Here is a 223,539-nt window from a genome sequence, read left to right as displayed (position 1 = left end):
ACCTCGTGCAGACCGGCAAGCTGGAGCGCGAGCAGCGCAACGAGCTGCTGGAGGAGATGACCGACGAGGTCGGCGCGCTGGTCCTCAAGGACAACTACCGCCAGAACGCCGTCCTCGGCGTCAGCCGGGCGCACGCCGCGCCGATGCTGTCGGTGCACGCGCGCCAGGTGCAGGCACTGGTGTCGGCGGGCGCGTTCGACCGCAAGCTCGAGGCGCTGCCGAGCAACTCGGAGTTCCGCGAGCTGGAGAAGGCAGGCAAGGGCCTCACCTCGCCGGAGCTCGCCACGCTGCTCGCGCACGTCAAGCTGGAGCTGAAGGACGAGCTGCTGGCCAGCGACCTGCCCGACTCGAAGGTGTTCGCCGCACGGCTGCCCGAGTACTTCCCGAAGCCGCTGCGCGAGCGGTTCCCGGAGGCGATCGGGGAACACCCGCTGAAGCGCCAGATCATCACCACGCTGGTCGCCAACGAGGTGGTCGACGGCGGTGGCATCTCGTTCGTCTACCGGCTGATGGAGGAGATGAACGCGACGGCGACCGACGCGGTGCGCGCGTACGCCGTGGTGACGCAGGTGTTCGACCTGCCCGCGCTGTGGAAGGAGATCGACGCGCTCGACAACGTCGTGTCCACCGACGTTGCCGACAACATGGTGCTGGAGACGCGGCGGCTGCTCGACCGGGCCGCGCGCTGGTTCCTCACCAACCGGCCGCAGCCACTGGCCCCGCTGTCGGAGATCAAGCGCTTCCGGCGGGTGCTCGACAAGCTGGTGCCGAAGATCGGCGACCTGCTGCGCGGCCGCGAAGCGGAATCCGTGGAGAAGCACGTCGACGAGCTGATCGCCGCGAACGTGCCCGAGGGGCTCGCCCGCCGCGTGTCGGTGCTGCTGCACACCTACGGCCTGCTCGACGTCACCGAGGTGGCCGAGCTCGCCGAGCAGCAGATCGGCGTGGACGCGGTGCACAGCCCGGCCGAGACGGCTGAGCTGTACTACGCGCTCTCGGCGCACCTGGACATCGACCGGATGCTCACCGAGATCAGCAAGCTCGAACGCGGCAACCGCTGGCACGCGCTCGCCCGGCTTTCGCTGCGCGACGACGTGTACGGCTCGCTGCGCGCGATCACACTCGATGCGTTGCGGCACAGCGATCCCGGCTCGTCCGGCGACGCCAAGATCGCGCAGTGGGAGAAGACGAACGCGTCCCGGCTGCAGCGGGCGCGCGTCGCGCTCGACGAGATCACCAAGTCCGGCCGGCTCGACCTGGCGACCCTTTCGGTGGCGGCCCGCCAGATCCGGAGCACGGTGCGGTGACCTACGTATCGCACGTCCGTCCGCGCTGGACGGACATGGACGTCTACGGCCACATCAACCACGCGAAAATGGTGACGCTGCTCGAAGAGGCGCGCATCCCGCTGCTGTTCGACGCAGCCGTGGAAGCGGGGCTGGACCAGCTGCCGAAGGGCATCGTCGTGGTGCGGCTGGCAGTGGCCTACAAGGCGCCGATCGTGGTGTCCGGGCAGCAGCTGCGGATCGAGATCGACCTGACCGAACTGCGCGCGGCGAGCTTCACGCTGGCCTACCGCGTCCGCGGCGGGCCCACTGCGGACGACCCGGTGGCGGTGACCGCGGAGACGGTGCTGGCGCCGTACGACACGGTCGAGCTGCGGCCGCGTAGGCTCACCCCGGCCGAGTCGGAGTTTCTGAAGCAGGGGTTCGCGGATGCCTGAGTTGTTCGTGCCGGACGCGGCCGACCGGGAGACCCTCGGTGCGTTCGTCGCCCGCGCGGTCCGGCTGGACGGCCAGACGGCCGTCCGGCTGCGCCGGCGCGGCGACGGCGTGGTCGAGGCCTGGACGGCGACACCGTTCGAGTGCCTGGCCACCCGTGCGGTGGCCGGGGACGTGACGCCCGGCGACGTCACGGTGTCCGGCAACGAGCTGCTGGCCGCGTTGACCGTGGCGGGCGGCCCGCGGATGGACCCCGGCCCGGCCCGCGACCTGCTGTGGCACGGCGAGCTGCCGCCCTCGGGGCGTTGGCCGCTGGTCGACGAGCTTCCCGCGCACGTGGTGTCCGAGCTTGCCGACCGCGGCGTGACGCTGGCCAGGGACAACGTCGGCCCGCACGGCACGCCGCCGTCGTCCCTGATGGACCAGGCGGTGCTGACCGTGAGCGGCGGTTCGGTCGAGGTCAAGGTCCAGATGCGCTGCCTGTTCGCGATGTCCGGCATGGGGTTCGTCGACTCGGACGTGGAAGGTGACGTCGTCCGGGTGACGGCCACGGATTCGTGGCTGCGCCTGGACGCGCGGTACGGCGCGATCGTCCGGCGCCGGCACGCGCTGCTGCCGCTGCTGTTCTGACGGAGTTCTTACGGCGGCCACCGTTCCTCGCTGGGCGGTGGCACCCTTGAAGGATGAGCCCGGACGACGATCCGACCGCGGAGTTCCTGGATTCGGTGCGCACCGAAGAGGAAACCGAGTGGCGCCGCGACCGTCCGGCGGGCGAGCGGGCGCCGGAGCGCGCCGAAAGACCTGAGAGGTGGGGCCGCACGCGTGCGGCGGGCCGGGCGGCCGCCCAGGCGGCGCCCTACCTCCAGGCCGCGGCCCTGGTGGCGTGGCTGGCCAGCGGCGCTTTCGACGACGGTTCGGGCTCAGGCGACCAGTCCGGCTGAACCCGTCCGGTGTGGTTGACACCACACTGTCCAGTGGACTAGACAGTGGCGATGCATTTCCCCACGTTCACCGTCGTCGTGACGCGGGAAGCCAACCGATGGACCGCGACCGTGGTCGACGGCCTCGAGCCCGGGACCGTCGCCGACCGCGAGTTCGAGCGGTTCGCCGACGTCGACCCCGGGATGCGAGCGATCCTCCACGGCGTCACCGGTGTCGACCCGGCGCAGTTCTACGTCCGGTGGCGTTACCGGTTCGGCGGCGACGAGCAGACCGGCCTGGTGCAGGACTACCAGGAAGCGCACCGGATCGCCGAAGAGGTGGCGGAGTGGCACGAGGGGGTGCGCACCCGGCTGGTCGCCACCTTGAACGGCCGGATCTCCCAGCGCGCGATCGCCGACCTGCTCGGGCTCTCGCACCAGCGGGTCAACCAGCTCGCGCACCGCCCCGTGCCCGAGGCGGCCGAAGTCGTCAAACCCGGCCGGTGGGTGCCCTACTGAGTCAGCCAAGCGGCCGAGTCGGCCGGCAGCTTCCCGTCGACCAGCGGGCTGCTCGACAGCAGCACCTCACCCGGCGGCAGGGCGATCGGCGAAGCCGACGTGTTGAGCGCGCACACCAGCCCACCCCCGCGCCGCCGGAACGCGAAACACCCGGCCGGCGCGCCGTACCACTCCAGCTCGTCCCCGTTGAACGCCGAATGCGTCTTCCGGAGCTCGATCGCGGCGCGGTACAGCGAAAGCGTCGAGTCCGCGTCCTCGATCTGCTTCTCCACCGTCAGCCCGGCCCACTCCGACGGCATCGGCAGCCAGGTGCGCGGGTTGCGTGAGAAGCCGTAGGGCGGCAGGTCGCCCTCCCACGGCAGCGGCACCCGCGAAACGTCCCGCCCGAACTCCGCGCCGCTGGTCTTCGCGCGCGGGTCCGCCATGTCCGCCGGGGCCAGCTCGACGTTCGCCAGCCCGAGCTCTTCGCCGTTGTACAGGTACACCGTGCCCGGCAGCGCCAGCTCCACCAACGCCATCGCCCGGGCGCGGCGCACGCCCATCGCACCGCCGCCGTAGCGGCTGACCTGGCGCCAGACGTCGTGGTTGCCCAGCGTCCAGGTCGCCGGGGCACCCGTGCGGGCCGGCACCGCCAGGGACCGCTCGATGGCCGTGCGCATGGCGTCGGCGTCGAAGTGGGTCAGCACCAGCCGGAAGTTGAACGCCAGGTGCAGCTCGCCGGGCCGCAGGTAGCGGGACAGGCGCTCCTCGTCGGTCACCCAGATCTCGCCGACCGCCATCGCGTCCGGGAACTCGTCGAGCACCTTGCGGATCATCTGGTGGATCTCGTGGACGCCGTCGTGGTCCCAGCGCGGGTCGTAGTAGTGGTTCGGCCCGATCCCGTTCGCGCGCGGGTCCATGTCCGGCAGGCCCGGCGGTTTGGCCATGCCGTGCGCGACGTCGATGCGGAAGCCGTCGACGCCGCGTTCGAGCCAGAACCGCAGGGTCCGCTCGAGGTCGGCGGCGACTTCGGGATTGGCCCAGTTCAGGTCCGGCTGCTGCGGCGCGAACAGGTGCAGGTACCACTGCCCGTCCGGCACCCGGGTCCAGGCGGGGCCGCCGAAGGCGCTGACCCAGTTGTTCGGCGGGTCCTCGCCCTTCGGGCCGACGCCGTCGCGGAAGATGTACCGGTCGCGCTCCGGGCTGCCCGGCTTGGCGGCCATCGCGGACTTGAACCAGGCGTGCTGGTTGCTGGTGTGGTTGGGGACCACGTCGACGGTGACCTTGATGCCGCGCTTGTGCGCCTCGGTGAGCAGCACGTCGAAGTCGCCGAGGGTGCCGAACATCGGGTCGACGTCCCGCGGGTCGGCGATGTCGTAGCCGTGGTCGGCCATCGGGGAGCGGTAGAACGGCGTCAGCCACAGCGCGTCGACGCCCAGCAGCTCCAGGTAACCGAGCCGGGAGTGGATGCCTTCCAGGTCTCCGACGCCGTCGCCGTCCGAATCGGCGAACGAACGCACGTAGACCTGGTAGAAGACGGCATCGCGCCACCAGGCTCCCGGTCTCATACGAAGCTGTTCATCATGCTGTGCGCGGCCATCTCCAGGTAGGCCCAGAGCTGCCCCCGGTACGGTTCTTCGAGGTTCTCCTCGTCGACGGCGATCCGGATGCACCGCAGCCAGGCGTCCCGCTCGATCGGCCCGATCTTGAACGGCGCGTGCCGCATCCGCAGCCGCGGGTGGCCGCGCTGGTCGGAGTAGGTGTGCGGGCCGCCCCAGTACTGCATGAGGAACAGCCGGAACCGCTCCTCGGCGGGACCGAGGTCTTCTTCGGGGTAGAGGGGGCGGAGGATCTCGTCGCGCGCGACCTCCTCGTAGAACCGCCCGACGATCCGGCGGAACGTCGGTTCGCCGCCGATCGCTTCGTAGAGGTTCGCCGGTTCGCTCACTGCAGACACGCCTCCATTTTGCCCTTGGGGTGCGGGTTCCCGACGCCCGGTCCGCTCAGTACCGGTGGTCGCGAACCCGCTCCCCAGCGTAGTGGCGCCTACTTCTCGACGACCGGAGCCGCGGCCGGGAACAGCCGGCCGAGCGGCGGGTCGAAGCCGGCCTCCTCCAGTGCGGCCAGCAGCTGGGCGCGCAACGCCCGCTGCACCGCCCACTGCTTGCCCGGCCGCACCTTCACGGTCAGGCGCAGGGAGAGGCCCTCCGGTGTGACGGTTTCCACACCCAGCATCTCCGGCGGCTCGAGGACGTTGTCCTTCAGCGCGTCGCCTTCGGTGGCCGCCAGCGCCGCGTCCGCGAGCACCGTCGTCGCGCGCTCGACGTCGGCGGTGTAGCCGAGGGGGACGTCGACGACCGCCACCGCGAAGCCCTGGCTCGAGTTGCCGACGCGCAGGACCTCGCCGTTGCGGACGTACCAGACCGTGCCCTTGACGTCACGAAGCGTCGTGATCCGCAAGCCCACGGACTCGACCGTGCCGGACGCCTCGCCGACGTCCACGACGTCGCCGACGCCGTACTGGTCCTCGACCATCATGAAGATCCCGGACAGGAAGTCCTTGACCAGGTTCTGCGCGCCGAACCCGATCGCGACGCCGATGATGCCCGCCGACGCGATGATCGGGCCGAGGTTGATGCCGAGTTCGCCCAGCACGAGGATGAACGCCAGGCCGTAGATCAGGAACGTCGACATCGACTTCAGCACCGAGCCGATGGTCTTCGCGCGCTGGCGGCGCCGTTCGATGACGGCGGAACCCAGCACCTCCGGCGCGCGCTCGCGCAGCGGACGCAGCAGCGACGGGAGCTTGCCGCCCGTCTTCGGCAGCGTGGTGACGCGGTTGATCAGCCGTCTCACCAGCATCCGGACCAGGAACGCGATCACGACGATCAGCAGGATCTTGATCGGCTTGGTGATCAGCCAGTTCGCCGAGCCCGCCAGCCACTCGTTCTTCGTGACCTCGAACACCGTGGCGCAGAACGTGCTCGCGTCTTTGATGCACGGTGTGTCGGCGGAGGGGAGCAGGGGGAACACGGGGGTTCGTTCATCCTTCCGATCGGGTCGGCCGTCCCAACGGCAAGTGGATGTTGGGTCGCGCGGATGTGACACGTCTTGTAACACACGTGCGCTGGGGGCCTGTTCTGTGGTCGACTATGCCTACGCCCCTGGAGGTGGTCGAGTGCCAGACCGACAACCCAGCCCCCGCGGCGTCTCCGGCCAAGCCACGGCCGACGAGGCGCCAGAGGTGGTTCTGCGTGCCTATCCGGGGGGTTCCGCATCCGGCGGAACCGTCCCGGCCGGGCCGGGGACCCGCCCAGGGGGAGTGACCCGCCCGCCCGGACAGCGTAGTAGAGGCCGGGATCCGGCCGCCCCGGCCTGGGGCCGGCGCCGGGTGCTCCTGCTCAACGCCACCTTCGAGCCGCTCACGGCGTTGCCGCTGCGGCGCGCCGTGGTGCTCGTGATGTGCGGCAAGGCCGAAGTGGTCCACGGTGACCCCGGCGGGGTCGAGCTGCATTCGGCGAAGGTTTCCTTGCCGGTGCCCTCGGTGATCCGCCTCAGCACGTACGTGCGCGTACCGTATCGCGCTCAGGTGCCGCTGACCCGCGCGGGGCTCATGCACCGCGACCGGTACCGCTGCGCCTACTGCGGTGGGCGGGCCGAGACGATCGACCACGTCATCCCGCGCAGCCGGGGCGGCCCCCACAGCTGGACCAACTGCGTCGCCTGCTGCGCCAAGTGCAACCACCGCAAGGCGGACCGGCTGCTCTCGGAGATCGGCTGGCGGCTGCGGGTCGTCCCGCGGGCCCCGCACGGCCCGCACTGGCGGCTGCTCGCGCACTCCAAGGAGGCCGACCCGCTCTGGCGGCCGTATCTCGGCTCCGCCGCTTGATCCGCTGACGACCCGGGTGGCGGAGCCTGGGGGTTGCTGTTTCCGGGGGACGGCCCCCGGACAAGCCGGCGCCCCGGCTGCCTTGCGGCGGCCGGGGCGAGCCGGGTGCTTGCGCGATGCGCTCAGGTAGCGCGTGCGTCCCTGGAGTACGGGTCAGGCAGCGAGCGTGTAGTCGCTCTGGCAGGTGACGCGGGTGCCCATGGTGACGCGCGTGCCACGCGTGACCCGGGTGCCTCGCGTGACGCGGGTGCCGCAGGTGACTCGCGTGCCGGCCGTCACACGCGTGCCCATCGTGACGCGCGTGCCACGCGTGACGCGGGTCCCGCGGGTGACTCGCGTGCCCGCCGTCACCCGGGTGCCCATGGTGACGCGCGTTCCCGCCGTCACCCGTGTACCGCGAGTGACACGTGTACCCCGGGTAACCCTTGTGCCCGCCGTCACACGCGTTCCGGGCACGAATTCGATGTCGCTCAGTGACGAGGTGGTCTCGGTGATCGCCTGTGCGGGCGTCTGGACGCTGTTCATGGCAAGGCCTCCTGGGACCGGTGCGTTACCTGCTGGGGCTGGGGAGCGGGGCGCAAGGCCCGTACAGGTGAAAAAGCTACGAGGATTTCAAGGCCCCGACAAGACGACAGCGGCGGGTGCGGCCGCCTGTACGTTGAGTTGCAACCTTTCGGCCCGACGGTCTTCGCCCCAACGTTCCAGTGGCCGCGAGCCAAGCGGCGGACGGCAGTCGGCTTACGACGAACGGTCGAGTGCGCCGCGCGCGGTGGCTGCCGAGGTCATCCGATACGCTCACCGCCGTGAACGTTGTCGAGACGATCGTGGTCTTCGCCGTGATCCCGCTGGCCATCTACGGCCTCGCCGGGCTGCTGACGCTCCGGCGCAGGTCCGGCGGTGCCCCGCGGCACCGGTCCGGCCAGGCCTGGGAGTACCCGGCCATGTGGTGGAGCGCCAACCCCGAGGGGGCGGGCACCGGCCACCGGCACGCCGGCACCGAGAACAGCGCGCCCGAGGGCGCCCCGACCGCGGCGGGAGGCGCTCGTGGCAACTGGTGAGCTGACGAAGCGCGTCGACGAGTCCGAGCTGGGCTACGGCGAGGCCCTGATGGCCACCGGACGGGTGTCCGCGGCCAAGATGTACGAGCCGGAGGCGCCGTCCGGACCGTTCAACACGCGCCAGCTGGCCCGCCTCGACGAGGCGCTGACGTTCGCTTCGCGGGAGACTGGCTTGGACTTCAGCCTGTACCTCGGCGAGCTGGGCTCGGACAGCCGCGCGGCGGCGGAGAAGCTGCACGCGACGACGGCGGACCCGGCGAACTCGGTGCTGATCGCGGTCTCGCCGGGCGAGCGCCTGATCGAGATCGTCACGGGCAAGACGGCCCACCTGCGCCTCCCGGACCGCGGCGCCAAGCTGGCGGTGGCGAGCATGGTGGCCTCGTTCAAGGAGGGCGACCTGGTGCGGGGGCTGGTCAACGGGCTGGTGAACGCGCTGCGGATGCTGTCGGACCAGGCTGGTCCGGCGCCTCGCTGATCTCGGCAGGAGAAGAGCCCCGCACCACGAGGTGCGGGGCTCTTTCGCGTTCAGCGAGGGCTGTGATCGGCGAACTCGACGGTGAACCCGTCCGGGTCCCGCAGCTGTAGCTGCCGCTCGAACCCGCGGTCGCGCGGCGGGCCGGACACCGGGATCCCGCGCGCGACGAACTCCGCGTAGAGCTCGTCGACGTCGTCGGCGAGCAGTTCGACCTGGACGAAGGTGCGCAGCCGCCGCACCCGCGCGTCTTCAGTGGCGACGACCGCGCCCAGCTCCAGCAACCCGAGGGTGCCGGTACCGAGCCGCAGCAGGGCGAACCGGTCCGTGCGGACCTCGATCGTGAAGCCGAGTGAGAGGTAGAAGGGGACCGAGCGGTCGAGGCTGGTGACCGGCAGGCTCAGTCCGGCGAAGGTGATCATGGCGCTCCTCGGTGAGTGCGCCATGGACGACAGCCGGGCGGGCGTTCCGACGCTGCACCCGCGTGGGGCCAGGGTAGCGAACTGCGGGGGTGGGGTTTCCCTGCCGGGTTTGTTCCCCTCCCGGCCCGAACGCCGGATTGTTCAGCGGCCGCCAGGCCGTGTCAAGGCGGGAAAGCGTGCCTTGACACGGCCTGGCGGCCGCTGAGGCGGCTGCGTATCGGGTCGGCAGGGGGGTGTGGCCGGGGGACGGGCTGCGCCCGGGTGGCAGAGCCGGGATGGGCTGAGCCGGGCTGGGCTGAGCCGGGGCGGGCCGTGCCGGGAGGGGCTGAGCCGGGAGGGGCAGAGCCAGGAGGGGCTGAGCCGGGAGGCTGTGCCCGGATGGGTTGAGTCGGGAGGGGCTGAGCCGGGATGGCAGAGCCGGGAGAGCTGAGCCGGGCTGGGCTGAGCCGGGACGGCAGAGCCCAGGGCGGGCCGCGCCGGAGCACGGCCCGCCCGGAAATCAGGCCTGCGCGTCGAAGTCCCGCGCCGCCAGGGCGCGGACGATTCCCGCTCGTCCCTCCGAAACCAGCCGGCGCAGGGCGTGCGGGTGGTCGCCCTTCAACCACTCGTCCGATGCCGTCACCGTCTCCGCCGCCACCGCCCACGACGGGTACAGCCCGATGGCGATCGGCTGGGCTCGCTCGCTGGAGCGCCGCTGCCACACCTCGTCGATCACCTCGAAATAGCGTGCCACGTACGAGCCCAGCAGGGCCTTCTGGCCCGGGTGCGAGAAGCCCGAGATCAACGAGTCGCTGACCGCGTTGGGCAGCTCGTCGTCGTACACCGCTCGCTGCCACGCGTCCGCCTTGGCCTCCGCCGTCGGGCGCAGCGCGCGGGCGCGCTCGGCCTGGCGGCGGCCCGTCGCCGTGTTGTCGCGAGCCAGCTCCGCGTCGATCTCCTCCGCTCCCGCCTTGCCGTGGGCCACCAGCGCGTGCAGCAGGCGCCAGCGCAGGTCCGTGTCCACCGTCAGCCCCGGGAGCGGCGCCGACCCGTCCAGCCAGCCGGCCAGCACCGGCAACGTGGCGGCGTCGAGCACCGATCCGGCCAGCGAGTTCACGAACGCCAGCTGGTGGTCCGAACCCGGCTCGGCGCCGCGGACCAGCTCCAGGAGCCGTGCGGTGAAGGCCGGCCAGCCCGTCGCCGCCGCCCACTCCTGCTCCGCGTACGAGTTCAGCGCCGTCTGGGCCTGCAGCAGGAGCCGCTGGACCACGCCGACCTCGGTCTCCGTGTGGATTCCGCGCTGCACCAGCGTGACGAAGTCGCGTGCCTTCAGCTCGGCTTCGCGGGTCATCTCCCACGCGGCCGACCAGCAGAGCGTGCGCGGCAGCGGCTCGGTGATGTCGGCGACGCGGTCGATCAGCGTGGTCAGCGACGCCGGGTCGAGGCGCATCGTGCAGTAGGTCAGGTCGTCGTCGTTGACCAGCACGAGCTTGCCCGCGGGCAGGCCGACCAGGTCCGGCACCTCGGTGCGCTCGCCGTCGACGTCCAGCTCGACGCGCTGGGTCCGGACGATCTTCCCGGACGCGTCCTCGTCGTAGACGCCGACCGCGACGCGGTGCGTGCGCAGCTCACCGGCGCCCGGCTTCGCGCCCGACTGCACGACGGCGAACGACGTGAACGTCCCGTCCGCGCCGATCTCGTAGCGCGGGCTCAGCGAGTTCAGCCCGGTGGTCTCCAGCCACTGCGCGCTCCACCACGACAGGTCGCGGCCGGACGCCTCCTCGAGCGCGCCCAGCAGGTCGGCCAGCGTCGCGTTGCCCCAGGCGTGCTTGCCGAAGTACACCTTCAGGCCTTCGAGGAAGTGCTCGAGCCCGACGTAGGCGACGAGCTGCTTGAGCACGCTCGCGCCCTTGGCGTAGGTGATGCCGTCGAAGTTGACCTCGACCGCGTGCAGGTCGACGATGTCGGCCGCGATCGGGTGCGTCGAGGGCAGCTGGTCCTGCCGGTAGGCCCACGACTTCTCGATGTTCGCGAAGCTGGTCCACGCGTTCTTGTACTCGGTCGCCTCGGCCTGGGCCAGCACGCTCGCGAAGGTCGCGAACGACTCGTTCAGCCACAGGTCGTCCCACCAGCGCATGGTCACCAGGTCGCCGAACCACATGTGCGCCATCTCGTGCAGCAGCGTCTCGGCGCGCCGCTCGTAGGCGTAGCGGGTGACGCGGCTGCGGAAGACGTAGTCCTCCAGGAACGTCACCGCGCCGGCGTTCTCCATCGCGCCCGCGTTGAACTCCGGCACGAACAGCTGGTCGTACTTGGAGAACGGGTAGGGCGTGCCGAACTTCTCGTGGTAGAAGCCGAAGCCCTGCTTGGTCTCGGTGAACAGCCGGTCGGCGTCCATGTGCTCGGCCAGCGACGCGCGGCAGTAGATGCCGAGCGGGATGGTCTTGTGGTCGTCGGTGTACTCGTCGTGCCATTCGGCGTACGGGCCGGCGACCAGCGCCACGAGGTAGGTCGAGATCCGCTCGGACTCCTTGAACACCGTGCGGACCGCGCCTTCCGGCGTCTCCTCGGTGGTCGCCACGATGGCGTTGGAGACGACCTTCCAGTCCTTCGGCGCGATCACCGTCAGCCGGTAGACCGACTTCAGGTCGGGCTGGTCGAAGCAGGCGAACATGCGCTTGGCGTCGGCCGTCTCGAACTGCGTGTACAGGTAGACGCCGTCGTCGACCGGGTCGACGAACCGGTGCAGGCCTTCGCCGCTGTTCATGTACCGGCAGTCGGCGGTGACCGTGAGCTCGTTGGACTCGGCCAGCCCGGCCAGCGCGATGCCCTTGTCCTCGACATACGCGCTGACGTCGACGTCCGCGCCGTTCAGGGTGGCCGAGTGCACGCGGTCGGCGATGATGTCGACCCACGTCGATTCGCCGGCCCGGGCGCTGGAGAACCGGACGGTCGTCGTCGACGCGAAGGTCTTCTCCCCGGGTCCGCCGTGGCCGTCGGTCAGATCGAGCTCGATGTCGTAACCGGTGACTTCGAGCAGATCCGCGCGCAGCTTGGCTTGGTCGCGGGTCAGGTTGGGGGCGGGCACAGGCACCTCTGGTCGTTGGTATCGGTTTTCAACTCCCCGCATCCAATCATGGGGACGGGGTGGCGGGCGATAAGGGAACAACCCCGCGTTTCCCGGTGTTGGCCTCCTCGTGTGGGGGTGTGCCCCATCCCGAGACGTGACACAGGAGTGCCCCGATGACCGCTGCCGAGCAGCCCACGAAGGTCGACTTCTACTTCGACCCGATCTGCCCGTTCGCGTGGATCACCTCGCGCTGGATCCTGGAGGTGGAGAAGCACCGCAACCTCGACCTGCGCTTCCGGATCATGAGCCTGTCGGTGCTCAACGAGGGCCGGGACGAGCTGCCCGAGCAGTACAAGGAACTGCTGGCCAAGGGCTGGGGCCCGGTGCGCGTGGCCGTGGCGCTGTCGCAGCTCAAGGGCGAGGAGATGCTGCGCGAGTACTACACCGAGTTCGGCACCCGCTACCACAACCAGGGTGTCAAGGACTACGACACGGTCATCAAGGAGGCGCTGGCGGCGATCGGCGCCCCGGCCGAGCTGGCCGAGGCCGCGCACTCGACCGAGTACGACGAGGCGCTGAAGAAGAGCCACCACGAGGGCATGGACCCGGTCGGCCAGGACGTCGGCACCCCGACGATCCACATCGACGGCGTGGCGTTCTTCGGCCCGGTCCTGAGCTCCATCCCGCGCGGCGAAGACGCGCTGAAGGTGTTCGACGGCGCGGTGGCCCTCGCGAGCTACCCGGACTTCTTCGAGCTCAAGCGCACCCGGACGGGCGAACTCAACTTCGACTAGGGGGTCGCGAGAAGGGGGCGGTGGCGCAGAGGGCCACCGCCCCCTTCGTCGTCACGGGGTCGCGAGAGCGGCCAGGGTGACGTCGCTGGGGTAGCGGGACGCCGCCACGGCGGCCACCTCGGTCGTCTCGCCGCGGCCGACGCCCGCCTTCAGCGTGATCAGCTCGTGCAGGCCGTCGCGGTGGTAGCGGACGAACTCCGCGTCGACCGGGTCGCCGTGCCCGGGGACGACCACGCGGGGCGCCAGCGCGAGGATCGCGTCGAACGCCGCCGGCCAGGCGGTCAGGTCGGTTTCGTCGCTGAACGAGAACTCGCTGAAGCCCGCTTCGGCGTGCTCGACCACGTCCCCGCCGAAGACGACCGCCGCGTCCGGGACGTGCACCACGACGTCGTGGTCGGTGTGGGCGCGGCCGGGGTGCAGCAGGACCGCCGTCCGGCCCCCGAGGTCGAGCTCGACCCGGTCGGTGAAGGTGTGGTCCGGGCCCGTGATGGTCGTGCGGGCGATCGCGTCGGCGATCTCCGGTTTGCCCTCCTTGCGGTAGTGGGCCACCCAGGTGGCGCGGCGGGCCTCGGGATCCGCGGCGATCTCGGCCGCGCAGCGCTCGTGCGCCCAGACCTCGCAGGGCAGGAACGCCTCGGTGCCCCAGGCGTGGTCGAAGTGCGCGTGCGTGTACACCACCACCCACGGCAGCGGCGTCCGCTCCCGGATCGCCGCGGCGAGCTCGGCGCCCTGCTCGAGGTCGCCGCGCGTGTCGACGACCAGGCAGCGCTCGGTGCCCACGACCAGCCCGACGGTCAGGTCCAGCTCCTCGTAACGGCGGGCGTGGACGCCGTCGGCGACGTCGATCCAGCGGCCGGTCATGCCAGTACTCCTTCGATCAGGACGGGAGCGGTTCCGCTCACGTCGCGTTGGGTGGCCAGTGCGACGTCGCCGCCGTGGCCGGATTCGCTCAGCTCGCGCCCCGACACGCAGGTCGCCACCGCGGCGACGTCGACGGACCGCGCGGCGAGCGCCGCTTCGGCGGACAGGGACAGCCCGAGGCCGGCCAGCGCGGCGGCGATCGCCCCGGCGCCCACCTGGTCCTCGACGCACGGCCGCAGCGGCCCTAATGTTTCGCCGGCGCCGAAAATGTTCACCTCCCAGCGTTCCCCCGCCGCGATCAGCCCGATCGGGCCGCCCAGCGAAGTGGCCTTCGCGGCCACGGCGGAGGCGTTGCGCAGGCAGCCCACGAGCACGCGTGCGCCGGTCGCCGCGGCGGCGTCACACAGCGTGGCGCCGTTGGGCGAGGGGAGCGCGAGCAGGGTCCCCGGGGGGATTTCCGTCACAGAAGACGGCCGCAGCGTGAAGCCGCCCTCGCCCGCGATGACGGCCCCGGCCGCCCGCGCCTGGGCGATACCGCGCTCGTCGCGCCACCGGACCGGCAGCACGCGGCCGCCGCGGCCGACCACCAGATCCGTGGTGGTGCTGAAGGAAAGCACGTCGACGACCACCAGGACCGCGCATTCGCGGCCCAGGGCCGCCACCCCTTCGGCGCCCCAGTCGAGCCGCACGTCGCTGCCGGTCTGCTCCCAGATGCCCACCCCCGGAGCATGCCCGAAACCGGCCGTGGTGGCAGACTCCTGACCGTGCGTGTCTATTTGGGATCCGACCATGCCGGTTTCGAGCTGAAGAACCACCTGGTGGCTCACCTGGAGAAGCAGGGCCACGAGGTGACCGACATCGGTCCGCACGTCTACGACGCGGAAGACGACTACCCGGCCTTCTGCGTCGAGACGGCGCTGCGCGTGGTCGCCGACGAGGGCAGCCGCGGCATCGTGGTCGGCGGCTCGGGCAACGGCGAGCAGATCGCCGCCAACAAGGTCCCCGGCGCCCGCGCCGGCCTGGCCTGGAGCGTCGAGACCGCGAAGCTGTGCCGGGAGCACAACCACGCCCAGCTGATCGGCGTCGGCGCCCGGATGCACACCGCCGAGGAGGCCGTCGAGATCGTCGAGGCGTTCCTGGCGACCGAGGTCTCACCGGAGGAGCGGCACGCGCGGCGCGTCCGGCAGCTGATCGACTACGAGCGCACCGGGACCCCGCCGGCGTTGCCGGAGGCCTGATGCCCGAGGGGCACACGCTCCACCGGCTCGCGCGGCTGCACAAGCGCCGGTACGCCGGTGCGCCGGTCGAGGTGAGCAGCCCGCAGGGCCGGTTCGCCGCCGAAGCGTCCCGTTTGGACGGTCAGGTGTTCGCCGGCGCCGAGGCGTACGGCAAGCACCTCTTCCACGACTACGGCCCGCACGGGATCGTGCACATCCACCTCGGGCTCTACGGCACCTTCGGCGAATCCCCGCTGCCCGCGCCCGAGCCGGTCGGTCAGGTCCGGCTGCGGCTGGCCGGCCGGACACATTGGACGGACCTGCGCGGGCCCACCCGGTGCGAGCTGCTGGACCCGGCCCAGGCCGACGCGATCAAGGCCCGGCTCGGCCCCGACCCGCTGCGCCGCGACGCGAAACCCGAGCAGGCCTGGGCGCGCATCTCGCGGTCCAAGACGTCGATCGCGGCGCTGCTGATGGACCAGGCGGTGCTGGCCGGTGTCGGGAACGTCTACCGCGCCGAGGTGCTGTTCCGCCACGGCGTCGCGCCGCTGACCCCGGGCCGCGCGCTGGACCGCGCGCTCTGGGACGACATGTGGGCCGACCTGGTGACCCTGATGCGCGACGGCGTCCGCGTCGGCCGCATCGACACCGTCCGCCCGGAGCACCTGCCGGAGGCGATGGGCCGCGCGGCCCGGGTGGACCGCCACGGCGGCGAGGTCTACGTCTACCGCCGCGCCGGCGAACCCTGCCTGGTGTGCGGGACGCCGGTGGCGAACTCGGAGCTGGTGGGCCGCAACCTCTACTGGTGCCCCACCTGCCAACCCGCCTGACCCCGAGCGCCCCAAGGCGGCCTTGGGGCGCTTGAAGCCGGGGCGTCAGAAGTCGAAGCCGCCGCCGTCGAACCCGCCTCCATCGAAGCCGCCGCCGTCGAAACCGCCGCCGCCCCAGTCGCCGCCGCCGTCTCCGCCCCAGTCGCCTCCGCCGTCACCACCGAAGTCGCCGCCGTCGCCGCCCGCGTCGCCGGACTCGAGGGCGTCCTGCTGGCCCGCGTCGTAGCCGGACTCCCAGGCCGAGGCGCTCGCGATGCCGCTCATGCCGGAGAACATCGCGCTGAACAGGAACATCGAACCCAGCCCCCAGGCGCCGGCGACGAGCGCGGGCTTCCACCACGGCTCGCTGTACCAGCCCTGCGGCACCGGACGGCCCGCGACGCGGCCGCCGGGGTAGTAGTACGGCGTGTCCTGGCCGGCCTCCGGCGAAGCGGCGTAGTGCTGGCCCTCGACGTCGACCTCGCGGCGCTCGGTGACCTTGCCGGCGCGCTCGCGCTCGGCCTCTTCCGGCAGCTGCGGGCCGGGGTCCATGCCCATCGCGGTGCGCGCGGCGCGGACGTAGTAGAGGCCCTCGATGGCGGTCTCCTTGACCAGCCGGGCCTGCTCGATGGTGCGGGCCTGCTCCAGCTGCGAACCGGCCGCGTTGTAGCGCTCGCTCGCGTCGGCCATCGCCTGCTGCGACGCGGTGTCCGTGCCGTTCAGGTTCAGGACCTGGCCGCCGAGCCGCTCGACGAGGCGCCGGGCGTCGGCCTTGGCGTCGTCCAGCTCCCGCTGCCGGGCCGCGGCGCGCTGCCGCGAGAAATAGAGGCCGCCACCGACGATCACGACGACGAGCACGATCAGGAAGATCGCGGTGCCCATGGACCACTCCCAGAAGTTCGGGGCTCGGTGACCGGTGGTCACCTCTGATTCGGACAACGCGGACGCTACGCGGTGGGTTCCCGGCGCGTGACCGGGCCCACCGCGGGACCTGGCCGAAGAAACTAGAACACGTTATAGTTCGGCCATGAAGTTCACCCTGTCGATCGCGATGAACCCCCTCGATCAGCTGGGCGAGCTCGCCCGGGCCGCCGAAGAGGCCGGCTTCGCCTCCATTGCCCTGCCCGACTCGCTCTTCTACGCCGAAACGGTGGACACGGACTACCCGTACACCCCCGACGGCAGCCGGTTCTGGACCGGGGAGACCCCGTGGGTGGACCCGCTCGTCGCCACCGCCTCGATGGGGGCGGTCACCAGCCGGATCCACTTCTACACGTCGGTGCTCAAGCTCGGCTCGCGCAACCCGGTGCTGCTGGCCCGCCAGGTCGGCTCGGCCGCCGTGCTCACCGGCGGCCGGTTCGGCCTGGGGCTCGGCGTCGGCTGGCTGCCCCAGGAGTTCGAGTACTGCGGCGTGCCGTTCGAGCGGCGCGGCAAGCGCGTCGACGAAGCCATCGACGTGCTGCGGCTCATCCTCGACGGCGGCATGGTCGAGTACCACGGCGAGTTCTACGACTTCGACAAGATCCAGATGAGCCCGGCACCGCCGAGCCGGGTGCCCTTCTACATCGGCGGCCACACCGAAGTCGCGCTGAAGCGCGCCGCGCGGGTCGCCGACGGCTGGTCGTCGGCGATGATGAAGCTCGAGGACCTGCGCTCCACCATCGCCCGGCTCAAGGAGCTGCTGGCCGAGCAGGGCCGCGCCGATGTCCCCTTCGAGTACCAGGCGGTCTGCATCGACGCCTTCGGCCTGGACGGCTACCGCGCGCAGGCCGAAGCCGGCGTCACCGACGTCATCACCATGCCGTGGGTGTTCGACGGCGTCGGGTTCGACGCGCCGGTCGGGCCCAAGCTCGAGGCGATCCGCAAGTTCGGGACCGAGATCATCGCGAAGTTCGAGGAGTGATCCCCATGGGCGTGCAGGTCAGCTGGGACACCGGTAAGGAGCAGCCGCCGGCGCGGCGCGCGGCGTTCGCGTCGATGACGGCGGTGACGGCGGGCGACAAGGAGGGCTGGCTGGCCCTGTTCGCCCCGGACGCGGTGGTCGAGGACCCGGTCGGCCCGTCGTTCTTCGACGAGGCGGGCAAGGGCCACCACGGCCGTGAGGGCATCAGCGCGTTCTGGGACAAGACGATCGCCAACGTGGAGCGCTTCGAGTTCACCATCCGCGACTCCCACGCGGGTGGCGACGAGGTGGCGAACGTCGGCACGATCACGACGTTCCTCGCGGGCGGCTACCGCGTCGACACCGACGGGGTGTTCGTCTACCGCGTGGGCGACGACGGCCTGATCCGGTCGGTGCGGGCGTTCTGGGAGACCGAGCGCGCGATGGCGACGGCTCGCAAGGCGACCGAATAGTGTCCCGGCCAGCGGAAACCTGATTCTCGTATCTGATACATGATCTCTTGACTCCCGGTTAGGCAGGACTCTTTACTAACTGGTGCAGACCTCTGATGTCTCCACCACCGGGAGTACGCATGTCCTCATTCCGACGCGTCGCGATCGCGGTCTCCGCGTTCGCGATCGCGGCAAGCGGTCTCGTCGTGAGCCCGCCCGAAGCGCTCGCCCTCGAAAACGGGTTGCTGCGCACGCCACCGATGGGCTTCAACAACTGGAATTCGACGCAGTGCCGCGCCGAGTTCAACGAGACGATGATCAAGGGCATCGCGGACATCTTCGTCAGCAAGGGCTTGAAGGACGCCGGTTACACCTACGTCAACATCGACGACTGCTGGGCGCTGCCGTCCCGCAACTCGGCGGGCAACCTCGTCCCCGATCCGGCGCGGTTTCCCAGCGGTATCAAGGCGCTCGCCGACTACGTGCACGCGAAGGGCCTGAAGTTCGGCATCTACACCAGTGCCGGCACGAAGACCTGCAACACCGCCGGCTTTCCCGGCGCGCTGAACCACGAGCAGCAGGACGCGAACATGTTCGCCTCCTGGGGCGTGGACTACCTGAAGTACGACAACTGCAACAACCAGGGCGTCGACGCGCAGCAGCGGTACAAGGCGATGCGGGACGCCCTCGCGAAGTCCGGCCGCCCCATCGCGTATTCGATCTGCGAGTGGGGGCAGAACAAGCCGTGGACCTGGGCCGAGCCGGTCGGGAACCTCTGGCGCACCACCGGCGACATCTCCGACAAGTGGTCGAGCATGATCGGCAAGGCGCAGACCAACCGCGGCCTCGCCCAGTACGCCGGCCCCGGCCACTGGAACGACCCGGACATGCTGGAGGTCGGCAACGGCGGGATGACCGCGGCCGAATACCGCACCCACTTCAGCCTGTGGGCGATGATGGCGGCGCCGCTGCTGATCGGCAGTGACCTGCGCAAGGTGTCCGACGACAACTTCTCGATCCTCAAGAACACCGACGTCATCGCGCTCGACCAGGACCCGCTGGGCAAGCAGGCGACGGTGCTGAGCGCGAGTGGCGGCCTGGTCGTCTACAGCAAGGTGCTGGCGAACGGCGACCGCGCGGTGGCGCTGTCCAACGAGACGTCGGCGACGGCGACGATCAGCACGACCGCGTCCGCGACGGGGATCGGCAGCGCGTCCTCGTACACGCTGAAGGACCTGTGGAGCAAGGCCACCCGGACGACCACCGGCACGATCAGTGCGTCGGTGCCCTCGCACGCGACGGTGCTCTACCGCGTGTCGAAGGCTTCCGGTGGCTCGACCCGCTACGAAGCCGAGTCGGCCACGGTTTCGGCGGGCGGCACGATCGACTCGAACCACGCGGGCTTCTCCGGCACCGGCTTCGCGAACGGCGCCAACGCCGTCGGCAGCTACGTCGAATGGCAGGTCACGGGCCCGGCGTCGACGCTGACGTTCGGCTACGCGAACGGCACGACGGCGGCGCGTCCGGTGGACATCGCGGTGGACGGCACGGTGGTGGCCGCGGGAGTGTCGTTCCCGCCGACCGGCGCCTGGACGACGTGGAGCACGGTGGCCAGGTCGCTGTCGCTGCCGGCGGGCTCGCACACGGTCCGCGTGACGGCGACGACCGCCGACGGCCCGGCGAACCTCGACTACCTGGACGTTTCGCCGTAGGTGCGTTCGTCGTAGGCCCGCCGGGCCGCTTCGACCTCGCCGAGGTGGCCCGACCACGCGGAGAGCGACGCGAACAGCGGGCCGAGGCTGCGGCCGAGTTCGCTGATCTCGTACTCGACGCGCGGCGGCACCTCGGCGTGGTAGGTCCTGGTGATCAGGCCGTCGCGTTCCAGCTGCCGCAGCCGCTGGGTGAGCACCTTCGGGGTGATCGTGGTGATCCGGCGCTGCAGTTCGACGAACCGCTGCCGGCCGTATTCGTGCAGGGCCCACAGGATCGGCGTGGTCCACCGGCTGAACACGATGTCGACCACCGGGGCGATCGGGCAGGCGAGCTCGGGAGTGGTCTCGGTCACTTTTCGGGCCTCCTGCCAATACTTTCCTCTAGGTACCTACTATACCGCGGAAGGTAGCGTCGCTCCCATGATCATGGTTGTGGGAGCGACGGGAAACGTCGGAGCACCGCTGGTGCGGATGTTGGCCGAGGCGGGCGAAGAGGTGACGGCGGTGTCCCGCCGGATCACTTCGGCGCCCCCGGGAGTGGTTGTGCGGCAAGGAGATCTGGCGACACTGTCCTTTTCCGGGGTGTCGGCGGTGTTCCTGATGGTGTCGGGCGCGTTCGTCCCCTTGGACGACGTCCTCGGCCGCGCGGAGGAGGCGGGCGTCCGCCGGGTGGTGGCTTTGTCGTCCCAAGGGGTGGCGACCGGCCGCCACCCGGCGGTGCTCGAGGATTCGGTGCGCCGCTCGGGTCTGGAATGGACCTTGCTCCAGCCGGGCGCGTTCGCGTCGAACGCGTTGCAGTGGGCGGAAAGCGTGCGTTCGACGCGCTCGGTCGTCGCCCCGTTCGCCGACGTGGCCCTGCCGGTGGTGGACCCCTCGGACATCGCCGCGATGGCGGCGGCGGCACTGCGCGAAGACGGTCACGCGGGCAAGTCGTACGTGCTGACGGGCCCGGCCCCGATCACCCCGCGCGAACAGGCGGCGGCCATCGGCGAGGCGGTGGGCGAGCCGGTGCGGTTCGTGCCGCAGAGCCGCGAGGAGGCTCGTGCGGCCATGCTGGGCTTCATGCCGCCGGAGGTGGTGGAGGTGACCCTCGGCGTGCTGGGCGCGCCGATGCCGGCGGAGCAGGAGGTGAGCCCGGACGTCTCGCGCGTGCTGGGCCGTCAACCGCGCTCGTTCGCGGAGTGGGCGTCCCGTTTCGCGGGGGCGTTCAAGTGACGACGCTGGTCCACCGTTCGTCGGGCACCGGTTCGCCGGTGGTGCTCCTGCACGGCAATCCGGCGTCGTCCCACCTGTGGCGCAACGTGATGCCGTCCCTGCCGGGCCGCCTGTTGGCCCCGGACCTGATCGGCATGGGCGATTCACCCCGGCCGGACATCGCGTACACCTTCGAAGACCACGCACGTACCTGGACGAGTGGTTCGACGAGCTGTCCCTGACCGACGTGGTCCTGATCGGCCACGACTGGGGTGGGGCGTTGGCGGCGGACTGGGCGTCCCGGCACCCGTCGCGCGTCCGGGGCCTGGCCTTCACCGAGGCGGTGGTGAAGCCGATGACCTGGGAGGAGTTCCCGCCGGCGGGGGCGGAGCTGTTCCGCGCGCTCAAGACACCTGGGGTGGGCGAGTCCCTGGTGGGGAAGTTCCTGCCGCCGGAGTACGCGTTCCAGGACCACCGCCCGGTGCTGCAGTGGGCCCGCTCGCTGCCGCTGGGCGGCGAACCGGTGTCGGTGGTCGCGCGGATCGAGGCGTTCGGCCGATGGCTGGCGTCTTCGCCTTCGGTGCCCAAGCTCCTGGTGACGTTCGAGCCGGCCTTCGACACGATGCTGACGCCATCGATGGTCGAGTGGTGCGCGGCGAACTTCGCGTCGCTGGAGGTGGTGAGCCGCCCGGAGAAGGCGGGGCACCACACACCGGAGGACCAGCCGGAGGCACTGGCGGAGACGCTGGCGCAGTGGTTGGCGACCAAGGTCGCGGACGGTGCCCGCGGCCGCGAACTCGAGCCGGGCACCGAATAGCAGCACCGACTCTCCCCGCGAGGTTTCCGCGGTTCAGTCAGGGGTTTCGGCGATCAGATCCGGCCGCAGGCCACGTACGGCCTGGGCTGCGGCAGAGCGCCCACCTCGTGTCGAAGGCACCGTGAGGGTCCGGAGGCTCGGCCATCCCGGGGAAGGCAACATCCCGGCTCCTGTTCGCGCATTCCGCGAACAGGAGCCCCCCGGAGTCGGGGTGTTTGAGGCCTTTTCAAGTCGTCTACCGCTACAACCGGCGGGCTGGCGTCTGCGTAGCTCCGCGCGACTTACGTTTCGCCTGGTCACGTCAGCCTTCGCACGGTTGTTCCCGCCTGACGTCATGCCTTGGAGTGACAGAGCTGCTACGTACCGGGGAGGGCATGTGAGCGCGGGTTACCAGGTGGTGATCGCAAAGATCCGCCACACCGGCGAAGCCGCCGGACGGGTAGCCGATGGACTGCGCGGCGCAGGGTGCACGGCTGCCATACCCAGTGGTGACCTGGGGATGCCGGGATCGCGGGCAGCGCTGAAGATGGCCGAGGTCAAGCACGCCTTGGTGTACCGGCAGCAGGGATTCGAATCCCGCCTGGACACGCACGCGGGCAACATGGCGAAGGCGGCCGACCACTATGCAGCGCAAGAGTCGGCAGCCGCCGCAGATCTGTCCACGCGGACCGTGGGGCCGGTGAAGGCGAGCTGATGGTCGGCTGGTCAGAGGTGACGCGGTGGAACCCCGCCGTCCTGCAGAATGCGGTCGGCGACATCAACGCCGCCTACACCAAGCTGGTGGCGTGTTCGGACGACCTGCGAGACATCAACACGCCCGAGGGCTGGCACGGTGAGGCGGCCTCCGCCGCTGCCGCCGAGGTCAATGGGATCATCGACGGCCTCGAGGAGTACGCGGCTGATCTCGCGGCCCTGCGCCGCAGGGCGGCCGACGTCGGTGACGCCATCACGGGCTTGCAGAACGGCGTCAAGGAAGCCGAGGCGATCGCAGCACACCACCACTTCGCCATCGCCGGTGACGGTGCGATCGTGGACAACGGCGCGCCCGAAGTGCCTGGAGAACAGCGGGAAGTCGTCGCCGCAGAACGCAACCGGATCGCTGAAGAGCTGAAGGACCGAGTCGAGGAAGTCCTGCGGCAGGCAATGAATGTCGACGAAGACCTGTGCGCAGTGCTCGACCTGATCCAGGCCGGCCAGGTCATCGACGCCGCAGCCAACGACAACGAGCACACCAGCCTGGCCGCGGCCGGCAACTCCGGCGAGGCGATCGCGATCTCCTCGATCATGCCTCCACCGGCGGTCGACGCGGACCCGGCAATGAACGCAGCCTGGTGGGCGGCACTGTCGGACAAGGAGCGGCAGCAGCTGATCGCCCGACATCCCGACTGGGTCGGCAACCGGGACGGCATCAAGGCCGCCGACCGCAGCAAAGCCAATCTGGCCCTCGTCGAGCAGGAGAAGCGCAGCTTCGCCGCCGAACTCGACCAGCTGCGACGCGACGGGGGCGATGCCGACGAGATCGCCCGCGTCGAAGAACGACTCAAAGCGCTTGACGCGATCTCCGGCATGATGCACAACCCGGACGGCAGCTTGAACTCCAACCGCCGGCTGATGTCCGTGGACATGACCGGCGACCACCCCAAGGCCGCCATCGCGAACGGTGATGTCGATACTGCGCAGCACGTCGCCGTCTTCACCCCCGGCATGAACAGCACCGTGGACGGCAACATGCACGGCTACGTCGACGACATGGACGGCGTCCAACGCAGCGCGGAGCGGATGCTTGCCACCCAAGGCGGCGGTAGCGTCGCCACCGTGACGTGGATCGGCTACGAGCCATCATCATTCGACGACAAGGGCTCGCTGACGGGGCTCATCACCGGCGAGAACGCCGACATCGGCGGTGCCAAGCTGGCGCAGTTCGACCAGGGTATCAACGCGTCCCGGCCGACCGACCCGCACTTCACCGCCCTCGGCCATTCCCAGGGCTCCATCGTGACCGGCATGAGCCTGACCCACGGCGGCACGGGCGTGGACGATGCGGTGGTGTTCGGCTCTCCGGGGGTGGCGGATCACTTCGGCATCGACAACACCGCCCACGACCTGAAGGTGCCCACCGGGCACACGTACAACATCACGGCAGCCGGCGACCCCGTCGCGCAATGGGTGCCTGAAACCTGGCGCTATGGCACGGCCCCCTACGCCATGGACGGCATGACTCAACTGTCAGCCGGCGCCGCCACCGGCTCGGACGGCAGCCCTCTGGCCGCGTCATACGGACATAGCGAGTACACCCGCACGCTGCCGGACGGCACCGACACCACCAGCAAGCACAACATCGCGGCCATCGTGGCAGGCATGCCACAGCTTGCCGTACCCGCACGGTAGGAAAGATGGCCTCCATGCTGACCAAAACCCTGTCGGCCGCCGCGATGCTGGCGGGCACGCTGTTGCTCGCGGCCTGCGATGGCGGCGGTCAATACCTCGGAACGCCGTCATCGGAGACAACAGTGCCCAGCCAACAGCAGTATGCCGAACTCCTGCGGCGGCCGACGATCGACGAGGCTGTCAGTCGCTACGAAGAAGCCCGCAAGACACTGCAGACGAAGTTGACCGACGACCTCGGCATCGCCGGCTGGGTCGACAAGCATGACGGCCGCCAGTCAGGCTGCACCAATGAATTCCCAGGCGTCGACAGCCGCGACGCCGTGCGCACGTTCCTCAGCTTCATCACCGCACCCAAGGGTGTCTCCAGCGAGCAATGGGGCGAGGCGAAGCGCATTGCAACGGAAGTGGGCGCGGGCCACGGGTTCACCAAGCCAGGGGTACAGACGAACAACCCGCCCACGTTCGAGTTCGAGCTGAGGGACCAGTACGGAGCTACGCTGACACTGTCGTCGGGCACGACGACGGTCATCTCGATTGAAACGGGCTGCCATCTGACCACTGAGGCGAAGGGGCGGATCGGCGCGAACGGGACCACGCACCGGTAGCCGACAGGCGCGATCCGCACCGGGCCCCGGTCGGTCGCCGAAGACGGCAGCGCCGAGCGAGTCGACTTCACTCAGCCCTTCACGGTGCTGCTCGAGGCCGGACTGCGGCGTACGCGGGGGGCCGGGGCTACGACGGAAGCCGCGGCAGAGCAGGGGCTGGCGGCGGCCGCGTTTACAGGGCATACAGTTTGACGAACCATTCCCGGGTGCCGGCCACCGGCTGGTGGGTCATCGTCTTGGTGAAGCCGGGGAAGAAAACTTCTTCCTTCTTGCCGGTGAATGAGTTCACGACCGGATGCTTGCCGCCGGTGCAGTCGCTTTTCTCACAGGTACTCGCCTTCGGGGGCATGCTTTGCGGCGAGAACCACTTGATGGATCCGCCGGTTGTGTCTGTGGCCATTGTCTTGGCCGACAGGATGGTGGTGGCCATGGTCTTGTGGGCGGCCGAAGGCGAATGCCCGGTAGCGTCGTGAAAGAAGTCGCGCGCGTCGGCGACCTTGTTGGTGCCGAGCCGCAGCATCTGGTTGCGTACGGCCCACCCGATCGCTTCCCGCTCGTCATCGTTGGCGGTGGTGATTCCCATCTCACTTGCGATGATCTCGGCGAGCAGGTCGATGTTGGCCGTGGTGTTGTGCTTCCCGCTCCCTGCCTGCGCACGCACGTCGACGGTTACCGTCGGTGAGATGAATTCCGGGCCCGTCGCCTTCAACGACTTACCCTTGCTATCGAACGCGAAGACGACCTCCTCGACCCGGTGCCGGTATTTCCCGTCAGCCACGACAAAGGTGCCGACTTTGTTGAACAGCTTCTTCCCGTCCCACTCGCGAGTCAGCACCGATCCCTTCATGGTTATCGCTTTACGCAGTCCCAGATCCGTTCCGGCGGCCGTCTCCAGAACCGTGAAGATGGTTCGCGCCGAGGATATGGCCGGCAGGCACGTGAAGTGCACCGTGAAGAGGATCTTGTCCCCGGCCGCGGAGATCTTGGTGGCGGACGCCGTGTGCGAAGCGATGACTTTCCCAGGGGCGGTTTTGCTCGTGCACTTGCCTGTGGCCGGTGGCACCGGGCTCGGTTTGGGCTTCAGCTGGCCAAGAATCGCCAGGACCTGGGCGAGCAGCGCCGGGGGAATGAGTCCGCAGCCGGCCTGCCCCTGGGTGTCCGCCGCCGTCTGGGCGACCGGGGCGCCGTCGCGGCCCACCTGACCGAGCGCGGCCATTAGGGTGGCGCAGTCCGGCGGCTGGGCTACCTCGGGCACCCCGGCATCGACGGCGGCCCACGTCTTCGGCCCAACGATCCCGTCCGGCTCCAGCCCGTGGCCGGTCTGGAAGTTCACCACGCCATGCCTGGTCCTGGGGCCGAAGATGCTGTCCGCGGACAGGGCCGGGCTCGCGCCTTCGAGGTTCAGCTTGACCTGCAACTCGAACACCGGCAGGCCGCGCGAGCCCTGCCGTGCCGTTGGGTGCTCGGCCACAGGTGCGAGATCATCGGCAATGCGTTGCACTGCGGGGTGCTCGCGCGTCTCGATCTCCTCCGATTCGTGGCACGGACAGCGCTCGGGCGGAATGGAACCGCACCGTTGAACGGCGACCCGAGGGCGACCGGCTCGCATCAGTTGCGCCACCGCCGCGTTGCCCGCGGTTTTCTGCAACGCCACGAGACCGGTGGCAGGCACCGGCGCCGCGTCGGCACGCCAGCTTGGCCGCGGGCCATGCGTCCTGGGTCGCGGAAGCGGCTCGGCCGGGCGCTGGGTTCCGCTTACGAGCTGCGCGTATCCGCTCGTCATGCCGGACCTCCCGTGCGCTGTCGGACGTTCCAGCTCAATGCGCGAGGGCGGTCTGCGCCACGTCCGTACGTGCAGCTTTGCGGGTAGCCAATGTTGCCCGTTGCGATCGGGCCGTGACACCTCGGGGATCGGACTGACCGGCCCGAGCCCAGTCCGATGCTCGCCCATGCCAGGCTCGCCGTCTCCCGATCCCTGGCGGGCTTCGCGAGGTCGACGTCAAGTCGAGGGCTGGGCGACGCACCCTCGGCATTCCCCGGCCGCTGCTCGAACCACTGCGCAGGCACAAGGCCACCCAGGACGGGGAACGGAAGTTCGCCGGTACCGAGTGGCATGACGGCGGCTGGGTGTTCACCCAGCCCACCGGCCGGCCGATCGACCCCCGCGCCGATGCCACCGAAGTCGTCGCCGGGATCGCCGACCAGGTCGAGAGCTTCCTGCGGAGTGACGTGTCGCCGGCGTCCAAGCCGCCGGCCCCCGCGCAGCCGGACGCCGCTTCGTTGATCGCCCAGCTGCAGCGACTGCTGGGCACCGCGAAGGCGTCAACGGAAGCCGCGGCAGACAACAACGGAAGCCGCGGCAGACAACAACGGAAGCCGCGGCAGAGAAGGGGCCACGGCAGAGCTCCCAACCGCAGGCAAAGGCACCGTGGGGGGTCCGGGGGGCTCGGCCCCCCGGGTACAACAACGAAGATGAAGGGGAGGGGCGAGCGCGCCAGCGCGAGCCCACCCCTGAATCGGGTCGGGATGACAGGATTTGAACCTGCGACCCTCCGCTCCCAAAGCGGATGCGCTACCAAGCTGCGCCACATCCCGGTACACCCCGGGGGGTGTGTGATCAGCCTAGCGGGTCACGCTAAGCTAGCGACGCACCCGGGTACCTCCGGGGGCACGCGGGTGTAGCTCAATGGTAGAGCCCTAGTCTTCCAAACTAGCTACGCGGGTTCGATTCCCGTCACCCGCTCCATCAGCCTCAAGCCGGTGAGGCGGCGTCGCGGGTCGAAGCGGCGTCCGCCTCCAGCGAGGCCGCGATCACGTCCAGCAGCTTGTCCGTGTCCACCGGCTTGGTGATGTACTCGTCCGCGCCGCTCGCCAACGTCCTCGCCCGGTCCTCCGCCGTGGCCTTGGCTGTGACCGCGATCACCGGCAGGTCCGCGTTGGCCGCCTCGGCCCTGATTGCCGCGATCGTGGCGTTGCCGTCGAGTTCCGGCATCATCACGTCCATCAGCACCAGGGCCGTGTCCTCGTTGCGCTCCAGTGCCCGGATGCCGTCGACGCCCGTCTCCGCGTAGATCACCTCCAGGCCAGCCTGCTCCAGCACCGCCGCCAGGGCGAACACGTTCCGCAGGTCGTCGTCGACGATCAGGACCTTCTCGCCGTGGAAGCGCTTGGGCGTCACGTCCGGGGCCGCCACCAGGACCGTGCTCGGCACCGCGGGCAGCCTGGGTGTCGACAGCGCCGTCAGCGCCGGGTCCACCAGGTTGGCCGCCGCCACCGGGAGGTACAGCGTGAACGTCGAGCCCACGCCCGGCTCGCTCACCACGCGGAGCTCGCCGCCCAGGAGTTCCGTCAGCTGCTGGCTGATGTTGAGCCCGAGGCCCGTTCCGCCGTATTTGCGGCTCGTCGTGCCGTCCGCCTGGCGGAACGCCTCGAAGATGACCGCCAGCTTCTCCTCCGGGATGCCGATCCCGGTGTCTTCGACCGCGAAGGCGATGATGCCCGGCGCGTTCTTCAAAGACTCCTGCTCCACTTCCGCCGGGTCGGCCGCCCGGATGTGCAGGCGGACGCTGCCCTCGTCGGTGAACTTCGCCGCGTTCGACAGCAGGTTGCGGAGGATCTGCTGGAGCCGGTGCTCGTCCGTGTGGACGCTGCCCGGCACCGGCGGGTCGATGTGGACGGCGAACTCGAGGCCCTTGTCCGCGGTCAGCGGCCGGCACAGCGACTCGACGTAGTCCACCAGCTCCGGCAGCGTGATGTCGGACATCTGCATGTCCAGCCGGCCCGCCTCGACCTTGGCCAGGTCCAGGATGTCGTTGATCAGCTGCTGCAGGTCCGACCCGGCCGCGTAGATCGTCTTCGCGAACTGGATCTGCTTCTCCGTCAGGTTCCCTTCCGGGTTCTCCGACAGCAGCTTCGCCAGGATCAACGCGCTGTTCAGCGGCGTCCGCAGCTCGTGCGACATGTTCGCCATGAACTCGGTCTTGTACTGCGACGCCACCGTCAGCTGCCCGGCGCGCTCCTCCAGCTCCTGGCGCGCCTGCTCGATCTCGCTGTTCTTGACCTCGATGTCGCGGTTCTGCTGGGCCAGCAGCGCGGCCTTCTCGGCCAGCTCGGTGTTGGACCGCCGCAGCTCGCCCTGCTGGGCCTGCAGCTGCTCCGACCGGGCCCGCAGCTCCTGCGCCAGCCGCTGCGACTCGGTCAGCAGCGCCTCGGTCCGCGAGTTCGACAGGATCGTGTTCACGTTGACGCCGATGGTGTGCCGCAGCTGCTCCAGCAGGTCCTGGTGGACCGTGCTGAACTCGTTCACCGACGCCAGCTCCAGCACCCCGAGCACCTCGCCCTGGAACAGCACCGGCAGCACGATCAGGTTCACCGGCGCCGCCGAGCCGAGCCCGGACGAGATCAGCGCGTACTCCGGCGGCGCATTGTGCACCAGCACCGTGCGCTGGTCGACGGCGGCCTGGCCGATCAGCGACTCGCCCATCGCGAACCGCAGGCCCGCGCGCGACTGCGCCAGCCCGTACGCGGCGATGCATTCGAGCACCGTGCCGTCGCGGTCGTCGTCGCGGGCCAGGAAGAACGCGCCCTGCTGGGCCCGGACCAGCGGGGCCAGCTCGGACAGGATCAGCGCCGCGACCGACGCCAGGTCGCGGTGCCCCTGCATCCGCCCGGAGAGCTGCGCGAGGTTCGTCTTCAGCCAGTCCTGCTCGCGGTTGGTCCTCGTCGTCTCCTTGAGGTTCGCGATCATCTGGTTGATGTTGTCCTTGAGGTCCGCGACCTCGCCGGACGCGTCGACCGTGATGTGCCGGGTCAGGTCACCGGCTGTCACCGCCGTCGCGACCTGGGCGATCGCGCGGACCTGGGTGGTCAGGTTCCCGGCCAGCTGGTTCACGCTCTCGGTGAGCCGCTGCCAGGTACCCGACACGCCGTCGACCTCGGCCTGGCCGCCCAGCTTGCCTTCGGTGCCGACCTCGCGGGCGACACGCGTGACCTCGGAGGCGAACGCCGAGAGCTGGTCGACCATTGTGTTCATCGTGGTCTTGAGTTCGAGGATCTCGCCGCGGGCGTCGACGTCGATCTTCTTCGTCAGGTCGCCCTTCGCGACCGCCGTCGTGACCTGCGAGATGTTGCGCACCTGGCTGGTCAGGTTGTGCGCCATGAAGTTGACGTTCTCGGTCAGGTCCTTCCAGGTCCCGGCGACGCCCGGCACCCGCGCCTGACCACCGAGGATGCCTTCGGTGCCGACCTCGCGCGCCACCCGGGTGACCTCGTCGGCGAACGCGCGCAGCGTCTCGACCATCCCGTTCAGGGTCTCGGCCAGCGCCGCGACCTCGCCCTGCGCCTCGATCCGGATCTTCTTCGACAGATCGCCGTTGGCCACCGCGCTCGCCACCGTGGCGATGTTGCGCACCTGGTCGGTCAGGTTGTCGGCCATGACGTTGACGTTGTCGGTGAGGTCCTTCCACGTGCCCGCGACGCCGCGGACGCGCGCCTGACCGCCGAGGATGCCTTCGGTGCCGACCTCGCGGGCCACTCGGGTGACTTCGTCGGCGAAGGCGGACAGCTGGTCGACCATCGTGTTGAGCGTGGTCTTGAGCTCGAGGATCTCGCCGCGGGCGTCGACGGTGATCTTCTGCGTCAGGTCGCCCTTCGCCACCGCCGCCGTCACCGTCGCGATGTTGCGGACCTGGTCGGTCAGGTTGTTCGCCATCGAGTTGACGTTGTCGGTGAGGTCCTTCCAGGTCCCGGCGACGCCCGGCACGGCGGCCTGGCCGCCGAGCTTGCCTTCGGTACCGACCTCGCGCGCCACTCGGGTGACTTCGTCGGCGAACGCGGACAGCTGGTCCACCATCGTGTTCAGCGTGGTCTTGAGCTCGAGGATCTCGCCGCGGGCGTCGACGGCGATCTTCTGGGTCAGGTCGCCGCGCGCGACGGCCGTCGCGACCTGGGCGATGTTGCGCACCTGGGTGGTCAGGTTGTTCGCCATGAAGTTCACCGAGCCGGTGAGGTCGCGCCAGGTGCCGGCGACGCCGGGGACCTGCGCCTGCCCGCCCAGCTGACCCTCCGTGCCCACCTCGCGCGCCACCCGGGTGACTTCGTCGGCGAACGCGGAGAGCTGGTCCACCATGGTGTTCATGGTCGTCTTGAGCTCGAAGAACTCGCCGCGGGCGTCCACGGTGATCTTCTGGGTCAGGTCGCCCTTCGCCACCGCCGTGGTGACGTGGGAGATGTTCCGGACCTGGTCGGTGAGGTTGTCGGCCATCTGGTTGACCGAGTCGGTGAGGCTGCGCCACGTCCCGGCCGCGCCCGGCACCTCCGCCTGCCCGCCCAGCTTGCCCTCGCTGCCGACCTCGCGCGCCACCCGGGTGACTTCGCCGGCGAACGCCGAGAGCTGGTCGACCATCGTGTTCAGCGTGTTCTTCAGCTGCAGGATCTCGCCGCGGGCGTCGACGTCGATCTTCTTCGTCAGGTCGCCGTTGGCCACCGCGGTCGCCACCTGGGAGATCCCGCGGACCTGGTCGGTGAGGTTGTCGGCCATCAGGTTGACCGAGTCGGTGAGGTCGCGCCACGTCCCGGCGACGCCCGGCACCTGGGCCTGGCCGCCGAGCTTGCCGTCCGAACCGACCTCGCGCGAGACGCGGGTGACCTCGTCGGCGAACGCGGAGAGCTGGTCGACCATCGTGTTGATGGTGTTCTTGAGCTCGAGGATCTCGCCGCGGGCGTCGACGTTGATCTTCTGGGTCAGGTCGCCGCGCGCGACGGCGGTGGTCACCTGGGCGATGTTGCGGACCTGCTCGGTGAGGTTGTCGGCCATGAAGTTGACCGAGTCGGTCAGGTCGCGCCAGGTGCCCGACACGCCCGGGACGACCGCCTGGCCGCCGAGACGTCCCTCACCCGCGATTTCGCGGGAGAGCCTCGTCACTTCGGCGGCGAACCGCGACAGCTGCGCGATGAGGCCGTTGACCGTCTTCGCCAGCGTGGCGTACGCGCCTTGGAGCGGGCGCCCGTCGAGGGTGAGCGTCATCGGCTGGGACAGGTCGCCGTCGGCGACCCCGCCGAGCACGCGTTCCAGCTCGATCGCCGGCCGGGTGAGGTCCTCGACCAGGCCGTTCACCGCGTCGACGGCGGTGGTCCAGCCGCCGGGGCCGACCTGGCCTTCGAGCCGTTCGCTGAGCCGGCCTTCCTGCCCGACGGCCGAGCGGACCCGCAGCAGCTCGCTGACCAGCCGCTGGTTGCGCTCGGCGATGTCGTTGAACGCGACGGCGAGCTGCGCCGAGATGCCGTCGCCGTGCGGAACGAGCCGCCTGCGGAAGTTGCCGTCCCCGAGATCCCGCACCGCGACCAGCACCCGCTCCAGCGCGGCCGCTTCGCTCTGGGATTCCGTTGTCATGTGTGCCGACCCTCTCCACCACGCATGCGCCAGCCATGGTCGTCGACCCAGCGTGCCATGCTTCGCCCTACACTTCGAGCCAGCCCGCCCGCTCACGCGGTAGCCGTGCGACAGCAGTCCGGAGGCAGGAGGTCCGTGCATGGTGTCACGTCCGGCCCCGGCCTCGACGGCCCTGCCGCCGATGCCCGGTGACGGCGGGCCGCCTGGCATCGACGCCTTCGCGCGGGCGGCCCTCGAGGATGTGCGCGACGCGGTGTTCCTGCAGGACGACGCCGGGGCGGTGCGCTGGGCGAACCCGGCGGCGCGGGCGCTGGCCGGTGACGCCGAGCCGCAGCTGCCGGCGGCCGCGCCCGCCCTGGCCGGGACCGCCGCCGGCCAGGTGGCCGGGCACGTCGAGCTGAACGGCCACCGTCACCCGGCGCGGATCCGGGCCCTGCCCGGCGGCTGGCACGCCTGGACCGTCCTCGCGGACGACGTCCCGCAGCGGCACGTGGGCGAGTTCCTGGCCGGGGCCGCCCCCCGGCTCGCCGCCGCACGCGGGCGCCACGGCACTGCCCGGGTGATCGCCGAGCTGGCCGCGTCCGCGCTGGCCGAAACCGTCTTCGTGCTGCTGCCGACCACCCGCGGCCGGTGGGAGTGGTGGAGCTGCGAGCGGCCCGCCGCGCAGGGCCACGGCCGGATCCGGCGGGTGCCGGCCCAGGTCGCGCCGGTGCTGGCGGCGACGTTCGGGGCCACCGGGCCGCCCCAGCAGGCGCCGGTGCCCGCGCCGGAGGTCGCCACGCTGCCGTCGGTGGTCGCCGACCGGTTCGCCGGGCACACCGACGTCTCGGTCGTCTCGCTCGGGCCGAGCGCGAGCGCCGGGGTCACCGGCGCCCTGCTGCTGGGCCGCCGCGGCGACGCCGAGTTCGGCGCCGGGCAGTCCCGCGCGGTGGCCGAGTTCGCCGTGGCGGCCGGGACGGCGCTGGCCAACGCCCAGCGTTACGCCCGGCAGGAAGAGGCGACCCGCGGCCTGGAGACGACGCTGCGCCCGGTCGACCCGCCGGACCTCGACGGCGCCCGGTTCGAGACCTGGTACGAGCCGGCGGGCGGGGTGCTCACCGTCGGCGGCGACTTCTTCGACGTCCTGCCGCACGAAGACGGCAGCGCCTTCCTGGTGCTCGGCGACGTCTGCGGCAAGGGCCCCGAGGCCGCGGCGCTGACCGGCCGGGTCCGGCACGCACTGACCGCGCTCGCCATGGTCGAACGCGACGGCCGCACGCTGCTGCGGCTGCTCAACGAACTGCTCATCGCCGGCGGCAGCAGCCGGTTCGCCACCCTCGTGCTGGGCACGGCCCGGCCGTCCGGCGGCGGCGTCGGCCTGACGCTGGCCTCCGGCGGTCACCCGGCGCCGCTGATCGTCCGCCGCTCGGGCGTGGTCGAGGAGGTCACGGTGCCGGGCACGCTGGTCGGCATCTCGCCGCAAGCCCGGTTCGCCGAGGCCGAGGTCCGGCTGGAACGCGGGGACGTCTGTCTGCTGTACACCGACGGCATCACCGAAGCCCGCAACCGGCACGACCAATCGGAACTCTTCGGAGACGACCGGCTACGAGCGGTGCTCGCGGCTGCGGCGGGGGAGCCCGCCCGGGAGGTCGTGCGGCAGCTGCGTCAGTCCGTTCGCGACTGGCTCGGCAGCTCCGCACACGACGATATCGCTGTGCTCGCCGTGGAATGTGCGGACTGATTGCACTGTCCACTGTGGACTTGGTTTGACGCACTGGCGAGGGGGTAATTACCCCGGTGCACTCAGTTTTCCGACGGAGGAGCCCCATGGCGAACGCATTGCAAGGACGCCGGGTCGCGATCCTGGCCGCGGACGGCGTCGAACAGGTCGAGCTGGAAAAGCCGCGCCAGGCCGTCCTCGACGAGGGCGCGACGGTCGAGCTGGTTTCCCTGGAGACCGGCGAGATCCAGGCGATGAACGGCGACATCGACAAGGGTGACCGGTTCGCGGTGGACCGGAAGGTCGCCGACGTCGAAATCGGTGACTTCGACGCGCTGCTGCTGCCCGGCGGCACGATGAACCCCGACCACCTGCGCACGGACCCCGCCGCGGTCCGGTTCGTCGGCGACTTCGTGCGCGCCGGCAAGCCGGTCGGGGTGATCTGCCACGGTCCGTGGACGCTCGTCGAAGCGGATGTCGTGCGTGGTCGCACGCTGACGTCGTACCCGAGCGTCCGGACGGATCTGCGTAACGCCGGTGCCACCGTTGTCGACGAAGAGGTTGTCGTGGACAACGGACTGGTTTCCAGCCGCAATCCGGACGACCTGCCGGCTTTCTGCCAGGCGGTCGTGCGGGAGTTCGCGGCCTAACCGTTGCCCTGCAGGAACTTCACCCGTTCGTGTCTGTTAAGTCCCGCTTAAATCTGTTGGCGTTCGGCGCTCCCGCGGAGGACGCTGATGGTGTCGAGGATCGCCCGTGGAGAGGAGGTGGACGCGATGACTGTGCACGCAAGGCGCTACGGCCGCTGGTGCCGTGAACACTTCGACGCGATCGCCGCCGAGGGCGTTCCCGCTCCCCGCGGTGGCGAGCCCGCCGAGCAGGCCCTGCCCGAACCCGAGCCGGAGCCCGTTCAACCGGTGGCCGAACAGCCGCAACGCCGATGACCACGAAAGAAGGCCTCCCCGGGTTCGGGGAGGCCTTCTTTCGCGCCGCCGGTCAGCGGTAGCTGCGCCGGTACCAGACGCGCCGCGGGCCCGGCACGCCGATCCGGGTGATGACGTCGGTGAGGATGGCGCCGATGATCAGCCAGAGGACGGCGGCGAGGCCGTCGTTGAGGAACGTCCGCAGCCCCTCCGAATCCGGCGTGAAGAGGTTCCGCAGGCCGAGCGACACGCCCGCCGACCACTCGGAGATCAGGTGGGCGAAGCCGTTCGCCGAATTCGCCCCGCCCAGCACCAGCACGATGTGCACGGCCAGGACCAGTGCGAACACCGCGCAGACCAGGTGGATGAGGGCGTTGACCGTGCGCACGGCCCGGATGCGCGGGTGGGTGCGCTCCACGATCTCTTCGGTGGGTGCGGGCTCGTACGGCGTTCCGTACGGCTCCGGGGGTGGGGGATACGGCATCGTCGCGTCCCTTCGACTGTCCGATGTGGACGTATCTGGGCGGGCAGGAACAACACTTCGGAATACCCGTCACCCGGGTGAGCGAACCGCCTACTCCGCAAACTTCCTCGTTGAGGGAGCGATAGGGTATTTTGCGTAAGGTGATGGCGCTGGACGTCTTCTCCGCCGAGCAGGTCGCCGCGAAGCTCGGCCTGCACGTGCGGACGGTCCGCAACTATGTGCGGGACGGGCGGCTGAAGGCGGTCCGGATCGGCAAGCAGTACCGGATCACGGCCGAGGACCTGGCGGCCTTCACCGGGCTGCCGGTGGCCGAGCGGGCCGCGGAGCTGTCGGGGGTCGTCGAGATCGCCGGCGTCGACCGGGCGGCGGCCGACCGGATCGCGACCATGGTCGCGGCCTCGGTGAACGGGCCGCGCGACGGGGGCGAGCGGCCCCTGCGCGTGGAAACGATCCACGACGGGGAACGCGCCACCATGAAGATCATCGTGCTCGGCGACCTGGCCGCGGGCGCCGACCTGCTGCGCCGGGTCGCCTCGGTCGCGGAGAACCCGGCCTGACCGCGATCCACCGGTCGGCCCCCGCCTTGAGCGACGTATGGTTCATGGCCGACCTCCCCGACACCCGGCCGGCCGCACGGCACTGAGCCGGGCGGCGCAACTCGCGCGTGGGTGGGCAACCCCGGTCCCGCGCAGGGCGTCAGGTGATCATGAGAACTCCCCGGCGCGGTGCGCTGCTGGTGTCCGTCCTCGCCCTGCTGGCCGCGTTCGCCTCGCCCGCGACAGCGGAAGCCCTGATCCCGCCGGGCTTCCAGCCCGCCTCGACGAGCTGGACCGGCCCGGACACCGGGTACGTCCTGGGGTACTCGCCGTGCGGGCAGTCGTGGTGCCCGGCGCTGCTGGGCACCACCGACGCCGGACGGCACTGGCGGCGGCTGGGCGCGCCGCCGGTCGCCTTGCCGGACAACCACAACCACGTGGCGCTGCGGTTCTTCGGCAACCGCGTCGCCTACGTCAGCGACGGCGTCCACGTGCGCACGACCCGCGACGGCGGCGCCACCTGGCAGCCGGTCGTCCTCGCCGGTGCACAGGAGCCGTACTACCTGTCGAAGATCGCCGAAACCGGTGGGCGCGTCTACGCCGTGCTGACCACCTACGGCGAGGGCCGCGGCTCGACCCGGCTGTACTCGGCGACCGCCGGCTCGCCGGTGCTGGCCCCGGTGCCCGGCTTCGCGGTCACCGGCGGCCTCACCTACGGCGACCTGGCCGTCGGCGGTGGCCTGCAGGTCGCGCTCGGCGCGGACTACGGCACCGAGCAGTACTGGACTTCCCGCGACGGCGCCCGGTTCACGGCGGCGGACGGGCCGTGCCCGGAAGGCGAGGTCGCCTCGCTCGCCGGGGTCCGCGAGCAGCAGGTCGTGGCGTTGTGCAGCGGCAGCCCGGGCTCGCCGCAGCCGGGCTCCACCGAGCGGCAGCTGCGCCACGCCCCGCAGCTCGGCGCACGGTTCAGCGGGGAAGAGGTGGCGCCGTTCGCCGGCATCAACCAGGGCTTCGCCGCGGCCTCACCGGCATCGGCGACGGTCGCGGCCGTGGGCGGCGGAGTGGGCTTCCTGCACCACACGTCCGACGGCGGCCGCACCTGGACGACGACCGAGCTGCCCGACCGCGGCTTCGCGTTGACCGACCTCGACTTCCCCGGCGGCGCGACCGGGGTGGTCGTCGACGGCCAGCCGGACGCGTTCGGCGGCTCCGCGGTGTACCGGACCACGGACGGGGGAAGGACGTGGGGGGAGCTTCGGTTCGGGTAGTGGGGCCCTCCGCGGTGACCGCGGTTTGTGGTTCGGCGGCTCCACGGTGTACCGGACCACGGACGGGGGAAAGTCTTGGCGCGAGCCCCGTTTCGGGTAGTTATCCCTGGCAGGCAAGGCCCTTGTGCCGGTTCACTTGGTGCACCCCATGTCGTAATCTGAGCACTGTCCGTTGCCGGACAGGGTGAGCGAACCCGGGCAGGGGTGTCGCCGCCACGCGCAGAGTGGAGAACAGCGGATGACGCCTGGCGACCTGCGGTCCGGGACCGAGGGCGGTGCGGCCTCCCTCGATTTCAGCAAGGCGAGCCTGGCCCGGTTGTCCGACGCGCTCCTCGGCGGGCACGACCACTACGAGGTCGACCGCGAAGCGATGCGGCGGCTGCTGGCCATCGCACCCGGCGCCCGGGCGATGGCGAAGGAGCACCGCGACTGGCTGGTGCGCGCGGTGCGGTTCCTCGCCGGCAAACGCGGCATCGACCAGTTCCTCGACCTGGGTTCCGGCATGCCCACCGCGGAAAACACCCACGAGGTGGCCCAGCGGTACAACCCGGACGCGCAGGTGGTGTACGTCGACAACGACCCGGTCGTGCAGGTGCACGGCCGGGCGCTGCTCGAGGAGAACTACCTGACCCACGTCACCGGCGCCGACCTGACGCGCCCGGCCGAGACCCTCGCCGACGAGGTCGTCAAGGAGTACCTCGACTTCACCCGGCCGGTGGCGCTGATCCTCACCTCGATCGTGCACCACATCGACGACTACGACCGCGCGAAGGCGATCGTCGCGGAGTACGTCGACGCGCTCGCACCCGGGTCGTTCCTGCTGCTCACGCACAACTTCGACCCGGAAGAGGACTCGCCGCGCCAGGAGCTGGCGCGGCTGCTCGAGACCAGTTTCCAGGGCACCGGCCTGGGCAGCGTGTACCGCACCCGCGAGCAGATCGCGGGGTTCTTCGACGGCACCGAGCTGCTTCGGCCCGGGCTGGTCTACCTGCACGAATGGTGGCCGGACGGCCCGCGGCTGCACCCACTGGGCGAGCTCAACTTCCTGACCTTGGGCGGAGTCGCCCGCAAGCAGTGACCGGCCGAAGCCGTCGAATTCACTCGTTCGGGAGACACGCGCGCCCGGTTCGTGATTGTTTGTCCGCGTACGTGTTCCGAGAACCAAACGGGGGACAGACGAGTGAAGAAGTTCGCGGCAGCCGCCGCCGTCGTGGGCGCGCTGGCGTCAACGGTCGTGTTCGCGCCGCCGGCCAGCGCGGGGGACAGCCAGATCATGAAGTACCAGTGGAGCTACCCGGCGGCCTACGAGTACGACTGCTACTCCGACGGCCAGTGGTACGTGCAGACCGGCGGGTTCGTGCGCTTCGAGTGCCGGCCCACCACCTGGACGTGGGAGCTGTGGGCCGTCACGCGGTAAGGACGGCGTCGTAACGGCCCCTCGAGGGACTCCGTGAGTCCCTCGAGGGGCTTTGCCGGGTCAGGCGGCGTTGAAGGTGTCGGGGTCCGGGCCGGTGCGCTCACCGCGGTCCAGCGGGGTCAGCGACTCCATCTCCTCCTCCGTGAGGGTGAACCCGAACAGGTCGAAGTTCTCCTCGATCCGGGACGGCGTGACCGACTTCGGGATCACCACGTTGCCGAGCTGCAGGTGCCAGCGGAGCACGATCTGGGCGGGCGTGCGGCTGTGCTTCACCGCGAGTTCCGCGATCACCGGGTCGCCGAGCAGGCTGCCGCCCTTGGCGAGCGGGCTCCACGCCTCGGTCGCGATGCCGTGCTTGGCGTCGAATTCGCGGAGTTCGCGCTGCTGCAGGTACGGGTGCAGCTCCACCTGGTTGACCGTGGGGGCGACTTCGGCGGCGTCGAGCAGGCGCTCGAGGTGCGCCGGCTGGAAGTTGGAGACGCCGATCGCGCGGACCCGGCCGTCGGCGTACAGCTTCTCGAACGCCTTCCAGGTGTCGAGGTACTTGTCGCGCTTGGGCGTCGGCCAGTGGATCAGGTAGAGGTCCAGCTGCTCCAGGCCGAGCTTGGCCATGCTCGCGTCGAACGCCTTGAGCGTCGAGTCGTAGCCCTGGGCCGAGTTCCACAGCTTCGTGGTGACGAACAGCTCGTCGCGGGCGATGCCGGACTCGGCGATCGCCTGGCCGACGCCCTTTTCGTTGCCGTAGACGGCGGCGGTGTCGATGCTGCGGTAGCCCGCGTCGAGAGCGGCTTTCACGGCGGTGGCGGTCTCGTCGTCCGGGACCTGGAACACGCCGTAGCCGAGTTGCGGCATCCGGACGCCGTTGGTGAGTTCGATGACGGGCACGCTGGTCACGAGGGGTCCTTTCGGTGGGTGGTTCATCGGGCGAGTACCCGCTCCCCGGCTTCGAAACTAGCCGGAGTCCTGCGGTCGAGCAGTCCGGAGCCGAGCGCCACGGCGAGGCCCGCCGCGGCGAGCGCGGCGCCGATCCAGTTGGGCGCCGTGTAGCCGAGGCCGGCGTCGATGGCCTGGCCGCCGAGCCACGCGCCGCCGGCGTTGCCGAGGTTGAACGCGGCGATGTTCGCCGCCGACGCGAGCGCCGGGGCGCCCTCGGCCTTGGCCAGCACGCGGGCCTGCAGCGGCGGCACGGTGGCGAAGCCGGCCGCGCCGAACAGCACGATCGTGATCGCCGCGGGCACCTTCGCGTGCGCGGTGAACACGAACGCCACGAGCACGATCGCCAACGCGGCGAGGATGACGTAGAGACTGGGCATCAGCTTGCGGTCCGCGGCCTTGCCGCCGAGCAGGTTGCCGGCGAACAGGCCGGCGCCGAAGAGCACGAGCAGCCAGGTGACGGCGCCGCCGGAGAAGCCGGCGACCTCGGTCATCATCGGGGCGATGTAGGTGAACGACGCGAACACCCCGGCGAAGCCGAGCGCGGTCATCACCAGCGCGAGCCACACTTGCGGGCGGCGGAACACGGCGAGTTCGCCGCGCAGGCCCGCGCCCGGGTCCGGTTCCTGGTGCGGCACCAGCGCGAGGATGCCGATCGCCCCGGCGACGCCGAGCGCGCTGACCACCCAGAACGTCGAGCGCCAGCCGAAGGCCTGGCCGAGCGCGGTGCCGGCGGGCACGCCGAGCACGTTCGCCACGGTCAGCCCGGTGAACATCAGCGCGATGGCGCCGGCCTGCTTGGCCGGGGCGACCAGCGACGCGGCGACGACCGAGCCGACGCCGAAGAACGCGCCGTGGCTCAGCGCGGCGACGACCCGGCCGGTCATCAGCAGGCCGTAGCTCGGGGCGAGCGCGGAGAGCACGTTGCCCGCGATGAACAGGCCCATCAGGGCGACCAGCACGGTCTTGCGCGGCACCCGCGAGGCCAGTGCGGTGAGCACGGGGGCACCGACGACGACGCCGAGCGCGTAGCCGGAGATGAGCAGGCCTGCGGACGGGATCGAGACGCCGAAATCGCCCGCGACCTCGGGCAGCAGGCCCATGATCACGAACTCGGTGGTGCCGATCCCGAAGGCGCTGATCGCCAGTGCGAGCAGAGCGGCGGGCATGGAACTTCCTTCTTCCCGGAGTAGAATGAGGGCGTTGGCAACTACAAGCGTCCGAGATAGTTGCAGACGCCGTATATTGCACAAGCCTGCGACTTGGCGGGCGGTCCGCGCAAGCCGAAGAGGGGTGAACCGTGTCACTGGACGACGACGCCGTCGAAGCACGCGCGCAGGGCTGGCGGACGCTGGCCGCGCTCCACGCGCGGATCGAGGACCGGCTGCAGCGCGCGCTCGAGCGCGACCACGAGCTGTCGGTGAGCGAGTACACGGTGCTGGACGTGCTGGCCCGCCAGGACGGCTTCCACCTGCGGATGAACCAGCTCGCGAACGCGGTGGTCCTCAGCCAGTCCGCGACGACGCGCCTGGTCGCGCGGCTGGAGGGCCGGGGGCTGCTCGCCCGGTACCTGTGCGCGGACGACCGCCGCGGGATCTACACGGAGGTGACGCCGGCGGGCCAGGCGTTGCTGACGGCGGCCCGCCCGACGCACGACACGGCGTTGGCCGAGGCGCTGGCGGAGGCGGAGACGCGGCCGGAGCTGGCCCCGCTGGTGGGGGCGCTCGGTGCGCTCAGTTTCCGCGGGACGGCTTCCGCCTGACGGGCTGGAGCTCGTCTTCCGGGGTCCGCTTCGGCCTGGCGGGTTACCGCTGTGCGAGAACCGATCCGGCGTCCCGCGATCAGCCGGACAGCGGCGCCCTGTCTGCCAGATTGTCCGGACCAAGCGTCCCGGTTTGGGAGTTTCTGCCGGTATCGTGAAACCGGGGGGCCGGCACCGTCGGCCGTGAAGTTCCTGCCAGGCAACAGAACCCAGTACCGCCGCGCCGGGCCGGCGCGTGATCTCTCGCTGTGTGGACCCGCGTCAGGGCCGGCGCGGGTTGGACCGGGGAACTGGAGGAGCCATGGGGAAAACCGGGGTGTGGCTGATCGGCGCGCGCGGCTCGGTGGCCACCACCGCCGTCGCCGGGGCCGCCGCCTTGCGGGCGGGGCTCGCCGCGCGCACCGGCTGCGTCACCGACCTGCCGGACTTCGCCGGGGCTGCGCTGCCCGGCTTGGGGGACCTGGTCTTCGGCGGCCACGACGTCGTCGACACGCCGCTGGTCAAGCGGGCCGAACAGCTCGCGGCCGCCGGGGTGCTGCCGGCGTCGCTGCCCGGTGCGGTCGCGGCCGAGCTGGACGTCGCCGAGGCCCGGCTGCGGCCGGCGCCGTCCGGGGGCGGCCGCGCGGCGATCGACCAGGTGATCGCCGACCTGGCCGCGTTCCGGCGGGGGCTGGACCACGTCGTCGTCCTCAACGTCGCCTCCACCGAACCGCCGTGCCCGCCGCACCCCGCGCACGCTTCCCTGGCTGCCCTCGAAGCGAACGAAGACGTCCTGCCCGCCAGCTCGGTGTACGCCTACGCCGCCTTCCGGGCCGGTTGTGGATTTGTCGACTTCACGCCGTCCACCGGGGCGCGGCTGCCCGCGCTCGACGAACTGGCCCGTGCCACCGGGCAGCCGTACGCGGGGCGGGACGGCAAGACCGGCGAGACGCTGCTGCGGTCCGTGCTCGCGCCGATGTTCGCCCAGCGCGGGCTGAACGTGCTGGCCTGGTCGGGCACGAACCTGCTCGGCGGCGGCGACGGCGCCACGCTGGCCGACCCCGCGGCCGCGGCGAGCAAGAACGCCTCGAAGCAGCGGGTGCTGGACCAGAACCTGGGCCACCCGGTCGACGGCGAGGTGCACATCGACCACGTGCCGTCGCTCGGCGACTGGAAGACCGCCTGGGACCACGTGCTGTTCGAAGGCTTCCTCGGCACGCGCATGACGCTGCAGCTCACCTGGCAGGGCTGCGACTCCGCACTCGCCGCGCCGCTGGTGCTCGACCTCGCCCGGCTGACCGGCAAGGCCTGCCGCGACGGCGTGGCCGGACCGGTCACCGAATTGGGCTTCTTCTTCAAGGACCCGGTCGGCGACGGCCCGCCCGACCTCGCGTCGCAGTACACCGCGCTGCGCGAGTGGGCGCACCGGTGAAGGCGCTCGCCGAACTCGTCCGCGCGCCCGCCGCGCTGACCGTGCCGGGGGACGCCGTCGCCGGGGCCGCCGCGTCGGGCTGGCCGTTCGGACGCCGGACGCTCGCCCTGACCGGCGCCTCGGTCTGCCTCTACTGGGCGGGCATGGCGCTCAACGACTACGCCGACCGCGACCTCGACGCGGTCGAACGCCCCGAACGGCCGATCCCGTCGGGCCGGGTCTCGCCGGAGACGGCGCTCGGTGTCGCCACCGGGCTGACCGCGGGCGGGCTGGCCGTCGCCGCGGCCGCCGGCGGACGGCGAGCCCTGCGCGTCGCCGTGCCGCTGGCCGCGACCGTGTGGGCGTATGACTTCGTGCTCAAGAAGACCGTGCTCGGCCCGGCCGCGATGGCGGCGGCCCGCACCCTCGACGTCCTGCTCGGCGCGGGCGGGCGGAGAGCCGCGCTGCCCGCCGCGCTGACGGTCGGGGCGCACACGTACGCCGTGACAACGCTGTCGAGGTCCGAAGTGGACGGTGCCGGCCCCGCGCTGCCGGCGGCCACCCTCGTCGCGACGGCCGGCGTGGGCGTCGCGGCCGGCCGGGGCGGGCCGCTGTCCTCGGCGCTGCTCGGGACGTACGCCGTGACCACCGGCGGGGCGCAGTACGCCGCCGTCCGCGACCCGGCCGCGCCGAAGATCCGGCGGGCGGTCGGGGCCGGCATCCACGGCATGATCCCGCTGCAGGCCGGGCTGATCGCGCGTGCCGGCGCGTGGCGCTCGGCGCTGGCCGTGGCCGCCGCGTTCCCGCTCGCGCGGGCGCTCGGCCGGAAGGTGTCGCCGACATGAGGTTCGGGTACGGCACCAACGGCTTCGCCAACCACCGCCTCGGCGACGCCCTGCGCGTGCTCGCCGACCTCGGGTACGACGGCGTCGCGCTGACGCTCGACCACCAGCACCTCGACCCGTTCGGGCCGGACCTCGCCCGCCGGGTCGCTTCGCTGGCCGCCGACCTGGACGCCCTCGGCCTCGCCGTGGTGATCGAGACCGGCGCCCGGTTCCTGCTGGACCCGTGGCGCAAGCATTCGCCGACGTTCCTCGACCCCGACCGCGCGCGCCGCGTCGAGTTCCTGACGCGGGCGGTCGGGATCGCCGCCGACCTCGAAGCGGAGGCGGTGTCCTTCTGGAGCGGGAACAAGCCCGCCGGGCTGCCCGTCGAGGAGGCTTGGGCACACCTGGCCGACGGCTGCGCGGAGGTGCTCAAGGCCGCCGACGAGCACGACGTCCGGCTGGGCTTCGAACCCGAGCCCGGGATGCTCGTCGAGGACCTCGACGGGTACTTCGCCCTGTCGGAACGACTCGGTCACCCGGAGCGGTTCGGGTTGACGCTGGACATCGGGCACTGCCGCTGCAACGAGTCCGCCTCCGTGCCCGACTGCGTGCGCCGGGCCCTGCCGCGGCTGGTGAACGTCCAGATCGACGACATGCGCCGCGGCACGCACGAGCACCTGGAGTTCGGGCAGGGCGAGATCGACTTCCCGCCGGTGCTGGCCGCGCTCGAGCCCTACCCCGGGCTGGTCGCCGTCGAACTGCCACGCGACAGCCACGCGGCCCCGCGGATCGCCCGCGAGTCCCTGGAGTTCCTGCGGAAGGCGGTGACGCCGTGAACGCCTGGCTCGACGAAGCCTTGAGGAAGGTGGCCGCCGACGCGACGGTGTTGCGCACGGTGTTCCCCGCCGTCGGCCGCCGGGTCGGCCGGACGGCGGCCGACACCGCCCGCGTGGAGCTGCTCAAGGCGGCCCCCGGCGCCGCGGCGGAAATGCCCGAGCTCTACCGCTACGGCGACGCGGCCGAGAAGCGAGCCGTCCTTCATGGACTGTCCGCTGTGGACATAGGAGACGCCGGGGTCGAGCTGGTCGCGGACGCGCTCCGCACCAACGACACCCGCCTGGTGGCCGCCGCGATGGGCGAGTACGCCGCCACGCACCTGGACTCGCCCGCGTACCGCCACGGCGTCCTCAAGTGCGTCTTCATGGGCATCCCCCTGGAAGCGGTGGCCGGCCTCGATCGCCGGACCGACGAAGAACTGCTCCGCATGCTGCGGGACTTCGCCGCCGAACGCACCGCGGCGGGCCGCGAAGTCCCCGCCGACCTCCGCACCCTGCTGAACGAACAGGACGGCTGATGCGCATCTTCGACCCCCACATCCACATGAGCTCACGGACCACCGACGACTACGCGGCCATGCACGCCGCCGGTGTCCGGGCGCTGGTCGAACCGGCGTTCTGGCTCGGCCAGCCGCGCACCAACGTGGGCAGCTTCACCGACTACTTCGACGCACTGGTCGGCTGGGAACCGTTCCGCGCGAGCCAGTTCGGCATCGCCCACCACTGCACGATCGCGCTCAACCCGAAGGAAGCCAACGACCCGCGCTGCGTCCCGGTGCTCGAGCTGCTGCCGCGGTACCTGGAGAAGGACGGCGTGGTCGCCGTCGGCGAGATCGGCTACGACTCGATGACCGCCGAGGAGGACAAGGCGTTCGCCGCGCAGCTCGCCCTGGCGATCGCCCACGACCTGCCGGCGCTGGTGCACACCCCGCACCGCGACAAGGCGGCCGGGACCGAGCGGAGCATCGCCGTCGTCCGCGAGTCGGGCATCCCGCCGGAGCGGGTGGTGCTCGACCACCTGAACGAGCTGACCGTGGCCATGGCCAAGGAGTCCGGCTGCTGGCTGGGCTTCTCGATCTACCCGGACACGAAGATGGACGAAGACCGGATGGTCGCGATCCTGAAGGAGTACGGCACCGAGCGGGTGCTGGTGAACTCGGCCGCCGACTGGGGCAAGAGCGACCCGCTGAAGACCCGTAAGACCGGCGACGCGATGCTGGCCGCCGGGTTCACCGAGGACGACGTCGACCGGGTGCTGTGGCGCAACCCCGTCGAGTTCTACGGGCAGAGCGGGCGGCTCTCGCCGGCCGGCGAGGCGCCGGAAGCCGAGTTCGCGGGCAACTCGATCCTGCGGGGGGCGCGCAAGTGAGGTTCCGGCACCGTGACGGCACCCTTGTCCACCTCGCTTACTGCACCAACGTCCACCAGGCCGAAGACCTCGACGGCGTGCTCGCCCAGCTGGCCCGCTTCGGCGAACCGGTCCGCGAGCGCCTGGGCGTGGACCGGCTCGGGCTCGGCCTGTGGCTGGCCCGGCCGGTGGCCGCCGAGCTGGCCGGCGACCCGGCCGCGGTGGCCCGGCTGCGCCGCGAACTGGCGGCGCGCGGCCTGGAGGTCGTCACCTTCAACGGATTCCCGTACCAGGGCTTCCACGACCCGGTCGTCAAGCACCGGGTGTACCGGCCGGACTGGGCGACGCCCGAGCGCACCCGGTACACCCTGGACCTCGCGCGGCTGCTCGCCGAGCTGATGCCGGACGACGCCGTGCGCGGCAGCGTGTCGACCCTGCCGCTCGGCTGGCGCACGGACTGGCGGGGCGACGACGGGCAGCTCGACGTCCTCGCCAAGGGGTTGGCGGCGCAGGACCGGCCGGTGCGGGTGGCGTTCGAGCCGGAGCCCGGCTGCGTCATCGAGACGACCACGCAGGCCGCGGCCCTGCTGTCCGAAGTGGACAAACAGTGGCTCGGCATCTGCCTGGACACCTGTCACCTCGCGGTCGGCTTCGAGGAGCCGGCCGCGGCGCTGGGCCGGCTCGAGGCCGCCGGGCTGGAGGTCGTCAAACTTCAGGCGTCGGCCGCGCTGGAGGCCACCGATCCCGCGGATCCCGTGACGCGGGCCGCGTTGGCGTCCTTTGTGGAGCCACGATTCCTGCACCAGAGCAACGAAGGGCCGCCACCCGGCGCCGACGACCTCGACCTGGCGCTGGCCGGCGGCCTCCCCGGACGATCCCCGTGGCGGGTGCACTTCCACGTGCCGCTGCACGCCGACCCGGCGTTACCGCTGACGTCGACCCGGCCGGTACTGGCGGCCGCTCTGCACGAGCTGTTCGGCGGCGCGGCCGCGCGCACCGACCACGTCGAAGTCGAGACCTACACCTGGCAGGTGCTCCCGGACGCACCCGCCGACGACGCCGGGCTGGTCGCGGGCATCGCGGCCGAGCTGGCCTGGACCCGGCGGGAACTGACCACCCTGGGCCTGGAAGAGGTGCGTGGATGAGTTTGCTGGTCCTCGACGTCGTCGGGCTCACGCCGCGGCTGCTCCCGCACATGCCGAACCTGCGCGCGATGGCCGAGCCCGGCTTCACCGCGCAGCTCGACACCGTGTTCCCGGCGGTCACCTGCCCGGTGCAGTCGACGTTCCTCACCGGCCTCACCCCGGCGCGGCACGGGATCGTCGGCAACGGCTGGTACTTCCGCGAACTCGGCGAGGTGTTCCTGTGGCGCCAGCACAACGAGCTGGTCCAGGGCGACAAGTTCTGGGACGCCGCGCGCCGCGCGCACCCCGGTCACCGCGTCGCGAACGTCTGCTGGTGGTACGCGATGGGCGCGGCCACCGACCTCACGGTGACCCCTCGCCCGATCTACCACGCCGACGGCAAGAAGTCGCCGGACTGCTACACGTACCCGCCGCAGCTGCACGACCGGCTGGTCGGCGACCTCGGCGAGTTCCCGCTGTTCACCTACTGGGGCCCGACGGCGTCGATCACGTCGTCGCAGTGGATCATCGCCGCCGCCCGGAAGATCATGACCGAGGACCGGCCGGACACCACGCTCGTCTACCTGCCGCACCTCGACTACGACCTGCAGCGCTTCGGCCCGGACGCACCCCAGGCCGCGGCGGCCGCGCGCGAGCTCGACACGGCTTTGAAGCCGCTGCTCGAGCAAGCGGCCGCGGGCGGGCACACCGTCATCGCGCTGTCGGAGTACGGCATCACGAACGCGAGCCGGCCGGTCGACGTCAACCGGGCGCTGCGCCGCGAGGGCCTGCTGAACGTCTACGTCCAGGCGGGCATGGAGTACCTGGACCCGTGGACGTCCCGGGCGTTCGCGGTCGCCGACCACCAGGTCGCCCACGTCTACGTCGCCGATCCGGCGGATGTCCCGCGCGTGCGGGACATCGTCGCCGGACTGTCCGGAGTGGACGTCGTACTCGACCGCGCGGGCCAGGCCGGGATCGGCGTCGACCACGAGCGGGCCGGCGAGCTGGTGGCGATCGCCGAGCCGGACGCGTGGTTCACCTACTACTACTGGCTGAACGACGACCGCGCGCCGGACTTCGCGAGGACCGTCGAGATCCACCGCAAGCCCGGCTACGACCCGGCCGAGCTGTTCTTCGACCCGGCCGATCCGATGGTGAAGCTCAAGGCGGCGTCGGCGCTGGTCCGCAAGAAGCTCGGCCTGCGCTATTCGATGCGGGTCGTGCCGCTGGATCCGGCCCCGGTCCGCGGCAGCCACGGCCGGCTGCCGGACTCGCCCGGGGACGGGCCCGTGCTGCTGTGCTCGGACCCGGCGCTCGCGCGCGAGAAGATCCACGCCACCGAGGTCAAGGCCCTCCTGCTGGCGGCCACCGAGTGAAGGGACGTCCCGTGCGGGTGCTGGTGTTCTCCAAGACGGCCGGGTACCGGCACGCCTCGATCCCGGCGGGGATCGAGGCGATCCGGGAGCTGGGTGCGGCGCACGGGTTCGACGTCACCGCGACCGAGGACGCGTTCACCGCCTCCCGCGACCACGACGTGGTGGTGTTCCTGTCGACCAGCGGCGAGGTGCTGGACGCGGCCCGGCAGGCGGCGTTCGAGTCCTATGTGGAGGGAGGCGGCGGCTATGTCGGCGTCCACGCGGCGGCCGACACGGGGTACGACTGGCCGTGGTACGGAGAGCTGCTGGGTGCCCGGTTCGACAGCCACCCGGAGATCCAGCGGGCCCGGTTCGTGACCGAAGACGCCACGCACCCGGCGACCGCCCACCTGCCGCCGGTGTGGACCCGGACCGACGAGCTGTACGACTTCCGCACCAACCCGCGTGGCCGTGTGCGGGTGCTGCAGACGCTGGACGAGTCCAGCTACACCGGTGGCGGGATGGGCGCCGACCACCCGATCACGTGGTGCCACCCGCAGGGCCGGGGCCGGGCGTTCTACACCGGGCTGGGCCACACGAGCGAGTCGTACGCCGATCCGGCGTTCCGCGCGCTCCTGCTGGGCGCGATCCGCTACGCCGCGGGAGTGCTTCCCGCGGCGTAGCGAACGGTCAGCGTACGCCGAGCAGGTGCTCCAGGGCGAGCTGGTTGAGCCGGGTGAAGTGGTAGCCGCGTGCGGCCGCCGCGTCGAGGTCGAACTCGTCGTTCAGGACGTCGTCGAACGTCTCGCCCTCGGCCAGCGTCGGCGTCGAAAGGTCCGGGACCCGCGACGCGGAGAGGGCCTCCGCGACCTCCGGGTCGGCCCGGAACGCCGCCGACTTCTCCTTGAGGATCAGGTAGGTCCGCATGTTCGCCGCGGCCGACACCCACACGTCTTCGGCGTCTTCGGTGCGCATCGGCTTGTAGTCGAAGTGCCGCGGGCCTTCGTAGCCGCCGTTCTCCAGCAGGTCGACCAGGAAGAACGCGCTCTTCAGGTCGCCGTGGCCGAAGATCAGGTCCTGGTCGTACTTCGGGCCGTGCTGGCCGTTGAGGTCGATGTGGAACAGCTTGCCCTGCCACAGCGCCTGGGAGATGCCGTGCACGAAGTTGAGGCCCGCCATCTGCTCGTGGCCGACCTCCGGGTTCAGCCCGAACAGCTCCGGCCGCGCGAGCTGGGAGATGAAGCCCAGCGCGTGCCCGATCGTCGGCAGCAGGATGTCGCCGCGCGGCTCGTTCGGCTTGGGCTCGAGGGCGAACCGCAGGTGGTAGCCCTTCTCGACGACGTAGTCGGCGAGCAGGTCGAGGCCCTCCTTGTAGCGGTCCAGCGCCGCGCGGACATCCTTCGCCGCGTCGGACTCGGCGCCTTCGCGGCCGCCCCAGACGACGTAGGTCTGCGCGCCCAGCTCGGCCGCCAGGTCGAGGTTGCGGCGCACCTTCCGCAGCGCGTACCGGCGGACGTCGCGGTCGTTGCTGGTCAGGCCGCCGTCCTTGAACACCGGGTGGGTGAACAGGTTCGTCGTCGCCATCGGGACGTGCAGCCCGGTCTCGGCGAGGGCTTTCTTGAAGCGCTCGATCGCCTTGTCCCGGTCCGGCTCGGTGGCCAGCAGGTCGTCGTCGTGGAAGGTCACGCCGTAGGCGCCGAGCTCGGCCAGGCGGTGCACGCTCTCCACCGGGTCCAGCGGCGGCCGCGTCGCCACCCCGAACGGGTCGGCCGCGGGCCAGCCCACGGTCCAGAGGCCGAAGGTGAACTTGTCGGCCGGCTGGGGAGCGTAGTCGCTCATGACTGTCCCTTCATTTAGTTCACGTTATAGACTAAATATGCGCCGCGGGGGTCCCGGGCGTCAAGAGGCCGGGTTACAGTGCTTCGCGGGAGGACACGATGACGCAGGCCGTGCGGCACGAGGAGATGCGCGCCCGCAACCTCGAGGTCGTGCTGGGCGCGGTCGGCCGCGGTGGCCCGCTCACCCGGGCCGCGCTCGCGGAAGTCACCGGGCTCACCAAGTCCACGATCTCGAAGCTCGTCGGCGACCTGGTCGACGCGGGCCTGCTCGCCGAGACCGGCCCCGCGCGTGCCGGTGAACGCGGCCGGCCGGGGGTGGACCTCGTGCTCAGCGGGGCGCGGGTGGCGTCGCTGGGCCTGGAGGTCAACGTCGACTACCTCGCCGTGCGTGTGCTCGACCTCACCGGAGCGGTCCGGGTCGCCGCCCGCCGTGACCGCGACAACCGCGGCTCGCGGCCGAAGAAGGTGCTGGGCGAGCTGCAGGAGCTGGCCACCGACGCGCTCGCCGAGGCGCACCGACTGGGGCTCGAGGCGGCGGGCGCGGTGCTGGCGGTGTCCGGCCCGGTCGGCGACGGCGTGTTGTTCAGTGCCCCCAACCTCGGCTGGCAGGACGTCCGCCCGGCCGACCTGCTGCGGCTGCCGGTCCCGGTCGAGCTGGACAACGAAGCGAACCTCGCGGCGCTCGGCGAGCTCTGGTACGGCGACGGCGAACACGACTTCCTTTACGTGTCCGGCGAAATCGGCATCGGTGCGGGCTTGGTGGTCGGCGGCGTGCTGTATTCGGGCGCGACGGGCCTGGCCGGCGAGCTGGGGCACGTCGTCGTGGCCCCGGAAGGCGCGCCCTGCCGCTGCGGCGGCAGCGGCTGCTTGGAGACCTACGCCGGGCAGGAAGCCTTGCTGGCGGCGGGAAACGCGGCCTCGGTACCGGCGTTGCTGGCTGCTCTCGAACGCGGCGACGAGGCGGCGCTGGCGGCGTGCGCGGCGGCCGGGCGCGCCCTCGGCATCGCGCTGACGTCGGCGGTCAACCTCCTGGACCTCGACCGCATTGTGCTGGGCGGGGTGTTCACCCAGCTGTACCCGTGGCTGTCCGGGCCGGTGTCGGAGGTGCTGGCCCAGCGCCTCGGCGGCCTGCGCGGCACGCCTCCGGTGCTGACGGCGTCCCGGCTGGGCGGCGACGCGGCCACGCTCGGGGCCGCGGGCCGGGTGATCCACCGCGTCCTGGCGGACCCCGCACCCTTCGTCACGCGGGCGCAGGAAGCCTAGTCAGCCGGAGGTTCGCGGCACCGCCCCCGAAAAATGGAGCGGCGGCCGACCTGCTGATGTGCCACCGTGAGTCGGCTGCGTGACGGAGGTAGTGGTTGTGACGGGTTATGGCGCGCTTGCTGAGGTGTACGAGTGGCTCATCTCCGATGGGAAGCTGGCTCCGGCCGAGTTCGCTGCGTCGTTCGATGACGTCCTCCGTCTCCTGCCGTCCGACGCTCACGTGCTCGATTGTTCGTGCGGAACCGGCCAGTTGGCGGTCGGCCTCGCCGGTCTCGGTCTGCAGGTTGTCGCCACTGACGCCAGCGAAGCGATGGTTCGTCGGACCGCGGAGTTGTCCGGGGAGTTCGGGGCAGCTGTCCGGACAGTGCGGGCGGACTGGGAAGAGCTGCCCGGCCATTTCGATGACGCCACCTTCGACATGGTGTTCTGCGTCGGCAACTCGCTGCACCACGCCGTGGGCGCGAGGGGCAGGGTTGCCGCTCTGGAGTCGATGTCACGGCTCCTGCGCCCCGGCGGGCGCTTGGTGCTGACTTCCCGCACGTGGGAACTCGTGCGGGCCAGAGGGTCCCGGCTGGACATCGGTGACCGGCTCGTCCGCCGGAACGGTCGTGCTGCCGTCGTGGTCTACCGCTGGGAGATCGCACCGCGTTGGGAGGATGAGCACCACATCGAGATTGCGGTCGCGCAAGTCGATGCGGCCGGGCCGGTTCTCGTCCGCTCGGAACTGCTGTCGTGCTGGCCCTACCGGTACGGCGAACTCGAAGCCGAGTTGCACCGGGTCGGACTCCGGACGGAAACGAGCACGTTCCACCCCGAGGCCGAGAACTACCTGGTGGTGGCGAGCAAGGTGTAAGGCACCGGAAAGCCGTGAAGGCCGCCCCCGGCGGGACGGCCTTCACGGATTTGCGAACTAGCTCACCGCGGTGATCTGCACCAGCGAGGTGCCGACCGTGACACCGGTGTCGGTCTGCACGGTCAGCTGACCGCGCAGGGTCCGGCCCGCCGCCGGGGCGGCGGTGGCCGTCACCGTCGCCGGCGCGGTCCACGAGCTGCCCGACGCCCGCAGCGCGTTCGCGTCGGTCACCGAGATCGAACCGAACGCCGGGTTGACGAACACGTCGAGGTAGTCGTACTCCGTGGTGCCGGCCGGCACCGCGTAGCCGTCGATCAGCGCGACCCAGGTGCCCGCCGCCGGGTTGGCGACGGTCACCGACTCCTCGGAGTCGCCGTCCGCGCTCACCGCCGCCTGCACGCAGGAGCCGGTGGTGCAGTTGTACAGCACCAGGTCCAGGTCGGCGCCGACGTCGGACGTCTTGCCGATCGTGACGGTCAGCGACTGCGAGCCCGCCGTCACCGGGATCTGGTACTGCTGCTGCGCACCCTCGGCGATCGACGGCCGCTGCGTCTTGGCGCTGCCCAGGGTCGCCCCGTTGAGCTTGCCGGTGAACGCGCCGAGCGTGTTCTGCACGGTGTAGGACCGCGAGATCGGCGTGTTCAGCGTGGCGGACGCGATGGTGTCCGGGTTCGGCGAGATCGCCGTGCCCAGCACCGCGGCCGTCAGCTTGTACGGCGCTTCGGCCACATCGGAGGTCCGCCGCGCCTCGACGACGATCTCCCACACGCCCGGGAGCGGGTTGGCGATCGTCCGGCTGGTCGGCGTGCCGCCGGCGCAGCCCGCACCCGCGTCGGGCAGGTAGCACGCGGTCGTCGCGGTGCTGGCCTCGGCCGGGACACCGGTCGGGTCGTACCGCAGGAACCGCACCTGGCCCTTGCCCGGGGCGCCGGCGCCGGCGTCCAGGTCCACCTTCAGCGCGCTGGCGCCCTGCGGCACCCGCACGAAGTAGCTGGTCGCCTGGTTGCGGGCGGCCTTGCCCGAGTTCTCGACCTGGAAACCCTTGCCGGCGACGAACTCCTGCGGCGCGAAGACCGTGTTCAGGGTCTGCACGTCGATGCCGATGGTCAGCGGGTTGTCCAGGTAGAGCAGGGCCGAGTGGACCCCGGTGCCCTTCGGGTTCACGTTCACCTTGAACGAAACCGGCGTGTTCAGCGGCAGGACCACCGTCGAACCGGAGGAGAACGTGCCGTCGTTGCCGACCCACCGCACGAAGTACGGCACCGGGTGCGCCGAGCCCGTGGTGCGGGTGATCGTGTACGTCCGGGTGTAGGCCTTGCCCGCGGTCACGCCTTCGCGGTCGTGGATGCCCACGCCCGTGTTCGGCTTGGCCAGCAGGCCCGACAGCGCGGTGTGCACCTCGACCGACGTCGAGACGGCGTCCGGCTTCGGGTTCAGCGACAGCGCGACGAACGCGGCCGGGACGTTGAACAGGCCCGCGCCCTGGGCGTACGCGCCGATGCCCGGCACGAACCGCGCGGTCGACTTGATCGCCGAACGCAGCTGCGCCACCGGCGGCCGCTGGCCGTTGTGCGTCGCCTTGTACGCGCTCACCAGCAGCGCCGCCGCGCCGGTCGCCTGCGGCGCCGCCATCGACGTGCCCTGCAGCATCGCGTAGCCGGCGGGCAGGGTGTACGTGCCGGGAACCGGGCTCGGCTGCTCCCACCGCGGGACGGTGGCGATGGCCGCGCCGGGCGCGATGATGTCCGGCTTGAAGCCGCCGTCTTCACGCGGGCCGCGCGAGGAGAACGGGTGCATCGACTCGGGGTTCTTGGTGACCGAGCCGTAGTTCGACAGCCAGGTCTCCTTGGTGATGTACGAGCCGACCGAGATCGCGTCCGTGGCCACCGACGGGTCGCCGACGGTGTTCGCCCCGGCGCCGCTGTTGCCGGCCGAGATGAAGATCTGGACGTTGTACTCGGCGATCGTGCGGTTGTAGAGCTCCGCGCGGGCGTTGTTGCCGTCGTTGAGGGCCGGCAGGCCGCCGATCGAGATGTTGATGACGTCGGCGCCGTGGCTGGCCGCGTAGACGACACCGTCGATCAGGCCGGAGGAGGTGCAGCCGGCGCTGGTGAGGCAGACCTTGACGGAGAGGACCTTCGCGCCCGGGGCGGCGCCGTCCATCTTGCCGCCGAACAGGTCGTTGCCGGCGGCGATGCCGGCCACGTGCGAACCGTGCTCCGCACCGGCGATGCCGATGCCGACGAAGCCCGGCTTGTCGGTCTGGACCACGAAGGCCATCCGCTCGGCGATGTCGGTCGCCGGGTTGTCGGTGCCGAAGAAGCCGACGTCGTACTTCTTGTTGTAGTCGGTCATCGGCTTTTCGTCGGTGAAGTCGCCGTTGCCGTTGAGGTCGACCCGGACCTCCTTGGTGGCGGGGTCGAGCAGCACGCCGAAGGAGTCGGTGCGGTCGCCGTCGCGGTTGATGTCGCCGCCGGTCTCGCTGTCCGCGGCGCCCAGGTCGCCCGCGGTCTCGCCGAAGAGGCCGAACGTGTACGGGCCGCCGGTCGCCGGGGCCGTCCAGGTCTTGCCGTTCGCGGTGAAGGTGCCGGTGTAGGTCTGCGTGGACTGCTTGACCCAGGTGCCGTCGCCGGAGTTGGTGGCGTTGGCGTTGTACCAGTCGACGATCTTGCGTTCGCCGTGGCTGGTGGTGGCCAGCGCGGGGGAGTCGAGGTCGACGCCGGAGTCGAGCACCGCGACCGTGGTGTCCTTGCCGTCCCAGTTGGGCAGGACCTGGCCGAACTGCGCCGCGTAGGTGTCCCCGGTCGGCAGGTACGGGTTGACGCGCGGGGTGTTCTTGCCCGGGGCCGGCTGCGGCAGCGGGGTGGTCGCGCCGTCGGGCTTCGGGTCGTCGCGCTGGATGAGCCCGTCGACGTCGACCGCGTTGACGGACTTGAGTTTTGCGGCCTTTTCGGCCTTGTCCGGCGGGATGGTGACCTTGACGTAGTCGAGCTTGGTGTCGGTGGACTGGACGACGCCGCCGAGGGCCTTGAGCTCGTTCACGGCGGTGCCGGTCTGGCCCTTTTCCGCGGCGATCAGCAGCGTGACGTCGGGCTTTCCGGCCTTTTCGGCTTCGGCGACGAGCGCGCGGTCGTGTTCGTCGAGGGTCTTGCCGTCGGCCGCGCCGCTGGTGGGCGGGGCCTGCTGGGCGGAGGCCACCGGGACGGCGACCCCGAGGACGGAGGCGCCGAGTGCGGTGGCGAGGACGGTGATCCCGGCCCGCCGTCTCCAGCGCGATCTGTGCTGTGTCACTGAAACGACCCTTCGTGAAGATGTGCGTCCGAGCAGTACACAGGCTGGGATCTTCGTCAGCAATCAGACAGTTAGCCCATAGACCGCAATTGGTTGCGAGCCAAATGGCCTAATCGGTTGGTCCGTCACCGGAAGCCGCACTTCCCGGTGAAGTGTGGCCTTGCTATATGCGTGTGCAGCGGACTATATTTCTGAGTAGTCGACTACACGTACGTATAGGACCTTTGATGAACGCCGAAGACCTCACCGCCCGGGCCCGGATCCGCGACGCCGCCATCCGGCTCTTCACCGAGCGCGGCATGGAGAAGACGTCGATCCTCGACATCGCCAAGGAAGCCGGTGTCTCCGGTGGTCTGATCCGCCACCACTTCGGCTCCAAGGACGGCCTGCGCGAAGCCTGCGACGCCCACGTCTTCGACGAGCTGATGAAGTTCAAGGAGGAGGCGCTCGTCAAGGGGGAGGCGGACCCGGGGTTCGTCCCGACGTTCGACACGCGCCAGCTGCTGTTCCGCCGCTACATGGGCCGCGCGATGATCGACGGCTCCGCGGCCGCGGCCGCGCAGTTCACCGAGATCGTCGACGGCACCGAGCGCTGGTTCCGCGAGCAGGGCCTGGACATGCCGGACCCCCGCGCCTGCGCGGCCGCGCTGGCCGCGATGACCGGCGGAATGATGATCCTGCAGGACCACGTCGCCCGCGCGCTCGGCGAGGAACCCGGTACCCACGAGGCGATGCTGCGCATGTCGCTCGCCGCCGGCTACCTGTTCACCCACCCGCTCGCCACGCCCGAATCGCTCAAGAAGGCCAGTGAATCGCTGGCCGCGTACCCACGGAAGGAATGACGATGGCCGACGCGATCACCGCCGACGGCCTCACCAAGGCGTTCGGCCGGACGCGGGCCCTCGACGGGCTCGACCTGACCGTCCACACCGGCGAGGTGCACGGCTTCCTCGGGCCCAACGGCGCCGGCAAGACCACCACGATCCGCGTGCTGCTGGGGCTGATGCGCGCCGACGGCGGCCGCGCCACCCTGCTCGGCGGCGACCCCTGGGCCGACGCGACCGAGCTGCACGGGCGGCTCGCGTACGTGCCGGGCGACGTCACCCTCTGGCCGAACCTGACCGGCGGCGAGGTCATCGACCTGCTCGGCCGGCTGCGCGGCGGCCTCGACCCCGCCCGCCGCGCGGAGCTCGTCGAGCGCTTCGACCTCGACCCGCGCAAGAAGGGCCGGACTTATTCGAAGGGCAACCGGCAGAAGGTCGCGCTGGTCGCCGCGCTGGCGTCCGATGTGGAGCTGCTGGTGCTCGACGAGCCGACGTCCGGGCTCGACCCGCTGATGGAGGAGGTCTTCCGGGAGGTGATCGCCGAGGAGCGGGAACGCGGCGACCGGACGGTCCTGCTGTCCTCGCACATCCTCTCCGAGGTGGAAGCGCTGTGCGACCGCGTCACGATCGTCCGGGCCGGCCGCACGGTGGAGTCGGGCACCCTGGACGAGCTGCGGCACCTCGGCCGGATCACCATCGACGCCTCGCTCGCCCACGTGCCGCCGGACCTGGCGGCGCTGCCGGGGGTGCACGACCTGAGCTCGTACGGCTCGCACGTCCACCTGTCCGTCGACCAGCCGGCGCTGGACGACGTGATGCGGCACCTCGCTGAAGCCGGGCTGCGGAGCCTGGTGAGCCGCCCGCCGACGCTCGAGGAACTGTTCCTGCGCCACTACCGCCACGACGAGCCGGTCGGAGCGGCGCGATGACCGGGGCCTGGGCGCTGCTGCGGCTGGTGCTGCGCCGCGACCGGCTGCTCATGCCGGTCTGGATCGTCGGTCTGGCGCTCGCGCCGATCGGCTACCTGTCGTCGATCAAGGCCGCGTACCCGGATGCCGCGTCGCGGCAGCACTTCTACGACCTCAACGCCTCGAGCGCCACCTTCGTGGTGCGCAACGGCCCGCTGTACGGCTCGTCGGTGGGGAACCTCCTGGCGTGGCAGTGCGGGTTCGTCCCGGTGGTCGTGGGGTTGATCGCGCTGCTCACCGTGGTCCGGCACACCCGGACCGAGGAGGAAGCGGGACGTCGTGAGCTCACCGGCGCCACCGTCGTCGGCCGGCACGCGGGGCTGGTCGCGGCGGTGCTCGCCGCCTGCGGGGCGTCCCTGGCGTTCGGCCTGCTGACCGCGCTCGGCGTCGCCGCGCAGGGCGAGCCGCTCGGCGGGGCACTGGCGCTCGGTGCGGGATTCGCCTTGGCGGGCTGGGTGTTCGCCGGGGCCGGCGCGGTCGCCGCCCAGCTCACCTGGGGCGCGAGCGGCGCGCGGGGCCTCGGCATCGGGGTACTGGTGCTGGCGTTCCTCCTGCGCGCGGCGGGGGACAGCAGCGGCTCGGCCGGCTGGCTCGCGTGGCTGTCGCCGATCGGCTGGGCGCACCGGCTGCGGCCGTTCGCGGGCGAGCAGTGGTGGGTGCTCGGGTTGGGTGTCCTCGCGACCGGCGTGCTGGTGGTCGTGGCCGTCGCGGTGGCGGCGCGCCGGGACCTCGGCGCGGCGTTGCTTCCGGCGCGGCTCGGGCGTTCCGAGGCGAAGGCGTCGCTGCGCTCGCCGCTGGCCTTGGCCTGGCGGCTGCAGCGGGGGACGCTGCTGGTCTGGACCGGGTGCCTGGCGCTCGTCGGGTTGCTGATGGGCGGGGTCGCGCAGAACGTCGCGGAGGTGATGCGGGACAACCGGGCGGTCGCGGACGTGTTCTCCCGCGTGGGCGGCGGCGGTGCGGTGATGGACGCGTACCTGGCCGGGACGATGACGTTGTTCGGCCTGGCGGCGGCGGGCTACGCGGTGCAGGCGACGCTGAAGCTGCGCGCGGAGGAGGCGGCGGGCCGGGCGGAACCGGTACTGGCGACGGCGGTCGGCCGCCTCGGCTGGGCGCTGGCCCACCTGGCGTTCGCGTTCGCCGGCTCGGCGTTGGTGCTCGCGGTGACGGGCTGGGCGACGGGCGCGGCGTACGGAAGCGGCTTCGGGCTGGTCCCGGCGGCGCTGGCCCAGCTGCCCGCGGTGTGGGTCCTGGCCGGGCTGGCGCTGGTGCTGATCGGCTTCGTCCCTCGGTATTCGGCGGCGGCCTGGGGTCTGCTGGCGGCGTTCCTGTTGTTGTCGCTGGTGGGGACGGCGTTGCGGTGGAACGACGTGGTGCTGGGGATCTCGCCGTTCCAGCACCTGCCGCGCCTGCCGGGCGGAGCGTTCTCGATGGCACCGGCGCTGTGGCTGGCGGCGATCGCGGTGGTGGCGGGCGCGGCCGGGCTGTTCGCGTTGCGGCGCCGGGACATCCCGGTGGGCTGAAGCTTTGGCGGCAACCGAGGGAGTCGAACCCTGCGCGGCTTGTGAAGGCGGCGCCCATGGACCGGCCCTGACCCTTCGGCGGGCGACGGCTGCCATTGCTTATAACGCCTGTTAGTACCCGGATATTTCAGGTCTCAAGCGTGCTTCACCCGGACGGGTCCGGCTGGCAAGGTTGTCCGCATGGATGATCTCCTGCTGCGCCGCGTCCGGCCGGGTCCCGGCGGGGACCTCGCCGACGTCCGGGTGAACGACGGCCGGGTCACGTCGATCACCGGACCGGGCTCCACGGGGTTCGCCGCGCGGGTGGTCGACGGGCACGGCGGGACGCTGCTGCCCGGCCTGGTCGACGCGCACGTCCACCTGGTGCAGTGGGCGACGTTCCGGCGCCGCATCCCCCTGGACGCGGCCCGCTCGGCCGGGGAGGCGATCGAGCTGCTGCTGGCGCACCTGCTGGCGACGCCCGCGCCGCAGACGGAACTCGTCGTGGGCGCCGGGTTCCGCGACGCGCTGTGGCCGGACAAGCCGCACAAGGACCTGCTGCAGCGGGCGCTGCCCGGGCGCGCGGTCGCGTTGTTCAGCGCGGACCTGCACACGCTGTGGCTGAGCCCGGCGGCGCTGAAGCTGATCGGCCGCGACCACCCGACGGGCGTCCTGCTGGAGGGCGACTGCATGGCCGCGACGGCTCAGCTCCCGACGGCGGCGATCGACGTCCAGGACCGGTGGGTGGCCGAAGCGGTGGCCGCGGCGGCCGCGCGGGGCGTGACGCAGATCGTCGACTACGAATACGCGGACACGGTGGCGGACTGGACGCGCCGGGGAGCGCCGGCGGCCCGGATCTCGTGCGTCATCGCGAAGCACCTCCTGGACCAGACCATCGAGCGCGGCCACCGCACGGGCGACGTCCTGCCGGACTCCGGCGGGCTGCTGACGGTGGGGCCGTTCAAGCTCTTCGTGGACGGTTCCCTCAACACCCGCACGGCCTACTGCCACGACCCGTACCCCGGCGTGGATTCGCCGGGCTTGCTGGAGCTGCCGCCGTCTTCGCTGATCCCGTTGATGCGAAGGGCTTTCGACCACGGGCTGATTCCCGCGGTCCACGCGATCGGCGACCGGGCGAACACGATCGCGCTGGACGCGTTCGAGGAAGTCGGCTGCCCGGGCCGCATCGAGCACGCGCAGCTGCTGTCGCCGTCCGACGTCCCGCGGTTCGCGGCGCTGGGCGTGATCGCGGCGGTCCAGCCGGCCCACCAGCCGGACGACCGCGACGTCGCGGACCGCCACTGGCACGGCCGGACCGCGCGGGCGTTCCCGTACCGGTCGCTGCTGGAATCGGGCGCCCGCCTGGAGTTCGGCTCGGACGCCCCGGTGGCGCCCTTGGATCCGTGGGACGGCATCGCGTCGGCGATCTCCCGCACCGACGACGACCGCCCGCCGTGGCACCCGGAGCAGGCGATCCCGTTCGCCGACGCGTTGGCCGCCTCCTCGGGCGGCCGCCGCGGGGTGGCGGTGGGGGACGTCGCGGACCTGATGGTGACGGCGACGGACCCGTCGCGGCTGTCCCCGGCGGACCTGCGAGCCCTCCCGGTGACCGCGACGGTCGTCGGTGGGCATATCACCCACCCGGTCTGAACCGGGGCTTGATTTGTCCACCGGACAACGGAAAAGATCCCACCGTGGATGTGACAACGTTGTCGCCGACGACACGAACGAGAACGCGGACCCGCGTCCTGGCCACCCTGCTGGCGGGAGCCACGACGATGGCGCTGGTCACCCCGGCCGAAGCGGGCGTGAGATTCGCCGAAGACCCGACCACGCTCGTCGACACCTCGATCGGCAACAACGGCGACGGCACCACCTTCCCCGGCGCCACCACGCCCTTCGGGATGGTGCAGCTCAGTCCGGACACCCAGCTCAAGAAGTACGCGTCCTACGACTACGCGCAGGACACCACGCTCGGCTTCAGCCACACCCACCTCTCCGGCGTCGGCTGCCAGACCATGGGCAACTTCCGGTTCATGCCCACCACCGGCGCCGTCACCAGCAGCGATCCCGCCCAGTACGGCACGAAGTTCAGCCACGCCGACGAGACCCGGCAGCCCGGCTACTACGGCGTCAAGCTCGCGAACGGCATCGAAGCCGAACTCACCGCCACCCAGCGCACGGGACGGCACCGGTACACCTTCCCCGGCGGGACGAGCGAAAACGTCCTCATCGAGGTCGGCGAGAGCAACGGCTACACCTACGCCGGCGACGTCCACGTCGTCGGGGACGACACCGTCGAAGGCTGGCTGCAGGGCGGCAACTTCTGCTGGGAGACGCAGAAAGAGCGCTACAAGGTCTTCTTCAGCGCCAAGTTCGACCGCAAGTTCACCGGCTTCGGCACCTGGACCGACGGCAAGCTGACGCCGAACCGGCGTGACGCCGGGCTCGGTGCCCAGCGCACCGGCGCGTGGCTCACCTTCGGCACCGAGAAGAACCAGGTCGGCGCCTCCGTCGGCCTCTCCTACACCTCGATCGACGGCGCCCGGCTCAACCGCGGCGCCGAGCAGCCCAAGTCGTTCGACAAGGCCCGAAAAGCCGCCCATGACACCTGGGCGGCCGAGCTGAACCGGATGCGCGTCGCCGGCGGGACGACCGCCGACCAGCGCACCTACTACAGCGCGCTGTACCGGTCGCTGCTGCACCCGTCCGTCGGGTCCGATGTGGACGGTTCGTACCGCGGCTTCGACGACCGGGTCCACCGCAGCCGCGACACCTACTACCAGATGTTCTCGCTGTGGGACACCTACCGCTCGCAGAACCAGCTGGTCGCGCTGCTGCACCCGGACAAGGCGGCGGACATGACCAAGTCCGTCCTCAAGATCGCCCAGGACGGCGGCTGGGTCCCGCGCTGGGCGCTGGCCGGCGGCGAGACGAACGTGATGAGCGGCGACCCGGTCACGCCGTGGGTGGTCGACAACTACCGCCGCGGCATCCTCGACGACAACACCGCGCGTCAGCTGTTCGACGCGTTGTGGCGCAACGCCAACGAAGTCCCGAAGGACCAGTCGATCTTCCGCGGCCGCGACGGCAACCCGACCTACGTGCGCAACGGCTGGATCGGCTACCAGGACCTGCCCGGCTACACCTACGGCGACACCCGCCAGGCCGGATCGGCCACCCTCGAATACGCGCTCGCCGACTGCGCACTGTCCACAATGGCGTCCGGCTTGGGTTACCGCGACCAGGCGGCCACGCTGCGGGCGCGCTGCGGCAACTTCGCGAAACTGTGGGACACGAGCGTCGAATCCCACGGCTTCACAGGCTTCCCCCGCACCCGCGCGGCGGACGGCACCGGCGTCGGCGACCCGGATCCCGCCCAGTCGACCGGGTTCCACGAGGGCACGCCGTGGCAGTACCAGTGGCTCGCCCAGCAGGACACCACGAAGCTGTTCGGCCTGATGGGCGGCCCGGCGCAGGCCGAGAAGCGGCTTGACACCTTCTTCGACCTGCCGCTCCTGCTCACCGATCCGGCGAAGGCGGCCAAGGACTCGTGGGTCCACGGCGCGTACGACTACCACAACAACTTCGCCTTCAACCCGAACAACGAGCCCGATCTGCACGCGCCCTGGATGTACAGCTGGACGGGTGCGCCGTGGAAGACCTCGGCCGTGCTGCGCGCGGCGCGGACGCTGTTCACGGACACGCCGTACGGCATGCCCGGCAACGACGACCTCGGCACCATCTCGTCGTGGCTGGTGTTCGGCATGGCGGGTGTCTTCGAAGCCCAGCCGGGTTCCGGGACGTACCTGCTCAGCACGCCGATGTTCGAGAAGGTCGAGATCCGCCCGGACGGCGGCCGCAAGATCGAAATCGAGGCGCCCGGCGCGAGCGCGGGGAAGCTGCAGTACACAAAGGACGTCCTCATCGGACACCGGGCCGACGACCGCAGCTGGATTTCCCACGCGGACCTGCTGCGCGCGGGCAAGATCAGGTTCTCCTTGAGCGACAGCCCCACCGGCTGGGGCACCCGGTCGGCCCCGCCCGCCGTGTAGCCCGGGTCCGTGAACGCCACATCGAGTCTCCCGATGTGGCGTTCACGGCGTTCAGGCGCGGCGCAGGGCCGGGAGCATCGCGGCCACCCCCAGTGCGGCCACGATCAGCGGGACCACCAGGGCCGCCCGGAGGCTGCCGGTGGCGGTCACCGCCGAGACCACGCCCAGCGTCAGCGCCGGGCCGACCTGGAACGCCGTGTTGACCAGCCCGCCCGCCAGGCCCTGGTCGGCCGCCGGGACGCTGTCCGCCGCGGCCATCGTCAGGGGTCCGTAGGTGAGCGTGAAAGCGACTCCCACCAGCAGGAACGCGGGCAGCATCAGCGTGGCGTACCCGGACGAAGCGTCGAGGAACTGCAGCAGCGCGTACGCCGCAACGGACGCCACCAGGCCGGCCAACGCGACGCGTCCCGAGCCGAAGCGCCCGACCAGCGGCGCGGCGATCCGCGGCGCCAGGACAGCCACGACGACGCCGCTCGGGCACACCGCCAGCCCGGTCTGCAACGCCGACCAGCCGCGGATGTCCTGCAGGTACAGGGTGATGATGAACAGCGCGCCGACCCAGCCGCCGAGCAGCGACATCGCCGCGACGTTCGCCCGCACCAGCGGCCAGGACCGCAGGATCCCCAGCCGCAGCAACGGGCTCACCACCCGGCGTTCGAGCACCACGAACACCGCCAGCAGCACCGCGACGGCCACCAGCGACCCGAGCGTCCGCACCGACGCCCAGCCCGCCTTCGGCGCCTCGACCAGCGTGAACACCAGCAGGAGCATCGCCGCGGTGATCGTCGCGGAGCCGGCGACGTCGAAGCCCCGGCCCGGCGTGGCGGGCGTGCGCGGGACGACGGCCAGCGCGCCGGCCAGCGTCGCGACCGCGACGAGGACGGGCGCGTGGAACACCCACCGCCAGCTGGCTTCGGTGAGCAGGCCGCCCGCGACGAGCCCGAGCGAAAAGCCGGTCGCGCCGGTGGCGGTGTAGATCGACAGCGCCTTGTTGCGCACCTGGCCCTCGGTGAAGCTCGTCGTGATGATCGAGAACCCGGCGGGCGCGCTGAACGCGGCGCTGATCCCGGTGACGAACCGGGCCGCGACGAGCAGCGGGCCGCTGGTGGCGAAGCCGCCGAGCGCGGTCGCGACGGCGAACACCACGAGCGCGCCGATCAGCATCCGGCGGCGGCCGAGCAGGTCGGCGGCCCGGCCGCCGAGCAGCAGGAAGCCGCCGAAGCCGAGGACGTACCCGCTGACCACCCACTGCAGGGCGCCGGTGGACATGCCGAGCTCGGCGCCGATCGAGGGCAGCGCGACGCCCTTCATCGAGACGTCGAGCGCGTCGAGGAACATCGCGCCGCAGAGCACGAGCAGCAGCACGCGGGCGCGCGGGGAGAGGTGGTCGTGCACCGCGGCGGGTGCGGTGGAGACAGTCAAGGGAACCCCCAGCGAAGTCGGACCGATCGGTCCGGGACCGAACGGTCCGAATCATGACGGGGCGCGTCTCGCGTTGTCAACCGGCGTTTCGCGATGTGGACCATTCGGTCCGGTATGCTGGGCGGTATGCCGCGCAAGCCGATGCCGGACGCCCGTGAGCGCATCCTCGAAACAGCCACCCGGTTGTTCAACGCGTATGGCGTGCACGCGGTCGGGATGCAGCAGATCATCGACGAGTGCGGGTGCGGCAAGAACCTGCTCTACGGCCAGTTCGCGAGCAAGGACGACCTGGTCGTGGCGTACCTGAAGCGCTGCAGCGGCGACTGGGACGACATCGTCGCGAAGTCCGCGGCGGCCACCCCGGAGGGGCACCTGGTGGAGCTGGTGCGCGAGGTGGGCGAGCGGGTCAACGAGCCGGGCACGCGCGGGTGCCCGCTGCGCAACACGTTCGCCGAGTTCCCGGACCGCGACCACCCGGCGCACCGCGTGTCGGTGGACCATTTCGTGCGGGTCCGCACGCAGTTGCGGCAGCTGGCCGCGAAGACTTCGGCGCCGGACCCGCAGCGCCTGGCCGACCGCATCATGGTGATCATCGACGGCCTGTACACGAACGGCCCGATCTTCGGCGACGAAGGCGCGAAGACGGCGGTGGCCTTCGCGGAGGACGTGGTGCGGGCGGAGACCTCAGCGAAGCCGGTCGAGGGCCGCTGACCAGGTCCGGCGGGAGACGGTGAGCTGACCCGCGGCGGGTGCTTTGCTGTCCCGCACGCCCACGGTCCGATCGATCGCCACCTCGACGCATTCGGAGTTTCCGCCGCTGTGGCTCGACTTGCGCCAGGTGGCTTCCATGTGGTCCTCCGGCTATCTCACTGCCTCTGCGATCAGGGCGCGCGAGGCTTCTTCGCTCAAAGCTCTTCCGGAGAGCACTTTAGCAAGCCCGAAGTATGCGCGGATGTGATCTGCTTCGTAGAGAAAGGCGCTCGAGTAAGCATGTTCGAGCAGGGCGATCGGCGGGGTGTCCCCATATTCGTAGAGGAAGAATGAGCCGAGCATGCCGGGGTGGTACGAGCCTTTGGCGGTCAGGACTCGCAGCGAGACATTGGGCCGCTCGGCGACTTCGAGCAGGTGATCCATCTGGTCTGACATGATGTCCTCGTTCGCGATCGGCTCGTGAAGAGTGCGCTCGTTGATGATCGCCCGGTATTGGACCGGCTCGGGTCGGGAAAGAATCCGCTGGCGATCGAGTCGCGTGACGAGATGGGTATCGGCCTGGGTCGGAGTCAGGTCGGAATTGCTGAGAATGGCCCGCGCGTAGTCGGCGGTCTGCAGGATCCCGGGAATGATAGTGGAGGCCCAAGCGGTGATCTTCGTGGCGGATCGCTCGCATTCCAGCAGGCCGGACAATTCGGGAGTGATCTCGGGTGAGCCTGGCGTGACCCAGTCGCGCTCGCGGGCCGTCCTCGCCAGTTCGAGCAGGTGTGTCTGCTTTTCCCCGCTCACCTTGAAGAAGCCGAGGATGAGTGCCACGTCCGCCACGGTCGGCAGTCTCAATCCCTTCTCCCACAGTGAAAGGGCCTGTGGTGCGAAGCCGAGTATCCGGGCGAGCTTCCGCAGGCCCATTCCGTGTGCTTCGCGCAGCTCGCGCAGTCCTGCGGCCAATGCGCGGGCTCGTGGCGTCGAAGAAGTCGGTTTCATTCCTCGATCATAGGAAACCTCGTTCGTCACTCGCTCAGTGTGTTGGTGTCAACCAGCCGCGACAGTTTCAATGGACACCATGTTGAGGTGGCAGCAAGCGGAGGGAAAGCGCCACGCGCTCGACGGACCCTTTCCTCCGCGTCCGGAGGAACAGTTCGTGGCTCTGTGCGGGGAAGAAGTGACGGTGGCGGTCCGTGATGTTCCGCAGCTCGGAGGGCACTGGTTCGACCCGACCTGTGCCGGGTGCGAGTCGGCGTGGCTGGGGCGGTGTTGACCGACGCCGGCCGGGATCAGCGGTTGCTGGAGCGCATTCGCGACCTGCACGCCTCGCTCGTCCCCGATCTGGCTTGGCTGGCCCGAACCGTCGGGGAGGAGGCGCCACGTCCCGACATCCTCCGCGACCTGGGCGAGCGGCTCGCCGAGCTGGGCGCGGACCTGATCACCCGCGCCGACGAGCTCGACGCCGAAGTCCGGGCCGGCCTGCCGGAGCACGGCTGGCTCCCCGAAGCGGGCGCACGGCGGCAAGCGCTGGCCGTCGCCCACCAGGTCGGCCCGCACCCCCTCCGGTGCGGGCCGATCTTCCTCGCCGTCTGCGGTGCGGCGTGCCTGCCCTTCTACGGGACGGACCCGACCGGCCGGACAGCCCGGCACGAACGGTGCGAAAAGTGCCTCCACGTGCACTGATCCGCCGTTTCTGCTGAGCTGGAGGCATGTCCGACCAACAGACCACGGCGACCGAGCGGTTCTTCCGGATCGCGATCGCACTCAAGGGCCTCGACGGCGCGCTGCAGGTCGTCGGGGCGCTGATCCTCGCGTTCGTCCCGGCGGCGACGGTCAGCGGCTTCACCCACGCGGTGATCACCCGCGACCTGCTCGGCGACCCGTCGGGCACGCTGGCGCGCCACCTCGAGTCGGCGACGGAGAACTTCCTCCACGGCGACACCAAGACCTTCGCCGTCGCGTACCTGCTCGCCCACGGGCTGATCAAGCTCGGCCTGGTGTGGGCGCTGGCCCGCAAGATCGTCCGCGCCTACCCCGTCGCGGCCGTCATCCTGGCCGCGTTCGTCGGGTACGAGATTTTCCGCGCGGTGCACACCCACTCGATCGCGCTGCCGTTCTTCGCCGCGCTCGACCTCGTGATCATCGTCCTGGTGCTGCGGGAGTACCGGCAGCTCAAGCGCGCCGCCTAAGGGCTCGGCCCACGGCGGAACCGTCCGAGAGGGCGAGAATCCCGCGGCCGACTACTGGGAACGGCACGTCGGCGTTGTGTCCAGTGGGTGTCCCTGCGACCAGACCAGCGCGTCCGGACTGGTCGTACCGTTGGCCTGCAGCCGCAGGATCGGCAGCGCCTTGTCGACCTGGTTGCCGTCTTCCTGTCGGAAGGCAACGAAGCCGGTGGCGCCGGGCAGCGCCGAGTTGCAGTCGATGTTCGCCACGAAGTTGGCCATGCCCTCGTAGCCTCGTGTCGGGTTGTCCTCGGCGGCTTTTACCGCCGTGGCCGCGGCGTCGTGCTCGATCATCGCGGCGCCGTCCAGCAGGTCGGCCGGGGCGAACCTGTTCCGGGTGAAGCGGTTCTCGAAGTCGGTGTAGTTCGTCCGGTAGGTCAGGGATGCCGGGTCGCCGACGAACTTCTGCCACTGGTCCCGGTAGGCGAGAGCGGTGTAGAGGGGCTGGACGGCGATGTCGCCGTCGAGCGGGAGCGGCGAACCGACGGTGGTCGCGGCGTCGTCGCCGGAGATCACCGTCACCGACGGGAGTTGCCGGCAAGCGCCGTCTCCCGCCAGTGCCGTGATGAAAGACCGCAGGTCCACGCCGCGGCCGGCGAAGTAGACGACGTCCGGCTGTGCGGCGCAGATGTCGGAGTGCATGCCGCTGAACAGCCTGAGCAGGTATTCGTGGCGGTTGGCGCCGGTGAGCCTGGCGGGCAGCCGGTACTTCTTCGTGAATTCCACCGGGACCAGGTTCTGCTGTTGGAAGGCCCGGGCCAGCGTCGCGGCGTAGATTTCCGCGTCGCTGACGTCCGCGACGAGCATCGTGCGCCGGTTCGGCAGGCCCGCGATGTAGTTCACGGCGGCTCGTGCCTCATCGGTATTCGTCGGCCCGACCCGGAAGAAGTTCCGGATGGGCCGGTGGGCCGCGTCGAAGTTCAGGTCGTCGCCGGTGACGGTGGCGCCGATCGTCACGATGTTGTGCTCGGACAAGGCCGCGATGGCGTCGCGGACGTTGCTGAGGCTGATGCCGAGGCCGGTGACCGCGGCGATGTGCTCGCTGTCCGAGTGCTCGACGATCCGGTCCACCACCGCGCGCCAGTGTGCGGCGTCTCCGCCGATGTTGGCCAGAAGGAGCTTGAAGTGGGCGGCCCCGGAGCCGGGCGAGACCGCGGTGATGGCACCTTCGATCTCGTGGCGGACGTAGTTGGTCGGTGTGCTGTCGGTAGCCGGATCCGAGGTCATGTTTTCCAGCAGCACGATCGTTTCGTAGTCGCCGGCGACTTGTCCGTTGCGCTCCGCGATGACGGCTTCGAGGTCGGCGAGCGGGTCGTCGTCCCGGAACGGGCCTGACTCCAGGTTCAGGCCGACGCACCCGGCGTCGGCCGTGTCGTCCAGACCCGGCCCGCATCGCTCCCACGGCCGTTGCCAGGTCACCAGACCGCTGAGCAGGACGAGGGCAGCGGCGGAGAGGACCAGCCAGTGCCGGTGCGCCCACCCCCGCGGGCGCACCGGCGGGGCAGTATGGCGGCTCCGTGACGGGGCACGGCCGGCCAGAACGCTGCGGGACAAGGTGGCTCCTCACGGCCAGAGGCCGCGTGCGGCCCGGTCGGCGAAGGTGTAGAGGTGGGCAGTGTCGGCGCGTTCGGAAGTTCGAGAGAGGTTGACCAAAGCCAGCTCGATGTCGCGGTTCTGGGCGCTGCCCCGCACGGCGAACGGGTTCGTGACCAGCCAGCTCGCGGCGATCAGGCGCGCAAGTTCGCTGCGCAGGGGCGTCCGGTCGGGCTGGTGCTCGCGGTCGGCCTTGACGAGTTGTTCGCGCAGTTCGTCGTAGCCGGAGGTGAGGGGCTGGTTGTCCGGCGCGTGGACGACCAGCGTGAGCCGGTCGAGCCACTGGAGGTGTGGTAAATCCGGGAAGTCCCGTTCGAACAAATCGACCACGGCGGGAAACTCGCCGAGGGCGAGCAGGCAATAGGCACGGCGGACGTCGTCGGTTCCCACGATGGTCCGGAGGGCGGTGAATTGTGCCCGGTAGCCCGGAGCGTCGTCGTCGCGGCGGGCCAGAGCGGAGGTCAGGTTGCCGGCAAGCCACGGATGCAGCGTGACCTGATCCTGGGTGCCGTCGTGACCACTCGCCCGAACCCATAGGGAGGCCCGCAGCTCGGTCAGGATCGTTCCGATGCGCGGCTGGACGGTGGCGCCTTCCGCTCGCGGCTGGACCAGCCACGGCGCTGTGGCGAAGGGCGCTGCTGCCACCAGCTCATCCATCTCCACAGCGGACAGGCCGAGCTCGGACAGCCAGGATTGCCAGGGGCCCGGGCCGTTGTCTCCGAGGAGGTCGCGCGCGCCCGGCACGATCTCTCTGCCGGGCAAGACCCGCGCTACGTGTTTCACCGCGCCTGGCAGACCACCGGTCGCCCGGTGTGCGAACTCAGCACGTGCGCGCGGGACGTCGCGGCCGAGGAGTTCGGTGACCCCGCCGATGGCCAGCGGCTCGAGCAGCACCGGGTAGTACGCCGAGGACCGCGCATCCGCAGGGTCGGCCCAGTGCTCGTAAGAGGCCTGGCTGCAGGCGGGAACGGTTCGGCCCACGCCGTTTTCCGGTTGCCAGGGCGGACGCCAGGTCCGGCCGAGTTCGTCGCCCCACTCGCCTTGCCACGACCCACTGGTGGCGACCACCAGCAATGGGTCGGCGGTGCCGCGGTGCCGTTCTCGCGCGGCGGTCAAGGCCCGCAGGAACGTGAGGCCACCAGGGTGGTCGACGTTGTCCAGGAGCGCCACCCAGGTGTGCGAATGGGGCTTCCGTCGGGAATCGGGACAGTCACAGGGGCTTCGGCGTTCGGGGCCGGACATCCGGCGGTGGTTTTCCCTGACGTCCGCGAGGAAAGCTTCGATCAGCCAAGCCGTGAGCAGCTCGGCGTCGGCTTCGCGTCCGCGGGCAAGCCGATTCAGGTCGATGAGCGCGTCGTAGGCGTCGCCACCTTGGAACCACTCCACGTCCCGCAGCGAGCGCAGGGCTTGGGCCAGCCGGGGCCGGACTGCTTGCACCAGCTTGGGCAGCTCGGCGGAAAACGCGTCGGCGTAGGGTGCCGGGACCGCTCCTGTCGCGGTGGCGAGCCGGACGCCGAGACCGATCGTCGCGTCGACCCACCGGGGCCGGCGGTCGCGGTGGAACTCTTCGAGCAGCCGGCGCAGTGTGGCTTTGTCCTGGGCGTAGTCGGTGGTACCGAGGTCGGCCTGTGCGGCGATCAGAGCCAGCGCGAATCGCAGGAACCGCGGCTTCGCACGGTGACGCCAGCTGCGCGAAAAGCCGTACACGAGCCGGGTGAGCACGTCGGCCGGGTTCGCGTTGCTGTCGCCGAAGTCGAACCGGCTGTGCACGACACCCCAGCCGAGGTCGGCGTCGATCCGGTGCAGTGCGTGTGTCTTCCCGGAACCGACCGGGCCGAGCAGCACGGCGACCGGCGGCTTCCGCGGTGGTTCGCCGACGACGCCGTGCCACAGCAACTGCCTGGCGAACAGGACAGTTCGGTCTGGTTCTGCCATCGGCGACTCCCTGCGACCCTTCGATACGGTGGGTCACGAGAGTAAGCAGAAGGTGACGAATCAGCTATGAGCCGGGCGCGATTGGCCGGTTTTTGTCATCTCGGGTCCGGTCTCACGTTGTCTCACGTTGTCTCACGCGGCGACGGGAAACCGGACCGTGGTGCTGTCGACCTCCAGGGGTTCGACGTAGAGGGCGGTCGCGTTGTCCGAGCCGCCGCGGGCGAGTGCGGCTTCGACGAGTTCGGCGGCGCCCGTGCCCGGCCGGGCCAGCACCGCGCGGATGCCGCTGCCGGTGAGCGGCTTGTGTACGCCGTCGCTGGTCAGCAGCAGGCCTGCGCTCGTCGTCTCCGCCGTGCCGATCTCGTGCGCTTCCGCGGTTCGGACGCTGGTGGTGACGACGTGCTCCATCCGCGGTGTCACCGGCTGGTGGCGGGCGCGGAAGTACTCGGCGAGCGTGTGGTCGGTGGTCAGGCGGCTCAGCGTGGTGCCGTCCCAGGCGTACGCGCGGGCGTCGCCGACCCAGGCGATGCGGTACCCGCCGTGCTCGGCCGGCATGGCGACCACCAGCACCGCGTCACCCAGGGTCTGCTCGCGCACCGCACGCTGGGCGGCGAGAACCGCCGCCACCGGTCCTTTGTGGACGGGCGTGCGCGCGGCGGCCGCGGCGGCGGTGCGGGCGGCGCGCGCGGCGGCGGGATCGTCGCCGACGCCGTCGGCGAGGGCGAACGCGATACCGGGCCCGCCGGCGGCGGCGTACGCCCCGACGGCGTCGGCGTTGAGTGAGCGCGGCCCCTGCGCACTCGCGGTGTGCCAGCGTGGGTAACCCGGACGGGTGGTGATCATCGCGGCCTCCTCATCCCCTCTGACCTCCATGATCCGCGCCGAACCTAAGGCGCGGCTGAGACTTTCCGCGCTCGGTACGATCGTCTTCGTGGACGACTACCGGGCGCTCGAAAACCTGGTCTTCTCATACGCTTCGCTGGTCGACGCCGGGGACTTCGCGGGCGTGGGAGCGCTGTTCGCGGAAGGGGCTTTCGCGGGGAGCGGCGGCGTGCTGCGGGGCGCGGCGGAGGTCGAGCGGATGCTGCGCGGGTCGGTGCTCGTGTACGAGGACGGGACACCGCGCACGAAGCACGTGACGACGAACGTGGCACTCGAGGTGTCCGGCTCGAAAGCGGCCGGCCGCGCATACTTCACGGTCCTGCAGGCGCTCCCGGGTTTCCCGCTGCAGACGATCGCGGCAGGCAGGTACGAGGACAGCTTCACGCGAGACGGGAGCGGCTGGCGGTTCACCGAGCGCCGGGCGACGGTGGACCTCCTCGGCGACGTCAGCCACCACCTGCGTGCGAAGGGGCCGTGAGCGGGCCCCTTCGCACGATGCTCAGCTCTGCAGGTCGTACACCGTCTGGCCGTCGACGGTGGTGGCGGTGAAGTTCGCCGTCACCCACTCGGTGATCTCCGACGAGCCGCCGCCCGGGCCGCCTCCGCGGCCGCCCTCGACGTAGTACTCGACTTCGCCCGCGGCCACGTACGCCTTGAACTCGTCCAACGTCGGCGCCGGGTCCGAGCCGCTCCAGCCGCCGATGCCGATCACCGCCTTGCCGCTCGCCAGCTCCAGTGACGCCGCGCTCTGCGAACCCGTCGTCGCCGCCGCCCACTTCGTCGTCGTCTTGGCCAGCAACGCACCGACCGCGCTCGAAGAGTCGTCGAAGCCACCGAAGCCACCCATCGCGCTCGACGTCGGGCCCGAGCTGGGGATGGACCCGCTGTGCGCCACCGAAGCCGTCTCGACGCCGTACGCCGCGGACGACACCCCGATCGTCAGGACCACCGCCGCCGCCACGACCGCGAGGAAGCGGCGAGAAGCAGGCACGCCCATCACCAGCACCGTCCCGACCAGCACCCCCAGCACCGCGACGACCCAGCGCAGCGCCGGGAACCAGTCCGGGGTCCGGTCCAGCAGGATGAACGACCACACCGCCGTCGCCACGACCATCCCGGCCAGCACGGCCCGCGGCGCCAGGTGCGCCCGGCCCTGCCACAGCGCGCGGCCCGAAATCGCGACCAGCGCGGCGATCGCCGGGGCCAGCGCCACCGCGTAGTACGGGTGCACCGTGCCGCTCATGAAGCTGAACACCGCCGCCGTCACGACCAGCCAGCCACCCCACAGCACCAGCGCCGCCCGCGTGCGGTCCGTGCGCGGGGCCCGGCGGGTGAACCACAGCCCGGCCACCAGCCCGATCAGCGCGGCCGGCAGCAGCCACGAAATCTCCGTCCCGAAGCTGGCGCCGAACATCCGGAACAGGCCCGTCGACCCGCCGAAGCCGGTGTTGCCGCCCATGCCGCCGCCACCGAAGCCGCCGCCGTTGCCCTCGCCGCCGAAGATGCGGCCCAAACCGTTGTAGCCCAACGCGAGTTCGAGCAGGCTGTCCCCTTCGGAGCCGCCGATGTACGGCCGCGCCGACGCCGGCCACAGGTCCACCAGCGCGATGAACCAGCCCGCCGAGACGACCAGCGCGACGACCGCGCCGCCGAGGTGCAGCAACCGCTTGCCCAGCGACGCCGGCGCCGCGATCAGGTACGCCAGGCCGAACGCCGGCAGCACCAGGAACGCCTGCATCATCTTGGTCAGGAACCCGAACCCGATCGCCGCCCCGGCCAGCGCGAGCCACCGCGGGCTCGCCGTTTCCGTGGCCCGCACGACGAAGTACGCGCCCGCGATCATCAGCAGCACCAGCAGCGCGTCCGGGTTGTTGAAGCGGAACATCAGCGCGGCGACCGGCGTCACCGCCAGCATCGCCCCCGCCAGCAGCCCGGCGACCGGGCCGGCGGTCCGCTTCACCGTCAGGTACAGGATCCCGACGGACGCGACGCCCATCAGCGCCTGCGGGGCCAGCACGGTGAAGCTCGAGAAGCCGAAGATCCGGGCGAACGCCGTGCCGACCCACAGTGCCGCGGGCGGCTTGTCCACGGTCAGCACGTTCCCCGAGTCCAGCGACCCGAACAGCCACGCCTTCCAGCTCTGCGTCCCGGACTGGACGGCGGCCGCGTAGAACGAGTTGCCGTAGCCGGACGCGGTGAGGTTCCAGAAGTACAGCACCGCGGTCGCGGCCAGCAGGCCGAACACCGCCGGGCGCACCCAGCGTGGGGGCGCGTGCGCCGCGGACTCCTTGCGGTGCCGGGGTTCGGACACCGCGGCGGGCAGGACGGCGGTCATCAGTACTCCTTCTGAGTGGTGGCCTGGCGGCGCGGGTTGAACACCCAGCCGCGCAGCAGCAGGAACCGGAGCACCGTGGCGGCGAGGTTCGCCAGCACCAGCACGGTGAGCTCCAGGATCAGGCCGGGGGTGGTGGATCCGTTGAGCAGCGCGAGCGAGCCGCTGGTGAGCGCGAGCCCGAGGCCGAACACGAGCAGCCCTTCGACCTGGTGCCGCCCGGCGCCGGCCCGGCCGCGGATGCCGAAGGTGAGCCGCCGGTTCAGCGCGGTGTTCCCGATCGCCGTCACCAGCAGCGCGGCGAAGTTCGCCGGCTGCGCGCCGACGATCGTGCGCAGCAGCAGGAACAGCACGAGGTAGGCGAGCGTGCTGCTGACGCCGATCGCGGCGAACCGCACCAGCTGCGTCACCAGCCGCGGCGGCACGCCCGGCGCGTCGACGCCGATCGGCTGCCTGCCGAGTTGCTCCCGCAGCCGGCTGATCGGGATTTCGCCGGTGAAGGTGGCCTTGGTGACGCGGGCGATGCCTTTGAGGTCCTCGGTGGCGGTGCGCACGATGTTGACCGACGAGTCGGGGTCGTCGACCCAGTCCACGGGCACTTCGTGGATCCGCAGCCCGGCGCGCTGGGCGAGGACGAGCAGCTCGGTGTCGAAGAACCAGCCGGTGTCCACGACGTGCGGCAGCAGTTCGCGGGCGACGTCGGCGCGGATGGCCTTGAACCCGCACTGCGCGTCGCTGAACTTCGCGGCGAGCGTCGAGCGCAGGATCAGGTTGTAGCAGCGGGAAATGAACTCGCGCTTCGGGCCCCGCACCACTCGCGCCCCCCGGGCGAGCCTGCTGCCGATGGCGAGATCGGAGTGCCCGGACAGCAACGGCGCGACGAGCGGCCCGAGCGCGGCGAGATCGGTCGAGAGATCGACGTCCATGTAGGCGAGCACGGCGGCGTCGGAGGCCTGCCACACGGCGTTGAGCGCACGGCCGCGGCCCTTCTCGTCGAGGTGGTGGACGGCCACCTCGGGGAATTCGCGGGCGAGCCGTTCGGCCACCTGCAGCGTCGCGTCGGTGCTCGCGTTGTCGGCGACGGTGATCCGGTACGGGTAGGAGACGTGCTCGGCCAGGTGGGCGTGCAGCCGTCGGATGCACGGCTCGAGGTCGGCTTCTTCGTTGAAGACCGGGATGACGACGTCGAGTACGGGCTGCGGGCCGGCCAGGTCGACCGGGACGGTCCCGGGCCGCGATGCGGGGGCGGTGGCTGTCATGCCCCCACGGTCGCGGCCGCCGCTTTGGTGATCGTGTGTTCTCTCTGTGCGGTTCCTGTGCGGTGCCCGGCTCGGGTCCGGGCACCCGCGGGCTCAGCTGTGCGCCCGCAGCGGAACCACGTTGCTCGGCAGCGACGCACGGCCCGGTTCGCGCTTCGGTGACGTCGGGCTGATCGTCAGCGTCACCAGGCTCGCGTACCTCGGGTGGCGGTCGACGTACACCTCGGGCACCGCGCAGGCCGCGGCCAGGACCTGGCGGTGGCGGTGCAGGTGCTCGAACGCCTCGCGCCCGTACAGCGACACCACGATGTCGCCGCCGCGGGGACGGCTCCAGAGGATCGCCGGGAGGCGGCCGCCGGGCAGGCGCAGGTGGGGGAACACCGCGCGCAGCCGGTGCTGCAGCCGGATCGCGTGGATGCGGGCCTGCACCTGGCGGCGGCGCAGCACCGCCACGCCGAGCGCGGCGGCGAGGACCGCCGACGCCCACAGCGGGCCGGCCCACAGCGCGAACGTCACCACGCCGTACGGGAGCAGCGTCACGGCCAGGATTTCCCAGCGCCAGTGGTAGATCCGCAGCGGGAAGGTCGGGGGAGGGCTGCTCATTTCCGTGCTCCTTTCGGTGGGACGGCGGCGGAGGAGGCCGCCGAGGTGGCGCAGGAGACGTCCGGCACCGGCGGCCAGCACGAGTGCGGCGACGATGACCGGCCCGGACGTCATGTCGGGATCCGGGTCTTCGGGGCGGGCTCGGGTTCGACGTGGTACCCGGGGTGCTCCGCCGACCCGGGCCGCCGGAAGCCGTCGCGGTCGCGGCCGAGCTGCCAGGTCCAGCGCCAGCCGGCCCAGATCGCGGCCGCGGAGCCCACCAGGACGAGGACGATGGCCTGCCCCACCAGCCCGTCGAGCGGGGCGAGCCGCAACAGCACCAGCAGCGCCCACACCTGGGACGCGGTGAAGGGGATGACGAGCCCGGCCGCGTAGACGCCCCGGCGCCAGCGGCTCCGGCCCGGTGCGGTGATGTAGGGGTCCATGAAAGCCCTCCTCTGCCCTGGATCCAGGAAACCTCCGGCGCACCGTTTCCTCTGTGTCAGGAGACACAGAGCGCGGAATCAGTTCGCCAATCGTCGAAGTTCGGCCATCCGGTGGATCGTCACCTGTCTTCTGCCGGTGCTGATCACCCCTCGGCGGCGCAGGTCGCGCGTCACGCGCGCCCACGACTCCCGCGAGATCGCCGCGGTCATCGCCAGTTCGGCCTGGGTGGCCGGGACCGCGATCCGGATGTCGTCCCCGCGCGGCACGCCGTGCTGGACGGCCAGCTGCATGAGCTGCGCCGCCACCCGCCGCGCCGCGGCCCCGCCGCCGAGCTCCAGCCACTGCCTGCCGACGGACCGCAGCCGGGTGGAGAGCACGAGCAGCAGCGCCCAGGAGATCCGCGCCCGCGCCTGGCACAGCGCGGCGAACCGGTCGCCGGGGATTTCGAGCACGTCGAGGTCGTCGAGCGCCTCGACGGTCGCCGAGCGCGGCCGCTCGTCGATCGCGGCGAGCTCTCCGATGACGTCACCGGCACCCCGCACCCCGGCGACGACGTCGCGTCCGTCCGGCGTTCCGTGGACGATCCGCACGTGCCCGGTCAGCAGCACCAGGACGACACTGGAGAGATCACCTTCCCGGCACACGGTCTGCCCGCGCCGGTAGGAGCGCCGCGTGGCGGATTCCGCCAGCTTGCGGCGATCGGCCGGGGCCAGTGCGGCCCAGAAGCCCGTCGGTTCCACGGTCCCCACCTCGTTTCGCGCTACGCGGTCATGTCCTCCTGGCGCCGGGCGGCTTCCGGCAGGTGGATCCACCCGCGCAGCCGTTGCTTGCCGACGGTGATGGGCACCGTCTGGAAGTAGGTCGTGTCGTCGATCCCCGGGTAGCCGTGCCGGACGACCGACCGGTGCATTTCCGGTGAGATGACGAGCACCAGCGGGGCCGCCGTGACGCGCAGCTGCCGGCGCAGTTCCTTCGCGTCGACGAAGCGGCAGGCGATGTCGACGTCCTCGCCGTACGGGCCGCGGCTGTCGTAGTGCACTTCGCCGGCGTGCACGGCGACCCGGAGCCGGAAGGCCAGCTCGGGATGGCTCTCGGCGTGCTTTTCCAGCAGCTCGGCCAAGGTCGGGACGACGGTGGTGAGCAGCACCGGCTTCGGGGCCTGGTCGACCGGCCGGACCAGGCACAGCGCGCCGTCACCCCGGTCGACGAACTCGTCGCGGAACTTCTTGGTGATCCCGCCGGCCAGGAGCGCCTCGTCCAGCAGCTCGAACAGGACGGTGCGGAGCCGGGCCCGGGCCGGGTTGGTCCGCGTCGTCGAGCCTTCGATGTCGACCACCACAATCGCGCGGTGGAGGGGCACGTGTTGCGCTGGGATGCTCATGGCCTGCTCCTGCCTTCAGGTCAAAACTGAAGTTCAGTCAAGGAGACTGTAAGCCGTGAAGTACCCCGGATCAACTGAGATGAATCGGTGTTATCTTTTCGGTGCGGGGAAGTTCCGCTGAGCGTAACGTTTCAGTCCCAGGTTCGGCGGGGCCCCGACCAAGCCGCTAGTGACGGGGAGTAGTATTGGCGCCCTCGTCGGGATTACTGAAATTTCCTGAAGGGCGGCCCGAGTCGTGTCCCCAGCCCAGCCACAGTGGTCCGCGCTCGCTCACCGCCTGCGCGCGCTGCGCGAGACCGAGTGGCCCGAAGCCGGGATCACCCAGGCCCAGCTCGCCAAGGCGCTCGGCGGGAACAAGTCCCTCAGCATCTCCCTGATCTCGTCGTGGGAGAACATCGAAAAGCCGGTCAACCCGCCGAGCAGGCGGCTCGAGGCCTACGCGACGCTGTTCGCGACCCGGCGGTCGCTGGACGGCGGCACGCTGCGCGTCCTCCCCATCGGACAACTGACGGACGAGGAGCGGGCGCGGCGCGGCGAACTCCTGAAGGAGCTCCTGGGACTGCGCGAGGGCCGGGAGTTCGCCGGGCCGCCGGCTCCGGTGGCCGACATCTGGACCTTCGAACAAGGCCAGAACATCACGATCGTGTGCGCGCCACTGCCGGAGAAGTACCGGCGGCACCTGTCCTATGCGGACCCGGAGAGCGCCGACTTCGTCTCGCTGTACACCTACGCCGACCCGGACGCCCTGATCGAGCTGTTCGGGCACATCCGCTCGCGCAACCCCGAGAACCAGGTCAAGTTCTGCACCAGCGAGGAGCTGACGGCGGACGACTACACGAGCCACCTCGTGCTGCTCGGCGGGGTGGACTGGAACTCGGTGACCCGGGACGTGATCGAGCGGGTGGACCTCCCGGTGGAGCAGGTCGGCCGGGCGGACGACGCCGAACACGGCGGGTTCCGGGTGCAGCAGAACGGGCGGCCGAAGCTGTTCGAACCCAAGCTCGACCGGCAGGAACACCTGCTGGAGGACGTGGCCCACTTCTACCGCGGCGAAAGTCCGTTCAACCGAAAGCGCACTGTGACCGTGTGCAATGGTATGTACGGTCGTGGCACGCTCGGAGCGGTTCGTGCGCTGACGGACGCGCGTTTTCGCGACCGTAACACCGCGTACGTGCAAGACCGGTTCGGCGATGTGGAATCCTTCAGCATCATCAGCCGCGTGCCTGTCGTCGGGGGACAGGGGCTGACCCCCGACTGGACCCTCGAGGAGAACCGGTTGCACGAGTGGCCCGAGGCTGCCGAGTGAACCCCCGTCAGCACGAGTCGCACCAGGACCTCCTGGCGCACTTCGACACCGAGGACGTTTCCGGCGCGGCGATGGACGCGGTCATCGTGCCCACCGCGCGCCCGGCTCCCTACTTGCGACAGGCCATCGCGGCGGCCAAGGACCAGGATGCTTTCCTGCTTTTCCTGTGCAGCAAGCTGTCGACGATCTCCGGTGCGATCCTCGAGGCGAAGAACGCCGGCGTCCGCGCGCTCGCCATCGACATCGACCTGCTGAACCCCGGGCTCGTACCGGAGTTCGCCACCGACCAGATCCTGCGCTTCACCCGCTTCCGGCGGCAGACCGACACCAGCTTCAAGCGCAACCTGGCGCTGCTCATCGCGGTGCTCGCCGGCTGGAAGCGGATCCTCTTCCTCGACGACGACATCGAGCTGCCGAATCCCGCCGACCTCGGTGTCGCGGCCGGCCTGCTCGGCGAATACCCGGTGGTCGGCCTGGCCAACGCGGGCATGCCGGACAACTCCGTCGTGTGCCACGCGATCCGGGACGCCGGGCAGAAACAGGACACCTTCATCGGCGGCGGCGCGTTGGCCGTCGGCGAAGCGGCCTTCAGTTCGTTCTTCCCCAACATCTACAACGAAGACTGGTTCTTCCTGCTGGACGGCATGAAACTGCGGCCGTCCGCGATCACGGGCACGGCGGTCCAGAAGCCCTACGACCCCTACCGGGACGCTCGCCGCGCCCGCGGCGAGGAACTCGGCGACACCTTGGCCGAAGGCGTGTTCGGCCTGTTCGACAGTCATCTCGGCCTGGCGCAGGCCGACAGGGCGTACTGGCGCGAGTTCCTCGCCGACCGCCGCCGGATCATCCGGGACACCATCAAGCTGGTGGAGGCGTCGCCGATCGAGGCGGCCCAGCAAGCGCGGATGGTCGGCTCGCTCAAAGCCGCGGTCGGCCGCAGTGAGCTGATCACCCCGGACCTGTGCGTGCGGTACCTGCGTGCCTGGCAGCAGGACTGCGTGAGCTGGCGGCAGCGGATCACCGACCTCCGGCGTGACCACCACGGGGGTTCGGGTGTGGAGCACGCCGTCGCGGCGCTGGGCATCCCCCTGCTGGCTCAGGCCGGGATCGACGTCCCGGTCAGCACGGGTGCGGAGCGACGACCGGAGGTGCCTCGGCCCGCGGCGCGGGTGTGATCGGCACCAGGTCCCTGACCAGCACGTGACACACTTCCTCCTCGATCTGGACGGTGCCGTCCGGTGAGGTCGTCCGCGCCAGGCAGATGACCTCGCCGTGACCCCAGTCCTCGTAACCGAGGTTCTTGTACAGCCGGGCGGCGTCGTCGTTGTCCGTCCGCACCGCGAGCGCAACCCGGTAGTGGCCCTTCTCGAGGAGACGACGCTCGGCCTCGCCGACCAGCGCCTTGCCGACGCCGTTCTTCCGCAGGTCCTCGTGGACTTCGAGGTGCGTGATCAGGGGAACGCGGGGCAGGTGGTCGCGGATCGGCTTCTCTTCCGCATCCGCCAGCCACAGGTAGACGACGCCGGCGAGCCGGGAGTCCAGCCAGCCCAGGAGCAGCTGACCGTGCTTTTCCTGCTGTCGTTCGAAGCGATCTTCGAAGAAAGCGCGGTCACCGAAGGCTGCGACGAACGATTCCAAGTCTGCCGATTGGGCCAGCCGTATCTTAGGCTTGGTCATCAGCAGGAACTCCTGTTCGCCTGGGCACCACCAGTGTGCCGGAGTGAGCCGGTTCTTGACCAGGTTGCCCGGGCCCGGACCGGCGTCACACCCTGCTTTCGTCGTGTCTCACACGGTCGCAGCCAGGTCGTACACCGTTACGCCGTCCACAGTGGATGCCTCGTAGTGCTCCGCCACCCAGTCGGCGATCTGCTGGGCCGCGTCCGAACCGCTGTTGCCCGGCATCGACATGCCCTCGCCCAGGAAGTAGTGGATTTGCCCGTTCGCCACGTACTGCTGGAACTGCGCCAGCGTGGGGTACGGGTCCGTTCCGTTGAAGCCGCCCACCGCCAGCACCGGGGCTCCGCTCGCCAGCTGGTAGCCCGCAGCCGCGTTCGACAGGACCGTTGCCGCCGTCCAGGTGTACTTCGACGCGTCCGTTTGGAGCAATGCCGTCAGGGAAGCGCCCGGCAGTGTCGTCGAAAGCAGCGAACCCGGGCCGCCGCCGCGACCGCCGCCGAAGCCGCCGGGGCCACCGCCGAAGCGGCCGCCGAAACCCGATGACGGGCCCGCCGACGGGATCGCTCCGCTGTGCGTTGTCGCCGCCGTGGCCAGCGTGTACGCGCCGGTGCCGGTGAGCGTCACGACCAACGCGAACGCCGCCACCGAGGTGGCCGCCAAGCGGGTCAGGTGCGGCGCGAAGAACAGCGCCACCGCCGCGAGCAGGCCGCCGACCAGGACCGTCGGGGCCAGCCACGGCTGCCACGACGAGCCCAGCAGCAGGTACGCCGTCAACGCTGTCACCGCGACCCCGCCGCTGAGCAGGCCCGAGGCCGCCGGGTGGGCGCGAAGGCGCCACAGCTGGACCGCCGCCGTCCCGGCGAGCGCCGCCACCGCCGGGGCCAGGGCCACCGTGTAGTACGGGTGGATGATGCCGCCCATGTAGCTGAACACCAGCGCCGTCACCAGCAGCCAGCCGCCCCACAGCAGCAGGGCCGCCCGGGACTGGTCCGTGCGCGGGGCCCGGCGGGTGAACCACAGCCCCGCGCCCAGCGCCAGCAGCGCCGCCGGCAGCAGCCAGGCGATGCCACCCGCCATCTCGCTGCCGAAGAGCCTGGTCAGGCCGGTCGAGCCCCAGCCGCGGCCGGCGCCGCCGCCGACGCTGCCGACCTCGTCGCCGGTGATGCGGCCGAAGCCGTTGTAGCCGAAGACCAGTTCCCACAGCGAGTTCGTCTGGGACCCGCCGATGTAGGGCCGCGAAGCCGCCGGCCACAGCGCGACCACCACCAGGTACCAGCCCGCTGCCACCAGCACCGAGACGAGCGCGCCGAGCAGGTGCAGCAGCCGCTTTCCGAGCGACACCGGGGCGGCGACGAGGTACGCGACGGCGAACGCGGGCAGCACCAGGAACGCCTGCAGCATCTTCGCCAGGAAACCGAAGCCGACGGCGACACCGGCCAGCGCGAGCCAGCGCGGGCTCGCCTTCTCGACGGCGCGCACCACGCAGTACGCGCCCGCCACCAGCAGCAGCACCAGCAGGGCATCCGGGTTGTTGAACCGGAACATCAGCGCCGCCGCCGGCGTCAGGGCCAGCACCAGGCCCGCGACCAGCCCGGCCGCCGGGCCGGACGAGCGGCGGACGGTCGCGTACAGCAGCCAGACCGAGCCGACGCCCATCAGCGCCTGCGGCACCAGGACGCTCCACGCGTTCACGCCGAACAGCCGCGCCGACAGGCCCATCACCCAGAGCGCCGCCGGGGTCTTGTCGACGGTGATCGCGTTGGCCGCGTCGCTGGAGCCGAAGAACAGCGCCTTCCAGCTCTGCGAGCCCGCCTGGGCGGCCGCCGAGTAGAAGGCGTTGGCCCAGCCGGAGGCGCCGAGGCCCCACAGGTAGAGCACGGCGGTGCCGAGCAGGAGGACGGCCAGCGCGGGCCGGTGCCACGACGGGCGAACCGGCGGCGAGGGCACAGCGGTTTCGCGGGATGCGGAGCCCTGGGCCCGGGGCGAAGCCCCGGAAGTCACAGCGGTCATGCGCTCAGCTTCCGGTGCCCAGCTGGGGCCGCGTTGTGCCGATGCTGTGCACCCGCTGTGCGGGCACGGCCACGGGGAGGCGTACCGCGAACTCCGTCCGGCCGGGCCGGCTGTGCACCTCGATCGAGCCGTGGTGGGCGACGACGACGGCGGAGGCGATCGCCATCCCGAGCCCCGTGCTGCCGGCCTGGCGGGAGCGCGAGGAGTCGCCGCGGGCGAACCGCTCGAACACGTCCGGCAGCAGGTCCGGTGCGATGCCGGGGCCGTCGTCGGTCACCGTGAGCACGGCGCTGCCGTCCGCCGAACGGGCCAGCGCCGTCACCACCGTGGTGCCCGGAGGGGTGTGCGTGCGCGCGTTGGCGAGGAGGTTCGCCAGCACCTGGTGCAGGCGCTGGACGTCGCCGAACACGAGCACCGGGTCCGGCGGCAGCTCCAGCAGCCACCGGTGCCGCCGCCCGGCGACCCGGGCGTCGCCGACGGCGTCGGCGACCAGCCGGGTGAGGTCGACGTCGCGCACGTCCAGTGGCCGGCCCGCGTCGAGCCTGGCGAGCAGCAGCAGGTCTTCGACCAGCGCCGTCATCCGGACGGCTTCGGACTGGATCCGGCCCATCGAATGGGCGACGTCCGGTGGCACCAGCGCGCTGCCCCGGGCGGCCAGCTCGGCGTACCCGCGGATCGCGGCCAGCGGCGTGCGCAGCTCGTGGCTGGCGTCGGCGACGAACTGCCGGACCCGGATTTCGCTGTCGTGCCGGGCTTCGAGGGCCTGGGCGACGTGGCCGAGCATCAGGTTCAGCGCCGAGCCGACCTGGCCGACCTCGGTCCGCGGATCGGTGTCGCCCTCCGGGACGCGGATGGACAGCGCCACCTGGCCGCGGTCGAGCGGCAGCTCGGTGACGCGGCCGGCGGTGGCCGCCACGCGATCGAGCGGGCGCAGCGTGCGGCGGACCGCGAACGCGCCGAGGAAGGCCGCGCCGAGCACGCCCGCGGCGGCCACGCCGAACAGGATGAGCCCGACGGTGAGCAGGGTTTCGTCGACCGGCTTCATCGGCAGGCCGGTGACCACGACTTCGGACGTCCCGGCGACCGGCAACGCCATCAGGCGGTACTCGCCGAGGTCGTCGAAGGACAGGGTGTGCGGCTTGCCGTCGGCGGGCACCGACCGCATCAGCGCCTGCTGCGCGGCGCTCAGGTACAGCCGTCCGCCGTGTTCGGAGATGCTGTCGTCGTGGACGAGCGTCCGCCCCGAGAAGGTCGCGCTGACCGTGCCGACGTTCTGCCCGAGCGGGTGCTGGCCCAGGTTCTCCGGCGGTGGGCCGCCGCCCGGCGGCCGGGCGTTGCTCGCGAACACCAGCGAGCGGTTCGCCGCGGCCGAGAGCTGCTGGTCGATCTGGCGGGTGAGGAAGAGGTCGAGCGCGAACTCGCTGATCACCCCGACGATCAGGCACACCACGGTGAGCAGCACGACCACCGAGCCGGTCAGTTTCGCGCGCAGCGAAAGCCGCCCCCGGCGGGGACGAGGCGGGACGGTTCGCGCGGCCATGCAGCCAGCGTCCGTCCGGGCCGTGTGTGCGGCTTGTGCGCTGCCTGTGAAGCGGCTGTGGGGTGACCGGGCCGTTGCGCGATGTCCGGTTTCCGGTCACAGGAACGGCTGACGGCGGGCACAGTCGGTGCACAGCCGGCGGCTCCACCGTGGACCTCATCCGAACAGCGAGGAGCGACACATGAGCACACCGTCCACTCCGGACCAGACGTGGGGCGCGACGCCGGCCCCGAAGCCGTCGTGGTCGCCGGGCAAGAAGATCGCGGCGGGCGCCGTCGCGGCAGTGATCGTGGCCGGCGGAGGAGCGGCGGTCTGGGCCGCGTCGTCCTCGGCGGCGACCGAGACGCAGGCGGGCCCGGGCGGAACGGCGGGCGGGCCCGGCGCCATGCCGGGCGGCGCGGGCGGGCTGGGCTCGGCACTGCACGGCGAATACGTGGCGTCCGACGGCAACGGCGGCTACGTCACGAAGATCATGCAGACCGGCGAGGTGACCGAGCTGAGCGCGACGTCGCTGACCGCCCGAAGCGATGACGGCTTCTCCAAGACGTACACGATCACGTCGGCCCAGGCGACGGGCCTGGCCGCGGGCGACACGGTGACGGTGGTGGCCACGGAGTCCGGCGGCACGGCGACCGCGACGTCGGTGACCGACGGCGAGTCGGGACCGCAGGGCCAGGGCGCCCCGCCGTCGGGCGCCCCCACCCGGACCGGCTGACCGCCCGGTCAGCGGCGGTCGTAGTCCACCGAGACCTCCGGGGTCGTCGCGCGGGAGCGGCACGTAAGGATCCGGCCCGCGGCGACGTCGTCTTCGGTCAGCGCGTACCGGACGTCCATGTCCACCTGGCCGTGCAGCAGCGTCGCCCGGCACGTGCCGCACGCGCCGCCCGTGCACGAGTACGGCACCTCGTAGCCGGCCCGCAGCGCCGCGTCCAGGACCGTCTCCCCGGCCCGGGCCGTGACGCACGTCGTCGTGCCGCCCAGCGTCACCGCCACCCGGGCCGGGGTGCCCGCCGGGTCGCGCAGGGGCGCCGCGCCGCGGAAGAGTTCGAAGTGGACGTTCTCCTCCGGGACGTCCGCGTCGGCGAGGGTGCGGCGAGCCAGCTCCGTCAGGCCGCGCGGTCCGCAGAGGAACCACTCGTCGACCTTCGCCGGGTGCAGCCGGTTCTGCAGCAGCGCGCGCAGCCGGGTCGCGTCGAGCCGCCCGCGCTGGTAGCGCTCGTGGGAGATGGCCAGTGCCTCGCCGACCGTGTCGAACTGCCGCGGCCGGTGCGCGTGCAGGTCCGGGTCGCGCTCGTCGGTGCGGTAGTGGACGACGTGCAGCCGGCCGCCGAACCCTTCGGCGAGCGCGCTCAGCTCGGCCGCGAACAGCGTCGTGGCCCCCGAGGTGTTGACGTACAGCAGCGTGGCCCGGCTGTGCGGCTCCGCCCTCAGCGCGCTGACCAGGATGGACAGCACCGGCGTGATGCCGCTGCCCGCGGCCAGCGCCACGTAGTGGGCGGTCCGCGCCGGGTCCGGGGTGAGGGTGAACGCGCCGGACGGCGGCAGGACGTCGAGGAGGTCGCCCGCGGCGAGCGTCGTGGTCGCGAAGCCGGAGAACGCCCCGCCGGCCCGCCGCTTCACCGCGATCCGCAGCTCGCCCGCGTCCGACGGCGCGCAGATCGAGTACGTCCGCCGCACGGGGTGGCCGTCGAGCACCGCGCGGACCGCCACGTGCTGGCCGGGCGCGAACCGGAACTCGGGCGCCAGGTGCGGCGGGACGTCGAAGGTGATCGCGACGGCGTCCGCGGTCAGCGGCCGGACCTCCCGCACCCGCAGCCGGTGGAACCGGCTCGGGCCGAGCGGGGGCGGCTCGGGACAGGGCTCGTGGTCGCCGAGGTCGTCGGCCAGCCGCCGCCACGCGCGGTACTCCGCCGGCGTCAGCTCCCGGCCCCACGCCGTGATGATCGGGACGTCGCGGGCCAGGTAGGCCTCCCGGTTGTCCCGCCAGGCACGCAGGTAGCGGTAGAACGGCACGGCGGGGTGGAGGTGGTGCACCAGGTGGTAGTTCTGGAACAGCATCATCGGCGTCATCAGCCACTCCAGCCCCACCCGCACCCGCGTGGTGCCGAACTTGTCGCGCGGCTTCGCGGCGGGCAGGCCGTGGTGCGGCAGCCAGTCGAACCACCAGGCCAGCACGGCCAGCCCGATCCGCTGCGGCAGCAGGTACCCGAGCACCAGCTCCTGGCCGTGGCCGGAGGCGATCAGCGTCGCGGCCGCGACGCACGCCAGCGACAGCAGCACGACCGCCTCCGCCCGCTCCGGCGCCGGGCGGGTGCGCGCGCGGACGGTGTAGAAGCGCGCGTACCAGAGGTCGATGGTGAGCCAGCGGAACGGCAGCGACCACCAGGCTCCCTGCGACGTCCACGCGTCAGGATCGGTGTGGGAGTCCGCATTCGTGTTCCGGTGGTGTTCACTGTGGATGAACCGGAGCAGCGGGAACGACGCGTACGCCGCGACGAACGGCATCGCCAGCCGGCCGAGCACCTCGTTGACCCATGTCAGTTTTCCTGCGGCGTGGTGGGCGGATTCGTGCACCACGGTGAACATCGTGAAAGTGACGATCGCGTGCAGTGGCACGGTGAACACCGGTGGCGCGATCCCGGCCAGCAGCAGCCAGGTCGCGGTGGCCCACAGCGCGGCGCCGCCGGCGAACAACAGCAGCGTCGGCACCGACAGGCGGGGCAACGGGATGCGGGGCGAGGGCACCGAGCGCGCGGCCGGCGAGGTTGATGCGGACGTCCGGGAGCCACGCGGCGAGGTATCGACGACGGGCATCGAGCGGTCTCCTCGGTCGAGAAGCTCCTGGCGAGGCGGGAGTCACCGTAGACAACGCGCTCGCGTTTGTAAACGTTGTGCCACGCTCCGAAAAAAGGTCCCGGCCAGCTGAACGCAAGCGGTGGGTAAGCTGGCCCTGTGAAGGCCGTCACCCACCCCGCCCCGCCGCGCACCCGGGATCGGCTGCTGGACGCGGCCGCCGAGCTCACCGCCGGCGCGGGCTGGGCCGCGGTGACGATGGGCAAGCTGGCCGCGCACGTCGGCGTCAGTCGGCAGACCGTCTACAACGAACTCGGCTCCAAGGCCGAGCTGGCCGAAGCCTTGGTGCTGCGGGAAACCGAGCGCTTCGCGGATCGGATGACCGAGGTCGTCGCCGCCCACCCGGGCCGTCCCGTCGACGGCGTCACCGCGGCGTTCTGCCAGACCCTCGAAGCGGCCAAGGCCAACCCGCTGATCGTCATCGCGCTCGGCTGCCCGAAGGGCGGCGGCGAAGACTTCCTCCCGCTGCTGACCACCCGGCCCGAGGGCGTGCTGGAGCGCTCGGTCGACACCGTGGCGGCCCTGTTCGCCCGGTGCTACCCGGAGGCCGGGCTCACCCTCTCGGAGTGGACGGTCGCGGTCGAGGCCATCGTCCGGCTGCTGCTCTCCCACCTGGTGCAGCCCAGCGGGTCGGTGGCGCACGCGAGCGGCCAGATGCGCTGGGTGATCGGCCGGATGCTCGGCGCCTGACCTCGCAGGTGGCCCCCGGCCCGGTGGCGGAGGCCACTGGCCTAGACTCGGACGTCCCGGCCTGCACATGAGGCGGGGTCATTTCCGCAGGATTGTCCACCACAATCGTTACCGCTCGAGGAGAAGACCTTGAAGAGCACCGTCGAGCAGCTCAGCCCGACGCGAGTCAAGATCAATGTCGAGGTGCCGTTCGACGAGCTCAAGCCGAACTTCGACCGCGCCTACCGCAAGATCGCCCAGCAGGTGCGCATCCCGGGCTTCCGGCCCGGCAAGGCGCCCGCTCGCGTCCTGGAAAGCCGGATCGGGCGCGGCCCGGTGCTCGACGAGGTCGTCAACGAGGCCATCCCGGCCAAGTACATCGAGGCCGTCCGCGCCAACGAGGTCCGCACGCTCGGCAACCCCGAGTTCGACGTGACCAAGCTCGAAGACCGCGACGTCCTCGAGTTCACCGCCGAGGTCGACGTGCGCCCGGAGATCGAGCTGCCCGACCTGGACGGCTTCGCGGTCACCGTCGACGACGTCGAGCTGACCGACGCGGAGGTCGACGAGCAGCTCGACGAGCTGCGCGCCCGCTTCGGCACGCTGACCGGCGTCGAGCGCCCGGCCGAGACCGGCGACTTCGTCTCGATCGACCTGTCCGCGACCGTCGACGGCGAGGCCGTCGAGGAGGCGAGCACCACCGGGCTGTCCTACGAGATCGGCTCCGGCCAGCTCGTCGACGGCATCGACGAGGCGATCGTCGGCGCGAACGCCGGCGAGACCAAGACGTTCACCACCCAGCTCGTCGCCGGTGAGCACGCCGGCAAGGACGCCGAGGTGACCGTGACCGTCCAGTCGGTCAAGTCGCGCGAGCTGCCCGAGGCCGACGACGAGTTCGCCCAGATGGCCAGCGAGTTCGACACGATCGAAGAGCTCAAGAACGACCTGCGCGAGCGGCTCGGCCGCGTCAAGAAGATGCAGCAGGGCGTCCAGGCCCGCGACAAGGTGCTCGACGAGCTCCTGGAGCGCACCGAGGTGCCGATCCCGGAGAAGGTGCTCGACGCCGAGATCGAGAACCGCAAGCACGACGCGATCCACCCGTTCGACCACGACGAGGCCCAGTTCGCCAAGGCCCTCGAGGCCGAAGGCCGCACGCTCGAAGAGTTCGACACGGAGACCCGCACCGAGTCGGAGAAGGCCGTCCGCACGCAGCTGCTGCTGGACACCATCGCCGACAAGGAAGAGGTCTCGGTCAACGACGGCGAGCTCACCGAGCGGATCATCTACCAGGCCCAGCGCTTCGGGATCAGCCCGGACGAGTACGTCCAGCGCGCCCAGCAGTCGGGCCAGCTGACCGCGATCTACGCCGACGTGCGCCGCGGCAAGGCCCTCGCCTCCGTGGTCCGGAAGGCGACCGTGACCGACGGCTCCGGCGCCGAGGTCGACCTCTCGGAGCTGTTCGGCAGCGACGAGCCGGCCACCGACGAGGCAACCCAGGAGACGCAGGTCACCGACGAGGCGGCGAAGACTCCGGCGGAGTGAAGCTGTGAGCGAACTTGGGCGGTGTCAGGCATTCTGCACCGCCCAAGTTCGTTAGGGTCGGATACAAGATCTCAAGCATCTGAAACGACAGCGGCGGCCGTCAGCACCGGGCCACCGCCGGCGAAAAGGCAGGCAGACGTGACGCAGCACACGCCCGAGGCGCGGACCGGTACCGCAGGGCTCACCCTCACCGACTCGGTGTTCGAGCGGTTGCTCCAGGAGCGCATCGTCGTCCTCGGTTCCGAGGTCAACGACGAGATCGCCAACCGGATCACCGCGCAGCTGTTGCTGCTCGACGCGGACGACGCCGAGTCCGACATCCGCTTCTACATCAACTCGCCGGGTGGCTCGGTCACCGCCGGGTTCGCCATCTACGACACCATGCAGCTGATCCGCCCGGACGTCGCGACCTACGCGATGGGCATGGCGGCCTCGATGGGGCAGTTCCTGCTCTCCTCGGGCACGCCGGGCAAGCGCTACGCGCTCCCGCACGCCCGCATCCTGATGCACCAGCCCTCGGCCGGTGTCGGCGGCACGGCGTCGGACATCGCGATCCAGGCGGACCTGTTCAACAAGTGGAAGACGGAGCTGGCCCGGATCACCGCGGACCAGACCGGGCAGACGGTCGAGCAGATCATCAAGGACGGCGACCGCGACCGCTGGTTCACCGCCCAGGAGGCGAAGGACTACGGCTTCGTGGATCACGTCCTCACCGCCGACATCGCCCGTCCGGGCTCCCGCTGAGCCCGAGAGCACCAAGGAGACTTTCGATGAGCAACTTCAGGCTCCCGGGTGACTTCCAGGGCCCGAGCATCCCCCAGTCGCGGTACATCCTGCCGTCGTACGTGGAGCGGACCAGCTACGGCGTCAAGGAGTCGAACCCGTACAACAAGCTGTACGAAGAGCGGGTCATCTTCCTCGGCGTGCAGGTGGACGACGCGTCGGCCAACGACGTGATGGCCCAGCTGCTGCACCTCGAGCACGAGGACCCGGACCGCGACATCCTGGTCTACATCAACTCGCCGGGTGGCTCGTTCACCTCGCTGATGGCGATCTACGACACCATGCAGTTCGTCCGCCCGGACATCCAGACGTACTGCCTCGGCCAGGCCGCCTCGGCCGCCGCGGTGCTGCTGTCGGCCGGCACGCCGGGCAAGCGCTACGCGCTGCCGAACTCGCGCGTGCTGATCCACCAGCCGGCCACCGAGGGCACCTACGGCCAGGTCTCCGACCTGGAGATCCAGGCCAACGAGATCCAGCGGGTGCGGCGCCAGATGGAGGTCATCCTGGCCAAGCACACGAACAAGGACCCGGACCAGATCCGGACCGACATCGAGCGCGACAAGATCCTCACGGCCGAAGAGGCCAAGGCGTACGGCATCATCGACGAGGTACTGCCGTACCGTAAGGCGTCGGCTCTGTAGATCCGCCAGGCCGGTGTGTGTCGAGGAGACGACACACACCGGCATCCTGGTTTAGGGTCGTCCTCTGACGTGCTCCCGGAGTTCGTGGGTGTTCCCGCTCGCGGCGTCGGACGGGTACCGTCAGTGGCAATGCGTGAGGCTCACACCCGGCCACCGTGCCGGGGGGTCGCACCGTCGCAACACACGTCAGGCGCGGAAACCCGCGCCGGAGGGGACGAGGTCAACGGCCATGGCACGGATCGGTGACGGCGGAGACCTGCTGAAGTGTTCTTTCTGCGGGAAGAGCCAGAAGCAGGTGAAGAAGCTCATTGCCGGCCCCGGGGTCTACATCTGCGATGAGTGCATCGACCTCTGCAATGAGATCATCGAGGAGGAGCTGGCCGAGGCCGGCGACGTCAAGCTCGACGAGCTGCCCAAGCCCGCCGACATCCACGAGTTCCTCGAGCAGTACATCATCGGCCAGGAAGACGCCAAGCGGACCCTGGCGGTGGCGGTCTACAACCACTACAAGCGGATCCAGGCGGACGACAAGGCCGGCCCGAAGGACTCCAAGGAGGAGTCGGTCGAGCTCGCCAAGTCGAACATCCTGATGCTCGGCCCCACCGGGTGCGGCAAGACCTACCTGGCGCAGACGCTCGCGAAGCTGCTGAACGTGCCGTTCGCCATCGCGGACGCCACGGCGCTGACCGAAGCGGGTTACGTCGGCGAGGACGTCGAGAACATCCTGCTCAAGCTCATCCAGGCGGCGGACTACGACGTCAAGCGGGCCGAGACCGGGATCATCTACATCGACGAGGTCGACAAGATCGCCCGCAAGAGCGAGAACCCGTCGATCACCCGCGACGTCTCCGGCGAGGGTGTCCAGCAGGCGCTGCTGAAGATCCTCGAGGGCACCACCGCCTCGGTGCCGCCGCAGGGCGGCCGCAAGCACCCGCACCAGGAGTTCATCCAGATCGACACGACGAACGTGCTGTTCATCGTGGCCGGCGCGTTCGCCGGGCTGGAGAAGATCATCAACGAGCGGGTCGGCAAGCGCGGCCTCGGCTTCGGCGCGGAGATCCGCACCAAGTCCGAGATCGAGGAGAGCGACGTCTTCTCCGACACCATGCCGGAGGACCTGATCAAGTTCGGGCTGATCCCGGAGTTCATCGGCCGGCTCCCGGTCGTGGCGACGGTGAACCACCTCGACAAGGACTCGCTGGTCAACATCCTCACCCAGCCGCGCAACGCCCTGGTGAAGCAGTACAAGAAGCTCTTCGAGATGGACAACGTCGAGCTCGAGTTCACCAAGACCGCGCTCGAGGCCATCGCCGACCAGGCGGTCCTGCGCGGGACCGGTGCCCGCGGGCTGCGTGCGATCATGGAAGAAGTGCTCCAGCCGGTGATGTACGACATCCCGAGCCGCGACGACGTGGCGAAGGTCGTCATCACCGAGCAGACCGTCCGGGAGAACGTGAACCCGACGATCGTCGCCCGGCAGCCGACGCGGCGTGCGCGCAGCGAGCGCGGCGAGAAGTCGGCCTGACGCCCGGCGTCTCCGGGCCGCCCGGCCCGGAGACCCGACAGGAAAGCTGAATGACTGCTGACTCCATCCCGGGTTCCGGGGCCGCTCCCGGCGGCGGCGTGCAAGCGCCGGCGCCGCCGGCCCCGGAACCCGCCGGGACCACCCCGGCCGGGCCGGCGGGGCCCGTTCTCGGGTTCCGCGAGCTGAGCGAGCGCGTGATCGCGTCCGTCGCCGAGCGGTACCCGTGGCTGCACCGGGTGCTGATGGGCATGCTGGCCGTGTTCACCGGTACGTGCGTCGTCGCTGTCGTGTCGCGGCTCTCCCCGCTCCCGCTGATTCCCGTGCCGTTGTTCGTCGTCGCGGCGTACGGGCTGCGGCAGGCCCGCGGCGTGACCGAGCGGCGTCAGCTGTTCAACTGGGTGTTGCTGTTCGCCCTGGCGACCCTGGTCGGCTTCTGGCTGATCGCCGTCGTCGGTCGCTGGGTGGAGTGAATCCCCGGCCTTCGCAGGGTTTGAAGCCGGCGACGGCTGGGTAAGACTTCCCCGTGGTAGATGCCCTCAGGCCGTTCCGGCATCCGGCACTCTTCTATCGCGGCGACACCGAGTACCTGGACGGTGTCCTCCCGTTCCTCCTCGAAGGCCTCGACCGGGGTGAGCCCGCGGCCGTCGCCGTTCCCGGCCGCAACCTGCTGCTGATCGAGAAAGCGCTGGAAGACCGGGCCGGTGAAGTGCGGCTGATCGACATGCAGCGGGCGGGCCGCAACCCCGGCGCGATCCTGCCGTCGGTGCTGCACGCGTTCGCCGGGGAGCACGCCGGGCCGGTGCGGATCGTGGGAGAGCCGATCTGGGCCGGCCGCACGGACTCGGAGTACCCGGCGTGCGTGGTGCACGAAGCCCTGATCAACAACGCCTTCGCCGGGCGTGACCTGGCGGTTCTCTGCCCGTACGACGTCGGAGCCCTGCCGCCGCGGGTCCTGGCCGACGCCGAGCGCACCCATCCCGAGTTGTGGGGCCTGGCCGGGCCGTTCACCAGCCCGCGGTTCGACCCGGACGGCGTCCGGGCGGAATTCACCCGGCCGCTCGAGCCGCCGCCGGGCGCGGTCGAGCGCGGGTTCGACCTCGGGCAGCTGGCGTCCTTGCGCGGCTTCGCCGAGATCTGGGCGGCCCGGCACGGCCTGCGCCGGCCCCGCCGCGACGACTTCGCGCTGGCGATCGCCGAGCTGACGACCAACAGCGTGCTCTACGGCGGCGGCGCCGGCGTGCTCCGGCTGTGGGTGGACCCGGCGCAGGTGGTCGCCGAGGTGACCGATGCGGGCACGATCGCCTCGCCCTTGGCTGGCCGCATCCCGCCGTCGGCGGCCACCCTGGGCGGCCGGGGCCTGCTGCTGGTCAACCGCCTGGCCGACCTGGTCCGCACGTACTGGGTGCCGGGCCGCACCACGACCCGCATCCACTTCACCCGCTGACCGCCGTCCGGCTGGGTACGGCTCAGGCGGCGCGGGGGACGTGCTTGCCGAGGAAGCTGATCAGGCTGGGCACCACCGTGCGGTTGAACGAGTCGCCGTGCTTGCCGTGGGCGGTGTGGGCGACCGCCGGGTGGGCCGCCTCGATGTAGCGGCGGACGCCGGTGATGAACGAGTCCTCCGTGCCGCACCAGATGCCGTTGGGCACGCCCTTGGTCTCGTCGATGTGCCGCAGCGGGTCGAGGGCCGTCCAGTCCTGGATGCCGGTGAAGATGTGCCGCTTGGCCATCTCCGGCCACGACGTGATCAGCGCCGGGGCCAGCGTCGCGACGGCGGCGGGCGGCTGGCGCCGCTCGACCCGGCGGCGCGTGTACACCAGCGCGCCGAACCCGCCCATCGACACGCCGGTGCAGGCGAACGGCAGCCCGGTCGGGCCGGCGAAGCCGCGGGCCCGCAGCCACTGCGGGACCTCCTCCAGCAGCATGGCCATCGGGTCGTCGCCCGGGTGCACCTCGTGCCAGTAGTTGTCGCCGCCGTCGACGGCCACGAGGCCGAACGCCGGGACCGCCTTGCGGGCGACGTCGCTGGCGAGCTGCTTGAGCGTGCCGGTCGGCGCCGCGCTGCGGGCGTTGCCGTGCAGGCCGTGCAGCATGAGCGACATCGGCAGCCCCTTCGGCGGGGTCTTCGACGGCAGGATGAACACCAGGTCGACCATCCGGCCGCGCGCGGCGGAGTAGACGCGCTCGACGCGCGTGCTGCCCAGCTGGGTCGTCGGGTTCGACGACGTCACGCCGACCGTCCGCTGCAGGGCCTGGCTGAACGGTAGTTTGCCGGTCGCGGTGCCGACGGCCAGCCCGGTCACCGCGAGCCCGGACGCGCCCGCGATCAGCACCGACCGGCGGCTCAGCCACCGCCGGGCGCCCTGGACCGCCTCGACCACCGGCCCGGCGGGCTCCGCGTCCCCGTTTTGCTCGTTCACCCTGTCTCCATCCCCCTCGCCCCTGGTAAGGACGCCGCGCACCCGCTCCGCGTTCCCTCGCGCCCCTGTTCACCGGGTTATTCGTTCTCACCCTGCCCGGCGTTTCCGGTCCTCGCTCGCCAAGCCGCCTTCGCAGTCTCCGCGGAGCGCCCGGCTTCGTCCACAGTGTCCCCGAGACCCACCGCCATGGTGATCCCGAGGGGGATCAAAATGTGGTCTATGCCCTGTTCACCGGGGCTGAAGTGCCCCGACGCCTCCAGTGTGACGAATCCGTGCAACGCACTCCAGAGCTGGGCGGCGGCCTGGTACTCGTCCGCGGGCCGGAACCGGCCGGCCGCGATGGCCCGCTCGGTCGCCCGGACGATGTGGGTGAACGCCGCCAACCCCTCCTGAGCCGCTTCGCGGCCTTCGGCGGTGGTGAGGTCGGACAGGGTCGCCCGCTTGCCGCCGGGGGCGGACTGGCCGAAGGTCACCGCGAACAGCTGCGGCTGCTCGGCGACCGCCTGCCGGTACGTGCGGGCCAGGCTGAAGATGTCCGCCACCGGGTCGTCGGTCTCGCCCACCTCGGCCAGCCACGCCGACAGGCGCAGGAAGCCGGCCTGGGCGACCTCGTCGACCAGCGCGGCCATGCCGCCGAAGTGCGTGTAGACCGCCATCGTCGAGACGCCGACCTCCGCCGCCAGCTTGCGGGCCTGCAGCGCCTCGGGGCCGCTCTCGTCGAGCAACCGGATGGCGGCCTCGACGAGCTTGGTTTTGACGTCGGCCGCGCGCGGTTTGGGACTCATGCTTGCCAGTATCCCATAACCCTGTTATACCTGGTTCCATAACCGAGTTATAGAAACCGTGGAGGGGCCACATGGGCAACAAGTTCCTCGAAGGCAACTTCGCCCCGGTCAGCCGGGAGCACACCATCACCGGGCTGGCCGTCACCGGCCGGATCCCGGACTTCCTCGACGGCCGCTACCTGCGCAACGGCCCCAACCCGCTGTCCGAGGTCGACCCGGCGGCCTACCACTGGTTCATGGGCGACGGCATGGTCCACGGCGTGCGCCTGCGCGACGGGAAGGCCGAGTGGTACCGCAACCGGTGGGTCCGCAACCCCGCCGTCGCGGCGACGCTGAACGGCGAGGACGCGAGCCGGTTCTGCGGGCTGGACGCGCTCGGCGCCAACACCAACGTCATCGGGCACGCGGGGAAGACCCTCGCCCTGATCGAAGCCGGCGCACCGATCTACGAGCTGACCGACGAGCTCGACACCGTCGGCCGCTGCGACTTCGACGGCACGCTGCCCGGCGGCTACACCGCGCACCCCAAGCGCGACCCGCGCACCGGCGAGCTGCACGCCGTCTCGTACTTCTTCGGCATGGGGAACAAGGTCCAGTACTCGGTGATCGACGTGCACGGCCGCGCCCGCCGCACGGTCGACGTCGAGGTCACCGGGTCGCCGATGATGCACGACTTCTCGCTGACCGAGAACCACGTCGTCTTCTACGACCTGCCGGTGACGTTCAACACGGAGATGGCGGTCGCCGCGAGCGTGCCGGCCGCGCTGCGGACGCCGGCGAAGCTGGTGGTGTCGGCCATGGTGGGCAAGGTCCGCGTCCCGGACCCGGTGACCGCGATGATGGCCGGCAAGCTCGGCGCCAACGGCGGCCTGCCCTACCGCTGGGACCCGAAGTACCCGGCCCGGATCGGGGTCATGCCGCGCGAGGGCGGCAGCGGGGACGTCCGGTGGTTCGACGTCGAGCCGTGCTACGTCTTCCACCCGCTCAACGCCTACGACGACGGCGACAGCGTGGTGCTGGACGTCGTCCGCCACCCGAAGATGTTCGACCGCAACCTGCACGGCCCCGACGAGGGCAGTCCGACCCTGGACCGCTGGACGGTCGACCTGGCGGCGGGCAAGGTGCTGGAGGAGCGCCTCGACGACCGCGGCCAGGAGTTCCCGCGCGTGGACGAGCGCCTGGTGGGCCGCCGCCACCGCTACGGCTACGCGATGTCGGCCGACGGCGGCGCGGAGTCCGGCGGCTCGCTGTACAAGCACGACTTCCAGACGGGCGCCCGGGCCGAGCGCGCGTTCGGGGCGGGCCGCCAGCCGGGCGAGTTCGTGTTCGTCCCCCGCCACGACGACGCGGCCGAGGACGACGGCGTCCTGCTGGGCTTCGTGTTCGACCCGGCCACGCAGCGCAGCGACCTGACGATCCTGGACGCGGGCACGCTGGAGACGGTGGCCGCGATCCACCTGCCGGACCGCGTGCCCAACGGCTTCCACGGCAACTGGGTGCCGGTCGGTTAGGTCAGGATGCGGTGGTCGCCGGTGTAGAGGTTCATCGAGTCGCCGCGGAGGAAGCCGACCAGGGTCATGCCGTTCTCCTCGGCCAGTTCCACCGCCAGCGAAGACGGTGCGGACACCGCGGCCAGCAGGCCGATCCCCGCCATCGCGGCCTTCTGGACCAGCTCGAACGACGCCCGCCCGGACACCAGGAGGCCGTGGCCGGGCGCCGGGATCCGGTCTTCGAGGACCGCCCAGCCCAGCACCTTGTCCACCGCGTTGTGCCGGCCGACGTCCTCGCGGACGACGTCGAGGGCACCGTCCGGGGTGAACAGGGCCGCCGCGTGGAGGCCGCCGGTGCTGGCGAAGACCTTCTGGCGGGCGCGCAGCGCGTCCGGCAGGGCGGAGAGGGTCTCGCTCTTCACCGCGAAGGCGGCCGAGGCGGGGGAGAAGCGGGTGCGGAGCTTGACCGCGTCGAGCGCGGCCTTGCCGCAGACCCCGCACGAAGACGTCGTGTAGAAGTTGCGCTCGACCCCGGTGTCCGGCGGCGGGACGCCGTCGGCCAGCGCGATGTCCAGCACGTTGTAGGTGTTGCGGCCCTGGTCGTCGACGCCGTCGCAGTAGCGGGCGACGGCGATGTCCGCGCGCCCGCCGATCACGCCCTCCGACAGCAGGAAGCCGTGGGCGAGCTCGACGTCGTGGCCCGGCGTGCGCATGGTGACGGCCAGCGCCCGGCCGCCGACCCGCAGCTCCAGGGGCTCTTCGGCGGCCAGTGCGTCGGGGCGGCGCCGGTCCCCGGTCGCGGAGATCCGCCGCACCGGCCTGCGCACGGTCACCCTGCCCATGAGCACATCCTTCACTGCCCGAAAGTTCGACACTCGTATGGTGCAACACCGGTGATTTAGTAATACATTCCCACCATCATCCCCAGATTACGGAGGGAACCGATGGCTCTCGGCTTCCTGGACCGATCCCGGATCGTGGCACCGCCGAGCTGGACGCGCTGGCTGGTGCCGCCGGCGGCCCTCTCGGTCCACCTGTCGATCGGGCAGGCGTACGCGTGGAGCGTCTTCAAGACCCCGCTCGAGAAGACACTGCACCTCAACGGCACGCAGAGCTCGCTGCCGTTCCAGCTCGGCATCGTCATGCTGGGGCTGTCCGCCGCGTTCGGCGGCACGCTCGTCGAGAAGAACGGCCCCCGCTGGGCGATGTTCGTGTCGATGTGCTGCTTCGCCAGCGGCTTCCTCATCTCCGCGCTCGGCGTGGCGACCGGCCAGTTCTGGCTGGTGGTCGTCGGCTACGGCGGGGTCGGCGGCATCGGGCTCGGCATCGGCTACATCTCGCCGGTGTCGACGCTGATCAAGTGGTTCCCGGACCGGCCGGGCATGGCCACCGGCATCGCGATCATGGGCTTCGGCGGCGGCGCGCTGATCGCCTCGCCGTGGTCGTCGTCGATGCTGGGCACCGCACCGACTACGGGCACCATCGCGACGGCGTTCCTCGTGCACGGCCTCGTCTACGCGGTGTTCATGTCGATGGGCTGGCTGCTCGTGCGGGTGCCGGCCGACGGCTGGAAGCCCGACGGCTGGGAGCCGAAGACCGACCACGGCGCCGCCATGATCACCACGGCGAACGTCTCGGCGGCCAACGCGATCAAGACGCCGCAGTTCTGGTGCCTCTGGGTCGTCCTGTGCTTCAACGTGACCGCGGGCATCGGCATCCTGGAGAAGGCGTCGCCGATGATCCAGGACTTCTTCAAGGGCACGTCGACGCCGGTGGGCGTGGCCGCGGCGGCCGGGTTCGTCGCGCTGCTGTCGCTGTGCAACATGCTCGGCCGGTTCGTCTGGTCGTCCACTTCGGACCTGGTCGGCCGCAAGAACATCTACCGCACGTACCTCGGCGTCGGCGCGCTGCTGTACCTGGTGATCGCGCTGACGCAGAACTCGTCGAAGCTCGTGTTCATCCTGTGCGCGATGGTGATCCTGTCGTTCTACGGCGGCGGGTTCGCGACGGTCCCGGCCTACCTGAAGGACCTCTTCGGCACCTACCAGGTGGGCGCGATCCACGGCCGCCTGCTCACGGCGTGGTCGGTGGCCGGCGTGCTCGGCCCGCTGATCGTCAACCGGATCGCCGACAGCGAGAAGGCGGCGGGCAAGTCCGGCCCGGACCTCTACACGACGTCGTTCTACATCATGATCGGCCTGCTCGTGGTCGGCTTCGTGGCCAACGAGCTGGTCCGCCCGGTCAAGGAGAAGTTCCACGAGCCGGTCCCCGAGGCCGTGAGGAGCGAAGCGTGATGAGCGAACCGTCGACGAAGCCCGGCCGGGTGCCGCTGATCGTGCTGGCCTGGGCGTGGGTGGTGCTCCCGTTCGGGTACGGGGTGTACCAGCTGTTCCTGAAGCTGGTCCAGCTGTTCGGGTGAGCAGGGGAGTTCTCGTCACCGGCGCGTCCCGCGGTATCGGGCGCGCGGTGGCCACGGCGTTCGCGGCGCGGGGTGACCGGGTGGCTGTCCACTATGGACACCGCGCCGCGGAGGCCGGGGAAACGCTCTCGCGGCTGGCCGGCGAGGGGCACCTGCTGATCGGCGGCGACCTGGCCGACCCCGAGGCGGCGCGCAGGATCGCCGACGCCGCCGAAGCCGGGCTCGGCGGGGTCGACGTGCTGGTCAACAACGCCGCCGTCGCGACCTCTCCCGAGACCGCGCACCCCGTCACCGGAGTGTCCTATGCGGACTGGCAGCGGATCTGGCGGCGCACCGTCGACGTCAACCTCATCGGCGCCGCGAACCTCAGCTACTGCATCGCGCGCCACCTCGTCGGGCGCGGCGCGCCCGGCCGGATCGTCAACGTCGGGTCGCGCGGAGCCTTCAAGGGCGAGCCGGACCACCCCGCGTACGGCGCGAGCAAGGCCGCGCTGCACGCGTTCGGCCAGTCGCTCGCCGTCTCCCTCGCGCCGCACGGGATCTCCGTGACGTCGGTGGCGCCCGGCTTCACCGCCACCGAGCGCGTGGCCGGCCGGATCGACGACGCCCTGCGCGCGCAGAGCCCGTTCGGGCGGGTCGGCACGCCCGAGGAGGTCGCCGCGGCCGTCGTCTACCTCGCCTCGGCCGAAGCGACCTGGGCCTCCGGCGCGATCCTCGATCTCAACGGCGCCTCACACCTGCGGATGTGACTCAACTCTCACTCGTGCAGCGGTTCCCAGGACTCGGACGTCCAGAGGGGCGTGCATCCACTGGGGAAGATCGTCGTAGCCGGCCTGGCCCTCGTCGTGCTCAGCGGCACGGCGTACGGGTACGTCAACCTCCGCGCCCTCGACGACGTGACGCGTGACAACGTGATCGACGAAGCGGGCGGCGCGGCGAAGCCGGGCGAGCAGCCCGCCGACGGCTCGCTCGACATCCTCCTCGTCGGCCGGGACGCCCGCTCCGACAACCAGGGCAACCCGCTGCCGGCGGAAATGCTGCGCGAGCTGCGGGCCGGTGCCAACGGCGACGACCTCACCGACACCCTGATCGTGCTGCGGATCCCGAACGGCACCAAGGAGGTGAAAGCGTTCTCCATCCCGCGGGACAGCTACGTCTCGTTGGCGGGCGGGAAGGGCAAGATCAACGGCGCGTTCGGGCGCGCGAAGGCCGCCGAAGCGCGACGGCTGCGCAACGCGGGCGAGACCGACAAGGGGAAGATCAACCTGGGGGCGCTCACGGCGGGCCGCCGGGCGACGCGCCAGGCGGTCGAGGACCTCACCGGGGTGAAGATCGACCACTTCGCCGAGGTCAACCTGCTCAGCTTCTACGAGATCAGCAAGGCTGTCGGCGGCGTCGACGTCTGCCTGAAGAAGGCCACCAAGGACCAGAACTCGGGCGCGGACTTCCAGGCCGGTCCGCAGCGCGTTTCGGGTGCGGACGCCCTCGCCTTCGTCCGGCAGCGCGACGGGCTCCCGGGCACCGACTTCGCCCGCGTCCGGCGCCAGCAGGTGTTCCTCGCCGGGCTGGCCCGGCAGGTGCTCTCGGCGGGCACGCTGGCCGATCCGGGGAGGCTGTCGGACCTGATCGACGCGGTGAAGCGCTCGGTGGTGCTGGACGGCTCGTGGAACCTGCTCGACTTCGTCGGGCAGATGCGCGGGGTCAGCGGCGGCGGGATCCAGTTCGCGACGATCCCGGTCGTCAACGTCGACTACCGCTACGACCCGGCGAACAACCCCCGGGCGACGGCGGTGCAGGTCGACCCGGCCGCGGTGAAGGCCTTCGCGGCGAGCCTGATCGGCGGCGGGACGCCGGCCGCGCCCACCGCGCCGTCGACCTCGGCGCCGGCCGCGTCGGTCACCGTCGACGTCTCCAACGCGGGCCCGAAGGAGGGGCTCGCCACCCGCGTGGCGGGTGTCCTGCGGGACAAGGGGTTCACGTCGCGGGCGACCGGCAACACCGACACCCGGCGGACCTCGGTCGTCCGCTTCGGTCCCGCTTTGGCCGAACGCGGCGCCGAGGTGGCGAAGCTGCTGGGCGGGCTGACGACGCAGCAGTCCGCGTCGGTGCCGGCCGGGCACATCGAGGTGGTGCTCGGGACGGTGTACTCCGGCCCCGGCGTGGCGGGCGGCGGCGGCACCGGTCCCGGCGGCGCTTCGGACGATCCGATCACCTCGAACGGCGTCGTTTGCGTGGACTGACCGGCCGGGCGCTGAATTGATCATCGGCGAAGTTCCGGATTTTCCGTCGAATCCCTGAAATGCGCGAGGATTTCCCGAGAACGCGGTTCGACTGGACCACGGTGGACCACCCGGGGCAGTGGTCTTGACGCTGCCGCACTGGTGAGGCAGGGTGCGGTGACCGTCGGCGGGCAGGACCACCTGACGGCGGAAAGCTCACCCGATCGGTGGGTGGTCTTGGAAAACCGATTTCAGGAAAGACGGAAAGTCCGGAATCTATGCGCAGCAGCGTCACCCGGGGTGGGTGGATCTTGCCCGTCCTCGCTTCAGCCGTTCTCAGTGCCGGGTGCCAGTCGGCGTCCGCTTCGGTGCACTACCCGGGCGCGATCGACGCCTGCCGGCTGCCCGGGCCGAACGCGCAGGCGCAGCTCGCGCCCGGGACCGTCGAGATCCCGGTCGACTCGGTGAAGGCCGCCGAGACCAAGGTCATCCCCGACGACCACGCGAGCGAGGGCAACGAGATCACCACCTGCCGCCGGCTGTACGCGCGCGACCTCGGCGGCGGCAAGCCCAACCTGCAGGACTACCGGTTCGTCACGATCGCCGTCGTGCGGTTCACGCAGTCCGACGCGGACGAGGCCGCCGCCAAGGCCAGCCAGCTGATGACGGACGCGCTCGGCGACCACTCGGGCGTCCGGCTCGCCACCGGGGTCGGTGACGAGGCCGGCTTCTCCGAGCAGTGGGCCGCCGTGCGCTCGGGCAACGTCGTGCTCGGCCTGGCCATCGCCGACGGCGGCACCGAGGCCGCGCTGATCCCGCCCGCCACGCTGGACAGCGTGCAGGCCGTGGCCACGGACATGACCGGCACGCTGCAAAAGGACTTTCAGGGCTGAGGTTCGGCCACGACCGGTTCGAGCCGCACCACGATCGCCTTCGACACCGGCGTGTTCGACTTGTCCGCCACCGAGTCCAGCGGCACCAGCGCGTTCGCCTCCGGGAAGTACGCCGCCGCGCAGCCGCGCGCGGTCGGGTACGCCACGACCCGGAACGCCGTCGCCCGGCGGTCACCGTCGCGCCACTCGGAGACCAGGTCCACCAGCGCGCCGTCGGCCAGGCCGAGCGCCGCCAGGTCGTCCGGGTTCACCAGCACCACGCGGCGGGCGTTCTCGATCCCGCGGTAGCGGTCCGAGAGCCCGTAGATCGTGGTGTTGTACTGGTCGTGGCTGCGCATCGTCTGCAGCAGCAGCCGGCCCGCCGGCACCTGCGGGTATTCCAGCGCCGACACCGTGAAGTTGCCCTTGCCGTTCGCCGTCCCGGTGAACTCGCGGGAGTCGCGCGGGGCGTGCGGCAGCACGAAGCCGTCCGGCTCGCGGACGCGGCGGTTGTAGTCCTGGCAGCCCGGCACGACCCGCGAGATCCGGTCGCGGATCAGGTCGTAGTCGGTCTCGAAGGTCCGCCACGGCACCGCATGCCCCGCGCCGAACAGCTTCTCACCCAGCCGGGTGATGATGGCGACTTCCGAGAGCAGGTGCTCGCTCGCCGGCCGCAGGCGCCCGCGCGAGGTGTGCACCTGCGACATCGAATCCTCGACCGTGACGAACTGCTCGCCGCTCGCCTGGACGTCGCGCTCGGTGCGCCCGAGCGTCGGCAGGATCAGCGCGGTGCGGCCGTGCACGACGTGGGAGCGGTTCAGCTTCGTCGACACGTGCACGGTCAGCGAGCAGGAGCGCAGTGCCTTCTCGGTCAGCTCCGAGTCCGGCGTCGCCGAGGCGAAGTTGCCGCCGACGGCGAAGAACACCTTGCCGCGGCCGTCGCGCATCGCGCGGATCGCGTCGACGGTGTCGAAGCCGTGTTCGCGCGGGACCTCGATGCCGAACTCGGCGGCGAGGGCGTCCATGAACGACTGCGGCATCTTCTCCCAGATGCCCATCGTCCGGTCGCCCTGGACGTTCGAGTGCCCGCGCACCGGGCACAGGCCGGCGCCCGGCTTGCCGATCATCCCGCGCATCAGGGCGAGGTTCGCGATCTCGGAGATCGTCGGCACCGCGTGCTTGTGCTGAGTCAGGCCCATCGCCCAGCAGTAGATGGTGCGCTCGGAGGAGGCGATCATCCGGGCGACGCGCTCGATCTGCTCCCGCGGGAGCCCGGTCGCGCGCTCGATCTCCGGCCAGTCGATCTCCCGGAGGTGCTCGGCGTAGTCGTCGAAGCCCTCGGTGACCCGCTCGACGAAGTCGCGGTCGACGATCGCGCCGGGCGCTTCGGCGTCCCAGGCCAGCAGCAGGTGCCCGACGGCCTGGAACAGCGCGAGGTCGCCACCGAGGCGGACCTGGGCGAACTCGTCGGCCAGCGGGGTGCCCCGGCCGACGACGCCGCGGACGTTCTGCGGGTTCTTGAACCGCATCAGCCCGGCTTCCGGCAGCGGGTTCACCGCGATGATCTTCGCGCCGTTGCCCTTGGCCTCTTCGAGCGCCGAGAGCATCCGCGGGTGGTTGGTGCCCGGATTCTGCCCGACGACGACGATCAGGTCGGCCTTGTGGATGTCGGCGAGGCTCACCGAGCCCTTGCCGACGCCGGTGGTGGCCGACAGCGCGGCGCCCGAGGACTCGTGGCACATGTTCGAGCAGTCCGGCAGGTTGTTGGTGCCGAAGGAGCGCACCAGCAGCTGGTAGAGGAACGCGGCCTCGTTGCTGGTGCGGCCCGAGGTGTAGAAGATCGCCTCGTTCGGGTCGGTCAGCGCCTTGAGCTCGCCCGCGACCAGCTCGAACGCGGCGTCCCAGGAGATCGGCTCGTAGTGCGTCGCGCCTTCGCGCAGCACGAACGGCTCGGTGATCCGGCCCTGCTGGCCCAGCCAGTAGTCGGTCTTGGTTTCGAGGTCGCCGATCGGGTGCGTGGCGAAGAAGTCCCGGTCCACCCGGCGTTTCGTGGCTTCTTCGGCGACGGCCTTGGCGCCGTTCTCGCAGAACTCGGCCAGCTTTCGCTTCTCCCCGTCCACCTCGCGGGGTTCCGGCCACGCGCAGCCCGGGCAGTCGAAGCCTTCGCGCTGGTTCAGCAGCCGCAGCGCCTTGATCGTCCGGCCGGTGCCCATCTGCTCGACGCTGCGCGCGAGCGACACGGCGACGCCGGGGATCCCGGCCGCCCAGCCCTTCGGCTTGCCCACCTCGAGGCGGGTTTCGTCCACGTCCTGCGCCGGCGCTTCACGGGTCATGTGTTCATCGTGCGCCTCGATGATCGGGGACGGCCACCGGGGTCACGCGTGTTCGGTGCGCAGTCCCCGGTCGGCGACGGTGACCACCAGCAGCAGCCCGCTGATGACGACCAGCGCGACGGCCAGCCGGTGCAGGCCCGCCGAGTCCGCGTGCGGGCCGTAGCACAGCGCGATGAGCGTCGAAGCCACGATCGCGCCGAGGTACTGGGCGGTGCGGAACAGGCCGCTCGCGGTGCCCATCTGGTCGGCGGGCGCTTCGCGGTAGAGCGTCGTCTGGTTCGCGACGCTGGTCAGGCCCTGGGCGAGGCCGAACAACGCGGCCAGGGCGAGCAGCGCGCCGACCCAGGTGCCGTCGTGGACGAGCAGCAGCAGGGCCGAGCCGCCGGCCAGCGCCACCGCGACGGTGACCAGCCGCGCCTTGATGCCCGAAGCGCGCCCGGAAAACGCCGCCGCGCAGACGGCGGTGCCCGACATCGGCAGCAGCATCAGCCCGGCGGCCTCCTCGGACAGCTTCCGCGCGGTCTCCAGCCACTGGACGTACCCGAACATGATCGCGTAGATGGCCATGAAGCTCAGCGCCTGCCGCAGGTAGGTCCGCAGGATCGCGCCGTTGGCCGCGAGCATCCGGAGGTCGAGGAACGGCGCGTCGCGCCGCAGCTCGACCAGCGTGAAGGCCGTCCCGAAGGCCGCGACGACGGCGAGCAGCCAGAGCTCGGCGCCCGGGTTCATCAGGAAGAACAGGAGCGCGAGCAGGGTCGCGGAGAACAGCGCGATGCCGAGCACGTCGATCCGGGTGGCCGTGCGCTCGCCGCGGTCGTCCTTCGGTACCCACAGCAGGGCCAGCACCAGCGACAGGCCCGCGAGCGGGATGTTCACGGCGAAGATGGCGGGCCAGCCGAAGAGGCCGATCAGCAGCCCGCCCAGCGTCGGGCCGATCACCATCACCGTCTGGGCGGACATCGAAAGCAGCGACAGCACCCGCGCGGGCACGCCTTGGCCGTGCGCTTCGGCGTGGTGGCGCAGCACGGCCATCGCGGCCGGGAACCCGGCGCAGGTGCCCAGGCCGAGGACGACCCGCACGCCGGTCAGCCAGCCGACCGAGATCGGGATCATGCCCGCGGCCCCGGCGACGATCACCAGGCTCGCGCCGCCGAGCAGGACGCGGCGGGCGCCGTGGCGGTCGACCAGCAGGCCGACCACCGGCTGCCCGACCGCGGTGGCCAGGTAGAGCGCCGAGATCAGCCAGGCGGTCTGCCCGGGGCCGGCGCCGAAGCTCTGCCCGATCGGCACGAGCGCGACGGCGATGAGCGTGGAGTTGATCGGGTTGAGCACCGCGCCGGCCACCAGCGGGGTGACCAGGCGGGCGCCGAACTCGGCGGGGGCGGTGACGGTGCTCGTGAGGAACTCCTTCAGTGTTCGGCGACGCGCTGCAGCAGTGGCAGCGCACGGGTGACGGCGTCGAGCTCGGCGGGGGACAGTTCGTCCACCAGCGCCTGGGCCAGCCACTCGTCGCGGTGCTGCTGGATGCCGCGCACGGTGTCGCGGCCGGCGTCGGAGAGGTTGATCACCACGCGCCGCCGGTCGGCCGGATCGGGCGTGCGGGCGAGGTAGCCGAGCTCGTCGAGCACCCCGAGGGTGGCGGCCATCGACTGCTGCCGCACATGCTCGGCGGCGGCCAGCTCACCTTGGGTGGCCGGGCCTTCGCGGAGCAGCCGGTGCAGCACGGCGGACTGCGAAGGCGTCAGGATCCCGGCGTTGTCGACGTGGCGCAGCCGCCGGTGCAGCTGCCCGACGACGCCGCGGATCCAGCCCGCGCTCTCGGCCACGTGCGGAGGTACTTCGCCCATGTACACAGTCTAACTGTTCAGTCCAGACTGTGTATTGGGGTGTGACGGATCTCAGGTCGGGGAGCCGTCGAGGTGGGACCTGGTGCTTCGGGCGGGCGGGGCGCTACCCGAAGTACGCGAATTCGTTGACGCCGACGCCCTGGAGCTGGTGCACGATGATCGCCGCGGCGACCAGGCCGACCACGATGAGCAGGGCGAGCACGCCCGGCCAGCGGCTCTGCCCCGGCTGCTGGTAGCCGCCCGTACGGCGGTCGCGTTTGCGGCGCTTCTTGAGGTCCTTCTTCGCGCCCAGCCAGGCGTCCCGCGCGGCGTACTTCTGCCAGTCCGGGTTCATCAGGTCCGGGTGCGTCTCGAGGCGCCGGTCGTCCGGATCCTGCGGCTGCTGAGGCTGTGTCATCCCGAGTGCCTTCCCCCTGGGTGACCCGCCGTGACGGGTTCGTAGACTTGTCCATTGTGACCGAGAACGCTCCGCAGCAGACCACCGACCTTCCGGGTGCCTGGGACCCGGCCGCCGAGGAAGCACCGATGTACGACCGCTGGGTAGCGGCCGGGTACTTCACGGCCGACGCCTCGTCGGGGAAGCCGCCGTTCTCGATCGTACTGCCGCCGCCGAACGTCACCGGTTCGCTGCACATGGGCCACGCGCTCAACCACACCCTGATGGACGCGATGAGCCGCCGCCGTCGCATGCAGGGCTACGAGGTGCTGTGGCTGCCGGGCATGGACCACGCGGGCATCGCGACGCAGAACGTCGTCGAGCGCCAGCTGGCCGGCGAGGGCCTTTCGCGCCACGACCTGGGCCGGGAGAAGTTCGTCGAGCGTGTCTGGGAGTGGAAGGCCGAGTACGGCGGCAAGATCCTCGGCCAGATGAAGCGCCTCGGCGACGGCGTCGACTGGTCGCGCGAGCGCTTCACCATGGACGAGAACCTGTCGAAGGCCGTCCAGACGGTGTTCAAGAACTTCTTCGACGAGGGCCTGATCTACCGGGCCGAGCGGATCATCAACTGGTGCCCGCGCTGCCACACCGCGCTCTCGGACATCGAGGTCGACCACCACGACGACGACGGCGAGCTGGTGTCGATCCGCTACGGCGACGGCGACAACGCCATCGTCGTGGCGACCACCCGCGCGGAGACGATGCTGGGCGACACCGCGGTCGCCGTCCACCCGGACGACGAGCGGTACGCGCACCTGGTGGGCACCGAGGTCGAGCTGCCGCTGACCGGCCGCCGCATCCCGATCGTGGCCGACAAGCACGTCGACCCGGAGTTCGGCACGGGTGCGGTGAAGGTCACCCCGGCGCACGACCCGAACGACTTCGAGATCGGCCGCCGCCACGACCTGCCGATGCTGACGATCATGAACGAGCGCGCCGAGATCACCGCGGCCGGCCCGTTCGAGGGCCTCGACCGGTTCGAAGCGCGCCCGGCGGTCGTCGCCGCGCTGCGGGAGGCCGGCCGGATCGTCGCGGAGAAGCGGCCGTACGTGCACGCGGTGGGCCACTGCTCGCGGTGCGACACGGTGGTCGAGCCGCGGCTGTCGCTGCAGTGGTGGGTCAAGGTCGAGGAGCTGGCCAAGCTGGCGGGCGACGCGGTCCGCGACGGCCGGACGAAGATCCACCCGCCGGAGCTGGGCAAGCGCTACTTCGACTGGGTCGACAACATGCACGACTGGACGATCTCGCGCCAGCTGTGGTGGGGCCACCGCATCCCGGTGTACTACGGCCCGGACGGTGAAGTGGTGTGCGTCGGCCCGGACGAGCAGCCGCCGTCGGGTGAGGGCTGGACGCAGGACCCGGACGTGCTGGACACGTGGTTCTCGTCGGGCCTGTGGCCGATGTCGACGCTGGGCTGGCCGTCGGCCTCGGAAGACCTGGCCAAGTTCTACCCGACCAGCGTGTTGTCGACCGGCTACGACATCCTGTTCTTCTGGGTGGTCCGGATGATGATGTTCGGCGTGCACCAGATGGACGGCAAGCAGCCGTTCGACCACGTGTACCTGCACGGCCTGATTCGTGACGCCCAGGGCAAGAAGATGTCGAAGTCGCGCGGGAACGTGATCGACCCGCTGGAGTGGATGGACGCGTACGGCGCGGACGCCACGAGGTTCACCCTGGCCCGCGGCGCCAACCCGGGCGCGGACATGGCGCTGGCCGACGAGTGGGCGGCGGGCTCCCGCAACTTCTGCACGAAGCTGTGGAACGCCACGAAGTTCGCGATGATGAACGGCGCTTCGGTGGCTTCGCCGCTGCCTGCCGCTGCCGATCTGACGGAGGCGGACCGCTGGATCCTGGGGCGTCTCGCCGCACTGGTGTCCGAAGTGGACGGTCTGTTCGAGGACTTCCAGTTCGCGAAGGTGGCGGGCGCGCTCTACCAGTTCACGTGGAACGAGCTGTGCGACTGGTACCTGGAGCTGGCGAAGGTCCAGCTGTACCAAGGGGACGACGCCCGCGTCGCCGCGACCCGGTCCGTGCTGGGCCACGTGCTGGACACGGTCCTGAGGTTACTGCACCCGTTCATCCCGTTCATCACGGAGAAGCTCTGGACGGCGCTGACCGGCGGCGAGTCGCTGGTGGTCGCGTCGTGGCCGGCTCCGTTCGAGGGCTACGCGGACGCTGTGGCCGACGCCCGGATCGCGGACGTCCAGAAGCTGGTGACGGAGATCCGCCGGTTCCGCGCGGACCAGGGCCTGAAGCCGGGCCAAAAGGTGGCGTCCCGCTTGACGGGCTACCCGGGCGGCCACGAATCGGCGATCCGTTCGCTGGTCCGCCTGACCGAGCCGGCGCCCGAGTTCGCGGCGAGCGCGTCACTGGAAGTGGCCCTGGCGGACGGCGTGGTGACGGTGGAGCTGGACCTGTCGGGAACGGTCGACGTCGCCGCGGAGCGCAAGAGGCTGGAGAAGGACCTGGCGGTGGCTCGGAAGGAGCTGACCCAGACCGAGGCGAAGCTGGGCAACGAGGCGTTCATCGCGAAGGCCCCGGAGCAGGTGGTGGCGAAGATCAAGACCCGCAAGCAAACAGCGGCGGCGGACATCGACCGCATCACGGCCCGGCTGGCGGCCCTGCCGGCTTCCTGAGGTTGTGGATGAAGCCCGGCACTCCGTCGCGGAGTGCCGGGCTTTGTCGTACCCCCGCGGTGGGAAGCTGACGAAGAATCGTCAGCTGGTCAATAGTTCTTGACGACAGTCTGTGCGTTGACACTGGCAGTAGGCGGGGGGAAAGTCGGTTCGTGGTCGACGACCGGCTTCCGGGGGACTCCGAGCTGCGCGAGAAGCAGTACCGGTGCCCGATCCCCGGCTGCGGGCGGAAGCTTCGGTCGTTCAGCCGACCCGATTGCCCCGAACACGGCCTGCCGATGGAGCCGGTTGGCGGCAGCCGACGCTGAGCGAGCCGCTCAATCGGCGTGCGGGGAAAAGATGACCTTGAGAGTTGTGCAGTATCCCCGGGCGCTCGTGATCGCCGCCGAGTAGCTCGCGAGTGCGAGCAGCAGGAACATCGCGGTGGCTGCGGCTGTGCCGAGCAACGAGTTCCGGGCGGGTGCGAGCAGGGCAACCGTGAGCCCCGCCAGTCCGACGTTGACGAAGATCAGCGTGCAGTACATGTCCAGCCGAGTGCGGAACTGGTCGTGGTGGAGCCTGAGCCGGGCCGGAATCTCGTCACCGTGCCGCAGGACGAGATCTTGGGTGTCCCGGCCGCGGGTGATCGAATCTTCCGTTGCTCGGAGGATGTTGCCGAGCTTCGTCGGCAGCGTTCGGTGCGGATCGGGGTAGTCCTCCTTGGCCTGCTTGATCCTCGCGAGCTTGCCGACCGCGTCAGGGGGAAGGACGGTCTGCCAGTTGAAGGCGGCGGCTTGCCGTTGCTCGCGCGTGGTCGGGCCGTTCTTCAGGTTCCGGACTTCCACGACCGCACGGATGAATGGTCGTGGGATGTTGCGCAGGAGCATCCTCAGTATGGCTCGCTCAAACGCATGCTGTTCTTCGCGTTTCAGCTTGTCGTCGAGCTTCTTCCGTTTTTTTGTCTTGCGGCGGACCATGAGCCGGTAGATGCCCAGCCAGACCAGCGGGCCCTTCCAGTACCCCTCGAAGAACCGGATCGCCGAGAATGAGAAGGCCTGGCTGATCAAGGCCGCCAGGACAAGCGCGAACGCCAGCACGACGAGGATGCCCAGCGGCTTTGCCGTTAGGCTGACCACCGCGGCACCGATGTCGAAGTTGCCCTGGCTCCGCAGCTGGAGCAGGACCGCGCCGCAGCTGACCAGCATGGCGGCCGGCATCCAGGCGCTCAAGCTCAGCTGGTCGAGCACCTTGCCGATGAACTGCGACAAGCCCTCGGGCGGCTTCTGCTCCTTCTCGGCAGGCTTGCTGCCCGGCTCGGCGTCGGCCACTCGGACATGATGACCCATCCGCGACCCTGGATCCGGGCAACGCGCCGCGAAGGTCGTTCAGCCGGCTTCGGTCGCCCGCGCGGCTTCGATCAGCGCCACCAGTTCCGGAGTCAACCGCCGGTCCGAGGGTGTCGCCAGGTACGTCTGCATCCGCGGTGCCGGATCCCGCAGCGGCCGGAACACCACGCCCGGCACCGGCAGCAGGTTCGCGTGCGCCCGGTAGAACACCGTCCAATGTGGACGGCCGAACCCCAGCGTGCCCAACGTGTCCTGCGCCGTCGTGAACTCCTTGCCGAGGATCGGCTCGAACCCCGCCTCCCGGCAGCACGAAACGACCAGGTCGTAAAGAGGCTGATTCCGCGAAGGCGGGCTCAACCGCACCGGAAGCGAAGCCAGCGAGGCGAAGCCGACGGCAGGCGACGAAGCCAGGGGATGTGCGGCCGGCAGGGCCACCACCAGCTCGTCTGTCCACAGCAGACTGAAGTCGAGCCCCGGTGCGGGCCGGTCGCCGCGGACGATGGTTGCGTCCAGGGAGCCGTCGCGGACTCGTTGGAGGCGCTGCGCCGTCGGGGCGTGGACCAGCTCCAGCTGCGCCTCCGGGGCTCGCCGCGTGAACTCGGCCAGCAGCACGTCCAGCCGGTCGCCCAGCCCTTCGCTCGTCCCCAGCCGCACCGAACCCCCGCGGGGCCGGAACGGGACCACCGACTCCTCCGCCCGCCGGGCCGCCGCCAGCACCGCACGCGCCTCCGGCAGGAACCGCTGCCCCGCCTCCGTCAACGAGACGCTCCGGGTCGTGCGCGACAACAACGACACGCCCAGTGAACGCTCCAGCCGCCGGATCTGCTGGCTCACCGCCGGCTGGACGATGTGCAGGCGCTCCGCGGCGCGGCCGAAGTGCAGCTCCTCCGCGACCGTCACGAAGTACCTCAGCTGACGCAGCTCCACCCGCAACCCCATTCATCAGGCTTCGTGATCAGTGTAGGGACAGACTGCTCATCGAAAACCCGGCACGCGGCCACTTCCATGGACCCCATGCCGATCATGGAAGTCAACGGAACCCGCCTCCACTACGAAGACGCCGGCACCGGCCCCGCGCTGCTGCTCCTGCACGGCTGGGGGACCAGCGGCCGCGTCTGGAACTCCTGCCTGCCCGATCTCGTGCGCGACCACCGCGTCGTCACCCTCGACTGGCGCGGGTGCGGCCGCTCGGACCACCCCGCCGACGGCAACACCATCGCCCGGATCACCGCCGACCTCTCACAGCTGATCGAAACGCTGGAGATCAGGCCCACCGTGGTCGGTTCCAGCATCGGCGGCGTCTTCGCCACCGAGCTGGCGCTCGCCCGGCCGGACCTCGTCGAGCACGTCGTCGCGGTCGGCAGTCCCGGGTACTGGCCGAGCACCGGCATGCTCGACCAGATCCACGACCTGCGCGAACAGCTCGTCGACGACCGGGCCGGCACGCTCGGAGGCTGGGTGCCGGGCTGGTTCGCGCCCGGCGCCGCGCGCGAGCTCGTCGACTGGACCCTCCGCCAGCTGCTCGACTCGGGCGCCTACATCGACGAACTGTTCACCGAATGCACCACCTACGACCCGCGGCCGCGGCTGAAGGACCTGAAGCCCCCGATCACCTACCTGCACGGCGAACTGGACGCCCAGATCCCGCTCGAGGTGCCGCGCAACTGCGCCGCCGAAACACCCGGCGCCCGCGTGCACGTCCTCGCCGGTTGCGGGCACCTGCCGCACCAGGAAAACCCGCGCGCGTTCACCGCCGCCCTCCGGGAAGCCGCCTGAACGATGCCGAAAGTGACCCTCGAAGACGCCGTCGTCCACTACGACCGGACCGGCGACGGCCCCGCGTTGCTCCTGCTGCACGGCACCGCCGCGTCCCGCGAACAGTGGGCCCCGCTGACCGCGCGGGCGCACGGCTTCACCGTCCTCGCCCCCGACTTCCCCGGCTCCGGCCTGACCACCGACGACGGCGGCCCGATCACCGTCGAGACCCTCGCCGCCCAGGCCGAAGCCGTCCTGGACCACGCCGGCTGCGAAACCGTCCACGTCGTCGGGCACTCGCTCGGCGGGGTGGTGGCGGCCCACCTGGCCGGCACCCGCCCGGGCCGCGTCCGGACGGCGGTCCTGCACGCCGCCTGGCCGGTCACCGACGTCCGGCAGGACGCCGAGTTCCGCTACTGGCTGGACCTGCTCGAGACCGGGACCTTCACCCGGATGCTCCCGCTGATGGCGTTCGGCCCGCGCTACTGGGAGCAGGCCACCGCGGAGAGCAACGAACAGCTCGTCAAGAGCCTGGAAACGGTGATCCAGCCCGGCGCGGACCGCCAGATCGAGGCCGACCGCGCCGTCGACCTGCGGCCGGTCCTCCCCGCGATCACCGCGCCGGTGCTGGTGCTCGGCAGCGCGCACGACCGGATCGTCACGGCCGGCCAGCAGCGTGCGCTGGTCGCCGCGATCCCGGACGCGCGCGCCGCCGAGATCGACGCGGGGCACGGTGCCCCGGCCGAGCTGCCGGACGAGTTCGCCCGGCTCGTGCTGGACTTCGTCAGCGCAGCGCCTTGAGCACCACCGCGGCCACGCCGGCCATCCCGGCTTTCAGCGGGTGGTAGGCGGCCGCGGCGAAGACGTCCTGGTCCTTGCCGTTGATCCACGCCGCGCCGCCGCGGGCGCAGGCGTCGTGGCCGCGCGACGGGCCGAACGTGTCGACGTACTCGGCGTCCCCGCCCCCGGCCGCGGCCTCGAGGGCCTGGTTCAGGTCGCTCTCGATGCGGTTGAACCAGGCGTAGTCGCCGTCGGCGAACGGGAGGACGTCCGGGCAGTAGCCGCTCTCCGGCACGATCCGCGGGTAGCCGACGACGAGCACCCGCGCGCCGGGCGCGCGCTGGTGGATCGTGGCCAGCACGGCGGCGATCCGCGGCTGGATGGCGGTGATGGCCGTGCCCACCGTGTCGACGCCGTTGGTCGTGAAGTGCTTCTCGCACGGGTTGCCCGTCGGGTCGCTCGCCCGCAGGCCGGGGCAGGTCGTGGTGAGGCTGCTGAACACGCCGAAGTCGTTGCCGCCGATGCCGAGGGTGACCAGGTCGGTGTCGATCCGCAGGGCGTCCAGCTGCGGGGCGTTGGTGCCGTTGAAGGGCACCCGCTGCGGCCGGGTCAGGTTCGTGGTGTCGGCACCGGCGCAGCTGAGGTCGGTGAAGTCGCCGGGCTGCAGGGCGGCCGACACGACCGACGGGTAGTTCGCTGTCGACCGCCCGCAGCCGAGCGGGTCGAGCCGCTGCGCCGGGATGAACGGCCCCGAGGTGAACGAGTCGCCGAGGGCGACGTAGTGGTGGTACCCGGCCGCCGACGCGGCGGCCGCGGTGGTGGTGAGCAGGATGGCTGCCGAGAGGACGGCGACGAGCAGCCGGGTGGCGCGCATGAAGACCCCTGTTCTGTTCCGGAAACGCTGCTCCCACAGATAGCGAGCACCGGACGGCTCGGGGCCGGACTTCACCCGCCAGTCGGGTCACCGTCGCCGTGTTCACGGTAAGTGATCAAGGTGCGCCAGAAGAGCAATGGCCGGCCCCGGCCCGGTTTGCCCAAGACGGGTGGCCGAATCCCGATGTGCCGAGAAGGGCCGGTCACCGGCCGGCTAGGCGTCCGAGAGTTCTTCCCGGCCGCGTTCGGTGAGGAGGTAGCAGTGTGGACGCAGCGGATCGGACTTGGGCCATTCGTCGGTGATCCAGCCGCGTTGCCGCATCACCTGCAGCAGGGGATAGAGGCGTGCGTTGTGCACGCCGACCGCGGCGCGGAGGTCCGCTGCCGAAAAGCGTGCGCCGTGGCCGCCGCTGAGAAATGCCGAGGCCAGCCTGTCCATTTCCCGGGCTGTCCGCATGACCGGATGGTAACCGGTGGGTGTCCACGGCGTCATTCCTCGCCGTCGTTTGTGGGCGGGTCCGGACGCCATCGAAACAGGGTCGAGCGCATCGTGCCGCCGGGTCGGGTGGGGCCGGTGGGTTGCTGTGGCGGGTAGCCACCCGCCGAACCGCAGGCGACGTTGCCCACCCTGCCAGGGACAAGGCAGCTGCCGGTTTGGCGCGGCCGGTTCGCCGGTTCGGTCATCGTTTCGGCCTGTCGTCCGGCGGCGGTGGCTGGATCGGCCGGGGCTGTGGGGCGGGGTTGTCTTCCGTCGGGCGGGACGTTCGGTGGTCCTTGCCCGATACCGGGCGGGTGGGGCCCGCGCCGGCGGTATTGCGTTCCTTCGCCATCTGCGGCCTTTCTCGCCGACGTCGTTGATCCTCCGGCCCCATCAGTTCCGCCGTCAGCGCGCTCGCGCCCCGCGATGCAGACCTGGGTGATTCGGCGGGACGATCCAGCCCAGGGCGCGGCGGTAGGCCACGTCGCAGTACGGGCATTGAGTGGGCACACCGTGGGCGGTGCGCTCCTTCAGCGGCTCGAACTCCGCGGGCGCCGTCGCGCCGCAGAGCATCGTGATGCCCTCACCCGGAACAGGGACCGAAGACAGCGCCGTTCGATGCCACACGCTGTCGATCACCGGGTGAATCGTCGTCGGGTCGATGTGGATCAGCGCCCTCAAGGCCGCCGCCGTGCGTCGCCATCTGTCATGATGACCAGGCAATCAGCATCACCCCGTTACGAGGAGTAGCCGTTGAGGTGGCCAGTCGGCGGGGTGGCCGGAAGAGGGGGCCACGCTTGGTGGCCACGACGCCAGGTGGAGCGTGGGGAGCAGACATGGAGCCCGACACGATCGGCGAGCTGCTCCGTCACCTCCGCGCCCGGTCGGGTCGGTCGCAGGCAGCGCAGGCAGACACCCTGTCGGCACTGTCCGGTCGACCGGTCACCCGGAACGAGGTCTCGCGCTGGGAAGCGGAAAGGCGGTTGCTCACGCCGTTCTGGCAACAGCACTTCGCCGACAGCTTCGCCGTGGACAGCCGGGTACTCCAGGACGCCGTGGCAACCTCACGAGCGGTCCGAAGGCAGGCGAAAGGAGACGACGCTCCGGTGCACAGGCGGAAGTTCATCGGGGCCATGGCGTCCCTCGCGTTGCCACTCGGCCTTGCGCAGCCGCGAACGGAACAGCGGCTCGGGCACGCCGACATCGACCGCCTGCGGCGCCGCACCGCGCGGCTTCGCCGGCTCGACGACGTTCTCGGAGGGGGCGACACCGCGCCCGTTTACACCGCCGAGGTCGCCGTGACACAGAATCTGCTCGACCGCGGCAACTACGGTGGCGACATCGGGCGCGAACTCCACGTGCTGCTCGCCGAGCAGCTGCAGCAAGCAGGCTGGGCTGCGTTCGACCACGGCGATCACCGGCGGGCCGGCCGGCTCTACGACGACAGCCGCCGCGCCGCCGAGCAGGCCGGTGCCCGGGACCTGGCCGGCAACGCCCTCGCGTACGCGGCCTACCAGCAGACGACTCTGGCGAAGAACGGCACTGCGGACGCGGACGCTTCCTACGAGGTCGCGCGCGAGGGCGCCACGCCGAAGGTGGCCGCGTTGCTGCTGTCCAGGAAGGCGTGGGCACACGCGGTCGCAGGCAACGCGCGGCAGGCCGACGCCGCGCTCGCCATGGCCCGTGACGCCCTGAACCGACCCGACGACCGGCCGGAGCCCGATTGGGTGTTCTGGGTCGACGAGGCGGAGGTCGAGATCATGGCCGGCCGCTGCTGGACCGAATTACGTCGCCCGCTGCGCGCTGTCCCTGTGCTGGAACGCGTTCTGGGCGACTTCGACGACACCTGCGCTCGCGACAAGGCGCTTTACTCGACGTGGCTGGCGACCTCGTACCTGCAGGCGCACGAGGTCGAACAGGCCGCCGCGACGCTGCGCCGGGCGCACGAGCTGGCCGTCGGCGTCGCTTCGACCCGCCCGGGCGTTCGGATCGCCGCGGTCGCGCGGAAACTCGAGCGGCACCGAGACGTCCCCGAGGTCGGTCAGGTGCTCGACGAGCTGCGCGCGTGACTCAGTTCTCCGGCGCGGTCGCTGTCTCCAGCCACCTCAGGTAGTCCACCGAGCCGCGTGCCAGCTCGATCCCGCTCACTTCGGGCTTGTCCCAAGGGTGCACAGCCCGGATGTGCTCCGCCAGCTCTTCGTACCGGGCTCCCGTCGTCTTGAACGTCACCACCCACTCCTCGCCCTGTCCGGCCTCGCCGAGGTGCCAGAAGTACGAGGCGACCGGGCCTCGTACCTGTGACGTGGCGGCGAGCCGCTGAGCCACGGCGGAAGAGGCGATCCGGTCCGCCGACTCGCGGTCCGGGGTGGTCGTCATTACCAGCAGGTGGTCAGCCATGCCGCCACCGTAGACGGCGTCAGCGGGCGTGATGCCTCATCCGCCAGTCGGGTCACCGTCGCCGTGTTCACGGTAAGTGATCAAGGTGCGCCAGAAGAGCAACGGCCGGACCGTGCTGCCGGGTAGCAGGCGGGCCGACTCGCGGCGCAGCTCGGCCAGCGTCGGGTAGTCGTCGACGACGGGAGCTTTCGGGCCGTCTTCGGGACCGCCGTTCAGCCGTTCGCCGGCGTAGACGACCAGCCGCGCGAGTGCGTTTACCGGGACCGCCGCGAGGACCCGTGCCCAATCCGACGGTGTGCTGGGCCGAGCCAGGCCGAGCACCACGAGCACCCCGCCCGGCACCAGCGCGCGGCGCAGCTTGGCGACCGTCTCGAACGGCATGTGGTGCAGCGACGCCAGGCACGAGATGTAGTCGTAGTGCGCCTCGGGCAGCGGATCGGTGGTGACGTCGGCCTGCCGGTAGACGATCTCGCCGGGCCCCGGCGACCCCAGTCCCGCCGCCGCCTCGACCATCGCCGCCGAGACGTCGACCGCCTCCACCGCCATGCCGGTCGCGGCCAGCCGCCGGGCGAACCGGCCGGTGCCGCAGCCGACGTCCAGCGCGATCCCCGGTCCCGGCGGCAGCAGGTCCAGCAGCAGCGGGTGGTAGTGGTCGTTGTGGTTGAACGGCATGCGTCGAGAGTGCCACCTCCTCGCGCACGTAGACTCGGAAGGCAAGTGCGAAAACCCCAGGCCGGAGGAGATTCAGTGCCGCAGGATGAGACAGGTCGCAAGCCGGACCTGTCGGATCTGGACAGCTTCGCGGGCGTCGACGAACTGGGGACGTCGGGGTACGAGGAGTCCGACGACCACGACCCGGAACTGGACGTCCGCGACACCGCGTTCGAGGCCGGCGGCGGCTCGCGCGGCGGCATCGGCGGGGTCGGCCAGCTCGGGGACAACCTCGCCACCGGCCCGGTGCCCGACCTGAGTGTGCCCGAGGACGCCGAGCTGCACGAGCTCGACGACCAGGGCGAGCAGGTCCAGTACGGCGATCCGAACGGCCCGGAGGCGCGGCGCGAGCTGATGGCCGTCGAGGCCGAGCTGAACCAGCGCTGGCCGGAGACGAAGATCGAGCCGTCGCTGACCCGCATTTCGGCGCTCACGCAGCTGCTGGGCGAGCCGAACCGCGGCTACCCGGTGCTGCACGTGGCCGGCACGAACGGCAAGGGCTCCACGGCCCGGATGATCGACGCGCTGCTGACCCGGATGGGCCTGCGCGTCGGCCGCTACACCAGCCCGCACCTGCAGCTGGTCACCGAGCGGATCGCGCTCGACGGCCGGCCGATCTCCGCCGCGCGCTACGCCGAGCTGTGGAACGACATCGCGCCGTACGTGTCCATGGTGGACGGTGCGTCGGCGGACGGCGTCGAGATGAGCAAGTTCGAGATCCTCACCGGGATGGCGTTCGCCGCGTTCGCCGACGCCCCGGTGGAGGCCGCGGTGCTCGAAGCGGGCCTGGGCGGCGCCTGGGACGCGACGAACGTCGCGGACGCCGACGTCGCCGTCATCACCCCGATCGGCCTCGACCACGTCGAGTACCTGGGGCCGGACGCGGTGAGCGCGGCACGCGAAAAGGCGGGCATCATCAAGCCCGGCTCGGTCGCGGTGATCGCCGAGCAGGACCCCGAGGTGCTGAAGGTGCTGCTGGAGCGCGCCGTCGAGGTCGACGCCGCGGTCGCCCGCGCGGGCAGCGAGTTCGGCGTGCTGGAGAAGGAGATCGCCGTGGGCGGGCAGCTGCTGAAGCTGCAGGGCCTCGGCGGGGTGTACGACGACGTCTTCCTCCCGCTGCACGGCGCCCACCAGGCCGCGAACGCCGCGCTGGCGCTGGCCGCGGTCGAGGCGTTCTTCGGCGCGGGCAAGGACAAGCAGCTGGTCGTCGAGGCGGTGCGCGAGGCGTTCGCCGAGGTCGAGACGCCGGGCCGGCTCGAGCGCGTCCGCTCGGCCCCGACGGTCCTGCTGGACGCGGCGCACAACCCGCACGGTGCCCGCGCGCTCGCGAAGACGGTGTCCGAGGAGTTCGCCTTCCGCCGCCTGGTCGCGGTGGTCGGCGTGATGGCCGAAAAGGACGCCCACGGCATCCTCGACGCGCTCGAGCCGGTGGTGTCGGACATCGTGGTGACGCGGAACTCCTCGCCCCGCTCGATGCCGCTGGAGGAGCTGAACGAGCTGGCGATCTCGGTGTTCGGCGAAGACCGCGTCGTGGCGGAGACGGACCTGGAGACGGCGATCGAGACGGCGATCGCGCTGGTGGAGACCAACGACGACCCGGAGGAACCCCTGGCGGGCGGCGGCGTGCTGGTCACCGGCTCGGTGGTCACGGCGGGCGAGGCGCGCACGCTGTTCGGGAAGGAGCCGGCGTGACGACACCGGCCAAGCCCAAGGACCCGATGAAGGGCTTCCGCGGCGTGATGTCGGGGACGCTGATCATGGAGGCGATCACGGTCGCCCTGGCCATCCCGGTGGTCAACAAGCTGGGTGGCGGGATCTCGACGGGCACCGGCTGGACGGTCATCGCGGTGGCCGCGCTGCTGATCGTGACGTGCGGGTTCGTCAAGCGCCCGTGGGCGGTGCCGCTGATCCTGGTGTTGCAGGTGGTGCTCATCGCGCTGGTGTTCTGGCTGCCGGCGATCGCGGTGCTGGGCGTGATCTTCCTGGCGGTGTGGCTGTGGCTCCTGTGGCTGCGCCGGGACGTCGCGCGGCGGATGGCGGCGGGGACGCTGGCGAGCCAGCAGCCCCAGCCCTGACCCCTCACGGGTGCTGGCAGGCCCGGACCTCGGTGATGAGGGCGTCCAGCGCGTCCAAGGCGGCAGCCGGCACATCGAGGCGGTAGATCCGGTGCGGACCGGATCGGCTCACCGCCAGCAGCCGGGCGTCGAGCAGGATGCGCAGGTGCCGGGACACCGTCGACTGCGGCAGCCCCAGCACCTCCTGCACCTCCCCGACCGTCGCGGATCCGCCGCGTTCGAGGAACACGCCGATGATCTGCACCCGGGTCGCTTCGCCGAGCGCCCGCAGCACCGGCAACGCCGTGGTGAGCGCGTCCTCGATCACGCCGGCACCCGCTCCAGCAGCGCTTCCAGCTCCCCGGTCGGCAGGCCGTGCCGCCGGCCGAGGTCGACCCAGTCCCGCAGCATCCGGACCGTCTGCGGGCCGTGCCCACCGAAGTGGCCGCGGAGGTAGTGCGGCACGTCGAACGGGGCCAGCCGGGGCAGCACCGTCAGCGCCGCGAGCACGGCCGGCGCGCGGACCGGCCGCGTGCGCGGGCCGGCGAACCCGGCCGCGACGGCGGCACGCGCTTGCGTCGCCGCCGCCGCGAGGCGGCGGGCCGATCGGCGGGCGGCCGCGAGGTCGAAGTCCACGGCGTGCAGCCCGGCCACGACGGGCATCATGGCCGCGGCGGACAGCAACGGCGCCACGACGGGTGCGGTCCGCGACCGGGCGAACAACGACCCGAGCAGCGCCGACGCCGGCCCGGCGACCGTGAACCGCGCTCGTGGCCACAACCACGTCGGATCGGCGCCACCGGCGACGAACCCGGGCACCACCAGGCCCCACGGCCGGTCGCCCGCCAGTTCGCGGAGCCGTTCGACCTCCGACGGCACCTGCGTGACCGCCGCGACGACCGCCGGCCCCTCGAGCAGCTCGGCGACGCCCGGCGAGGCGGGCGAGGCCGTGCTGATCACCACGTCCCAGCCCGGTGCCGGCTCGCCGGCCGCCACCAGGTCGACGGTCCGCCGGGCGGTGCGTCGCCCGCGGGTCTCGACCAGCAGGGACTCCGCCGTCCGCTCGCGCACGGCCAATCCCACCCGATGGGGCAACGACGTTGCCAGCACCCGGGCCACCGGCCCTTGTCCCACCACGAGAACACGCATGCCGAGCACTATATCCGCATATCCGGATATAGTGCTCAGAGGTAGTCGCCGTGCTCGATGTCGTCGAGCAGGCCCGGCTGCTTCGGTGACCAGCCGAGCAGTTCACGGGTGAAGGTGCTGGAGGTGGGGCCGTCGAAGCCGTAGGCCGTCGCCATGAACGGGCTCAGGTAGTGCCGGGCGGCCTCGTCCGGGGTCAGGGAAACGACCGGCAGGTCCAAGCCGTGTCCGATCGTCTCGGCGATGCTCCGGAACGGCACGTTCTCGGCGGTCGCGTGCAGCACGCTGCCGGCCGGAGCGCCCTCCAGGGCCAGGCGGAAGACGACAGCGGCGTCGAGCCGGTGCACCGCGGGCCAGCGGTTGGCGCCGTCGCCGACGTAGGCCGACCGCCCGGTCTTGCGCGCGGTGTCCACGAGCCAGGCGATGAAACCGTGGTCGCCGGGGCCGTGGACGGTGGGGGCGAGCCGGACGACGCTCGCCCGCACGCCGCGCTCGGCGAAGGCCAGGCAGGCCCGCTCGCCGGCGATCCGGAACGCGGCGAGCCCGGCGGTGTCGGGCTCGTCCCGCTCGGTGCTCACGCGGCCGGCGGGCATGACCAGCGTGCCGGACGTGCTCACGAACGGCTTGCCCGAGCCGAGCAGTGTCCGGCCGAGCGTCTCGATCGCGGTCCGGTCGCGGCGGGTCATGTCGTCGGGGTCGCCGAAGTCGCCGCCGAAGGCCATGTGCAGGACGCCGTCGGCGGCTTCGGCGCCGGTGCGCAGGCTGTCGAGGTCCTCGAGCGAACCGGGGTGCGGCGTGGCGCCGAGCGCCCCGAGCCGGGCGGCGGCCGCGTCCGACCGGGCCAGGGCGGTGACGGTGTGCCCGGCCGCGAGCAGTTCGGTGACGACGGCGGGTCCGGTCTGGCCGGATCCGCCGGTGACGAAGACGTGCATGGACTCTCCCACGTAGTGACAGTGACTGACGCTACGAACCCTACCGCGTAGTGTCAGTAACTGTCACTACGGGTAGGCTGAGGGCGTGCCACGCAGCGGAGAAGAAGCGCGCCGCCGCCTCCAGCAGGCGGCGTTGGAGCTGTACCAGGAGCGCGGTTTCGACCGGACCACCACGGCGGAGATCGCGGCGCGGGCCGGCGTCACCGAGCGCACGTTCTTCCGGCACTTCCCGGACAAGCGCGAAGTGCTGTTCGACGGCGAAGCCGCTTTGCGTGCGGATCTGACGGCATCGGTGGCCGATGCGCCCGACGGGCTGCCACCGCTCGGAATCCTGTTGCGCGCCTTCCGGAAGGCCGGGCGGATCGTGGCGGGCAACCGGCCGTTCGCCGAACCGCGGCTGGCGGTCATCGCCGCCACTCCGGCGCTGCGCGAGCGCGATCTGGCGAAGGCCGCGGCGATGAGCGACGCCCTGGCGGCGGCGTTGCGGGCGCGTGGCGTCGCCGGCCGGCTCGCCGCGCTGGCCGCCCACGTCGGCTGGATCACCTTCCACCACGCGGTCGGCGCGTGGATCGAGGAGTCCGCGCGCAGCCTGGACGAGCACCTCGACGAGGCCTTCGCCGATCTGGCCACGTTGTCGGCGGAGGCGAGCGGCTGAGCGCCCGCCTCCGCCGAGCCGGGCGTCAGCGCAGCACGACCACCCGCAGCTCCGGGGACCGCAGGATGTCGGCCTCGCAGAACCGGCCCTTCACCCACTCGCCTCGGCTGTACAACTTCGTCTGATCACTGAAGTGGGGCGACGCCGGGTTGGCCGACTGCGAATACGTCAGCAACGTCGACGAATCCGGGCACCCGTGCCCGCTGAACCCCACCACCTGGATGAAGCTCGACCCGTGCGCCACTTCGGCGTTGCCGCGGGCCGGGTCCCACACCGGCGTCATCACGTTGAGCACGCCGAGGAAGCCCTGGGCGCCGTGGATCGGGATGCGGTCGCCGTTGCGCGTGACGGCTTGGCCGTCGCGCAGCCGCGCGTCCGGGGCGAGGCCCGCCGCGCGCAGCTCGGCCAGGGCGTCACCGAACGCCTTCTGTACGTCCGGGTTGCCGACGTTGAGCGTGTTCGGTGTGGACAGCGGCGCCTTCGGGTCGAACGGCACCGTGAACCGGTCGACATTGGCCAGCCGCGCGCCGAACCGTTGGAACAGCAGCGAACCACGGCTGTCGAGCGAGTACGTGTGGTCCCAGTTCGCCAGCGCGGCGCAGGCCGGGCCGACCGGCACCGGGCCGTCCGACGACGGCGCCTGCCCGCCGGGGAACGACGAGCACAGCTTCGCCAGGTCCGCCGCCGCCAGATCGGCGAACAGGCTGTGGTCGGCGAAGAGCATCTTCTTCATCGAGTCCGGGGTGAACTTGCTCGACTCGGCCGTCAGCAGCGCTTCCCGGGTGCGCGGGGAACGCTCGGTGTCCTGGTCGCTGACGATCCGCGGGAACCCGGTGAGCGGCGCCTCGGCGTTCGCGAGCCAGGCGCTGTCGTTGGCGTTCAGCTCGTAGTCCCGGCGCTGCTGCCGCGGCAGCCGGTCCGGTGCGAAGATCCCCGGCTCGAGCGCACCGGGATCCGCACCCCATTGGCAAGCCGATCGTGAACCGTCCAAAATGGCCAGTCCGTCGCCGGCGAGCGTCTCCCGTCCGATGGGTGTGCTGCACTTCGCGGCCAGCTCGTCGGTGACGTGCGGGACGACCTGGATGTCGGCGTAGAGCGCGTTGCCCGCCCGGTCGGTGGCCATTGTGTTCACCCACGGCACGCCCTGCGTGCCGCTGAGCGCGCGGACGACGTCGGCCGTGCTGCGGGCTTGGTCGAGCTCGAACCACGTGTTCAACCCGCGCAGGTTGGTCGCGTTGGCGTCTCGCAGTGCGTACGCCGACTTCGCGGTCCACGGCATCGGGATTCCGCCGACGTCGTTCAGCACCGGGCCGTACCGCGTCGACCAGAACGTCTGCCGCGCCGGCTTCAGCGAGCCGTCGGCCTGGCGCACCTGGACGGTGACCTCGCGCGAGGTCATCTTCTCGGCCTTGCCGTCCACGACGTACGTCGTCGGGTCGCCGGCCGCCAGCGGCACTTCGAACAGGCCGAAGGTGACCGGAGTGGACACCGTGTGCGTCCAGGCCGCGTCCGCGGTGTGCCCGATCATCACGAACGGCATGCCGAGCAGGCTCGCCCCGGCCACGTCGACCCGGCCGGGGATGGTCAGCTGGCTCTGCCAGAACCGGCGCCCGTCGTGCCACGGGTAGTGCGGGTTGCCGAGCAGCACGCTGCCCTTGCCCGCCGCGGTCCCGTCCGCGCCGACGGCGATGCCGTTGCTGCCCAGGCCGCCCTTGCCGAGCCCGTCACGCAGGCTCGCCGACAGCTGCGCGGGCGTGCCCGGCGCCGGCGACGCCGCACCGGATGGCGGCGCCGCGAACAGCCCTTCGGTGACGAAGCCCAGACCGCCCGTGACGGCGATGGAGTAGAAGTGCCGGTAGAAGTCCTGCTCGCTGATCGGCCGGACCCAGTCCGCGCCGCGGCAGGCCGGATCGGTGATCCCGGACCGGCCGGTGCGGGCCAGGTAGGCGTTGAACCCCTTGACGTAGCCCGAAACGACCTGCCGGACTTCGGGCCGCGGCCCCCGCGGCGCGGGTTGCGCGACCAGCCTGTCGACCACGCCGGAGTCGTTGAGCTGCTGGAAGAACAGGTCGCTGTGCAGGTTGTTCTTCGCCTCGGACAGCGACGGGTAGCCCTCGCCGTCCGGGCCGAAGTACCGCGACCGCTGCGCGCTCACCGTGACGTAGATCTTCGCGAGCTCGCAGACGTTGTCGGTCGCCGCCGCGTAGCCGTACCCGTAGCCGAGGCCCGCGTAGTCCTTGGCGACGATGTGCGGGATGCCGTGTTCGGTGTAGCGCAGGACGGCTTTCGCGCTGTCTTCCCCGGCCGTCGCGACGCCGGTACACAGTGTGGTGACCGAGAGCGCCGCCGCGAAAACGGCCAGCGCCTTCCGGATGTGCGTCATTCGTACCCCCTTGTCGTGATCACCAAGCTACCGACGGCGATCACGTCCGGGTATGGGGGAAAACCCCAATATTCGTTCACCCGCACGCAAGCCGCCGTTGGCCGCGGCGGGATAGAAACCGCGCATGACCGAACATTCCCGCCGCACCCTGCTCAAGGCCGGGCTGACCGGCGCCTCCGCGGTCGCCGCCGGCGTCGCGCTGCCGTCCGCTGCCTTCGCCGCCGTTCCGCTCGTGCGCGCGGACCGGCCGGTGCTCACCCACGGCGTCCAGTCCGGCGACGTCACCCCGGGCTCCGCGATCGTCTGGTCCCGCGCGGACCGGCCGTCGCGCCTGGTCGTCGAGATCGCGCGGGACCCGTCGTTCCGGCACGCCCGTCGCGTGGCCGGCCCGCTGGTGGGCCCGGACAGCGGTGGCACCGGCCGGGTGCGCGTCCCCGCGCTGGCGCCCGGAACCGAGTACCACTACCGCGTCACCGCCGAAGCCCTCGACGGCCGCGGCACGAGCGAGCCGCTGACCGGCCGGTTCGCCACCGCGCCGGCGGGCCGCCGCGACACCCGGATCCTGTGGTCGGGCGACGTCGTCGGCCAGAACTGGGGCATCAACCCGGGTCTCGGCGGGATGACGATCTTCTCCGCGATGGCCGCCCGCTGCCCGGACCTGTTCCTGCACAGCGGCGACACGGTGTACTCCGACGGCCCGCTCACCGAAACCGTCACCCTCCCCGGCGGCCGGACCTGGCGCAACGTCGTCACGCCCGAGAAGTCGAAGGTCGCCGAGACGCTCGACGAGTTCCGCGGCCAGCACGCCTACAACCGCCTCGACGACAACTTCAAGCGCTTCGCCGCGCAGGTGCCCGCCTACGTCCAGTGGGACGACCACGAAGTCCTGAACAACTGGTACCCGGGCAAGATCATCGACAACCCGGCCTACACCGAGAAGCGCGTCGACGTCCTCGCGCCGCGGGCGTACCAGGCGTTCCACGAGTGGCACCCGATCGACTCCCGCCGGGCCGTCGACGGCCGTGTCTACCGCAGCTTCACCTACGGCTCGCGCGTCGAAATCTTCGTCCTGGACATGCGGACCTACCGCAACGCCAACACCGCCGATCAAACCAAGCCGGGCTACATCCTCGGCGACGCCCAGGCCCGCTGGCTCGCCGACGCCCTCGGCCGCAGCACCGCGACCTGGAAGATCGTCCAGGCCGACATGCCGCTGGGCCTGGTCGTCCCGGACGGCGCCAACATCGAAGCCGTCGCGAACAACCTGCCGGGCGCGCCCGGCGGCCGCGAGACCGAGCTCGCCTGGGTGCTGCGGGAGATCCAGCGCCGCCGCGTCCGCAACGTCGTCTGGCTGACCGCGGACGTCCACTACACGGCCGCGCACCACTACTCACCCGACCGGGCGGCCTTCCAGGACTTCGATCCCTTCTGGGAGTTCGTGTCCGGCCCGCTGAACGCGGGCGCGTTCGGGCCGAACACCCTGGACCCGACGTTCGGCCCGCAGGCGGTGTTCGTGCACGCCCCGCCGTCGGCGAACACGTCCCCGATCGACGGCTTCCAGCACTTCGGCGAGCTGAACGTCGACGGCGCGAGCGGCGACTTGACCGTCGACCTCCGGGACGCCACCGGGGCGTCGCTGTGGTCGAAGACACTGCACCCGGCGGGCCGCTGAGGTCCGTTCGCCGATCCACCCGGCCCCGCTCGTAACGCGCGGCGGCCGGGTGGCGTCTGGCGGGTGTGTGGGAGTACGCGTTGTGGGGCCTGGCGGGGGCCGCGGTGAACCGCGCGCTGGTGTTCCTCGAAGCGACCCAGCGGGTGAAGGCCTGGCCGTGGGCCGCCCCGGACGGGCCCGGCGGCGCGCTGTTCGCGGTGGCGCAGGTCCTGCACCTCGGCATCGGCACCGCCGTGACGGCGGCCGCGTCGACCACCCCGGTGGTCGCGAACGGCTTCACGGCGTTCGGCATCGGCGCGGTGGCGCCGCTGGTGGTCAAGAAGCTCGCCGGCTACACGCTGGCCCAGCTGCCCGGCGGGGCCGCGAAGGACGACCCGGGTGAGCAAGCGTGAACGGCGTGGCGAGGAGGCTGCTGGAAGCGCTGGGCGACACGACACCGGCGTTCACCCCGCGGCGGGCCGGAGAGCGGCCGGGCCGGTTGCTCGCGGCGCTCGCCGACACCCCGCTCCGCCGGGACGTCGACGAGTACCGCCCCCGCCCGGCCCGCACCCCGGGGCCCGGGCTGGTGGTGGCCGCGGTCCTGACCGGCTTGCTCGCCGTCGCCGCCGACCAGGCCGCGGTGGGGGTGGCGGCCGTCCGGACCGCCTCCGCGCTCGACGGCCTCGACCAGCTGGCCTGGCCGACCACCCCGTACCTGGCGGCCTTCCTGCTGACGGGCTTGATCGCACGGCGCGCGGCGGACCGCATCGGGATCCGGCGGTGCTTCCTGGTCGCGCTCGCCGCGTTGGCGGCCGGGGCGGCGGCGACGGTGGTCGCTCCCGCGATGCCGTGGCTGGCGGCGACGCGGGCCTGGCAGGGAGCCGCGGCGGGCGCGGTGGCCGTGGTGGCGATCCGGCTCGTCACCGACGTGACAGAGCCGCGCGACCGCGGCCGGTACCTCGGTATCTACGGCGCGGTGTACAGCGCGCTGACGGTGACCGGGCCGCTGCTCGGCGGAGCTGCCGCCGAGGCGGGGCCGCGCTGGCTCTTCGCGGCCGAAGCCGTCCTGGCCACCTTGGGCCTCGCGTTCGCGGCGGCCGTCGTCCCCGGCCGCTCCCCTTCACCGGACCGCGTTCCCACCGCCGGTACCGGTGCGTTGCTGCTCGTGTTCGCCCCCTTGGCCGTGGTGACCGGGGCCGGAGCCCGCTGGGGCTGGGGTTCGGCCGCGGCGGTGCTCTGCTACACGTTGGCCGCGCTGGGCATCGTCGTCTTCGCCGCCGTCACGGTGGTGGCGGGCGACCGCGCCGCCCTGGAGCCGCGGCTGCTCCGCGAACGGTGGTCCGCACCGCCGCTCGTCGGTGCGTTCCTGGCCGGCACGCTCGTCCCCGCGGTGTTCGTCCTGGCCCCGGTCCACCTGCAGGTCGTGCTGGGGTGGTCACCCGTGGCCGCCGGGTTGCTGGTGACGCCGGCCGCACTGGCCATGGTGACCGCCTCGGCGGTCGGGGGCAGGCTGTTCGGCCGCGGCCTCGGCCGAACCGTCGCGGTGACCGGGATGATGCTGGCCTGCACCGGGCTGGGTGCCTTCGCCTGGACCCGGGCCACCGCCGGTGCGGCAGTGCTCGCCGGCTGCGGGATGCTGGCCGGCGCCGGACTTGGGCTGGTCAACCCGGTGCTCACCCAATCGCTGTTCTCCGGGGCCTCGTTCTCGCGGTGGAGCTCGGCGTCCATCGCGCTGAACTTCGCGCGGCAGAGCGGGATGTTCGTCGGGACCGGGGGCTACTTGGCCGTTCTGTTCGCCGCACCGGGCCGCCCGTCCGCCACCGCGACGGCGGTGGCCTTTCTGGCTGCCGCCGTGGTCGCGCTCGCCGCCGTGGTCGTGGCGCTCTTCCTCCGGGACACCCGGTCCGGGTTCGGCCCGCCGGAGGCCACGGACGACCGGGAGCCCCGGCCGGTGCCGCACGCGACCGCCCTGCGCCAGCGCTGGCCGCAGACCGGATTCTGACCTGCGCGGCGCCGCCCGCTAGGCTCGCGCGCACCGAAACCCACCGCACCAAGGAGATCCGGGGCTTCGCCCCGAGCCGGGGCGCCGCCACCCGGACCCCGAGAAACCGCACTAAGGAGAAACACCGTCGTGACTGAACGCACGCTGGTCCTGGTCAAGCCCGATGGCGTCGCGCGCGGCCTCGTCGGCGAAGTCATCTCGCGGATCGAGCGTAAGGGCCTCAAGCTCGCCGCGCTCGAGCTGCGGACCGTTCCGCAGGCGCTGGCCGAGGAGCACTACGCCGAGCACAAGGAGCGTCCGTTCTTCGGCGACCTGCTGGAGTTCATCACCTCGGGCCCGCTGGTCGCGCTCGCCGTCGAGGGCCCGCGCGCCATCGCCGCGTTCCGCCAGCTGGCCGGCGGCACCGACCCGGTCGAGAAGGCCACCCCGGGCACCATCCGCGGCGACTTCGCGCTGGAGACCCAGTACAACCTGGTCCACGGCTCGGACTCGCCGGAGTCGGCCGAGCGCGAGCTGAAGCTCTGGTTCCCCGACCTGTGATCGGCGCCGGGGCCGCGCACCGCGCGCGGCCCCGGTTCTCCCGGGAGACCCCATGACGACGACGCCGTTCCCGGCCCGCGACTACCTGCCCGTGCTGCGCGAGCTGACCAGTGCCTTCGCCGGGCGGCTGCGCGACGGCGACCCGGCGGCGAAGGTGCCGGACTGCGCGGGCTGGACGCTGGCCGACCTCGGCACCCACCTCGGCAACGTGCACCGCTGGGCCGCCACTGTCGTCACCACCGGCGAATCCCACCCGCAGGACTTCGAGCGCCGCCCGGACGCCGAGCTGGCCCCCTGGTACGCCGAGAGCGCCGGAATCCTGCTCGACGCCCTCGACGCGGCCACTCCCGAAGACCGGTGCTGGCACTTCGGCGGTACCGAGAAGACCAAGGCGTTCTGGTTCCGCCGCCAGGTCCACGAAACCGCCGTCCACCTCGCCGATTCGGGCAGCGACCACGCGCTCGACCCGGCCGTCGCCGCGGACGGCGTCGACGAGGTCCTCGGCGCGATGCTGCCGCGGGTGACGCGCTGGCACGCCGTGCCGCGGCTGCCCGGGCCCGTCACCCTGCGCGCCACCGACACCGGTGACGTCTGGACCGTGCACCCCGGCGAGCCGCCCGCGCTCGGCCCGGCCGTTCCCGGCGGAGCGACCGTCGAGGCGCCCGCGCGCGATCTCCTGCTGCGCCTGTGGAAGCGCACCGGGCCGGACCCGCGCGTCACCGGCGAAGCCGCGGAGGCGCTCCTCGCCGCACCGCTGACCCCGTGAGGGTGTTCTAGACCATTCAGGCGGCGTTCACCGGGAAGCCTTCCCCCGGCCGTGCCGCTGCGCTGTGCTGGTCGGGATCGCTCTCACTCGATACTGGGGTACCTGGTGAAGAAGTCACGCGTTGCGCTGCCGCTCGTTGCCCTGTTCGCGACGGCGTTCGTCGTCCCCGCCCACGCCGATCCCTTGCAGGCGCCGCTCGGCACGCCGCCGGTCGAGGCCGCACCCGCGGCATCTTCGGCGCACGAAGGCCCGAGCGCCTTCGCCGGCGCGAACCCCGACGACGGCCTGGTCACCGGCAGCGCGACCACCGAGGTCGCGCCCGGACTGAGCCTCACCCAGTTCGACCGGTTCGACCCGGCCGGCTGGATCCGCGGCGACACCCTCGCCGTCGACCTGGACAGCAAGGTGCTCGAGCCGGCCTACCTGAGCCCCGGGACGGTCTCCGCGCGCACGCCGCTGTCACAGCAGGTCGCGCGGGCAGGCGCGGTGGCCGGCGTCAACGGCGACTTCTTCGACATCAACGCCACCGGCGCGCCGATCGGCGTCGGCATCGACCTGGGGCAGCTGCAGACCGCGCCCGCCGCCGGGCACAACCTGACCGCGTCGATCACCGACGAAGGCCGGGCGGCGCTGGCTTCGGTGTTCCTCGAAGCCGGCGTGACGCTGCCCGGCGGCGCGGTGCGGGCGACCAACTTCAACAGCCCGGTCCTGGGCGCGGACGCGATCGGCGTCTACACGCCGCTGTGGGGCGCAGCCGGGCGCGCGACCTCGGTGGCGGGCGCGTCCCGGGTGCGGGAAGTCGAACTCCGCGATGGGGTGGTCACCGCCGTGCGCGAGCAGCCCGCGGCCGGCCCGATCGCGGCGGGCACGACACTGCTCCTGGCCCGCGAAGCCGGCGCGGACGCCCTGGCCGCGCTCAAGCCGGGGGACGCGGTCGGCGTCACCTACGCACCGCGTTCGGACGCCGGGAAGATCGCGGTCGCCGTGGGCGGCAACGAAGTTCTCCTCCGCGACGGCGTCGTCCAGCCGGTCGACGACGTCGCCATGCACCCGCGGACCGCGGTCGGCTTCTCCGCCGACGGCCGGAAGCTGTGGCTGGCCACCGTGGACGGACGGCAGGCCGACAGCCGCGGGATGACCGAGCTCGAACTCGCGCGGCACCTGAAGAGCCTCGGCGCCGACGACGCCGTCAACCTCGACGGCGGCGGGTCGTCGACGCTCCTGGCGCGCAATGAGGGCGAAGCCGCGCCCAGCGTCCGGAACTCGCCGTCCGACGGCGGGGAACGCCTGGTGCCCAACGGGATCGGCTTCACGACCGTGCCCGGCAGCGGCCGGCTCACCGGCTTCGCGCCGGCACCCGCCGTGGCGGCGGACGGCGCGGACCGCGTGCTGTCCGGCCTGACCCGGCACCTGGTCGCCGACGGCCACGACGAAACCGGTGCGGCGGTGGCCGCCGAGCCGCGCTGGAGCACGTCGGACTTCCGCCGGGCGACGGTGACCCGCGGGGTCGTCACCGGGCACGGCGCGGGCAGCGTCGACGTCGTCGCGCGGTCCGGCCGGGCCACCGGGAAGACGACGCTTTCCGTGCTGGGCGAGCCGGTCCGGCTCGGCACGAGCACTGAGCAGGTCGCGTTGTCGGCCGTGGGCGCGCGAAGCACGTTCAAGGTCTACGGCTACGACGCCGACGGCTACGGCACCTGGCTGGAGCCCGACGACGTCAAGCTCGACTACGACCACTCGGTCGTGCGGGTCGAGCCGTCCGGCGACGGTTACGCGGTCACCGCGCTGACCGCGTCCGGCGCGACGGCGATCACCGCGTCGGCAGCGGGTTTCACCACGCACCTGGCCGCGTCGGTCGGGACGGTCGCGCAGGTGGCGTCGCCCTTGGACGGTCCGGCGGGCTGGGCGGCCACGGTGTTCCCGGCGGTCGTCGGGGCGGCGCTGTCGGCGGCACCTGGCCACGACGGGGGCGCCGGGCTCGCGCTGGACTACCGGCTGACCGGCACGACCGCGACGCGCGCGGCCTACGTGACACCGTCTTCGCCGCTTCCGGTGCCGCCGGGGACGCAGAAGATCGGGCTGTGGGTGAACGGCGACGGCAAGGGCGCCTGGCTGCGGGCGGAACTGCGCGACGCCGCGAACGTGGCGTCCATTGTGGACCTTTCGCTGAGCGTGGACTGGACGGGCTGGCGGTACGTCACGGCGGCGGTCCCGGCCGGGCTGCCCGCGGGACAGCGCCTGGCCCGCTTCTACGCCGTCGAAAACGTGCCGGACCAGCAGTACGAGGGCCGGCTGGTGTTCGACGACCTGACCTTCGAGGTGGCGCCGGCGACGGCCGTGCCCGCCGATCCCGCTCCGCGCGACCCGGCGCTGGTCACGGACGGCGTCCTGACCGGCGGCCTGCGGGTCGCGGTGGTCAGCGACGCCCAGTTCACCGCGGACGACCCGGCGGGGCCGCTGGTCGCCCAGGCCCGCCGGGCGCTGCGCGAAGCCGTTGCCGCGAAACCGGACGTGGTGCTGATCAACGGCGACTTCGTCGACCGCGGCACCGCGCCCGACTTCGTGCTGGCCCGGCAGGTGATCACCGACGAGCTCGACGGCAAGGTGCCCTGGTACTACGTCCCGGGCAACCACGAGGCCGAAGGCGGCAACGGCCTCGCGAACTTCCAGGCCGTCTTCGGCGTGACCCACCAGGTCGCCGACGTCCGCGGCATCCGGCTGGTGCTGCTCGATTCTTCGCGCGGCTCGCTGCGGGCCGGCGGCTTCGACCAGGTCCGGATGCTGCGGTCGGCGCTCGACTCCGCGGCGCGCGACCGGTCGGTCCGCGGGGTCGTCGTCGCCATGCACCACCCGGTGAAGGACCCGAGCCCGACCGGGAATTCGCAGCTGGGCGACCGGAAGGAAGCGGCACTGCTGACGCAGTGGCTCACCGGGTTCGAGCAGGCGTCCGGCAAACCGGCGGCCGCGGTGGCTTCGCACGCCGGCGTGTTTTCGCTGTCTCGGGTCGACGGCGTGCCGTACCTGGTCAACGGCAACTCGGGCAAGGCGCCCGCGGCCGCGCCGGGCGACGGCGGGTTCGTCGGCTGGACGCTGCTGCGCCTCGACCCGGCCGACCGCGTCCAGCCGGTGCGGTTCGAGACGCGCCCGAACGTCGACGCGCTGTCGCTGACCGGGCCGTCGTCGATGGCGCCCGGGGAGCGCGCTTCGGTGCGTGCTTCGGTGCGGCAGGGGACGCGGGAGGTGCCGGTGGCCTACCCGGTGAGCGCGGACTGGACGGTCGGCCGGGGCGTCGTCGCGTTCGACCCCGCTTCGGGTGTCCTGACGGCGGTGCGGCCGGGGGCGGCGCGGCTGTCCGTGCAGGTCAACGGCGTCACGCAGACGCTGGTGGTGACCGTCCGCGGCTAAACCGCTCGGTTTTTGTCGGTGGTGGGTCCTATGGTGCGAAGCGTGGACGATTCGGAGGACCGGGAACCGGCACTGGTGCAGGCCAAGGCACTGGTGAAGCGCTTCGGCGAGTTCGAGGCCGTGCGCGGGATCGACGTCGAGGTACGGCGCGGGGAGGCGTTCGGCTTCCTCGGCCCGAACGGCGCGGGCAAGTCGTCGACCATGCGCATGATCGCGTGCGTGTCGCCCCGCACCGACGGCGACCTCCGCGTGCTCGGGCTGGACCCGGAGGCCGCCGGGCCGCGGATCCGCGCGCGGCTGGGCGTGGTGCCGCAGCAGGACAACCTGGACGTCGAGCTGACGGTCCGGGAAAACCTGCTGGTCTACGGCCGCTACTTCGGCCTCTCGCGCGCGGCGGCGCGGAGCAAGGCGTCGGAACTGCTGGAGTTCGCGCAGCTCACGGACCGGGCCGGCGAGAAGGTCGACCCGCTCTCCGGCGGCATGAAGCGGCGGCTGACGATCGCGCGGTCCCTGGTCAACGACCCGGAGCTGCTGCTGCTCGACGAGCCGACGACGGGCCTCGACCCGCAGGCGAGGCACCTGCTGTGGGACCGCCTGTTCCGGCTCAAGGCCCAGGGCACGACGCTGATCGTCACGACGCACTACATGGACGAGGCCGAGCAGCTGTGCGACAGGCTGGTGGTGATGGACCACGGCCGGATCGCGGCCGAGGGCTCGCCGGCCGACCTGATCCGGCGGTATTCGACGCGCGAGGTGGTCGAGCTGCGGTTCGCGCCGGGGGAGCAGGTCGCGGCGGCGCAGCAGGTGGCGGGGCTGGTGGAACGCATCGAGGTGCTGCCGGACCGGCTCCTGCTGTACAGCGACGACGGCGAGGACACCCTGGAACGCGCGCATTCCCGCGGGGTGCGGCCGCTGTCGAGCCTGGTGCGCCGGAGCTCGCTGGAGGACGTGTTCCTCCGGCTCACCGGCCGGACGTTGGTGGATTGATGGCGACGATCTCGACCGGCCGGGTGGTCGGCAAGTGGCACGGCGCCTGGCTGCTGGTCGAGGGGCGCTGGACCTGGTACCGCAGGCACTGGGTGTCCACTCTGTACTCGACCGGGCTGCAACCGGTGCTGTTCCTCGCCGCGATGGGGCTCGGCTTCGGCTCCCAGGTGCGGCCCGGCACGGTCACCGGCGGCCTGTCGTACCTCCAGTACATCGCGCCCGCGCTGCTGGCCGCCGGGGCCGCGCAGCAGGCGTTCGGCGAGTCGAGCTACCCGGTGCTGTCCGGGTTCAAGTGGCAGAAGGAGTACCTGGCCGTCACGGCCACGCCGGTTTCGCCGGGCCAGGTGTTCGGCGGGCACCTCATCTGGTCGGCCCTGCGGCTGACGCTGGCGGGCGCGATCTACGCGTTCGTCGCGCTGTTCTTCGGCGCCTGGACCGGGCCGGGCGTGCTGCTGGTGATCCTGGCCGGCACCGCCACCGGCCTCGCCTGCACCACGCCGATGTCCGCCCTCGCCGCGCGGACATTCGACGAGGGCCAGCGCTTCGGGCTGATCTTCCGGTTCGTCGTGATGCCGATGACGTTGTTCTCCGGCACGTTCTTCCCGATCACCCAGCTCCCGGCCGCGATCCGCTGGCTGGCCTGGCTCTCGCCGCTGTGGCACGGCACGCAGCTGGCCCGCGGCGTGAGCATCGGCGGGGTCGGCGGCTGGGCGATGCTCGGCCACCTCGCCGTGCTGGCGGCGTTGTTCGCGGCCGGGTGGGTGTTCGCGCACCGGGCCTTCTACCGGAGGCTGGTGGTCTGAATGACGAGCGTCGAAGCCCGCACCGGGCTGCTGCTGCGCATCCTCCCGCCGGGGCTGTACGCCGGCCGGGCCCGCATGCTCGTCGAACGCTCGGTGATGGTGTCCCGCGCGAGCTGGCTGCTGTTCCTGTCCGGCGCGCTCGAGCCGTTCCTCTACCTGCTGGCGTTCCAGCTGGGGTTCGGCAAGCTGGTCACCGAGGTGACCGGCCCCGGCGGGCAGCCGATGAGCTACGTCGCGTTCGTGGCGCCGGCCCTGCTGGCGACGTCGGCGATGAACGGCGCCGTGTTCGAATCGACGTACAACCTGTTCTTCAAGCTCCGCTACGCGAAGCTGTACGACGCGATGCTGGCGACCCCGATCGGCCCGCTGGACGTGGCACTGGGCGAGATCGGCTGGGCGATGACCCGCGGCGGCATCTACGCGGTGGCGTTCCTCGCGATCGCGGCGGCGATGGGGCTGCTGGCCTCGTGGTGGGCGCTGCTGATGGTCCCGGCGGCGCTGCTGGTCGGGCTGGCGTTCTCGGCGATCGGCATGGCACTGGTGACGTTCCTGCGGTCGACGGCCCAGTTCGACTACATCCAGCTGGTCCTGACCCCCATGTTCCTCTTCGCGACGACGTTCTACCCGCTGTCGGTGTACCCGGAGCCGCTGCAGTGGCTGGTCCGCTGCCTCCCGCTCTACCACGCGATCGAGCTGATGCGCGGCCTGGCGACCGGCCTGCTGTCCGGCGGAATGCTGATCAACCTGGGCTACTTGCTGGTCCTGGCCGCGGCCGGCCTGTGGGCCTCCACCCGCCGGATCGCCAAGCTCCTCCTGACGTGATGCCCGCCCAATCACGCGAGATGCCCGCCTGATCACGCGAGATCCGCTTCCAATCACGCGAGGTCCGCCCTCGATCACGCGAGATCCGGCTCCGCGGACGGCGGCGGGGCCCGCCGGACCGGGCACGGCCGCTTAGGCCGCCGGACCGGGTCGTGGGGCCGGATGGGGTTGCGGCCGGAGGCGGGCAGACCGCGCCAGGGCCGACCCGGCACCCGCGCCGAGGCACCCGGAGCCTGCGTGCCGCGGGCGCTGCTCGGCTCGATGGCGGCCGAGCCGACGCGTGAGCCGAGCCGCGCCGGGTCAGCGGGCCAGGTCGGGCTGCCCGCCCGGCACCGAGCCCGCCACCGCGGCAGCCGCCGGCCCCGCGGCCGGCGCCGGGACGTGCACCATCCCGTGCCCGTAGAACCCGTTGTACCCCTCGTACCCGGCGCAGTACGCGTCCTGGAGCCCGTCCCCGGTCAGGTCGTAGTCCGCCGGGCACGGCATCGGCATCGCCTGCGCCTCCAACGTCCGCCGCAGCTGCCGCGGCCGGGCGTCCGGGGCCGCCGACGCCAGCAGCGCCAGCACGCCGGTGGCGTGCGGTGCCGCCATCGACGTCCCGCACATCGGCGCGTACCCGCCCGGCACCGTCGACAGCACGCACTCGCCCGCCTCGCCGCCGGGCGCCGTGACGTCGATCACGCCCAGCCCGTACGAGCTGTACCCCGCCTTCACCCGGTCCGCGCCGACGGCCGACACCGCGACGACGTCCCGCAGCCCGGCCGGCAGGGCCTCGCACCCGCTGCCCGCGCCCCGCGCCCCCGAACGCGCCGAGGGCGTCAGGTCCACGGCCTCGTTGGTCGCCGCCGCCACGTTCAACGTCCCCGCCGACGTGCTGAACTCCACCGCGCGGGCCAGCGCCTCGTGCACCACCCCGCGGTCGTTGCCGCGGATGCACGACAGCGTCCACGGGTTGACGAAGAAACTGCTGTTGGTCACCCGCATGTGCCGCGCGGCCGCCCACATCAGGCCGCACACCGCGGCCTCCGGGTCGGCGTAGCCGCGGTCGTCGATCACCTTCACCGACGCCACCCGCACCCCGGGCGCCACCCCCGTCACCCCGCGCCCGTCGCCGGCCGCCGCGATGATCCCCGCCACGTGCGTGCCGTGCACCGACGTCGTCGGCACCCACGCCGACGGCGACCGGTCGGGGGCGCCGGTCAGGCAGCCGGCGGAGTCGTCGCGGTCGACGGCGCCGCTCAGGTCCGGGTGGTCCGGGTCGATGCCCGAGTCGAGCACGCCGACGACGACGTCCCGGGAGCCGCGCAGCCGGCCCGCGTCGATCATCCGCATGTCCCACTGCTGCCCGCTCAGGTCTTCGGTGGGGACGCGAGCCGGGTCCGTCGCGGGCAGCGCGGCCCGCGCCGGCTGCGGCTTGACCTCGGCGGCGCGCTGCGCGGCCAGCCGCTCGGCCTGCGCGCTGAACGCCCGGTCGAGCCCGATCCGCCCGCCGAACTCCGGGTCGCCCGAGGTGGCGACCGCGACGGCGATCTGCGGGTAGTAGACGGTGGTGCCCCCGCACGCGCCGTCGATCTCCGCCCGGGCCGCGGCCTCGGTGGTGCCGCGGTCGAAGGTGACGACGTACCGGAGGGCCCGGCCGTGGGCGCAGGCGGAGTCGGCCGCCGCCGGACCGGCGGTGACGCATCCCGAAAGCACCAGGACGGTGCACACGGCCGCTCGCAGCGACCGCGCCAGCAGGGACACCGGACCTCCCACCGGATGCAGGAACCGCGGGGGCCGGCGCGCGAGATCCCGGTCACCCCGAGCCGCACCGTAGCCACCCCGTGCCCGGCGGACAAGCGCTGCGGCGAAGTTCCCCCGGCCGTGGGGCGGCCGGGGCCGGTACGGCGCGCCCGGGTGCCTGCGGGAGGTACCGAGTACACCGGAGTGGTCACCCGGTGTGGGATACTCGGGGTGGCCGCTGGGCCGCGGGGCGCACGTGAGAGGTGCTGCCTGCGGCGTTGTGGCCCGGTGATGTGCGTGAACTCCCGCGACGCGCGTCGCCGCCCGTGAACCGGGCGGCTGGACGACGTGGTGGGCGGCCGGGGGCCGCGAGTGCCTCACGCACGCACGCCGCCGAGCAGACCTTTGACCGGGTTGCGCGTCACCGGAGAGCCGGTGCGACGTCCGGTTGTCGGGCAAGGATTCCCGCCGCTGGTGACCACCACGGCGGAACGAACAGAAAGGGGCCCCTGCGCGGCCGCGTCCCTGCCGGTGCGAACCGGCAGACGCGCCCGGGGGCGGAGGAGACACATGTCGAACGCGGAAACACCCGCCGAGCACACCGGCGGGAATCCCGCCACACCCACGGGCGGCCCGCTGGCCGACCTGCCGCCCCGGATCCGGGTGCACGCGCTGGCCAAGCTGCTGGAGTCGCACAGCCGGGACGTCCTCGCGAAGCTCGCCGAGCTGGGCGAAAGCGTGCGCAGCGCGCAGTCGAGCGTGACCAGGGACGTGGCGCTCAAGGTGGCCGAGGCCTTCGCGCCGGCCGAGCCCGCCGGTGAGACCGCCGGTGAGACCGAGGACACCCCGGCCGAGCAGCCCGCCGAGACCCGCCCGCCGGTGCCCGAGGTGCCGGTCGCCGAGGCCGAGAAGCCGCGGCCGCGCCAGAAGACCCGCGCGCACCTGCCGGTGTTCGCCGCGCCGTCGCCGGTCTTCCTGCCGCCGGAGCCCGCCGAGCCCGCGGCCAAGCCGGCCCGCAAGCCGGCCGACCCGTTCGCGGAGCCGCCGTCGCGCCCCGAGCCCGAGGTCGCCGAAGACGAGGCCGAAGACACCACGCCGGGCACCGACGCCGGTGCCGACGAAGACGGTGACGACGTCGGCAGCCGCCGTCGCCGCCGCCGGGGCCGTCGCGGCCGTGGCCGTGGCAAGGGCGCCGAGGGCGGCGACGAAACCGCCGAAACCGAGGACGACCAGGCCGAAGAGCAGCCGCGCCGCAAGGGCCGCAACGGCGACGAAAAGCCCGAAGCGGACACCGAAGAGGCCGAGGAGACGGCCGAATCGTCTGAATCGTCTTCGGAGGCCGAGAGTGACGCCGACGAGGGCGAAGGCGGCAGCCGCCGTCGCCGCCGTCGCCGTCGCCGCAAGGGCTCGGACGGCGAAGACACCGCCGAGAGCACCGACGACCCGCCCAACACCGTCACGCACGTCCGCCAGGCGAAGGCCGAACAGCCCGAGCGCCCGGCGCGCGACGAGGTGCGCAGCGTCCGCGGTTCCACCCGGCTGGAGGCCAAGCGCCAGCGCCGCCGCGACGGCCGCGAGGCGGGCCGCCGCCGCGCCCCGATCCTGTCCGAGGCCGAGTTCCTGGCCCGGCGCGAGTCGGTCGAGCGCACCATGGTCGTCGCCGAGCACGGCGACTCCACCCAGATCGCGGTGCTGGAGGACGGCGTCCTCGTCGAGCACTTCGTGACGCAGTCGGGCTCCGGCTCGATCGTCGGCAACGTCTACCTCGGCCGCGTCCAGAACGTGCTGCCGAGCATGGAGGCCGCGTTCATCGACATCGGCCGCGGCCGCAACGCCGTGCTCTACGCCGGCGAGGTCGACTGGGACGCCGCCGGCCTGGAGGGCAAGGCCCGCAAGATCGAGCAGGCGCTCTCCACCGGCGACTCCGTGCTGGTCCAGGTGACCAAGGACCCGGTCGGGCACAAGGGCGCCCGGCTGACCACGCAGATCTCGCTGCCCGGCCGCTTCCTGGTGTACGTCCCCGCGGGCGGCGCCACCGGCATCTCCCGCAAGCTGCCGGAGAACGAGCGCCGCCGCCTGAAGGACATCCTCAAGCGGATCGTCCCGGAGGACGCGGGCGTCATCATCCGCACCGCTTCCGAGGGCATCGGCGAGGAGGAGCTGGGCCGCGACGTCGACCGCCTGAAGGCGCAGTGGGACGTCATCAAGGAGAAGGCCGCCGCCGGTTCCGCCAAGAAGGGCGGCGCGCCGACCATGCTCTACGAAGAGCCGGACCTGCTGGTCAAGGTCGTGCGTGACCTCTTCACCGAGGACTTCACCAAGCTGGAGATCCAGGGCGACCGGTCCTGGGAGACGATCAACGGCTACGTCAGCCACGTCGCGCCGGAGCTCACCGAGCGCCTCAAGCGCTACACCGGCACCGGCAGCGCCTTCGCCGACCACCGGATCGACGAGCAGATCACCAAGGCCCTCGACCGGAAGGTCTGGCTGCCGAGCGGCGGTTACCTGGTCATCGACCGCACCGAGGCGATGACGGTGATCGACGTCAACACCGGCAAGTTCACCGGATCGGGTGGCAACCTCGAGGAGACGGTGACCCGCAACAACCTGGAGTCGGCGGAGGAGATCGTCCGCCAGCTCCGGCTGCGGGACATCGGCGGCATCATCGTGATCGACTTCATCGACATGGTGCTCGAGTCCAACCGCGAGCTGGTGCTGCGCCGGCTCACCGAGTGCCTCGGCCGGGACCGCACCCGCCACCAGGTCGCCGAAGTCACCTCCCTCGGCCTGGTGCAGATGACCCGCAAGAAGATCGGCACGGGCCTGCTGGAAGCGTTCTCGACGCCGTGCGAGCACTGCAAGGGCCGGGGCGTGCTCGTCTCGACCGAGGTGCAGCGCACGAGTGGCGGCTCTTCGCCGTCCCACGGCGGCGGCAACGGCAACAGCGGTGGTAACGGCGGCGGGGAGAAGAGCTCCCGCCGGTCGCGGGGCCGCGGCAAGGGCGAGGAGGCCGCCAAGGAACAGGCCGAAGCCGCCAAGGCCGAGGTCCACGCGGTCCCGCCGCCCGAGAAGCGCGAGTCGATCGCGTCCGCGGTGGCGGCGATGGCGAACGCCTCGAAGGCCGCCAAGGAGCACGACCACGGCGCGCTGAACGGCAACGGGCCCGCCAGGGAGGTCGCGGACGTCCCGGCGACCACGGAGGCCGACGAGACGCCGGTGGCGGCCGAGCCGCCCGCCGAGTCCGCCCAGGAGGTCGCCGGCACCCCGGTGACCACCGAGGCGGACGAGACGCCGGTGCCGCAGGACGAGGAACCCGAGGTCGAGCGGTCCCCGGCGCCCGAGCCCGTCGAGGAGCCGGTCACCGCGGCCGTCTCGTCTGCGGAGACTGTGGAGTCTGTGGAGTCTTCGGAGGCCGCCGAGCCGGTCGCCGAGCCCGAGGTCGACGTGCCCGAACCGGCGGTGCGCTCCACCCGGCGCCGTCCGCGCCGGGCGGCGTCGCGGCCGGCGGGCCCGCCGGTGCACGCCTCCGACCAGAGCAAGTGAACAACTAGGGGGACCCCGGTGCCAACGCACCGGGGCACCCCACGTAACCTGTAGTACGGCCTGCCACCAGAGCAGGTCGCCTGCGCGAGTCCAGGACCGCCGTTCCACAAGGTGGGCCGATCGCGCGGAGCCCCCACCCATTGTCGAGTAATGCAGGAGACTTCCGTGTCGGCGTACGCGATCGTCAAGACCGGCGGCAAGCAGTACAAGGTGGCCGTCGGCGACGTGGTCGAGGTCGAGAAGCTCGAGGGCAAGCCGGGCACCGAGCACATCCTCCCCGCCGTTCTGTACGTCGACGGTGGCGAGGTCACCACGGACGCCGACGCGTTGGCGAAGGTCTCGGTCACCGGCAAGGTCGTCGAGCAGACCAAGGGTCCGAAGATCCGGATCCACAAGTTCAAGAACAAGACGGGCTACCACAAGCGCCAGGGTCACCGGCAGAAGCTGACCCGCGTCGAGGTCACCGCCATCTCCCTGTAAGGGTTTCTCCGGATCTTCGTTAGAAAGAGGACTGAGCTATGGCTCACAAGAAGGGTGCGTCCAGCTCCCGCAACGGTCGTGACTCGAACGCGCAGCGCCTCGGCGTCAAGCGCTTCGGCGGCCAGGAAGTCAACGCCGGCGAGATCCTGATCCGCCAGCGCGGCACCAAGTTCCACCCCGGCGTGAACGTCGGCCGTGGCGGCGACGACACGCTGTTCGCCCTGGCCGCCGGTGCGGTCCAGTTCGGCGAGAAGCGTGGCCGCAAGACGGTCAACATCGTGCCGTCGGAAGCCTGAGTCTTCGGCTTCTGTCTAGACCTCTGACGAGGGGTGGGGCCGGAATATCCGGTGCCACCCCTCGTTTTGTTTTTTGTACCCCTGTTCGCGAGTGAAAGAGGCAAGTCATGGCGTCCCGGTTCGTGGACCGCGCGGTCATCCACCTGACCGCCGGTGACGGGGGCAACGGCTGCGCCTCGGTGCACCGCGAGAAGTTCAAGCCCCTCGGCGGCCCCGACGGCGGCAACGGCGGCAACGGCGGCGACGTCCTGCTGGTCGTCGACCCGAACGTGCACACCCTGCTCGACTTCCACTTCCGCCCGCACGCCAAGGCCGGCAACGGCAAGATGGGCCAGGGCAGCAACCGCGCCGGCGCGGCAGGGGAGACGCTGGTGATGAAGGTGCCGTCCGGCACCGTCGTGTTCACCGAAGACGGCGAGATGGTCGCCGACCTGATCGGCCCGGGCACCACGTTCGTCGCCGCCCAGGGCGGCCGCGGCGGGCTCGGCAACGCCGCGCTGGCGTCGAAGGCCCGCAAGGCCCCCGGGTTCGCCCTGCTGGGCGAGCCGGGTGAGGCCCGCAGCCTGACCCTGGAGCTGCGCTCGGTCGCCGACGTCGGCCTGCTCGGGTTCCCGTCCGCCGGCAAGTCGTCGCTGATCTCGGTGCTGTCGGCGGCCAAGCCGAAGATCGCCGACTACCCGTTCACCACGCTGGTGCCGAACCTCGGCGTCATCACCGGCGGCGACACGGTGTTCACGATGGCCGACGTGCCCGGCCTCATCCCCGGCGCGTCCGAGGGCAAGGGCCTGGGCCTCGACTTCCTCCGCCACATCGAGCGCTGCGCGGTGCTGGTGCACGTCGTCGACTGCGCGACGCTGGAGCCCGGCCGCGACCCGCTGTCCGATGTGGACGCTCTGGAGACGGAGCTCGCCAAGTACACGCCGAGTCTCGGCGGAAAGCTCGAAGAACGTCCGCGCGTGGTCGTGCTGAACAAGATCGACGTCCCGGAGGCGGCCGAGCTCGCCGAGTTCGTCCGCCCCGACTTCGAGGCTCGCGGCCTGCAGGTCTTCGAGGTTTCGACGGCTTCGCGCAAGGGTTTGCGCGAGCTGACGTTCGCGTTGGCCGCCATCGTCGAGAAGTACCGCGAGGCGCAGCCGGTGCTGGAGCCGGAGAAGATCGTCCTGCGGCCGCTGGCCGTCGACGACTCCGGTTTCACCGTCGAGGTCGACCCGGAGGAAGAGGGCGCGTTCATCATCCGCGGCGCGCGTCCGGAGCGCTGGATCCGCCAGACCGACTTCGGCAACGACGAGGCCGTCGGCTACCTCGCCGACCGGCTCAACCGCCTCGGCGTCGAAGACGAGCTGGCGAAGCTCGGCGCGAAGCCGGGCAGCCCGGTCACCATCGGCGACGTGCAGTTCGAGTGGGAGCCGTCGACGCCTTCGGTGGCGGTCCACCTGTCCGGGCGCGGCACCGACGTCCGGCTGGAGCGCACCGACCGGGTCGGCGCGGCCGAGCGCAAGGAGGCCCGCCGGATCCGCCGCGACGGCACCGGCGAGGACGAAGACGAGCTGGACCTCGACGCGTGAGCGGCACTCGCGAGGCGATCGCTGCGGCTCGCCGGTTGGTGGTCAAGGTCGGCTCGTCGGCGCTGACGACGGCGGGCAGCGGGCTCGACGTGGCCCGCTTGGACGCGCTGGTCGACGCGATCGCCGAGCGCGTCGCCCGGGAGACCCAGATCGTCCTGGTGTCCTCGGGTGCGATCGGCGCCGGGCTGGCCCCGCTCTCGCTGGGCAAGCGCCCGCGTGACCTGGCGACCCAGCAGGCGGCGGCGAGCGTCGGGCAGCTGGCGCTGGCCCACGCGTACGCCGAGTCGTTCGGCCGGTACTCGCTGACGGTCGGTCAGGTGCTGCTGACGTCCGACGACGTCGTCCGCCGGTCGCACTACCGCAACGCCCAGCGGACGTTTTCGCGCTTGCTGGCGTTGGGCGCGGTCCCGGTGGTCAACGAGAACGACACGGTGGCGACCGAGGAAATCCGCTTCGGCGACAACGACCGCCTGGCGGCCCTGGTGGCGCACCTGATCGGCGCGGACGCGCTGGTCCTGCTGTCCGATGTGGACGGCCTGTACGACGGCGACCCCCGCGGCGGCGCGACCCGCAAGCTGACGGAGGTCCTGTCGGAGTCCGATGTGGACGGGATCTCGGTCGGCATGTCCAGCTCCGGCCTGGGAACGGGCGGCATGGTGTCCAAGCTGGCGGCCGCCCGCACGGCGGCCGGAGCGGGCATCCCGGTGCTGCTGGCGGCGGCTTCGGAAGCCTCGGCGGCGCTGACCTCGGCTTCCCCGGGCACGGCGTTCGCCCCGGCGGACACCCGCCTGTCCGCCCGTCGCTTCTGGCTGGGGTACGCGGCGGACACCACGGGCAGGCTCCGCCTCGACGACGGCGCGGTGACCGCGGTGGTCCGCCGCCGCCGGTCCCTCCTGGCCGCGGGCATCACCGGCGTGGACGGCGAGTTCCAGGCCGGCGACGTGGTCGACCTGGTCGACGCGAAGGACCGCCCGGTGGCCCGCGGAGTGGTGGCGTTCGACGCGACCGAGCTCCCGGACCTGATCGGCCGCTCAACCCCCGAGCTCCCGGAGGAGCAGCGGAGAGAGGTCGTCCACGCCGACGACCTCGTCCCCCTCCGCCGCTGACCCACGCCCCAGGTCGCACTTTCACGTGAAAGTGCGACCTCTCAGCCCAGTGAGACCAGGCGGGCGCCGCCGTCGGCTTCCAGGACCGTGCCGGTCAGGTTCCGGTTCGTCGCCGCCAGCGTCACCACTTCCGCCACGTCGTCCGCGGTCGCGACCCGGCGGGCCGGGATCGAAGCCGCCGCCTGCGCGAAGAACCCCTCCCGCATCTCCGCCGGGAAGCCGCTCCACCACGCCGTGTCGACCACGCCCGGCGACACCGCGTTCACCCGCCGCGGCGCCAGCTCCACCGCCAGGGGTTTGACCAGCGCTTCGACCGCCGCGTTGATGGCGCCGATCCCGGCCGTGCCGGCCATCGCCGCCCGGGCCGTGATCGCGCTGAGCAGCGTGATCGACCCGTCCGCGGCCAGGTGCGGCAGCACGGCCTGGATCGTCGTCAGGTGTGCCCAGAACTTCGCGTCGAACGCCCGCCGCAGCATCGCGAGGTCCAGCGCCTCGATCGGCCCCATCCCTTCGGCGCCGGACAGGCTCACCACCAGCACGTCGACCGTCCCGAGCGACTCGGCCAGCGAGGCCATCGCCCCGGCATCTCCGCCGTCGGCCTGGTGCCCGGTCAGCTCCGGGTCGCTCGCCGCGACGTCGTCGAGGCGCTCCTTGCCGCGTCCGGTGACGTGGACGTCGTATCCCCGCTGCTGCAGCCGCCGCGCGGTCGCCAGGCCGATGCCCGAAGTGCCGCCGGCCACGAGAGCGATGCTCATGCTTGTTCCTCATTTCGAACCGGTACGTCTCGTTTCGAAATAGACGCTACCATCGGATCCCATGACCGACCAGTCCCGCCCCGGCCGCAAGCGCAGTGAGCAGAGCCGGCTGGCGATCCTTGCCGCGACGCTCGACCTGGTCGCGGAGTCCGGCTACGGCGCGCTGACCGTCGAAGGGATCGCCGCGCGCTCGGGCGTCGGCAAGCAGACGATCTACCGCTGGTGGCCTTCGAAGGCCGACGTCCTGCTCGACGCGCTCGCGACGAAGGCCGACCTGCAGATCCCGATCCCCGACGCGGGCTCGTTCGGCGCCGACCTCGGGCACTTCCTGGGCAGCACGTTCGAGCTGGGGGAGAACAACCAGGTCGCGGACACGCTCCGGGCGCTGATGGCCCAAGCCCAGATCGACCCGGAGTTCGGCAACCGCTTCCGCGAGGACTTCCTGTACCGCCGCCGCGAAGCGCTGGGCACGATCGTCGACCGCGCCCGCGAGCGCGGCGAACTGCCCGCCGGCGTCGCGCCCGGCACGGTCATCGACGTCGTCTTCGGCACGCTCTGGTACCGGCTCCTCGCGACGCGGGAGCCGATCGGCCGCGGCCTGGCCGGCGAACTGGTGACGCTACTGGCGGGTCACGGCGCCTCGACCGCCGAGATCCGGTAGCGCGCCACCGACGCGTCGAGGATCCGCGCGGCCTGCTCACCCGACGGCCCGGACCCGCGGAACCGCTCGAGGTCCGCATCGGACTCCCAGCGCTCGTACACCGTGATCCGGCCGGCGTCGAGCAGGTCGGCGCCCAGCGCGTACTCCAGGCAGCCGGGCGCCTCCCGCGCGAGCCGGACGGCTTCGGCGCAGCTGTCGAGGTAAGCGGCCCGGTCTTCGGGCGCCACGGCTAGCCAGCCGGCGACGATGATCACGACGTGATCCGGTCCGCTTTGATCGTGAGCAGCAACCGCGTCTGGTCGCGGCCGCCCCACCACGGGTACGGGCCGCCGAGGTAGCGCTGCGCAAGCTCCTCGATGTGCTCGGCCGCGCCGTCCTCGGTCACGTCGAGAACCCGTCCGCGGATCGCGTAGTAGCGCGACGGCCGGTCGCGGTCGGCGACGTTGAGCGCCACTCGCGGGTCACGCGCGATGTTGCGCTGCTTCTGGTGGCCCAGCACCGTGTTGACGAGGATGTGCGTGCCGTCGGTGTCCACCCACGTCTGGGTGAGCTGCGGCGAACCGTCCGGCATCACCGTCGACAGGAAGCACAGGCTGGGCTCGCGCAGCAGAGCGAGCAGGTCGCCGGGCAGTTCCACAGTGGTCTCCCGCTAGAGCTGGTCGGGTGCTTCGATGCCGAGCAGGGAAAGCCCGAGCGCGAGCGTGTTCGACGTCAGCGTAGTCAACCTCAGCCGTGACGCGCGCAGCTCCGGCGAAGCAGCCTTCAGAACCGGGCATTCCTCGAAGAACCGCGAAAAAGCGACGGCGGTCTCGTAGAGGTACGTACAGAGCTTGTGCGGCGCGTAGGCGCTTGTCGCCGCCCTCAATGCTTCGCCGAACCTGAGCAGCTTCAGCGCCAACGCCCGCTCCGCCGGCGCTTCCAACAGGATCTCCGCCCCGCCGGGCTCGCCGCCCGCCTTGCGGAGGATCGACCGCGTCCGCGCGTGCGCGTACTGGAGGTACACCGAGGTGTTGCCCTCCTTGGCGAGCATCCGGTCCCAGGCGAAGAGGTAGTCGCGCTCGCGGTCACCGGACAGGTCGGCGTACTTGACCGCGCCGATGCCGACCGCCCGGGCGACCTCGGCTTGCCCGGCCGCGTCGAGCTCACTGCGCTCGGCGACGACCGCGGCGGCCTGCGAGACGGCTTCGATGAGCAGGTCGGCGAGCTTGACCGTGTCGCCGGACCTGGTCCGCATGGTCTTGCCGTCGGCGCCCAGCACCGTGCCGAAGCCGATGTGCTCGGCGTGCCCGGTCAGCCAGCCGGCGGCGCGGCAGACGGCGAACACCATCGCGAAGTGCTGCGCCTGCGGGGCTCCGACGACGTAGAGCAGGTCGGTCGCGCCGCGTTCGGCCGTCCAGTACCGGGCGGTGGCCAGGTCGGTCGCCGCGTAGCCGTAGCCGCCGTCGCGTTTCCGGACGATCAGCGGCAGCCGGTCGCCTTCGCGGTTGCGGAACCCTTCGGGGAACACGCAGACCGCGCCGTCGCTGATCTCGGTCAGTCCCGCTTTCCCGAGGTCTTCGACCACGTCGGCGAGGTACGGGTTGTAGAAGCTCTCGCCGTAGATGTCCTTGTCCGTCAACGCCACCCCGAGCAGCGCGTAGACCTCGTTGAAATGCCGTGTCGACTCGGCGATCAGCTCCCGCCAGACGCCGAGCGTCTCTTCGTCGCCGCTTTGCAGCAACACCACCCGCTCGCGCGCACGAGTCGCGAACGCGTCGTCGCTGTCGAACTTCCGGCGCGCTTCGCGGTAGAAGGTGTCGAGATCGGCGATGGCGCTTTGGCCGGCCGAGACGTCGAGCAGGTGCTCGATGAGCATGCCGAACGGCGTGCCCCAGTCGCCGAGGTGGTTGTGCGGCAGCACTTCGTGTCCGGCGAACCGCAGCAGCCGGGCGAGGGCGTCGCCGATGACCGTCGTGCGCAGGTGCCCGACGTGCATCTCCTTGGCGACGTTCGGGCTGCTGTAGTCCAGCGCGATCCGCCGCGGCGCCGGGGTTTCCGGCACCCCGAGGCGCGGGTCGCCGAGTAGCGCGGCGGTCCGGCTTTCGAGCCATTCCTTGCGCAGCAGGAAGTTCAGGAAGCCCGGCCCGGCGACTTCCGGCCGATCGGCGATCCCGTCGAGTTCCAGTGCCCCGGCGATCAGCCCGGCGACCTCACGCGGCGGCCGGCCGAGCTGCTTGCCCAAGCTCATCGCGAGGTTGGCCTGGTAGTCGACGCCTTCGCGCGGCGACGCCTGCACGAGCGCCTGCTCCGGCGCCAGTTCGACGTCCAGCACCCGGCCGGCGGCGGTCACCACGCGGCGCGCCAGCTCCTCGGTGACGTCGGCGGTCTGCTGCACGGTGTCCCTCCTTCGGCTCGGTCAGGGGAAGCCCGCAGCGTAGCGAGCGTGACCGGCCGATGACGAAGGGTTTACCGCAGCTCGCTGCCCTTGGTCTCGGGCAGCGTGAGGATCACCGCGAAGGCGATCGCTGCGCCCACGGCGACGTACCAGAAGTAGAGCGTTTGCGAAACGGTGCCGAACAGGGTGATGAGCAGGGGAGCGGTGCCGCCGAAGATCGCGACGGTCAGGTTGTACCAGGCGCCGATCCCCAGCCCGCGCAGTTCGGTGGGGAACAGCTCGCTCATGATGGCCGGCGCGATCGACGTCATCGCCGTGTACAGCCCGAGCCCGACGCAGAACACCACGAGCAGCCCGCCGACGTTCGGGCCGATCAAAGTGGACAGTGGCACGACGACCACCGCCGTCACCCCGGACCAGACCAGCAGCTGCGGCTTGCGGCCGAGCCGGTCCGCGAGGGCGCCCATCGGGTACTGCAGCGCGATGAACAACGCCGTGCCGACCGAAAGCGCGAGGAAGACGGCGTCGGCGTCGGCGTGCCGGTTCTTCACCGCGAACGACGTCAGCGCGCTGAAGAACGTGTAGTAGCAAAGGGTCGACAGCATGGTGAAGCCGACGAGCCGGCCGACGGCCTTCGGGTGCTGGGTCAGCGTGGTCAGCAGCGGCCGTTCGATCTTGCGCGCCTTGGCCTTCGTCTGCTCGAACAGCTCGGTCTCGGCGAGGCTGCGGCGCAGCCACAGCCCGACCAGGCCGAAGACGCCGCCCAGCAGGAACGGCAGCCGCCAGCCCCACGACGTCAGCTGGGCCTTGTCCAGCGCGCGGGCCAGCACGAAGCCGAGCACGGTCGCGACGAGCACCGCCGAGCCGGTCGAGATGTAGAAGAACGCCGAGTACCGCCCGCGCCGCTCCGGTGGCGCGATCTCGCCCAGGTAGGCCGACGCGTTCGACACCTCACCGCCGAGTGACAGCCCCTGCGCGACCCGGGCGAGCAGCAGCAGGATCGGCGCGAGCCAGCCCACCTGCGCGAACGTCGGCAGCAGCCCGATCGCCACCGACCCGCCCGCCATGAGCAGGATGGTGAGGATCATGGCCGGCTTCCGCCCGCGCGTGTCCGCGAAGCGCCCGAGCAGCACCCCGCCCAGCGGGCGGAAGAAGAACGCCAGCGCGTAGGTGGCGAAGGTGTTGATCAGGGCGAGCGTGTCGTTCCCCGCGGGGAAGAACGCACTGGCGAAGTAGATGCTGAACGTCGCGTAGATCGTCCAGTCGAACCACTCCAGCGCGTTCCCGGCACTGGCGGCGAACAGCTTGCGCACCGGCAGCCGGTGGCGCTGCGAAACCTGGACGGCGGATTCGGTCATGGCGGCCTCCACGTCACCCGAAGGTGGAACGGGACTTTGCCACATTCCTTCGCAGTGCGAAAGATCCCGACTCGCCCGGCTTCGTGTTCTCCCCTCCCTTACGCCGTGCTGGCCAGCGCGAACGGCAGCACCGCGGGCGCCCCGGCCCGCCGCAGCAGCCGCGCGGCCAGCGTCATGGTCCAGCCGGTGTCGATGACGTCGTCCACCAGCAGCACCGGCCCGGACGGCAGCACTCCCGCGAGGTCGGCCGGCATGCTCAGCCGCCGCCACAGGTCGGCCAGCCGCTGCGCGCTGTTCGCCTGACGTGGTGGTGGCCCCTCGGCGTCGAGCGCGCCGAGGAAGTCCAGCCTGCCGATCTCGGCCAGCCGGGTCGCCAGGCTGTACACGAGCTGCGGCCGCGTCTCCGACGGGACGGCGACCACCGCGACCGGCCGTTGCGCCCACTGCCACCCGGCGAGCACCTGGACGCACGCCTTGAACACCGAGTCCGGTACCTCGGCGTCCTTCGCCTGCGGCCCCACCAGTTCCCGCAGCCGGTTGCCCCAGCCGACGTCGGTGAGCCGCCCGAGCACCTGGCCCGGCTCGGCCTGGTCGTCGGCCGAGATCCGCCCGGACACCGGAACGTCCAAAGAGGACATCCCGGTGGGCCATTGCTTCCGCGGCGCGACCTCGACGCCCGGCCGCTGCAGCCGTTCGCGGGTCGCCTCGGCGACGTCGTCGGCCACCGTCGTGTCCCAGTGCTGCCCGGTGCAGTTGTCGCACCGCCCGCACGGCGCCGCCTCGGGGTCGTCGAGCTGGCGGCGCAGGTACTCCATCCGGCAGCCGCCGGTGGCGAGGTAGCCGAGCATCGCCTCCTGTTCGCGGTCGCGCGCCTCCGCGACCCGCCGGTAGCGCCCGCGGTCGTACTGCCACTCCTCGCCCGTGCTGGTCCAGCCGCCCTTGACGCGCCGCACCGCGCCGTCGACGTCCAGCACCTTGAGCACCATTTCGAGCCGGGACCGGGAAAGCTCGACCGACGGCTCCAGCGCGGCCGTCGACAGTGGACGGTCGGCGTAGGAGAGAGTGTTCAGCACCTGTGTCACCCGTAGCTCGTCCGGGAAGGCCAGAGACCCGAAGTACGCCCAGATCGCCTTGTCCTCCTCGCCGGGCAGGAGCACCACCTCGGCGCGCTCCACGCCACGCCCGGCGCGGCCGACCTGCTGGTAGTAGGCGATCGGCGACGACGGCGCGCCGAGGTGCACGACGAACCCGAGGTCCGGCTTGTCGAATCCCATGCCCAGCGCGGACGTCGCGACCAGGGCCTTGACCCGGTTGCCGAGCAGGTCGTCCTCGGCCGCCTGCCGGTCGGCCGGGTCGGTCTTGCCGGTGTAGGCCGCCACCGGGTAGCCGCGGTCCTTCAGCAGCGAAGCGACGTCGTGCGCCGCCGCCACGGTCAGGCAGTAGATGATCCCGGACCCCGGCAGCTCGGCCAGGTGCTCCGCGAGCCAGGCCAGCCGCGCCTGCGAGGTCGGCAGCCGGCACACCGACAGCCGCAGGCTTTCCCGGTCGAGGCTGCCGCGCAGGACCAGCGTGTCGGCCCCGGTGCCGAGGCCCAGCTGCTCGGCGACGTCGGTGACCACGCGGTCGTTCGCGGTCGCCGTCGTCGCCAGCACCGGCACGCCGTCCGGGAGGTCGCCCAGCAGGGTGCGCAGGCGCCGGTAGTCGGGCCGGAAGTCGTGGCCCCAGTCCGAAATGCAGTGCGCCTCGTCGACCACCAGCAGGCCGGTGCTCGCGGTCAGCTTCGGCAGCACGTTGTCGCGGAAGTCCGGGTTGTTCAGCCGTTCGGGGCTGACCAGCAGGACGTCCACCTCGCCGGCCGCGACCGACGCCTGGACCTGGTCCCACTCCTGCGGGTTCGCGGAGTTCATCGTCGCCGCGTGGATCCCGGCGCGCGCCGCCGCCGAGATCTGGTTGCGCATCAGCGCCAGCAGGGGCGAGACGATGACCGTCGGCCCGCTGCCCTGCTCGCGCAGCAACGCCGTGGCCAGGAAGTACACCGCCGACTTGCCCCACCCGGTGCGCTGCACGACCAGCGCGCGGCGCCGCTGCGCGACCAAGGCCTCGATGGCCGTCCATTGGTCTTCGCGCAGCTTCGCCGCATCGCCGGCCAGTGCCCGGAGGAGGGTCTCGGCGCGGTCGCGGAGGGCTGAGGTGGTGCTGGTCGTGTCCACGTCCCCACGTCTACCCCATCACACCGACAGAACGGGAATCGGCGGTGCCGCGAACGGAGGGTTAGTGACGCATACGGGCGGTATTGTGACCTGAATCACAGGCTTTGCCCGGTCGGGCGAGGTGGTGAAGAGCACCAGGCCGCCGGGCGTCCGGCCTTATAGGCTCTCCGGTCATGTCACCACGGCGGATCGGGGTCATGGGCGGCACCTTCGACCCCGTGCACCACGGCCACCTCGTCGCGGCCAGCGAGGTCCAGTCCCGGTTCGGGCTCGACGAAGTGATCTTCGTCCCCACCGGGCAGCCGTGGCAGAAGACGGCCCGCGAGGTGACCAAGGCCGAGGACCGCTACCTGATGACGGTGATCGCGACCGCGTCCAACCCGGTCTTCTCCGTCAGCCGCGTGGACATCGACCGCGGCGGCCCCACCTACACCGTCGACACCCTCCGCGACCTGCACGCCGAGTACCCCGAAGACGAGCTGTTCTTCATCACCGGCGCGGACGCGCTCGAACAGATCCTGACCTGGCACAAGGCCGACGAGCTGTTCGACTTCGCGCACTTCATCGGTGTCACGCGCCCCGGGTACCGGCTCAACTCCCACCACCTGCCCAGCGGCAAGGTGAGCCTCGTCGAGGTGACCGCGATGGCCATTTCGTCCACCGGCTGCCGCGATCGCGTCGGCCGCGGGGAGCCGGTCTGGTACCTCGTTCCCGACGGCGTCGTCCGCTACATCGCCAAAAAGGACCTGTACCGGAAGAGCGACTGAACCACCGTCGGTGCCTGCGGGTACCCTTCTCGGGCGAACCCGATCTGGAAAAGGAGCACCGTGGCAGCCACGTCCGAGGCTCGAGAGCTGGCCGTAGCGGCCGCCCACGCGGCGGCGGACAAGAAGGCCAGCGACGTCGTCGTGCTGGACGTGTCCGAACAGCTCGTCATCACCGACGCCTTCGTCATCGCCTCCGCGTCCAACGAGCGCCTGGTCGGCGCGATCGTCGACAACGTCGAGGAGAAACTGCGGGAGAGCGGCCACAAGCCGGTCCGCCGCGAAGGCGCCCGCGAGGGGCGCTGGGTGCTGCTCGACTACGTCGACGTCGTCGTGCACGTCCAGCACGTCGAAGAGCGCACGTTCTACGGCCTCGAGCGGCTCTGGAAGGACTGCCCGCGCATCGAGGTGGCCGGCCTCGAGGAGCCACCCGCCGACGAGGACCCGGACGTCCCGTGAGCCCGCGGCGGCTGGTGCTCTGGCGCCACGGCGAGACGGACTACAACGCCGCCGGGCGGATGCAGGGTCACCTCGATTCGGCGCTGACCCCGCGCGGCTGGAACCAGGCCCGGTTCGCGGTGCCCGCACTGGCCCGCTTCTCCCCGGACCTCGTCATCGCCTCCGACCTGCGCCGGGCCACCGACACCGCCACCGTGCTCACCGACGCGATCGGCGTCCCGCTGCGGATCGACAAGCGGCTGCGCGAGACGCACCTCGGCGAGTGGCAGGGCCTCACCGGCGAGGAAGTCGACCGGGCCTACCCCGGTGAACGCGACCTTTGGCGCACCGACGCGACCTGGGCCCCGCCGGGCGGCGAGAGCCGCGTCGATGTCGCCGACCGCGCGGGCGACGTCGTCACCGACCTGCAGCAGGCCAACGCCGCGGCGGGCGACACCGTGCTGCTGGCCGCGCACGGCGGGCTGATCATCGCGCTGACCGCGCGGCTGCTGGACCTGCCGGTCGGCATCTGGCCGTCGCTCGGCGGGATCTCGAACTGCCACTGGGTCGAACTGGGCCGTCGCGACGGGAAGTGGCGGCTGCACGCCTACAACGCGGGGATGCACGGCTAGCCGATGGGGCCGCGCCTGCTGGTGTTCGGCGATTCGCTGAGCTTTCACGGTCCCGAAGGACCCTGCGCCGCGGACGAGCCGCGGCTGTGGCCCAATGTGGCGGCCGCCGCCCTCGGTGGCTCCGCCGACCTGGTCGCGGGCATCGGCTGGAACGCCCGGGACGCCTGGTGGTCGCTGACCGGCGACCCGCGCGTCTGGGCCGATCTGCACCACGTCGACGCGGTCGTGTTCGCGATCGGCAGCATGGACACGCTGCCCTCGCCGTTGCCGACCTACCTGCGCACCGGCCTGCGGTACCTGCGGCCCGACCCGGTGCGGCGCGTCGTGCGCAAGGCCTACCTCGCCGCGCAGCCGCGGCTGGCGGTGGCGCTGCGCGGCCGGCCCGCGGTGCTGCCGGCCAAGCTCACCGTGCAGTACCTCGACACCGCCGTGGGCGCGCTGCGGGTCCTGCGGCCGGAGCTGCCGATCTTCGGCTGGCTGCCGTCGGTCCACCGCGCGGCGGCCTACGGCGGCGTGCACACCGCGCGCCCGGCAGCGGCGGCGGCGATGGCGGCGTGGAGCTCCCGCGCGGGAGTTCCGTTGCTGGACCTCGAAGCCGTCGTGGGGGAGCACGTGCTGAGCGGCGCGGGCAACGCCGACGGCATGCACTGGGGCTGGGCGGGACACGCCGCGGTGGGCGAGGCGATGTCCGTGTTGATGGCGCCGGCGCTGGCCCCCGGCCACGTAGGCTGACGGCGTGTCGGTCGCCGTAGTCACGGATTCCACCGCCCACCTGCCGGAGGGGTTCGCCGAACGGCACGCGGTCCGGGTGGTGCCCCTGCACGTCCTGGTCGACGGGGTGGTTTCCCTCGACGGAGTCGAGACCGGACCGGCTGCTGTCGCGGAGGCGATGAAGCAGCGGAAGATCGTCACGACGTCGCGGCCGACACCCACCGAGTTCGTCAAGGAGTACCAGGCGGCGTTCGCCGAAGGGGCGGACGCGGTCGTGTCGGTCCACCTGTCGAGGGAACTGTCGGGCACCTGGGAAGCGGCGGTGCTCGCCGCGCAGGAAGTCGGGCCGGACCGGGTCCGCGTCGTCGACTCGCGGACCACCGCGATGGGGCTCGGGTTCGCCGCGCTGCGTGCCGCGTCGGCCGCCGCCGACGGAGCTTCGGCGGCCGACGTCGAAGCCGCCGCGGTGACGGCGGCCGGCTGCTCGTCGACGTTGTTCGTCGTGGAGACCCTGGAACACCTGCGCCGCGGCGGCCGGATCGGCCCGGCGGCGGCGCTGCTGGGCACGGCGCTGGCGGTGAAGCCGGTGCTGCACATGTCCGACGGCCGGATCCTGCCGCTGGAGAAGGTCCGCACGATGAACCGGGCGATCGCGCGCCTGGTCGAGCTCGCGGCCCAGGCGGCGGCCGAGGACGACGTCGAACTCGCCGTCCACCACCTCGCGTCGCCGGAACGGGCGGTCGAGCTGGCGAACCGGCTCGAGGAAGCGGTGCCGCGCTCGGCGGGCTGCGTGGTTTCCGAGCTGGGTGCGGTGATCGGGGCGCACACGGGTCCCGGGGTGCTGGGGGTCGTCGTCCAGCGGACGGTCCGGAGCTAGCGCCCGTCCCCGGGAACGATCCCGGGAATCCATCCACAACACCCCGGTTGTCCACAGGACGCGACGCCACCCCTGTCGGACGCCTCCCCGCGGGCCCTAACGTCGATCGTGTGTTCGAGCAGTCCGCCCGGGATCCGGGCTCTCCCGTCAACGACCGGCTCTCCTGGCTGGCCGACCAGCTCTCGCCCGATGCGAGCACGGTCGGCCCGGGCGGCCGGTTGGTCCGGCGCTGGCTGCCGGGCGGATCGGCCGGTACGGGCCGCCGCCGGTGGGCGCTGGCCGGTGTCTTCGCGGCGGTCGTGATGATCGTCCTGGGCGCGGTCGCGTTCGTGGGCGGTGCTCCGGCACCCGAGTCACCGCCCGCGCTGCCCAGCGCGCAGCCCAGCGAAAAACGGGCGGCCGAGGCGCGCGCCGCGCCCCCGGCGGGCCTGGTCGTCAGCGTGATCGGGCGCGTCCGCTCACCGGGCCTGGTCACGGTGCCCCAGGGCGCCCGCGTGGCGGACGTCCTGAAAGCGGCGGGCGGCCCCGAACCGGGAGCGGACATCGCGGCCCTGAACCTGGCCCGCAAGGTCGCGGACGGCGAGCAGCTGGCGGTCGGCATCCCGGCCCAGCCGGACCCGGGCTCCCCGGCGGCGGGCGGGAAGCTGAACCTCAACTCGGCAACGGCGGACCAGCTGGACACCCTCCCCGGAGTGGGAGAGGTGATGGCCAAGCGCATCGTCCAGTGGCGCACGGACCACGGCGGCTTCACGAAGGTGGAGCAACTGCGGGACGTCGACGGTATCGGCGAAAGCCGGTTCGAAAAGCTGCGGGAGCAGGTGACGGTCTGATGAGCACCATCCCGGTAATCGACAACAAGCAGGACATGCGGCCGTCGAATTGGGCGCTGCCACCCGGCACTTGCAGTGTCGGCCGGGCCCGTCGTCGGCACCTCGCGAAGGCAGGCTCGATCGCTCGCAGGAGAAGACGGCGGTCGCCGGATGCCTTTCGCGGCTGGGCAAAGCGGCCGGCGGCGGCCGGTTCCGGAGGCGTGGGCGAGTTCTTTCCGGAGGTGGCGGACCGATGAGCACCAACCCCGCACCCGACACCAGGCAGGACATGCGGCTCGTCCCGGCCGCGGCGGCGTGCTGGCTGGCGGCCTTGACCGGCCTGCTCCTCGGCTGGTGGACGGCCCTCGCCACCGGCCTCGCCGCAACGGTCGTGGCCGGTCTCGTGCTGTGGCGCGCCCGTGGCCACCCTCGGGTGCGCGACACGGCGGCAGCCCTGCTGATCCTGGGCCTCCTGGCCGCCGGGCCGATCGCCTGGCGAATCCGCGACGCCCAGCGTGACGAGCTGCGCGCTTCCGCCGCCGAAGGGCTGCCGGCTGCCCTGCAGGTGGTCGTCGCCGAACGCCCGCAGCCCGTACGCAGCGCGGGATACGCCGATCGGCAAGCCGGCGCCCGGTCGGTCGTCCTCGCGGCCGACGTCCGCACGGCATCGGTCGACGGGCGGCCGGTCTCCTCGTCCGGCCGCGTGCTGCTCCTGGCCCCGGTCGAGCAGTGGACGTCGCTGCTGCCAGGCCAAGAGGTGACCGCGACGGGCCTGCTGATGCCGCCACGCGGCGCGGACCTGACCGTGGCCGTGCTGTCGGTGCGCGGCCCGCCGGGGGAGCCCGGCCCGGCGCCGTGGTGGCAGCGGGCGGCGGCCGGGCTGCGCGCCGGCCTCCACGACCTGTGCCAGGTCCTGCCGGACGAACCCGCGGGCCTGCTGCCGGGGCTTGTACTGGGCGACACGAGCGGGTTGTCCCCGCGCGTCGAGCAGGAGTTCGTCTCGGCGGGCCTCGCGCACCTCACCGCGGTCAGCGGCGGCAATCTGGCGGTCGTCTGCGGGGCGGTGCTGCTCCTGTTGCGGCTGCTCCGGCTCGGGCCCCGGCTGTCGGCCGCGGCGGCCGGAGGGTGCCTGGCCGGCTTCCTCGTCCTGGTCGGCCCGGAGCCGAGCGTGCTGCGCGCGGGTGTCATGGCCGCCGTGGCGCTCCTGGCCCTGGCGCTGGGACGCCGTGGCTCGGCGTTGCCGGCGCTGGCGTTCGCGGTGTGCGTGCTGGTGGTGGCGGATCCGGCGATGGCCACGGACTTCGGCTTCGCGCTGTCCGTGTGCGCCACCGGTGGGCTGGTCCTCCTCGCGCCTCGCTGGGCGGACGCCCTGGTTCGCCGCGGGATCCCGCCGGGGTTCGCGGAGGGGCTGGCGATCCCGCTGGCGGCGTTCCTGGTGACGGCGCCGGTGCTCGCGGGCATGGCGGGTTCGGTGAGCCTGGTTTCGGTGCTGACCAACGTCCTCGCCGCGCCCGTGGTGGCCCCGGCGACGGTGCTCGGCGTGCTGGCGACCGTCACCGGCCCGTGGTGGCCGGGTGCCGGGAAGGTCTTGGTGCACCTGGCCGATCCGGAGGCCCGGTGGCTGATCACCGTCGCCCGGCACGGTGCGCGGGCTCCGGGTGCGGTCATCGCCTGGCCAGGTGGCTGGCTGGGTGGTCTGCTGGCCGCGGCCGTCCTCGTCGTGCTGGTGCTCGCGGTCCGGTACCGGCGGGTGCGGGTCCTGATGGCGGTGCTGGTGGCCGGCGCGCTGCTGGTGTTCGTGCCGGTCCGGGTGCTGGCGCCGGCGTGGCCGCCGCGGAGCTGGGCGATGGTCGAATGCGACGTCGGCCAGGGCGACGCGGTCGTATTGGCGACGGCCGAGCCGGGGCGCGCGGTGGTCGTGGACGCCGGACCGGAGCCGGGGCCGGTCGACGAATGCCTGCACCGGCTGGCGGTCGACCGGATCCCGCTGCTGGTGCTGAGCCACCTCCACGCCGACCACATCGGCGGCCTTACCTCGGTCTTCGACGGTCGCGCGGTGGGCGCGATCGCCGTCGGCCCGGGGCGGTCACCGGGCTGGGCGTGGCGGCAGGTCGCCGCCGAGGCCGCCCGCCGGGCGGTGCCGCTGGTGGAGCTGAACCCGGGTGAACGGCTGGACTGGCCAGGCCTGGCCATCGACGTCCTCGGCCCCCGCTACGTCCCGGCCCGCTCGTCCGAACCACAGGACGGCACGACGATCAACAACAGCTCGGTGGTGCTGCGAGCGGAGACCCAGGCGGGCCGCGCCCTGCTGACCGGCGACGTCGAACTCGCGGCTCAGGCAGACCTGCTGGCCGACATCGGAGACCTGAAGGCGGAGGTGTTGAAAGTCCCGCACCACGGCAGCAGATATTCGTTGCCGGCGTTCCTCGCGGCGGTGGCCCCACGGGTGGCGTTGGTCAGCGTGGGCGCGGGCAACACATACGGACACCCCAGTAAATCCACAATAGACACATTGACGGCGCTCGGCGCACGAGTAACCCGCACCGACCTGGACGGCGACACGGCGGTGGTCACCGGAACGGCAATAGCCCGCCGAGGCGAGCCGCGCGCCCCACCCCGCCGCTGAGGCCCGCCCGCGCGGCAACGGCCGCAGCTCACCGGAGGCGGCGCGGTGAGCGCGGCTTCTTCGCTGGACTGTGGTGGCTGCTTGCTGCGGTGTCGTGGTGAGTGAGGTCCTCGTGGGCAGGCTGCGGTGTGCTCGCCGAGGCGAGCTCCGCGCGCCGCCTGGTCGGTAAGGCCCGTCCGCGCGGCGAGGTCCGCGGCCCGCTGGAGGCGGCGCGGTGAGCGCGAACCGTGGCTGGTTGCTGCTGGGCGGTGGTGAGTGGGTCCCTATGGTCGCGCTGCCGCGTATCGACTGGGTCGCGGGCCGGCTTCGCGGTTGAGTCGTGGTCAGCGCGATCCCTGCGCCAGGCCCGGCTTCACCGCCGAACCGTGGTTGCTCGCTGCGGGCGGCTGGTGAGTGCGATCTCCGCGGCCGGGCGGCGTGTCCGCTGAGCGGCGGGCCGTCCGGCCGTTGGCCAGTGGTCAGCGCGATTCGCGAGCGTCCGGGGCGGGCCGGTGTGCCCGCCCCGGACCGCGCTCAGTAGCCGAGGGCCTCGTTCACGGCCGCGGCCGAGGGCGGCAGGGTGGCCTTGGGGCCCACGTGGTTCTCGATCGCGTCGAGGGTCTTGAGGCCGTCGCCGGTGATCAGCAGCACCGTCTCGGCGTCCGGGTCCAGCTTGCCCGTCTCGACCAGCTTCTTCGCCGTGGCGACGGTGACCCCGCCCGCCGTCTCGGTGAAGATGCCTTCGGTGCGGGCCAGCAGGCGGATGCCCTCGACGACCTCTTCGTCGGAGACGTCCTCGATCGCGCCGCCGGTGCGGTTGACGATGTCGAGCACGTACGGGCCGTCGGCCGGGTTGCCGATCGCCAGCGAACGGGCGATCGTGTCCGGCTTCACCGGCTGGACCACGTCGTGGCCTTCGCGGAACGCCGCCGACACCGGCGAGCAGCCGGTGGCCTGCGCGCCGAACACCTTGTACGGGCTGGCTTCCACGAGACCGAGCTGGCCCAGCTCGCGGAAACCCTTGTCCACCTTGGTCAGCTGCGAACCGGAGGCGATCGGCACGACGATCTGCGGCGGGATCCGCCAGCCGAGCTGCTCGGCGACCTCGAAGGCCAGCGTCTTCGAGCCCTCCGAGTAGTACGGCCGGACGTTCACGTTGACGAACGCCCACTTCGGGTGCTCGCCGGCGAGCTCGGTGGCGAGGCGGTTGACGTCGTCGTAGTTGCCGTCGATCGCGAGGAGGTCGCCGTCGTACACCGCGGTGGTGAGGATCTTGGCACGCTCGAGGGTCTTGGGGATCAGCACGACCGACCGCCAGCCGGCGCGGGCCGCCGCGGCGGCCGTCGCGTTGGCCAGGTTGCCGGTCGACGGACACGCGAGCACCTCGAACCCGAACTCGCGGGCCGCCGCCAGCGCGACGGCGACAACGCGGTCCTTGAACGAGTGCGTCGGGTTGCCGGTGTCGTCCTTGACCCACACGCGCTTGAGGCCGAGTTCCTTGGCGAGGCGGTCGGCGCGGACCAGCCGCGTCGCGCCCGGCTCGGTGTTCGGGATCTCCTCGACGTTGGACGGCACGGGAAGGAGCTTCTTGTAGCGCCAGATGTTCTTGGGGCCGGCCTCGATGTCCTCGCGCCGGACGCGGCCGAAGTCGTAGGCGACCTCGAGCGGCGAGAAGTCTTCGGCGGAGACGAACTCCGGAGCGAGCGGCTGCCGGTGGCCCTCTTCCTTCGACACCAGTTCGACGGCGGGACCGAGATCCGGGGTCTTCGTGGTGGAGGTCGTGCCGAGGGTGGCGGTCATCGCGAGGTTCCTTTCCTCATCTGCCCCGCCGAAGCGGGCCGGAATTGGCACCGTGGTCGTCAGCTATCCCGCGATCGCGGGATGACAGGCTGTACGCCGGTTGCCGGGGCTTCGTCGGGCCGTTCCCTCTGCCCCTCTGGATGAGCGGTATTCGGTTGTCGGTGCCGCGCACGCCGGATCGTCCGGGGCGGGCTGCCTCGGCTACACCGTACGACATCGCGCTCGGCCCGTGCCACGGTGGCCGCTCGACATCACCGGAGCGGGGGCATGGCAGCGCAAAGTGAGAGGATTCCCGGGTGACCGCGCAAGCCACCGCCCCGGCCCCGCTGCACCTGGTGCTGGGTGAGGAAGAACTGCTGATCGAGCGGGCCGTCCGCGAGACGCTCGCCGCCGCCCGCGCGACGGACGCGACCGCGGAGCTGACCCGGGTCCGGGTGTCCGATCTCACAGCGCCTGAGCTGGCCGAACTGGTCAGCCCGTCGCTGTTCAGCGAGGGCCGGGTGATCGTCCTCGAGTCGGCGCAGGACATCTCGCAGGAGCTGTCGGACGCCGTGGCGGCGTACCTGAAGGACCCGGCGGACGGGGTCGTCCTGGTTGTCGTGCACACCGGCGGCGGCCGCAGCAAGGCGGGCAAGTCGCTCCCGGCGGTGCTGAAGAAGGCCGGCGCCGAGGTCACCGAGTGCCCGAAACTCACCAAGCCGGCCGAGCGGGAGCAGTTCGTGCGCCACGAGGTGCGCCGGGTGGGTGGCAAGATCGACCCGGCGGGCGTCGCCGCCCTCCTCGACGCCGTGGGCTCCGACCTGCGGGAACTCTCTTCGGCGGCGACGCAGCTGGTCGCGGACACGGGTGGCGCCGTCGACGCGGACGCGGTCCGCCGCTACCACCGCGGCCGCGCCGACGTGACCGGCTTCGCGGTCGCGGAGAAGGCGGTCAGCGGCGACCGCTCGGCGGCGCTGGAGTCGCTGCGCTGGGCGATGCAGCTGGGTGTCCCGCACGTCCTGGTCGCCGACGCGCTGGCCGACGCGGTCCGCACGATCGCCCGGGTCTCCGGCGCCGGCCGGGGCAACCCGAACCAGCTGGCCGGCGAGCTGGGCATGCCGCCGTGGAAGATCCGCAAGGCGCAGGGTCAGTCCCGCGGCTGGAACCCGGACGGCCTGGCGACGGCGATGCGCGTGGTCGCGCGGCTGAACGCCGAGGTCAAGGGCGTGGCGGCGGACCCGGGCTACGCGCTGGAGCGAGCGGTCCTCGAGGTGGCGGCGGCCAAGGGCGACCGCTGATCGCCGGGCTACATGCTGGAGCGAGCGGTCCTCGGGGTGGCAGCCGCCAAGGGCGACCGCTCACCGCCCGGGCTACGCGCTGGAGCGCGCGGTCCTCGGGGTGGCGGCCGCCAAGGGCGACCGCTCACCGCCCGGGCTACGCGCTGGAGCGCGCGGTCCTCGGGGTGGCGGCCGCCAAGGGCGACCACTCACCGCCCGGGCTACGCGCTGGAGCGAGCGGTCCTCGGAGTGGGCGGAGGCCCACCGCCCGGAAAGGGGCCCCCGCCGGGCATGAAGAAGGCCCCGGCCGAAGCCGGGGCCTTCCCAGAAATCAACCAGCTCAGAGCGCGTTGACGCGCTTGGCCAGCGCCGACTTCTTGTTGGCGGCCTGGTTGGCGTGGATCACGCCCTTCGAGACGGCCTTGTCCAGCTTCTGGGCGGCGTCGCGCTGCAGCTCGGCGGCCTTGGCCTTGTCGCCGGCCTCGGCGGCTTCGCGGACCTTGCGGATCGCGGTCTTCACCGAGGACCGGATCGCCTGGTTGCGCTGACGCGCCTTCTCGTTCGTCGTGATGCGCTTGATCTGCGACTTGATGTTGGCCATAGGGCAACTCCTGTTTCACTCGGTGAGATCGCCGCCGCGCTGAAGTGGCCCCGGAAATACCGGGTTTCCTCCATGACGGAATGCCGCACGGGCAGCGAGCGTCCACTCTAACAGCCGGGCCCGCGGCGGGAGTACGGTGGGCGGCGGTAGTGCCTAGGGTTCCGTCGCCGGCCCGCACCAGCAGCCCCACAACCAGGGCCGGCGGGGCTGGTCCGAGCGGCACCATCGGCGGGCCCGGACGGCCGGTCGTTCATCTGACGGGGCAAAAGCCTGGAGGACCCGGTTTTCGCGTGCGCGAAACCCAGGAAAGGGTCCATGAACGTCACCGCACTGTCCCTCGTCCTCGTCGCCGCCGTCGTGCACGCCGCGTGGAACCTCGTGGCCAAGCGGATTTCCTCCGGTGGCACGCAGTTCGTCTGGCTCTACTACACCACCAGTGCCGTCTTGCTGCTGCCGGTCACGATCGTGCTGCTCGTCACCGGAACCGACCGTCCACAGTGGAGCTGGTTGCTCGCCGCCGTGGTCACTTCCCTGCTGCACATCGCCTACGGCGTCGTGCTGCAGCGCGGGTACCGCGTCGGCGACCTCTCCGTCGTCTACCCCGTCGCGCGCGGCACCGGGCCGCTGCTGTCCGTGCTGGCCGCCGTCCTGGTGCTCGGCGAACGGCCCGGCCCGCTCGGCCTGCTCGGCGCGTTCCTGGTCGTCGCCGGGGTGCTGGTGATCAGCACCGGCCGCAAGGCGGACGACCCTCGAGCGGTCAAAGCCGGGATCCTGTACGGCCTGCTGACCGGGGCCGTCATCGCCGGCTACACGCTCTGGGACGCGCACTCGGTGACCGGCCTGGGCGTGCCGCCGGTCGTCTACTTCGGCCTCGGCTCGATCCTGCAGAGCGTGCTGCTCGTGCCCGGCGCGCTGGCCGATCGCGCCGAAGTGCGGCGGATCTGGCGCGAGCAGCGCCGCGAAGTCGTCCTGGTCGCGGTCCTTTCGCCGATCGCCTACATCCTCGTGCTGTTCGCCCTCACCATGGCGCCGGTCAGCCTGGTCGCGCCCGCCCGGGAGCTGAGCATCGTGCTCGGCGGCCTCGCCGCGTGGCTGGTCCTCGGCGAGAGTGACGCGGTGCGGCGGCTCGCCGGGTCGGCGGTCGTGCTGTCCGGCATCGCGGCGATTGCGGCCGCCTGAGGCCGTCCGGTAGGGATGGGCGGATGGAGATCCTGAAGAGCCGGCTGCTGATCCGCCCGCGGGACGCCGCCGCGTCCACGGCGTTCTACCGCGACACCCTCGGCCTGGCCGTGGAGCGGGAATTCCCCGGTGGCACCGTGTTCTTCCTCGGCCACGGCTCCCTGGAGGTCTCCGGTGCGGGCGAGGCGGGCGCGTCGCCCGATCTGGTGCTCTGGCTGCAGGTCCGGGACCTCGCCGGCACCCTGGCCGGCCTCAAGGCCAAGGGGCTGGAGCCGGTGCGTGACGCCCAGCGCGAGCCGTGGGGCCTCGACGAGGCCTGGATCGCCGATCCGGACGGCACGCGCATCGTGCTGGTCGAGGTCCCCGAGGGCCACCCGATCCGCACGGACACCCGCTAAGCGGGCTTGACCGCGCGCAGCTGCGCGGCGAGCGCGGCGAACCCCGGCGGTTCCCAGGTCCAGGTCTGCAGGTCGGCGAAGCCGGCGGCGGCGGCTTCGTCGGCCAGGACGTGCCTGCTCACCGGCAGCCACTTCTCGTGCGCGGACAGCAGCAGCCGCCCGCCCGGACGCAGCACCCGGAACAGCTCGGCGAACCCGGCCGCGCGGTCGTCCCACAGCATGACGTTGTTCACGCTCAGCACGACGTCGACGGACTCGTCCGGCTCGCCGGTGTGCGCTGCCGACCCTTCGCGCAGCTCGGCGCGGTCGCCGCAGCGCTCCTGGCACAGCGTGAGCATCTCGAGGGAGGGGTCGACGCCGACGGCGCGCCCGGCCAGGCGAGCTGCGGCCTCCAGGCCGACGCCGGGGCCGGGCCCGACGACCAGAACGGTCTCGTCGGGTTCGATCTTCGCCAGGTCGACGACGCGGTGTTCGGTGGCGGCGTTGCCGCGGGCCATGACCCAGCCGCCGAGGCGGCCGAGCGCGCCGGAAGGGTGACCGAACGTCCGGTCGAGGACGCGGGCGAACCCGCTGGTCTCCGGCTGGGGAGGGGGTGCCGGCTGGTGCGTATTGCTCATACTTCGAGGGCACCACGGATCACGAAATGCCGCATCGGGGATGACCCCCACCCGCACCCGGAGGGCCATGGGAACATAGAGGTGGCCATCCCCGACTTTCCGAGGACTCATTCGAGTGACGACGTTCGCCGACACCACCTTCACGCCTCCGGAGCTCATCCGGAACTTCTGCATCATCGCGCACATCGACCACGGCAAGTCGACCCTGGCCGACCGCATGCTGCAGCTCACCGGCGTCGTCGAAGAGCGCGCCATGCGGGCCCAGTACCTCGACCGGATGGACATCGAGCGCGAACGCGGCATCACGATCAAGGCGCAGAACGTCCGGCTGCCCTGGCAGGTCGACGGGCAGGACCACGTCCTGCACATGATCGACACGCCCGGCCACGTGGACTTCACCTACGAGGTCTCCCGGGCCCTGGAGGCGTGCGAAGGCGCGATCCTGCTGGTCGACGCCGCGCAGGGGATCGAGGCTCAGACGCTGGCCAACCTCTACCTCGCCCTGGAGAACAACCTCCAGATCATCCCGGTGCTCAACAAGATCGACCTGCCCTCGGCCGACCCCGACAAGTACGCGGGTGAGCTGGCCCACATCATCGGCTGCGAGCCGGAGGATGTGCTGCGGGTCTCGGCCAAGACCGGCATGGGCGTCGCCGAGCTGCTCGACGAGGTCGTCAAGCAGGTGCCGGCGCCGCAGGGCGACGCCGACGCGCCCGCCCGCGCGATGATCTTCGACTCGGTCTACGACACCTACCGGGGCGTCGTCACCTACATCCGCGTCGTCGACGGCAAGATCACCCCGCGCGAGCGGATCCGGATGATGTCGACCGGCGCCACGCACGAGCTTCTCGAGGTCGGGATCATCTCGCCGGAGCCCAAGCCGAGCAAGGGCCTCGGCGTCGGCGAGGTCGGCTACCTCATCACCGGGGTGAAGGACGTCCGCCAGTCGAAGGTCGGCGACACCGTGACGTCGGAGCGGCACGGCGCCAAGGAGGCGCTGGCCGGCTACCGCGAACCGAAGCCGATGGTCTACTCGGGCCTGTACCCGGTGGACGGTTCCGACTACCCCGAGCTGCGCGAAGCGCTGGACAAGCTCCAGCTCAACGACGCCGCGCTCGACTACGAGCCGGAGACATCGGTGGCGCTGGGCTTCGGCTTCCGCTGCGGCTTCCTCGGCCTGCTGCACCTGGAGATCACCCGCGACCGGCTCGAGCGCGAATTCGGCCTCGACCTGATCTCGACGGCACCGAACGTCATCTACCGCGTGGTGCTCGAAGACCGCAGCGAGGTCGTCGTGACGAACCCGTCCGACTGGCCGACCGGGCTGAAGATCGCCGAAGTGCACGAGCCGGTGTCGAAGGTGAGCATCCTCGCGCCGTCGGAGTTCGTCGGCACGATCATGGAGCTGTGCCAGACCAAGCGTGGCAGCCTGCTCGGCATGGACTACCTGTCCGAGGACCGCGTCGAGCTGCGCTACAACATTCCGCTGGCGGAAATCATCTTCGATTTCTTCGACACGCTGAAGTCGCGTACGCGCGGCTACGCGTCCCTCGATTACGAAGAGGCCGGTGAGCAGATTTCGGACCTCGTCAAGGTGGACATCCTGCTGCAGGGCGAAACCGTGGACGCGTTCTCGGCGATCGTGCACAAGGACGCGGCGTACGGCTACGGCAACCGCATGGCGACGCGGCTGCGCGAGCTGATCCCGCGCCAGCAGTTCGAGGTCCCGATCCAGGCGGCGGTCGGCTCGCGGATCATCGCCCGCGAGACGATTCGCGCCATCCGCAAGGACGTGCTGGCCAAGTGCTACGGCGGTGACATCTCGCGGAAGCGGAAGCTGCTGGAAAAGCAGAAGGAAGGCAAGAAGCGGATGAAGACCGTCGGCCGGGTCGAGGTTCCGCAGGAAGCCTTCGTCGCCGCACTGTCCACTGAGGACTCCGGCAAGAAGAAGTAACTGTTCCGTTGATGTGACAGTGGCGCCCATATTCACGCCACCGCGTGAATATGGGCGCCGAACTCGCGTTCGATGCGGTTTCTGTCGGTGGTCTCTGGTTCGCTCTGGTGCGAAGAGCGAAAGGAGAGCACCATGACGGTCATGGCAGACATCGAGCATCCCGCCGATTCGGGCCCCCTGACGGTGCACGACCTCGAGGGGATCCCGTTTGATGGCCGACGATACGAACTCGTCGACGGGGTGCTCATCGTGAGCCCCACGCCGGGGCTCAGACACCAGACCATTGGGTATTGGCTCTACGGAGTGCTCGAGTCAGCGTGTCCGGCTGAGTACTACGTCGTTGGAGCACCATTTGCGGTGCACTCGGGTGACAAGATCGAGCTCCAGCCGGACGTCCTGGTCGGCTTAGGCAAGGATTTCACTGAGAAGGATCTCCCGGCGCCCCCGGTGCTGGCGGTCGAGGTGCTGTCGCCCAGCACAGCGATCCACGACCTCAACACCAAGAAAGCGGTCTACGAGCGGCTCGGGACCGGCAGCTATTGGGTAATTGACCCGAAGGAGCCCGCGCTGACGGTGTTCGAGCTCGACAAGGAGGGACGCTACCAGCAGGTGGCCAAGGCGGCAGGCGACGAGGCGGTCGAGCTCGAGCGGCCGTTCCCGGTGCGGATCGTGCCACGAGAGCTGCTGGGCCGGCTCGGCTGAGCGGCTGGGCCCGTCAGTCCTGCAGGAAGCGGGTGCCGCGGAACTGGGCGTCCAGCTGCCGGTTGCGCAGTTCCTTCCGGAGCCGGTCGAGCATCGCGTCGAACAAAGCCGGGGGCAGGATTGCCGTCTGCTCGAACTGCCGCCGCTCGGGTGGGGCCGGCTGGAGCTTGCTTCGAGGCGCGTAGCGCTGCACCGAGCTCTCGACGCCGCCGCCGGTGACCAGGTCGACCCAGAGGGCGTCGCGCAGGTAGCCGTCGCCGAAGCGGGCCGAACGGCGGACGGTGACTTGGGCGATCTCCGGCCAGGGCACCAGCCGCGTGCTGAGCGTGCCCGCGGGCAGGCGGAGACCCTCGTCACCGATGGTGAGGTCACGCAGGGCTTCGAAGCCGCGCTTGAGGTCGCGGGCGCGGGAGACGCGGTAGGCCACCACGGCGGCGAGCACGGTCGCCGCGTAGGCACCGCCGATCAGCCACGGCGAGAGGCCGCGCACCAGTCCGGTGGCCAGCGCCGCGCCGAACCCGGCATCGGCGACGACGAGCAAGCCGACGAGGACCTTGACCGGCGTGGTCACGCGGGGCGGGGACTCGGACAACGGGACGACTCCTGGGGCCGGAGGGGTCAGGGATTGCCGATTATCCGGTCTGCCCGGATGAACACCGCGACCCGCCGCTCTTCGGCCATCACGCGGTCGTACTCGGCCCAGTCGTCGTGCGTCCCGGTGGCGGCGATGAAGACGTCACGCAGCAGCTGCGGCAGGCCCGCCGGATCGAAGGCGGGATCGGGGTCGTCCGGCCCGATGAGGTGGGTGGCGCCGGTGACGGAGAGCCAGTTCCACCCCCGCCGGAAGGTCAGGGTGGCGTGCCCGGCCCGCCGCAGCAGCGCAAGCTTGTGCGCCTTCCCGACGGCAACGTAGGCGACACCCGGCGCGCCGGTCACCGGATCATCGAAGACACCGGCGTTGACGACGGAGGCGTGCACGGTGCCGTCCGCCCGCGTCGTGGCGACGGTGGCGAGGCCGTGCTCCTGCAGCGACAGGGTGCGAACCTGCTCCAGATCAGCGCTCATGCCCCAACCTAACCCACCCGGCGGCGGCGGTGTTCCCGTTGCGCTGAGTGGGCGGCCCGAGTACGCGCGGTGAGATGGCTGGTGGACTCAAGGCATGATCTTGTGCAGCACGTCTCCCCAGGAGTTCATCACCTTGCCGAGCTCCGTGCCCGCTGTCGCCGCTCCGGTCAAGGCCGCGAGGGCCAGCTTGATGATTCCGCGGTTGCGCTTCTCGGGTGGCTTCTCGGCCGCCTCCGCGAGGTATTCGACGTTGTCGATCAGTTCCTGTGTCGCCTCGCTGTCGAGGCCATCGTGGGACAGAACCGCCTGTTTGAGAGCTTCCAGTGCAGTGGCTGTGTCCGAGCCGGATTGGTTGACGACGCTCGCGAGCGTCGAGTTGACGGTGGCGATCTGCATGCCGTTGATCGTTCCGCCCTTGATGGTCATCGAGATGCGCGGCTCCGGGGCCCGTTGCCCGGATGCTTCCGCGTAGTCGGGCATGCGTTCTCGCACCTCTTCCAGGTAGTCCAATCCCAGTACCAGATAGGATTCCGCCAGGGTGAAAGGAGAAGCGACACCCGGACACGTGCACGCAGTCGAGCCCGAGACGAGCCTGCCGAAGCCCTGCAGCACTTCCGGGCTCAGGCCGCGGAGGACGTTGGCCGCATCCACGACCCATTGCAGCACTGGCGGCGACGAGGAACCCGTCGACTCCGGAGACCTTTCAAGCTGTCGCCCCGCCTTGATCTGGGTTTCGAGATCTTCGGTGATCAGGCGCGCGAGGATGCCTTCTTTGAGCCGGGCGAAGCGGGGAGCATGTACGATGTCCGGTACGTCGATCAGCGAATCGGGCACCGGGAAATCCCGCAGTTTCGTGCTGATCGAGAGCAGGGCCTTGCAGATGTCCTGGACCTTGGCTCTCAGGTAGGCGGGGCTGTACGCTGCTCCGGGCTGGATCGCCTGGTCGAGCAGGTAGCTGGCCTCACCGGTCCCGTCGGTGTCGAAGCTCACCCACCCGTCGAAGTTCTTCAGGCCGCTCCAGCGATCGGCGAGAGCGCACGAGTCGCTCAGCCATGTGGCGGCAGTGACGAGGCGCTGGCGAAGCCGTGGATCGACCGGTACCGGAACTGTCGCGGGGTCGGGAGGAGGCGGAGGCTTGAACCTCGCTCGTTGCCTGGCCATCACCGCTTCGTACTCGGCCACGGCGTCGTAGAAAGAATCAGGGGTGCCGCCGCGCGGCGATGGACGCCGCCGCTCGACACGTTCGGCCGCCCACGGGGCGAGGCTTGCGTTGGCCGCGCGAGCTTGCTGGCTCAGTTGGCTGCTGAATAGTGCCAAGGCGTCGCGGACGTTTCGATTCTGCTCGGCTATGACGCTTCTGGCTGCCGCCCCATCCATGGGTGTCGATGGTTCAGGAGATTCGCGTTTCTGGCAAGGGCTGCCGGAATTGTTTGATTATTTTTCCGGTGATGGGTATTTGCTAAATTCACGTCGGTGAGTGCTTTGAGTACCGGGGCGAGCTAATGGCCGGAGTTCACTGCTCATTGTTGCGGCCGGACCCGCCGAGGGCGGGCCCGGCTCTCACCTCAACAGGCGCCGTTGTCGGACCAGACTCCCCACTGGCCCGTCGTTCCCGGCTCCTCGCCCTGCGTCCACCACTTCGCCGTCCACTTGTGGCCGTTGTGGGACACCACGTTCCCGCCCGTGTACACCTGCGTGGCGCTCCACGCCGGGTCCGTGCACGTGCCCGGGTTCGTCGTCCCGCCCGTGTCCCACGCCACCTGCGACGACCGGTAGAAGCCGATCCCCTGCGCCACCCAGCGGGGTGCCTGCGCGCCCAGCCGGGTCCGGAAGGTCGTCCAGTCGTGGGTCGACCACGGGGACCAGCCCAGTTCCGCGTGCGCCGCCAAGCGGGGGAACGCCAGGTAGTCGATGTTCGACGGCGTCACCACCGTCTCCGTCCACAGTGGAGACTCCACGCCGCGGACCGCCGATTCGCCCACGCCCGACAGGTACGCTCCCGGGTTCCAGTTGTACGCGTCCTGGACCTCGATGTAGCCCGCCCACGACAGGCCGATGGGCGTCGAGCTGTTGTACTTCATGTCCAGGTACGCCTTGTTCGCCGGCGACAGGATCACCTTGCTGCCGCGGGAAACCGCCGTCGAGACACCCTGATCCGACGTCGTGGTCCCCCAGAACTGCGGCGTCGCCGAAGCGGGCAGCGTGGCCTTCGCGATGTCGTGCCAGCCCACCGCCGATTTGCCCGTCGCCGCCACCAGGGGGAGGACCTTGTTCATGAACGTCAGGTAGTCCGCCTGTGAGGTCGCCGATGCTTCGTCGCCGCCGATGTGGAGGTACGGGCCCGGGGTCAGGGCCGCCAGCTCGCGCAGGACGTCCGCGATGAACTTGTACGTGATGTCCTTCGAGATGCACAACGAGCTGTAGCCGACCGCCGTGTCCGTGCGCAGGGCCGGGGCCACGCCGTTGCAGTTCAGCTCCGCGTACGACGCCAGGGCCGCGTTCACGTGCCCCGGCATGTCGATCTCCGGGATGATCGTGATGTGGCGTGAAGCGGCGTAGTTCACGATGTCCGTGTACTGCGCCTTCGTGTAGTAGCCGCCCGCGCCGCCGCCGACCTGGGTGCTGCCGCCGTACGTCGTCAGGCGGGGCCAGCTGTCGATCTGGATGCGCCAGCCCTGGTCGTCCGCCAGGTGCAGGTGGAGGTGGTTGATCTTGTATTGGGCCAGCTGGTCGACATACCTCTTGACCGTCGACACCGGGTGGAAGTGGCGGGCGACGTCGAGCATCGCGCCGCGGTAGCCGAACCGCGGGTAGTCCACGATCGTCGCGCCCGGGATGCTCCACGGCCCGGGCTGCGCGGAGGTGCTTTCGACGCGCCCCGGCAGGAGCTGCCGCAACGTCTGGACGCCGGCGAAGAGCCCGTCGGCGGTCGTGGCCCGCACGGTGACCGAGGACGCCGTCGACACCAGCTGGTAGCCCTGCGCGCCGACGGCCGCGGGTGCGCCGCTGAGCAGCAGCGCGATGCTGCCGGACGGCACGGACGCCGGCGCGTCGGACACCGGCAGCGCGAAGCCGGTCGACGGCCGCAGCACGCCGGCCAGGTAGTCGCCGACCTGGCGGGCCGGCGCCGACCCGGCTTCGGTGACGATCGAAGTGGTCGAGACCAGCGGGAACGCGACCCCGGCCGCCGGGGTCACCGAGACCGGCACCGGCACGATCGACTGCAACGCCGGCGTGGCCGCCGCGGCCGGCGTGAGGTGTGCGGCTGTCGTACCGGCGCCGACCAGGGCCAGGACGGCGAGTGCGCGGCCGAGCCGCCGCGCCAACGGATGCTTCACCGGGGGACCTCCAGGCAGAAGGGGCGCGACCTCGCCGTCGCGCCTGCCCGGATCGTCGCATTTCCCGCGCTGATGGTCTAGACCAGTTTGGGTGGTTAAGCTCGCCGCGTGACAGGGGACTTCGCGCCGGGGTCGCCGTTCGCGCTGCTTTCGGGCGCCGAGACGGCCGCCTGGTACGCCTACATGAAGGTGCACCTCCGGCTGGAGTACGAGCTGAACCGGCAGTTGCGCGCCGACAGCGGGATCTCGCTCGCCGACTACCACGTGCTGGTGGCGCTCACGAGCGCGCCCGGCGGCCGGATGCGGGTCACCGACCTCGCGATCCGCATCGGCTGGGAGCGCAGCCGGCTGTCGCACCACCTGAAGCGGATGCGGGCGCGCGAGCTGGTCGAGACCGGGACCGCCGCCGACGACCGCCGGGTGACCGAGGTCGTGCTGTCGGAAACGGGCTGGGAGACGCTGCGGCAGGCGGCGCCGGACCACGTCGGGTTCGTGCGGCAGGCGTTCCTGGATGCCCTCGGCGCGGAGGAGAAGGCTCAGCTGACGGCCCTGCTGGACCGCGTCTACGACAGGCTCGTCGAGCACGGCAGCCTGCCCCGGCCGAACGACCACCCCTGACAGTTACGTGACATGTCACGTAATATGGCCGCGGAGTCTGAGGAGGACGCGCATGGCGACGGTGGCCGAGCTGATGGAAGCCAACCTGCTCAAGGTGTTCAACGAGCGTGACGACGAACGGCGGGCGAAGGCGATCGCCGAGACCTACGCGGCCGACGTCGAGTTCGCCGACCCGGACGGCGTCACGACCGGCCACGAGGAGCTGAACGCCAAGGCGAAGGGCCTGCTCGGGCAGTCCCCGGGCTTCGTGTTCGCGCCCGACGGCCCGGTGCTGGTCAACCACGACATGGGGCACCTCGCGTGGCGGCTCGGCCCGGAGGGCGAACCGCCGGTGGTGCGGGGGATCGACGTCGCGCTGGTCGAGAACGGGCTGATCACGAAGCTCTACACGATGCTGCTGCCCGCCTGAGGACTACGCTCGGTGGCATGTTCGACGAGCTGACGTTCCCGGTCGTCGCCGCGCCGATGGCCGGTGGGCCCACCACTCCGGAGCTGGTCGCCGCGGTGGCCGAGGCCGGTGGCTTCGGCTTCCTCTCCGCCGGCATGCTCACCCCCGCCGCGCTGGCCGCGCAGATCGACCGGACGCGGGAGCTCACCGGGAGTGCGTTCGGCGTCAACCTCTTCGTCCCGCAGCCGGACACCGGCGCCGACGTCGGCGCCCACCGCGAGCGGCTCGAGGAGTTCGCCCGCGAGTACGACGTCGAACTGGGCGAACCGAAGTGGGACGACGACAGCTACCCCGCGAAGCTGGACGTCGTCCTGGAGAAGCGGATCCCCGTGGTGTCGTTCACCTTCGGCCCGCCCACCCCGTCGGACGTCGTGCGCCTGAAGGAGGCGGGGAGCACGGTCGTCGTCACCGTGACCACGCCGGAAGCCGCGCAGCGGGCGGCGGACCTCGGCGCCGACGCGCTGGTCCTGCAGGGCTTCGAGGCCGGCGGGCACCGGAGCCTGTTCACCGACGACCCCCACCGGCCCGGCGGCGGCGCCGAATACGGCGTGCTCGCGCTGCTGCGGCTCGTCGCCGCCCGGGTCGACCTGCCGCTGATCGCCGCCGGCGGGCTGGTGCACGGCGCGGACGTCGCCGCCGTGCTCGCCGCCGGGGCCGCCGCGGCCCAGCTGGGCACGGTCTTCCTGCGCGCGGACGAAGCCGGGACGTCCGAGGCGCACCGCAAGGCCCTCGCCGTCGCCGAGCGAGAGACGGCCTTCACCCGCGCCTTCAGCGGCCGCCCGGCGCGCGGGCTGGTCAACAAGTTCATGGACGCCCTGTCCGAGGGCGCGCCGGCCGCGTACCCGCAGCTCAACCACCTGGCGGGCCCGGTGCGCAAGGCCTCTGCGAAGGCAGGAGACCCCGAGGCGATCTCGCTGTGGGCGGGCCAGACGTACCCGCTCGCCTACGACGCCTCGGCCGCGGTGATCATCGAACGGCTGAAGGTCGAGGCGCGCGAAGCCGCCGCGCGCCTCGACCGGATCCGCTAGCGGTTCAGCACCGAGTGCCGCCGGCTGTACAGGAAGTAGACGATCAGGCCGATCACGAACCAGACCGCGAACCGCAGCCAGGTCGCCGGCTGCAGGAACGTGATCAGCCAGATCGAGAACACGACGCCGATCGCGGGTACCACCGGCATGCCCGGGGTCTTGAACGTGCGCGGCAGGTCCGGCTGCTTGTAGCGCAGCACGATCACCGCGACGCAGACGACGACGAACGCGAGCAGGATGCCGATGTTCGTCAGCTCGGCCGCCTCGCCGATGGGCAGCACGCCGGCGATGATCGCGGACGCGCCGCCGAGGATCCAGGTCATCCGGCTCGGCACCTGCCGCGTCGGGTGGGTCTTGCCCAGCCACGGCGGCAGCAGGCCGTCGCGGCTCATCGAGTAGCCGACGCGGGTCGCACCCATCAGGAACGTGAACAGCACGGTGAGGATGCCGACGATCGCGCCGATCGCGATGACCGTGGCCAGCCCGTCGAGGCCGACCGACTTGAACGCCGTCGAGAACCCGCTCTTCGGGTCGATCTCGGTGTACTTCTGCATGCCGGTGAGCACCAGGCAGGCCAGCACGTACAGCACCATCGAGATGGCCAGCGAGTACAGGATCGCCTTCGGCATGTGCCGCTGCGCGTCCTTCGACTCCTCGGCCGCGGTCGACATCGCGTCGTAGCCGAAGACGGCGAAGAACACCGTCGCGGCGCCGGTCACCGCGCCGCCGAAGCCCGCGGGCGCGAACGGCGTGTAGTTGCCGGTCTTGACGTAGAAGAAGCCGACCAGGATGACGACCAGCACGATCAGGACCTTGATCCCGACCATCGCCGTCTCGAACCGGGCGGCGCTGCGGATGCCGCGGTTGAGCAGGAACGCGATCAGCAGGCACAGCAGCGCGGCGAACAGGTCGACCTTGTGGCCCGGCCCGGTGCCGGGCGCGCCGAGCATCCACGCGGGCAGGTCGAGGCCGATCTGGCCGAGCAGGAAGTTGAAGTAGCCGGAGATGCCGATCGCCACCACCGACACGATCGCGGTGTACTCCAGCAGCAGGTCCCAGCCGATGAACCAGCCGACGACCTCGCCGAGCACCGCGTAGCCGTAGGTGTAGGCCGAACCCGCCTTCGGGATCAGGCCGGCGAACTCGGCGTAGGAGAACGCCGCCGCCGCACTGGCGATCCCGGCGATGAGGAAGGAGATCAGCACGGCCGGGCCGACACCCGGGATGCCCGCCGCGTCGTCGCCGTGCGCGACGCTGCCGGCGAGGGCGAAGATCCCGGCACCGATGATGCCGCCGATGCCGATCGCGGTCAGCTGCCACAGCCCCAGGGTGCGTTGCAGCCCGCCGCTTTCGGTCGTGTCCTGGATCTGGTCGATCGGCTTGCGCCGGAAGATGCCGGAGCTCGAGCCCAGGCCTTCTGGAGCGGACATCGTCGTCTCCCGAACGGTCGGTGGAGGGCCCGGATCACGGACCCTCGCCGGAACCTACCGCCAACTCCGCGGGCCTACAGCCTGAGCGCGTCAGCCCGCCGCGGTGCCCTCGCTGACGGCCTTCGGCGCCGCGGCGGCCGCCCGCTTGGCCTGGGTGGTCCGGACCGCGCCCGCCGCGAAGTAGGTGAGCAGCTCCGCGACCTCCACCGGGTCGTCGAGCTGCGGGCAGTGCCCCCAGTCCTCGCGGACCAGCAGCCTGCTGTGCGGCACCAGCGTGTGCAGCTGCCGCCCGGACGCCGCGGTGACGAGCTTGTCCTTGCCGCACGCGACGACCAGGAGCGGGACCCGGACCGAGTCGAGGCGGTAGGCGTCGGCGAGCTCCGCGACCAGCTGGCGGGCCTGCTCGAGGCGGCTCTTCGTCGCGCGGTAGTCCGGGAAGAGCGCGGTGAAGCGCTGCACGTGGGTCGCGTCGGCCGCGCCCGAGTCGGCGTAGAGCAGCCGCGGGACGAGCTGCTCGGCGACCGTGCGCACCAGGAACCCCGGCACCGGGACGGGCAGGGACGAGTACAGCCGCAGTGGCAGGGGGTAGCGCGCCACCGCGCGGATCAGCCACGAGTCGACGAAGCCCGGCGCGGCGATGGACACCACCCCGGAGATCGGCAGGCGGCTGTTCTGCGCCGCGCGCAGGCTCATGGTGCCGCCGAGGGAGTTGCCGGCCAGCACGACCGAGCCGAGCACGGCCTGTTCGCGGACGACGGCGGTGGTGAAGGCATCGAGCTGCGGCAGCATCGGGCCCGGCCGCAGCGGCTGGGCGTCCCCGAAGCCGGGCAGATCGACCGCGACCGCCGGGATCCCGGCGGCCGCGAGCTGCTCCAGGGCGGGGCGCCAGGTGTCGGCGCTGTCGCAGTAGCCGTGCAGGAGCACCAGGCGCGGTGCGGTGGGCCGGACGTGCGGAGCGGCGGCCCGGCGACGCAGGGCGCGGCGTGGAACCTCCGGCTCGGCGGCGGTTTCGCCGACCTCGAGCACACGGGTGCGGACGCCGGCGTAGCGCCGGAAGGACACCCGGATCGGGTCCTCGTCACTGGGCCGGCCGCCCGGGGTCGCCGACGCGGGCCGCTTCGTCGCGGTCATGACTACAGATTACCTGGCCGGGCTTGGGTTTTGGTGGAATCTCGGTGCTAACGACCAGGTCTCGAACTGAAGACGTCGAAAAATCACCGGATGCCGAAAGCATTCCGTACTGGGCGGATCCGGGGATCCGCCCAGCTCACGGCGGTCTAGCGGGTGAAGACGATCTTGCCGGCGGTGTTCCCGTCGAGCATCGCCTGGAAGCCCTTCGGTGCCTCGGAAAATGGAAGTTCCACGCCGATCTGCGGCCGGATCCCGGTCAGGTCGAGGTAGGCGAGCAGGTCCGCGAGCTCGTCGCGGGTCCCCATGGTCGAGCCGGCGACGCGCAGCTGGAGGAAGAAGACGCGCTGCAGCTCCGCGTGCGCGTCCGGGCCGCTGGTCGAGCCCGAGACCACGATGATCCCGCCCGGCTTGAGCGATTTGACCGAGTGCGACCAGGTCGCCTTGCCGACTGTCTCGAACACGGCGTCGACGCGCTCGGGCAGCCGCGCGCCCGACTCGAACGCCTGGTGCGCGCCGAGGCCGGTGGCGAGGGCGCGCTTCTCCTCGGTGCGGCCGGTGACCCAGACCCGGAACCCGGCCGCGCGGCCGAGCTGGATCAGTGCCGTCGAGACACCGCCGGAGGCGCCCTGCACGAGCATCGTCTGCCCCGGCCGCAGCCCGGACTTCACGAACAGCATCCGGTAGGCGGTCAGCCAGGCCGTGCCCATGGTGGCGGCTTCGGCGAAGCTGAGCGCCGCGGGCTTCGGGACGACGTTGCGGGCCGGCACGACGACCTGGTCGGCGAAGCTGCCCTGGTGCTTCTCGGTGAGCAGCGAGCGCTTCGGGTCGAGGGTGTCGTCGCCCTGCCAGCCAGGCGCGTTGATCACCGAGTGGAGGACGACCTCGGTGCCGTCGTCGAGGGTGCCCGCGCCGTCGCAGCCGAGGATCATCGGGAACTGGTCGGGTTTGATCCCGACCCCGCGCAGCGTCCAGAGGTCGTGCATGTTGAGGCTGGCCGCCTTGACGTGCACGCGGACCCAGCCGTCGGGCACTTCGGGTTCGGGGCGCTCGCCCACGACGAGCGAGTCCAGCGGGCTGTCGGCGTTGGGTTCCTGCGCGTACACGGCGAACATGTCCTGCAACGTACCGCCCCTCGCACGCGGTGGCAGCAGGGCGCGCGTAGGCTCACACCGTGTTCAACGGGCTTGCCGACTGGTGGGACGGGGTCGAGCTGTGGCTCGCCCAGGCCTGGTTCCCGGTGCAGTTCGTGCTGGTCATGGTGGTCGTCGTGCCGCTGTGCCTGGCCGCCGCGTGGGTGCTCGACAAGGTCGTCGGGCTGTTCGCCCGCCGGCTGGCTCCGGGGCGTGACGACGACTCCTCCGACACCCCGGCATAGGCTCGCGCACCATGTTCAACCGAAGGCGGATCACCGCCGCGCTGATCGGGCTCCTCGTGCTGGTGCTGGGGGGCTGGCTGGTCAAGGACAACCTCGGCGGCTCGTCGTCGCCCGGAACCCCGTCGAGCACTTCCGCCGGTGCCCCCGCCAAGGGTGGCGCCGCGGTGCCGGGCACGGAATCCGGGCTGCCGGTGAAGGCGCTTTCCGCGCTGCCGCCGCAGGCCGCGGACACGTGGAAGCTGATCGAGGCGGGCGGCCCGTACCCCTACCCGCGCAACGACGACGTCGTCTTCGAGAACCGCGAGAAGAGATTGCCCGGCAAGAAGTCCGGCTACTACCACGAGTACACGGTGAAGACCCCGGGCAGCCCGGACCGCGGCGCCCGGCGGCTGATCACCGGCCAGGCGCACGAGCTGTACTACACCGGCGACCACTACGCGTCGTTCGTCGTCGTGGACCCGGCCCGATGAGCGCCGGCGACCAGGCGAAGGCCGCCGCGGAAGAGGCGTTCGCCCGGGGCGCGTACCCGCACCTGGTGAACTCGCGGCCGACCGTCGACAAGGCCAGCACGCTCGACGCCTTCGCCGAAGCACTGTCCTTTCCGGACTACTTCGGCCACAACCTCGACGCGCTCTACGACTGCCTGACCGACCTCTCGTGGCTGCCGCCGGGCGAGCACGTGCTGATCTGGCCGGGCTCGGACGCGCTGCGCAAGGCCGAACCCAAGACGTACCTGGCCATCCGCAGCGTGCTTTCGGACGCCCAGCGGGCCCTCGGCCCGAGCGGCCGCGGCGCCGGTTCGTGGCGGCTCACCGTGGTGCTGCCGGACGTCTGATCCGCTTCAGTCCCGGGGGACCCAGTTCGGCTTGCGTTTCTGGGCGAAGGCCAGGATGCCCTCCTGGCCTTCCTCACCGGCGAAGAACTTCGCCGACAGGCCGAGCATCTCCTCGAAGCCGTCCGACGGCGTGGCCGGGCGGGGCCGGCTCAGCAGCGCCTTCGTCTCGGCCAGCGCCTTCGGCCCGCCCGCCGCCAGCGACTTCACGAACCGGGCCACTTCGGCGTCGAGGTCGTCGGTCGCCGAGTTCAGCAGGCCGATCTCGACCGCGCGGCGCGCGTCGAACGTGTCGCCCGTCAGGAACAGCTCGTGCGCCGCACGCGGGTTCAACCGGGGGAGCACCGTCAGGGAGATGATCGCCGGGACCACGCCGATGCGGACTTCGGAGAAGGCGAACGTCGCGGCCGGCACGGCCACGGCGATGTCGCACGCCGCCACCATGCCGATGCCGCCCGCGCGGGCGGGGCCGGCCAGGCGGGCGACCACCGGCTTCGGGCTGGTCCACAGCTGCTCGAGGATGCGGGGGAACTCGTTCACGCCCTGGTCGCCCGCGCCGGCGCCGCGGGCCTCCTTGAGGTCCATCCCCGCGCAGAACACCGGCCCGGTGTGGGTCAGCACGATCACGCGCACGGCGTCGTCGGCGGCCGCCTTCGTCAGCGAGTCCGAGAGCTCGCGGCGCAGCTGCGCGGACAGCGCGTTGCGGTTGTGCGGGGAGTCCAGGGTGATCGTGGCGGTGCCGCCCACCACGTCGTAGTGCACCAGTTCGTCAGCCATGACCGTCACCCTTGCACACTCCCCGCCGGTGGCCGGTGTTACGCGGGGCACAGGGCCGCGCGACGCCCACTCGGACATGGTGACGGTCACCCCGCGGGCGGCCCGGCCGCCCGCGGGGTGATCCGGCGTTCAGCCGATGGTCGTGGTGGTGAAGACCGGGCTGGGGTTGGGGAAGCAGGCCGTCGGCGCCGTGAGGTCGCCGATGATCGTGCTCGCCACCGCCTTGAACGTCAGGCCCGGGTCGCTGTAGCTGGTGCCGCCCAGCTTCGTCTGGATGGTGCCCGACTGGCCCGCCTTCAGGTGCGCGGTGACGGTGGGCAGTTCGAACGTCGCGCCGCCGGCGATCGGGCCGGGGAAGCTCAGCGTGGCGACTCCGTTCGCGACGGAGATGGTCGGCGGGGTCGAGCCGAGACCCGAGCCGCCCGCCAGGTCCGCGCCGACGTACGACGAGTTGGCCGGGATCGGGATCTTGAGCGCGAAGGTGTTGATGTTCTTGACCTTGTTCCCGCTGACCGTACTCGGAACGGTGTTCGGCGCGGGGTCGATGACGACGTCGAACGCGCCGCCGGGCGCGACCGTGGCGGGTGCCGTGACGGTGGCGTCCTGGTTCAGCGCCACCTTCTGCGGCCCGACGATCGGGGCGTTGGCCTGGCAGTCGAAGGTGACGCTGGTGGCCGCCGACGCCGGGGCGGCGAGGGCGATCGGGAGCGCCGCGGCCGCGGTCAGCGCGGCCAGCCGGGAAAAGTGAAGAGCTTTCATCTGTGTCCACCTACCTGCGGTTTCACGAGGGGAGGGAAGAAAGCTGCGCAGCCGTTCCGATTGTTACCGGCAAGTTAAGTAGTGCGTCAAGGATTCACTGTTCCCATACGCGGTCGGTAACAGAAATGTGAATAAGACTCGCCTTTCGGCGGTGTCAGGCGTACTGGCGGAGCAATCCGCTCACCGCGGACGCATACCGGCCGACGACGACGTCGGCCACGCGCGGGTCGTCGGCCAGCGGCTCGGCGATGAACGCCTTCGGGTCCGCTTCGCGGGCCAACCGCGCGATCCGGTCCGGCAGCAGGCCCGGCGCCAGGAACCACGACGCGACGACCAGGTGCCGCACGCCCCGCGCCCGCAACGCCGCCGCCGCGGTGGGGATGTCCGGCTGGGTGGCGGAAGCGAACGCCTCGCTCACCGGCACGCCCAGCCGCTGCTCCCAGCGGGCAGCCAGCGAAGCGACCACGGCGTTCGCGGAAGCGTTCGACGAGCCCACCGCACTCACGATCACGCCGGCGCCGCCGCGGTGCGGCGCGGACGCCAGCCGGTCCAGGGCGACCGCCTCCAGTGCCGGGTCGGCGCCCAGCACGTCCGAAACCTGCACCCGGAAGCCCGGACAGGATGCCGTCACCGAGTCGATCAGCGCCGGGAGGTCGACGCGGGCGTGGAACGCGCTGCCCAGCAGCAGTGGCACCACGACCGCCGACCGGTGGCCGTCGGCGTACAGCGACTGCAGCACGTCGGTGACCAAAGGCGACGAAAGGTCCAGGAAGGACTCGTACACCGCAACGCCCGGTGCCTGGGCGCGTACGACGTCGACGAGCGCCCGCACGGTCGCCGCCGAGCGGGGGTCGCGGCTGCCGTGCGCGACGGCGACCAGGGGTGGCGTCACGAGAAGCGCTCACCCACCAGCCCGGCGGCGAGGGTGTCGCCGTCCTTCGGGTCGATCACCAGGAACGCGCCGGTGCGCGGGCTGACGCCGTAGTCGTCGACGCCCAGCTCCTCGGACAGCCGCAGCGTGACGCGGCCGATGTCGTTGAGCTCCAACGAATCCGGCGCGTCCACACTGGACAGTGTCTGCTCGTCGAACCGCGCGTGCAGCTCGTCCACCAGCGCCTGCACCGTGCGCGTGCCGTGCTTGACCAGCACGCGCGCGCCCGGCTTCAGCGGCTTGGACGACAGCCAGCACAGCGTGCCGGTGATCTCGTCGGTGACGCGCGGCGGCGCGTCCGCGGCGGCGATCAGGTCGCCGCGGGAGATGTCGATGTCGTCGGTGAGCAGCAGCGTCACCGATGTTCCGGCGCCGGCTTCCTGCAGTGGCCCGTCCGCGGTGTCGATCCGCTCGACGCGGCTGCGGATGCCCTGCGGCAGCACGACGACCTCGTCGCCCGGCCGGACCGTGCCCGCGGCGATCTGGCCCGCGTAGCCGCGGTAGTCCGGGTACTCGGGCGTGCGCGGCCGGATCACGTACTGCACCGGGAACCGCAGCGCCGAGTCGTGCGGGTCGGGCGCGACCGGCACCTCCTCCAGGTGCTCCAGCAGGCTGGGGCCGGTGTACCACGGCGTCCGCTCCGAGCGGGTCGCGACGTTGTCGCCCTCGAGCGCGGACACCGGGATGGCGAGCACGGAACCCCGCTCGTAGCCCAGCGACTCCGCGTGCGCGGCGAACTCCTCGGCGATCACCGTGAACGTTGCTTCGTCGTAGCCCACGAGGTCGATCTTGTTCACCGCCAGCACCAGCTGCGGCACGCCGAGCAGGGCCAGCACGGCCGCGTGCCGCCGGGTCTGCTCGATCACGCCCTTGCGCGCGTCGACCAGCAGCACGGCCAGCTGCGCGGTGGACGCGCCGGTCACCGTGTTGCGCGTGTACTGCACGTGCCCCGGCGTGTCGGCCAGCACGAACGACCGCTTCGGCGTGGCGAAGTACCGATAGGCGACGTCGATGGTGATGCCCTGCTCGCGCTCCGAGCGCAGGCCGTCCACCAGCAGCGAAAGGTCCGGAGTGGACAGTCCCTTGTCGACGGACGCGCGGGTGACGGCGTCGAGCTGGTCGGCGAGCACCGATTTCGTGTCGTACAGCAGCCGGCCGACCAGGGTGGACTTGCCGTCGTCGACGCTCCCGGCCGTGGCCAGGCGCAGCAGCGAACTCATCAGAAGTACCCCTCACGCTTGCGGTCTTCCATGGCCGCCTCGGACATCCGGTCGTCGGCCCGGGTCGCGCCGCGCTCGGTGAGCCGCGAGGCCGACACCTCGGCGATGACCTCTTCGACGGTGGCCGCGGTGGATTCGATCGCGCCGGTGCACGAGCCGTCGCCGACGGTCCGGTAGCGCACGGTCAGCTCGCGGACCTCTTCGCCCGGCCGCGGGCCGCCCCACGGGCCTTCGGCCAGCAGCATCCCGTCGCGCTGGTAGACCTCGCGCTGGTGCGCGTAGTAGATCGACGGCAGCTCGACCTTCTCGCGGGCGATGTAGTTCCACACGTCGGCCTCGGTCCAGTTGGACAGCGGGAAGACGCGGACCTGCTCGCCCGGGCGGTGCCTGCCGTTGTAGAGGTTCCACAGCTCGGGCCGCTGCCGGCGCGGTTCCCACTGGCCGAAGGCGTTGCGGAGGCTGAAGATCCGCTCCTTGGCCCGGGCGCGTTCCTCGTCGCGGCGGCCGCCGCCGAAGACGGCGTCGAACTTGTGCTCCGCGATCGTGTCGAGCAGCGGCGTGGTCTGCAGCGGGTTGCGCATCCCGTCGGCGCGCTCTTCCAGGCGCCCGTCGTCGATCCAGTCCTGCACCTTCGCGACGACCAGGCGCAGCCCGTGGCGCTCGACGACGCGGTCGCGGAACTCGATGACCTCGTCGAAGTTGTGCCCGGTGTCCACGTGCAGCAGCGGGAACGGCACCGGCGCCGGCCAGAACGCCTTGATCGCCAGGTGCAGCAGCAGCGTCGAGTCCTTGCCGCCGGAGAAGAGGATCACCGGCCGGTCGAACTCGCCCGCCACCTCCCGGAAGATGTGGATGGCTTCGGACTCGAGCGCGGCCAGGTTGTCCTGTGCCGCATCGGTCGCGGGCTCCAAGGTCGTCATGCGTCCCTTCCTCAACCGTGCAGTCCGCACTCGGTCTTCGACTGCCCCGCCCACCGGCCGCTGCGCGGGTCCTGCCCCGGCTCGACGCGGGCCGTGCAGGGCGCGCAGCCGATCGAGAGGTAGCCGATCGAGACCAGCGGGTTTTCCAGGATCCCGTGCTCGCGGATGTAGCCGTTGAACTCGTCGTCGGTCCACGCCGCGATCGGGTTGATCTTGACGAGGCCGTTGCGGTCGTCCCAGGTGACGATCGGGGTGTTCGCGCGGGTCGGCGCGTCCACCCGGCGCACGCCGGTCACCCACGCGGAGTAGTTCGCCAGCGTCTTGCGCAGCGGCACGACCTTGCGCAGGTTGCAACACAGCGTGGCGTCGCGGTCGTGCAGCTTCGGGCCGTACTCCGCGTCCTGCTCGGCGACGCTCTGTTCGGCCTGGGCGTTCACGATGTGGACGTTCGGGTAGACGGTCTGCACGGCGTCGCGCGTGCCGATCGTCTCCGGGAAGTGGTAGCCGGTCTCGAGGAACAGAACGTCCACATCGGACTTCACCTTGGTGGCGAGGTCGATCAGCACGGCGTCCTGCATGTTGGACGCGACGATGAAGTCGTCACCGAACGTTTCGACGGTCCAGCGGATCGCCTCGTCGGCGGTGGCGTCGGCGAGTTCTTTCGACGCGCGCTCGGCGAGGGTCTTGTAGTCGGCAGTGGCGGTCATCGGGACACCTCCGGGAGGGACAGGCCGAGGAACTTGACCGAGAAAACCCGGCGACAACTGGAACACAGCCAGCCGCCGTTCTCTTCCGGCCGCAGGTCCTCGTCGCCGCAATAAGGGCAGTAGAACGGCGTGGCTCGTTCGGTCACTGGAGCGCGCTTTCCTCGGCTCGGGCGGCCCACTGCGGGAACCGCTCGCCCGGTTCCCGCCCGGCGACGTAGTTGCGCACGACCCGCTCGACGTAGCCGGTCAGCTCGCCCGAGGTCACCTTGTGGCCGCGCAGCTTCCGGCCGAACCCGGCGTCGAGGCCGAGCCCGCCGCCGAGGTGCACCTGGAAGCCTTCGACCTGGTTGCCGTCGGCGTCGGTGACGATCTGGCCCTTGAGGCCGATGTCCGCGGTCTGGATCCGCGCGCAGGAGTTGGGGCAGCCGTTGAGGTGCACGGTCACCGGCGTGTCGAGGCCGTCCTGGATGTCGGCGAGGGACTTCTCGAGGTCCGCGACGAGCTGCTGCGCGCGGGCCTTCGTCTCGACGATGGCGAGCTTGCAGAACTCCAGCCCGGTGCAGGCCATCACCCCGCGGCGCCACGGCGACGGCTTGGTGTCCAGCCCCAGCTCGGCCAGCTCGGCCGAGAGCGTCGCGACCTGGGCCTCGGGGACGTCGAGCACGACGAGCTTCTGCTGCGGGGTGAGCCGGACCCGGCCCGAGCCGGCCCGCTCGGCGGCCTTGGCGACGGCGACCAGCGTGCCGCCGGAGACGCGGCCGGCGACCGGCGCCGCGCCGACGTAGAACTTGCCGTCGACCTGCGGGTGCACGCCGACGTGGTCGATCGGGACGGCGGGCTGCTCCGGCGGCGGGCCGTCGATCAGCTCGCGCTCGAGGTACTCGTCCTGCAGCACCTGGCGGAACTTCGCCGCGCCCCAGTCCTTCACCAGGAACTTGATCCGGGCGCGCGAGCGCAGCCGCCGGTAGCCGTAGTCGCGGAAGATCGAGATGACGCCTTCCCAGACGTCCGGGACCTCGTCCAGGGGGATCCAGGCGCCGAGACGCTGCCCGATCATCGGGTTGGTCGAGAGGCCGCCGCCGACCCAGACGTCGAAGCCGGGCCCGTGCTCGGGGTGGTCGACGCCGACGAAGGCGACGTCGTGGATCTCGTGGGCGACGTCGGGCTGGCCGGAGATGGCGGTCTTGAACTTGCGGGGCAGGTTGGCGAACTCCGGCTTGCCGATGTAGCGGCGCTTGATCTCGTCGATCGCCGGAGTGCCGTCGATGATCTCGGCCGCGGCGATGCCCGCGACCGGCGAGCCGAGGATGACGCGGGGGCTGTCGCCGCAGGCCTCCATCGTCGTCATGCCGGCGTTCTCGAGCTTGGCCCAGATCGTCGGCACGTCCTCGATCCGGATCCAGTGGTACTGGATGTTCTGCCGGTCGGTGATGTCGGCGGTGTCGCGCGCGTACGCCTGCGAAATCTCGCCGAGCACGGTGAGCTGCTCGGTCGTCAGCGCACCGCCGTCGAGCCGGACCCGCAGCATGAAGTAGCGGTCGTCGAGCTCTTCGGGCTCCAGCGTCGCCGTGCGGCCGCCGTCGATCCCCGGTTTGCGCTGGGTGTAGAGGCCGAACCAGCGGAACCGGCCGCGCAGGTCGCCCGGGTCGATCGCGTCGAACCCGCGGTGGGCGTAGATGTTCTCGATGCGCGCCCGCACGTTCAGCGGGTGGTCGTCCTTCTTGGACCGCTCGTTCGGGTTCAGCGGCTCCCGGTAACCGAGCGCCCACTGCCCTTCGCCGCGCTTCTGCTTGGCCCGCGCGGGGCGGGCTGGGGTTTGGGGCGTGGCCATGGCGGCGTCCTCCGAGAGGCTTTCGTGGCGGCGGAGGACCACCGGTTCACGGGTGTCCTCCGGCGCCGGCTGTCCAGAATTCGTGGCAGGTGGTGGCGATCGGGGAGTCAGCGAACGGGTACGCAGAGGGCGCTGGCGACCCGCAGGAGGTCGACGTGGCGGCGGGCCACGAGGAGAACACCGGCATGAGTCACGACGTGAGCGTGCCACGCGTCCACAATGTGGTCCAGGCCTGCCCGCATGGTGGGAGAAGGGTCACTTACCTGCGGAAATCGTGTCAACCACCTTGCGGAGGCTCACTTGCGGCGTCAAACCACTACATGTAAAGTACTTCAACAACAGTGGTTTGAAGAGGGGAAACCGGGGATGCAGGTCAAGGGTTTCGGGGCGGGATACCTGGTCGACGACGTCGCCGCGACCACCCGCTTCTACGCGGACGTCATCGGCCTGCCGGTCACCCTCGAGCTCGACTGGTTCGCCAGCGTCAACGCCGGCGCGCCGGGCTACGAGATCAGCTTCGTGCAGCGCGGGCACGAGTCGGTGCCGCCCGCCCACCGCGCGCGGGAGACGGCCGGGCTGATGTTCGGGCTCGTCGTCGAAGACGCCAGGGCGGAGGCGAAACGGCTGGAAGAAGCCGGTCTCGAGCTGGTCGCCCCGGTCGTCGACGAGGTCTACGGCCAGCGGCACTTCTACGTCGCCGATCCGAACGGCGTGCTGCTCGACGTCATCGAAATGATCCCGGTCGACCCGGACTGGGCGGCGGCCAACCTGCCGGTGCCGTAACGGGTGTTAACCCGATCAGCCCCTTGAGGCGACCGGGCGTGACGGGGTGGACAATTCGACCGTGCCCCAGTTGCGTTCCGACCCCGCCACGCCGATCGATCCGGCGCTGCCGGAAAGCGCGCTGAAGGGGCTGGGCAGCAGAGCGTTCGGGGTGTACGTGCACGTCCCGTTCTGCGCGACCCGCTGCGGGTACTGCGACTTCAACACCTACACCGCGGGGGAGCTCGACACCGGTTCGTCGCCGGAGTCCTGGCTCGAAGGGCTGCGCCGCGAACTGGAGCTCGCCGCGCGCGTGCTCGTCGTGCCGCCGGCCGCCGACACCGTGTTCGTCGGCGGCGGCACGCCGTCGCTGCTGGGTGCGGAGGGGCTGCGTTCGGTGCTTGACGCCGTCCGGGACGTCTTCGGGCTGGCGCCCGGGGCCGAGGTGACGACGGAGTCGAACCCGGAGTCGACGTCGCCGGAGTTCTTCGCCGGGATCCGCGAAGCCGGCTACACGCGGGTCTCGCTGGGCATGCAGTCGGCCGCGCCGCACGTGCTGAAGATCCTCGACCGGGTGCACACCCCGGGGCGCCCGGGGAAGGCCGCCGCCGAAGCGCGCGCGGCCGGATTCGAGCACGTGAACCTGGACGTGATCTATGGCACGCCCGGCGAGCGCGCCGACGACCTGCGCGCGACGCTCGACGCCGTGCTCGCCGCCGGCGTCGACCACGTCTCGGCGTACGCGCTGATCGTCGAGGAAGGCACGGCGCTGGCTCGCCGCGTCCGCCGTGGCGAGCTGCCCGCGCCGGACGACGACGTGCTCGCGGCGGACTACGAGATGATCGACGCCATGCTGTCCTCGGCGGGACTGCGCTGGTACGAGGTGTCGAACTGGGCGGCTTCGGACGCGGCCCGCTGCCGGCACAACCTCGGCTACTGGCGGGGCGACGACTGGTGGGGTGCCGGTCCGGGGGCGCACAGCCACGTCGGCGGCGTGCGCTGGTGGAACGTCAAGCACCCGGCCCGCTACGCGGCGCTGCTCGCCGGCGGCGAGTCGCCCGCGGGCGGGCGCGAGGTGCTCACCGACGACGACCAGCACCTCGAGCGGATCATGCTCGAGCTGCGCGTCGCCGAGGGACTGCCGCTCGACGTGCTCGACGAACCGGGGCTGGCGGAGGCGCGCGCGGCCGCGGCCGAGGGCCTGCTCGATCCGTCCGCAATGGACTCCCGGGGCCGGGCGGTGCTCACCGACCGCGGCCGGCTGCTGGCCGACGGCGTGGTCCGCCGCCTCGCCGGCTAGGGACTAAAACCGGGGACCCGGTCGTTGCTTGTATTCAGCAACGACTTTCGAGGAGGCCCCATGGTGCGCGCGATCAGGTTCGACGAGTACGGCGACGTGGAGGTTCTCCGGGTCGAGGACGTCCCCCGGCCGGTTCCGGGGCCGGGCCAGGTGCTCGTCGAGGTGCGGGCCGCCGGGATCAACCCGGGCGAGGCCGCCATCCGGCAGGGCTTCCTGCACTCGCGGTTCCCGGCGACGTTCCCGTCCGGACAGGGCAGCGACTTCGCGGGCGTGGTCGCTTCGCTCGGCGAAGGCGTCTCGGACATCGCCGTCGGCGACGAGGTGATCGGGTTCGTCGACACGCGGTCGAGCCACGCCGAGTTCGTCGTCGCGGAGGCCGCGAACCTCACCCCGCGCCCGGACGGCGTGCCGTGGGAGGTCGCCGGTTCGCTGTTCGTCGCCGGGACGACCGCGTACGCCGCGGTCGGCGCGGTATGCCCGCGTGAGGGGGAGACCGTCGTCGTCTCCGGGGCGGCGGGCGGGGTGGGGTCGCTCGCCGTGCAGCTGGCTCGCCTGGCCGGCGCCACCGTGATCGGGCTGGCCGGCGAGGCGAACCACGAGTGGCTGCGCGAGCTCGGCGTGATCCCGGTCGCCTACGGCGAGGGCGTGCTGTCGCGGATTCGCGACGCCGCGCCTTCCGGCGTGCACGCGTTCGTCGACACCTTCGGCTCCGGGTACGTGGAACTGGCCCTGCACCTGGGGATCCACCCGGGGCGGATCGACACGATCATCGACTTCGCGGCGGCGGAGAAGTACAACGTGAAGACCGACGGCAACGCGGCCGCGGCGTCGGCGGACGTCCTGCGCGAGCTGGGTCTGCTGCTGGACAAGGGGTTGCTGACGCTGCCGATCGCCCGCGTCCACCCGCTGGAGGAGGTCCGCGAGGCCTACCGCGAGCTGGAGCGGCGGCACACGCGCGGCAAGATCGTGCTGCGGCCCTAGTTCTCCGCCATCACCTTCAGCCCGGCGAGGAACGCCTCGAGCGCGAACTCGAGGCGTTCCTTCGCTGTTTCGGCGGAAAAGAACTCGCCGACGTGCAGCAGGTTCGGGAACGACTCGGGGGGCAGTGACCGCATGTACGCCACCATCTGCTCGCCGCGTTCGCCGGCCTCGGCCTGGTCGATCTCGCCCCAGGTCCAGCCGCTCGCTTCGTAGGCGTACGCCTTCGCGTACAGGGAGAGGGCGTCGCCCGCGAAGGTCGCCTGCTTGAGGGTCAGCCCGCCTGCGCGGAGCAGGGCGAGGGTCGCTTCGCCCAGCTTCAGCGTGTTGGGCGTGACCGGCACGGGGATGTCCCAGGCGATGCGCGCGATGCCGCGGTGGGCGGCCATCACGTGGATCTGGTCGCGGACGAGCTGCTTGACCTGCTCGTCCCAGCGGGCCGGATCCGGTTCGGGGATCTGGATGTCGGCGAGCACGGCGTCGAGCATCAGCTCCGCCAGTTCGTCCTTGTTGGAGACGTGCGCGTAGAGGGAGGCCGGGCCGGTCTCCAGCTCCTGGGCGATCCGCCGCATGGTGACCGCGTCGAACCCCTCGTCGTCCAGGACGATCAGGGCCGCTCGCACGATCGAGGCCTGGGACAGGACGGGTTTCGCGGCGCGGCGGCTCGGCGCGCTGCGCCACGGCGGCGGAGGAACAGTCACCCGAACACTGTACTTGACGCGAACGCTGTTCGAGAGTAGAACGGTGTTTGTAAGACGAACGATGTTCGAAGGGGGATCTGATGACTTCCACTGCCGAGGCCGATGTGCGTGGGGTGCTGGGCCGGCTCACCGATGCTTGGAACTCGGGCGACGCCGTCGCGTACGGGCGGCTCTTCACCGAAGACGCGGATTACGTGACGTTCTTCGGGGCGAACTTCCCGGGGCGGGAGGCGATCGAGAGCTCGCACCGGGCTCTGTTCGAGGGGCCGTTGCGGGGGTCGAAGCTCACCGGGGCGCTGGGGGAGGAGGCGAAAGTGCGGTTCGTCCGGCCGGACGTCGCCGTGGCCGTCGTCGGCGGTGGGTCGTCGCTGGCCGGGGCGGATGTGGCCGACGAGGGGCGCGAGTCGACCGTGTCCTTCGTGCTCGTCCGGGAGGGAGGCGAGTGGCTGATCACGGCGTTCCAGAACACGCGGGTTTCGGATCCGCGCGGGTGAAAACGCTTGCGGAGGCGTCCGGGGTGGTCGCGCGGCCGCCCGCGGAGGTGTTCGAACGGCTGCGGCTGAAGCTGGGTGGCGGCTACCCGATGCGGATGGAGGTCGACCGGGAGCGGGGGTTCGTCGCGGTGCAGGGCGGCTGGTGGTACCGCGGCGAGTACCGCGTCACGGCTGATCCGGCGGGGGCGCGCGTCGAGCACCGGGTGGTCAACGCGGCCGTGCGTGGGCGGTGGGGAGTGCCGTTGGCGAACCGGTTCTTCGTCGGATTCCGGAAGGAGGTGGCCACCGGGTTCGGGAGGTTGCTCGTGGAACTGGGCACACCTGAGTAGCCGTGTGCCGATCTCGGCGCGTACGCTCACTTAGGTAAGCCTTAGCGACGGTTCCTGAGTGATGGTTGGAGTGGCCGATGGCTGAAGCGCCCCAGCGGTCCGGGCGTCCCGCGACGCGGTTGCGGGTGCTGCGGACCGAGCGGCTGACCCCGCACATGATCCGGATCGTCGCGGGCGGGGAGGGGATCGCGCAGTTCACCCCGAACGAGTTCACCGACGCCTACGTGAAGGTGCTGTTCAAGGTGCCCGGCGTCGAGTACCCGGAGCCGTTCGACGTCCACGAGTGCCGGGCGACGATGCCGCGCGAGCACTGGCCGCGGCAGCGTTCCTACACCGTCCGCGGGTTCGACCCGCAGGCGGGCGAGCTCGTCATCGACTTCGTCCACCACGGCGACGAGGGCATCGCCGGCCCGTGGGCGGCCTCCGCCCAGCCGGGCGACGAGGTACTGCTGCTGGGGCCGGGCGGCGCGTACGCGCCCGGCGCCGAGGCAGACTGGCACCTCCTGGCCGGCGACGAAAGCGCATTGCCGGCCATCGCGTCGTCGCTCGAAGCGCTGCCCGCCGGCGTCCCGGCGCACGCGGTGATCCTGGTCGACAACGCGGACGAAGAACAGCCCCTGGTCACGAAGGCGGACGCGCAGATCAAGTGGCTCCACCGGGCCACCGGCGGCGACGTGGCGGCCGCGGTGCGCGAGCTGCCGTGGCGCGAGGGCGTCGTCCAGGCGTTCGTCCACGGCGAGGCGGGCTTCGTCCGCGAGCTGCGGAAGTACCTGCTCGAGGAGCGCGGGGTGCGGCGCGAGCTGCTGTCGATCTCGGGCTACTGGCGCCTCGGGAAGAACGACGAAGCATGGCGCGAGGAGAAGGCGGCCGAGCGGGCGCGAGAGCGGTAACAACCCGGCCGGCCGCCGCGACTCTGGCACCGTGCAGGCTGACATCGAGGTCTCGGGCGACGACCGGGTAGCGGAGTTCGGTGCGCTGTGGGAATGGCTGCGCCGCGAACGCGCCTTGGCCGGTGCCGTGCACGGGCGGCCGAAGCCGGCCACGGACGGCGAGCTGGGCGGCGCGTATGAGGTGCTCAGCGTCGCACTGGGATCCGGTGGCGCCGTCGTCGCGCTGGCCAACTCGCTGACCACGTGGTTGCGCAGCCGGCGCTCGGACATCTCCGTCGTCGTGAAGACGAAGGCCGGGTCGATCCGCGTCAGCTCACGACAGGTCAAGAGCGCCGACGAGGTCGCTGCCCTGCTCGAGACCGTTCTGCGGCATGAGCCCGAGAGCTGAACCACCCGACTACGGGCGCTCCAGGGCGGTACTCATCGCGACCGCGCGTTATCAGGACGACGCGTACCCGCAGTTGCCCGCGGCGCGCAACAGCGCCCGGGGCATCCGTGATCTCCTGACGACCGCGGAGCTGTGCGGCTGGCCCGGCGACCGCGTCACGTTGATCGAAAACCCGGTCGGCGTGGTCGACCTGGCCAAACTGCTCCTGCGCCTTAGCCGGGAAACCGAAGACGTCCTGTTGCTGTACTACGTGGGCCACGGCACCATCACGCCTTCCGGCGAGCTGTGCCTCACCCTGTCGGACACCGAAGCGGACCTCGCGGACATCACCGGGCTCGAGTACCGGCGGGTCAAGCAGGCTCTGCTCGAAAGCCCGGCGCGGGTCAAGGTGTCGATCATCGACTGCTGCTATTCCGGGCGCGCCATCGAGACGCTCTCCGGGGTTTCGGCCACCGCGGCCGACAGCACGGACACCCGCGGGGTCTACACGATGACCGCCAGCGATCACACGGCTCACGTCGTCCCGCTCGCCGAGCAGGAGTTCGCTTGGACCTCGTTCACGGGCGAACTGATCGACCTCGTGCGGGCCGGTGTCCCGGGTGCGCCCGAAGAGCTGACTCTCGGACGGATGTACGTCGAGCTGAGACGACGTCTGGCCTCGCGGGGCCTGCCGCGGCCGAACCAGCGTGGCACCGACACCGCGGACCTGTTCGCCTTCGCGCGCAACGTGCACGTCCTCGGCCGGTATGTGCGGGAACCGTGGCGGGCTTCGACCGTTCTGACCTACGCGGACCACCCGAGCCGGTCGCCTCGCTTCGTCGAGTACCGCCGTGCCACGGCGGACATCGACCTGCTCCCGGTGAACGACGGTCTCCGGGTCGAAGCCGTCAGCTGCGGCGACGGCCCGCAGCGGAAAGTCTTCCCGCGCGAACGGCTTCGCACCCTGCCGGCGGCCTTCCTGCTCGGCGAAGCGATGGCCGGCAGCGACCTCGAAGTCAACGAATTCCTCCTGACGCGGCCCGACTTGTTCGATCCGGTGGAGATCGAGGAGCTCGTCCGGTCCGGTGGGGTGCTGCCGGATTCCGCGGAGGTGTTCGCCTTTCCCCACGAGATGGTCGTTTCCGGCGTGCGTGACGAGCCACGCCACCGGATCGCCGTGTACCTGATCACCGACGTGGCCTACCTCCAAGGGCTCGATTCCGCCGATTCTGCCGCCTTCTCGGTGCTCTGCTTGCTCGACAACGGCGGCATCGTGCCGTTCGTCGCCGAAGAGCCCGGGACCGGGCGGTTCCTGGTCCGGTCCCGGCACGGGACCGCGGGTCTGGTGGTGGCGGTGGCTTACGACGGGACGACCGCGGTGGCCCGCTCGCGCTACACCGCCGTTCTCCGGATGGGTATCCGCCACCAGGACGACCTCTGGGCCGACGGGCGGACCGGGCAGCCGTTCCTGGCCGCCCGGCCCGGTGAAGAGCCCAGGTTCGCGTTCCAGTCGAAACAGCCCAACGGGCTCGGCCGCGACGTTTTCGTCGCCGACCTCGACGGGGAGCGGATGATCGACCTGACCTTCAAGGACCACGACGGCTTCAGCGGCTTGGCGTCCGGCGGTCGGGAAGATTCGGTGGGCTGGCTGGACGCCCGGCGCATCAGGTACTTCACGATGCGCCGCGGCCGGATCCAGCTCGAAGAAGCCGACGACCGGATCTGACCGGCCGGATTGGTAATCTCGGCGCATGGCGGATTTCGCGGTGGACGTCGACCCGGCCGAGGTCGGCTTCGACGCGACGCGGCTTTCCCGGATCGACGGGCATTTCGACCGGTATGTCGAGGATGGCCGGTTGCCGGGCTGGCTCGCGGTGGTGAGCAGGCACGGCCGGATCGTCCACATCGGCCGTGGCGGGGCGCGTGACGTCGAAGCCGGGTTGCCGGTCGAGACGGACACGCTGTGGCGGATCTTCTCGATGACCAAGCCGATCACGTCGGTCGCGGCGATGATGCTCGCCGAAGAGGGCCTGCTGGAGCTCGACGACCCGATCTCGCGCTGGTTGCCGGAGTTCGCTTCGCCGCGCGTGTACGTCAAGGGATCGGCGCTGGCGCCGTCGACCGAGCCCGCCACTTCACCGATCCGGGTGTGGCACCTGCTGACGCACACGGCGGGCCTGACCTACGGCTTCCACCACGGCCACCCGGTGGACGCGATCTACCGCGCGGCCGGGTTCGAGTGGGGCACGCCACCGGGTCTCGACCTGGCTGCTTGCTCGGAGCGGTGGGCGTCGCTGCCGCTGCTGTTCCAGCCGGGCGCGGAGTGGAACTACTCGATCGCCACCGACGTGCTCGGCCGGCTCGTCGAGGTGGTGTCCGGCCTTCCGCTGGACGAGTTCTTCGAGACGCGGATCTTCGCGCCGCTGGGCATGACGGACACGGGTTTCGTCGCCGCGTCGCCGGACCGGTTGGCGGCGATGTACGTCCGCAACCCGGCATCGGGCCGAGCGGCCCGCAACGACGCGTTCGGCCGCCTGGGAACAACCCGCCCGGACTGCCTCTCGGGCGGCGGCGGCCTGGTGTCTTCGGCACCGGACTACTGGCGTTTCACCGAGATGCTCCTCCGCGGCGGCGCCCTCGACGACGTGCGGCTGCTGTCCCCGCGCACGGTGGCGCTGATGGCGAGCAACCACTTGCCGGGCCGGGTGGACCTCGAGGCGTTCGGCCGCCCGTTGTTCGCCGAGATGCCGTTCGACGGCCACGGTTTCGGCCTCGGGTTCTCGGTGCTGGAGGACCCGGTGAAGGCCCGGACGTTGTCGTCGGCGGGAGAGTTCGCCTGGGGAGGCGCGGCTTCGACGGCGTTCTGGGTGGACCCGGACGAGGATCTGACGGTGGGCTTCTACACCCAGCTGCTGCCGTCGAGCACGTACCGCCTGCGCCCCCAGCTGCGGCAGCTGGTCTACCAGGCGCTGGTGGACTAGACGGCTTGGCGTTCACCAGGGGGCTGAGGAAAGACAGGGACGCTGTCTTTTGGCCTCGATCCACTCCCGCCCGCCGAACTCCGCGGGCTTCACCAGCTCTGGCGGACTATGCCGGGGCAACCACTTCGGGCGTGGCACCCTGCGGGCGCGTTGCGTCGAGGTACCTCGCCACGGTGTTGCGCAGGTGGTTCGCGTGCTGGTAGATGTCCTCGACCGCGGTGATCGGGAGGCGGGTCTCGACCTTGTTCTCGTCGAAAACGCCCAAGTACTTCTTCGACCGGTTGAACCACAGCCGCGCGATCGGCTTCCGGTTGTTGTCGTCCAGGAGGACGCCGAAGTATGTCTGGGTGTCGCGGGCGGCGACCCTTGAAGCGGGCACCTCGGCACAGACGATGGCGCGAACGATCCGATAGCCCTCGAGCTCCTCCTCGGTTGTGACGACCCGTTCGTTTTCCTCGCCCGAACCGGCATCGGCAACGGGCGCCGGCTCCTGCTGCTCCGGTTGGACGGTGCTGCCGCTCGACACGCTCACGTAGGAGTCGGGCCCGCCGAGCGCGTTCTTCAGACGGTCGTTGACCTGCTCGTTCAGAAACTGACGAGCCGCTTTGGCCACGAGGGGGCCGAACTGGTCACGGACTTTCTGGGTGAACGCCCCTTCGTACACCCGGGTGGTCAGGAACTTGACCCATTCGTCCTCGGGCTCCTTGAACTGAGCCGCGAGGATCCGCTTCAGCTGCCCGATGTACTTCAGTTCTCCTGCGGCGCTGATCACCGAGTCGAGGTCGAAGGATTCCTTCGTCAGTTTGGCCAGTTCGGGGAGCAGGGTGTCGTCGATGTCGCTGAAGTCCAGCACGAGGAACGGCTTGGCGTCCATCCGGTTCGGTGCGTCGAGATCGGTGTAGAACTCGTACACTTGGCCGTTGGTGAGGATGGCAATGCGGGCGTTCGTGACGGCGAAGTAACGGAAAAGCTGAGAAGCGTGCTCGATGCGCAGCGGGTCGTTGATCTTCTTGGCCTCGACGAGGACTTGCACCTGGCCGTTGTGCACGATCGCGTAGTCGATCTTCTCGCCTCGCTTGGTGCCGACGTCGGCGGTGAACTCGGGGATGACCTCGGCCGGGTTGAACACGTCGTAACCGAGAACCGTGCTGATGAACGGCATCACGAAGGCGTTCTTGGTCGCCTCTTCGGTTTCGATGCCTTCCTTGTGCTTGCGAATCTTCAGGGCGAGTGCTTGCGCGCGCTCCGCGATGTCCATGCCGGTACCGTTCTGTGCGGAAGTGATGCGGTCAAAGAGAAGATGGTCGGTCGTCGCCCCGGCTCGGCCGTGGAACTCGTCGTCTAGATCGGCAGACTAGTTCCGCGTGTTACCGCAGCGCGGGATTTCCGGCGGTGAAGAACGAACGCGGAGGTGGGCCGGAGCGCGAATCCTTGGCGTCTGCTGGGCGCTGATGGATTGAGTACTCCGGGTGAAAGTCCTGCCGGTGAGGTCCTGTGGCCCTGTCGTCGGGCTCTGGTCAGGCGGACAATTCCGGCATGAAGAGTGAGCCGTCCGTGCGGGAGGTTCTCGATCAGCTCGTCGGGGATGCCGTGTTGTCTCCGGAACAGGCCGATGCCGTCGAGCGGGCGCTGCGGGTTCGCGAGCCGCGGCGGGTGCGGGTTCCCTGGGCGGAGGTGGCCGGCTACCTCGGGGGTGGTCTGGTTCTCGTCGGGGCCGTCTTGCTCGTTGCCACGTCGTGGGGGCGGTGGGGCGAGTTCGCCCGGACCTTCGTCACCGGGGCCGCGGCCGTCGTGCTGCTCGCCGCCGGGGGCGCTGCCAGTGGGGGACTGAATGGCCGGCCGGCGGTACGCGGGCGCATTTCCGGGACCTTGCTGGCGCTCGGTGCCGGTGCCGTGGCCGCCGCTGTTGCCGTTGCGTTGACCGATCGGGCCGGGAGCGGCGCCGTGGCCTGTGGGGCCGGGCTGGTGGTCGCCGTCGTGGGGTATGTGCTCGTCCCGTCCGTTCCCGGGGTGCTCGCCTCGGCCGGGTTCCTTGCCGCGACGATCCTCCGCACCCTCGACGCCACCGTCGGCATCACCTCGCTGAACGCCGGGCTCGCGGTCGCCGCCGGTGGGTTGCTCGTCGCCGGCCTCGCCTTCGGGCGGGTGGTGCCGCACCGGCAGACCGGGCTGGTCGCGGGGCTGGCGCTCGCGGTCGCCGGCTTCCAGCAGCTCCTCGGCGACGAGCGCGCCGCGCCGGCGGCCTACCTGCTCACGTTCGTCCTGGGCGCCGGGTGCCTCGCCCTGCTGCGGTGGGAACGGAGCTGGGTGCTGCTCGTCGCGGGGGTCGCCGCCGTGAGCATCGCCGTGCCGGAAGCTGTCTGGGACCTGACCGGCGGTGTGGTGGGTGGTGCCCTGCTCGTGCTCATCGCGGGTGCGGTGCTGTTGCTCGTCAGCTTCGCCGGCTTCCGGCTGCACCGCGACGCCGGGGGAGGTTGATTCGGCCCGATCGGGCAGGGATTTCCGCCGCGCGCCGAGTACGTTGGCAGTAAAGGATTTCCGGGGAGGGCGGCCATGCGGCGGATCGGGATCGTCGGTGCGGGGCAAGCGGGATTGGTCCTCGGCATCGGACTGCGGCAACAGGGCTACGACGTCACGGTGTTCGCCGAGCGGCCGGCCGAGGAGGTGCGGGCCGGGCGGCTGATCTCCAACCAGTGCCTGTTCGCTCCGGCCCTGGACCGCGAACGCGAGCTCGGCATCAACTTCTGGGACGCCGATGCCCCGCCGGTCGGGGAAGTCTCCTTCGCGGCCGCCGGGGAAGGTGCCGAGCCGGCGATCGCCTGGCGGGTGGGGCTCGATCGGCCGGCGCAGTCCGTCGACCAGCGTGTCAAGGTGTCGGACTGGATGGCCGAGTTCGAACGCCTCGGCGGCGAGCTGCGGATCCGCCGGATCGGCCCGGACGAGCTCGACGAGTGCGCCCGCGAGTTCGAGCTGCTCGTCGTGGCCGCCGGGCGCGGGCCGCAGTTCGACGCGCTCTTCCCGCGCGACGACGAGCGTTCGCCGTACCGCGAGCCGCAGCGGGCGATCGGGATCACCTATGTGGCCGGGAAACTCGATGCCGTTCCCGGGCTCACTTTCGGGATGTCACAGGTCGGCGAGTTCTTCCTGCTGCCGGTGCTCTCCGTGCACGGGCCCGTGCACGGCATCGGCTTCTTCGGCGTGCCCGGCGGCCCGATGGACGTCTGGGACGGTGTCGCCGACGTCGAACAGCACTACGAGACCGCGCGGAAGCTGCTGCGCGCGCACTACCCGTGGCAGGCCACGCTGCTCGATGACGCCCATCCGGTGGCACCGTCCGAACTGCTGCACGGCCGCATCACGCCGATCGTCCGGCAGCCGGTGGGAACCTTGCCGTCCGGGGCGAAGGTGCTCGCCATGGGCGACACCGCGGTGACCAACGACCCCATCGGCGGCCAGGGCGCCAACATGGCCGCCCGGGCGGCGCACGCCTACCAGGAGGCCATCGTGGAGCGCGGCGACCGGCCGTTCGACGAGGAGTTCATGCGCGACGCGTTCGCCCGGTACTGGCACCACGCCCGGCACGCGACGCGGTTCAACAACGACCTCCTCGCCCCGCCGCCGGAGCACGTTCTGGCCACTTTGGACACTGCGCAGCACGTGCCCGCGGTGGCGCACCGGTTCGCCCACCTCTTCGAGAACCCGGCCGACTACGAAGGCTGGCTCGGCGATCCCGAAGCGGCGATGGCGTACCTTCGGTCGTGCACGCCGAGCTGATCCGTCAGGGCGACTTCGCCCTCCGCGGCCGGTCGTGCGTCCGCTGACGGGTCACTTCGCCACGACGGCGTCCTGGACCGGCACCGTGTGCTCGCGGATGCCCAGTTCGGTGGAAATGCTCCTCGCCATCCGCCAGTAGTGGTTCGCCATGCCGATGTTTCCGAGCGTGTAGAGCGCCTCGGCGAGGTGGGAGAGCGTGCGGGCGGCGGAGCGGTCGTCGTTCAGGTGCCGGCTGATGGCGAGGGCCTGTTCGTAGTGGGTCACCGCCGTCTCCGGCTTGCCGGTGCCGCGGTACAGGTCACCGAGGGTGTGCAGGGTGAACTGCAGGCCGGCCTGGTCGTCCCGGTTCCGTTGGATGTCCAACGCGCCGGTGAGGCATTCGACAGCCGCCGCCGGCCGGCCCCGCAGCCGTTCGGCGTCGCCGAGATTGTTCAGGGAGATGGCTTCCCCCTGCCTGTCCCCGGTTTTCCTGAACAGTGCCAAAGCTCGCTGGAAACAGTTCGCCGAGTCGGTGATCGCATTCATCTCGACGTGCACGACGCCCAGGTTGTTGAGGTTCCACGCCTGGCCGTGGAGGTCACCGATCTCCTCGAAGATCGCCTGGGCGCGGCGGTGGCACTCGACTGCGGTATCGAACTCGTGCAGGTCGCTGTACACCACCCCCAGACCACGCCAGATGATGCCCTCGCCACGGGTTTCGCCCAGGGCTCGGGTGGCGTCGAGCGCGACCTGGTAGACGGTCACCCAGTCGGGCCAGTGACTACGCCGGTAGTAGAAGCTGAGCAGCACCCACGCCAGTTGCCACGCCACGGCCGGCAGACCGAGCGGGACGGCGGCGAGCACGGCCGCGCGGAGGTTGGCGCGTTCGGTTTCGTACCAGGCCAACGCGTTCTCGTAATCCCGGAACTGCGGGACGACACAGCCGGACGGCAGTGGTTCGAGATCGATGATGCGGACCCGATGCGGGTCGAACACCGTCCGCGCGGCCTCGGCGGTGTGCAGGTACCAGATGAGCAGCCGGTGCAGCGCCTGCTCGTGTTCGTGCTGCCGGGTCCCGTCGGAGGCGTACAAGCGGACGAGGTCGTGCATGGCCCACCGGCCGGGTCTGCGTTGCTGCACGAGATGGACGTTTTCCAACGCGCGCAACGCCGACCGGGTCGCGCTGGTGGGCAGGTCGACGAGCGTCGTCGCCGCGGCCAGGCCGATGTCCGGGCCCGGTGCCCAGCCGAGCAGCGCGAACGCCCGTGCTTGCGCCGGGGTCAGCGTGTCCCGGGACCAGGACAGCACGCACGGGAAGCTCACGGCGGGGTTGTCGTCGTCGAGCACGTCCATCCGGGTGCCGGCGTCGCGCAGTTCGGCGGCGAGGTCCGCGAGCGAGAAGTCGGGCCTGGACGCCGCCCGTCCGGCCACGATGCCGAGCGCCAGCGGAAATCCGGCGCACGACGTGAGCAGCTCCCGCACCGCTGCGGGTTCGGCGGCTACCCGTTCGGCGCCGATCCGCCCGGACAACACCTGGTGGGCCTCGGTTTCGGTGAAGGCGTCGACCAGCACCGGCGACGCGCAGTGCCGGGCGACCAGCTCGCTGAGCCGGTCGCGGCTGGTGACGACCACGGTGCACCCGGGACTGCCGGTGAGCAGGGGAACGACCTGGTCCGCGCTCCGGGCGTTGTCGACCACGACGAGCAGGCGCCGACCTGCCACGATGCTACGGAACAGGGCGCTCTGGGCGTGCGCGCTCACCGGGATCGACTCCGCGTCGACACCGAGGGCGTCGAGGAAGCCACGTACGGCCGTGGCCGGATCCATCGGCTGCCCGTCCGCGCTGAAGCCCTGGAGGTCGACGAACAGCTGGCCGTCGGGGAATCGCTCGGCGTGCCGGTGGGCCCAGTGCAGGGCGAGCCACGTCTTGCCCACCCCGCCGGTGCCGGTGATCACCGCCGGCTGCCCCGCCTGCGGGCCGGTCAGCACGGCGGTGAGCTGGGCGAGTTCGGTGTCGCGGCCGACGAAGTGGCGCGGCGCCGGCGGAAGTTGCCTCGGCGTCGGGATCTCTTGTCGATGGGCGGCGGGTGCGTCCAGGACGGGGGCCGCGGTGAGGATCCGCTGGTGCAGCCGGCGCAACGGCGGACTGGGATCGGCGCCCAGCTCGTCGGCAAGGCGCAGGCGGAGCCGTTCGTAGTGCGCCAGTGCCTCGGCCTGCCGGCCGCAGCGGTAGAGCGCGAGCATGAACTGGCCGGCGAGCCGTTCGTCAGCCGGGTTCATGGCGATCCGGGCCGGCAGCTCGGTCACCAGTTCGGCGTGCCGGCCGAGGCGCAGCCGCAGGTCCGCGTAGTCCAGCTCGGCCGCCATCCGTTCCCGCTCCAGCGGGCCACGCAACCCGGCCAGCCACGGACTGTCCAGTTCGCCGAACGGCTGGCCACGCCACAGGTTCAGCGCCTGGCCGAGCAGCTCCGCCGCCGCCTCCACCCGATCCGTCGCGCGCGCCCGCCCGACCAGCCGGCGAAACCGGTGCAGGTCAACGGCTTCCTCTTCGGCGACGAGAGTGTAACCACCGGACCGCCGGCGAATGTCGATTCCCGCGCTCCGCAGCCGGGAAAGGTAGCTGTGCAAAGTATCCCGGGCCCGCAACGGCGGATGATCGCTCCATACCCGATACACCAGCTGATCCACGGAGACGACGGTGGTGACGTCGGCCAGGAGTGCGACGAGCACGGCCCGCCGGCGGGGCGGTCCCAGGTCGAGAACCTGCCCGGCACGCCGGGCCTCGACCGGCCCCAGCAGCAGAAACTCCACTGTCATCTCGTCCTCCCCCGGCTGAGATGCCATTCCGCGATTCGGTTGTGGCCTGCGCTTTCAAGGAAACCACAAGATCCCGACACGGGTACCTCCACATGCTGGCCAGGTGGAGCGACCGTGCTCCGAGGAGGGAGATTCGAAGATGCGCAAGCTTGCTGCCGCTGCCGTCGTGGCGCTCGCCGCACCTGCCATCGCGTTCTCGGCCGGGACAGCCGAGGCCGAAACCGGCTGGATCGGTTTCAACAGTGCCGGCGCGTATGGCTGTCAGAGCTGGGTGGGCTGGGTCGGCTCCGTCGAGCAGCTCCATGTCAAGTGCGCCGGCACGGGGCGGGATGTCAAGGTCAGGGGGCAGTTCGTCGGCGGCTGTGGGCAGGTGACGACCGGGTGGAGGTTCGAGTACAACCACGCCGACTGCCGAGGTGGCGGACTCGACGCCGGCATGTTCAAGCTGCGTTAGCCCGGCCACCCCCAATCCAGGAATCGGAGTTTGTCATGAACATGCGTGAACGTACGGGCTTTGGGCTCGCTCTGCTCGCTCTCGGCGGTGGCCTCGCCGTGGCGGGCGCCGGCCCGGCATCGGCCGCGCCCAGCGGGACGCAGTTGAAGCTGAGTTGCAGTCTGGCCTGGCATGACGCGAACACCGCGGGTGTCCGGTGTACCGGTGCGGCGTTCTTCGGTTTCGCCAAGTGCAAGAACGGCAGGATCGCCCAGGGAGCGGTGGCGGCGTCGGGCACCATTTCCTACGCGTACTGCACGTCGTTGAATTCCTCTCTGGCGACTCCGCTCAAATGGGGTGGGGCCGTCGCGTGACGCCGCGCTTTCCGTGGGGCCGTCTGTGGTGCGGCGGCCCCCCGGAAAGCGGCTGTCAGGCCGGGCCCGGGAACGCCGCGGCGAACGGGCCGCGGTCCGGGGCGCAGACCGTGTCCGGTGCCGGTAGCGCGCCCGTGGTGAAGTAGCCGTCCAGCCGGCCGTCGATGCAGGCGCTCTTGCCTCGGGAGCCGTGGCCGTACGTGTCGAGGCTCAGCAAGCGCGCGTTGGCCAGCAGGCGCTCGGTCCGCTGCGCTCCGGCGTACGGCGTTTCCAGGTCGCCCTGGCGGTTCGCCAGCAGGAGGATCGGGGCCGTCGGGCGGTTCCACGGTCCGGCGTAGCGGCCCGGGTCCGTGACCTCCCAAGTCGCGCACGGCAGCGTCTTGTAGACGTCGTACCGGCCGAAGCCGTGGGCGACGCGGTCTGCTCGATCGGCGTAGGCCCACCAGGCGGCCGGGTCGCGCGGGTTCGCCGCGTCCGAGCACAGCGTGGCGCCGCCGCCCAGCAGGGAATCGATGTCCGGTGGGCCGCCCTGGGCGGCCGGTGCCGGCGAAGCAGGGTCGGCGAGAGCCTGGAGGAACGCCGCCAGTTGAGGCGCCGACCGAGTGTCGGTCAGGTAGTCGTGGATGCGGGCGATGGCGCTCTGGTAGGTGACGGCGACCTGCCGCCCGGTCGTCTCGGTCACCGTGATCGGGCCGGCCGTCAAGCGGTCGAGGATGGCGGCATAGTCGAAGGCGCAGCGGGCCGCGCAAGAGTCCAGAAAGGACTGGAGGGCCCGTGGGGCGTCGGAGAAGCCCTGCAGGCGATAGCTCATCGGACCGGGGCCGGTCGACCAGCGCACCGGGTCGTCGACCGCGTCGAGCGCCATGGCCTCGACTCGGCCGGGGAACAGGTTCGCGTACGTCTCGCCGAGGTACGTGCCGTACGACTTCCCGTAGTAGCGCAGCTTCGGCTCGTCGAACGCCGCTCGCAGCCGGTCGAGGTCGCGGGCGATCGTCCCGGTCGAGAGGTGGCCGGCCAGCGGGCCCGCGTTCTGCTCGCAGAGATCCGTGACCACGCGGGTGTCGGCGATCTGCTGCTGTTCGGCCGCATGCGTCAGCGGGAACGTGCCGAGGGCGTGTTGCAGCACTTCGAGCTGCGACGGATCGGTGAAGCAGTGGATCTTCGAGCTGGCCCCGACGCCGCGTGGGTCGAAGCCGACGATGTCGAAGCGGGCGTGCAAGGCCGGCGTCAGCGCGGGGGCGAACCGGCCGGACGAGCCGGGGCCGCCCGGGTTGTAGAAGATGGTGCCCAGCTTGTGGGCCTGGTCGGTGGCGGGCAACCGGCCCACCGCGAGCCGCACCGTGCCCGCGGATGGGTCCTGATAGGACAGTGGGACGTCGAGGTGGCCGCATTCGTAGCCGGCCTGGCAGGAGGGTTCCCAGACGATCCGGGCGGGGCTCGCCGCGGCCACGGGGGCGAGGGCGCCCACCGCGAGCGCGGCGGCCCCCAGCGCCGTCGCCGTGCGGAGTTTCCGAGAGGTCATGCCAAGATCGTCCCGCCCCGGACACGGTGGCGCATTGGGGTAAGCCACCGAATCCGGGGTGGGGTAAACCGCAACTCGATCAGGTGGTGAGCTTCGGGATGATCTGCGAACCGTAGGACGCCAGCGTGGCCTCGCGGTCGTCGTGCATCAGGTACAGCGAGAACTGGTCCACGCCCAGCTCGGCCAGCTCTTGGAGGCGTTCGACGTGGGCGGACGCCGGCCCCAGCAGGCAGAACCGGTCGACGATCTCGTCGGGGACGAACTCCGTCGACGGGTTGCCCGCCCTGCCGTGGTGGCTGTAGTCGTAGCCTTCCCGTTCGCGGATGTAGTCGGTCAGCTCGCGCGGTACCGCGCCCGACGAACCGTACCGCGCCACCAGGTCCGCGACGTGGTTGCCGACCATCCCGCCGAACCAGCGCAGCTGTTCGCGCTGGTGCGGCAGGTCGTCGCCGACGTACGCCGGGGCCGCGACGCAGATCGTGATGCCGCCCGGGTCACGTCCGGCCGCGCGGGCCGCGTCGCGGACCGCGCCGATCGTCCAGCGGGCGATCGCCGGGTCGGCGCACTGGAGGATGAAGCCGTCGGCGTGCTCGCCGACCGTCTGCAGCGCCTTCGGCCCGTAGCCGGCCATCCACATCTCGAGCCGGCCGTTCGAGATCCAGGGGATCTGCACGGTCTTCTCGTTCATGGTCACCGCGCGGCCCTCGGCGAGGTCCTTGACCACGTGCATGCAGTCGCGGACGGTGGCCAGCGTGGACGGCGGTTTGCCGACCACCCGGTGCGCCGAGTCGCCGCGGCCGATGCCGCACACGGTCCGGTTGCCGTACATGTCGTTGAGCGTGGCGAAGGTCGACGCCATCACCGACCAGTCGCGCGTGCCGGGGCTGGTCACCATCGGTCCCACGATCAGCGACGACGTGGCCGCGAGGATCGCCGAGTAGATGACGAACGGTTCCTGCCAGAGCACGCAGGAGTCGAACGTCCACCCGTACCGGAACCCGGCGCTCTCGGCGTCCTTCATGAGCCGCACGACGTCCCGCGCGGGCGGGTCGGTCTGCAGCACGATTCCGAAGTCCATGGCTACCTCAATTCAGATACTGGTTGAGGGAGCGGGACAGGAACTTGCCGTGTGACGTCGATCCGGTGAACCCGTCCGGCGAAACGACGACACGCCCGCGCGAAAGCACCGTGTGCACGCGCCCGGTGATCTCGAATCCTTCGTACGCCGAGTAGTCCACGTTCATGTGGTGTGTCTCGGCCGACAGCGTCTGCGTCGCCGAAGGGTCGTAGATCACGATGTCCGCGTCCGAACCCGCCGCGATGACTCCCTTCTTGGGGTACAGCCCGAACATCCGCGCCGGTGTGGCCGAGCACGTTTCGACCCAGCGGCCCAGCGTCAGCTCGCCCGCCACGACACCCTGGTGCAGCAGGTCCATCCGGTGTTCGACGCCCGGCATCCCGTTCGGGATGGCCCGGAAGTCGCCGCGGCCCATTTCCTTCTGGTCCTTGAAGCAGAACGGGCAGTGGTCGGTGGACACCACGGACAGGTCGTTGGTCCGCAACCCGCGCCACAGGTCGGCCTGGTGTGACTTCTCCCGCAGCGGCGGTGAGGCCACGTACTTCGCGCCCTCGAAGTCCGGCTTCGCCAGGTCCTCAATGGACAGGTACAGGTACTGCGGGCACGTCTCCGCGAAGACGTTCTGCCCGTCGTTACGCGCTTCCGCCACCGCCGCAAGCGCTTGCGAGGCCGACAGGTGCACGATGTACAGCGGTGCGCCGGTCACCTTCGCCAGCTGGATCGCCCGCGATGTCGCCTCTCCTTCCAGCTCCGGCGGCCTGGTCAGGCCATGTTGCACCGGGTCGATCTTGCCCGCTTCGAACGCCTGCGCCGCCAGCTGGTCGATCGCGATGCCGTTTTCCGCGTGCATCATGATCGTAGCGCCGATTTCGCGGGCTTTCTGCATCGCGAGCAGGATTTCCCCGTCCGTGGAGTAGAACACCCCCGGGTACGCCATGAACATCTTGAAGCTGCCGACGCCGCCGTCGACGCAGGCTTCCATCTCCTTCAACGACTGGTCGTTGACGTCGGAGACGATCATGTGGAAGCCGTAGTCGATCGCGCAGTTGCCGTCGGCCTTGCTGTGCCACTTGTCCAGAGTGGACAACAGGGACGTGCCCTTGGCCTGCACGGCGAAGTCGATGATCGTGGTCGTGCCGCCCCACGCGGCCGCCGTCGTCCCGGTCGAGAACGTGTCGACCGAGTGCGTGCCGCCGAACGGCATCTCCATGTGGGTGTGGGCGTCGATGCCGCCGGGCAGCACGTACTTCCCGGTGGCGTCGATCGTCTCGTCGCCGGTCAGCGTGCCGGGCGCCCCGACGGCGGCGATGGTCTCACCGTCGACGAGGACGTCCGCCGCAAAAGCACCCGACGGCGAAACGACCTGACCGCCCTGGATGAGCGTGGTCATCAGGCCTCCGCGAGCGGGCCGTAGGTGTCCGGGCGGCGGTCTCGGTAGAACGCCCAGGTGTTCCGGACCTCCTCGAGCAGCGACAGGTCGAGGTCGCGCACCACGACCTCGTCTTCGGTGTCGGAGGCGGCGTCGCCGACCAGTTGCCCGCGCGGGTCGACGAAGTACGTCTGACCGTAGAAGTCGTTGTCGCCCAGTGGTTCCACGCCCACCCGGTTGATCGCGCCGACGAAGTACTCGTTCGCCACCGCGGCCGCCGGCTGCTCCAGCTTCCACAGGTACTGCGACAGGCTGCGGCTGGTCGCCGACGGGTTGAACACGATCTTCGCCCCGGCCAGGCCGAGCGCGCGCCACCCCTCCGGGAAGTGCCGCTCGTAGCAGATGTAGACGCCGATGCGGCCGACGGCCGTGTCGAACACCGGGTAGCCGAGGTTGCCGGGGCGGAAGTAGAACTTCTCCCAGAACCCCTTCACCTGCGGGATGTGGTTCTTGCGGTACTTGCCGAGGTAGGTGCCGTCGGCGTCGATCACCGCGGCGGTGTTGTAGTAGACGCCGGGCTGCTCGACCTCGTACATCGGCACGATCAGCACGACGCCGTGGCGCTCGGCCACCTCCTGCATGAGCTTCGTGGTGGGCCCGTCCGGGATGGCCTCGGTGTAGGAGTAGTAGTCGGCGTCCTGCACCTGGCAGAAGTACGGCCCGTAGAACAGCTCCTGTAGGCAGACGACCTGGGCGCCCTGGGAAGCGGCGGTGCCGATGTGGTCGACCGCCGCCTTGATCATGGACTCCTTGTCACCCGTCCACCGCTGCTGGATCAGGCCGGCTCGAACCACGCTCACTGATTTCCTCCTTCGTTGTGGACAAGGGCAGGGACAGGGCGGCGAACACGACGAACGCGCCGACCAGGCCGACCACCCAGTTGTAGTCGTAAAGCGGCTTGAGGAACGGGATGAGCCCGTCGGCGGGGAACGGCCCGCCGTACGCGCCTCCTACTGCCAATACGGCTCCCACCAGCGTCGCGACCAGTGCGCGCCAGTTCCAGCCGCCGGTGAACCAATACACCCCATCGGGTGTGTAGAGGTCCTTCAAACGGAGCTTCGTGCGGTTGATGACCCAGTACCCGGCGACGAGCACCCCGGCGACCGCGCCGAGCAGGCCGCCGTAGAAGCCGAGCCAGGCGAAGATGTAGATGTTCGGGTCGGAGTACAGCCGCCACGGCTGGATGAGGACGCCGATGACGCCGGTGATCCCGCCGCCGACCGCGAACGTGATCTTCTTCGGGAACGCGTTCGAGAAGTCGTAGGACGGGCTGACGACGTTGGCCGCGAGGTTCGCCGAGATCGTCGCCAGCACCAGCGCGATCAGGGCCACGACGACCACGATCGGGCTGGAGAACTTGTCCGCGAGCTTCGACGGGTCCCACAGCTCTTCGCCGTAGAGCAGCTTGCCGCCCGAGGTGGTCAGGATGGCCACGATCGCGATGAACGTCATGGTCGTCGGCAGGCCGAGGATCTGGCCGCGGACCTGCTTGCGCTGGCTGCCGCCGAACCGGGTGAAGTCCGGCATGTTCAGCGACAGCGTCGACCAGAACGCGATCATCGCCATCAGGGCGGGCGCGAACACCTTCCAGAAGTCCGGGCCCCAGCCGAGCTGACCGGGTTCGGACAGGATGGGGCCGAAGCCGCCCGCCTTGACCAGCACGTACCCGAGCATGATCAGGAAGCCGACGGACACCAGCGGCGCCGTCCAGTTCTCGAACCGGCGGACCGCCTCCATGCCGCGCCAGATGATGAGCATCTGGCCGATCCAGAAGACCACGAAGGACAGCCAGAGCGTCCAGTGCTGCCCGGCGATCACGGCGGAGTCGCGCCACCACGAGCCGAGGAGCCGGCCGAGGATGACGTAGATGGCCTCGCCGCCGACCCAGGTCTGGATGCCGAACCAGCCGCACGCGATGAACGCGCGCAGCAGCGCGGCCAGGTTCGCGCCGCGCAGACCGTAGAACGCGCGGGCGAACACCGGGAACGGGATGCCGTACTTGGTGCCGGCGTGGCTGTTGAGCAGCATCGGCGCGAGCACGACGATGTTGCCGATCGTGATGGTGATGAGCGCCTGCACCCAGTTCATGCCGAGTGCGATGAGCGACGCGGCCAGGGCGTAGCTGGGGATGTTGTGCGCCATCCCCATCCAGAGCGCGAAGTAGTTGTAAGTGGTCCAGGTCCGTTTTTCGACGGGGACGGGGGCCAGTTCTTCGTTGAAGAACCGGCTGCCTTCGAGAGACCTGACGTCGGCGGGGTCGAGCTCGACCCGGCCGTCGTCGTGCACGCGCTGGTCTGCGGGTGTCGGCGCCATTGCGGAATCCTGCGCGCCTGGTCATCGCCGGGGCAACGGCAGTCTGTTCACTCTTCGCTGATCAGGAGTGCAGTCTGTCGATTGCGCGAAGGGCTCCGGTAATGCATGACCTGCGTCACACATCCGGCCGTCACGAACCGGCAAAGAGGGTGAAACGTCTCCACAGGATCTTCACACTTCACGCAAACCGTCTCCACCGGGGGTGCTTAGGGTCGTGGTCATGGAACTGGGTGGGCGGCGGGTGCTGGTCGTCGAGGACGACGTCACGATCGCCGCGTCGATCGCGGCCCGGCTGCGGGCCGAGGGGTTCGGGGTGGACGTCGTCCACGACGGACCGGCCGCCGTCGAGGCGGAGGCGGCGTCCGAGCCGGACCTGGTGGTGCTGGACGTGATGCTGCCGGGGTTCGACGGCCTGGAGGTGTGCCGGCGGATCCAGGGCCGCCGTCCGGTGCCGGTGCTGATGCTGACCGCGCGCGCCGACGAGACGGACATGCTGGTCGGGCTCGGGGCCGGCGCCGACGACTACCTCACCAAGCCGTTCTCGATGCGGGTGCTCACCGCGCGGGTGCACGCGCTGCTGCGGCGGGTGGAGCGCTCGTCCGCCGGTGTCTCGGCGGCGCGGATCGTGCTCGGCGACCTCGAGATCGACGTCGACCAGCGGCGCGTCGCCCGGGCGGGGGTCGCGGCGCAGCTCACGCCGATCGAGTTCGACCTGCTGGTGCACTTCGCGCGGCGGCCGCGGGTGGTGCAGCCGCGGGAACGCCTGCTGTCGGAGGTGTGGGACTGGGACGTCCACGGCACGTCCGCGGGCACCCGGGCGGTGGACAGCCACATCAAGGCGCTGCGGCGCAAGCTCGGCGCGGACCTGATCCGGACCGTGCACGGCGTCGGCTACGCGTTGGAGGCGGGCTCGTGAACTTCATTCCGCGGCCGCTCGACCGGATCCGGTCGATCAAGCTGAAGCTGGCCATCCTGATGGTCGCGTCCGGCGGGATCGCGTTCGCGTTCTTCAACTGGCAGATCGGCTGGCTGCCGCCGAAGACGACGATCACCGCGATGGTGCTGGCGCTGGTGTTGTCGCAGGTCCTGGCACACGGGATGACGCGGCCGCTGCGCGAGATGACGGCGGCGGCGCGGGCGATGGCCAAAGGCGACTACACGCGGCGGATCCGGGCCACCACGCGGGACGAGGTCGGGGTGCTGGCCCAGGCGTTCAACCAGATGGCGGGGGACCTCGGGGACGCGGACCGGCAGCGCCGCGAGCTGATCGCGAACGTCTCCCACGAGCTGCGGACGCCGATCACGGCCTTGAACGGCGTGCTGGAGAACCTCGTCGACGGCGTCGAGCAACCCGATCCGGGGACGTTGAAGACGGCGTTGCAGCAGACCGGGCGCCTGGCGACGCTGGTGGACGAGCTGCTGGACCTCTCGCGGCTGGACGCGGGGGCTTCTTCGCTCCACAAAACGTCGTTTTCGCTGTGGTCGCTGTTGTCCGAGGTGGTGGGGGAGGCGGCGTTCGCGGGCCGCGGGGTGACGTTCGAGGTGTCGGTGTCCCCCGAGGGGGCGGTGGTGACGGCGGACCGCGGGCGGCTGTTCCAGGTGGTGGCGAACCTGCTGGAGAACGCGGCCCGCCACGGCCCGGCGGGCGGGCAGGTCCGGGTGGTGGCGCAGGTGCGGCCGGGTGAGGTGCGCATCGACGTGTGCGACGAAGGGCCGGGGATCGCGCCGGCGGACCGGGAGCGGGTGTTCGAGCGGTTCACCCGGGGCGAGCGGCCGTCCGGCGGCGGGACGGGGCTGGGGCTGGCGATCGCCCGGTGGGCGGTGGAGTTGCACGGGGGAACGATCGGCGTGGTGGATCAGACGGCGGGGAGCCGGATCCGGGTGACGCTGCCGGCTTAGGGCTTTTTGGGCGGTGGTCAGTGTGGTTGCGGGCCGAGGGATTTGCGAACGGGAAGTGGGCGGAGATGCCGAAGAGCAGTGTGGGCGGGGCCGGGGAGCGGGTGCCGCGGGGGAAGCGGGCTGCTGGTGGGCCGGAGGTCGGCGGGGATTCGGGTGCGGGTGTGCCACGGGGGAAGCGGATCGCCGGGGGTGAGCCGGCGGGGGTTGGCGGCGGGCCGCGGTCGAGGCGGGCCGGGGGTGCCGCAGCACTCGCGGAGCGGGGCCCGGAGGCGCCGGGCGCCGGTGCCGGAGCCTTTGCGCCGCCGGGTGCTGCGACCGCGGGTGGGGGCGTGGCCGTGGCCGCTCCCCCCGTTCTTCTCCGGCCGATGCCGCCGCCGAAGTCCGTTGTCGTTCCGTTGCCGCCCTCCGTTCTTCCCGCCGCCGGGCTGGCCGGGGTTGCGGGTGCGCTTTTCCTGCCCGTCGACCGGCCCGGGGTGGGGTGGTTGCTCTCCGGGCTGGCCGTCGCCACCGGGGTCTTCGTCGCCGATCGGCGCTCGCGGGAAGGGGAGCCGGGCGTCTTCACCTGGCGCAGCGCCGGGTGGGCCGTCCTCGCTCTCGCGCTGCTTGCCGTGGGCGCCGTGCGGGCGTCCGGGTGGCTGTTCGTCCTCTGCGTCATCGCCGCCGCGGTGGCCGGGTCGCTGGCCGTCGTCGGGGAGCGGACCGTGCACTCCGTTCTCTACGACATGCTCGCCGTCCCGATCGAGGCCTTCCGGGCCGTCCCGTGGGTCGGGCGCGGGGCCGGTCGGTTCACCGCCCGCCGCGACGGGGTGGCCCGGCGGATCGCCCTCGCCGTGCTCGCCGCCGCCGGGCTCGTCGGGGTCTTCGTGCCGCTGCTCGCCAGCGCCGATGCCGCCTTCGCCGCCGTCGTCAACGCCGTCATCCCCGAGCTCAGCGTCGCGACGCTCGTGCGGTGGTGCTCGGTCTTCGCGGTCGTCGGCCTGGCCGTCGCCGGGGCCTGCTACTTCCTGGCCGCGCCGGCGCCGCGTGCGTCCGTGGACCGTCCACACCGGACCGGATACGGTCTGGAGTGGACGGTCCCGCTCGCCGCACTCGTCGTGGTGTTCGGCGTCTTCGTCGGGGTGCGGCTGGTCGTGCTGTTCGGCGGGACCGGATACGTCCTGCGCACCAGCAACCTGACGTCGGCCGAGTACGCCCGCGGCGGCTTCTGGCAGCTGTGCGCGGTCACCGTCCTGACGCTGGCTGTCGTCGCCGCGGCGCTGCGCTGGGCGCCGAACGCGACGAAGGCCGACCGGCTCCGGCAGCGCGTCCTGCTCGGCACGCTCAGCGCGCTGTCCCTGGTGCTCGTCGGTTCGGCGTTGAGTCGCATGTGGACGTATCAGCAGGCGTACGGCTTCACCGTGCTGCGGCTGCTGGTCGAGGTCTGCGAATTCTGGTTCGGCGCGGTGTTCGTGCTGGTCCTGGCGGCCCTGGTCCGGCTGCGCCCGGCGTGGCTGCCCCGCGCGGCGATCGGCACGGCCGCGGCGGCGCTGCTGGTGCTGGCCGTCCTGGACCCGGAACGCCTCATCGCCGACGCCAACCTCGACCGCGCGGCCACCGGCAAGCCCCTCGACGACCGTTACCTGGCCGGCTTCTCGGCCGACGTGGTCCCGGTCGTCGCGGACCGCCTGCACGAACCGCTGCGCACGTGCGTGCTGCGCCAGGTCCTGCGCGACGACACCCCGGACGGCTGGCCGGCGTGGAACCTGAGCCGCTCGACGGCCCGTGGAGTGACGTTCGGCCCGGTCACCGTCTGCGGCTGAACCGGACTGGCGGGTAGTGCGTGGTTAAGAGATACCGGAAGCCACCGGGCCGTCGTGGGGGCGGCCCGGCGGCTTCCGCGCGTCAGAACCCGAAGACCCCGTCCGAGTCGCGATCAGCTTCGCAGCGGTTTGCGTACGTCGTGGTGTACGACACCGGCTTTCCGCGCCACGTCCCGATCGCCGTGGCGTCCACCGGTGCGTAGATCAGCGTGCACGCCTGGTGCCGCGCGTTGATCCGCGAGAAGTCACCCCCGGCCCCCGACAGCACCGCGCACGCCTTGTCGCGCTTGGGGTGCGTGCCACCCACCGGATCGCACGTCAGGACCACCGAGCCGATCCGGCCGGCGGTGTCGTGGGTGGTCAGCTGCAGCGTCGAAGCCGGGGGTGGCGCCGGCGCCAGACAGCCGATGCTCACCAAGCATGCTGCGAAAGGGATCAGGGCCATATCGGTGTCATCGGCCGTCCGGAGTCGATCACTGCACGACACGTCCGGGTGAGTCTTCTTCGCTCGGCCGGGTGAGGTCCCACGCCAGCAGGGCCACATACAGCGACAACATCGACTCCGGGTCCTCCAGCCGCACCCCCAGGACCTGCTCGATCCGGGCGAGCTGCTGGTAGTAGGCCGTCCGGGACGTGTGGGCCGCCGCGGCCGCCGCCGACTTGTTGCCGCCCTGCTCGCAGTAGTGCCGCAACGCCTGGACGAGCCGGCTGCCCGAAGCCGCGTCGCGCTGCAGCAGCGGGCCCAGCTCGCGGAAAGCGAACGCCGTCACGCGCTCGTCGCCGGCCAGCAGGTGGAGCAGGCCGCGCAGGCGGACGTCCGACAGCCGGTGCACCGGCCGGTCCGCACCCGTGCCCAGCGCCGCCGCCGCGACCTGGCTCGCTTCCAGCAGCGTCCGGCGGGCTTCGGCGGGCGACGACACCGTCGTGCCGACCGCGAGCACGCCCGGGGCGCTCCCGCGGGCCTCGTGGAGGTCGGTGGCGAGGCGGTGCAGCACGGCGTCGGCGTTCGCCTCGGGGGACAGCGCGATCAGCGCCCGCACGCCGAGGTCGTCCGTCGCCACCAGGGCCGACACCTTCGCGCGGCGCGCCGCCAGCACCGTCGCCTCGGCCAGCTCGCGCAGCACCGGCGGGGTGGACAGCGCCGGGCGCGCCGTACCCGTCAGCCGCGGCCGGACGGCCAGCCCGACCAGCTGCCGCCCGGGCAGCGGCACGGCCAGCGCGGATGCCCTGGCCAGCAGCTCCGCCGTCGGCGCGGGCGAGGCCAGCAGCTCGGCCAGCACCGCGCGGTGGGCCTGCCGTTCGAGGCTGTCGGACTCCTTCGCGACCAGCCGGTGCACGGCCAGCGCGGACGCGGCCCGCTCGGCGACCACCCGGTGGCGGTGCGGCGGCTGGTCGGCGCAGACGAGGATCAGGCGTCCCCAGTCGTGCCCGCGCGCGCCGACCACGGTCACCAGCCAGCCCGACCCCGGGTGGTAGCCGGTGCGCTCGCCGACCTGGACCACCCGCGACCGGGACGGCCAGCCGGTGAGCAGCTCGGCCGGATCGGTGCCGGCCGCGTCGTAGGCGAGCACCTCGTGGGACAGCGTCTCCAGCACCACCGGCTGTTCGGTGAGCCGGGCGACTTCGCCCAGGACGACGCCGGGTTCGGCGCCCGCGACCGTCAGCGCGGTGAACGTCTCGTGCACGCGCTCGGCGGCCCGCAGCTCGGCGACCTGGGCGTCGACGATCTGGCCGTTCACCGCTTCGGTGACGCTCACGAACCTCGTCTCGCGCGAGAGCGTCACCAGGGGGAGCCCGTGCTCCTCGGCCGCGCCGACCAGCGCGGCGGGCAGCTTGTCGCTCCAGTGCCGGACCAGCTCGACCACGACGCCGGCGGCGCCGACCCCGGCCAGGTCGGCGACGTAGCGGGCGAGCGCCGGGCCGTCGTCGGGCAGCGCGACGCCGGTGGTCAGCACCAGCTCGCCGCCGCGCAGCAGGTGCGCGATGTCGGCGACCTCGGCGACGTGCGCCCAGCGCACCGGCGCGTCCAGCCCGGCGGCGCCGGCGACGACGTGCGGACGGCCCTGGCGCAGCACGGGCAGCGCGAGGACCTCGGCGACGGTCGGGTACATGGCTCCTCGAGATGATCGGCAGGGACAGACTGTACGGCCGCGACGGCGAGTCCGTACACGTTGCCGATGGCCTGGCGTGGCGCCCGCACGGAGACTCTGGTGGGACGTTGCCGGAGTGAAGGAGTGCCTGCCGTGACCGACCGCATCAGCCACTGGATCGACGGCAAGCCGTTCGGCGGGACCGCCGCGCGCTCCGGCGAGGTCTTCGACCCGGCCACCGGGGAGGTCCGGGCGCACGTCGACTTCGCCGGCGAGGCCGAGGTCGAAGCCGCCGTCGCCGCGGCCAAGGCGGCGCTGCCGGGCTGGCGCGGGACGTCGCTGGCAGGGCGGACGCGAGTGCTGTTCGCCTTCCGCGAGCTGCTGTCCGCGCGCAAGCACGAGCTGGCGAAGATCATCACGAGCGAGCACGGCAAGGTCGAGTCCGACGCGGCCGGCGAGATCGCCCGCGCGATCGAGAACGTCGAGTTCGCCTGCGGCGCCGCCCAGCTGCTCAAGGGCGGGTTCAGCGAGAACGCCTCCACCGGCGTCGACGTCTATTCGATCGCCCAGCCGCTCGGGGTGGTCGGCGTGATCTCGCCGTTCAACTTCCCGGCCATGGTGCCGCTGTGGTTCGTCCCCAACGCGCTGGCCTGCGGGAACACCGTGGTGCTCAAGCCGAGCGAGAAGGACCCGTCGGCGGCGGTGTTCATCGCCGAGCTGTTCGCCGAGGCGGGGCTGCCCGCGGGCGTGCTCAACGTGCTGCACGGCGACAAGGTCGCCGTCGACGGGCTGCTGACCCACTCGGACGTCAAGGCGATCTCGTTCGTCGGGTCGACACCGATCGCCCGCTACGTCTACGAAACCGGCACCCGGCACGGCAAGCGCGTCCAAGCGCTCGGCGGGGCGAAGAACCACATGGTGGTGCTGCCGGACGCCGACCTCGACCTGGCCGCCGACGCCGCGGTGTCCGCCGGGTTCGGCTCGGCGGGGGAGCGGTGCATGGCGGTGTCGGTGGTCGTCGCCGTCGACCCGATCGGCGACGACCTCGTCGAAAAGATTGCCGAGCGGATGTCCCGGCTGCGCGTCGGCGACGGCCGTGACCCCGCGTCGGAAATGGGGCCCCTGGTGACCGCGGCGCACCACGCGCGCGTCGAGTCCTATGTGGACGCCGGGGTGGCGGCGGGTGCCTCGCTGGTGGTCGACGGCCGGGGCATCGAGGTGCCCGGGGACGGCTTCTGGCTCGGCCCGACGCTGTTCGACCACGTCCGCCCGGAGATGTCGATCTACACCGACGAGATCTTCGGCCCGGTGCTGTCGGTGGCGCGCACGGCGTCCTACGACGACGCGCTGGAGCTGATCAACGCCAACCCGTACGGCAACGGCACGGCCATCTTCACCGGCGACGGCGCGGCCGCGCGGCGGTTCCAGAACGAGGTCGAGGTGGGCATGGTCGGGGTGAACGTCCCGATCCCGGTCCCGGTCGGCTACTACTCCTTCGGTGGCTGGAAGGACTCGCTGTTCGGCGACAGCCACGCCTACGGACCGGAAGGTTTCCACTTCTTCACCCGGACGAAGGTGGTCACCTCCCGCTGGCCGGACCGCTCGCACGCCGGGGTCAACCTGGGCTTCCCGCGCAACTCCTGAGCGCGGCCCGGCTCGCCTCGTCCGCGGGACGGCCGATCATCACCCGCTGGTCGGTGTCCCGGAGGGGCAGGAGCACTTCGAAGTCCACCGCGAGGACGCCGGCCGCGGGATGGCGCAGCACCTTGCTCCCGCGGCCGGTGGCCTTGACGTCCCGCTCCGCCCACAGCCGCGCGAACTCCTCGTCGCGGGTGCACTCGGCGATGAGGCCCAGCAACGCCGGGTCTTCCGGGTGGGCGGCCCACGCGGCGCGCAGGTGGGCGATGCCGTCCCGCAGCACGCGCTCGCGGTCGGCGTAGCGCTCGCGGATTTCCGGGTGCCGCAGGCACAGCCACATCGCGTTGCGCCGCGGCGGCGGCAGGGTGCCGAAGTCCACGAGCAGCCCCGCCATTTCGCCGTTCCAGGCCAGGATGTCGTAGCGGTGGTTCATCACCATGGCCGGCAGCGGCGAGAGGTCGGCGACCAGCCGGGCCAAGGACGGCACCGCGGTGGTGGCCGGCTCGACGGGGCCGTCCGGGCGCTGCCGGGTCAGCTCGAAGAGGTAGGCGCGTTCGGCGGGGGTCAGGCGCAGCGCCCGGGACAGGGCCGCCACGACGTCCGCCGAAGGACGCAGCCCACGCCCCTGCTCCAGCCGCACGACGTAATCGACGCTGACGCCGGCCAGTTCGGCGACCTCTTCGCGGCGCAGGCCCGGGGTCCGCCGGGCTTGCCGTCGAGCGGGCACGCCGAAGTCGCCCGGGTCCAGGCGCTCACGCCGGGTCCGCAGGAACGCGGCCAGTTCCTCGGTCGGGGTGATCATGCCCGGTCCAACCGCCGGAGGTAGGACTCGTGTTCCCAGGAAGTCGTTTCCCTTACCCCTGGCCGACGGTGAGCAGAGGCTGGTGCTCGATGGATCACGAGCACAGGAGGACCTGATGGCGCTCACCCTCGACACCTACCGGCTGCTGGGCCGCTCCGGGCTGCGGGTGTCCCCGCTGGCGCTGGGCACGGCGACCTTCGGCACCGAGTGGGGCTGGGGCGCGGAGAAGGAAGACGCGCGCAAGCTGTTCGACACCTACGTCGAGCGCGGTGGCAACTTCGTCGACACCGCGAACACCTACACCGACGGCAGTTCCGAGCGCCTGCTCGGCGAGTTCGCGCGCGGGCGCCGCGAGAGCCTGGTGCTGGCGACCAAGTATTCGACGCTGCGCCGGCCCGGTGACCCGAATTCCGGTGGCGCGCACCGCAAGAGCCTGTTCGCGTCGGTGGAGGCCAGCCTGCGGCAGCTGCGGACGGACTACCTCGACCTGCTCTACCTGCACGTGTGGGACTTCACGACGCCGGTGGAGGAGATCCTGCGCGGCCTGGACGACCTGGTCCGCCAGGGCAAGGTCCTGTACGTGGCGATGTCCAACGTCCCGGCGTGGGAGGTTTCGCGCATGCAGGCGATCGCCGACCTGCGCGGCTGGTCGCCGCTGGTGGCGCTGCAGGTCGAGTACAGCCTGATCCGGCGGGACGCCGAACGCGACCTGATCCCGATGGCGCGGGAGCTCGGGCTCGGGGTGACGCCGTACTCGCCGCTGGGCGGCGGCGTGCTGTCGGGCAAGTACCGCGACGCCGGGTCCGCGGAGAGCCCCCGCCTCAGCTTCAACGCCGGGCTGGGCCTGGTGACCGAACGGAACCTCGCGATCGCCGAGGTGGTGAAGCAGGTCGCCGCCGAGCTGGACCGCACGCCCGCGCAGGTCGCCTTGGCCTGGACGCTGCGGAACCCGGCGGTGACGGCCCCGATCGTCGGTGCCCGCACCCCGGCGCAGCTCGAGGACAACCTGGGCGCGCTGGCGGTCGGGTTCACCACTTCGCAGCTGTCTCGCCTGGAGGAGGCGGCCGCGATCGAACTCGGGTATCCGCACGACGTGCTCGCCGGTGACCACCTCCGCCGGGTGACCCGCGGGGAGATGGTGATCGAGGCACGCCGGTGAAGGTCTAGGCGGGGAGGACGTTGATCAGCGTCTTCGTGCGCGGAGTCAGGTAGACGGCGTTGGTCCGGTCCGCCTGGATCCGCGCCCGGAGTTCGCGGTCGTCGAGGCGGAAGCTGTGGTCCTGGACCACCAGGTAGGTGAACCAGATCCGCTCCATGACGGTGTAGAGGTAGATCGGGTACTGCCCGCGCTCGGGCCGCCTGCCGTGCACCTTCCCGAAGTCGTGGGTCCAGCCGGTGACCACCACCAGCCGCCCGCTGCCGACCTCCGCCAGCCGGCGCCCGCAGACGAACGCGAACCAGGCGGCGACCGCGAGGATCGGGAGCGCGGCGGCCGCCGCGCCGCCGGCGACCGCGAGCGCGGCGAGCACCAGCCCGGCGAGCACCAGCACCGCGGCGGTCCAGAAATTGAAGTCGAGCAGCTTGCGGCGCTGCGACGGGTGGAGCCGGCCGTTCCGGTTGGCCAGCTCCACCTCAGCCTGCTCGATCATCCGGCCTCGCCTTCGGGATGCTCCTTCTCGTAGGCCTCCTGGGCCTCGTGGTAGCGGTCGTACTGCTCGTTCTCCTGGCGGCGGCCTTCGGTCACCACGCCGATCGTGTCCGCGGGCTTCCACCCCGGATAGCCGCCGGCCTGCTGCCACGCGGCCGGCTTGAGCGCGCTGCGGCCGTCTTCTGAGTAAGCCTTGCCCGGCCCCTCCAGCTTCTCGCCGCCGGGGACCTTCTCCCGCCAAGCGTCCTTCCAGCCTTCGGCCCTCTCTTCCGCCGGCTTCGCCTCGCGGCCGGCCTGCTTGAGCTCGTCGGCCTTGCGCTCGATGCCCGCCGCCGTCTCGACGCTGCGGTCCACGATCCGGTCGGCCGCCTTGCCCGCCTTCTTCAGCGCGTTCGCCGCTCCTTCGAGGGCCGCCTTCGACTTGCCCGCGCCTTTCGCCAGGCCTTCCAGCTTCTCGACGATCTTCGCGATGCGGGTGCTGATCTTCTCCGCCAGCACCCCGCCCTCGATCACCGTGTCCGCGATGAACGCCGCGATCGTCCCGCCGAACGTGCACCACGACGCCGCCAGCGCGGCCAGCGCCTTGACGATCAGCTCGCCGACGAACGACGAGATCATGTCGCGGATCAGCCCGCGCTCGGTGCCGACCAGCGCCGCGCCGACGTTCATCGCCGTCGACGCGCCTTCGGCGTGCGAAGCCGCGCCACGCAGGACACCGACGTAGCTCTCGGCCGTCCGCTGGTAGGCCTCCGCGGACCCGCAGTCGCGGAACGACCGGCCGACCTGGCGCGCCTTCTGCTCGTAGCTCTCCGCCGTCTCGGTGAGCTGCTTCGCGATGTTCGTCCAGGTCACGGCCTTGGCGGTGATCGCTTCGGGCTTGCCGGCGAGCTTGTCGAGGCCGTCCTTGAGGAAGCTGATGTGCTCGATCAGCCAGCCGACGCCCGCGCTCGCCAAGGTCCCGAGCGGATCCATCGCCGCGCCGAGCAGGTCGAGGGCGTCCGTGCCGACGTCCATGGCGAGGTTGCCCCAGTCGCCGCCCGTGGCGTCGGTGAGCGTCGCCGCCGCATCGCTGAAGATGCCGGCGCCGCCGGTCTGCGCGTTGAGGTTGTCCAGCTCGCCCTTCGAGCCGTCGCCCAGGCCGCTCCAGAAGCCGCCCGGCGACTCGGCGGTGGCGACCGGTGAGTTCTCCGTCATGCGGGCAGCTCCTTGCCGATGCCTTCGATCAGGCCCTTCGTCTTCTGCTCGTGCTCGCGGAACGCGGTGTGCGCGGTCTTCACCCGGTCGGCGACCTCGTGGCCGGCCTCGACCGCCGCGGCCAGGAAGCTGTCCGCGGTGTCCACCCACGCCTGGATGGGCAGCGCGAAGACCTGGCCGACCAGCCCGAACGCGTCGAAGTCGAGGGCCTGGGCGGCGCCGGCGGCGTCGAGCGCCTGCTGGACCTCGGCGGCGATCTCGCGGACCTCGTCCTCGTGCCCGCCGAGGACGTCGAAGTCGACCCTCAGACCCCGCAGAGTCATCAGAGCCCCCGGCGCAGGATCGGGCTGCCGAAGTCGTCGTCGGACGGCGGTTTCCGGCGCACTTCTTCGGCGGGGACTTCGGGCGCCGGAATCTGTTCCCGCAGGAATTCCATCGCCTCGCTGCGCTCGCCGATCACCGGCGCCATGATGCCGGTCAGCTGCTGTGCCGCGTCGAGCTGAGCCCGCTTGGCCGCGGCCAGGACCGCCTGGGCCAGCCGGGCCCGCGGCAGCTCGTCCGCGCGCGGGCCGAAGCTGAGTTCCTGCAGCGCACCGGCGGTGTTGACGGTGACCGTGACCGCCCCGTCGGCGCTCGTGGCGGTCGCCGAGACACGCTGGAGACGAGCCTTCGCTTCGGCCGCGCGGCGGGCGATTTCGGGCATACCGGCCGAAGCCGGGTCAAAATTGTTCACGGCGACCTCGTCAGTCGGGGAAGGATGCGGTGATCAGAGGGAGCAAACCGGTTTTCGGTTCCCCACTCAAGCGGGAAAAGTATTTCCAGGACAATTCATGGGAAATGGTTTGCGTGTCCTTTACCCGGCGGGACGGCCCGTGTTGAGCGCGACCGGCTCAGGCTTCCGTAAACTCGGATCGAGCAGCGAGCGAGGTAGGTGAGGAACCGGTGGCCAACGCGGAGGAGCGCCGCTTCGAAGTGCTGCGCGCGATCGTGGCCGACTACGTGTCCAACCAGGAACCGGTCGGGTCCAAGGCGATCGTCGAACGGCACAACCTGGGTGTGTCGAGCGCCACGGTGCGCAACGACATGGCGACGCTCGAAGAAGAGGGCTACATCACCCAGCCGCACACCAGTGCCGGCCGGGTCCCGACCGACAAGGGCTACCGCCTCTTCGTCGACCGCCTGTCGGAGATCAAGCCGCTGAGCGCGGCCGAGCGCCGCGCCATCACCACCTTCCTCGACAGCGGCACCGACCTCGACGACGTCCTCAAGCGCTCGGTCCGGCTGCTCGCGCAGCTGACCCGCCAGGTCGCCGTCGTCCAGTACCCGATGCTGACCAACGCCAAGGTCCGGCACCTCGAAGTGGTGCCGCTCACCCCGGCGCGGCTGATGCTGGTGCTGATCACCGACAACGGGCGCGTCGACCAGCGCACGGTCGACCTCGGCGACGTCGTCACCGAGGAGAACGTCGCCCGGCTCCGCACCGTGCTCAACGCGGCCATGTCCGGACGGCGGCTCAACGACGCCGCGGCGCGCGTCGCCGAGCTGCCCGACAAGTCGCCCGGCGAGCTGCGGGACGCGCTCATCCGCGTCACCACCGTGCTGGTCGAGTCGCTGGCCGAACACCCGGAAGAGCGCCTGGTGCTCGGCGGCACCGCGAACCTCACCCGCAACGTCGCCGACTTCCCCGGCTCGCTGCGCCAGGTCCTCGAAGCGCTCGAGGAACAGGTCGTGGTGCTCAAGCTGCTCGCCGCCGCGCGCAACCCCGGTGCGATCACGGTGCGCATCGGTGAGGAAAATGAAGACGAGCAGATGCGCAGCACCTCGGTCGTCTCGATCGGCTACGGCCGCGACGACGTCGTGCTCGGCGGCATGGGAGTCGTCGGCCCGACCCGGATGGACTATCCGGGCACGATCGCCGCGGTGCGGGCGGTCGCCAACTACGTGGGGCAGATCCTGGCCGGCCGCTGAGCCGGGCAGAGCAGAAGGAGAAGCAGAGACGGTGGCGAGGGACTACTACGGCATCCTCGGGGTGGCCAAGAACGCGAGCGATCAGGAGATCAAGCGCGCGTACCGGAAGCTGGCCCGTGAGCTGCACCCCGACGTCAACCCGTCGGAAGACGCGCAGCACAAGTTCGCCGAGGTCACGACGGCCTACGAGGTGCTGTCCGACCCGCAGAAGCGCAAGATCGTCGACCTCGGCGGCGACCCGATGGACAGCGGCGCGCGCGGCGGCGGTGGCGACCCGTTCGCCGGCTTCGGCGGGCTCGGCGACATCATGGACGCCTTCTTCGGCGCGGCCGGCGGTGGCGGCGGGCGCGGGCGCGGCCCGCGCAGCCGCGTCCAGCCCGGCTCCGACGCGCTGATCCGGCTCGGCCTCACCCTCGAGGAGTGCGCGACCGGCGTCGACAAGGAAATCGCCGTCGACACCGCGATCGTCTGCGACCTCTGCCGCGGCGCGGGCACCAGCGAAGGCACCTCGGTCAAGACGTGCGACACCTGCGGCGGCGCCGGCGAGGTCCAGTCCGTCCAGCGGTCGTTCCTCGGCCAGGTCGTCACGGCCCGCCCGTGCCCGGTCTGCCGCGGCTTCGGCGAGGTCATCCCCGACCCCTGCCGCCAGTGCGGCGGCGACGGCCGGATCCGCGCCCGCCGCAACGTCACGGCGAAGATCCCGCCGGGCGTCGGCGACGGCATGCGCATCCGGCTGTCCGGCCAGGGCGAGGTCGGCCCCGGCGGCGGCCCGGCGGGCGACCTCTACGTCGAGATCGACGAGACCCCGCACGAGGTCTTCGTCCGGCAGGGCCACGACCTGCACTGCAACTTCCGCATCCCGATGACCACGGCGGCGCTCGGCGCCTCGGTGCCGATCTCGACCCTCGTCGACGGCGACTACGAACTCGGCATCGAGCCGGGCACCCAGCCCAACGCCGAGCTCGTCCTCACCGGCAAGGGCATGCCGCGGCTGCGGTCCTCCGGCCGCGTCGACGGCCGCGGCGACCTGCACGTCCACATCGACGTCGTGGTCCCGACCAAACTCGACGAGGCCCAGCGCGAACTCCTCGTCGAGCTGGCCCAGCAGCGCGGCGAAGAGGTCCCGACGCTGGCGTCCAACGGCTCGAAGCACGGCGGGCTGTTCTCCAAGCTCCGCGCCAAGAACCACCGCTGACCGTGCCCGACACCACCCTGCCGGTCTTCCTCGCCACGAGGGTGCCGTCCGCGGGCCGCGCGGTCCTCGACGGCGAGGAAGCCCGGCACGCGGCCACGGTCCGCCGCCTGCGCGTGGGCGAACGGCTGGTCCTGTCCGACGGCGCGGGCGCGATGGCCCGGTGCGTCGTCGAAGGCGTCCAGGCCGGGCGGGACGCTTCTCTCACGCTGACGGTCGAGCAGCACTGGACGGAGGAGCCACCCGCGCTACGGGTCCTCGTCGCGCAGGCGCTGGCCAAGGGTGACCGCGGGGAACTCGCCGTCGAACTCGCCACCGAGGCCGGCGTCGACGCGATCGTCCCCTGGCGGGCTTCGCGGAGCGTCGCGAAGTGGGAAGACGGCGGACGCGGCGACAAGGCCCTGACGCGGTGGCGTTCCACCGCCAGGGCGGCCGCGAAGCAGGCCCGGCGGGCACACGTGCCGGAGGTCACCGAGCCGGTGACCACGGGAGAGCTGGCCGGGCTCGTGGCGACGATGTCGCTGGCCATCGTGCTCGAGTCGGACGCCCCGGACCGGCTGACCGATCTGGCATTGCCGGACGCCGGCGACGTGCTGCTGGTCGTCGGACCCGAGGGCGGGATCACGGACGACGAGCTCACTGTCCTGAAAGAAGCCGGAGCCCGGGCGGTGCGCTTGGGCACGACGGTCCTGCGCACCTCCACCGCCGCGGCCGTCGCCCTCGGCGCACTGGGCGCGCTCACCACCCGTTGGCAGTAGATCCCAGCGAAAAATCGGCATATTTTTGCGCCCAGTTATGGCGCGATCACGCTCCGACCGGTTACTCTCATTTACTAACGCACCGTTCATCGTTCAGGGTGCGCCACTGGGAAGAAGACTCCGCCGGGCACCTCCCCCCTCGGTCCGGCGGCCGCCGCGGTCGCGGTGAGGCGACCCCCAGGCTTCACCGCCACCGCGGCATCTCCTCGCTCGCTTCGCTCGCGGTCGAGCCGCGGTTCTGGTTTCGTCGTGTTCTCTGGGGGTCGAACCCCCAGACCCCCAGCCAGAACGGGAGAGCGGAGGGTGGGGGAAGAGTGGGAAGTGTTAGGGGTATAT

217 protein-coding genes, 2 tRNA genes and 1 riboswitch (1 of these 220 only partly in view) are annotated in these 223,539 nt (G+C 71.3%); of the genes, 126 read left to right on the top strand and 93 right to left on the bottom strand.

The features are described from left to right. The 5 genes in view from ACWED2_RS06955 to ACWED2_RS06935 are tightly spaced (at most 53 nt apart) and all read left to right on the top strand, a layout consistent with a single transcriptional unit that may run on beyond the window. A protein-coding gene (locus ACWED2_RS06955; protein WP_449689499.1) for an NAD-glutamate dehydrogenase crosses the window boundary here: on the top strand, positions 1-1,307 show its 3' end. 3,703 nt of this gene lie to the left of the window's left edge; only the last 1,307 of its 5,010 coding nucleotides appear in the window; its start codon lies beyond the left edge, outside the window; its stop codon occupies positions 1,305-1,307. After that, complete coding sequence (locus tag ACWED2_RS06950; protein ID WP_449689498.1) at positions 1,304-1,723, top strand: acyl-CoA thioesterase; 420 nt, start codon at positions 1,304-1,306, stop codon at positions 1,721-1,723. The genes ACWED2_RS06955 and ACWED2_RS06950 overlap by 4 nt, the downstream gene beginning before the upstream one ends. After that, positions 1,716-2,351, top strand: coding sequence for a hypothetical protein (locus tag ACWED2_RS06945; protein WP_449689497.1), 636 nt, complete (start codon positions 1,716-1,718; stop codon positions 2,349-2,351). The genes ACWED2_RS06950 and ACWED2_RS06945 overlap by 8 nt, the downstream gene beginning before the upstream one ends. A 53-nt stretch (positions 2,352-2,404) precedes the next feature. Next, the gene (locus tag ACWED2_RS06940) at positions 2,405-2,662 is read left to right on the top strand and encodes a hypothetical protein (RefSeq protein ID WP_449689496.1); all 258 of its coding nucleotides are present in this window, start codon (positions 2,405-2,407) and stop codon (positions 2,660-2,662) included. Positions 2,663-2,713: 51 nt separating this feature from the next. After that, entirely contained in the window at positions 2,714-3,160 is a 447-nt protein-coding gene (locus ACWED2_RS06935) for a winged helix-turn-helix domain-containing protein (protein ID WP_449689495.1), read from the top strand. Here the strand turns inward: ACWED2_RS06935 and ACWED2_RS06930 are convergent. From ACWED2_RS06930 to ACWED2_RS06920, 3 genes are all read right to left on the bottom strand, one after another. Then, a complete protein-coding gene (locus ACWED2_RS06930; protein ID WP_449689494.1) occupies positions 3,154-4,707 on the bottom strand; it encodes a glycoside hydrolase family 13 protein in 1,554 nt (517 codons plus the stop codon). The two genes, ACWED2_RS06935 and ACWED2_RS06930, sit on opposite strands and share 7 nt — an antisense overlap. Then, complete coding sequence (locus ACWED2_RS06925) at positions 4,704-5,087, bottom strand: globin (protein ID WP_449689585.1); 384 nt, start codon at positions 5,085-5,087, stop codon at positions 4,704-4,706. The genes ACWED2_RS06930 and ACWED2_RS06925 overlap by 4 nt, the downstream gene beginning before the upstream one ends. A gap of 98 nt (positions 5,088-5,185) precedes the next feature. Next, positions 5,186-6,136: a mechanosensitive ion channel family protein gene (locus tag ACWED2_RS06920; protein ID WP_449689584.1), complete on the bottom strand. Its 951-nt coding sequence runs from the start codon at positions 6,134-6,136 to the stop codon at positions 5,186-5,188. Positions 6,137-6,530: 394 nt separating this feature from the next. Here ACWED2_RS06920 and ACWED2_RS06915 point away from each other — a divergent pair, with 394 nt between their 5' ends. After that, positions 6,531-7,028: an HNH endonuclease gene (locus ACWED2_RS06915; RefSeq protein ID WP_449689493.1), complete on the top strand. Its 498-nt coding sequence runs from the start codon at positions 6,531-6,533 to the stop codon at positions 7,026-7,028. 153 nt (positions 7,029-7,181) lie between these two features. On the opposite strand, the gene ACWED2_RS06910 is transcribed toward ACWED2_RS06915, so the two are convergent. Beyond that, the gene (locus ACWED2_RS06910) at positions 7,182-7,553 is read right to left on the bottom strand and encodes a hypothetical protein (RefSeq protein WP_449689492.1); all 372 of its coding nucleotides are present in this window, start codon (positions 7,551-7,553) and stop codon (positions 7,182-7,184) included. A gap of 278 nt (positions 7,554-7,831) precedes the next feature. Between ACWED2_RS06910 and ctaJ the strand changes: the two genes are divergently transcribed. Together ctaJ and ACWED2_RS06900 are read left to right on the top strand one after the other, a co-directional pair. Next, on the top strand, positions 7,832-8,086 hold the full coding sequence (gene ctaJ, locus ACWED2_RS06905) for an aa3-type cytochrome oxidase subunit CtaJ (protein WP_043777461.1): 255 nt from the start codon (positions 7,832-7,834) through the stop codon (positions 8,084-8,086). Continuing rightward, the gene (locus ACWED2_RS06900) at positions 8,073-8,561 is read left to right on the top strand and encodes a DUF5130 family protein (RefSeq protein ID WP_449689491.1); all 489 of its coding nucleotides are present in this window, start codon (positions 8,073-8,075) and stop codon (positions 8,559-8,561) included. Before ctaJ ends, ACWED2_RS06900 begins: the two co-directional genes overlap by 14 nt. A 50-nt stretch (positions 8,562-8,611) precedes the next feature. Here ACWED2_RS06900 and ACWED2_RS06895 read toward each other — a convergent pair whose 3' ends face one another. Both ACWED2_RS06895 and pepN read right to left on the bottom strand, forming a co-directional pair. Then, entirely contained in the window at positions 8,612-8,980 is a 369-nt protein-coding gene (locus tag ACWED2_RS06895) for a VOC family protein (protein ID WP_449689490.1), read from the bottom strand. A gap of 499 nt (positions 8,981-9,479) precedes the next feature. Continuing rightward, the gene (pepN, locus tag ACWED2_RS06890; RefSeq protein WP_449689583.1) at positions 9,480-12,047 is read right to left on the bottom strand and encodes an aminopeptidase N; all 2,568 of its coding nucleotides are present in this window, start codon (positions 12,045-12,047) and stop codon (positions 9,480-9,482) included. A gap of 155 nt (positions 12,048-12,202) precedes the next feature. Between pepN and ACWED2_RS06885 the strand changes: the two genes are divergently transcribed. Next, the gene (locus ACWED2_RS06885) at positions 12,203-12,823 is read left to right on the top strand and encodes a mycothiol-dependent nitroreductase Rv2466c family protein (protein ID WP_449689489.1); all 621 of its coding nucleotides are present in this window, start codon (positions 12,203-12,205) and stop codon (positions 12,821-12,823) included. A 51-nt stretch (positions 12,824-12,874) separates the two neighbouring features. Here the strand turns inward: ACWED2_RS06885 and ACWED2_RS06880 are convergent, their stop codons facing one another. Both ACWED2_RS06880 and ACWED2_RS06875 read right to left on the bottom strand, forming a co-directional pair. Further along, positions 12,875-13,684: an MBL fold metallo-hydrolase gene (locus tag ACWED2_RS06880; RefSeq protein ID WP_449689488.1), complete on the bottom strand. Its 810-nt coding sequence runs from the start codon at positions 13,682-13,684 to the stop codon at positions 12,875-12,877. Then, positions 13,681-14,403: a 2-phosphosulfolactate phosphatase gene (locus ACWED2_RS06875; RefSeq protein ID WP_449689487.1), complete on the bottom strand. Its 723-nt coding sequence runs from the start codon at positions 14,401-14,403 to the stop codon at positions 13,681-13,683. The genes ACWED2_RS06880 and ACWED2_RS06875 overlap by 4 nt, the downstream gene beginning before the upstream one ends. Before the next feature lie 45 nt (positions 14,404-14,448). Between ACWED2_RS06875 and ACWED2_RS06870 the strand changes: the two genes are divergently transcribed. Both ACWED2_RS06870 and ACWED2_RS06865 read left to right on the top strand, forming a co-directional pair. Next, positions 14,449-14,922, top strand: a complete 474-nt coding sequence (locus ACWED2_RS06870) for a ribose-5-phosphate isomerase (RefSeq protein WP_449689486.1) — start codon at positions 14,449-14,451, stop codon at positions 14,920-14,922. Beyond that, positions 14,922-15,731, top strand: coding sequence for an Fpg/Nei family DNA glycosylase (locus tag ACWED2_RS06865; RefSeq protein ID WP_449689485.1), 810 nt, complete (start codon positions 14,922-14,924; stop codon positions 15,729-15,731). The genes ACWED2_RS06870 and ACWED2_RS06865 overlap by 1 nt, the downstream gene beginning before the upstream one ends. Before the next feature lie 45 nt (positions 15,732-15,776). Here the strand turns inward: ACWED2_RS06865 and ACWED2_RS06860 are convergent, their stop codons facing one another. Then, entirely contained in the window at positions 15,777-16,592 is an 816-nt protein-coding gene (locus ACWED2_RS06860) for a hypothetical protein (RefSeq protein WP_449689484.1), read from the bottom strand. A gap of 145 nt (positions 16,593-16,737) precedes the next feature. Between ACWED2_RS06860 and ACWED2_RS06855 the strand changes: the two genes are divergently transcribed. The 3 genes from ACWED2_RS06855 to ACWED2_RS06845 all read left to right on the top strand — a co-directional run bounded on the left by ACWED2_RS06855 (position 16,738) and on the right by ACWED2_RS06845 (position 19,756). Next, on the top strand, positions 16,738-17,613 hold the full coding sequence (locus ACWED2_RS06855) for a TIGR03619 family F420-dependent LLM class oxidoreductase (RefSeq protein ID WP_449689483.1): 876 nt from the start codon (positions 16,738-16,740) through the stop codon (positions 17,611-17,613). A gap of 5 nt (positions 17,614-17,618) precedes the next feature. After that, complete coding sequence (locus ACWED2_RS06850; protein ID WP_449689482.1) at positions 17,619-18,065, top strand: nuclear transport factor 2 family protein; 447 nt, start codon at positions 17,619-17,621, stop codon at positions 18,063-18,065. Between the two features lie 119 nt (positions 18,066-18,184). Further along, positions 18,185-19,756 carry a carbohydrate-binding protein gene (locus ACWED2_RS06845; RefSeq protein ID WP_449689481.1) on the top strand — a complete coding sequence of 524 codons (1,572 nt, stop codon included), beginning with the start codon at positions 18,185-18,187 and terminating at the stop codon, positions 19,754-19,756. On the opposite strand, the gene ACWED2_RS06840 is transcribed toward ACWED2_RS06845, so the two are convergent. After that, a complete protein-coding gene (locus ACWED2_RS06840) occupies positions 19,735-20,109 on the bottom strand; it encodes a winged helix-turn-helix transcriptional regulator (protein WP_449689480.1) in 375 nt (124 codons plus the stop codon). The two genes, ACWED2_RS06845 and ACWED2_RS06840, sit on opposite strands and share 22 nt — an antisense overlap. 67 nt (positions 20,110-20,176) lie before the next feature. Between ACWED2_RS06840 and ACWED2_RS06835 the strand changes: the two genes are divergently transcribed. The 6 genes from ACWED2_RS06835 to ACWED2_RS06810 all read left to right on the top strand — a co-directional run bounded on the left by ACWED2_RS06835 (position 20,177) and on the right by ACWED2_RS06810 (position 24,760). Next, on the top strand, positions 20,177-20,971 hold the full coding sequence (locus tag ACWED2_RS06835; protein ID WP_449689479.1) for an NAD(P)H-binding protein: 795 nt from the start codon (positions 20,177-20,179) through the stop codon (positions 20,969-20,971). Beyond that, on the top strand, positions 20,968-21,192 hold the full coding sequence (locus ACWED2_RS06830; protein WP_449689478.1) for an alpha/beta fold hydrolase: 225 nt from the start codon (positions 20,968-20,970) through the stop codon (positions 21,190-21,192). The genes ACWED2_RS06835 and ACWED2_RS06830 overlap by 4 nt, the downstream gene beginning before the upstream one ends. 5 nt (positions 21,193-21,197) lie before the next feature. Then, positions 21,198-21,767 carry an alpha/beta fold hydrolase gene (locus ACWED2_RS06825; protein WP_449689477.1) on the top strand — a complete coding sequence of 190 codons (570 nt, stop codon included), beginning with the start codon at positions 21,198-21,200 and terminating at the stop codon, positions 21,765-21,767. A gap of 376 nt (positions 21,768-22,143) precedes the next feature. Then, on the top strand, positions 22,144-22,461 hold the full coding sequence (locus ACWED2_RS06820; RefSeq protein WP_449689476.1) for a hypothetical protein: 318 nt from the start codon (positions 22,144-22,146) through the stop codon (positions 22,459-22,461). Then, positions 22,461-24,155: an alpha/beta hydrolase gene (locus ACWED2_RS06815; RefSeq protein WP_449689475.1), complete on the top strand. Its 1,695-nt coding sequence runs from the start codon at positions 22,461-22,463 to the stop codon at positions 24,153-24,155. Before ACWED2_RS06820 ends, ACWED2_RS06815 begins: the two co-directional genes overlap by 1 nt. A 14-nt stretch (positions 24,156-24,169) precedes the next feature. Then, entirely contained in the window at positions 24,170-24,760 is a 591-nt protein-coding gene (locus tag ACWED2_RS06810) for an LppA family lipoprotein (RefSeq protein WP_449689474.1), read from the top strand. 172 nt (positions 24,761-24,932) lie between these two features. Here the strand turns inward: ACWED2_RS06810 and ACWED2_RS06805 are convergent, their stop codons facing one another. Together ACWED2_RS06805 and ACWED2_RS06800 are read right to left on the bottom strand one after the other, a co-directional pair. After that, the gene (locus ACWED2_RS06805) at positions 24,933-26,414 is read right to left on the bottom strand and encodes a peptidoglycan-binding domain-containing protein (RefSeq protein WP_449689473.1); all 1,482 of its coding nucleotides are present in this window, start codon (positions 26,412-26,414) and stop codon (positions 24,933-24,935) included. A gap of 867 nt (positions 26,415-27,281) precedes the next feature. Further along, a tRNA-Pro gene (locus ACWED2_RS06800) sits at positions 27,282-27,355 on the bottom strand. A gap of 77 nt (positions 27,356-27,432) precedes the next feature. Here ACWED2_RS06800 and ACWED2_RS06795 point away from each other — a divergent pair. Beyond that, a tRNA-Gly gene (locus ACWED2_RS06795) sits at positions 27,433-27,506 on the top strand. A gap of 6 nt (positions 27,507-27,512) precedes the next feature. Here the strand turns inward: ACWED2_RS06795 and ACWED2_RS06790 are convergent. After that, positions 27,513-32,150, bottom strand: a complete 4,638-nt coding sequence (locus tag ACWED2_RS06790) for a HAMP domain-containing protein (RefSeq protein WP_449689472.1) — start codon at positions 32,148-32,150, stop codon at positions 27,513-27,515. 139 nt (positions 32,151-32,289) lie between these two features. Between ACWED2_RS06790 and ACWED2_RS06785 the strand changes: the two genes are divergently transcribed. The 3 genes from ACWED2_RS06785 to ACWED2_RS06775 all read left to right on the top strand — a co-directional run bounded on the left by ACWED2_RS06785 (position 32,290) and on the right by ACWED2_RS06775 (position 34,793). Further along, on the top strand, positions 32,290-33,870 hold the full coding sequence (locus ACWED2_RS06785) for a SpoIIE family protein phosphatase (RefSeq protein ID WP_449689471.1): 1,581 nt from the start codon (positions 32,290-32,292) through the stop codon (positions 33,868-33,870). A gap of 86 nt (positions 33,871-33,956) precedes the next feature. Further along, positions 33,957-34,499 carry a type 1 glutamine amidotransferase domain-containing protein gene (locus ACWED2_RS06780; protein WP_449689470.1) on the top strand — a complete coding sequence of 181 codons (543 nt, stop codon included), beginning with the start codon at positions 33,957-33,959 and terminating at the stop codon, positions 34,497-34,499. A 126-nt stretch (positions 34,500-34,625) separates the two neighbouring features. Then, complete coding sequence (locus ACWED2_RS06775; RefSeq protein ID WP_449689469.1) at positions 34,626-34,793, top strand: hypothetical protein; 168 nt, start codon at positions 34,626-34,628, stop codon at positions 34,791-34,793. 52 nt (positions 34,794-34,845) lie between these two features. Here the strand turns inward: ACWED2_RS06775 and ACWED2_RS06770 are convergent, their stop codons facing one another. Continuing rightward, positions 34,846-35,256 (bottom strand): hypothetical protein, encoded by a 411-nt coding sequence (locus ACWED2_RS06770; RefSeq protein ID WP_449689468.1) that lies wholly within the window; start codon positions 35,254-35,256, stop codon positions 34,846-34,848. 143 nt (positions 35,257-35,399) lie between these two features. Here ACWED2_RS06770 and ACWED2_RS06765 point away from each other — a divergent pair, with 143 nt between their 5' ends. The 4 genes from ACWED2_RS06765 (at position 35,400) to ACWED2_RS06750 (ending at position 38,477) form a co-directional block, all read left to right on the top strand. Beyond that, a complete protein-coding gene (locus tag ACWED2_RS06765) occupies positions 35,400-35,813 on the top strand; it encodes a helix-turn-helix domain-containing protein (protein WP_449689582.1) in 414 nt (137 codons plus the stop codon). A gap of 149 nt (positions 35,814-35,962) precedes the next feature. After that, positions 35,963-37,060, top strand: a complete 1,098-nt coding sequence (locus ACWED2_RS06760; RefSeq protein WP_449689467.1) for a hypothetical protein — start codon at positions 35,963-35,965, stop codon at positions 37,058-37,060. A 238-nt stretch (positions 37,061-37,298) separates the two neighbouring features. Continuing rightward, a complete protein-coding gene (locus tag ACWED2_RS06755) occupies positions 37,299-38,138 on the top strand; it encodes an SAM-dependent methyltransferase (RefSeq protein WP_449689466.1) in 840 nt (279 codons plus the stop codon). A gap of 102 nt (positions 38,139-38,240) precedes the next feature. Further along, positions 38,241-38,477 (top strand): hypothetical protein, encoded by a 237-nt coding sequence (locus ACWED2_RS06750; RefSeq protein WP_449689465.1) that lies wholly within the window; start codon positions 38,241-38,243, stop codon positions 38,475-38,477. A gap of 60 nt (positions 38,478-38,537) precedes the next feature. Here the strand turns inward: ACWED2_RS06750 and ACWED2_RS06745 are convergent, their stop codons facing one another. Beyond that, positions 38,538-39,371: an aldo/keto reductase gene (locus ACWED2_RS06745; RefSeq protein ID WP_449689464.1), complete on the bottom strand. Its 834-nt coding sequence runs from the start codon at positions 39,369-39,371 to the stop codon at positions 38,538-38,540. 23 nt (positions 39,372-39,394) lie between these two features. Then, the gene (locus ACWED2_RS06740) at positions 39,395-40,579 is read right to left on the bottom strand and encodes an MFS transporter (protein ID WP_449689463.1); all 1,185 of its coding nucleotides are present in this window, start codon (positions 40,577-40,579) and stop codon (positions 39,395-39,397) included. A 131-nt stretch (positions 40,580-40,710) separates the two neighbouring features. Between ACWED2_RS06740 and ACWED2_RS06735 the strand changes: the two genes are divergently transcribed. From ACWED2_RS06735 to ACWED2_RS06695, 9 genes are all read left to right on the top strand, one after another. Further along, positions 40,711-41,172 carry a MarR family winged helix-turn-helix transcriptional regulator gene (locus ACWED2_RS06735; protein ID WP_449689462.1) on the top strand — a complete coding sequence of 154 codons (462 nt, stop codon included), beginning with the start codon at positions 40,711-40,713 and terminating at the stop codon, positions 41,170-41,172. Between the two features lie 301 nt (positions 41,173-41,473). Next, positions 41,474-42,583: an inositol-3-phosphate synthase gene (locus ACWED2_RS06730; RefSeq protein ID WP_449689461.1), complete on the top strand. Its 1,110-nt coding sequence runs from the start codon at positions 41,474-41,476 to the stop codon at positions 42,581-42,583. After that, complete coding sequence (locus tag ACWED2_RS06725; RefSeq protein WP_449689581.1) at positions 42,580-43,407, top strand: SCO3242 family prenyltransferase; 828 nt, start codon at positions 42,580-42,582, stop codon at positions 43,405-43,407. The genes ACWED2_RS06730 and ACWED2_RS06725 overlap by 4 nt, the downstream gene beginning before the upstream one ends. Next, positions 43,404-44,225 carry a sugar phosphate isomerase/epimerase family protein gene (locus ACWED2_RS06720; RefSeq protein WP_449689460.1) on the top strand — a complete coding sequence of 274 codons (822 nt, stop codon included), beginning with the start codon at positions 43,404-43,406 and terminating at the stop codon, positions 44,223-44,225. The genes ACWED2_RS06725 and ACWED2_RS06720 overlap by 4 nt, the downstream gene beginning before the upstream one ends. Continuing rightward, a complete protein-coding gene (locus ACWED2_RS06715) occupies positions 44,222-44,743 on the top strand; it encodes an EboA domain-containing protein (protein WP_449689459.1) in 522 nt (173 codons plus the stop codon). The genes ACWED2_RS06720 and ACWED2_RS06715 overlap by 4 nt, the downstream gene beginning before the upstream one ends. After that, positions 44,743-45,594, top strand: a complete 852-nt coding sequence (locus ACWED2_RS06710; protein ID WP_449689458.1) for a TatD family hydrolase — start codon at positions 44,743-44,745, stop codon at positions 45,592-45,594. The genes ACWED2_RS06715 and ACWED2_RS06710 overlap by 1 nt, the downstream gene beginning before the upstream one ends. Then, on the top strand, positions 45,591-46,718 hold the full coding sequence (gene eboE / locus ACWED2_RS06705) for a metabolite traffic protein EboE (RefSeq protein WP_449689457.1): 1,128 nt from the start codon (positions 45,591-45,593) through the stop codon (positions 46,716-46,718). The genes ACWED2_RS06710 and eboE overlap by 4 nt, the downstream gene beginning before the upstream one ends. Further along, positions 46,715-48,076, top strand: coding sequence for an alkaline phosphatase family protein (locus ACWED2_RS06700; protein WP_449689456.1), 1,362 nt, complete (start codon positions 46,715-46,717; stop codon positions 48,074-48,076). Before eboE ends, ACWED2_RS06700 begins: the two co-directional genes overlap by 4 nt. A gap of 11 nt (positions 48,077-48,087) precedes the next feature. Then, positions 48,088-48,738, top strand: a complete 651-nt coding sequence (locus ACWED2_RS06695; RefSeq protein ID WP_449689455.1) for a ThuA domain-containing protein — start codon at positions 48,088-48,090, stop codon at positions 48,736-48,738. A 7-nt stretch (positions 48,739-48,745) separates the two neighbouring features. Here ACWED2_RS06695 and xylA read toward each other — a convergent pair whose 3' ends face one another. Next, positions 48,746-49,894 (bottom strand): xylose isomerase, encoded by a 1,149-nt coding sequence (gene xylA / locus ACWED2_RS06690; protein ID WP_449689454.1) that lies wholly within the window; start codon positions 49,892-49,894, stop codon positions 48,746-48,748. Between the two features lie 98 nt (positions 49,895-49,992). Between xylA and ACWED2_RS06685 the strand changes: the two genes are divergently transcribed. Then, the gene (locus tag ACWED2_RS06685) at positions 49,993-51,156 is read left to right on the top strand and encodes an ROK family transcriptional regulator (protein ID WP_449689453.1); all 1,164 of its coding nucleotides are present in this window, start codon (positions 49,993-49,995) and stop codon (positions 51,154-51,156) included. Positions 51,157-51,235: 79 nt separating this feature from the next. Further along, positions 51,236-52,009: a class I SAM-dependent methyltransferase gene (locus tag ACWED2_RS06680; protein WP_449689452.1), complete on the top strand. Its 774-nt coding sequence runs from the start codon at positions 51,236-51,238 to the stop codon at positions 52,007-52,009. A gap of 57 nt (positions 52,010-52,066) precedes the next feature. On the opposite strand, the gene ACWED2_RS06675 is transcribed toward ACWED2_RS06680, so the two are convergent. Further along, positions 52,067-55,300, bottom strand: a complete 3,234-nt coding sequence (locus ACWED2_RS06675; RefSeq protein WP_449689451.1) for a S8 family serine peptidase — start codon at positions 55,298-55,300, stop codon at positions 52,067-52,069. Positions 55,301-55,527: 227 nt separating this feature from the next. Between ACWED2_RS06675 and ACWED2_RS06670 the strand changes: the two genes are divergently transcribed. The 5 genes from ACWED2_RS06670 (at position 55,528) to ACWED2_RS06650 (ending at position 62,646) form a co-directional block, all read left to right on the top strand. After that, positions 55,528-56,142, top strand: coding sequence for a TetR family transcriptional regulator (locus ACWED2_RS06670; protein ID WP_449689450.1), 615 nt, complete (start codon positions 55,528-55,530; stop codon positions 56,140-56,142). A 2-nt stretch (positions 56,143-56,144) separates the two neighbouring features. Beyond that, positions 56,145-57,053, top strand: coding sequence for an ABC transporter ATP-binding protein (locus ACWED2_RS06665; RefSeq protein WP_449689449.1), 909 nt, complete (start codon positions 56,145-56,147; stop codon positions 57,051-57,053). Next, positions 57,050-58,612: an ABC transporter permease gene (locus ACWED2_RS06660; protein ID WP_449689448.1), complete on the top strand. Its 1,563-nt coding sequence runs from the start codon at positions 57,050-57,052 to the stop codon at positions 58,610-58,612. Before ACWED2_RS06665 ends, ACWED2_RS06660 begins: the two co-directional genes overlap by 4 nt. A 180-nt stretch (positions 58,613-58,792) precedes the next feature. After that, positions 58,793-60,241 carry an amidohydrolase gene (locus ACWED2_RS06655; protein ID WP_449689447.1) on the top strand — a complete coding sequence of 483 codons (1,449 nt, stop codon included), beginning with the start codon at positions 58,793-58,795 and terminating at the stop codon, positions 60,239-60,241. A gap of 44 nt (positions 60,242-60,285) precedes the next feature. Continuing rightward, entirely contained in the window at positions 60,286-62,646 is a 2,361-nt protein-coding gene (locus ACWED2_RS06650) for a GH92 family glycosyl hydrolase (RefSeq protein WP_449689446.1), read from the top strand. 51 nt (positions 62,647-62,697) lie between these two features. Here the strand turns inward: ACWED2_RS06650 and ACWED2_RS06645 are convergent, their stop codons facing one another. Beyond that, positions 62,698-64,068: an MFS transporter gene (locus ACWED2_RS06645; RefSeq protein ID WP_449689445.1), complete on the bottom strand. Its 1,371-nt coding sequence runs from the start codon at positions 64,066-64,068 to the stop codon at positions 62,698-62,700. A 126-nt stretch (positions 64,069-64,194) separates the two neighbouring features. Here ACWED2_RS06645 and ACWED2_RS06640 point away from each other — a divergent pair, with 126 nt between their 5' ends. Beyond that, on the top strand, positions 64,195-64,779 hold the full coding sequence (locus ACWED2_RS06640; protein WP_449689444.1) for a TetR/AcrR family transcriptional regulator: 585 nt from the start codon (positions 64,195-64,197) through the stop codon (positions 64,777-64,779). Here ACWED2_RS06640 and ACWED2_RS06635 read toward each other — a convergent pair. Together ACWED2_RS06635 and ACWED2_RS06630 are read right to left on the bottom strand one after the other, a co-directional pair. Beyond that, positions 64,753-64,917 (bottom strand): DUF397 domain-containing protein, encoded by a 165-nt coding sequence (locus ACWED2_RS06635; RefSeq protein ID WP_449689443.1) that lies wholly within the window; start codon positions 64,915-64,917, stop codon positions 64,753-64,755. The genes ACWED2_RS06640 and ACWED2_RS06635 overlap by 27 nt on opposite strands. A 12-nt stretch (positions 64,918-64,929) precedes the next feature. Continuing rightward, positions 64,930-65,793 (bottom strand): helix-turn-helix domain-containing protein, encoded by an 864-nt coding sequence (locus ACWED2_RS06630; RefSeq protein ID WP_449689442.1) that lies wholly within the window; start codon positions 65,791-65,793, stop codon positions 64,930-64,932. Positions 65,794-65,833: 40 nt separating this feature from the next. On the opposite strand from ACWED2_RS06630, the gene ACWED2_RS06625 reads away from it, so the two are divergent. The 3 genes from ACWED2_RS06625 to ACWED2_RS06615 are packed head-to-tail and all read left to right on the top strand — an operon-like array spanning position 65,834 to position 66,953. Next, on the top strand, positions 65,834-66,037 hold the full coding sequence (locus ACWED2_RS06625) for a zinc finger protein (RefSeq protein ID WP_449689441.1): 204 nt from the start codon (positions 65,834-65,836) through the stop codon (positions 66,035-66,037). 23 nt (positions 66,038-66,060) lie between these two features. Next, entirely contained in the window at positions 66,061-66,447 is a 387-nt protein-coding gene (locus ACWED2_RS06620) for a hypothetical protein (RefSeq protein ID WP_449689440.1), read from the top strand. 26 nt (positions 66,448-66,473) lie between these two features. After that, entirely contained in the window at positions 66,474-66,953 is a 480-nt protein-coding gene (locus ACWED2_RS06615) for a DUF2127 domain-containing protein (protein WP_449689439.1), read from the top strand. A gap of 51 nt (positions 66,954-67,004) precedes the next feature. Here the strand turns inward: ACWED2_RS06615 and ACWED2_RS06610 are convergent, their stop codons facing one another. The 3 genes from ACWED2_RS06610 to ACWED2_RS06600 all read right to left on the bottom strand — a co-directional run bounded on the left by ACWED2_RS06610 (position 67,005) and on the right by ACWED2_RS06600 (position 71,360). Next, entirely contained in the window at positions 67,005-68,483 is a 1,479-nt protein-coding gene (locus ACWED2_RS06610) for an ABC transporter substrate-binding protein (RefSeq protein ID WP_449689438.1), read from the bottom strand. A gap of 69 nt (positions 68,484-68,552) precedes the next feature. Then, positions 68,553-70,427 carry a hypothetical protein gene (locus tag ACWED2_RS06605; RefSeq protein WP_449689437.1) on the bottom strand — a complete coding sequence of 625 codons (1,875 nt, stop codon included), beginning with the start codon at positions 70,425-70,427 and terminating at the stop codon, positions 68,553-68,555. A gap of 222 nt (positions 70,428-70,649) precedes the next feature. After that, on the bottom strand, positions 70,650-71,360 hold the full coding sequence (locus ACWED2_RS06600) for a PP2C family protein-serine/threonine phosphatase (protein WP_449689436.1): 711 nt from the start codon (positions 71,358-71,360) through the stop codon (positions 70,650-70,652). Positions 71,361-71,448: 88 nt separating this feature from the next. Between ACWED2_RS06600 and ACWED2_RS06595 the strand changes: the two genes are divergently transcribed. Next, the gene (locus ACWED2_RS06595; protein ID WP_449689435.1) at positions 71,449-71,877 is read left to right on the top strand and encodes a nuclear transport factor 2 family protein; all 429 of its coding nucleotides are present in this window, start codon (positions 71,449-71,451) and stop codon (positions 71,875-71,877) included. A gap of 21 nt (positions 71,878-71,898) precedes the next feature. Here ACWED2_RS06595 and ACWED2_RS06590 read toward each other — a convergent pair whose 3' ends face one another. From ACWED2_RS06590 to ACWED2_RS06565, 6 genes are all read right to left on the bottom strand, one after another. Next, the gene (locus ACWED2_RS06590) at positions 71,899-73,734 is read right to left on the bottom strand and encodes an ArnT family glycosyltransferase (RefSeq protein WP_449689434.1); all 1,836 of its coding nucleotides are present in this window, start codon (positions 73,732-73,734) and stop codon (positions 71,899-71,901) included. Then, positions 73,734-74,990, bottom strand: coding sequence for a glycosyltransferase (locus ACWED2_RS06585; RefSeq protein ID WP_449689433.1), 1,257 nt, complete (start codon positions 74,988-74,990; stop codon positions 73,734-73,736). The genes ACWED2_RS06590 and ACWED2_RS06585 overlap by 1 nt, the downstream gene beginning before the upstream one ends. A 93-nt stretch (positions 74,991-75,083) precedes the next feature. Continuing rightward, the gene (locus ACWED2_RS06580) at positions 75,084-75,593 is read right to left on the bottom strand and encodes a hypothetical protein (RefSeq protein WP_449689432.1); all 510 of its coding nucleotides are present in this window, start codon (positions 75,591-75,593) and stop codon (positions 75,084-75,086) included. Between the two features lie 110 nt (positions 75,594-75,703). Further along, entirely contained in the window at positions 75,704-76,018 is a 315-nt protein-coding gene (locus ACWED2_RS06575) for a hypothetical protein (RefSeq protein ID WP_449689431.1), read from the bottom strand. A gap of 78 nt (positions 76,019-76,096) precedes the next feature. After that, complete coding sequence (locus ACWED2_RS06570; RefSeq protein ID WP_449689430.1) at positions 76,097-76,759, bottom strand: Crp/Fnr family transcriptional regulator; 663 nt, start codon at positions 76,757-76,759, stop codon at positions 76,097-76,099. Between the two features lie 20 nt (positions 76,760-76,779). Continuing rightward, on the bottom strand, positions 76,780-77,400 hold the full coding sequence (locus tag ACWED2_RS06565; RefSeq protein WP_449689429.1) for a hypothetical protein: 621 nt from the start codon (positions 77,398-77,400) through the stop codon (positions 76,780-76,782). 235 nt (positions 77,401-77,635) lie between these two features. On the opposite strand from ACWED2_RS06565, the gene ACWED2_RS06560 reads away from it, so the two are divergent. Together ACWED2_RS06560 and ACWED2_RS06555 are read left to right on the top strand one after the other, a co-directional pair. Beyond that, on the top strand, positions 77,636-78,706 hold the full coding sequence (locus tag ACWED2_RS06560) for a helix-turn-helix domain-containing protein (protein ID WP_449689428.1): 1,071 nt from the start codon (positions 77,636-77,638) through the stop codon (positions 78,704-78,706). After that, the gene (locus tag ACWED2_RS06555; RefSeq protein WP_449689427.1) at positions 78,703-79,881 is read left to right on the top strand and encodes a hypothetical protein; all 1,179 of its coding nucleotides are present in this window, start codon (positions 78,703-78,705) and stop codon (positions 79,879-79,881) included. Before ACWED2_RS06560 ends, ACWED2_RS06555 begins: the two co-directional genes overlap by 4 nt. Here ACWED2_RS06555 and ACWED2_RS06550 read toward each other — a convergent pair. The 3 genes from ACWED2_RS06550 to ACWED2_RS06540 form a co-directional block, all read right to left on the bottom strand. Continuing rightward, on the bottom strand, positions 79,826-80,383 hold the full coding sequence (locus ACWED2_RS06550) for a GNAT family N-acetyltransferase (RefSeq protein ID WP_449689426.1): 558 nt from the start codon (positions 80,381-80,383) through the stop codon (positions 79,826-79,828). The two genes, ACWED2_RS06555 and ACWED2_RS06550, sit on opposite strands and share 56 nt — an antisense overlap. Before the next feature lie 108 nt (positions 80,384-80,491). After that, positions 80,492-82,393: an ArnT family glycosyltransferase gene (locus ACWED2_RS06545; protein ID WP_449689425.1), complete on the bottom strand. Its 1,902-nt coding sequence runs from the start codon at positions 82,391-82,393 to the stop codon at positions 80,492-80,494. Between the two features lie 4 nt (positions 82,394-82,397). Beyond that, a complete protein-coding gene (locus tag ACWED2_RS06540; protein ID WP_449689424.1) occupies positions 82,398-83,933 on the bottom strand; it encodes a sensor histidine kinase in 1,536 nt (511 codons plus the stop codon). Positions 83,934-84,114: 181 nt separating this feature from the next. Between ACWED2_RS06540 and ACWED2_RS06535 the strand changes: the two genes are divergently transcribed. After that, positions 84,115-84,648, top strand: a complete 534-nt coding sequence (locus ACWED2_RS06535; RefSeq protein ID WP_449689423.1) for a hypothetical protein — start codon at positions 84,115-84,117, stop codon at positions 84,646-84,648. A gap of 8 nt (positions 84,649-84,656) precedes the next feature. Here the strand turns inward: ACWED2_RS06535 and ACWED2_RS06530 are convergent, their stop codons facing one another. Continuing rightward, positions 84,657-86,747, bottom strand: coding sequence for a fatty acid desaturase (locus ACWED2_RS06530; RefSeq protein WP_449689422.1), 2,091 nt, complete (start codon positions 86,745-86,747; stop codon positions 84,657-84,659). Between the two features lie 138 nt (positions 86,748-86,885). Between ACWED2_RS06530 and ACWED2_RS06525 the strand changes: the two genes are divergently transcribed. The 7 genes from ACWED2_RS06525 (at position 86,886) to ACWED2_RS06495 (ending at position 93,390) form a co-directional block, all read left to right on the top strand. Beyond that, positions 86,886-87,476: a TetR family transcriptional regulator gene (locus ACWED2_RS06525; RefSeq protein ID WP_449689421.1), complete on the top strand. Its 591-nt coding sequence runs from the start codon at positions 86,886-86,888 to the stop codon at positions 87,474-87,476. Positions 87,477-87,605: 129 nt separating this feature from the next. Next, positions 87,606-88,997, top strand: coding sequence for a trigger factor (tig, locus tag ACWED2_RS06520; RefSeq protein ID WP_449689420.1), 1,392 nt, complete (start codon positions 87,606-87,608; stop codon positions 88,995-88,997). Positions 88,998-89,135: 138 nt separating this feature from the next. Then, on the top strand, positions 89,136-89,741 hold the full coding sequence (locus tag ACWED2_RS06515) for a ClpP family protease (RefSeq protein WP_449689419.1): 606 nt from the start codon (positions 89,136-89,138) through the stop codon (positions 89,739-89,741). A gap of 26 nt (positions 89,742-89,767) precedes the next feature. After that, positions 89,768-90,421: an ATP-dependent Clp protease proteolytic subunit gene (locus ACWED2_RS06510; protein ID WP_091316263.1), complete on the top strand. Its 654-nt coding sequence runs from the start codon at positions 89,768-89,770 to the stop codon at positions 90,419-90,421. A 229-nt stretch (positions 90,422-90,650) separates the two neighbouring features. Next, a complete protein-coding gene (clpX, locus tag ACWED2_RS06505) occupies positions 90,651-91,946 on the top strand; it encodes an ATP-dependent Clp protease ATP-binding subunit ClpX (RefSeq protein ID WP_004562779.1) in 1,296 nt (431 codons plus the stop codon). Between the two features lie 50 nt (positions 91,947-91,996). Continuing rightward, the gene (locus ACWED2_RS06500) at positions 91,997-92,416 is read left to right on the top strand and encodes a hypothetical protein (protein ID WP_449689418.1); all 420 of its coding nucleotides are present in this window, start codon (positions 91,997-91,999) and stop codon (positions 92,414-92,416) included. 53 nt (positions 92,417-92,469) lie between these two features. Beyond that, positions 92,470-93,390: an anti-sigma factor RsbA family regulatory protein gene (locus ACWED2_RS06495; RefSeq protein WP_449689417.1), complete on the top strand. Its 921-nt coding sequence runs from the start codon at positions 92,470-92,472 to the stop codon at positions 93,388-93,390. Positions 93,391-93,412: 22 nt separating this feature from the next. On the opposite strand, the gene ACWED2_RS06490 is transcribed toward ACWED2_RS06495, so the two are convergent. Then, a complete protein-coding gene (locus tag ACWED2_RS06490) occupies positions 93,413-94,366 on the bottom strand; it encodes an alpha/beta hydrolase (RefSeq protein ID WP_449689416.1) in 954 nt (317 codons plus the stop codon). 77 nt (positions 94,367-94,443) lie between these two features. After that, positions 94,444-95,151 (bottom strand): TetR/AcrR family transcriptional regulator, encoded by a 708-nt coding sequence (locus ACWED2_RS06485; protein ID WP_449689415.1) that lies wholly within the window; start codon positions 95,149-95,151, stop codon positions 94,444-94,446. Between the two features lie 71 nt (positions 95,152-95,222). On the opposite strand from ACWED2_RS06485, the gene ACWED2_RS06480 reads away from it, so the two are divergent. Beyond that, on the top strand, positions 95,223-96,662 hold the full coding sequence (locus tag ACWED2_RS06480; protein WP_449689414.1) for a carotenoid oxygenase family protein: 1,440 nt from the start codon (positions 95,223-95,225) through the stop codon (positions 96,660-96,662). On the opposite strand, the gene fdhD is transcribed toward ACWED2_RS06480, so the two are convergent. Next, positions 96,659-97,483 (bottom strand): formate dehydrogenase accessory sulfurtransferase FdhD, encoded by an 825-nt coding sequence (gene fdhD / locus ACWED2_RS06475; RefSeq protein WP_449689413.1) that lies wholly within the window; start codon positions 97,481-97,483, stop codon positions 96,659-96,661. The genes ACWED2_RS06480 and fdhD overlap by 4 nt on opposite strands. A gap of 102 nt (positions 97,484-97,585) precedes the next feature. Between fdhD and ACWED2_RS06470 the strand changes: the two genes are divergently transcribed. From ACWED2_RS06470 to ACWED2_RS06450, 5 genes are all read left to right on the top strand, one after another. Continuing rightward, a complete protein-coding gene (locus ACWED2_RS06470; RefSeq protein WP_449689412.1) occupies positions 97,586-98,935 on the top strand; it encodes an L-lactate MFS transporter in 1,350 nt (449 codons plus the stop codon). Then, positions 98,935-99,060: an MFS transporter small subunit gene (locus tag ACWED2_RS06465; protein ID WP_449689411.1), complete on the top strand. Its 126-nt coding sequence runs from the start codon at positions 98,935-98,937 to the stop codon at positions 99,058-99,060. The genes ACWED2_RS06470 and ACWED2_RS06465 overlap by 1 nt, the downstream gene beginning before the upstream one ends. After that, the gene (locus ACWED2_RS06460) at positions 99,057-99,809 is read left to right on the top strand and encodes an SDR family NAD(P)-dependent oxidoreductase (RefSeq protein ID WP_449689410.1); all 753 of its coding nucleotides are present in this window, start codon (positions 99,057-99,059) and stop codon (positions 99,807-99,809) included. Before ACWED2_RS06465 ends, ACWED2_RS06460 begins: the two co-directional genes overlap by 4 nt. 51 nt (positions 99,810-99,860) lie before the next feature. Next, entirely contained in the window at positions 99,861-101,300 is a 1,440-nt protein-coding gene (locus tag ACWED2_RS06455) for an LCP family protein (RefSeq protein WP_449689409.1), read from the top strand. Between the two features lie 290 nt (positions 101,301-101,590). After that, entirely contained in the window at positions 101,591-102,172 is a 582-nt protein-coding gene (locus ACWED2_RS06450) for a hypothetical protein (protein ID WP_449689408.1), read from the top strand. Here ACWED2_RS06450 and ACWED2_RS06445 read toward each other — a convergent pair. The 4 genes from ACWED2_RS06445 to ACWED2_RS06430 form a co-directional block, all read right to left on the bottom strand. Beyond that, the gene (locus tag ACWED2_RS06445; RefSeq protein ID WP_449689407.1) at positions 102,163-104,484 is read right to left on the bottom strand and encodes an FdhF/YdeP family oxidoreductase; all 2,322 of its coding nucleotides are present in this window, start codon (positions 104,482-104,484) and stop codon (positions 102,163-102,165) included. The two genes, ACWED2_RS06450 and ACWED2_RS06445, sit on opposite strands and share 10 nt — an antisense overlap. A 42-nt stretch (positions 104,485-104,526) precedes the next feature. After that, entirely contained in the window at positions 104,527-105,828 is a 1,302-nt protein-coding gene (locus ACWED2_RS06440) for an MFS transporter (protein ID WP_449689406.1), read from the bottom strand. Positions 105,829-105,893: 65 nt separating this feature from the next. Beyond that, a complete protein-coding gene (locus tag ACWED2_RS06435) occupies positions 105,894-106,331 on the bottom strand; it encodes a MarR family winged helix-turn-helix transcriptional regulator (protein ID WP_449689405.1) in 438 nt (145 codons plus the stop codon). Positions 106,332-106,434: 103 nt separating this feature from the next. Next, the gene (locus ACWED2_RS06430) at positions 106,435-106,728 is read right to left on the bottom strand and encodes a hypothetical protein (protein WP_449689404.1); all 294 of its coding nucleotides are present in this window, start codon (positions 106,726-106,728) and stop codon (positions 106,435-106,437) included. Between the two features lie 56 nt (positions 106,729-106,784). On the opposite strand from ACWED2_RS06430, the gene ACWED2_RS06425 reads away from it, so the two are divergent. Further along, positions 106,785-109,406, top strand: a complete 2,622-nt coding sequence (locus ACWED2_RS06425) for a valine--tRNA ligase (protein WP_449689403.1) — start codon at positions 106,785-106,787, stop codon at positions 109,404-109,406. A gap of 317 nt (positions 109,407-109,723) precedes the next feature. Here ACWED2_RS06425 and ACWED2_RS06420 read toward each other — a convergent pair whose 3' ends face one another. After that, positions 109,724-110,713: a hypothetical protein gene (locus tag ACWED2_RS06420; RefSeq protein ID WP_449689402.1), complete on the bottom strand. Its 990-nt coding sequence runs from the start codon at positions 110,711-110,713 to the stop codon at positions 109,724-109,726. A 57-nt stretch (positions 110,714-110,770) separates the two neighbouring features. Then, positions 110,771-111,670, bottom strand: a complete 900-nt coding sequence (locus ACWED2_RS06415; RefSeq protein ID WP_449689401.1) for a LysR family transcriptional regulator — start codon at positions 111,668-111,670, stop codon at positions 110,771-110,773. Positions 111,671-111,745: 75 nt separating this feature from the next. On the opposite strand from ACWED2_RS06415, the gene ACWED2_RS06410 reads away from it, so the two are divergent. Together ACWED2_RS06410 and ACWED2_RS06405 are read left to right on the top strand one after the other, a co-directional pair. After that, positions 111,746-112,507, top strand: coding sequence for an alpha/beta fold hydrolase (locus tag ACWED2_RS06410; protein WP_449689400.1), 762 nt, complete (start codon positions 111,746-111,748; stop codon positions 112,505-112,507). 3 nt (positions 112,508-112,510) lie between these two features. Continuing rightward, a complete protein-coding gene (locus tag ACWED2_RS06405) occupies positions 112,511-113,287 on the top strand; it encodes an alpha/beta fold hydrolase (protein ID WP_449689399.1) in 777 nt (258 codons plus the stop codon). On the opposite strand, the gene ACWED2_RS06400 is transcribed toward ACWED2_RS06405, so the two are convergent. The 3 genes from ACWED2_RS06400 to ACWED2_RS06390 form a co-directional block, all read right to left on the bottom strand. After that, positions 113,271-114,140, bottom strand: a complete 870-nt coding sequence (locus ACWED2_RS06400; RefSeq protein ID WP_449689398.1) for an SGNH/GDSL hydrolase family protein — start codon at positions 114,138-114,140, stop codon at positions 113,271-113,273. The two genes, ACWED2_RS06405 and ACWED2_RS06400, sit on opposite strands and share 17 nt — an antisense overlap. A gap of 213 nt (positions 114,141-114,353) precedes the next feature. Continuing rightward, entirely contained in the window at positions 114,354-114,596 is a 243-nt protein-coding gene (locus ACWED2_RS06395; protein ID WP_449689397.1) for a helix-turn-helix transcriptional regulator, read from the bottom strand. A 426-nt stretch (positions 114,597-115,022) separates the two neighbouring features. Then, positions 115,023-115,298, bottom strand: coding sequence for a hypothetical protein (locus tag ACWED2_RS06390; RefSeq protein ID WP_449689396.1), 276 nt, complete (start codon positions 115,296-115,298; stop codon positions 115,023-115,025). A gap of 425 nt (positions 115,299-115,723) precedes the next feature. On the opposite strand from ACWED2_RS06390, the gene ACWED2_RS06385 reads away from it, so the two are divergent. Next, positions 115,724-116,686 (top strand): hypothetical protein, encoded by a 963-nt coding sequence (locus tag ACWED2_RS06385; RefSeq protein ID WP_449689395.1) that lies wholly within the window; start codon positions 115,724-115,726, stop codon positions 116,684-116,686. Position 116,687: 1 nt separating this feature from the next. Here ACWED2_RS06385 and cutA read toward each other — a convergent pair whose 3' ends face one another. Both cutA and ACWED2_RS06375 read right to left on the bottom strand, forming a co-directional pair. Then, positions 116,688-117,014: a divalent-cation tolerance protein CutA gene (cutA, locus tag ACWED2_RS06380; RefSeq protein WP_449689394.1), complete on the bottom strand. Its 327-nt coding sequence runs from the start codon at positions 117,012-117,014 to the stop codon at positions 116,688-116,690. A 36-nt stretch (positions 117,015-117,050) separates the two neighbouring features. After that, positions 117,051-117,686 (bottom strand): class I SAM-dependent methyltransferase, encoded by a 636-nt coding sequence (locus tag ACWED2_RS06375; protein ID WP_449689393.1) that lies wholly within the window; start codon positions 117,684-117,686, stop codon positions 117,051-117,053. 75 nt (positions 117,687-117,761) lie between these two features. Between ACWED2_RS06375 and folC the strand changes: the two genes are divergently transcribed. Then, on the top strand, positions 117,762-119,417 hold the full coding sequence (gene folC / locus ACWED2_RS06370; RefSeq protein WP_449689392.1) for a bifunctional tetrahydrofolate synthase/dihydrofolate synthase: 1,656 nt from the start codon (positions 117,762-117,764) through the stop codon (positions 119,415-119,417). A gap of 26 nt (positions 119,418-119,443) precedes the next feature. Further along, positions 119,444-119,800, top strand: a complete 357-nt coding sequence (locus tag ACWED2_RS06365; protein WP_449689580.1) for a DUF4233 domain-containing protein — start codon at positions 119,444-119,446, stop codon at positions 119,798-119,800. A 4-nt stretch (positions 119,801-119,804) separates the two neighbouring features. Here the strand turns inward: ACWED2_RS06365 and ACWED2_RS06360 are convergent, their stop codons facing one another. Genes ACWED2_RS06360 through ACWED2_RS06350 form a run of 3 tightly spaced genes read right to left on the bottom strand, consistent with a single transcriptional unit; the run spans position 119,805 to position 121,857 of the window. Beyond that, entirely contained in the window at positions 119,805-120,107 is a 303-nt protein-coding gene (locus ACWED2_RS06360; RefSeq protein ID WP_449689391.1) for an ArsR/SmtB family transcription factor, read from the bottom strand. Next, the gene (locus tag ACWED2_RS06355; RefSeq protein WP_449689390.1) at positions 120,104-120,928 is read right to left on the bottom strand and encodes a hypothetical protein; all 825 of its coding nucleotides are present in this window, start codon (positions 120,926-120,928) and stop codon (positions 120,104-120,106) included. The genes ACWED2_RS06360 and ACWED2_RS06355 overlap by 4 nt, the downstream gene beginning before the upstream one ends. Before the next feature lie 35 nt (positions 120,929-120,963). After that, positions 120,964-121,857 (bottom strand): SDR family oxidoreductase, encoded by an 894-nt coding sequence (locus tag ACWED2_RS06350; RefSeq protein ID WP_449689389.1) that lies wholly within the window; start codon positions 121,855-121,857, stop codon positions 120,964-120,966. 85 nt (positions 121,858-121,942) lie between these two features. Here ACWED2_RS06350 and ACWED2_RS06345 point away from each other — a divergent pair, with 85 nt between their 5' ends. Continuing rightward, positions 121,943-122,512, top strand: a complete 570-nt coding sequence (locus ACWED2_RS06345; protein WP_449689388.1) for a TetR family transcriptional regulator — start codon at positions 121,943-121,945, stop codon at positions 122,510-122,512. Between the two features lie 25 nt (positions 122,513-122,537). On the opposite strand, the gene ACWED2_RS06340 is transcribed toward ACWED2_RS06345, so the two are convergent. Beyond that, the gene (locus ACWED2_RS06340; protein WP_449689387.1) at positions 122,538-124,895 is read right to left on the bottom strand and encodes a penicillin acylase family protein; all 2,358 of its coding nucleotides are present in this window, start codon (positions 124,893-124,895) and stop codon (positions 122,538-122,540) included. A gap of 124 nt (positions 124,896-125,019) precedes the next feature. On the opposite strand from ACWED2_RS06340, the gene ACWED2_RS06335 reads away from it, so the two are divergent. From ACWED2_RS06335 to ACWED2_RS06295, 9 genes are all read left to right on the top strand, one after another. Further along, a complete protein-coding gene (locus tag ACWED2_RS06335; protein WP_449689386.1) occupies positions 125,020-126,567 on the top strand; it encodes an alkaline phosphatase D family protein in 1,548 nt (515 codons plus the stop codon). Between the two features lie 65 nt (positions 126,568-126,632). Continuing rightward, positions 126,633-126,959, top strand: a complete 327-nt coding sequence (locus ACWED2_RS06330) for a hypothetical protein (RefSeq protein ID WP_449689385.1) — start codon at positions 126,633-126,635, stop codon at positions 126,957-126,959. A 5-nt stretch (positions 126,960-126,964) separates the two neighbouring features. Next, a complete protein-coding gene (locus ACWED2_RS06325) occupies positions 126,965-128,548 on the top strand; it encodes an MFS transporter (RefSeq protein ID WP_449689384.1) in 1,584 nt (527 codons plus the stop codon). 129 nt (positions 128,549-128,677) lie between these two features. After that, on the top strand, positions 128,678-129,088 hold the full coding sequence (gene ndk / locus ACWED2_RS06320; RefSeq protein ID WP_206793083.1) for a nucleoside-diphosphate kinase: 411 nt from the start codon (positions 128,678-128,680) through the stop codon (positions 129,086-129,088). Positions 129,089-129,140: 52 nt separating this feature from the next. Next, positions 129,141-129,854 (top strand): maleylpyruvate isomerase family mycothiol-dependent enzyme, encoded by a 714-nt coding sequence (locus ACWED2_RS06315; RefSeq protein WP_449689383.1) that lies wholly within the window; start codon positions 129,141-129,143, stop codon positions 129,852-129,854. 105 nt (positions 129,855-129,959) lie between these two features. Continuing rightward, positions 129,960-133,259 carry a phosphodiester glycosidase family protein gene (locus ACWED2_RS06310; protein WP_449689382.1) on the top strand — a complete coding sequence of 1,100 codons (3,300 nt, stop codon included), beginning with the start codon at positions 129,960-129,962 and terminating at the stop codon, positions 133,257-133,259. A 30-nt stretch (positions 133,260-133,289) separates the two neighbouring features. Beyond that, complete coding sequence (locus ACWED2_RS06305) at positions 133,290-134,246, top strand: ABC transporter ATP-binding protein (protein WP_449689381.1); 957 nt, start codon at positions 133,290-133,292, stop codon at positions 134,244-134,246. Continuing rightward, on the top strand, positions 134,246-135,049 hold the full coding sequence (locus ACWED2_RS06300) for an ABC transporter permease (RefSeq protein WP_449689380.1): 804 nt from the start codon (positions 134,246-134,248) through the stop codon (positions 135,047-135,049). Before ACWED2_RS06305 ends, ACWED2_RS06300 begins: the two co-directional genes overlap by 1 nt. Further along, positions 135,050-135,871, top strand: coding sequence for an ABC transporter permease (locus ACWED2_RS06295; RefSeq protein ID WP_449689379.1), 822 nt, complete (start codon positions 135,050-135,052; stop codon positions 135,869-135,871). 300 nt (positions 135,872-136,171) lie between these two features. Here the strand turns inward: ACWED2_RS06295 and ACWED2_RS06290 are convergent, their stop codons facing one another. Continuing rightward, positions 136,172-137,614: a S8 family peptidase gene (locus ACWED2_RS06290; RefSeq protein WP_449689378.1), complete on the bottom strand. Its 1,443-nt coding sequence runs from the start codon at positions 137,612-137,614 to the stop codon at positions 136,172-136,174. 549 nt (positions 137,615-138,163) lie between these two features. Here ACWED2_RS06290 and ACWED2_RS06285 point away from each other — a divergent pair. The 5 genes from ACWED2_RS06285 to proB all read left to right on the top strand — a co-directional run bounded on the left by ACWED2_RS06285 (position 138,164) and on the right by proB (position 144,583). Next, a complete protein-coding gene (locus ACWED2_RS06285) occupies positions 138,164-141,136 on the top strand; it encodes a translation initiation factor IF-2 N-terminal domain-containing protein (RefSeq protein ID WP_449689377.1) in 2,973 nt (990 codons plus the stop codon). 165 nt (positions 141,137-141,301) lie between these two features. Next, on the top strand, positions 141,302-141,616 hold the full coding sequence (gene rplU / locus ACWED2_RS06280; RefSeq protein WP_043777828.1) for a 50S ribosomal protein L21: 315 nt from the start codon (positions 141,302-141,304) through the stop codon (positions 141,614-141,616). Positions 141,617-141,654: 38 nt separating this feature from the next. Beyond that, entirely contained in the window at positions 141,655-141,912 is a 258-nt protein-coding gene (rpmA, locus tag ACWED2_RS06275; RefSeq protein WP_086846674.1) for a 50S ribosomal protein L27, read from the top strand. A 107-nt stretch (positions 141,913-142,019) separates the two neighbouring features. Continuing rightward, on the top strand, positions 142,020-143,477 hold the full coding sequence (gene obgE, locus ACWED2_RS06270) for a GTPase ObgE (RefSeq protein WP_449689376.1): 1,458 nt from the start codon (positions 142,020-142,022) through the stop codon (positions 143,475-143,477). Then, a complete protein-coding gene (proB, locus tag ACWED2_RS06265) occupies positions 143,474-144,583 on the top strand; it encodes a glutamate 5-kinase (protein WP_449689375.1) in 1,110 nt (369 codons plus the stop codon). The genes obgE and proB overlap by 4 nt, the downstream gene beginning before the upstream one ends. Before the next feature lie 41 nt (positions 144,584-144,624). Here the strand turns inward: proB and ACWED2_RS06260 are convergent, their stop codons facing one another. Beyond that, positions 144,625-145,338, bottom strand: coding sequence for an SDR family oxidoreductase (locus ACWED2_RS06260; RefSeq protein ID WP_449689374.1), 714 nt, complete (start codon positions 145,336-145,338; stop codon positions 144,625-144,627). 61 nt (positions 145,339-145,399) lie between these two features. Between ACWED2_RS06260 and ACWED2_RS06255 the strand changes: the two genes are divergently transcribed. Beyond that, entirely contained in the window at positions 145,400-145,999 is a 600-nt protein-coding gene (locus tag ACWED2_RS06255) for a TetR/AcrR family transcriptional regulator (RefSeq protein WP_449689373.1), read from the top strand. Here ACWED2_RS06255 and ACWED2_RS06250 read toward each other — a convergent pair. From ACWED2_RS06250 to ACWED2_RS06230, 5 genes are all read right to left on the bottom strand, one after another. After that, positions 145,969-146,253, bottom strand: a complete 285-nt coding sequence (locus ACWED2_RS06250; RefSeq protein WP_449689372.1) for a putative quinol monooxygenase — start codon at positions 146,251-146,253, stop codon at positions 145,969-145,971. The genes ACWED2_RS06255 and ACWED2_RS06250 overlap by 31 nt on opposite strands. Then, positions 146,250-146,636, bottom strand: coding sequence for a PPOX class F420-dependent oxidoreductase (locus ACWED2_RS06245; protein ID WP_449689371.1), 387 nt, complete (start codon positions 146,634-146,636; stop codon positions 146,250-146,252). Before ACWED2_RS06245 ends, ACWED2_RS06250 begins: the two co-directional genes overlap by 4 nt. Positions 146,637-146,648: 12 nt before the next feature. Beyond that, positions 146,649-148,373: an arginine--tRNA ligase gene (gene argS, locus ACWED2_RS06240; protein WP_449689370.1), complete on the bottom strand. Its 1,725-nt coding sequence runs from the start codon at positions 148,371-148,373 to the stop codon at positions 146,649-146,651. Between the two features lie 71 nt (positions 148,374-148,444). Then, positions 148,445-149,731 (bottom strand): MFS transporter, encoded by a 1,287-nt coding sequence (locus tag ACWED2_RS06235; protein WP_449689369.1) that lies wholly within the window; start codon positions 149,729-149,731, stop codon positions 148,445-148,447. A gap of 98 nt (positions 149,732-149,829) precedes the next feature. After that, the gene (locus ACWED2_RS06230; protein ID WP_449689368.1) at positions 149,830-151,941 is read right to left on the bottom strand and encodes a RecQ family ATP-dependent DNA helicase; all 2,112 of its coding nucleotides are present in this window, start codon (positions 151,939-151,941) and stop codon (positions 149,830-149,832) included. Between the two features lie 197 nt (positions 151,942-152,138). Here ACWED2_RS06230 and nadD point away from each other — a divergent pair, with 197 nt between their 5' ends. The 7 genes from nadD to ACWED2_RS06195 all read left to right on the top strand — a co-directional run bounded on the left by nadD (position 152,139) and on the right by ACWED2_RS06195 (position 158,798). Next, positions 152,139-152,708 carry a nicotinate-nucleotide adenylyltransferase gene (gene nadD, locus ACWED2_RS06225; RefSeq protein WP_449689579.1) on the top strand — a complete coding sequence of 190 codons (570 nt, stop codon included), beginning with the start codon at positions 152,139-152,141 and terminating at the stop codon, positions 152,706-152,708. Between the two features lie 60 nt (positions 152,709-152,768). Further along, positions 152,769-153,164: a ribosome silencing factor gene (gene rsfS / locus ACWED2_RS06220; RefSeq protein ID WP_003067112.1), complete on the top strand. Its 396-nt coding sequence runs from the start codon at positions 152,769-152,771 to the stop codon at positions 153,162-153,164. Beyond that, on the top strand, positions 153,161-153,775 hold the full coding sequence (locus ACWED2_RS06215; protein WP_449689367.1) for a histidine phosphatase family protein: 615 nt from the start codon (positions 153,161-153,163) through the stop codon (positions 153,773-153,775). Before rsfS ends, ACWED2_RS06215 begins: the two co-directional genes overlap by 4 nt. 3 nt (positions 153,776-153,778) lie before the next feature. Further along, positions 153,779-154,507, top strand: a complete 729-nt coding sequence (gene octT, locus ACWED2_RS06210; protein WP_449689366.1) for a diglucosylglycerate octanoyltransferase — start codon at positions 153,779-153,781, stop codon at positions 154,505-154,507. 4 nt (positions 154,508-154,511) lie between these two features. Next, the gene (locus ACWED2_RS06205; protein ID WP_449689365.1) at positions 154,512-155,363 is read left to right on the top strand and encodes a DegV family protein; all 852 of its coding nucleotides are present in this window, start codon (positions 154,512-154,514) and stop codon (positions 155,361-155,363) included. Between the two features lie 110 nt (positions 155,364-155,473). Then, positions 155,474-156,193 carry a helix-hairpin-helix domain-containing protein gene (locus tag ACWED2_RS06200; RefSeq protein WP_449689364.1) on the top strand — a complete coding sequence of 240 codons (720 nt, stop codon included), beginning with the start codon at positions 155,474-155,476 and terminating at the stop codon, positions 156,191-156,193. Between the two features lie 232 nt (positions 156,194-156,425). Continuing rightward, positions 156,426-158,798, top strand: coding sequence for a ComEC/Rec2 family competence protein (locus ACWED2_RS06195; protein WP_449689363.1), 2,373 nt, complete (start codon positions 156,426-156,428; stop codon positions 158,796-158,798). A 513-nt stretch (positions 158,799-159,311) separates the two neighbouring features. On the opposite strand, the gene thrC is transcribed toward ACWED2_RS06195, so the two are convergent. Next, the gene (gene thrC / locus ACWED2_RS06190; protein ID WP_033261177.1) at positions 159,312-160,577 is read right to left on the bottom strand and encodes a threonine synthase; all 1,266 of its coding nucleotides are present in this window, start codon (positions 160,575-160,577) and stop codon (positions 159,312-159,314) included. Positions 160,578-160,590: 13 nt separating this feature from the next. Next, a riboswitch (SAM riboswitch) is annotated at positions 160,591-160,724 on the bottom strand. A 149-nt stretch (positions 160,725-160,873) separates the two neighbouring features. Between thrC and holA the strand changes: the two genes are divergently transcribed. After that, on the top strand, positions 160,874-161,854 hold the full coding sequence (holA, locus tag ACWED2_RS06185; protein WP_449689362.1) for a DNA polymerase III subunit delta: 981 nt from the start codon (positions 160,874-160,876) through the stop codon (positions 161,852-161,854). A 319-nt stretch (positions 161,855-162,173) separates the two neighbouring features. Here holA and rpsT read toward each other — a convergent pair whose 3' ends face one another. Continuing rightward, positions 162,174-162,434: a 30S ribosomal protein S20 gene (gene rpsT / locus ACWED2_RS06180; RefSeq protein ID WP_091316168.1), complete on the bottom strand. Its 261-nt coding sequence runs from the start codon at positions 162,432-162,434 to the stop codon at positions 162,174-162,176. A gap of 315 nt (positions 162,435-162,749) precedes the next feature. Here rpsT and ACWED2_RS06175 point away from each other — a divergent pair, with 315 nt between their 5' ends. Then, positions 162,750-163,613: a DMT family transporter gene (locus tag ACWED2_RS06175; RefSeq protein WP_449689361.1), complete on the top strand. Its 864-nt coding sequence runs from the start codon at positions 162,750-162,752 to the stop codon at positions 163,611-163,613. A gap of 23 nt (positions 163,614-163,636) precedes the next feature. Continuing rightward, positions 163,637-164,011, top strand: a complete 375-nt coding sequence (locus tag ACWED2_RS06170) for a VOC family protein (protein ID WP_449689360.1) — start codon at positions 163,637-163,639, stop codon at positions 164,009-164,011. Here the strand turns inward: ACWED2_RS06170 and ACWED2_RS06165 are convergent. Further along, positions 164,008-164,628: a class I SAM-dependent methyltransferase gene (locus ACWED2_RS06165; RefSeq protein ID WP_449689359.1), complete on the bottom strand. Its 621-nt coding sequence runs from the start codon at positions 164,626-164,628 to the stop codon at positions 164,008-164,010. The two genes, ACWED2_RS06170 and ACWED2_RS06165, sit on opposite strands and share 4 nt — an antisense overlap. A gap of 115 nt (positions 164,629-164,743) precedes the next feature. Between ACWED2_RS06165 and lepA the strand changes: the two genes are divergently transcribed. Further along, positions 164,744-166,582, top strand: coding sequence for a translation elongation factor 4 (gene lepA / locus ACWED2_RS06160; protein WP_449689358.1), 1,839 nt, complete (start codon positions 164,744-164,746; stop codon positions 166,580-166,582). A gap of 132 nt (positions 166,583-166,714) precedes the next feature. Then, a complete protein-coding gene (locus ACWED2_RS06155) occupies positions 166,715-167,284 on the top strand; it encodes a Uma2 family endonuclease (protein WP_449689357.1) in 570 nt (189 codons plus the stop codon). Positions 167,285-167,297: 13 nt separating this feature from the next. Here ACWED2_RS06155 and ACWED2_RS06150 read toward each other — a convergent pair whose 3' ends face one another. From ACWED2_RS06150 to ACWED2_RS06135, 4 genes are all read right to left on the bottom strand, one after another. Beyond that, the gene (locus ACWED2_RS06150) at positions 167,298-167,876 is read right to left on the bottom strand and encodes a hypothetical protein (RefSeq protein ID WP_449689356.1); all 579 of its coding nucleotides are present in this window, start codon (positions 167,874-167,876) and stop codon (positions 167,298-167,300) included. Between the two features lie 26 nt (positions 167,877-167,902). Beyond that, complete coding sequence (locus tag ACWED2_RS06145; RefSeq protein WP_354914787.1) at positions 167,903-168,349, bottom strand: pyridoxamine 5'-phosphate oxidase family protein; 447 nt, start codon at positions 168,347-168,349, stop codon at positions 167,903-167,905. 87 nt (positions 168,350-168,436) lie between these two features. Further along, positions 168,437-169,726, bottom strand: coding sequence for a hypothetical protein (locus ACWED2_RS06140; RefSeq protein ID WP_449689355.1), 1,290 nt, complete (start codon positions 169,724-169,726; stop codon positions 168,437-168,439). A 188-nt stretch (positions 169,727-169,914) separates the two neighbouring features. Further along, positions 169,915-171,687, bottom strand: coding sequence for a family 20 glycosylhydrolase (locus ACWED2_RS06135; RefSeq protein WP_449689354.1), 1,773 nt, complete (start codon positions 171,685-171,687; stop codon positions 169,915-169,917). A gap of 108 nt (positions 171,688-171,795) precedes the next feature. Here ACWED2_RS06135 and ACWED2_RS06130 point away from each other — a divergent pair, with 108 nt between their 5' ends. Genes ACWED2_RS06130 through ACWED2_RS06120 form a run of 3 tightly spaced genes read left to right on the top strand, consistent with a single transcriptional unit; the run spans position 171,796 to position 173,781 of the window. After that, on the top strand, positions 171,796-172,305 hold the full coding sequence (locus ACWED2_RS06130) for a MarR family winged helix-turn-helix transcriptional regulator (protein WP_449689353.1): 510 nt from the start codon (positions 171,796-171,798) through the stop codon (positions 172,303-172,305). Between the two features lie 52 nt (positions 172,306-172,357). Beyond that, on the top strand, positions 172,358-172,714 hold the full coding sequence (locus ACWED2_RS06125; RefSeq protein ID WP_449689352.1) for a nuclear transport factor 2 family protein: 357 nt from the start codon (positions 172,358-172,360) through the stop codon (positions 172,712-172,714). A gap of 17 nt (positions 172,715-172,731) precedes the next feature. Continuing rightward, positions 172,732-173,781, top strand: coding sequence for an NAD(P)H-dependent flavin oxidoreductase (locus ACWED2_RS06120; protein ID WP_449689351.1), 1,050 nt, complete (start codon positions 172,732-172,734; stop codon positions 173,779-173,781). Here the strand turns inward: ACWED2_RS06120 and ACWED2_RS06115 are convergent. The 3 genes from ACWED2_RS06115 to ACWED2_RS06105 form a co-directional block, all read right to left on the bottom strand. Continuing rightward, positions 173,778-175,211, bottom strand: coding sequence for an amino acid permease (locus ACWED2_RS06115; RefSeq protein ID WP_449689350.1), 1,434 nt, complete (start codon positions 175,209-175,211; stop codon positions 173,778-173,780). The two genes, ACWED2_RS06120 and ACWED2_RS06115, sit on opposite strands and share 4 nt — an antisense overlap. Before the next feature lie 90 nt (positions 175,212-175,301). Beyond that, a complete protein-coding gene (locus ACWED2_RS06110; RefSeq protein WP_449689349.1) occupies positions 175,302-176,342 on the bottom strand; it encodes an alpha/beta fold hydrolase in 1,041 nt (346 codons plus the stop codon). A 146-nt stretch (positions 176,343-176,488) separates the two neighbouring features. Continuing rightward, on the bottom strand, positions 176,489-177,454 hold the full coding sequence (locus ACWED2_RS06105; protein WP_449689348.1) for a quinone oxidoreductase family protein: 966 nt from the start codon (positions 177,452-177,454) through the stop codon (positions 176,489-176,491). 59 nt (positions 177,455-177,513) lie between these two features. On the opposite strand from ACWED2_RS06105, the gene ACWED2_RS06100 reads away from it, so the two are divergent. From ACWED2_RS06100 to ACWED2_RS06090, 3 genes are read left to right on the top strand one after another with little or no spacing between them, the layout of a single operon-like run. After that, entirely contained in the window at positions 177,514-177,717 is a 204-nt protein-coding gene (locus ACWED2_RS06100; protein WP_449689347.1) for a hypothetical protein, read from the top strand. 11 nt (positions 177,718-177,728) lie between these two features. Further along, positions 177,729-178,187, top strand: a complete 459-nt coding sequence (locus tag ACWED2_RS06095) for a ribonuclease domain-containing protein (RefSeq protein ID WP_449689346.1) — start codon at positions 177,729-177,731, stop codon at positions 178,185-178,187. Next, positions 178,184-178,552: a barstar family protein gene (locus ACWED2_RS06090; protein WP_449689345.1), complete on the top strand. Its 369-nt coding sequence runs from the start codon at positions 178,184-178,186 to the stop codon at positions 178,550-178,552. The genes ACWED2_RS06095 and ACWED2_RS06090 overlap by 4 nt, the downstream gene beginning before the upstream one ends. Before the next feature lie 6 nt (positions 178,553-178,558). Here the strand turns inward: ACWED2_RS06090 and ACWED2_RS06085 are convergent, their stop codons facing one another. The 9 genes from ACWED2_RS06085 to ACWED2_RS06045 all read right to left on the bottom strand — a co-directional run bounded on the left by ACWED2_RS06085 (position 178,559) and on the right by ACWED2_RS06045 (position 185,936). Beyond that, entirely contained in the window at positions 178,559-179,326 is a 768-nt protein-coding gene (locus ACWED2_RS06085; protein WP_449689344.1) for an enoyl-CoA hydratase family protein, read from the bottom strand. 129 nt (positions 179,327-179,455) lie between these two features. Continuing rightward, complete coding sequence (locus ACWED2_RS06080) at positions 179,456-180,085, bottom strand: cyclase (protein ID WP_449689343.1); 630 nt, start codon at positions 180,083-180,085, stop codon at positions 179,456-179,458. Positions 180,086-180,239: 154 nt separating this feature from the next. Beyond that, positions 180,240-180,977: a sirohydrochlorin chelatase gene (locus ACWED2_RS06075; RefSeq protein WP_449689342.1), complete on the bottom strand. Its 738-nt coding sequence runs from the start codon at positions 180,975-180,977 to the stop codon at positions 180,240-180,242. Next, the gene (locus ACWED2_RS06070; RefSeq protein WP_449689341.1) at positions 180,974-182,236 is read right to left on the bottom strand and encodes a sulfate adenylyltransferase subunit 1; all 1,263 of its coding nucleotides are present in this window, start codon (positions 182,234-182,236) and stop codon (positions 180,974-180,976) included. Before ACWED2_RS06070 ends, ACWED2_RS06075 begins: the two co-directional genes overlap by 4 nt. Continuing rightward, complete coding sequence (gene cysD / locus ACWED2_RS06065; protein WP_449689340.1) at positions 182,236-183,156, bottom strand: sulfate adenylyltransferase subunit CysD; 921 nt, start codon at positions 183,154-183,156, stop codon at positions 182,236-182,238. The genes ACWED2_RS06070 and cysD overlap by 1 nt, the downstream gene beginning before the upstream one ends. Positions 183,157-183,167: 11 nt before the next feature. Then, positions 183,168-183,863, bottom strand: a complete 696-nt coding sequence (locus ACWED2_RS06060) for a phosphoadenylyl-sulfate reductase (protein ID WP_449689339.1) — start codon at positions 183,861-183,863, stop codon at positions 183,168-183,170. Continuing rightward, positions 183,860-184,009, bottom strand: coding sequence for an Insertion element protein (locus ACWED2_RS06055; RefSeq protein WP_361103923.1), 150 nt, complete (start codon positions 184,007-184,009; stop codon positions 183,860-183,862). The genes ACWED2_RS06060 and ACWED2_RS06055 overlap by 4 nt, the downstream gene beginning before the upstream one ends. Beyond that, positions 184,006-185,694 carry a nitrite/sulfite reductase gene (locus ACWED2_RS06050; protein WP_449689338.1) on the bottom strand — a complete coding sequence of 563 codons (1,689 nt, stop codon included), beginning with the start codon at positions 185,692-185,694 and terminating at the stop codon, positions 184,006-184,008. The genes ACWED2_RS06055 and ACWED2_RS06050 overlap by 4 nt, the downstream gene beginning before the upstream one ends. 107 nt (positions 185,695-185,801) lie before the next feature. After that, complete coding sequence (locus ACWED2_RS06045) at positions 185,802-185,936, bottom strand: putative leader peptide (protein WP_449689337.1); 135 nt, start codon at positions 185,934-185,936, stop codon at positions 185,802-185,804. A gap of 124 nt (positions 185,937-186,060) precedes the next feature. On the opposite strand from ACWED2_RS06045, the gene ACWED2_RS06040 reads away from it, so the two are divergent. The 3 genes from ACWED2_RS06040 (at position 186,061) to ACWED2_RS06030 (ending at position 188,737) form a co-directional block, all read left to right on the top strand. Further along, complete coding sequence (locus ACWED2_RS06040) at positions 186,061-186,477, top strand: VOC family protein (protein WP_449689336.1); 417 nt, start codon at positions 186,061-186,063, stop codon at positions 186,475-186,477. Between the two features lie 61 nt (positions 186,478-186,538). Beyond that, positions 186,539-187,756, top strand: coding sequence for a radical SAM family heme chaperone HemW (hemW, locus tag ACWED2_RS06035; RefSeq protein ID WP_449689335.1), 1,218 nt, complete (start codon positions 186,539-186,541; stop codon positions 187,754-187,756). 60 nt (positions 187,757-187,816) lie between these two features. Continuing rightward, complete coding sequence (locus ACWED2_RS06030) at positions 187,817-188,737, top strand: NADP-dependent oxidoreductase (protein WP_449689334.1); 921 nt, start codon at positions 187,817-187,819, stop codon at positions 188,735-188,737. On the opposite strand, the gene ACWED2_RS06025 is transcribed toward ACWED2_RS06030, so the two are convergent. Further along, a complete protein-coding gene (locus ACWED2_RS06025; protein WP_449689578.1) occupies positions 188,734-189,375 on the bottom strand; it encodes a TetR/AcrR family transcriptional regulator in 642 nt (213 codons plus the stop codon). The genes ACWED2_RS06030 and ACWED2_RS06025 overlap by 4 nt on opposite strands. Positions 189,376-189,515: 140 nt before the next feature. Here ACWED2_RS06025 and ACWED2_RS06020 point away from each other — a divergent pair, with 140 nt between their 5' ends. The 6 genes from ACWED2_RS06020 (at position 189,516) to ACWED2_RS05995 (ending at position 194,496) form a co-directional block, all read left to right on the top strand. Next, entirely contained in the window at positions 189,516-189,929 is a 414-nt protein-coding gene (locus ACWED2_RS06020; protein ID WP_449689333.1) for an SgcJ/EcaC family oxidoreductase, read from the top strand. Beyond that, positions 189,926-190,258 (top strand): hypothetical protein, encoded by a 333-nt coding sequence (locus ACWED2_RS06015; protein WP_449689332.1) that lies wholly within the window; start codon positions 189,926-189,928, stop codon positions 190,256-190,258. The genes ACWED2_RS06020 and ACWED2_RS06015 overlap by 4 nt, the downstream gene beginning before the upstream one ends. A 77-nt stretch (positions 190,259-190,335) precedes the next feature. Next, positions 190,336-191,148 carry a siderophore-interacting protein gene (locus tag ACWED2_RS06010; RefSeq protein ID WP_449689331.1) on the top strand — a complete coding sequence of 271 codons (813 nt, stop codon included), beginning with the start codon at positions 190,336-190,338 and terminating at the stop codon, positions 191,146-191,148. A 31-nt stretch (positions 191,149-191,179) separates the two neighbouring features. Beyond that, on the top strand, positions 191,180-191,536 hold the full coding sequence (locus ACWED2_RS06005) for an effector-associated constant component EACC1 (RefSeq protein WP_449689330.1): 357 nt from the start codon (positions 191,180-191,182) through the stop codon (positions 191,534-191,536). Further along, complete coding sequence (locus ACWED2_RS06000; RefSeq protein ID WP_449689329.1) at positions 191,520-193,241, top strand: caspase family protein; 1,722 nt, start codon at positions 191,520-191,522, stop codon at positions 193,239-193,241. The genes ACWED2_RS06005 and ACWED2_RS06000 overlap by 17 nt, the downstream gene beginning before the upstream one ends. Positions 193,242-193,266: 25 nt before the next feature. Beyond that, positions 193,267-194,496 (top strand): serine hydrolase domain-containing protein, encoded by a 1,230-nt coding sequence (locus ACWED2_RS05995; protein ID WP_449689328.1) that lies wholly within the window; start codon positions 193,267-193,269, stop codon positions 194,494-194,496. A 106-nt stretch (positions 194,497-194,602) separates the two neighbouring features. On the opposite strand, the gene ACWED2_RS05990 is transcribed toward ACWED2_RS05995, so the two are convergent. Beyond that, entirely contained in the window at positions 194,603-195,754 is a 1,152-nt protein-coding gene (locus ACWED2_RS05990) for a type I restriction endonuclease (protein WP_449689327.1), read from the bottom strand. A gap of 278 nt (positions 195,755-196,032) precedes the next feature. On the opposite strand from ACWED2_RS05990, the gene ACWED2_RS05985 reads away from it, so the two are divergent. Together ACWED2_RS05985 and ACWED2_RS05980 are read left to right on the top strand one after the other, a co-directional pair. Beyond that, a complete protein-coding gene (locus ACWED2_RS05985) occupies positions 196,033-196,974 on the top strand; it encodes a hypothetical protein (RefSeq protein WP_449689326.1) in 942 nt (313 codons plus the stop codon). 75 nt (positions 196,975-197,049) lie between these two features. Next, positions 197,050-198,270 carry a styrene monooxygenase/indole monooxygenase family protein gene (locus ACWED2_RS05980; protein WP_449689325.1) on the top strand — a complete coding sequence of 407 codons (1,221 nt, stop codon included), beginning with the start codon at positions 197,050-197,052 and terminating at the stop codon, positions 198,268-198,270. A 51-nt stretch (positions 198,271-198,321) separates the two neighbouring features. Here the strand turns inward: ACWED2_RS05980 and ACWED2_RS05975 are convergent, their stop codons facing one another. Next, entirely contained in the window at positions 198,322-201,066 is a 2,745-nt protein-coding gene (locus ACWED2_RS05975) for a BTAD domain-containing putative transcriptional regulator (protein ID WP_449689324.1), read from the bottom strand. Between the two features lie 139 nt (positions 201,067-201,205). Between ACWED2_RS05975 and ACWED2_RS05970 the strand changes: the two genes are divergently transcribed. Together ACWED2_RS05970 and ACWED2_RS05965 are read left to right on the top strand one after the other, a co-directional pair. Continuing rightward, positions 201,206-201,520, top strand: a complete 315-nt coding sequence (locus ACWED2_RS05970; protein WP_449689323.1) for a hypothetical protein — start codon at positions 201,206-201,208, stop codon at positions 201,518-201,520. 35 nt (positions 201,521-201,555) lie between these two features. Further along, positions 201,556-201,873, top strand: coding sequence for a hypothetical protein (locus ACWED2_RS05965; protein WP_449689322.1), 318 nt, complete (start codon positions 201,556-201,558; stop codon positions 201,871-201,873). Positions 201,874-201,928: 55 nt separating this feature from the next. Here the strand turns inward: ACWED2_RS05965 and ACWED2_RS05960 are convergent, their stop codons facing one another. The 5 genes from ACWED2_RS05960 to ACWED2_RS05940 all read right to left on the bottom strand — a co-directional run bounded on the left by ACWED2_RS05960 (position 201,929) and on the right by ACWED2_RS05940 (position 208,215). Then, positions 201,929-203,395: an alpha/beta hydrolase gene (locus tag ACWED2_RS05960; protein ID WP_449689321.1), complete on the bottom strand. Its 1,467-nt coding sequence runs from the start codon at positions 203,393-203,395 to the stop codon at positions 201,929-201,931. A 79-nt stretch (positions 203,396-203,474) separates the two neighbouring features. Beyond that, positions 203,475-204,473, bottom strand: coding sequence for a TIGR03842 family LLM class F420-dependent oxidoreductase (locus ACWED2_RS05955; protein ID WP_449689320.1), 999 nt, complete (start codon positions 204,471-204,473; stop codon positions 203,475-203,477). A gap of 7 nt (positions 204,474-204,480) precedes the next feature. Further along, the gene (gene hydA, locus ACWED2_RS05950; RefSeq protein ID WP_449689319.1) at positions 204,481-205,863 is read right to left on the bottom strand and encodes a dihydropyrimidinase; all 1,383 of its coding nucleotides are present in this window, start codon (positions 205,861-205,863) and stop codon (positions 204,481-204,483) included. Further along, positions 205,863-206,645 carry a nitrilase-related carbon-nitrogen hydrolase gene (locus ACWED2_RS05945; RefSeq protein WP_310972674.1) on the bottom strand — a complete coding sequence of 261 codons (783 nt, stop codon included), beginning with the start codon at positions 206,643-206,645 and terminating at the stop codon, positions 205,863-205,865. The genes hydA and ACWED2_RS05945 overlap by 1 nt, the downstream gene beginning before the upstream one ends. Before the next feature lie 10 nt (positions 206,646-206,655). Next, positions 206,656-208,215, bottom strand: coding sequence for an NCS1 family nucleobase:cation symporter-1 (locus tag ACWED2_RS05940; RefSeq protein WP_449689318.1), 1,560 nt, complete (start codon positions 208,213-208,215; stop codon positions 206,656-206,658). Between the two features lie 220 nt (positions 208,216-208,435). On the opposite strand from ACWED2_RS05940, the gene ACWED2_RS05935 reads away from it, so the two are divergent. The 3 genes from ACWED2_RS05935 (at position 208,436) to ACWED2_RS05925 (ending at position 211,913) form a co-directional block, all read left to right on the top strand. Then, on the top strand, positions 208,436-209,131 hold the full coding sequence (locus ACWED2_RS05935; RefSeq protein ID WP_449689317.1) for a response regulator transcription factor: 696 nt from the start codon (positions 208,436-208,438) through the stop codon (positions 209,129-209,131). Beyond that, a complete protein-coding gene (locus tag ACWED2_RS05930; protein WP_449689316.1) occupies positions 209,128-210,114 on the top strand; it encodes an ATP-binding protein in 987 nt (328 codons plus the stop codon). Before ACWED2_RS05935 ends, ACWED2_RS05930 begins: the two co-directional genes overlap by 4 nt. Positions 210,115-210,479: 365 nt before the next feature. Continuing rightward, the gene (locus ACWED2_RS05925) at positions 210,480-211,913 is read left to right on the top strand and encodes a DUF4153 domain-containing protein (RefSeq protein ID WP_449689315.1); all 1,434 of its coding nucleotides are present in this window, start codon (positions 210,480-210,482) and stop codon (positions 211,911-211,913) included. Between the two features lie 82 nt (positions 211,914-211,995). On the opposite strand, the gene ACWED2_RS05920 is transcribed toward ACWED2_RS05925, so the two are convergent. Both ACWED2_RS05920 and ACWED2_RS05915 read right to left on the bottom strand, forming a co-directional pair. Beyond that, positions 211,996-212,331 (bottom strand): SSI family serine proteinase inhibitor, encoded by a 336-nt coding sequence (locus tag ACWED2_RS05920; protein ID WP_449689314.1) that lies wholly within the window; start codon positions 212,329-212,331, stop codon positions 211,996-211,998. A gap of 55 nt (positions 212,332-212,386) precedes the next feature. Further along, the gene (locus tag ACWED2_RS05915) at positions 212,387-214,024 is read right to left on the bottom strand and encodes a PucR family transcriptional regulator (protein ID WP_449689313.1); all 1,638 of its coding nucleotides are present in this window, start codon (positions 214,022-214,024) and stop codon (positions 212,387-212,389) included. Between the two features lie 132 nt (positions 214,025-214,156). Here ACWED2_RS05915 and ACWED2_RS05910 point away from each other — a divergent pair, with 132 nt between their 5' ends. Next, on the top strand, positions 214,157-215,647 hold the full coding sequence (locus tag ACWED2_RS05910) for a CoA-acylating methylmalonate-semialdehyde dehydrogenase (RefSeq protein WP_449689312.1): 1,491 nt from the start codon (positions 214,157-214,159) through the stop codon (positions 215,645-215,647). On the opposite strand, the gene ACWED2_RS05905 is transcribed toward ACWED2_RS05910, so the two are convergent. Further along, on the bottom strand, positions 215,619-216,443 hold the full coding sequence (locus tag ACWED2_RS05905; protein ID WP_449689311.1) for a helix-turn-helix domain-containing protein: 825 nt from the start codon (positions 216,441-216,443) through the stop codon (positions 215,619-215,621). The genes ACWED2_RS05910 and ACWED2_RS05905 overlap by 29 nt on opposite strands. A gap of 115 nt (positions 216,444-216,558) precedes the next feature. Here ACWED2_RS05905 and ACWED2_RS05900 point away from each other — a divergent pair, with 115 nt between their 5' ends. Next, positions 216,559-217,602: an aldo/keto reductase gene (locus ACWED2_RS05900; RefSeq protein ID WP_449689310.1), complete on the top strand. Its 1,044-nt coding sequence runs from the start codon at positions 216,559-216,561 to the stop codon at positions 217,600-217,602. Between the two features lie 4 nt (positions 217,603-217,606). Here ACWED2_RS05900 and ACWED2_RS05895 read toward each other — a convergent pair whose 3' ends face one another. From ACWED2_RS05895 to ACWED2_RS05880, 4 genes are read right to left on the bottom strand one after another with little or no spacing between them, the layout of a single operon-like run. Further along, positions 217,607-218,092, bottom strand: coding sequence for a hypothetical protein (locus ACWED2_RS05895; protein ID WP_449689309.1), 486 nt, complete (start codon positions 218,090-218,092; stop codon positions 217,607-217,609). Continuing rightward, the gene (locus tag ACWED2_RS05890) at positions 218,089-219,285 is read right to left on the bottom strand and encodes a PPE domain-containing protein (RefSeq protein WP_449689308.1); all 1,197 of its coding nucleotides are present in this window, start codon (positions 219,283-219,285) and stop codon (positions 218,089-218,091) included. Before ACWED2_RS05890 ends, ACWED2_RS05895 begins: the two co-directional genes overlap by 4 nt. Continuing rightward, on the bottom strand, positions 219,282-219,608 hold the full coding sequence (locus tag ACWED2_RS05885) for a type VII secretion target (protein WP_449689307.1): 327 nt from the start codon (positions 219,606-219,608) through the stop codon (positions 219,282-219,284). The genes ACWED2_RS05890 and ACWED2_RS05885 overlap by 4 nt, the downstream gene beginning before the upstream one ends. Then, complete coding sequence (locus tag ACWED2_RS05880) at positions 219,608-220,018, bottom strand: YbaB/EbfC family nucleoid-associated protein (protein ID WP_449689306.1); 411 nt, start codon at positions 220,016-220,018, stop codon at positions 219,608-219,610. Before ACWED2_RS05880 ends, ACWED2_RS05885 begins: the two co-directional genes overlap by 1 nt. Positions 220,019-220,227: 209 nt before the next feature. On the opposite strand from ACWED2_RS05880, the gene hrcA reads away from it, so the two are divergent. The 3 genes from hrcA to ACWED2_RS05865 are packed head-to-tail and all read left to right on the top strand — an operon-like array spanning position 220,228 to position 223,203. Continuing rightward, positions 220,228-221,253: a heat-inducible transcriptional repressor HrcA gene (gene hrcA, locus ACWED2_RS05875; RefSeq protein ID WP_449689305.1), complete on the top strand. Its 1,026-nt coding sequence runs from the start codon at positions 220,228-220,230 to the stop codon at positions 221,251-221,253. 31 nt (positions 221,254-221,284) lie between these two features. Then, positions 221,285-222,448, top strand: a complete 1,164-nt coding sequence (dnaJ, locus tag ACWED2_RS05870) for a molecular chaperone DnaJ (protein WP_449689304.1) — start codon at positions 221,285-221,287, stop codon at positions 222,446-222,448. A gap of 2 nt (positions 222,449-222,450) precedes the next feature. Continuing rightward, on the top strand, positions 222,451-223,203 hold the full coding sequence (locus ACWED2_RS05865; protein WP_449689303.1) for a 16S rRNA (uracil(1498)-N(3))-methyltransferase: 753 nt from the start codon (positions 222,451-222,453) through the stop codon (positions 223,201-223,203). Positions 223,204-223,539: the final 336 nt, after the last annotated feature.

This window comes from Amycolatopsis sp. NPDC005003 (assembly GCF_053600695.1).
This window is presented reverse-complemented; position numbering and strand designations above follow the sequence as displayed.

Excerpts from the sequence above, each read along its gene's own strand:
- cysD (WP_449689340.1), bottom strand. The coding sequence starts at position 183,156 with ATGACGACCTTGGAGCCCGCGACCGATGCGGCACAGGACAACCTGGCC.
- ACWED2_RS06335 (WP_449689386.1), top strand. The coding sequence starts at position 125,020 with ATGACCGAACATTCCCGCCGCACCCTGCTCAAGGCCGGGCTGACCGGC.
- obgE (WP_449689376.1), top strand. The coding sequence starts at position 142,020 with ATGGCGTCCCGGTTCGTGGACCGCGCGGTCATCCACCTGACCGCCGGT.
- ACWED2_RS06655 (WP_449689447.1), top strand. The coding sequence starts at position 58,793 with ATGGATGATCTCCTGCTGCGCCGCGTCCGGCCGGGTCCCGGCGGGGAC.
- ACWED2_RS06770 (WP_449689468.1), bottom strand. The coding sequence starts at position 35,256 with ATGCCGTATCCCCCACCCCCGGAGCCGTACGGAACGCCGTACGAGCCC.
- ACWED2_RS06105 (WP_449689348.1), bottom strand. The coding sequence starts at position 177,454 with ATGTTCGCCGTGTACGCGCAGGAACCCAACGCCGACAGCCCGCTGGAC.
- ACWED2_RS06775 (WP_449689469.1), top strand. The coding sequence starts at position 34,626 with ATGACTGTGCACGCAAGGCGCTACGGCCGCTGGTGCCGTGAACACTTC.
- ACWED2_RS06600 (WP_449689436.1), bottom strand. The coding sequence starts at position 71,360 with ATGATCACCACCCGTCCGGGTTACCCACGCTGGCACACCGCGAGTGCG.
- ACWED2_RS06060 (WP_449689339.1), bottom strand. The coding sequence starts at position 183,863 with ATGACCGCCACTGCCGACTACAAGACCCTCGCCGAGCGCGCGTCGAAA.
- ACWED2_RS05945 (WP_310972674.1), bottom strand. The coding sequence starts at position 206,645 with ATGATCAAGGCGGCGGTCGACCACATCGGCACCGCCGCTTCCCAGGGC.
- ACWED2_RS06755 (WP_449689466.1), top strand. The coding sequence starts at position 37,299 with ATGACGCCTGGCGACCTGCGGTCCGGGACCGAGGGCGGTGCGGCCTCC.
- ACWED2_RS05990 (WP_449689327.1), bottom strand. The coding sequence starts at position 195,754 with ATGGACATCGCGGAGCGCGCGCAAGCACTCGCCCTGAAGATTCGCAAG.
- ACWED2_RS06415 (WP_449689401.1), bottom strand. The coding sequence starts at position 111,670 with ATGGGGTTGCGGGTGGAGCTGCGTCAGCTGAGGTACTTCGTGACGGTC.
- ACWED2_RS06730 (WP_449689461.1), top strand. The coding sequence starts at position 41,474 with ATGGGGAAAACCGGGGTGTGGCTGATCGGCGCGCGCGGCTCGGTGGCC.
- ACWED2_RS06635 (WP_449689443.1), bottom strand. The coding sequence starts at position 64,917 with ATGGAAGCCACCTGGCGCAAGTCGAGCCACAGCGGCGGAAACTCCGAA.
- hydA (WP_449689319.1), bottom strand. The coding sequence starts at position 205,863 with ATGACCACGCTCATCCAGGGCGGTCAGGTCGTTTCGCCGTCGGGTGCT.
- ACWED2_RS06530 (WP_449689422.1), bottom strand. The coding sequence starts at position 86,747 with ATGCCCGTCGTCGATACCTCGCCGCGTGGCTCCCGGACGTCCGCATCA.
- ACWED2_RS06045 (WP_449689337.1), bottom strand. The coding sequence starts at position 185,936 with ATGCGGGCAGGCCTGGACCACATTGTGGACGCGTGGCACGCTCACGTC.
- ACWED2_RS06670 (WP_449689450.1), top strand. The coding sequence starts at position 55,528 with ATGAACGCCGAAGACCTCACCGCCCGGGCCCGGATCCGCGACGCCGCC.
- clpX (WP_004562779.1), top strand. The coding sequence starts at position 90,651 with ATGGCACGGATCGGTGACGGCGGAGACCTGCTGAAGTGTTCTTTCTGC.
- ACWED2_RS06480 (WP_449689414.1), top strand. The coding sequence starts at position 95,223 with ATGGGCAACAAGTTCCTCGAAGGCAACTTCGCCCCGGTCAGCCGGGAG.
- ACWED2_RS06685 (WP_449689453.1), top strand. The coding sequence starts at position 49,993 with ATGACGCAGGCCGTGCGGCACGAGGAGATGCGCGCCCGCAACCTCGAG.
- ACWED2_RS06485 (WP_449689415.1), bottom strand. The coding sequence starts at position 95,151 with ATGAGTCCCAAACCGCGCGCGGCCGACGTCAAAACCAAGCTCGTCGAG.
- ACWED2_RS05980 (WP_449689325.1), top strand. The coding sequence starts at position 197,050 with ATGCGGCGGATCGGGATCGTCGGTGCGGGGCAAGCGGGATTGGTCCTC.
- ACWED2_RS06295 (WP_449689379.1), top strand. The coding sequence starts at position 135,050 with ATGACGAGCGTCGAAGCCCGCACCGGGCTGCTGCTGCGCATCCTCCCG.
- thrC (WP_033261177.1), bottom strand. The coding sequence starts at position 160,577 with ATGACCGCCACCCTCGGCACGACCTCCACCACGAAGACCCCGGATCTC.
- ACWED2_RS06375 (WP_449689393.1), bottom strand. The coding sequence starts at position 117,686 with ATGCCGTTCAACCACAACGACCACTACCACCCGCTGCTGCTGGACCTG.
- ACWED2_RS06285 (WP_449689377.1), top strand. The coding sequence starts at position 138,164 with ATGTCGAACGCGGAAACACCCGCCGAGCACACCGGCGGGAATCCCGCC.
- ACWED2_RS06445 (WP_449689407.1), bottom strand. The coding sequence starts at position 104,484 with ATGACCCGTGAAGCGCCGGCGCAGGACGTGGACGAAACCCGCCTCGAG.
- ACWED2_RS06785 (WP_449689471.1), top strand. The coding sequence starts at position 32,290 with ATGGTGTCACGTCCGGCCCCGGCCTCGACGGCCCTGCCGCCGATGCCC.
- ACWED2_RS06040 (WP_449689336.1), top strand. The coding sequence starts at position 186,061 with ATGCAGGTCAAGGGTTTCGGGGCGGGATACCTGGTCGACGACGTCGCC.
- ACWED2_RS06405 (WP_449689399.1), top strand. The coding sequence starts at position 112,511 with ATGCCGAAAGTGACCCTCGAAGACGCCGTCGTCCACTACGACCGGACC.
- ACWED2_RS06175 (WP_449689361.1), top strand. The coding sequence starts at position 162,750 with ATGAACGTCACCGCACTGTCCCTCGTCCTCGTCGCCGCCGTCGTGCAC.
- ACWED2_RS05995 (WP_449689328.1), top strand. The coding sequence starts at position 193,267 with ATGGCGGATTTCGCGGTGGACGTCGACCCGGCCGAGGTCGGCTTCGAC.
- ACWED2_RS06740 (WP_449689463.1), bottom strand. The coding sequence starts at position 40,579 with ATGCCCGCCGCTCTGCTCGCACTGGCGATCAGCGCCTTCGGGATCGGC.
- ACWED2_RS06855 (WP_449689483.1), top strand. The coding sequence starts at position 16,738 with ATGAAGTTCACCCTGTCGATCGCGATGAACCCCCTCGATCAGCTGGGC.
- ACWED2_RS06300 (WP_449689380.1), top strand. The coding sequence starts at position 134,246 with ATGGCGACGATCTCGACCGGCCGGGTGGTCGGCAAGTGGCACGGCGCC.
- ACWED2_RS06315 (WP_449689383.1), top strand. The coding sequence starts at position 129,141 with ATGACGACGACGCCGTTCCCGGCCCGCGACTACCTGCCCGTGCTGCGC.
- ACWED2_RS06020 (WP_449689333.1), top strand. The coding sequence starts at position 189,516 with ATGACTTCCACTGCCGAGGCCGATGTGCGTGGGGTGCTGGGCCGGCTC.
- ACWED2_RS06500 (WP_449689418.1), top strand. The coding sequence starts at position 91,997 with ATGACTGCTGACTCCATCCCGGGTTCCGGGGCCGCTCCCGGCGGCGGC.
- ACWED2_RS05985 (WP_449689326.1), top strand. The coding sequence starts at position 196,033 with ATGAAGAGTGAGCCGTCCGTGCGGGAGGTTCTCGATCAGCTCGTCGGG.
- ACWED2_RS06395 (WP_449689397.1), bottom strand. The coding sequence starts at position 114,596 with ATGCGGACAGCCCGGGAAATGGACAGGCTGGCCTCGGCATTTCTCAGC.
- ACWED2_RS05900 (WP_449689310.1), top strand. The coding sequence starts at position 216,559 with ATGGCGCTCACCCTCGACACCTACCGGCTGCTGGGCCGCTCCGGGCTG.
- ACWED2_RS06235 (WP_449689369.1), bottom strand. The coding sequence starts at position 149,731 with ATGACCGAATCCGCCGTCCAGGTTTCGCAGCGCCACCGGCTGCCGGTG.
- ACWED2_RS06845 (WP_449689481.1), top strand. The coding sequence starts at position 18,185 with ATGTCCTCATTCCGACGCGTCGCGATCGCGGTCTCCGCGTTCGCGATC.
- ACWED2_RS06145 (WP_354914787.1), bottom strand. The coding sequence starts at position 168,349 with ATGAGCGCTGATCTGGAGCAGGTTCGCACCCTGTCGCTGCAGGAGCAC.
- ACWED2_RS06575 (WP_449689431.1), bottom strand. The coding sequence starts at position 76,018 with ATGGACCCCTACATCACCGCACCGGGCCGGAGCCGCTGGCGCCGGGGC.
- ACWED2_RS06140 (WP_449689355.1), bottom strand. The coding sequence starts at position 169,726 with ATGGATGGGGCGGCAGCCAGAAGCGTCATAGCCGAGCAGAATCGAAAC.
- ACWED2_RS05955 (WP_449689320.1), bottom strand. The coding sequence starts at position 204,473 with ATGGACTTCGGAATCGTGCTGCAGACCGACCCGCCCGCGCGGGACGTC.
- ACWED2_RS06550 (WP_449689426.1), bottom strand. The coding sequence starts at position 80,383 with ATGACCAAGCCTAAGATACGGCTGGCCCAATCGGCAGACTTGGAATCG.
- ACWED2_RS06305 (WP_449689381.1), top strand. The coding sequence starts at position 133,290 with ATGGTGCGAAGCGTGGACGATTCGGAGGACCGGGAACCGGCACTGGTG.
- ACWED2_RS05975 (WP_449689324.1), bottom strand. The coding sequence starts at position 201,066 with ATGACAGTGGAGTTTCTGCTGCTGGGGCCGGTCGAGGCCCGGCGTGCC.
- ACWED2_RS06410 (WP_449689400.1), top strand. The coding sequence starts at position 111,746 with ATGCCGATCATGGAAGTCAACGGAACCCGCCTCCACTACGAAGACGCC.
- ACWED2_RS05905 (WP_449689311.1), bottom strand. The coding sequence starts at position 216,443 with ATGATCACCCCGACCGAGGAACTGGCCGCGTTCCTGCGGACCCGGCGT.
- ACWED2_RS05925 (WP_449689315.1), top strand. The coding sequence starts at position 210,480 with ATGCCGCCGCCGAAGTCCGTTGTCGTTCCGTTGCCGCCCTCCGTTCTT.
- ACWED2_RS06090 (WP_449689345.1), top strand. The coding sequence starts at position 178,184 with ATGAGCGCCGGCGACCAGGCGAAGGCCGCCGCGGAAGAGGCGTTCGCC.
- ACWED2_RS06000 (WP_449689329.1), top strand. The coding sequence starts at position 191,520 with ATGAGCCCGAGAGCTGAACCACCCGACTACGGGCGCTCCAGGGCGGTA.
- rpmA (WP_086846674.1), top strand. The coding sequence starts at position 141,655 with ATGGCTCACAAGAAGGGTGCGTCCAGCTCCCGCAACGGTCGTGACTCG.
- ACWED2_RS06640 (WP_449689444.1), top strand. The coding sequence starts at position 64,195 with ATGCCGCGCAAGCCGATGCCGGACGCCCGTGAGCGCATCCTCGAAACA.
- cutA (WP_449689394.1), bottom strand. The coding sequence starts at position 117,014 with ATGGCTGACCACCTGCTGGTAATGACGACCACCCCGGACCGCGAGTCG.
- ACWED2_RS06510 (WP_091316263.1), top strand. The coding sequence starts at position 89,768 with ATGAGCAACTTCAGGCTCCCGGGTGACTTCCAGGGCCCGAGCATCCCC.
- ACWED2_RS06780 (WP_449689470.1), top strand. The coding sequence starts at position 33,957 with ATGGCGAACGCATTGCAAGGACGCCGGGTCGCGATCCTGGCCGCGGAC.
- ACWED2_RS06120 (WP_449689351.1), top strand. The coding sequence starts at position 172,732 with ATGTTCGACGAGCTGACGTTCCCGGTCGTCGCCGCGCCGATGGCCGGT.
- ACWED2_RS06070 (WP_449689341.1), bottom strand. The coding sequence starts at position 182,236 with ATGAGTTCGCTGCTGCGCCTGGCCACGGCCGGGAGCGTCGACGACGGC.
- ACWED2_RS06765 (WP_449689582.1), top strand. The coding sequence starts at position 35,400 with ATGGCGCTGGACGTCTTCTCCGCCGAGCAGGTCGCCGCGAAGCTCGGC.
- ACWED2_RS06860 (WP_449689484.1), bottom strand. The coding sequence starts at position 16,592 with ATGGGCACCGCGATCTTCCTGATCGTGCTCGTCGTCGTGATCGTCGGT.
- ACWED2_RS06355 (WP_449689390.1), bottom strand. The coding sequence starts at position 120,928 with ATGCGTGTTCTCGTGGTGGGACAAGGGCCGGTGGCCCGGGTGCTGGCA.
- ACWED2_RS06430 (WP_449689404.1), bottom strand. The coding sequence starts at position 106,728 with ATGACACAGCCTCAGCAGCCGCAGGATCCGGACGACCGGCGCCTCGAG.
- ACWED2_RS06260 (WP_449689374.1), bottom strand. The coding sequence starts at position 145,338 with ATGAGCATCGCTCTCGTGGCCGGCGGCACTTCGGGCATCGGCCTGGCG.
- ACWED2_RS06125 (WP_449689352.1), top strand. The coding sequence starts at position 172,358 with ATGGCGACGGTGGCCGAGCTGATGGAAGCCAACCTGCTCAAGGTGTTC.
- ACWED2_RS06760 (WP_449689467.1), top strand. The coding sequence starts at position 35,963 with ATGAGAACTCCCCGGCGCGGTGCGCTGCTGGTGTCCGTCCTCGCCCTG.
- ACWED2_RS05970 (WP_449689323.1), top strand. The coding sequence starts at position 201,206 with ATGCGCAAGCTTGCTGCCGCTGCCGTCGTGGCGCTCGCCGCACCTGCC.
- ACWED2_RS06080 (WP_449689343.1), bottom strand. The coding sequence starts at position 180,085 with ATGAAAGCTCTTCACTTTTCCCGGCTGGCCGCGCTGACCGCGGCCGCG.
- ACWED2_RS05915 (WP_449689313.1), bottom strand. The coding sequence starts at position 214,024 with ATGTACCCGACCGTCGCCGAGGTCCTCGCGCTGCCCGTGCTGCGCCAG.
- ACWED2_RS06350 (WP_449689389.1), bottom strand. The coding sequence starts at position 121,857 with ATGCACGTCTTCGTCACCGGCGGATCCGGCCAGACCGGACCCGCCGTC.
- ACWED2_RS06580 (WP_449689432.1), bottom strand. The coding sequence starts at position 75,593 with ATGAGCAGCCCTCCCCCGACCTTCCCGCTGCGGATCTACCACTGGCGC.
- ACWED2_RS06935 (WP_449689495.1), top strand. The coding sequence starts at position 2,714 with ATGCATTTCCCCACGTTCACCGTCGTCGTGACGCGGGAAGCCAACCGA.
- ACWED2_RS06885 (WP_449689489.1), top strand. The coding sequence starts at position 12,203 with ATGACCGCTGCCGAGCAGCCCACGAAGGTCGACTTCTACTTCGACCCG.
- nadD (WP_449689579.1), top strand. The coding sequence starts at position 152,139 with ATGGGCGGCACCTTCGACCCCGTGCACCACGGCCACCTCGTCGCGGCC.
- ACWED2_RS05895 (WP_449689309.1), bottom strand. The coding sequence starts at position 218,092 with ATGATCGAGCAGGCTGAGGTGGAGCTGGCCAACCGGAACGGCCGGCTC.
- fdhD (WP_449689413.1), bottom strand. The coding sequence starts at position 97,483 with ATGGGCAGGGTGACCGTGCGCAGGCCGGTGCGGCGGATCTCCGCGACC.
- ACWED2_RS06665 (WP_449689449.1), top strand. The coding sequence starts at position 56,145 with ATGGCCGACGCGATCACCGCCGACGGCCTCACCAAGGCGTTCGGCCGG.
- ACWED2_RS06465 (WP_449689411.1), top strand. The coding sequence starts at position 98,935 with ATGAGCGAACCGTCGACGAAGCCCGGCCGGGTGCCGCTGATCGTGCTG.
- octT (WP_449689366.1), top strand. The coding sequence starts at position 153,779 with ATGGGGCCGCGCCTGCTGGTGTTCGGCGATTCGCTGAGCTTTCACGGT.
- xylA (WP_449689454.1), bottom strand. The coding sequence starts at position 49,894 with ATGAGCGACTACGCTCCCCAGCCGGCCGACAAGTTCACCTTCGGCCTC.
- ACWED2_RS06565 (WP_449689429.1), bottom strand. The coding sequence starts at position 77,400 with ATGAGCATCCCAGCGCAACACGTGCCCCTCCACCGCGCGATTGTGGTG.
- ACWED2_RS06255 (WP_449689373.1), top strand. The coding sequence starts at position 145,400 with ATGACCGACCAGTCCCGCCCCGGCCGCAAGCGCAGTGAGCAGAGCCGG.
- ACWED2_RS05885 (WP_449689307.1), bottom strand. The coding sequence starts at position 219,608 with ATGACTCTGCGGGGTCTGAGGGTCGACTTCGACGTCCTCGGCGGGCAC.
- ACWED2_RS06535 (WP_449689423.1), top strand. The coding sequence starts at position 84,115 with ATGAGCACACCGTCCACTCCGGACCAGACGTGGGGCGCGACGCCGGCC.
- ACWED2_RS06865 (WP_449689485.1), top strand. The coding sequence starts at position 14,922 with ATGCCCGAGGGGCACACGCTCCACCGGCTCGCGCGGCTGCACAAGCGC.
- ACWED2_RS05965 (WP_449689322.1), top strand. The coding sequence starts at position 201,556 with ATGAACATGCGTGAACGTACGGGCTTTGGGCTCGCTCTGCTCGCTCTC.
- ACWED2_RS06470 (WP_449689412.1), top strand. The coding sequence starts at position 97,586 with ATGGCTCTCGGCTTCCTGGACCGATCCCGGATCGTGGCACCGCCGAGC.
- ACWED2_RS06815 (WP_449689475.1), top strand. The coding sequence starts at position 22,461 with ATGGTCGGCTGGTCAGAGGTGACGCGGTGGAACCCCGCCGTCCTGCAG.
- ACWED2_RS06910 (WP_449689492.1), bottom strand. The coding sequence starts at position 7,553 with ATGAACAGCGTCCAGACGCCCGCACAGGCGATCACCGAGACCACCTCG.
- ACWED2_RS06720 (WP_449689460.1), top strand. The coding sequence starts at position 43,404 with ATGAGGTTCGGGTACGGCACCAACGGCTTCGCCAACCACCGCCTCGGC.
- ACWED2_RS06165 (WP_449689359.1), bottom strand. The coding sequence starts at position 164,628 with ATGAGCAATACGCACCAGCCGGCACCCCCTCCCCAGCCGGAGACCAGC.
- ACWED2_RS06170 (WP_449689360.1), top strand. The coding sequence starts at position 163,637 with ATGGAGATCCTGAAGAGCCGGCTGCTGATCCGCCCGCGGGACGCCGCC.
- ACWED2_RS06010 (WP_449689331.1), top strand. The coding sequence starts at position 190,336 with ATGGCTGAAGCGCCCCAGCGGTCCGGGCGTCCCGCGACGCGGTTGCGG.
- ACWED2_RS06850 (WP_449689482.1), top strand. The coding sequence starts at position 17,619 with ATGGGCGTGCAGGTCAGCTGGGACACCGGTAAGGAGCAGCCGCCGGCG.
- ACWED2_RS06585 (WP_449689433.1), bottom strand. The coding sequence starts at position 74,990 with ATGACAGCCACCGCCCCCGCATCGCGGCCCGGGACCGTCCCGGTCGAC.
- ACWED2_RS06835 (WP_449689479.1), top strand. The coding sequence starts at position 20,177 with ATGATCATGGTTGTGGGAGCGACGGGAAACGTCGGAGCACCGCTGGTG.
- ACWED2_RS06400 (WP_449689398.1), bottom strand. The coding sequence starts at position 114,140 with ATGCGCGCCACCCGGCTGCTCGTCGCCGTCCTCTCGGCAGCCATCCTG.
- rpsT (WP_091316168.1), bottom strand. The coding sequence starts at position 162,434 with ATGGCCAACATCAAGTCGCAGATCAAGCGCATCACGACGAACGAGAAG.
- ACWED2_RS06710 (WP_449689458.1), top strand. The coding sequence starts at position 44,743 with ATGCGCATCTTCGACCCCCACATCCACATGAGCTCACGGACCACCGAC.
- ACWED2_RS06030 (WP_449689334.1), top strand. The coding sequence starts at position 187,817 with ATGGTGCGCGCGATCAGGTTCGACGAGTACGGCGACGTGGAGGTTCTC.
- ACWED2_RS06340 (WP_449689387.1), bottom strand. The coding sequence starts at position 124,895 with ATGACGCACATCCGGAAGGCGCTGGCCGTTTTCGCGGCGGCGCTCTCG.
- ACWED2_RS06545 (WP_449689425.1), bottom strand. The coding sequence starts at position 82,393 with ATGACCGCTGTGACTTCCGGGGCTTCGCCCCGGGCCCAGGGCTCCGCA.
- ACWED2_RS06110 (WP_449689349.1), bottom strand. The coding sequence starts at position 176,342 with ATGACCGCGACGAAGCGGCCCGCGTCGGCGACCCCGGGCGGCCGGCCC.
- ACWED2_RS06790 (WP_449689472.1), bottom strand. The coding sequence starts at position 32,150 with ATGACAACGGAATCCCAGAGCGAAGCGGCCGCGCTGGAGCGGGTGCTG.
- ACWED2_RS06895 (WP_449689490.1), bottom strand. The coding sequence starts at position 8,980 with ATGATCACCTTCGCCGGACTGAGCCTGCCGGTCACCAGCCTCGACCGC.
- ACWED2_RS06660 (WP_449689448.1), top strand. The coding sequence starts at position 57,050 with ATGACCGGGGCCTGGGCGCTGCTGCGGCTGGTGCTGCGCCGCGACCGG.
- ACWED2_RS06095 (WP_449689346.1), top strand. The coding sequence starts at position 177,729 with ATGTTCAACCGAAGGCGGATCACCGCCGCGCTGATCGGGCTCCTCGTG.
- ACWED2_RS06540 (WP_449689424.1), bottom strand. The coding sequence starts at position 83,933 with ATGGCCGCGCGAACCGTCCCGCCTCGTCCCCGCCGGGGGCGGCTTTCG.
- ACWED2_RS06155 (WP_449689357.1), top strand. The coding sequence starts at position 166,715 with ATGACGGTCATGGCAGACATCGAGCATCCCGCCGATTCGGGCCCCCTG.
- ACWED2_RS05935 (WP_449689317.1), top strand. The coding sequence starts at position 208,436 with ATGGAACTGGGTGGGCGGCGGGTGCTGGTCGTCGAGGACGACGTCACG.
- ACWED2_RS06810 (WP_449689474.1), top strand. The coding sequence starts at position 24,170 with ATGCTGACCAAAACCCTGTCGGCCGCCGCGATGCTGGCGGGCACGCTG.
- ACWED2_RS06365 (WP_449689580.1), top strand. The coding sequence starts at position 119,444 with ATGAAGGGCTTCCGCGGCGTGATGTCGGGGACGCTGATCATGGAGGCG.
- ACWED2_RS06700 (WP_449689456.1), top strand. The coding sequence starts at position 46,715 with ATGAGTTTGCTGGTCCTCGACGTCGTCGGGCTCACGCCGCGGCTGCTC.
- ACWED2_RS06085 (WP_449689344.1), bottom strand. The coding sequence starts at position 179,326 with ATGGCTGACGAACTGGTGCACTACGACGTGGTGGGCGGCACCGCCACG.
- ACWED2_RS06880 (WP_449689488.1), bottom strand. The coding sequence starts at position 13,684 with ATGACCGGCCGCTGGATCGACGTCGCCGACGGCGTCCACGCCCGCCGT.
- ACWED2_RS06115 (WP_449689350.1), bottom strand. The coding sequence starts at position 175,211 with ATGTCCGCTCCAGAAGGCCTGGGCTCGAGCTCCGGCATCTTCCGGCGC.
- ACWED2_RS05940 (WP_449689318.1), bottom strand. The coding sequence starts at position 208,215 with ATGGCGCCGACACCCGCAGACCAGCGCGTGCACGACGACGGCCGGGTC.
- ACWED2_RS06435 (WP_449689405.1), bottom strand. The coding sequence starts at position 106,331 with ATGGGCGAAGTACCTCCGCACGTGGCCGAGAGCGCGGGCTGGATCCGC.
- ACWED2_RS06940 (WP_449689496.1), top strand. The coding sequence starts at position 2,405 with ATGAGCCCGGACGACGATCCGACCGCGGAGTTCCTGGATTCGGTGCGC.
- ACWED2_RS06625 (WP_449689441.1), top strand. The coding sequence starts at position 65,834 with ATGGACACCATGTTGAGGTGGCAGCAAGCGGAGGGAAAGCGCCACGCG.
- ACWED2_RS05890 (WP_449689308.1), bottom strand. The coding sequence starts at position 219,285 with ATGACGGAGAACTCACCGGTCGCCACCGCCGAGTCGCCGGGCGGCTTC.
- ACWED2_RS06930 (WP_449689494.1), bottom strand. The coding sequence starts at position 4,707 with ATGAGACCGGGAGCCTGGTGGCGCGATGCCGTCTTCTACCAGGTCTAC.
- ACWED2_RS06945 (WP_449689497.1), top strand. The coding sequence starts at position 1,716 with ATGCCTGAGTTGTTCGTGCCGGACGCGGCCGACCGGGAGACCCTCGGT.
- ACWED2_RS06615 (WP_449689439.1), top strand. The coding sequence starts at position 66,474 with ATGTCCGACCAACAGACCACGGCGACCGAGCGGTTCTTCCGGATCGCG.
- ACWED2_RS06195 (WP_449689363.1), top strand. The coding sequence starts at position 156,426 with ATGAGCACCAACCCCGCACCCGACACCAGGCAGGACATGCGGCTCGTC.
- ACWED2_RS05960 (WP_449689321.1), bottom strand. The coding sequence starts at position 203,395 with ATGACCTCTCGGAAACTCCGCACGGCGACGGCGCTGGGGGCCGCCGCG.
- ACWED2_RS06590 (WP_449689434.1), bottom strand. The coding sequence starts at position 73,734 with ATGACCGCCGTCCTGCCCGCCGCGGTGTCCGAACCCCGGCACCGCAAG.
- ACWED2_RS06050 (WP_449689338.1), bottom strand. The coding sequence starts at position 185,694 with ATGGCCACGCCCCAAACCCCAGCCCGCCCCGCGCGGGCCAAGCAGAAG.